This window comes from Desulfovibrio sp. ZJ746, assembly GCF_011039155.1.
In the GTDB taxonomy this organism is placed as follows: Bacteria; Desulfobacterota; Desulfovibrionia; order Desulfovibrionales; family Desulfovibrionaceae; genus Desulfovibrio.
Window position 1 is genome coordinate 727,487 of sequence record NZ_JAAKEK010000001.1, and the last position, 210,152, is coordinate 937,638.

The window sequence follows — 210,152 nt, forward strand, 5'->3', positions numbered from 1 at the left end:
TCGCGCTGACCACGGACACCTCGGCGCTCACGGCCATCGGCAACGACATGGGCTATGAGGAAGTGTTCGCGCGGCAGGTGGAGGCCCTGGGGCGCCCGGGCGACATGCTGGTGGCCATCTCCACCTCGGGCAACAGCCCCAATGTGTTGCGCGCGCTGGAGGCCGCGGGCCGGGGCGGGCTCATCACCGTGGGCCTTTCGGGGGCCGGCGGGGGGAGGATGCGCGGGCTTTGCCGCCTCCTGCTGGACACCCCCCCGGCGGGGACGCCCCTCGTGCAGGAGCTGCACATCGCCGCCGGCCATCTTTTCTGCCAGCTGGCGGACCACTATCTTTTCGAGAACGCGGCTGCGCTCGCCCCCCTGCTGGAAGCGCGCCGCAAGCTGAAGGACTGACCATGCCCATCTATGAATACGGCTGCGAAAAATGCGGCCGTGACTTTGAGGAACTGGTGTTCGGCGACGAGATGCCCGCCTGCCCCTATTGCGGCTCGACGGAAACGCACAAGCTCATGTCGCGCTGCGCCCGCTGCAGAGGCGACGGCGGCATGTCCTTCGACATGGCGCCCCCCGCGTCCGGTGGGGGCTGCGCCGGCTGTTCCGGCGGCAACTGCGCGAGCTGCGGCCAGTAGTCGGGCGCCGCATATCGGCCCATCTTTCCGCAACCATCCCCGCCGGTCCCGGCGGCGGCGGCAAAGCCGCCAGGGCGGTACGCATGCGCAAGCACCTTGTCATCGCCACGCGCGGCAGCAGGCTGGCACTCTGGCAGGCGGCCCACGTCAAGCACCTTCTCGAAGAGCTCGACCCGGGCCTTTCCATCTCGCTCAACGTCATCAAGACGCGCGGCGATGTCATCCTTGACGTGCCGCTGGCAAAGGTGGGCGGCAAGGGCCTGTTCGTCAAGGAAATAGAGGAGGCCCTGATAGACGGCCGCGCGGACCTCGCCGTACACAGCATCAAGGACGTGCCCATGGAGCTCCCCGAGGGGCTGCTCATCGGCTGCGTGCCGCCGCGCGAAGCCGCCACGGATTGCCTGCTCTCCTGCAAGTATCCCAATCTCGAGGCGCTCCCCACGGGCGCCCACGTGGGCACGAGCAGCCTGAGGCGCCAGGCCCAGTTGCTCGCCATCCGGCCCGACCTTCGCATCACGAGCCTGCGCGGCAATGTGGACACGCGTCTGCGCAAGCTGGAGGAAGGCACCTTTGACGCCATCGTGCTCGCCACGGCGGGCTTGCAGCGCCTCGGCCTGCGCGCGCCCTGCATGTTCCCGCTGGATCCTCAGCGTGTGCTCCCCGCCGTGGGCCAGGGGGCGCTCGGCATCGAGTGCCGCGAAGACGATTATGACCTGCTCGTCCTGCTCGCCAGCCTGGAGGACAGGGATACCCGCGTCTGCGTGGACGCGGAGCGGGCCTTCCTCGCGGGGCTCGACGGCGGTTGCCAGGTGCCCATCGCGGGCCATGCGCGTTTTGTGGACGAGGAGAACCTCGTTCTCGAAGGCCTTGTGGCAGAGGTGGACGGCAGCCTCATCCTGCGCGGCGAAAGGCGCGGCGACGCCGTCGACTCCCGCCAGATCGGCGAGGCACTGGCCCAGGAACTGCTGGACGGCGGCGCCCGGAACATCCTCCAAAAACTTTATCCAGAACATTAAGTTTACAGCATGGCTCGCATCGCTCCCCTGCCGGCCTCGCGGCTGCACGCCACTTATGACCCGGCCCGCATCCCCTGGGCGGACAGTTCGGCAATTCCTGCGCCACGCGGGGGCGCCTCGCGCACTGACCCCTTCCAGCCGCGTGCCATGCAGGCCCTTGACCTCGCCCTGCAGATCCGGGCCACGGGCTACAATGTCTACCTTTCCGGCGAGGCCGACCTTGGGCGCAGCTATATGCTGCTCAATTACCTTGGGCCGCGAGCCCGCCGCAAGCCCACGCCGCCGGATCTCGTCTATGTGCAGAATTTTGCGGACCCTGACCGGCCGGTGCTGCTTTCCCTGCCCGCCGGCCAGGGCAAAAAGTTCAAGGAGTCCTTGAGAGATGTCATAGACGCCATTGGCCGCGAACTGGCGCGCCGCTTTGAAACGCCGGCCTATTCGCGCCAGCGCGACCGGCTCATGGAGCGATTCCAGAAAGTGCGCACCGGGCTCATCCACAAGATGAACGACGTGGCCTCCCACCGGGGCTTCAACCTCGATGTGGACGAAAACGGCGGCCTCACCCTCTCGCCGCTCGTCAAGGGCAAGCGCCTCTCCGAGGAGGAATTCGGCCGCCTCGACACTGCCATGCGCCTTGACCTCAAGCGGCGCGGCGACAGCCTCGCCGGCAAGATGGCCGGCTTTTTGCGCCAGATGAACAAGGCGGAAGAATCCTTCCGCGACGACGAGCGCGAGCTGGAGCTCCAGGCCATGAAGCAGGTGCTCGACGCCGAGCTCAACCCGTTGCGTGACCGGATGCTCAAAATCTCGCCCACGCCTGTCATGCGGGCCTATTTCGATGGCCTGCGCGAGGACATCCTGCGCAGCACCGAGGCCTTTTTGCCGCGCGATGCGGGCGCACAGGGAGAGCACGGGCAGCCGCCGGCGGAGGACTGCTTTTACCGCTACGAAGTCAACCTGTTTGTGGACAACGGCGATCTCGGCGGGGCGCCCATCGTGGTGGAAGACAATCCCACGGCCGTCAACCTGCTCGGCTGCGTGGAACGCGAATCGGAAATGGGCGCCCTCGTCACCGATTTCACCCTCATCCGCGCGGGCAGCCTGCACAAGGCCAACGGCGGCTTCCTCGTGCTGCACATGGAGGACATCCTCCAGCATCCCGGCGCCTGGGAAGGGCTCCTCCGGGCCTTGCGCGCCAACCAGGCCCGCATCGAGGACGGCGGCGAGGTGCCAGAGACGGCCATGCGCACCAAGGGCATCCTGCCGGAGCCCCTCCCCCTTGACCTCAAGGTGGTGCTCGTTGGCGACGAGGACCTGTACGAAAGCCTGCTCATGGCCGACGAGCGCTTTCCCAAGCTCTTCCGCATCAAGGCCCACATGACTGACGTGGCCGAGCGCACGGCGCCCAATGTGCGCGCCTATCTCGGCCATATCGCGCGCATCGCCGCCGAGGCGGAGCTCCCCCCCTTCGGGCGCGACGCGCTCGCGTGGCTCGTGGACCTGGGCTCGCATCTCTGCGAGGACCAGCGCCGGCTTTCGCTCCGCTTTCCCCTCCTGCGCGAGCTCATGATCGAGGCCGCGGCGCTCGCGCAATTGCGCGGGCTCGCCAGCGTCGACGCCGCCACCCTCGAGGACGCGTACGCCGCCCGCACCTACCGCGCCAACCTCGATGAAGAAGCCTTCATGGAGGAATATGACCGCGAGATCATCAAGGTGCAGACCTCGGGCTCGGCCGTGGGGCAGGTGAACGGCCTTTCCGTGACCTGGCACGGCAATTACGAGTTCGGCCTGCCGCACCGCATCTCCTGCACCGTGGGCGTGGGGCAGGACGGCATCATCGACCTGGAGCGCGAGGCCGACCTCGGCGGCCCCATCCACACCAAGGCCATGATGATCCTCAAGAGCTATCTCACCGACCTCTTCGCCCGCACCAAGCCCCTCATGCTCTCGGCCTCGCTCTATTTCGAGCAGAGCTATGCCGGCATTGAGGGCGACTCGGCCTCCGGCGCGGAGCTCGCCGCCCTGCTCTCGGCGCTGGCCGAGGTGCCCATGCGGCTCGACCTCGCCTTTACCGGCGCGGTGAGCCATTCCGGGCAAATCATGGCCGTGGGCGGCGCCACGCGCAAGGTGGAGGGCTTTTTCAAGGTCTGCGAGCGGCACGGCCTCACGGGCTCGCAGGGGGTCATCATCCCCTATGACAATGTGGACCACCTCATGCTCTCGCCGGAAGTGCTCGAAGCCGTGGAGGCCGGCCGCTTCGCCATCTACCCCGTGCGCCGCATGGAAGAGGCCCTCATGCTCCTGAGCGGCCTTCCGGCGGGCAGGCGCCGCGCCAACGGCCGCTTCACCCCCGGGAGCCTCTATGACCTTGTGGACCGGCGCCTGGAGCGCCTTGGCTGTTACGCCCAGACCGCCTTTCGGCGCAGCCGAGGCAACTGAGCCCGCGCGAGGCCCCGCATGAACAGGAACCCGAGCAAGAAAGCCGCCCTCCTCCAGGCCGCCAAGGAGCTTTTCGGCGAATACGGCTACGCGGAGACGACCTTCAAGAAGATCTCCGACCGCGCCGGCGTGGCCCTGGGCCTTTTGACGCACCACTACGGCAACAAGGAAAAGCTCTTCCTCGCCTCCGGGCTGGATGTGCTCGAGCACTTTCTTTCGCACCTCAAGACGGCGGTGGCCGGCGCGCCCACGGGCTATGACGCGGTGATGCGCTTTTGCCGCGCCTACCTCGATTTTTCCATCGACCCGCACTCCAACTGGCTCGTGCTCGTGCGCTGCTCCCCCTACAGCGACATGAAGACCAAGACCGACCGTGACCTCATGGATTCACGCTTCGCCCGCATCCATGAACTGCTCGCCGGGCTGCTCGTGCGCGGCGTGGAGGACGGGAGCCTCGTGCAGCTGGACGCGGACGGCACCGCGCAGGTGGTCATTTCGCTCCTCGTGGGGGCCAACCGCACGCGCGTGCTCACGCCCTACGCCCCGCAGGGGCTCTATGAAGAAACGCTGGCCTTTGTTTCCCGCTCCATCAAGAGCCGCGCCTGCGGGGAGAGCGCGGGCCGGTTCATGAACTGACGGCGCCCGGGGCAAGCCCCGGCAAACAGGGCGCAAACCCCGGCTTCAGGAGAACGCATGGAATTCTTCAAGGCGCTCATGCTCACCGACATGGCAGTCAGGATTGCCGTGCTCTCCCTTGCGGGCGCGCTGGTGCTGGCCGTGTACAATCTTGTGGCGGTCGCCCGCAAACACCGGGCCGGGCGCAACTGATGCTGTTCAATATCTGCATCTGGGCCGGCTATATCGCGGTCTTCGTGTGGCTCGCGCGCAAGGGGCGCGGCCATGACGCGCTCACCGCCGGCCGCGTGGGCTTCGGCATCCAGGCCTTCGCCTATGTGGCGACCTATATTTCCGCCGTGGCCCTCGTGGGCTTCGGCGGCCTCGCCTATGCCTACGGCCTGCAAATGCTGCTCGTGGCCGCCGGCAACGTGTGGCTGGGCGCCTGGATGGTCTACCGTTTCATGGCGTGGCCCACCCGCGTCTGCCAGCGGGCCCTCGGCGCGCGCACGCCCACGCAGCTCATCGCCAAGGGGCATGAGAGCCGGGCGCTCGGCAAGGCGCTGGCCGTGCTGTTCGCCGTCTTTCTCGGGGTGTACGCCTCGGCCGTCATCAAGGGTGCCGCGCTGTTGCTCGCGCAGATCGTGCCCGTGCCCGTGTGGATACTCATCTGGGCTGTGGCCATGCTGGTGGGCTTCGCCGTCTTTGTGGGCGGCCTGCGCGGCGTGCTCTATACCGAGGCCATGCAGGGCTTCGTCATGCTGGTTGGCATCTGTATGCTGGTGGGCGCCGTGTTCGTGAACGTGGGGGGCCCTGCCGCCGGCATCGAAAAGCTGGCCGCGCTGCCGCCCACGCCCGCTGTCAACAACGGTTTTGCGGGCCTTTCCGGCGGCGAGCAGGGCTGGTTCATCATCTCGCTCGTCATCGTGACCTCAGTGGCGGTATGGGCGCAGCCGCAGATGATCCAGCGGCACTTCGCGCTCGCCTCCCCGCGGCAGGTGGACCGCATCACCCCGCTCGCCATGCTGGTGCTCACCCTGCTCGTGGGCGGCGCCTATTTCGCCGCCTCGCTCTCCCGGCTCATCTTGCCCGAAGTGAGCTCGCCCGACGAAGTGATGCCCATGCTCGTGCGCATGCTCCTGCCCAATGCCGGGCTCCAGCTCTTTGTGCTCGCCATCGTGTCGGCGTCGCTCTCCACGGCCACGGCCATCTTCCATATCGCCGTGTCGGCGCTCGCAGAAGACCTGCCCGGCCGCAAGGCCTCGCGCGGGGCGTGGCTTGCCGGCATCGTCTTTTGCGTGCTGCTCTCCGGCGGCTGCGCGCAGATCAAGGGCCAGCTCATCGCGCTGCTCTGCACCACAAGCTGGAGCATCGTGGGCGCCACCGTTCTCGTGCCCTATGTGGCGCTGGTGCGCTTTGGCAAGCGCTGCCCGGTGGCGGCGTGGCTGAGCTGCACGGCGGGCTTCACGGTGTGCATGTTCTGGTATCTCACGGCCAACAAGAGCTTCAGCATCCTGCCGCTCTTCTGGGAAAAAGCGGCCATCATCCCGCCCTTCTTCGCGGGTTTCGCGTTTTCGCTGCTCGGCTGGGCGGTGGGCTGGTATCTGGCACGCAACCGGCACTCCGAGCATCCTTTCCGCAAGGAGGGCTGGTAGGCTGCCCACGGCAAGCCGGCAGTCACGACAACAAGCTTTTCTGCACGACACGGACCGTTTTTTTGATGCCGGGCGCCTTTCGTGAGGCTTCGGGCGCCGGCGGCAGTTCATCAGCCGTAAACATGTCCCCGGCCAGGATTTCGTCCAGAAGCGCCTTCTGGGCCGGATAGGTGTCCAGGGTGGCCTCCAGTACCCACAGGAGGCGGAGCAAGCCTTCCGTATATTCCGCCGTCCAGCGCAGTGGGCGGATGTCGTCCAGTGGCGAGGACTTGCGGCCGGATTTCTCTTTCATGCGATAGTTCAGCCACGACTGAACCACCTTCAGGCCCGAAACTTCAAAATGATACACCGCCGGACTCACCGGCGCGAACTCCCCTGTGCCCACCATGAGGGTCCTTGCGCTCTCATTGTAGGAAAAGGTCTCCGGGTATTCCTCGGGCGCCCCGGACACGGCCTTCAGGCATTTGGCGCTCCCGACGGGGATATCCCCTTTTTTCACGCCATTCCGGGCCATCCGCTCCCCGTAGCTGTGCAGCCAGATGAGCCGGCGCCCCAGTTCGACGGCGCGCAGGAAAAGTTCCGCATCTTTTGTCAGGGGTACGCGGATTTCGCGGCTTGCAAGCTCGAGGTGGAATTTTTCGGTAAAGGCGTTGTGCGCGAGCACCGCATAAACATAGGCCGCCAGGTCTCCGGGTGTGACGGGATGTTTATAGACGGTCTCCAAAAAGTCCAGCAAGCTTGGCAATATATTAGGCTCCGTCCCGGCGACATCCCGGTAGAGGGGAAGAATGTTTTTTGCCCCGTAAGATCCGCGAAAATAATCAAGATCCGGGACATTCGCGCTCAATGTGAGGGCCGGCCCGCGTGACAGTTTAGTGGTCGAGAGTGTGGCAAAATATATCTGTTTAGGACTATGGGTGGCCCAAAGCACATCTCGCAAATAATCGCATAGTCTATTATCACAGAAACAATACTGAGAATCAAATGAACGATAGCCATAATGTCTAATTATTGGATTGGGGTTTGATTGAGACTTTGGAAGCATTCCTATAGGGATATCATCAATACCTAAAAATTTTTTATATTGAGAATCTATTTTCCTATCACGCGTTTCTTTAAAGGCTAATCTACGATTATTTGTTAAGAGAAGTTCGTTCCACCGCTCCTTAAGCGTTATTACATCAGGAGAGATGGGCCATGTTCGTTTGAATTGAACACCTGACTGTTGCCAAGGGAAAATATCCATCAACAAGGGAAAAGAAAAATATTCCCCTAGCATTTTGAGGGTAAAATTCGCTTCCCATCCTGCAGGGCACTTTTGCCAGTGCAGGCTGGAAATGTCTTGGATATTTCGCAATTCACCAAGTTTTTTCTTCCTGTTTCCTTCAATGCGGGTATAGTGGACGACACCGGCCGTACTTTCATCTTTTTTCCCATGACGGACCGCTAGAGTAATGCAGACGGGCGTCTGGATATTGAAAATGTTTTCTTCCTTGCGGGAGCCCCGGCCTTCGCCGCCGAGGTCGATGATAAAGACCTCATGGCACAGGCGCCGCATGGCCGCGCGCATTCCCGCAAAGGCCGGACCCTCCAGGAAGGACGACGCCGTAATGAAGGTGACGATGCCCGGGCTTCCTTTTTCCTGCTCAAAAACTTTCCACAGCGCCCAGCGCCAGAAATAGACATACTGGTTGTACAGATTTTTCAGTTGGGTGCCGTGCCCGGCCTGCCGCACCGGTGCCGCAAAGCTCTCCAGCAGGGCCGTCTCGGCACGGAAGGCGCCATCAACATCCTCATTGCCCCAGCGCACCCAGCCGCCCGTCTCCTTGCGGTTCGTGCCAACGGCAGCCTCATGCCTGTCATAGGGAGGGTTGCCGATGCAAACCAAAATATGCGTGTCTTTTTTTACGGTAAGAGCCTTTTTATGTTGTTCCGAAAGCTCCCTCGAGAGCAGGGAGGGGAACTGGGGCGTACTGTCCGGGGATTCCAGGGTATCGGTCAAATACACCTGCGGGCCGTCCGCCGGCAAAAGTGCGCCAAATTCTTTCAGGGCGCGCGTCAACCGCAACTGGGCCACAGCATAGGGCCCCACCTGCAATTCAAACCCATAGAGGTGCTTGGCAAGGGTGTCCGCATAGCTTGCCGCGGCTCCCGGCCCCATCTTTTCGGCCAGGGGTGTGAGCGTTTCTGCAATGATGCTGAGGAGAAAAGTTCCCGTGCCCGCGGCCGGGTCAAGGGTCATTACATCAGGGGCCGCAAACCCGTGCGGCTTTTCCATGCGCTCCACGAGGATATGCGCCGTCAGGCGCGTCATGGCCTGTACTGCTTCCACAGGGGTATAATAGGAACCGGAATCTTTCCGCAGCCGGGGGTCGTAGACGGCCAAAAAATCTTCGTAGAAATAAAGCCAGGGGTCCTTGTCGGTCGCCTTGACCCCGGATGGCGGGATTGCCCCCACTATCCTCTGCAAAATGGCCAGTGAAACGGGCAATTCACAGGCATGCAGATTGTCTGTAAAAATTTTCAGCGCCTTGGCGAGGAGCGCATGGCCTGCGGCAAGGGCCTTCTCGGCATCGCGCAAGTCAAGCACGTTTCCACCTTCGGCATTTGCCAGCAACAGGGAAAAGGTCACTGTTTGGGCGTATGCGTCCGCAAAACGTTGGGCGCTTTGGCCGGGAAACAGGGTGGTTTTCCACTCCGAGTACAGGAGGGAAAAGGGAGAGCCCTCTTTTTTCAAAAAAGCAGCAACTTCATCGCGCAACAGGCCGCAAAGCGGTGCCAGCAGCTTGGCAAGGCTTCTTGCATCCCGTGGAACGACAGGTTCCCATGTCAAAAAATCCCGTACTATCGGTTCCAGGGCGACAGCATCCCCCTCCCTCACCGCCTTTTTTCCAAGCTCAACAATATCCCCGTAAAGACGGATAATGTCCCCCCGCCGTTGTCCATTCTGGTAGAGAGCCCATTCATTCCCATCGGTATAAAGAATATTGGGGAGGGCCCTGAAGCTCTCCCACTGTTTTTTGTCATGCCTGCGGTAACGGTCGGGGTCAGCCCCTTTGCCAGGCTTTTTGATTTCGATATAGCCGCTCAACACCCCATTGGCATAAATGGCATAATCCGGCCTGCCAATGTCCCGAATATGAAATTCCCCTTCACAAAGCACCGTCATCCCAAACATCTTGCCTGCCGTCTGGAAAAATTTTTCCAGCGGGGCGCGAAGCTGGTCCTCGGGCTCTCCGGCCCCGGCAAGTTTCAGCTTGGAAGAGGCCCCGGCGGCGAAATCAGACAAGAGCGTAAAAAGAGTGGCGGCCATGACGTGGCTCCAAAGGAAGATGAAAAAAAATTTTTAGCAGGTTGTAGCTCAGGAAAACAATTTTTTCAAATCAATATGCGGCGGGGCACTGCGGAAGGTGGCTGCTTTTTTATGCACTCGAAGGCAAAAGTACGTGTTGGAGTTTCCCTGGTTTCTGGCATACAGAAACCAGCACAACAGCCGTGCTTCATTAGTTTTGCGGCCGCAGTGTCTCTTGAGCACCGCCAAGCCCCGGGAAAAGAAAAACGGCTCTCCACGTTTTCCGGCATTTGATCTTGCCTGTGTGCCAGCGATTTCAATCTATGGGCACTTTCCGCTACAAGGCACACATCCTCCTCATTGACATCACGGTATTGCATCTCGGTACCGGGCTTTTGCGGCTGCATGGACGGTTAGGGGATGTGGACAGGGCTGCCTCTCCGCCGTACCATGGGAGCAAGCCATGAAAAACATCCCGCACCCTCTTCCGACCAAGGCCTTGACGGTCGTCGGCATGGCCGACGCCAGCGCGGACACGGCCGCCACCTGCCCGCTCTTCCTCGCGCCGGTCAATGCCGGCTGGCCCTCGGCCGCCGAGGACTATATCGACGGGCAGGTCAACCTGCACGAGCTCATCGTGCGCCACCCTGCGGCGACCTTCTTTCTTCGGGCGGCCGGTGACTCCATGCTCGGCGTGGGCATCCACGACGGCGACCTGCTCGTGGTGGACCGCTCACTCGAGGCTTCGCACAACCGGGTCGTCATCGCGGCCCTGGACGGCGAGCTGCTGGTCAAGAAGCTTTGCCGCAAGGACGGCCGCGTGCTCCTGCAGCCGGCGAACCCGGACTATCCCGAATTTGACATCACCGAAAGGGAATATGCCCACATCTGGGGCGTGGTAAGCCATGTGGTACACAGGCTGTGAGCGGGCACTGGGGTAATGCGCGGGGCGCGTTGTTTGGCGGGTATTTTGTTTTGGCTGATAAACAAGTTCATCATGGGCGGCGCTAAAAATTCTGATAGTCAACATGGGCTCTGCGCGACGATTTCAAAGTTTCCGCCCCTAAGGCGCTCATTTTATAGATGCCAAAGGCGAAGTGAAGAGAAAAAACTCCTGGCCGAGAATGACTACTTCCGGCCTCTCTCTCCGACCTCAATCTCCGGCACCACGCGGCGGCAGGAGTTGCGTACCCTTTTGCGCGATGGCGAGCAGTTCTGACAGGCAGATGTCGCCCCTTGCCTGGATTGAAAGTCCCTCAAAAAAGTTATGCAACGCGCCGGAAATGGCCGGGATATCGCTGTCTGCCGGAATCTGGCCCGAGTTCACGGCATCTTTCAGCTTCGTGCGGAACATGGCGCGCGTCAGTTCGCGCCTTTCGCTCACCGCGCGCAGAAGCTGGGGTTCGTCTTCCGGCAAATTGAGGAAGCCCATGACGATAAGGCAGCCGCACGGGGCATTGGGCGCGAGGAGGATATGCGCCGCCTCGGTGAAAAAATCTTCCGTTGCCGCGTAAATATCCGGGGCCGCGCGGTACTTCGCGTAGAGGGGGTCCCAATATGTCTGTTGGTAATAGGCCAGGGCCTCGAGAAACAGGGCCGACTTGTTGCCATAGGCGCAGTAAATGCTCGGGGAGGCGATGCCCATGGCCGCGCTCAGCTGCGCCATGGTCGTCTGCTCATATCCATGCCGCCAGAAGACATTGAGGGCGGTGCGCAACGCGGCGTCGCGGTCGAAGGTGCGTGGGCGCCCGTGCGCGATGTTTTTTGATTCCTCTTTCATCATCTTCGTTCCGCTTTTCCTGCGCCTCGCTGGCTGGCATGCGTTGAACCACAGCTATTCTATGCACCGTGGGCCGACGATGCAAGAGAGCTACTTTTTTTATATTTGACAAAAAAGTCTGAAAAAGCTAAGCCTCGTCACGGGTTCGCCACGAACCAGCCGCGCCGGTCGTTGCCGTGCGGTTTGCCCCAATCTTTGTATCCCCTCTCATCGCGCCTGACGCTCCCTTGGCAAGGAGACCGAAATGCTTGCAAGCATTGACTGGCCCCACGAGCATCTTCCCGGCACCACTGACAATTTCTGTTCCAACGAGATCATCGTGAAGAACATGCCCGTCAGGGCCGTCTGGGACGCACTGATCCATCCCCTGCTCTGGCCCGGCTATTACGCCAATTCCTCCGACATCGAGTTCCCGGCCGAGGAAAAGGACAACGCGCTCCACATGGGCTGCGTCTTTCGGTTCAAGACCTTCGGCTTCCCCATCGATGCCGAAGTCATCCAGTTCGAGGAGCCAGAGGAGGGTCGAGTGGGGCGTCTCTCCTGGCATGGCTGGGCCGAAGGCGACAAGGATCACCGCCTTGATGTGGTCCATGCGTGGCTCATCGAATCCCTGCCCGAAAACCGCACCCGAATCCTCACGCAGGAATCCCAAATCGGCAAGCCCGCCAAGGAACTGGCGAAGCAGCTCCCCAACCCCATGATCAACGGGCACCAGGCGTGGCTGGACGGCATCGTGCAGTTTGTGAGAAAACAAGCCTGACGTCGAAGGCGGGTGCCTGCGCGACATCGTTTTTTGTTCTCCATCACAAATCTTGCTGTTCCTGCGGAAAAACTGAACAGGAGGCCCATGATGTCCAAAAAAGTGCTGTTTACGGTGACGAGTCACGGCGAGCTGGGCGATACCGGCAAGCCCACGGGCTATTATCTCTCCGAGGTGACGCACCCGTGGAGCGTGGTCTCGAAATTCTTTGAGATCGACGTGGTGAGCCCCAAGGGGGGCAAGCCGCCGGTGGACGGCTTTGACCTCAAGGACCCCATCAACAAGAAATACTGGGACGACCCGGCGTGGCAGCAGAAGATGGATCACACCCTCACCCCGGCCGAGGTGGATCCGTCCGCGTATGCGGCCATCTTCTATGCCGGGGGCCACGGCGCCATGTGGGACTTCCCCGACAACAAGGGGCTCGCCGCCATCGCCGAGACCATCTACCGCAATGGCGGCATCGTGGCCGCTGTGTGCCACGGCCCCGCCGGCCTCGTGAACCTCAAGCGCGAGGACGGAAACTACCTCATCGACGGCAAGAACTTCACCTGCTTCACCAACGAGGAAGAGACCCTCAACGGCACGGAGCATATCGTGCCGTTCCTGCTCCAGACCGCTCTGGAAGGGCACGGCGGCATCTTCAAGGGCGGCAAGCCGTGGTCCGACACGGTGGTGGTGGACGGGCGCCTCGTCACGGGCCAGAACCCCATGTCGGCCCTGAGCCTTGGCAGGAAGCTCGTGGAACTGCTCCAGAAAGGCTAGGCAGGCCGCGGCCTGCGGCGTGCGGAAGACAGGAAAGGTGGGGGCCGCGGGGCCCCTTCCTTTTTTGCGCCAATGGCGGCGCGGGATTTCTTCAAGAAGCGGCGGCGCGATGCACGCGCCCGTGTTCCGGCTTTTGGTCCGCCCGGATATTTGCTATCTTTCTCCCATGGCCCCATACGACTACAGCAGCGCCGCCGACGGCTCCCTCATGGCCCTGGCGGATTGCGACTCCTTCTACACCTCCTGTGAGCGCGTCTGCCGGCCCGATCTCGAGGGGCGCCCGGTGGTCGTGCTGAGCAACAATGACGGCTGCCTCGTGGCCATGAGCCGGGAGGCCAAGAAACTCGGCCTCCCCATGGGCAAGCCGGCCTTCGAGGTCAAGAGCGAGCTCGAAAAACACCGGGTGGCGGTATTTTCCTCCAACTACACCCTCTATGGCGACCTTTCCCACCGGGTCATGCAGACGCTGGAAAGCGTCGTCCCCAAGGTGGAGGTCTATTCCATCGACGAGGCCTTCCTGCCGCTTGACGGGGCGCTAGCCGCCAATGCCCCGGAGGTGGCGGCCGCCGCGCGCGGGCGCGTCCGCCAATGGGTGGGGCTCCCCATCTCCATCGGCATCGCGCCCACGCGGGTCCTCGCCAAGATCGCCACGCGCGTCGCCAAGAAATACCCGGCCTATGGGGGCATCTTTGACCTCAGCCGCAGCCGCAAGGCCGAGGAGCTGCTGGCGAGCGTGGACGTTTCCGACATCTGGGGCGTGGGCCGCAAGAGCGCGCTCAAGCTCAGGTGCGAGGGCATCCGCAGCGCCCGCGACCTGCGCGACGCCGACCCGGACATGATCCGCCGGCTGCTCACCGTCCACGGGCTCAACATCCTCATGGAGCTGCGCGGCGTCCCCGCCATCGGCGAGGACATCCCGGCCACGCATACCTGCATCATCTCCTCGCGCTCGCTGGGCTACAAGGTCACAGCATGGGAGCCCATGGCCGAGGCCGTGGCCTACCATGCCGCCCGCGCGGCGGAAAAGCTGCGCGGCAAGGGGCTCGTCACGCAGATGGTCTCGGTGCGCATCCAGACGGCCTACTACCGCAAGGACCAGCCCGGCCACGACGGGATGACCATGCTCCGGCTCGAGCGGCCCACCTGCGACAGCGCGCTCATCATCCGCGCGGCGCGGCGCGCCCTTTTGCGCATCTTCCGGGCCGGCTACGGCTATGCCAAGGCCATGGTCATGCTCACGGACCTGAGCGACCCCGGCAAATGCCAGCCGCACCTCCTCGACATGCTCGACGGCAATGCCGCCCGCGACGCCCGGCGCCAGAAGCTCATGGAAGTGGTGGACAGCATCAACCGCCGGGAAGGCCGGGAGACCTTGCGCTTCGCCGCGCAGGGCCCACGGGACGCCAAATGGCACATGAAGCGGGAGCGGCTGTCGCCGGCCTGGACCACGGATGTGCGCCACCTGCTCCAGGTCAGCGGCACGAGCGGGGGCTATACGGCCCGCAATGATATGGAGCTGCCCTGAGAACGGGCGCCGTCACAGGGCCTCCACCAGCAGCCCGCGCGCATCGAGCCCCACCGGGCGCGCCTCCACCAGGCGTCCGGCGCCGGCATCGGCCCGGGGAGGTGTCGGGAAAAAGCAGGGCACATAATATTCATTGACGCCCTTGCGCACGCCTTTGCCCCGGGCGCCTTCGCCAGCATCCGGCGCGACGAGCATGCGCTCCATCCGCATCTGCCCCTCCCAAAAGCGCTGCCGCCGCCGCTCCACCACGGCGCGGGCCGCGGCCGCACGCTCCTGCCGGAGCCTGAGCGGCAGCTGGCCCGTGAACTGCGCCGCCGCCGTGCCCGGGCGCCGCGAATAGGGGAAGACATGCGCGTAGCTCAAGGGGAGCCGCGCCAGCGCCTCCAGCAGCAGGTGGAAGTCCTCCTCCGTCTCCCCGGGGAAACCCACAAGGATGTCCGCGCCAAGGCCCATGCGCGGCCAGAATGAGGCCATGGGCGCGAGCGCCCTTTCCAGATCCGCCGCCGAATAGTGGCCCCTGCCCATGCGCTTGAGCACCGCCGGGCTCGCATGCTGCAGGGAGATATGCAGGTGCGGGCAGACGAGCCGGCAGCCGGCGAGCGTTTCAAGCCCGCGTGCGTCCAGCTGGGAGGGCTCCAGCGAGCTTATGCGCAGGCGCGCCCGGCCGGCGAACTCGGGCGCGAGCTCCGCGTCGAGAAAGCGCAAAAGCTGCCAGAAATCACCGTATTCCGGCCTGTCGCGGCCATATTGCGCGAGATTGATGCCCGAGATCACCAGTTCCGCATGACCTTTCTCCAGCAGGGCGCGCGCCTCGGCGAGCGCCTCCTGCGGGGGGCGGCTACGGGGAGCGCCGCGCGTTTGCGGCACGATGCAATAGGTGCAGCGGTGCACGCAGCCGTCCTGCACCTTGAGCACGGCCCGGGCGCGGCTGAAGCCGCTGATATGAAAGGGGGGATAGGCGGGGGGCGCCTGTTGCGCGGCCGGATCTTCTCCTGAGTGGGGCCACGGGCTCGCGAGGAGCGTGGCCTTGGCGTCATTGCCGAGGCAGAGGTCAGGTTCGGCCCACTCGGCGCCGGGGCGCGGCCGGAAGGCTTCAAACAGCCGGGCCGCACAGCCGGCGAGGATGATGCGCGCCTTGGGCGCGGCCCGCCGCACCCGAAAAACGGCATTGCGCGCGTCCCGCTCCGCGCGGCCGGTGACGGCGCAACTGTTGATGAGGACCACGTCCGCGCCAGCCGGAGCCGCGGCCTCGCTCCCGCCCTGCGCCTGCCACGCCTCGCGGATGGCCTGGCTTTCGTACTGGTTGACCTTGCAGCCGAAGGTCAGGATATGGAATGTCCAGGAAGGCATGCCCGGTGATGTATGCAAAAGCCCCGGCCTTGACAAGCCGCGGGCCCGGACGCATGCTCGGCCATGCTCCTCCCTGCCGCCCTGCTCCCCTTTCTCCTCACACTTTTGCTCTTCGCTGTGCCCGCACAGGCCGGGACGCCCCCGCCGCCAGAGGTACTTTCGGAAGAAGACGCGCTCAACCTGCATTGCCTGCGCGAGGCATATCCCGCAGTGCGCAGCCTTGAGGCCGACAGCCGGGGGAGGCAATGGCTCATTTTTGCGGACGGCCGGCGCGTCCTCTACAGGGAGGCGCCGGGAGGGGGCATGGCGCCCGAGGGCGCCCCGCAGGGCGGCGCGGACGTGGCCGCAAGCATGGCCGCGCCCTATCCGCTGGAGCCCACGCGCCCGGCTACGCCGCCGGGCACCTCCCCGGGGCGGTTGCGCCCCTATGGCTTGCTGACCGCGCTCTATGGTGAAAACCGCGAGAGCGTAAATGCCGGCCTTGTGTCCGTGCCCTGGCAGGGGCGCTCCGTGAGGCTGAGCGCGCCCGCTGCCGAAGCGCTCGGGCGCGTCGCCCGACGGCTTGCGCCCGTGCTCGCGGAGTGTCCAAACCTCAAGCATTACCTTAAGAGTGAAGGCGGGTTCGCGTGGCGGCGCATCGCGGGCGAGGACAGGCTGAGCGCGCACGCCTTCGGCATCGCCCTTGACCTCAATGCGAGGCTCGGGCCCTACTGGCGCTGGAGCAGTCTTATGCCGCATCCGCGCCAGCAGGACTATCCGCCGGAAATCGTGGAGGCCTTCGAGGCCGAGGGCTTCATCTGGGGCGGCAAGTGGCATGAGTATGACCTCATGCACTTTGAGTACCGCCCGGAACTCCTCTGCAAGGCGCGCCTCGCCGGCATGGCCCGGTCCGCGCCCTGACGCGGCTCAGCCCTCCTGCCCCTCCTCGCGCCAGCCCTTGCACACGTCCACCCAGTCGGCCGCGCCTGAATACTTTTCCAGCTCTTCCATATCGAGCTCGATGGCGCTGTTGCTGCTGCCGCAGGCGGGAAAGACAGTGGCGAAGCGCCTGAGCGAAACATCCAGATAGACGGCCACGCCCTCGTTGACGGCAAAGGGGCAGACGCCGCCCACGGCATGCCCCACGAGCATTTCGGCCTCGTCCGAGGCAAGCATTTTCGCCTTGGCGCCGAAGCGGGCCTTGTAGCGCGGGTTGTCGATGCGCGCGTCCCCGGCCGTGACCACGAGCAGGGGCTTGCCCTCCGCCATGAAAGAGAGCGTCTTGGCGATGCGGCAGGGCTCGCAGCCGAGGGCCTTCGCCGCCAGCTCCACCGTGGCGCTGGAGACGGGGAATTCCCGCACGCGATCGGCCATGCCGTTATCTTTAAAATAGGCCCTGACCCTCTCGATGGACATGATATCCCCCAAGAATGAGAAAGGGTTGCGGCACATGCCGCAACCCCGGAAAGGTGTGGTCGGGATGGCGCGATTTGAACGCGCGGCCTCAGCGTCCCGAACGCTGCGCTCTAGCCAAGCTGAGCCACATCCCGCCAACAGAGTATTTAGGCTATCGGCAAAAATTTGGCAAGTTTTTTTTGTTTGTCAAACCAGAGCCTCTGGCGTACTATGTCGAAAACATCGCGGAACAGACAAGACCTTCATGCGGAGTGGATGTTTTTATGATCCGTGTCCTCGTGGTCGATGACTCGACCTTTATGCGCCACGCCCTCGTCTCCATGCTCGAGCAGGACCCGGAGATCAAGGTCGTGGATACGGCGCGCGACGGGCTGGACGCCCTCGAAAAAGCCGAAAAGCTCGACGTTGACGTGATCACCCTTGACGTGGAGATGCCGCGCTTAAACGGCCTCGAAACGCTCAAGAAGCTCATGAAGACCAATCCCCTGCCGGTCATCATGGTGAGCTCCCTGACGGAAGAAGGCGCCGTGAGCACGCTCAAGGCCATGGAATACGGCGCGCAGGACTTCATCCCCAAGACGCAAAGCAACGACAAGGACGCCTTCGCCGAAGAGCTGCGCCGCAAGGTCAAGGCGCTCGCCCGCCGCAAGAGCATCATCCGCCTCAAGTATCACCACCACGGGGCGCCCCAGGCCGGCGCCAGCGCCGGAGCGGCAGCAGCGGCGCAGGGGTCCGCCCGGCCCGCAGCCTCGGGCGCTTCGCTCCACACAGGCCCGGCGCACGTGAGCGCCGCTTCCGCCTGCAAGGGCCCGCGCGACCTCGTGGTCATCGGCGTTTCCACCGGCGGCCCGCCGGTCGTCCAGAAGATCCTCGCAGCGCTGCCCGCGTCGCTTCCCGCGTGCATCCTCATCGCCCAGCACATGCCGGCCACCTTCACCGGCCCTTTCGCCCAGCGCCTTAACAGCGTGAGCCAGATCTCCGTTTCGGAGGCGGTGGACGGCGACAAGCTCAGGAACGGCCACGCCTATGTCTGCCCCGGCGGCATGCACATCGGCGTGCGCCAGCGCGGGCCGCTGCCCGAAGTTTCCGTCACCAAGGAGCCCAAGAGCGCCCTCTACAAGCCCACGGTGAATGTACTGATGGAGACGGCGGGCAATGTCATGGGTCGGCGCACCCTGGGCGTCATGCTCACCGGCATGGGCTCCGACGGGGTGGACGGCGCGCGCGTCCTGCGCGAAAAGGGCGGCTGCCTCATCGCGCAGAGCGAAGCCTCCTGCGTGGTCTACGGTATGCCCAAGGCAGTGGTGGACGCCAACCTCGCCAACCTGATCCTGGACGCTGACGAGATCGCCAGCGCCATCATCGCAACGGTCAAAGGCTGACCCTTCCAAACGAGAAGACACCATGAGCATGGAAACTCCTCAAGCCAGCGCTCCGGACATCCTCGAAGCCCTGCGGTCCGGCGACAACGACGCGGCCCGCAGCGCGGCCTTCAGCGCCGGCGACCTTGCACTGAAAGAGGCCATCCCCTATCTCTGCGAGCGGATCAAGAGCGGCAATATCGGCGTGCAGGAGGCGGCGGAATACGGCCTGCGCAAGATCCGAGGGCCACAGGCCATCGAGGCCCTGCTGCCCCTGCTCGCCAGCGACGAGGCCCCGGTGCGCAACGTCGCCATGGACATCCTGCGCGAGATCGGCGTGGACGCCATCGACGCCATGCAGCCCTATTTGCGTGGCGACGATGCCGACCAGCGCATTTTCATCACCGACATCCTCGGCTATTGCCGCAGCCACCGGTCGGCCATCCTGCTCGGCGACGCCCTGCTCAAGGACCCGGAAGTCAATGTGCGCTACCAGGCGGCGGTGAGCCTCGGCAACCTCGCCTATCCCGAATCGGTGAACAATCTCTGCCAGGCCATGCACGACGAGGAATGGGTGCAGTTCGCCGTGGTGGAGGCACTGGCGAAAATCAACGATCCCGCGGCCATCAGCGCGCTCATCAAGCTTTTGCCGCTCTCTTCCGTGCTCGTGAGCGCGGCCATCGTGGACGCCCTGGGCGAGCTTGGCGACATCAAGACCGTGCCCATGCTCTTCAACGCGCTGGAGAATGTCAGCGACATCCTGCGCCACAAGATCGTCAAGGCCATCGTGCAGATCCTCAAGGGCCGCGCGCTCACCCTGCTCGCGCCCAAGTCGCAGGAGCGGCTGCGCGAATATTTGCTCGACGCCCTCACGGACAACGACGAGGAAATCCAGATAGCCGCGCTGCAGGGCCTGAGTTCCATCGGCACGGGCGAGGCGAGCAACGACATCCTCACCCTCGCCCAGGCCATCGACCCGGAGCGCCAGCCCGAGCTTTACGAGGCCGCCGTGCGCGCGCTGGCGGCCATCGGCTATAATGAGGTCGTGCGCGACGCCCTGCGCAGCGAGGACGAGACCCGCATCACCATCGCCATGGAAGCCTGCCAGCTCATGGAGGACAAGCGGCCCCTCGAAGAGTTCAAAAACCTCTTCTGGCGCGTGGGCCGCGAGCTTCAGCGGGCGGCTGTGGCCGAAGTGGCGCAACTCGGCACCTGCGACGACGTGCCCTTCTTCCTCTCGGTCATCGACGAATGTAAGGACGCCGAAGTGCTCAAGAGCGCCCTGGCCTTCTTCGGCAACCAACATACCTGCCCTGATGTGGAAGACGTGGTCTTCGCCCAGCTCGACCACCGCTATGTGGACGTGAAGGAAATGGCGCTCGAGGCCTGCATCAACCTGCACAGCGCCATGCTCAACGAACGCTTCAAGAAGCGCGCCCACAGCGACGACGTGATGCAGCGCATGATGGCCGTCTACGCCCTCGGGCGCTACAGCGTCACCGAAAACATCGCCGAGATCACCGACGCCCTCGAGGACGCGGACCCGTCTATCCGGCGCGTGGCCGTGGAGGCCTTCCTCAACATGGGCGCCGCGGCCGAGCGCTACCTGCCGCGCCTTTTGCCGCGCCTCTATGATGAAGACAAGGACGTGCGCCTCGCCCTTGTTGACCTGCTCGGCCAGATAGGCACCCCGGCGGTGATGCCGCACCTCATCACGGCCCTGCGCGACGAGAACGACTGGGTGCGCATCCGCGCCATCGAGGCTCTGGGCGTCAACAAAAACCATGAGGCGGTGCCCACCCTGGCCGGCATGCTCGAAGATGCCGAGCCGATGGTGGTGTTCCGCATTATCGAGGCCCTGGGGCGCATCGGCGGCAATGTGGCCTTCGGCGTCCTTCTGGGCATGACCGACCACGAAGACCCGGAAATCCAGCACGCGGCGGCGGATGCCGTGGCCGCCATCCAGGCCGAACAGGAGTAGCTATGGCGACCTCTCCTACGCAAGACAAGCCTTCGTTCTTCAAGGCCGGCGACACGGCGCAGCGTTCCGCGACGACCGGCTCCACGGCCGGCCGCGGGGCCGAGGCGGACAAGCCCACCTCGCTCTACAAGCCACGGCCCACCTCCGCCTTTGCCACGGGCGCGGCGGCAACCGGCAAGGACGCGGCACAGCGCCCCTTTGCGGCTGACCGCACCCCCACTTCGCCCTTTGCGAAGCCGGGCCAAACGGGCACCACGCAGACGGCCACGGCGGCGCGGCCCTTCTCCTCGCTGCGCACCGGCGTCCAGCCAGCCCCGGCGGAAAGCCCGGCCTCCCGTTTTTCGAGCCTTTCGCGCACGGCCGCGCAAACAGCGCAGCCCGCCACGGCGCGCCCGGCGACGGCTGCCGCAAGGCCGGTCTCCCTGCGCACAACCGCCGGCGGCGAGCCCACGCCGTCGCCCACCAGCGCCTTCCGCGGCAAGACGGACGCCCCGGCACCCCGCGCCGCCTCGCCCTTCCGCAAGGACCTGCAGATCAGCGACGAGGAATTCCTGCTGCTTCGGGATTTCATCTACCAGCAGTGCGGCATCTTCATCGCCGAGAACCGCAAGTACCTCGTGGAGAACCGCCTCTCCAACCGCATCAAGGAACTGAACCTCAAGAGCTATAACGAGTATTACAACTTCCTCCGCTTCGACGCGAGCCGCAAGCAGGAGCTGAACAAGCTCTTCGAGGTCGTCACCACCAACGAGACGAGCTTTTTCCGCAATCCGCCGCAGCTTGAGGTCTTCCAGCGGGTGGTGCTCGCCGAGGCGCTGGACCAGGCGCGCAAGAGCGGCCAGAAGAAGCTGCGCATCTGGTCGGCAGGCTGCTCCACCGGCGAGGAGCCGTATACCCTCGCCATCATCCTGCACGAGACGCTGAAAAACGACATCGGCAACTGGGACATCAAGATCACTGCCAACGACCTTTCCGAGGCCGTGCTCGCGGCGGCGCGCCGGGGCATCTACAACGAGTATGCTCTGCGCACCACGCCCAAGGAAATGGTGGACAGGTACTTCCACAAGGACGGCAACGTCTACAAGCTGGACGCGGCGCTCAAGCGCCTGGTCTCGTTCGGCCAGATCAACCTGAGCGACAAGGAACAGCTCAAGCGCGTCGAAAAGTCGCAGATCGTCTTTTGCCGCAACGTCATCATCTATTTTGACGACGACATGAAGCGCAAGGTCATCAACGCCTTTTATGACAATCTCCAGCCCAAGGGCGTGCTGCTCATCGGCCATTCGGAATCGCTGCACAACATCAGCCGCGCCTTCCAGCTGGAGCACCACAAGGGGACCATCCTGTACCGCAAAATCAGCGAGTGAGGCCCGGCGGGGCCTCGCAGGCCTTTCGGAACGTGTGTGAATGCAAAGATCCTGACGATCGCCAACCAGAAAGGAGGCGTGGGCAAGACCACCACCTCGGTCACGCTCGGAAGCGCGCTCGCGCGCGAGGGCAGGCATGTCCTCCTGCTCGACCTCGACCCGCACGCCTGCGCCACGCTGCATGCGCGGATCTTCCCCGAGGAGGTGGCCGAAAGCCTGTATGACATCTTCCTTGCCGACGAGGCGGCGTGGCCCCAGCTCTGGCCGCGAGTCATCCACACCGGGGCGCTCCAGGGCATGGACATGGCGCCCGGGCATATCCGGCTCTCGGAACTGGAGGTGGACTTCCGCGAGCGGCGAGCCAAGGGGGCGGTGCTCGCGCGAAGCCTTGCGGCGCTGAAGGAGAAGTATGACTTCATCATCCTGGATTGCCCCCCGCATGCGGGCATCCTGCTGGTGAACGCCCTGGTGGCCGCGGACTTGCTGATCATCCCCATCCAGACGGATTTTCTCGCGCTGCATGGGCTGAAACTGCTCTTTGACACGCTGCATATCCTGAACAAGGTGCTCCCGGCGCCCATCCGCTACCGGGCGGTACCGACCATGTATGACAGGAGGGCCAAGGCCTGCACGCGCGTGCTAGAGCTCATGCGGCAAAAAATGGGCGGCGCCGTCTTCCAGACGGTCATCAGCGTGGACACGCATTTTCGGGAGGCGAGCGCCCGCGGCTGCTCCATTTACGACATTGACGCCCGCTCCCGCGGGGCGCTCGGCTATGCCAGCCTGGCGCAGGAAGTGCAAAATTTATGGTAAAGACGCCCGAGGAGTATTTTTCCGCGCTCGACCTCGCCGGACCCGGCGCAGGCGGCGCCCTGAACGACGCCGAGCGCGCCTTCGTTGAAAAATACGTTGGGGCGGAGCTTCTGGGCGGCCTCCCTGCCGTGGGCGGCGCAAGCGCGCCGGCCGCGCCGCAGAAGCCGGCGCCCACGCTCCGGGAGCGGCTTCAGGGCGAGGCGCGCGTCCAGATGGTGTCGTTCTTCGTGGCGGAACAGCTCTTTTTGCTGCCCGTCGCCGGCATCCAGGAGGTTTTGCGGCATATCGAGCTCGTGAAGGTGCCCATGGCGCCCTCCTTCGTGGCCGGCGTCATCAACCTGCGCGGCCGGGTCACGCCGCTCATTCTCCTGACGGACCTGCTCACCAATGAGGGCGGCGCCTATACCGAGCGCAGTTCCATCATCGTCTGCGGCGCGGACATGCTGCAGCTGGGGCTGATTGTGGACAGGGTGCACACCATGCACATGGTGGAGCAGGAAAAAATTTTGTGGAACGTGGAATCCAAGCTGGGAGAAAGCGCGGACTTTCTGTGCGGCGTCGTTGACCTCGACGATCATGTCTGCGGCATCGTCGCCCCGGAACAGATCACGCAACGGCTGCTCGCCTGAGGGCGCGGGCACCCTCACATTTGAAACTGTGGCGGGAAGGGCGCCGCGCGGGCGCGCCTCCCTTCAGCACGATTCACGCCGGGCTTTTGCGAAAGCGCGGCAGTACGCTCGGGAACAGGTGTCAAAATGAAACATATCATGGTCGTCGATGATTCAAAGACCATTCGCAACCTGGTGGCCTTTGTCCTCAAGACCGAAGGCTTCAAGGTGACGACCGCCGAGGACGGGCTGGACGCCATCGAAAAGCTCTACAGCCTTGAGCCGGTGGACCTCATCGTGTCGGATGTCAACATGCCCCGCATGGACGGCTTCACCTTCATCAAGACCCTGCGCACGCAGGATGCCTACAAGGACATCCCCATCATCGTCCTCTCCACCGAGGGCCAGGAGCAGGACATCCAGACGGGCATGAGCCTCGGCGCCAACCTTTACATGGTCAAGCCCGCGCAGCCCGAAAAAATGGTGCGCAATATAAAGATGCTTCTTGGCTAGCCGATAAGACCAGCAGTATCACCCCCGGGCGCGGGGCTGCTTTTTAGCCACAGGTAAGGAATGGGTATGAGCCAAGACTTCTTTGATCCGGAACTCGTTGCCGACTTCATTGCGGAAGCCAAGGAACATCTTGAGACCATCGAACCCAACCTGCTCGAACTTGAGAAGGCTCCCGACAATCTCGCCCTGCTGAACGATATTTTCCGGCCCATGCATTCGCTCAAGGGCGCGTCCGGCTTTCTTGGCCTTAACCGCATCAACCATCTCGCGCACAAGTCGGAAAACATCCTCGACGAGCTCCGCAAGGGGAGCATGCAGGTCACTTCCGAGATCATGGACGTTATCCTGTCGTCCACGGACGCCCTGCGCCAGATGATCGAGAACCTTGAAAGCACCAATTCCGAGGGCGATGTCGAGACGGAATCCATCATGGCGCAAATCGACGCCATCATGGCGGGCGAAAGCGCCAAGCCGGTGGCCCCGGAGGAAAGCGCCCCCGAGGAGGCGGGCGCGGAGGAAGCCCCCGTCGAAGACGCCGCGCCCATCGAGGTGGAGGCCGAGGTCGTCATCGAGGCCGAACCCGCCGAAGCCCCGGCTGCCGAGGCTGCGCCTGCGGCGCCTGAGGCTGCCCCCGAATCCGCGGCCACAGCGGCCGCCCCCGCGCAGCCGGCCGGCGATGCGGAAAAGCAGCAGGGCATGAGCGCCAAGGAATGGGTGGCGAGCCTGCCCAGCGGCGCGCCCTATGCCCTCACGGCCTTTGGCGAAGGCCACCTCAAGGACTTTATCGACGAATCCTACGAGATCATCGCCAACCTCAACGACGGCCTCCTCGAGCTGGAGGAAAACCCCACCGGCCGCGACGACCTCGTGAACGACCTCTTCCGCTATTTCCACAACATGAAGGGAAACAGCGGCATCATCGGCTATAACGAGCTCAACGGCCTGACGCACGAGGCCGAGACCCTGCTCAACAATGTGCGCCAGGGCAAGATTACCCCGAGTCACGAGCTCATCGACCTGCTCCTCCTCACGGTGGACGTGATGGAGGGCCTTGTCCAGACCATCGACGTGCCCTCCTGCCAAGCCACGCCCTTTGACACGAGCCCCATCGTCAAGCAGCTCCAGCTTGCGCTCGCAGGCGAGGGCATCGCCCTGCCGCCGGCCCTGCGCGCCGCCCAGGCCCCGGCGCCGGCCACGGAAGCGGCCCCCGCCCCTGCCGAAGCCGTGGCCGAAGTCGAGGTGGTGCAGCCGAGCATCATCCCCGTGGGCCTGGAAAATGACGACGCCGAGGTCTTCCGCGTCACGGTGAAGCAGCAGCAGGAAATCATCAATGCCGCCCTCGCCACCCTGAAAAAGGACGGCACCCACAAGGATTCCATCGACGCCCTCTACCGCTGCCTCATCGCCATCAAGAACGCGTGCAGCTTTGTGGGCCTCGACGAGATCAAGGTCTATGCGGAGCGCACCGCTGGCATCGTTGACCAGGGCCGGAGCACCGGCACGGATTTCGCCTTCCTGACCGACCTGCTCGGCCAGGAGACGGAGATCATCAACGACATGGTCCAAAAGGCGCTGGACGAGGGCAAGGTCAGCGCCAAGACGGAAGAAGCCGCCCCGGCCGCTGGCGCGCCCCAGGCTGCTGCCGCTGCCGCGCCGGCGGCTCCCGCCAAGGAGGCTCCGGCCGCGCAGCCTGAGGCTCCCGCCGCGCCGGCTGCCCCGGCCGCTGCGGAAAAACCCGCGGCAGCCGCTGCTCCGGCCCAGCCTTCTTCCGGGCAGGCCGCCGCGCCCAAGCCCGCGGCCCCTGCGGCCGCCGCTGCCCCCAAGGCGGCGGCTTCGCAAGCACAAGCCGCCCCCAAGCCCGCGCCCAAGGCGGCCGCTCCCGCCGCCCCTGCGGCAGCGCCCAAGGCGGCCCCCGAGCCGGCCGCGGCAGCCCCGGCCCCCGCCAACAACAAGGCCCCCGCGCAGGGCAATGACCACAAGAGCTCGTCCACCATCCGCGTGGACCACGAGCGGCTTGACCACCTGATGAACCTCATCGGCGAGCTCATCATCAACCGCAACCGCTACACGCTCATCGCCCGCTCCCTCGAGGGCAGCGAGGACAGCATCAACGTGGCCGAGGTGGCGCAGAGCCTTTCCGAGACCACCTATGCCATGGCGCGCATTTCGGACGACCTGCAGGACACCATCATGAAGGTCCGCATGGTGCCCGTCTCTTCCGTCTTTTCGCGCTTCCCGCGCCTCGTGCGCGACCTTTCGCGCAAGAGCGGCAAGGAAGTTGACCTCATCATGGAAGGCGAGGAGACGGAACTGGACAAGAGCGTGGTGGAGGTCATCGGCGACCCGCTCGTGCACCTTATCCGCAATTCCGTCGACCACGGCATCGAGCCCGAGGACGTGCGCATCGCCGAGGGCAAGCCCGCCAAGGGCAAGGTGGTGCTCCGCGCCTTCCACAAGGGCAATTCCGTGGCCATCGAGATCGAGGACGACGGCAAGGGCATCGACCCCAACAAGATGCGCGAAGTCGCCATCAAGAAGGGCATCATCACCCCCGAGGAAGCCGCGCAACTGGACGACCGCGAGGCCATCGAGCTTATCTTCGCGCCCGGCTTCTCCTCGGCGGAGAAGATCACGGACATCTCCGGCCGCGGCGTGGGCATGGACGTGGTGCGCACCAACATTAAGAACCTCAAGGGCAGCGTCAACACCTATTCCGAAGTCGGCAAGGGCACGCGCTTCACCCTGAGCCTGCCGCTCACGCTCGCCATCATCGACGCGCTCATGGTCAATGTTTCCGGCCAGATGTACGCCATCCCGCTGGATGCGGTCTCGGAGACCACCAAGATTGAGACCGTGCGCCTCACGGATGTGAAGGGCCGCAAGGCCGTCACCCTGCGCGGCGAAGTGCTGGGCATCGTGGAGCTTTCCGAGATGCTCGGGCTGCCCCGCTCCACCGAGACCCTGCCCGAGGTCCTTTCCGTAGTGGTCATCCATGACAACGAGCGGCGCCTCGGGCTTGTGGTGGATGAACTGCTGGAGCGGCAGGAAATCGTCATCAAGCCCCTGGGCGCCTATCTGGGCGACCTCAAGGGCATCTCCGGCGCCACCATCATGGGCGACGGCTCGGTCATCCTCATCCTGGACCCGCACGAGATCTATCTCATGTCCACTTCCAAGTCGGCCGGCATCAATCCCGGCATGGACCAGAGCAAGCAGCTAGCCGCGAAATAGCGGCGCAGTGTTCCGGGCAGAAAAAGGGGGGCCGTGCGGCTCCCCTTTTTCTGTCGCTTGCGTCAGCATCCCTCCGGCGCCAGATTCAATGCCTGACGCCAGCGGCGCCTCACCGGGCTTTTAGTTGAGATTGTAAATATCATACTTGGAGGCCGTCCCGAGGAAATTCTGGCCCATGTACTGCCAGAGGATGCCTTGGATGTAGCCGGTGTTAAGCCCGGCGAGATTCTGCGGCGCCACGCTGACCACAAAGGCCTCCCGGGCGCGCTGCTCGAAGCCGGCGAGCAGGTCGCCGTAGCCCAGGGGCAGCGCAGAAAGCGACTCCACGCCGTCCGGCAGCGGCTCGCGGTATTCCATGATGATCTTGTCATCGTTAAAGTTGAAGCGCGCGGCGAAATACCGGGCCATCCAGAGTTGCGGGCTGCCGTCGGGCTTGACGGTGGTCACAAGGCCGCTGAAGGGGTCGCGCGCCGGGTCGACGATATAGGTGCACGCCTGGTAGCCCACGCCGCCGAACACTTCCACGGCCTCATCCACGCTTTGGAAATGCCTCGTGATGCTGTCCCAGTACCAGCCCTGGGGCACGGCCGCCTGGGCCGCGATTGCCAGGGGCGCGAGGCCCCCCTCGCCGTACACGGCAAGCCACATCTGGATGGGCAGGCCCCCGAGCATATCGCTCCAGATAAGGCTCGCGGAGCCACGGCCAGCGGCCATCAGGGGCATATTTTTCGCCTTGATGGCGATGTCGGGCCGGGCGGTGGACACATAGGCCGGGCCGAGCATGCCCCTTTGCAGGGCGCCCTCGCAGCCCAGAAGGCCCGCCATAAGGACAAGGGCCAGCAGGAAGGCAAATGGTGAAAAACGGCGCGCAGCAGTGTTGTTCATGTTCATTCTCCCTGGGTTCTTCGCCATGAAGGCGGCCTGCGATCGGCAGCCGCCACTCCGAACATATGCCAAGGATGGGCGCCATGCAAATCCGGCAGGGCACTCCAAAGAACATTGGAAAATGCGCGTGAAGACGCTATGCTGGAGCAGCGGACGCTGCGCCCGGAGGCGGCGCAGCCGCGGAACCTCCTTGGCAGGAGTGGCTCATGAAGGACGCATCCATTTTTCAACGCATTGGCGGCGCGCTGTACTTCCCCGCTCCGGGCGGGGGCAGCAGCGTCGGGGGGGATATGCGGCTGGCCCTGTGGGGGCTCGTCGTGGGCCTCCTCTCGGGGGGCGTCATTTCTGTCTTCCGCATCACGACCAGCATGGCCTTCAACGCCGTGGGAAGCTGGTTCCGCGCCCATGCGGGCGACCCGCTCCAGTGCCTGCTCTGGCTCATCCCCGCTGTCATCGGCGCCCTCATCACCGGCTATTTCATGCGCAACCCGGCCATCCGCTCCGGGGCGGGCGCTTGGGTGACGCAGGCCTTGGCCGGCCCGCAAAAGCATGTCTGGGCGCGCATCCTCGTGCCCAAGTTCCTCGGCACCTGGCTCGTCATGGCCTGCGGGCTTTCCGTGGGGCGCGAAGGGCCCTGCATCCAGATGGGCGCCTCCACGGCGCTCGGCCTGGCATGCCTGGACGGCAGGGGTGATGCGGCCACCCATGCGGCCAAAAGGCGCATGCTCGTCCTGTGCGGCTGCGCAGCAGGCCTCGCCGGGGCTTTCAGCGCGCCCTTCGCCGGCATTTTTTATGTCATCGAGGTGCTGAAAGAGCGCATCACGCGCAACCTGCTCATCCTCATGCTGGGCGCGGCCCTGGGCGTCTATCTTTCCGCCACCTGCGTTTTCGGGCTGGGCCTCATGCTGCCCCTCAAGGGGAGCGCCCTCCCGGAACTCCGCTATCTCTGGAACAGCATCCTCGTGGGGCTCGGTGCCGGCTTTGTGGGCGTCATTTATGCCGGCATGCTGCGCCGGTCGCTCGCGCTCTATGCGCGCGGACGGCGCTTCCCCGTCATGCTCAGGCCGCTGCTCCCCTTCCTGGGGGCGGCAGTCATGCTGTTCATCTATCCACAGGCCACCGGCGAGGGGCTTTCCATCTTCGCCGCCATGGAAGCCGGCACCGTGGCTTCCACCCTGCTCGCCTTTTTGTGCGCCAAGCTCCTGTTTACGGCCTTCTGTTACGGCTCGGGCGTGCCCGCGGGCGTCATGGTGCCCATTCTCGCCCTGGGCGGCGTGGCCGGGGGGCTTTGCGCCATGGGCTTTGCGGCGGCTGGCATCGCCGGCGGCGGGGGCATGGCGGCCTTCATCACCATGGGCATGGCGGCGGCCTTTGCCGCGGCGGAGCACGCGCCCCTGACGAGCATCGTGCTCGTGCTGGAGATGACGGGCGCCTATGCCGCCACGCCCGGGCTGCTCGTGGCCTCCTGCGTGGCCGTGCTGCTCGCGCGCGGGATGCGGGCGCGGCCAGTTTAGTTAGTGGCGGAGCCCGCTTTTGCGGCCCTCCTTGCCCGTCTGCGACTTCTTGTTTAGGATAAGCCAGAAAGCCGCCGGCCACGCGTGAGCGCGCCGGCTTCCCCCGCGCGAACCGCGCCGGGCCTTGGAAACCCTTTGCACAGGAGAAAACCATGTCGATTTTTGACGTTCTCAATACAGATTCCTTCGGCTCCGCCCTGGAGATCCTGACCGGGCAGGCGAAATCCGCGGCCCGCGACCTCGGGAACAGCACCCCGGGCGGCCTCGGCGGCCTGCTTGGCGCGGGCGCCCTTGGCGCCGTGCTCGGCAACTTCGCCTCCGGCGACCTTCTCAAGAACGTGGCGCTCGCCGGCGCCGGCGCCGTCGCCTGGAACTTCTACCGCAAATGGGCGGCCGGCCAGCAGGCGGACGCGCAGACGGAAGAAAGGAGCCGGGGCGCCGGTGTGGCCGCCACCGACCCCACCGCCGAGCTGGTTATGCGCGCCATGGTCTACGCGGCGCGCGCCGACGGCAGTATCGACGCCACCGAGCGCCAGCGGATGCAGAAGGTGCTCCAAACCATGCTGGGCAACCAGGATGCGGGCGTCGTCCTTGAGCGCATCCAGGGCGAGACCATCGACCCCTCGAAGATCGCCGCGCAGACGCGCACGCCTGAGCAGGCGGAGGATGTGTACCGTCTCTCCTGCTCGGTCATCGACATCGACCACTTCATGGAACGCGGCTATCTGGACGCCCTGGCGCAGAGCCTCGGCATCGGCGCCGCGCGCAAGGGCGAGCTGGAGGCCGAGGCAGCACAGGCCCGCGCGGCACTGCGGACGGCCATCCAGCAGAGCTGCTGACCCAAGACGCAGGCGCCCCGTTCTCCGGGCGCTCCGCTACTGCATATGCAAGGGAGCCTGGCGGTTGTACCGTCAGGCTCCCTTGCTTTGCTCTATCCCTTTCGGCCTTGCGCCGCCGGAAACGACGGCTACTTGCCCGCGTCCTTCACATCCACGATCTTGACGCCGAATTCCGCCACATCGTCCGGCGGGTCATAGAACAGGATCATGAAGGGCACTTCCCCGCCCGGCGGGACGTTGGTGTTGTTGGTCAGGATCTCGACCTTGTTGTTGAGGAAGGCTTCCATCTCCTTCTCGCTCAACACCTGGAGCTGGAAGAGCGAAAGCTGGGTGCCCGCCAACTGTTTCTTGACGGCCAGCGGCTTCTTGTCCTTGTCGTAGATGGCGCCCTCAAGGGCGATGAGCTCCTTGGGCTCGGGAAATTCGTTGACCACCCGCCCCTCGATGACGAAGACCTTGCCCACCTTTTCATTGAGCACATTGTACTGGCGCACGTTGCGCATGGTGAGCAGTTCCACCTTCTTGGCGATGTCCGCCTCGCTCGGCGGGGTCTCCTTCTGGTGGAAAAAGTAGAACCAGGCGCCGGCCCCGCCGCCGGCGAGCAGCAGGATAAGCACAAGCGCCAGCCAAAGCTTGCCCCGGCCGCCCCGCTTGCGCCCGAGCTCCGGCAGGGGCTCCTTCGGGGCTTCCTTGCGCGGCGCCTGCGGGGCTTGCGCCGGGGCGGTGCCCCCGGGCTGCCCGGGTAGCGAAAACACAGTCTTGCAGACGGCGCAACGCAACTTGGCGCCCGGCTTGGCGGCGGCATCGGGCAGGTTGAACCGGCTCGCGCACTGCGGACATTTCACTTCCATGCCATGACTCCAGAAAGCTCCTCGACGGCCCGGGCCTTTCTAGCCCCGGGCCGGCTCGAGCTCGTAAATGCCGGGCAGGGCCCGGTAGCGCTCGGCATAGTCAAGCCCATAGCCTACAAGAAAGCCGGAATCGAGGGAAAAGCCGATAAAATCCACGGCCACTTCCTTCTCCCTGCGCCCGGTCTTGTTGACAAGGGCGGCAACGCGCAGGCTGCGCGGCCCGCGCGCCGCAAAGGTATCCAGCACAAAGCGCATGCTGCGCCCGCTGTCCACGATATCCTCCACGAGCAGCACGTGCTTGCCGCGGATCTCGTTTTCCACATCCTTGCTGAACACCACCCGCCCGGAACTGGCCGTGCCCATGCCGTAACTGGCGATGCGGATGAACTCGAGCTCCAGCTTGCTGTTTCGCAAGGCGCGCACGAGATCGCTGAAAAAGATGCAGGCGCCCTTGAGGACGCAGACAGCCACCAGGGGCTCGTCACCGTAGCAGGCGTCGATTTCCGCCGCCATGCCGCGGACGCGGCCGGCGATGTCCTCCGCGCTGAATACCGAGACGAGCCTGCCCGCGCCCGGCGCATCGACAGCAGGCACCTGTCCGTGGCTATTTCTTTCCGAGCAGGTCATCCACCAGCTCCCGGATGACATGGGCCTCGGCCATGCCGGGTTCGGAAATGACCAGGTGCCCGTCCCTCGCGAAAAAGGCATTATGCGGCACGCTGGTCACGCGGTAGGCGTCGGTCACGTCCTGCGCGGCCATGTAGACGGGATAGTTGACGCCGGCCTTCTTGGTAAAGGGCACCACCGGCGCGCTCGTCTCATCCACGGAGAGCCCCACCAGCAGGAGCTCGGACTCGGGATAGGCCTCGCGCACCTTGACGAGCTCGGGGATTTCCACCCGGCAGGGCGGGCACCAGGTGGCAAAGAAGTTCAGGATGACCACCTTGCCCTTGTTTTTCTCAAGCAGGCCCGTGAGCCCGGCCTGGTCCAGGGTGGGGATGGCGGTGTCGGCGGCCGCCAGCGCGGCGCAGGGAAGCAGCAGCGAGATGAGAAATGCGAGTGCGATTCGTTTCATGGCAGTGTCCTCAAGATTCCATTCCTTGTTGACCCGCATCCGGGCATGCGGCGCCGGCCGCATCCTCCCGGAGAAAGCCCTGGGCGGCGCGCACACCGCTCACGGCGTCTTCACAATAAGCATCGGCCCCGATGGCCTCGGCAAAGGCCCTTGTCACGGCGGCGCCCCCCACCATGACCCGGATGGGCAGCCCGCGCTCGCGGATAAGGCGGATGGTGTCTTCCATGCGCACCATGGTGGTTGTCATCAGCGCGGAAAGCCCGATAATACGCGCCTTGTGGCGCATCGCGCAAGCCAGAATTTCCCCGGCGGGCACATCCTTGCCCGCGTCCACCACCTCAAAGCCGTGGTTCCCGAGGAGCAGTGCCACGATATTCTTGCCGATGTCGTGGATGTCGCCCTCCACGGTGGCGAGCACGATGACGGGCCGCTTTTCCGGGCCGCGGCGCTCCTCGAGCAGCGGCTTGAGCCGCCCGAAGGCCAGCTGCATGGTTTCCGCCGCGCGGATGAGCTGCGGCAGGAAATACTCGCGCCGCTCATAGCGCTCCCCCACTTCGGTGATGGCCGGGATGAGGATGCCGTCCACGATCTCGAGCGGGTCGGCGCCAGCGGCGAGTTCCTTTTCCAGCAGGGCCGGGGCGCCCTCCTTGTCGCCGTTGAGCACCACGTCATACAGGCTCGCCGCGGCAGCCGCGAGGCCAGAGGCGCCGGCCGCGGGCGCCGGGCTCCCCGCGCCCGGTTTCCAGTTGCCAAAACCGGCGATAAAGGCCTCCGCGTGGGCGTCATGCCCGCGAAGGGCGGCAATGGCGGCCGTGGTCTCGCGCATGAGCGGGGCAGTGGGATTGGCGATGCAGGAGGTGAGGCCCGCGCCCACGGCCATGCTGAGGAAGGTGGAATTGAGCAGCGGCCGCGCCGGAAGCCCGAAAGAGACGTTGGAAAGGCCGATGGTGGTGGGGAGCTTTTGCCCGCGGCACCAGCGGGCGAAGTCCAGGCATTCGTTGACGCCCTCGGGCGTGGAGGAAATGGCCAGGGCCAGGATGTCCACCAGCACGAGCCGCCGCGGAATGCCAAGGGCGGCCGCGCGCTCCAGCAGGTCTTCGGCGATGCGGATGCGCTCGGCCGCGCGCACCGGGAGCTTCTTGCCCTGCAGGGGCAGCAGGATGAAGGGCGCGCCATACTGGCGGCACATGGGTCCCAGGGCCTCCATGCGGCCGGCCTCGCCGCTGATGGAGTTGATGAGGCAGGAGCCGGGAGCATAGGGGAGCGCCGCCGCAATGGCCGCGGCATGGGAAGAATCGAGCGAGAGCGGCGCCTGGCAACGGGCGATGAGGCGCTGGGCGAGCTCGGGCAGGCACACAGCCTCGTCCACCAGCGGAGCGCCCACATTGACATCGAGCACCGTCGCGCCGGCGGCCACCTGCTCGTCCGCAAGGCGCAGGGCCGCGTCAAAGCGCCCCTCCTGAAGCTCGGCGGCGAGCACTGGCTTGCCCGTGGGGTTGATGCGCTCGCCGATGAGGGCCAGCGGCGCGTCCGCGCCCATGCGCACAAGCGCCGAGCGGCTGGTGAGCACGATGCCGTCCTGCCGCGGCAGGGGACGGGGCTCCCGGCTGACGGAAGCGACCGCGCGCGCCAGCGCCGTGATATGGGCGGGCGTGGTGCCGCAGCAGCCCCCCAGCACCTGGGCGCCGATGGCCGCGAAGGCGGCCGTTTTTTGCGCGAAGGCGTCGGGCCCCATGGGGAAGACCGTCTGGCCATCCCGAAGCTCGGGCAGGCCCGCATTGGGCTCGGCCATGACCGGGCAGGCGCACACGGAAAGGAGCTCGCGCACGACGGGCAGCATCTCGTCCGGGCCGAGGCTGCAATTGGTGCCCACCACGTCCGCGCCGAGGTTCTGCATGGTCTCGGCGAAGATCTCCGGGCTGGAGCCGGTGAGGCTCACCCCGTGCTCGAAGGTCATGGAGACCATGACCGGCAGGTCGCAGACCTCGCGCGCTGCGGCCACGGCGGCGCGCGCCTCGGCGAGGTCGAACTGCGTCTCGATGAAGATGAGGTCGGCGCCGCCGGCGGCGAGCCCGCGGATCTGCCTGGCGAAGCCCTCCACCAGTTCCCGCGGCTCGAGGGGGCCCAGGGGACGCGCGAAAAGACCGCTCGGCCCCACATTGCCGGCCACGAAGACCGGCCGCCCCTCCGGGGCGCTTTGCGCGGCCTCCCGGGCGATGCCGGTGAGGCGGCGGCATACGTCGAAAGCATCGAGCCCGGCCGCCAGCTTGAAGGGGTTGGCGCCGAAGGTGCAGGTGGTGATGATGTTGGAGCCGGCCTCAAGATAGGCGCGGTGGATGCCCTTGAGGATGTCCGGGTTTTCCAGGCAATACTGGTCGGGGCTCACGCCCGCGGGCATGCCGGCCGCCTGGAGCATGGTGCCCATGGCTCCGTCGAGCAGCAGCGGACGCCCTTGGCCCAGGGCCTGAAGAAAGGGAAAGGCGGTCATGTCATATCCTTGCAGTGAACGCGCAAATGCCGGGACAGCACGCCCCTGCGTTTTTAGTACTGAAAAACATTGAAAAGGACAAATCAAAATTATATGATTCGCTGCCGTATCTTCGAGACGGTGACGAGACTATGACCAAGACGCAAGAACGCTCCGCCGGCAACGGCGCCACCGGGCCCGCAAAGGGCAGCCCCACCGAGGGCACCGTCATCCCCGAGATCCTGCCCGCGGATACGGCACGAACCATCGCCGGCGCCCCTGAAGACGAGGCCCCCCCGGACGAAACTTCAGAAGACGGCGACGACATCCTCGATCTGGATGCCGACGCCGATGACGGGCTTGCGCTCGACGACGACCCGCTGGACCCGAATGGCCCGGAGGCCCTTCCCGAAGACAGCGGCGACGGCGCCCACGGGCGCCTGCCCCTGCGCCGCGCGCCACATCTGCCCTCCCCGGCCGCCACGCGGGACAGCCTCCAGCTCTACCTGCGCGAGGTCAGCCGCTTCCCGCTGCTCAAGCCCGAAGAGGAGCACGACCTCGCCCTCAGGGTGCGCGACGCCAATGACCCGGACGCGGCCTTCAGGCTCGTCTCCTCCCACCTGCGGCTGGTGGTGCGCATCGCCATGGACTTTCAGCGCCGCTGGATGCAGAACGTCCTCGACCTCGTGCAGGAAGGCAATGTGGGCCTCATGCGGGCGGTCAACAAGTTCGACCCGGACAAGGGCATCAAGTTTTCCTATTACGCCTCCTTCTGGATCAAGGCCTACATCCTCAAGTTCATCATGGACAACTGGAGGATGGTCAAGATCGGCACCACCCAGGTGCAGCGCAAGCTCTTTTACAACCTCAACCGGGAGCGGCAGAAGCTCATCGCCCAGGGCTTTGACCCCGACGCCGCCATGCTCTCGGAGCGCCTCGGCGTGAGCGTGGAGCAGATCAACGAGATGGACCAGCGCCTCGCCTCCACCGACCTTTCGCTCAATGTGCAGGTCGGCGACGAGACGGGCGGCGCCACGCGCATGGACTTTCTCCCCGCGCTCGACCAGGGCGCCGAGGAACGCCTCGCCTCGGTGGAGGTGGCGGAGCTCGTCCGCGCCCAGCTCAAGACCATCCTGCCCAAGCTCAACGACAAGGAACACTACATCCTGCGCCACCGGCTGCTCACCGACGAGCCCGTGACCTTGCGCGAAATCGGCGAACGCTATAATATCACTCGCGAGCGCGTGCGCCAGCTCGAGGCGCGCCTGCTGGAAAAGATTCGCCAGCACATCACGCTCGATGTCAAGGATTTTTCTGAGGACTGGATCCAGTCCTGACCGCGCGGGCCGTGCGGCAACAGGAACAAGCCAGCCGGGAAGGCGCGCCAGCTTCATGAAACTGCCACGGATAGGTCTCCGTCCCCTTGATGTGCCGCCTCCTGGCGCGGCAAAGGGCCGCGCGCGCGTCGCCCATGCGCTGTCGCGTGGTGCGCGGTGTTGCGCGCTCGTGCTGTGCGCGCTTATGTTGTGCGCCTGCGGCGGCAATGGCGAGGAGCCGCAAAAGAACGCCGCGAAACCGGTGTCTCCCCCCGGCGAGGTGGAGAACAGGTCCATCGAGGCCACGGTACAGGCGGCCGCGAGCATCCTGAAAGAGACTCCGCGCCTCCGGGTGGTGCCCGCCATCCATGTGCGCCCGGTGGAGAAAGATCTTTCGCCCGAAGCCGTCGGCCTGTATGCCTATCTTCGCGCCGTGCGCGCCATCCTTGACGAGGATGAGGCCGCCCTGCTGGAGGCCGCGCTGGTCGCCGCCGAGGCCTCCACGGGCAAGCCGGTGCCGGAGCTTGAGGGGAGCGCGACAGACGAAGGCGCAAAGACCGAAGCGGCGCCAGAGAATCAGGCCTCCCCGCCCGCACCAGTCCCGGCCGCGCAGCCTTCTCCCGACCAGGTATGGCCCACGCAGATCTGGCTCGACGGCGGCGTGTGGCTCATGAGCCGCAAGTCGCCCAATGCCGTCACCTATCTGGAAGAAGCTCTCAAGGCCCAGCCCGAAGATCTTTCGCTCAACCTCCTCCTTGCCGAGGCCCTGGGCGAGCACGGCATGGCCAGCCGCGGCGCCGGGCTCATGCGCGCCTATCTCGCCGGGCACCCGGACACGCTGGACGCGCGCCTCGAGCTGGCCCTCCTGCTTGTGAAAGAACACCAGTTCGATGAGGCCGAAAAGCTCCTGACGGACATCCCCGCCAAGGAACGCACCCCCCTTGTCGATTATTACCACGCCAAGGCGCTGGCGGGCATGGAGCGCAAGGCCGAGGCCATCCCCCTGCTCCGCCGCTCGGTGCGGGGCATGCCCGACTTTGTGGAGGCGCTCGCCGAGCTGGCCTTCCTGCTGGAGCAGGAGGGCGAGCTGCGCGAGGCCCGCGCCACCTATGAGAAGCTCGCCAAGTTCCAGTTTTCGCCCCAGGATGTGTCCTTGCGGCTCGTGAACCTCTCCCTGAGGCTCAAGCAGCCGGAAAAGGCCCTCCGGTATATCAACCAGGGGCCCGACACCGTCCCCTTCAAGCTCACGGCCGTGAGCATGCTCATGGACGCGCGCCACTATCTCCAGGCCGAGCGGCTGCTCAAGCAACTCACAACGCGGGAGGGCGCGCCGGACGATGTCTATCTGCTCCTCGCCGACCTCGCCTATGAGCAGCGCCGCGACCTCGCCATGGCCCTGTCCTGGCTGGACAAGATCCCAGCCGGGAGCCCCATCGCCGTGCGCGCCCGGCAGTTGCGCATCCAGCTTCTCGCCGAGGCGGGCAAGCCGGATGCGGCCCTTGAGCTTGCGCGCGAAAGCCACAAGGATTTTCCGCGTTCGACAGAACTGCGCGATCTTGAGATCCGTCTGCTCGCCCGGCTGAAGCAGACGGACGCCGCCCTCGACGCCGCCCGCGCGGCCGCGGCCGAGTGGCCCGACAATACCGACCTCGCCTTCCTGCTCGGCTCCCTGCTGGATGAAAACGGCAAGAAGCAGGAAGCCATGGGCGTCATGGAAGACATCCTGAAAAAGCAGCCGGACAATTACCAGGCGCTCAACTATGTGGGCTACAGCCTCGCCGAGCAAAACCGCGACCTTGACCGCGCGCTTGAGCTGCTCACCAGGGCGGACACGCTGGCGCCCGACCAGTCCTATATCATCGACTCCCTGGCCTGGGCCCTCTTCCGCGCCGGCAAGGCTGAAGAGGCGCTCACCAAGATCCGGCGGGCCGTGAGCCTCGAAGGGCCGGTGGACGCGACCATCTGGGAGCACTATGGCGACATCGCCCGCCATCTCGGCCATACCGGCGAGGCGCGGCGCGCCTACCAGAAGGCGCTCGACCTCAAACCCGCCAATGCCGAGGCATTGCGGCAACGCATGGGGCGCCCGTGAAAAAGCTCGCCCTCCTCTGCATGGCCCTCCTGCTCTGCGCCTGCGCGAGCAAGGCTCCCTCCCCCGGTGTTCCGCAAGGTGAGGACGGCAAGCCGCTGGCGGAACGCTGGCAGGCCTACAGCACGGCCGGGCTTGGCGAGGAAGCGCCCTATCGCCTGCAACTCAGCCTTCGCTTCGGCGAGGAGGGCAATACCCGGCGCGTCACGGCGCTTTTGTGGGGCAACGGCGCGCGGGAGCTCAGGCTCGATGTCATGGCCGGTGTGGGGACGGTGGTCGCCAAGATACTGGAAGACGGCGATCACTTTCTCGTCTACGCCCCGCTGGAAAACAAGGCCTATTTCCATCAGGGCGCCACGAGCCCCCTGCTCAAGGTCGGGGTGCCCGTGCCTTTCGGCCTCGCGCGGCTGACGGCGCTGCTCACCGGCCACTATGCGGCGGCCTTCGGCGACGCGTACACCGATGCGGAGCTGCTTTCGGACGGCGTGGCCCACTACACGCTGGAGGGCAAGCCCGGCGGCCGCCTCTCCCTCGATGCCGCCGGCCTGCCCGTTGCCTGGCGAGAGAGCGCGGCCAACGGCTGGCGCATGGAGATCGTCTATGACGACGCCACGCCGCCGCTCCCCCGCCGCCTCACCCTGAACCACGCCAGCGGCAAGCGGGCCATCCTGCTCGTCAAGGAGCGGGAAAATCCCGCGAGCCCCTTTACCCAGGAGCAAATGCGACTTACCTTGCCCGAAGGCGCGCCCCTGCTCCCGCTTTCCCAGTATCGCGCGCCCAAATCCTGAGCCGCGGGGGCGGTTCGGGGCATACGCAAAGGAGTCTGCATGCCCGTCGTTCATCTGGCCTCGGACCATGCCGGTCACGCGCTCAAGGAGCTCATCGCCCGCGAATTGCCGCGCCTCGGCTTCACCGTAAAGGACCACGGCACCGATTCCTGCGAGAGCTGCGATTATCCCGTTTTCGCCCACAAGCTCTGTTCGGCCCTGCTCGCCGAGGGGGGCCAGGGCATCCTCGTCTGCGGCAGCGGCATCGGCATGTCCATCGCCGCCAACCGGCATGACGGCATCCGCGCGGCGCTCTGCGCCACCGAGCTCCATGCGCGCCTGAGCCGGCGCCACAACGACGCCAACGTGCTCTGCCTCGGCGCGCGCATCACCGGCGAGGAGCTGGCGCTCGCCATCGTGGCGGCCTTCCTCGAGACGGCCTTTGAAGGCGGCCGCCACCAGCGGCGCATCGACCAGATCACGCCACGCTCCTGAGTTTCCACAGCGAGGCCGCCCGCGCGGCCGGAAGGACTGTCATGCAGCTCTACAACACCCTTGGCCGGCGCAAGGAAGAGTTCGTTCCCGTGCGGCCCGGCAAGGCCCATGTCTATGTCTGCGGCATCACGGCCTATGACTATTGCCACATCGGGCATGCCCGTTCGGCCGTCGTTTTTGACATCCTCGTGCGCCAGTTGCGCTATCTCGGGCTCGAGGTGCTCTTTGTCCGCAACTTCACGGACGTGGACGACAAGATCATCCGCCGCGCCGAGGCCGAGGGCCGCGACTGGCATGAGATAGCCGCCACCTATATGGCGGCATTTCACGAAGATATGGACCGCCTGGGCGTGCTCCGGGCCGACCTGGAGCCCCGCGCCACCGACACTGTCCCCCAGATCATTGCCCTGTGCGAGCAGCTCATTGAAAAGGGCAAGGCCTACGCCACCCCCTCCGGGGACGTGTATTTCCGCGTGCGCTCCTACGCGCCTTACGGCAAGCTCTCGCGCCGCAGCCTCGACGAGCTCATGGCCGGCGCGCGCGTGGCGCCCGGCGAGGAAAAGGAAGACCCGCTGGACTTCGCCCTCTGGAAGGCGGCCAAGCCCGGCGAACCCTCGTGGGAGAGCCCGTGGGGCCCCGGGCGCCCGGGCTGGCACATCGAGTGCTCGGCCATGAGCCAGCCCTTCCTGCCGCTCGACATACATGGCGGCGGCCAGGACCTCATCTTTCCGCATCACGAGAACGAGATCGCGCAGACCGAGGCCGTCTGCGGCTGTGAGCTCGCCCGCTTCTGGGTGCACAACGGCTTTGTGCAGATCAACCAGGAAAAGATGTCCAAGTCGCTTGGCAACTTCACCACCATTCGCGACATCCTGCGAGACTACCTGCCCGAGACCCTGCGCTTCTTCCTGCTCGGCAAGCAGTACCGCAGCCCCATCGACTTCAGCCCCGAGGGCATGGAGGATGCGGAAAGGGGCCAGCAGCGCGTGTATACCGCCCTGCGCGACGCCGCGAGGGCGCTCTTGCGTACTTCGTGGAAAAACACGACCCTCCCCATGGGCCTGCGCGAAGAGTGGGACGGCCTTGACGCCGCCGTTTCCGCCGCCATGGACGATGACCTCAACACCGCCCAGGCGCTCGGGCATATCTTCTCGCAGGTGCGCATCGTCAACCGACTCTTGGAGGACAAGGCGCTGCGCGCCTCCCGGGCTGCGGGGGACATATTGGAAGACTTCCTCTCCCGCGCGCGCCAGTGGCACACGCGCTTCGGCCTCTTCGGTGAGGATTCGGAGACCTTCCTCAACGACCTGCGCGGCGTGCGCGCCCGGCGTCGCAAGCTGGACCTCGCCCATGTGGAAGACGTGCTCGCCAAGCGTGCCGGGGCCAGGGCCGCCAGGGATTTCGCCGGCTCGGACGCCCTGCGCGACGAGCTCGCCGCCCTCGGGGTGAGCGTGCGCGACACCCCGCAAGGCCAGGAATGGGATCTGGAATGAATCCGGTCGTGGCCACTGAAACTTCCTGAAAACACCTACGCAAGGAATCATGTCCTTTAATAACCACCGCAATCCCCACCCTTTCCGCCGTGTGACGGCACTCCTTGCCATCATCGTCCTCCTCCTTCCGCTGGCCTTCCCGCCGTGTGCCCGGGCCTTCTTTTTCGGCGGCGTCTCGCTCAAGGACGAAAAGGAGATGGGCCACAAGTTCGACGTCATGGTGCGCTCGCACCTGCCCATCGTGGAAGACCCGGAAGTGAGCCTTTATGTGGCGGACTTGCTCAAGCGCCTCGTCAAGGCCATACCGCCGCAGCCCTTCGATTTCACTTCCTCCGTGGTGCTCCACAACGCGCTCAACGCCTTTGCCGTGCCGGGCGGCTATGTCTTCGTGTTCACCGGCATGATCATGAACCTGGAGCGCGAGGAAGAGCTCGCCGGCGTGCTCGCCCATGAGCTCGCCCATGTGACGCAGCGCCATGTGGCCTCCCGTCTGGAGCGCGCCCAGTATCTCACCCTGGGCTCCCTGCTGGTGGCCATCGCCGGCGTGGCCCTGGGCGGGCCGGCCGGTGGCGCCGCGGCCGTGAGTGCCGCCGGGGCGAGCCAGTCGGCCATGCTCAATTACAGCCGCCTCGATGAAAGCGAGGCCGACAACCTTGGCCTGCAATACCTCGTGGCCGCGGGCTATCCTCCCGCCGGCATGGTGGGCGGCTTCAAGGTGCTGCGCCACAAGAACTGGATGAGCGGGGTCAATATCCCCACCTATCTTTCCACGCACCCGGCCATCGGCGACCGCGTGAACAGCCTCCAGGCCCGCATCGAGACGCTCCCCGCGTCCGTGCGCAACCGCACGGCGGACAACAGCCGCTTCCAGCGCGTCAAGACGCTCCTCTGGGCGCGCTACGGCGACGAGCAGGCGGCCTTGCAGCGCTTTTCGGGCAAGGACGGCCTCTCGCGCATGGGCCGGGGCATCGTGCTCGCGCGCCAGAACCGCGTCAACGAAGCCGCGGCCGCCTTTGACGAAGCGCTCGCCGCGGCCCCGCACGACCCGCTCGTGCTGCGCGAGGCCGGGGCCTTTCACTACCGCAAGGGCAGCATGGACCGCGCCGAGACCCTGCTGCGCGAAGCCATGCGCCGCGACCCCAAGGACTTCATGGCCTCCTTCTTTTATGCCCGCATGCTGGACGAGACCGGGCGCCAGCGGGAGGCCGGCAAGTATTATACGGATGTCCTGCGCCATGTGCCGCAGGACCCGGAAGTGCACCAGGCCTATGCCCGCTCGCTGGGCAACGCCGGCAAGACCGCGGACGCCTATATCCACATGACTTACAGCGCGCTCTATGCCAACAACCGCAAGCTCACGGAGCGCTATTTCAACCAGGCCAAGGCCCTCGCCGCCAAGGCGTCGGACAGGCGCGCCTTCCAGCGGCTTGAGGCCGCCTATAGGGAACGGAAGGAAATCTGGGACAAGAGCTGATGATGGAAACGCATGCCACCACCATTCTCGCCGTGAAGAAAAACGGCCAGGTCGCCATGGCCGGCGACGGCCAGGTGACGCTCGGCCAGAACATGATCATGAAGCACACGGCCCACAAGGTGCGCCGCCTCAACGACGGCCGCGTGCTCGCCGGTTTTGCCGGCGCCACGGCCGACGCCTTTACCCTGTTCGAGCTCTTCGAGGCCAAGCTCAAGGAAATGCGGGGCAATCTCCTGCGCGCCGCCGTGGAGATGACCAAGGAATGGCGCAAGGACAAATACCTGCGCAAGCTCGAGGCCATGCTGCTCCTGGCCGATGCCGAGCATTTGCTGCTCGTTTCGGGCACGGGCGATGTCATCGAGCCGGATGACGACGTGGCGGCCATCGGCAGCGGCGGCCCCTATGCCCTCGCCGCAGCGCGGGCCCTCTTGCGCCACAGCCAGCTCGATGCGGCGGGCGTCGCGCGCGAGGCCATGGCCATCGCCGCGCAGATCTGCGTCTACACCAATGACCGCCTGACGCTGGAAACCCTGTGATCCGCCTTCGCGCAGGCTGCAAGGTGAATCTCGGCCTGCGCGTCCTCGGCCGCAGGCCCGACGGCTATCACGAGCTCGACTCCCTCTTCTGGCCGCTGGCGTGGCCCTGCGACGAGCTCCGCGTGCGCCTTCGGCCCGGCTCCGGCATCACAGTGCGCTGCGATGCGCCCGGCATCGACCCGGCGCGCAACACGCTCACCAAGGCCCATGCGGCCTTCGCGGCCATTGCCGGCACGGCGCCGGGCCTTGACGTGGAGCTCGTCAAGCGCATCCCGAGCGGCGCGGGCCTTGGCGGCGGCAGCAGCGATGCCGCCGCGCTCCTCCTCTGGCTCAATTCCCTCCTTGCCGAGGCGCTGCCGCATGAAGAGCTTGCACGGGCGGCTGTGGCGGTGGGCGCGGACGTGCCCTTCTTTCTCCAGGCGCGCCCAAGCCGCGTCACCGGCATCGGCGACGTGGTGGAGCCCCTGACCCTCCCCGCCCCTCCCCTCTGGCTCGTGCTCGCCTGCCCTGGCATCCATGTGTCCACGGCCGAAACCTTCGCGAGGCTCGATGAACTGCGGGCCGGCAACACTCCCCCTCCACCCGCTCCCTGCCAAAACGACTTGACAAACAACGCGGGCGCGGATAATGGAAATCGTCTTATTGGAGCGGCGCGCCTTGACCTCGAAAATGACCTTGAGGCCGCCGTCTTTCCCCGGCATCCGCAGCTTGCCGGACTCAAGGCGGAGTTCGCGCGGCTCGGGGCGCTTTCGGCCGGCATGACCGGCAGCGGCTCAAGCGTGTTCGGGCTTTTTGCGGCCGAGGCTGCCGCCCGATATGCCGTGGCCCGGCTGCGCGGCCGATATCCGCGCGTCTATTGCCAGGCGCTGGGAACTGCTGGGATGTAGCCAAGTGGTAAGGCAACGGGTTTTGGCTCCGTCATCCGAAGGTTCGAGCCCTTCCATCCCAGCCAATCAGCGGCAGCGCCGGATGACAGCTGTCGGTTCTTGAACGGATTTGCCAAGGCGGCTCCATGTTCAGCGACCTGAAAATCGTCACGGGTTCTGCCAATCCCGAGCTTGCCCGGTCCATCTGCGACCACTTGGGCTGCCAGCTCACCCCCACCCTTGCCACGACCTTCAGTGACGGCGAGCTGCGCGTCGAGATCGGCGACAATGTGCGCGAGGACGACGTTTTTGTCGTCCAGCCCACCTGCCCGCCGGACGTGAACCGCAACTTCATGCAGCTCTGCCTCATGATGGACGCCCTCAAGCGCGCGAGCGCCGGGCGCATCACCGCGGTCATCCCCTACTACGCCTATGCCCGGCAGGACCGCAAGGTCAGCCCGCGCGCGCCCATCAGCGCCAAGATGGTGGCCGATTTCATCAGCGTTGCCGGGGCCGACCGCGTCGTCACCATTGACCTGCACGCCGGGCAGATCCAGGGCTTCTTCAACTGCCCGGTGGACAATCTTTTTGCCGTGCCCGTCATGATGGACAGCCTGCGCGACCTGCATGCCGACAATATCGTCATCGTTTCGCCGGATGCGGGCGGTGTGGAACGCGCGAGGGCCTATGCCAAGCGGCTCAACGCGCCCCTCGCCATCGTGGACAAGCGGCGCGACAAGCCCAATCAGGCCCAGGCCATGCACGTCATCGGCGATGTGGAGGGCAAGGTCGCCATCGTGGTGGACGACATGATCGACACCGCGGGCACGCTCTGCGCCGGCGCGGAGGTGCTGCTCAACTACGGCGCCACGCGCATCGTGGCCTGCGCGACGCACCCGGTGCTTTCCGGGCCGGCCATCGACCGCATCAATGCGACCGACGCCCTCTCGCAGGTCATCGTGACGGACACCATCCCCATCGGCGACAAGCTGGAGCGCTGCCCCAAGCTCAAGGTGGCATCCGTGGCCGCGCTTCTTGGCAAGACCATCCATAATATCCATACGGGTTCCTCGGTGAGCGTGCTCTTTGTGTAGCGGGCCGGGGAAATCATCAGGGAAGAACAATTTCCGCACGTTTCGGCGGTCAGCAAGGAGAGCGAGATGAGCATCGAAAAAACATTGAATGTCCAGAAGCGTGATGGCCGCGGCAAGGGCCCCAGCGGCCGTCTGCGTTCCAAGGATCTGGTGCCGGGCGTCTTCTACACCGCCACAGGCGAGAACGTTATGGTCCAGGCGCCCACCCTGCCGCTTGAAAAGCTCTATGAATCCGTGGGGCATACCACGGTGTTCAACCTCGAGATCGACGACAACGGCACCAAGGAAGTGCATCCCGTGCTCATCTGGCAGGTGCAGCGCCATCCTTACAAGAACTGCTTTCTCCATATCGACTATTACGGCGTGGATCTCGACAAGGAAGTCAAGGTCGATGTGCCGCTGGAATTTGTGGGCGTTGCCAAGGGCACCAAGCTTGGCGGCATCTTGGAGACTTACCGCGAGAACGTGCGCCTGGCGAGCAAGCCCATGGACATGCCGCAGAAGGTCGTGGTGGACGTGACGGACATGAATATCGGCGACACCATTTCCGTGGCCGACCTCAAGCTGCCCGAAAATGTCTCCGCCGTGCATGACCGCAATTTCGCCATCGTCAGCGTGCTTGCCAAGAGCAAGGACGATGCGGGCGAAGAGGGCGAGGGCGAGGCGGCCGCCGAATAGCCCTTTCCCGGCTGGCGGCGCTTCCCGGCCCTTGCGCCTTGCGCCGCACGGAACCTGTCTTCATTCCGAGGCCGGCCCATCGCGGGTCGGCCTCTTCATGTCAGAGCCTGATCCCCGGAAGCCCATGCCGCCAGCCCCGCACTTCCAGCGCCTTGAACACGAGGGCCGCCGCTTCACCCTTGAGCTCTGGGCCAATCCCGGCGCCGGCAGCGTGCTCGTCTATCCGGGCACCATGCTCTCGCCCCGGCAATACCGGCCGCTCATGCGCGCCCTGCATGACGCGGGCCTTGCCGTGGCCGGCCTGCATCTCGAAGGGCATGGCGTCAATCCGCACAGGGACGGCTTCACTTTTGCCTCGCTTCTTGAAGACGGCCTCCATGCGGAGCGCTGGCTGCACGAGGCAGGCCTGGGGCCTGTGGCCGTGTGCGGGCACAGCCAAGGGGGCATCCTCGCCACGGCGCATGCCGGAAAATCGCGCACCCTCACGGCGGCATTCGCCATCTGCACCATATTGCCGCAAATGCCGGAGGCCATCGGCCTGACGCGCTTTGCGCGGCTTGCCGGGCAGCGCGACCGGCTCGAGCGCGGCATCGACCGCCTCGGGCGCGCCCTCCCGTGGCTGCCCGTGACCGTGAACTGGTATCTCTCCGTGCGCAGGGTCATGGCTGGGCATGGAGCGCTCAACATGGACAGGCGCGGCAGCCGCATGAGCTACCCACTGGGTTTTCTGGCGAGCCTGTTCAGTGCCCGCGTTTCCCCGCTGCTCCATTGCCCGTTCCGGCTCTATAATGCGCGCGATGACGCCCTGTTCACGCCCGAACTTGCGAGCGCCGTGTTCCGCGGGATCAGGGCGCCGCAAAAAAGGCTTGTCTGGCTTTTGAGGGGCGGCCATCTTGCGCCCATGGCGCCGCGAGAGGCCACCTTCATCGCCCGGGACGCGGCCGCCGTCTGCGCGGGCCTCGGCATGCCGCTGCGCCTCCAGGCGGCGGGAGCCTGACGCCGGGACCGGCCCGAAAATCGTTCTGTGAGGGAGACTTCCATGGACTATACTGGCGCCCTGGTGGGCCTTGGCAATCCCGGCAACCGCTTTGCGGGCACGCGGCACAACCTGGGCTTCGCCTTTGTGGACTTCGTGCTCGGGCACGCGCGCGAGGCCGGGCAGGTGGAAGCCCTCAACGGAGCGCGCTTCCAGTGCGATCTCTGGCGCTTCCGCATGAAGGGCCTCTCCGGGCCTTGGCTTGCGGCCAAGCCGCTCACCATGATGAACGCGAGCGGCCATTGCGTCCAGCCTCTCCTCGCCTGGCACAAGATAGCGCCGGCGAGGCTGGTGGTGGCCCATGACGAGCTCGACATCCCCCCCGGCGAGTTGCGCTACAAATTCGGCGGCGGCAATGCCGGGCACAATGGGCTCGCCTCCATCTGCGAGCAATTGGGCAGCCCGGATTTCGGGCGCCTGCGCATCGGCATCGGCCGCCCCCCGCACAAGGGCGATATCATCAACTGGGTTCTCGGGCGGCCGGCCGCGGAAGATGCGAGGCGCATTGAGGAGGTCATGCCCGCCGCGCTCGAGGTCTTTCTTGCGGCCGCATCGGGCGATGCAGGCAAGGCCGCCCGGCTGGCGCGCAGCGCCGGGACGCCGGCCCGCTGAGAAAAAGAAAAATCGGTCTCCCCTGCTGGACACCCATTCGTAAATCCGATATGATTTTAACACAGTCGTATTTTGGCGCCTTTGCGCAACCGTGTTTTTGTCCCTGCCTCCCCCCTACGGGAATCGGCCACCCGGGCGCAGCCGGAATGCCGTCCGCAGCGATGAACCGACTCTTCACAATCTGCGTAGTTGCGCCGCACAGCGCAGGGAAGGCATATGTTCTCACCGGACAAGCTCGTGGTGTATCCGGCCCAGGGCGTGGGCAGGATAGAACGCATCGACCACAAAGATATCGGCGGCATTGCCTGCGAATTCTATATCGTGCGCATCCGGGCCAACAACATCACCCTCATGGTGCCCGTGCACAATGCCGTCAATGTGGGCCTTCGGCCGCTCATCACGCGCAAGGAGGCGAGCCGCATCCTCGACATGCTGCGCAGTGACCGCGAGCGCACCGTCTTCACCGGCCAGAACTGGAACCGCCGCTTCCGCGAATATTCCGAACGCCTGAAAAGCCCGGAGCTCGCCGTGGTGGCCGATGTGCTGCGGGAGCTTCTGCTCATCGGCCGTACCAAGGAACTCTCTTTCGGGGAGCGGCGCCTGCTCGAGCAGGCCATGAGCCTCGTGGGCGGCGAGCTCGCCGAGGTGCTGGGCCTTTCGGCGGAGGAACTGCGCGACGAGCTGACGGCCCTCTACGCCGCGGCCCAACCCACTGCCGAAACCCACTGCCAGAGCGCCTGAGCGCGGGGACACTTTCGCCAGATTCCGCCCCTCTGGCTCTGCCGGAAACGCGGCGCCCTCTTCGTGCGCGCATGTCTTGCCTGCCCATCTGCTTGTTCCCATTCAAAGTGCCAGCAAAGCCCGGGCGGAAGAGCGCGGCTTCGTTCAACTTTTTGCGAAATATCCGCTTTTTTCCTTGCCATTCGGGTGGGAATGCCCTAGTGTTGCTGCCGCACGCCTTGCATCCATCCCATCCTTCCGGCCCTTCGGGCTTCTGTCCGGCTTGGCACTCAGCTGCCCTCACCGTTGCTTGAAACCTCACTACCTTTATGCGCAAGAAAAAAACCACACCCACCCTGATTACTGACAATGGCCTGAGCCTCACCGACCTCAAAACCCGCAGCATGCAAGAGCTCATGGAGCTCGCCGAACAGTACGAGATCGAAAATGCCAGTTCCATGCGCAAGCAGGAGCTCATCTTCGCCCTCCTGTCCACCTGCGCCTCGCAAAACGGCGCCATATATGGCGACGGCGTGCTCGAGATCCTGCCGGACGGTTTCGGCTTTCTCCGCTCCCCGCTGTACAGCTTCATGCCCGGCCCCGACGACATCTATGTATCCCCCTCCCAGATCCGCCGCTTCTCGCTGCGCAAGGGCGATGTGGTTTCAGGCCAGATACGCCCCCCCAAGGAGGGCGAGCGGTATTTCGCCCTGCTCAAGGTGACGGAGATTGGCTTTGAGCCGCCGGAAAACGCCAAGAATCTCGTTCTCTTCGACAACCTGACCCCCATCTATCCCGACCGGCAGCTCGTCATGGAAAATGGCGAGAAGAATCTCTCCAACCGCGTCATCGACCTCATGGCGCCCATCGGCTGCGGCCAGCGCGGCCTTATCGTGGCGCCGCCGCGCACGGGCAAGACCATCCTGCTCCAGTCGCTCGCCAATGCCATCATCGCCAACAATCCCGACGTCTACCTCATCGTGCTGCTCATTGACGAGCGCCCCGAGGAAGTGACGGACATGGAGCGCACGGTCAAGAAGGCAGAGGTCATCAGCTCCACCTTCGACGAGCCGCCGCAGCGCCATGTGCAGGTCTGCGAAATGGTGCTCGAAAAGGCCAAGCGCCTTGTGGAGCGCAAGCGGGACGTGGTCATCCTGCTGGATTCCATCACGCGCCTCGGGCGCGCCTACAACGCGGTGACGCCCTCTTCCGGCCGGGTGCTCTCCGGCGGCCTGGACGCCAACGCCCTGCAGCGGCCCAAGCGCTTCTTCGGCGCGGCCCGCAATATCGAGGAAGGCGGCAGCCTCACCATCATCGCCACCGCGCTCATCGACACGGGCTCGCGCATGGACGAGGTCATTTTTGAGGAGTTCAAGGGCACGGGCAACATGGAGATCTATCTCGACCGCCACCTCTCCGAAAAGCGCGTCTTCCCGGCCATCGACATCAACCGCACGGGCACCCGCAAGGAAGACCTGCTGCTCCCGGACGACGTGCTCAACCGGGTCTGGCTGCTGCGCAAGATCCTCGCGCCCATGGCGCCGCTCGACAGCATGGAGTTCCTCCTCGACAAGATGCGCGGCACCCCCTCCAACAAGGACTTTCTCAACGCCATGGGCAAGTAGCCCCAGGCGTTGGCCTGCCCCGGCACGGCGCGCCCTTCCTCTTCCCGCGCCCTGCCGGGCTCTTCAGCCAGGATGTCGTCTCCCGATACTCCCGCGCCCCAAGTTACGCCGCCGCAACTCGAGCTGCCGTGGCCCTCATTGTGCGAGGGGCCAAGGCTTTTCATCCTTGCGACCACGCCGGGCGGCCGCAGCCAGAGTCTTGGCCGCTTTTTGGGCGCGGCCTTCGTGGCCTTCGGGGTGCTCCTCCTGCTCGTGGGCACCCAGAAAGGCCTTCCCCCGGCGCTGGCGGGCGGGGGCGCCTCTATTTTCGCCGGCCTTGGCCTGCTCGCGGCCGTGCGCCGGGGCGCGGCCCCGCTTTTGCTGCTGGATGGCGAGAGGGGCACGGCCATCCTGTGCCGGCGCCGCCTTGGCGCGCGGGCCTTCAGGACTTTTCCGCTAGAGGGCCTGGAATGGACTGCGAGCCCAGACGGGGGGCACGTCTTCATCCGCCCGCTGGCCAATGGCACAGCAGGCCAGGAGATCCCGGCCGTGCCCTCCCGCATTCCAGACCGGGAATGGCGGGAGGGGATGACGCTCCCCACGCCTGGGGGGGAAGCCGGGGCGGCTATCGCCGCGCTCAAGCTCTGGCAAAGCCTCGCCCGACAGGGTGAAGCGCCCGCTGTCCCCGATGCCTGCGACAGCGCCGAGTTCTCCACCCTTTTGGGCAAAAAGCTGCCTGCGGCACTTCTATCGAGCCTTGACGGAAGTGACGCGGCACTATGGCAGGCGGGAAAAGAAGAAGATGAGAGGGACGAGGCGCCGGCACGGCCCCTGCGCATGCCCTCCCCGCCCCATCCTGAAATCCGGCGCGCGCCTGATTTGCGGGAGAGTTCCGCCCGCAGGGACAAGCGGGACTAGGGGCCAGCTGGCCCTCTTCAGGCAAGCGCCGTGTGCAACCGTTCCACGCGCTCCAGCGCGCACCGCCAGGCTGCCTTGGAAGAGTCCTCATTTTGGAGCGCCATCTGCGCGTGCCCGGCGAAGATGCGCAGCATGGGCGGCTGCGAGAGCCAGAAGTCCTCGGGGAGCGGCGCGCCCCCCTGCCGGGCCCACTTCGTGAGCAGGCGGTCAACGGCTGCCCGCAGCCGCCCGGCGAGCACGGGCTGCGCCTGAATCAGCGCTTCGGCGCGGCCCTCAAGCAGGGGCATGAATTCCGGCGCCGAAAACGCGAGAAAGGCCCCCTGCCAGAAATCTTCCAGCAAGCGCGCCGCTGAGGGGTCAGGCCCCACTGGGACAAGCGTGTGCAGCCCGAGTTCGTCCCGGCCCGTACGCAGCAACTGCAAGCCGGGCCAATCCGCATCGCCCCGGATATCTTTCGGATGGTCCAGCACGGCGTGGACGGCGCGCGCCACGCCCTCGGGGCTGAACGCCGCCTTGCAGGCGAGGCGCGGCCGCTGGCAGCTCCAGCAGCCCACGCAGCTCATGGCCGCGCGGAGCACCCACTGCCCCGGCGAGACCGGGCCCGTCTCCCGGGCGTGCACGGGGCCCATGGAGAGGTTGAGCACGGGCACGCCCAGCCAGTCCGCAAGGTGCATGGGGCCGGTGTCGGGGGTGATGCAGAGGTCAAGGCCGCGCATGACGGCCGCCACCTCGCGCAGGGGCAGGCGACCGCAAAGGTTGGCTTGCGGCAGCCGGGCGAGCCGCCCTACTTCCTCCCCCAGTTCGCGCTCGGCCGGCCCCCCGAGAAAGACCGGCACGAGCCCTGAACGCACAAGGCGCCCGGCGAGGCGCGCCCAGAAGCGGGCGTCCGGGCGCTTGGCGGGTTCGCTCGCGCCGAGCACAAGGCCCACGCGCCCTTCCCTGGCGCGCTCCGGGCGCCCCGCCGGCGAAGGCCACGGAGAGCCCGGCGGCAGCACGTCCAGCCTGTGCAGGTCGGCCCAGTGAAAGGCATTGTGGCGGTTGTTGCGCGTGAGCGCCGTGCGGTACAATTGCCAGAAGCCCTTGACGCGCAAGGCGCCGCCCCCGGCCACGGGGCCGAGCTTGAGGGGGGCGGTGAGCTTCGCCATGCAGGCCGCGGCGTCCTCCCGGCTGTCAAGATTTATTGCCGCGGCATAGCGGCGGCCGGCCAGGGCCGGCAGGTGCTCCGGCGGGAAAAAGACGGCCTGCGGCGCGAGCGGCATGAGCTCCTGAAAAAAGCGCGGGTCGGCCGCCACCCACAGCGGGTGTCCCTGGTAGCGGCGCCCGAGCTCCATGAGCAGGGGGAAGGTGAGGATGAGATCCCCCATGCGCCTGAGCTGGAGGACGAGGACCGGGTCGGCGCTCATCCTGCCGCCGGGGTGGGAGCAGCTGCGCGCCCGATATTTCCCGGCATACCGTAAATGGCGCGCATTTCCGCCAGCAGGGTCTCCAGGCGGTGCGCCCAGGTGTGGCAGGCGAGCACCCGCCGCCGCCCCGCAGTGACGAGCCGCTGGCGCTCCCCCGGGTGCTCCAGATAGCGGCGCACCAGCTCGGGGATTTCGTCCGGCTCGCGGTAGCAGGCCATCTCCTCCGGGGTGAAAAGCTGCTCCATCTGCGGGCGCCAGTCGGTGAGTACGAAGGCCCCGGCGGCGGGCACATCGAAGACGCGCTGGTTGACCGCGCCCTTCATCTGCTTGCTCGTGCTGTTGAAATTGATGGCCGAATGCCCGTAAAAGGCCGGGAGCTGCGTATAATAGCTGAGCTCGCCAAGGTAGCGGGGCTGCGGCACGGCATCCCTGAACTCTATCTTCCAGCCGCCGTCGCCCACGATGAGCGGCCGGAAGGGCAAAAGACGCCGGACGCAATCATTGCGATACAGGCGCGTCGCCTGCCAGGTGATGGCGGTCTCATAGGCAAGCCGGGCCTCATTGTCCGGCAGGAGCAGGTAGCCGTCATAGACCCGGGGGAAGCGCTGGCAGAGAAAATCCGCCACGCTGCGAAATTCGCTGTGCGCAAAGGCCCCCGAGACCTCACGGAAGGGCAGGAGCAGCTCCCGCGGGAAGTGGCCCTGCTTGAGGCGCCCTCCCACCTTGTAGAGCATGGAATTGCCCACGAAGGACACATCGGCCTTCCACGCTTCGGGCACCGCCTTGCGCGTGGGCGCGAAGCGCTCGGGGTCCGTCCCGAGGGGCAGGTAGCGCACATGCTCAAAGCCCGCGGCCTCGAGGCTCGGCACATTGTCGGCGTCCCATGTGAACAGGGTCGTCCATGGGCTCACACAGCGGGTATAGAGGTGGATGATGAGGTGCGGATTGTCCACGAACCATGAGGCGAGCGGGAGCTGGAGTTTCGCCAGCAGGTCCATGAGGACGCCTTCCACGTCCACGCCCATGTGGTTGAGCGTGAGGCAGCAGTCCGGCCTGAAGGAAAGCACGGCCTCGAGGAGCTGGCGCACGAAGGCGTCCTGCGCCACCTCGCCCTCGCCCACCGACACAAGGTGATAGTCGATGCCGAGCTTGCGGCAGGCGCCCTCAAGCTCGCCCATGAGGAAATATTTGCTCGTCAGCAGAAGAACGCGGGGCTTGGTGCCGCGAAAGCGCGGCTGCACGGCGCGGCTCCAGAAATCAAAGCGCGCGCTCGCATTGAGGCTGTCACGCACCGCCCCGTAATAGGCCTTGTCGAGGCGCTGGTAAAAGGCCAGCGGCACGGGCACGAGGGGCTTGCCGCCATGGGCGAGCTGCCAGCGGGTGAGCTCGGCGAGCGCCGCCCCCGGTTCTTCCGCGTTCACCACGAGAAGGCGCTCCCGGCTGGCCTCGGGGAGGGCCGCCAGCGTGCCGGTGAGCGCTTCGAGCTCCGCCTCCTTGTCCACCACGGCGAGCGGGCCGCTCCACGCCGCAAGCAGGTGCCCGAGCGCATGCCCGAGGCCGGCGCCCAAGAGGACGGGGAGCACGGCTTCGTCGCCCTTGCCGGCCTGTTCCGCAAGGAAGCTCTCCACGGGCGCGAGCTCGCGCCGCGGGCCGCCGGGCCCGAGCATGGCGAGGCTTCGGCCCTTTTCATGGGCGATGATGTCGGCGGGCCTTCCCGTGGCCCCGGGCGCCGCTACGGCTTCATAGCGCCGCTCCGCGCCGTCCCCAGACTTCACTGGGCAGCCTTTGCGGGCAGCGGCTCGACCACGATGTCATTGTAGCAGAGCCGGAAGAGCACGTTTTCATACGGGCGCTCCACCATCATGAAGGCCCTGCCGATAGAGATCTCCACCCCGGGATGGACGACGCCCGGCACGATGAGACGGCAGTTTTGCAGATTGTTCTCGTCCTGCGAAAGGTGCGCCCACAGCTCCGTGCGCCGGCGCATGATGACCTCGCGCTGTGCGGTCAGGCGCGCGAGCTTGCGCGATGCCTCGCTCGCGTCCGGCGGAAGGTGCCCGGCAACGGCCTTCAGGTGGGTGATGGCCTGGGAGAGGGTGGCGATCATCTGGTCGATCTTTTCCAGATGGCGGATATTGAGCGGGTCATAGCCGAGATAGACCTTGGTGGGGACGCCCGCGCGGTTGCCGAGCTGCGCCCCCACATGGACGCTGCCGTAGGCGTTCACCGTACTGCCGTACAGCTGGCCGCGGACGACCATGTTGGCCCCGGCGTAGACCGTGCTGTAGAGGCAGTATTTGTCGATGAGCATGTTGCCGCGGGCGCGCGCCTCCACCTTTTCCAGGAAAGGCACGAGAAGCTTGCCGCCGGCATCGAGCAGGCAATGCTGGCCGGAGCCGCCCCTGGCGCCGCCCTCCACCATGAGGTCGCGCCGGGCGCGCACCACGCCTCCCTCCACCATGCCCATGATCCTCAGGTTGTTGGCCTGCACCGAAAAGCCGGAACGCACCGAGCCGTGCACGGCCATGTCGCCCACAAAGAAGATATTGCCCGTGTGGAAGCTCACATCCTTGCGCACATTGAGCAGGCTTTTGACCGTGATCTGGCCTTCATTATAAAAAACATAGCCCTTGGCGGCCGCGAGCAGATAGCGGGGATAGGCCGGGTCGACCCGCGTGTTGGCGCCGGCGGGAAACTCGGGCCCGGAGAGGATAAAGCGCGGGTCGGGCTTTTCGTCGAGTTCGTCGAGGGGGACGATCTCGGCGAGGATCTGCCCGGCGATGACGTTCTGCACATAGCCGAGGCTGTAGAGATCCGCGCTGTCGTCCGTGCCCACGCCGCCGCCGGGCTTGGCGCTCAGGTGGTCAAAATCGGGGTTGAAGTAATGCTTTAAGTAGTAACGCACAGGTACCGTCCATACATGGGCGTGGAGTCATGCTTCGGGGCGCCCCGGGCGCAGGTGGCCATCACACCGCCGGGGCGCAGGCTTCGGGAATGAAGTTCCTGAGCTCTTCCTCGCTTTCGCAGGTGGGGAAAAAGCCTTCGATCTCGGCTTTCTGCAAGAGCGCCGTCACGTGCGGGGCAGGCCCAAGCAACACCAGGCGGCGCCCGTAGCGCTGCATGGAGGTATTCAGGCTCACGAGCACCCCGAGGCCCGCCACCTCCATGCGGCCGGCCGCGCCGAGGTCGAGGACGAGCTGGCTGATGCCCGGGGTCTTGCTGTGCTCCCGCATGACCTTGTTGAAGGAGGCCACATCCTCCATGAGCACATCGCCGGTGAGGCGCACCGTGAGCGTCGTGCCGTGGTTCTGCACTTCGAGCGCGTACATCGGGCCCCCTCAGTCGCCTTTGGGCGCATCAGCCGGCGAGCCCCCCGCCTCGTTGTACTCGCGCTCAAGCGAATCCATGAGCTCGCGCACGGAAACGATGGAATCCACGCGGGAGACGTTCTCGCCGCAAAAGGCGAAGCCGCGCTCAAGGTTGCCGCGCATGGCGCTGATGAGGGCCTGCGCGATGCAATAGGGCGTTTTTTCCTGCTGGCAGGTGCTCACGCAGTGGAAGATGCACTTGAAGGGCTTTTTCAGGCCCTCGCGCGCCGCCTCGATAAAGCCGTTGTTCAGCGCGCGCCCCGGCATGCCCACCGGGCTGCTGATGATGGTCACATCCTCTTCGCGCGCGTCAAGATAACTTTGCTTGAAGCGGTCGTCGGCGTCGCATTCGTGCGTCGCCACGAAGCGCGTGCCCATCTGCACGCCGGCCGCGCCGAGATCGAGAAATTTCCTGATGTCCGCGCCCGTATAGACGCCCCCGGCCGCGATGACCGGCACCGCGCGCCCGTGCGCGTCTTCCAGGGGCTTGACGGCCTCCACCACTTCCGGCACGAGCACCTCGAGCGCGTGGCCCGGGTCAGCGAGATCCTCCCGCTTGAAGCCGAGATGGCCCCCGGCCTTGGGCCCCTCCACCACGAAGGCGTCCGGCAAATAGCCGAAGCGCGAGAGCCACTTCTTGGCGATGACCGTGGCCGCGCGCCCGGACGAAACGATGGGCACGAGCTTGGTCTTGAATTCCTCTTTCTTTTCCTCGCAGAGCTCGCGCAGGTGCCGGGGCATGTCGAGCGGGAGGCCAGCGCCGGAAAAGATGACGTCCACCTTGCTCTCGATGGCCTCGCGTACCATCTGGCTGAAGGTGGTGAGCGCCACCATGATGTTGACGCCGATGATGCCGCTTGAGAGCTCGCGGGCCTTGCGTATCTCGTTGCGGAGCGCGCGCACATTGGCCTCGATGGGGTTTTTCGCCACATCCGGCTCGCGCATGCCGATCATGGCGCCGGCGATGACGCCGATGCCCCCCTGGTTGGCCACGGCGGAGGCAAGCCCGGAAAGGGAGATGCCAACGCCCATGCCGCCCTGGACAACGGGAACTTTAGCCACGAGGTCGCCAAGCTGCAAAACAGGAAATGCCATATACGGACCCTCCCGGAACTGCTGGCCGCCGGGGCCGATTCCGGCGTGAAACGTCAATGGGATTGCTTCAATATAGGGCCATGCCGCCCGGGACGCAAGGCAATTGCGCCCCCGAACGGGCATTTCCCCGGAAAGCGCCTCTTTTCTTTTTCCCGGCATGCCTGTATGGTCATCAGGAATCAGGTAGACGGCCCCCATTTTCTGCATACCGTTATTTTTTAAGGGAGAAGACCATGCCAAGCCCTTTGGAAACCCAACGCACATACGCGCTCGTCGGCACCGGCGGTTGCGGCAAGACATCCCTGGCCGAAATGCTCCTTTTCAATGCCGGCGCCATCACGCGCATGGGGGCCATCGAGGACGGCACCACGAGCCTTGACTACGAACCCGAAGAAGTGCGCCGCCGCGGCTCCATCCAGCCCGCCGTCGCCACCTTTCTCTGGAACAAGGACCGCCATTTCTTCGTGGACGTGCCCGGCGACGGCAACTTCACGGGCGACATGGAATACCTGCTCAAGGGCGTGGACAGCGTGCTCTTCGTGCTGGACGCCGTGGACGGCGTGCGCCCGCTGACCAAGAAATTCTGGAGCCTCGTGCGCGCCCAGAACCTGCCGGCCATCGCCGTTATCAACAAGCTCGACCGCGACCGTGCGGACTTCCACATGGCCTTCGACGGCCTCGCCGCGCTCGGCATCAAGCCCGTGGCGCTCCAGCTGCCCATCATGGAGGGCGATGTGTACGCAGGCGTTGCCGACGTGCTCTCCGGCAAGGCATGGCGCTTCGGCCCGGACGGCAAGCTCACCGAGATGGAGATGCCGGCCGCCCTTGCCGACGACATGGCGCTCTTGCGCGACGTGACGGTGGAGAACATCGCCGAGAGCGACGAAGTCCTCATGGAAAAATACCTCGAGGAAGGCAGCCTCTCGCTGGAAGACCTGCAGGCGGGCCTGCGCACGGGCGTGCGCAACGGCGAGCTCGTGCCCGTGCTCACCTGCTCGGCGCTGGAAAACAAGGGCGGCAAGGCCATCCTCGACGCGGTGGAGGCGCTTCTCCCCTCCCCGCTCGACCGGCCGCCCTTCGTGGGCGTGGACGGCTCGGAGCGCGCGGCCGCCCCGGAAGGCCCGGTGGCCTGCTTCGTCTTCAAGACCCTGGCCGACCCCTTCGCGGGGCAGCTCTCCCTGTTGCGCGTCCTCTCCGGCACCATCGATGGCGACGCCACCCTGAAGAACATGCGCAGCGACGAGAACGAGCGCGTGGGCAACCTGCTCTATCTCGTGGGCAAGACCCAGGCGCCCTGCAAGGAGCCCGTGGGCCCGGGGGCGCTCGTGGCCGTGGCCAAGCTCAAGAACACCCGCACCGGCGACACGCTCTCCGATGAAAAGGCGCCCTTTGCGCTGGCCGTGCCGGACCTGCCGCCGCAGCTCATCACCTATGCCCTCGCCCCCAAGGAAAAGGGCGAGGAGGACAAGGTGTATGCGGCCATGCAACGCCTGCTCGACGAAGACATCACCCTCAAGCTCGGGCGTGACGAGGAGACGGGCGACATCCTCCTCTCCGGCATGGGGCAGCTGCACATCGAGCTCTCGGTGGAAAAGGCCAAGCGCCGCTTCAAGACCGACATCGTGCTGAAAACGCCCAAGGTGCCCTACCGCGAGACCGTGCGCGGCAAGTGCCAGGTGCAGGGGCGCCACAAGAAGCAGTCGGGCGGCCGTGGCCAGTTCGGCGACTGCTGGATCGAGATGGAGGGCCTTCCGCGCGGCTCGGGCTATGTGTTTGAAGACGCCATCGTGGGCGGCGTCATCCCGCGCCAGTATATCCCGGCCATCGACAAGGGCATCCAGGAAGCCGCGGGCCGGGGCTTTTTGGCCGGCTGCCAGGTGGTGGACTTCCGCGTCAAGGTCTATGACGGCAGCTACCACACGGTAGACTCGTCCGAAATGGCCTTCAAGGTGGCGGGCTCCCTGGCCTTCAAGAAAGCCATGGAAACGCTCAAGCCCGTGCTGCTCGAGCCCATCGTGCTGCTCACCGTGTCCATCCCCGACGAAAGCATGGGCGATGTCATCGGCGACCTCTCCTCGAGGCGCGGCAAGGTGCTGGGCTCGGACTCGCAGGGCGGCCTCACGGAGATCAAGGCCCATGTGCCCATGAGCGAAGTGCTCCGCTATGCGCCCGACCTGCGCTCCATGACCGGCGGCCAGGGCTTCTTCACCATGGAATTTGACCACTATGAGGAAGCGCCGCAGCCCGTGGCCGAAAAGGTCATCGCCGAGCATGAGGCCGCCCGCGCCGCGGAATAGGCGCAAACCCGGCAAAGATACAAAAAGGACGCCTGCGGGCGTCCTTTTTTGTGCTCAGGGGAGTGCACTCCCCTGCCGCGAAAATCGGGGAAAGCCTCTACGGGAGGTCTTCCTGAAAGCTCCAATGGCAACCGCTTTCCCCCCTCTTGCTAATTGCTTGCAGGCACAAAGTCCGCATTTCAGGAAAACCACTGGTGTTCCAGACCTCATTCTTCTGGCGATTTGTACAGTTTGCCAGGTAATTCCGTGATAAATGCGGGATACCGATCAGAAGTTTATCATCATCAAAAGAAGAAACATACACACATATTTCTTTCCCGCAGTGTCTAACCCCCGTCTGGAGAGGGGTTTCATCGGACATGCCCGACAATTTTTTCTTAAAAAATCGATAGCCGGCAAGCCCGTTAATAATGATGATGGATGGCTTGACAATAGCGTTGACTATATACTCCTGTACACTCCATGCTGTACAATCCTCAACCTTGGCACGAAGCTCATCAACTGATTTCGAACGGACAAAACAGATATTTGAACTACATATATTTTCAACGAATTTCTTGGTATCAATATTGTTATAATGAGGTAAAATATCTTTGAGCGAACCTAAAAAACTCTGAATATTGGTCTGCAAATTTGTATATCTCTCCCTATTGCTGTACCATTTTTCATAAAACTCATTTCTTCCGCTTCGGGGAAGTATGTTTTCAACTATACTTTGAGAGTTATCCCTGTGATCGGGTATTCCACCCGGATTGAGGCCCATAAAATAGAAAATTCCCGGCTTCAATGTATCACTGGTGCTGTAGAATATTGAACCGGAAACTGTACCGTATGTCTGGCCATTATAGGGCTGGCCATTAATGGATTTTTGTTTCAGGAGCCTCCTCTTGATACCCTCAATATAGGTCTCAAGCGTTTCTTGATTTTCCATGAGTTATACTTTCACATATATTTTGGACGGTATGCATATTTTATGATACGAAATATCCGCCGCGCAAACGGTTCTCCAGCCTTGCTGCTTTTCGCCTGGTCCAAAGGCAAAACTACCGAACCTTACATCCCGTCGGGAACGCCGCAGCCGGCGCTGCGCTCGATGAGGCTCACCGCGCGGGCAATCTGGCGCCCGAGGCGGGACTCCTTGGCGAGCTCGCGTTCCACGGCGGTGATGCTGCGAAGCACCGTGGAGTGGCGCCGGTTGAAGGCGCTGCCGATGTCTTCCAGCGAGAGCTCGGTATGCTTGCGCGCGAGGTAGAACACGGTATTGCGGCCCTGCACGCATTCCTGCCGGCGCGAGCGGGAGCGCAGCTGCGCCTCGCTGAGGCCGTAGCTTTCGCAGACCAGGCGGATGATGGCCTCCATGTCGAGGCCCTGCGCCTCGCCCGCGTACTGGCCCACCACTTCCATGGCGAGGTCCACATTGAGGCCGCAGTTGAGCAGGCGAGCCTTGAAGATGAGGCTGTTCAGGCAGGATTCGAGCTGGCGCACATCGCCGTGCAGGCGCGAGGCCAGAAGGTCGCGCACCTCGTCGGGCAGGAGCACCTGGAAGCTCTTGGCCTTGTGCGTGAGGATGCGGCTGCGCATTTCCCTGTCCGGGCGCCCGATGCACGTGAGGATGCCGGAACAGAAATGCGAGACGAGCTGCGGATCCATGTCGCGAAGTTCGCGCGGCGCGAAGGATGAGGTCAGGATGACACGGGCGCCGCGGTCCTGCAGGCCCTTGATGACAGCGAGCGCCAGTTCCTGCATGGCCTTCTTGCGCTGGAGAAAATGCACATCCTCGAGGAGCAGCACATCAAGGTCGCGCAGGCGGCTCTTGAAGCCCTCCACGTCCCTGCACTTGAGCGCCTGCACAAAGCGCGAGGCGAATTCCTCCGCCGTCAGGTAGGCGATGCGCGGGCTTGGGCCGTCACCGCTGATGGCCTGCCCCGCGGACTGGGTGAGATGGGTCTTGCCGAGCCCCGAAGCCCCGGTGACGAAGAGCGTGCGCACCTGGCCGCCTCTTTGGCAAATATCCCGCGCGGCGGCGACGGCCATGCTGTTGCTCGGGCCGATGATGAAATCCTCGAAACTGTGCCGCCAGCGGGCAAGGGGGCGCTGGGCCGCGTCCACGAGCCTGGGCGCGGCTTCGGGGAGCGGCAGCTGCGCGGCCGCATCGGCCCGGGCGCTCCGGCCGAGAGCGGGCAAGACACCGGCAACGAGCTCGGCGGCGCCGGCCGGTGCGGCGGCTCCCGGGGCCTCTCCGCCATCCTGCGCCGTAACGAGCCGCACGCGCACGGCATCCGCGGCCACGCCGAGCACGGGCGCCGCGGCCTCGCGGAGCGTCTTTAAAAGATGGCGCTCCAGCCATTCGGCCATGAAGGCGCTGGGCACGGCCAGGCGCAGTTCCGTGCCGTCAATGACGGCGCGCAACGGTGCAATCCAGACCCTGAAAACGCCGGAATCCAGCATTTTCTTGAGATTTGCAGAAATATCCGCCCATGTGCCTTGCATGGACAAGCATATAGCCCCTACCGCCCCATCAGGCAAAGGGGCGCCACCCCGTGTGCCCGGGCCGGGGGGCTTTTGCTATCCCCAAAGAATTAAATAAATAACTCTTTGAAATAAAATACTCTTTTTCTAAGCCAAGGCTCTGGAAGGTGCCGGAGAAACGCTTGATGGGCAACGGTTTCCCCTTTGGCAAGCGGGATATCCACATATTTAAAAAAAAGTTTTCCACAATACTCTTTTTTGTCATCTCGACGTATCGCAATATTCCTTCGATTTTTTCTCAAAATCGCAAAACAGCATTCATGCCCATTGTGCGCTGTTCCACCGCCCCGCTCCCCACGGGTTGGCTCAAAAGGCCCAGACGCAGCAGGGGGCGGCGCCTTCCCTGGCATCGCCCCCTGCTGACGGCGCCGGCCCCGAAGCCGCGCCGGCCGGTATGCGCCCGCCTAGAAGGCGAAACGCAGGCCGAGCATGAACTCGTTGTTGTACGGGTCGCTTGCGATCTCGTACTTCTGGCCGTTATACGTGGTGCTCACTTCGTTGTAGCCGAGGCCCACGAAACGGTAGGACGCGTCCACGGCGAAGTTGTCGTTGAAGTTGTAGGAGACGCCGGCGCCCGCGTTCCAGGCGAAGTTGGTGAACCGGTCATCCACCGAGAACTTATCGCCATTGTTGGCGGTGATGTCAAAGCCCGTGTAGTTGAAGGCAAGGCCCAGGCCGGCGCCGATAAAGGGCGTGAAGGCGGTGTCGTTGTGGAAGTCCCAGAAAAGGTTGGCGAAGAGGGTGGAATTGTTCCAGGTGCCCTTGATCTTGTCCACGCGCACCCCGTTGTCGCTCCAGCTTTTTTCGCTGTTGCCGCGCAGGGCGAACTCGACCTCGAAGCGCAGCGGGATCATCTGCTGCGTCCAGAAATCGTAGCCCACGGCGAGCGCGCCGCCGAGGGTGAACTGGCTGTAATCGTCCACGCCCGAACCGGCAAGGGCGCTGGAGCGCGAAACGGTACCCGTGTCCTGGATGGACATGAGGAATTTCGGCGCCAGATACATCCCCGTTCCTTCGGCGGCAGCAAGCCCGGGCAGGGCCAGGGTGAGAACCAGCGCCGCAATGACGAGAATCCGTTTCATGACATCCTCCTCGCAAACTTCCTTGTCCGGGAAGCGGAATGTTGGACAATTTCTGGAAATTGTCAACAAAGTTTCTAAAAAACTGCCCCCACCAGCCACGGGAACGGCCCTTCCCTTCCGGGGCGTTCACATGTTCTGTCCGCTGTTTCGGCAGTTCCGGGGAAATACTTTATGCCCCCCGGCACCCCTCGGGAAGGCGCGGGCACCGGGGGGCAGACCAGGGATTTTCAGAAGGAATAGCCCACGGAGAACATGTAGATGTTGGCGACCACGTTCTTCGAGTGGGCATCGGTGATGCGGGAGGGGGAGCCGGGCCCGGCGAGCAGCCCTGCGGCGTCGGTCTGGCCATAGTCCATGGAATTGATCCACAGGTGGGCGTAGGCGAAATCAAGGGTCAGGTCATTCCATTTCACGCCGGTGCCGAGGCCCAGGGTGGTGCGCCCATAGGTGGGCATGAGGAAGTCGGCGTGCTTTTCGTTGAGCACAGGCGTTTCATAGGACACGCCGGCCCGCAGCGCCCACCAGTCGAGGGGGCGGTATTCCACGCTCGCGTTCAGGTTCACGCCGTCACGCGCCGCCTTGTCGTTGATGGAGGCGTAGCCGCTGTCCATATAGATGTTGAGCGCGTTGTAGGTGGACCAGCGCGTCCAGACGGCGCCCACCTCGAAGCTCAGTTCGTCGAGCGGCCTGTAGGCCACGCCCAAGGCAAGGGAATCGGGCAATTGCACGGTGGCGTTGGCGCCGCAATTGCGCGCCTCGGGCACGCGCCCCATGGTGGCGAACAGGTTGGGCTCGCCCTGGCGGCCGAACTCCACATCGCCGTCGATGTTCAGGGTCACCTGGCTCTTGTAGGCGAGGCCCACCGACCACTGCTCGTTGAAACGCATGTGCAACCCGAACTGGGCGCCCACGCCCCAGCCGTCGCCCTGCAACTGGAGGTCATTGTCCGGGCCCTGGCTGGGGACGGCGGCGGTGAGCTGCATGGTGGGGATCTTGTTGCCCATGTAAAAGCCGGCGTAGAGCACCTCCACTCCGGCGGAGACGGAAAACATGTCGTTGATCTTCCAGGCCACGGTGGGCACGAAGGAGATGGTCTGGAGCCCTACGTCATAGACATTGTAGCGGCCCACCCAGTCCTGCGCGTAACTGTTGCCCACGCCGAAACGCGAGAAGACCCCGAGCCCGAGCCAGAGCTCGTCATTGAGCTGGTGGCTTACGAAGCCGTGCGGGGCCATGAAGGTGGCGGGCTTGGTGGTGGTGTCGTGCTTGCGGCCGCCCAGAAGGTCGGCGTCGATGGTGCCCATGGGGGCGATGAAGGCGAGGCCGGCCATGAGCTGCGTGCCCGGGAGCTGGGTGATGCCGGCGGCATTGTAGGCTAGGGCCGATACGTCATCGGCGCGCCCCACAAGACCACCGGCGAGGGAAACGCCCCTGGCGCTCCACTCATTGAGAGCAAAGCCCTCGGCCCGCGCCACACCGCAAAGAGCCAGCAAGAGCGCACACGCACAGCACAGGCCGCGAACGAGCCTCATGATCCCTCCTTAAAAAAGATGCCACGGAAAAATCCGTAAAACCAGAAAATCGAGAACTCGGCATCACAGCATATTAACGGGATCGAGGTCAAGACCAAGGCGCAAAACGGCGGCCTTGCGACTGCGGGCAAAAAAATAGAGCTCGCGCAAGGGCGGCCACGCGGGCGCCTTGAGCAGGCAATGGAAGCGGCGCCGCCCCCGCAGCAGGCCAAGGGGGGCCGGCGCGGGGCCGAGCATGGTGACTCCGAGCCTGACGGCCTCGCCGCGCAGGGCGGACGCGAGATCCGAGAGGGCCGGGGCACCGGCCGCCTCATCGGCCGCAAAGGAGATCCTGAGCAGCCCGAGGCGCACAAAGGGCGGATAGCCGCGCTTCTTGCGCAAGGCGAGCTCGGCCTCATAAAACCCCTCATAATCGGCGCTGCGTACGAACTGCCAGCAATAATGGTCCGTGGCGCGCGTCTGGATGAGCACGCGGCCCGGCCGCTCCCCGCGGCCCGCGCGCCCGGCGGACTGGACGAGCAACTGGAAGGTGCGCTCGGCCGCGCGGTAATCGGGCAGGTTGAGGCCGAGGTCGCCGTCGGCCACGATGGCGAGTGTCACCCGCGGAAAATGGTGCCCCTTGGAAAGCATTTGCGTGCCCACGAGGATGGGCGACTCGCGCCGGGCGAAAGCCTCCAGTATCTCTTCCATGCGGCCCGGGCGCCGGGTGCTGTCGCGGTCGAGCCGGAGGACGGCCTGCCCCGCAAGGACGGAAAGCCGCTCCGCAAGGCGCTCGGTGCCCTCTCCCAGCGGCAGGAACTCCATGCCCCGGCAATGGTCGCAGGGCGAGGGGAAGGGCCGCGAATAGCCGCAATAGTGGCAGACAAGACGCTCCAGCCCCTTGTGGTAGGTGAGGCCGATGTCGCAGTGCGGGCAGCGTTGCGTCCTCCCGCAGGAGAGGCAATACATGAGTGGCGCATAGCCTCGCCGGTTGAGGAGGACGACGGCCTGTTCGCCCCGGGCCAGCGTCTCGCGCAGGGCGTCCTCGCACTGTGGCGCGAGAATGCCCCCGGCTGCCGTCTCCCCCTCGGCGGCCGCGCCGTCCCGCGCCGCAGGAAAGAGGCGGGGGTTCGCGCTGATGTCCACGAGCTCCACGGGCGGCAGCGGGCGCCCCCCCACGCGCCTTGGCAGCCGCAGGAGCGGGAGGCGCCCCTCGCTGGCCGCATGGAAGGTCTTGAGGTCGGGCGTGGCCGAGCCCAGGACAAGCAGGCCGCGCTCGCGCCGCATGCGCGCCCACCCCACTTCCCGCGCCTGGTAGGCAAGGCCGTCCTCCTGCTTGAAGGAGGCGTCATGCTCCTCGTCGAGGATGATGCAGCCGAGCGACGGGATGGGCAAAAAGAGCGCCGAGCGCGTGCCCACCACGAGGCAGGGGCGCCGGCTCTCCGCCAGCGCCCGAAACGTGGCCTCGCGCCGCCCTGGCGACTGGTAGCCGTGATAGAGGATGAGCGGCGCGCCCGGGAGGGCCCGGGCCGCATCCCGGCGCAGCTTGAGCGCCAGGGCCACTTCGGGCGCGAGCAAGAGGACGCTGCGCCCCCGGGCGAGGACGCGTTCCGCGAGCTCCAGATACACTGCTGTCTTGCCGCTCCCGGTGACGCCGTAGAGCAGGCGGTTTTGCGGGCTTTCCGCCTCCAGCGCGGCGGTAAGGGCCGCAAGCGCGGCGGCCTGGTCCGCATTGAGGGTGACGCGTTCCGGCGCAGGCGCAAGGAGGGCCGCGCCCGGCTCTTCCTCTTCCGCGCCATCATGCACGAGCGCCACATGGCCGGCCCGTACCAGGGCGGCCAGCGCCAGGGCGGCGTCTTTCACTTCGCGCAGCAGCCGTCGCCGGCTCACGGGCCCCTGCGCATGCAGAAATTCCAGTACCGCGACCTGCCGGGTGGCCGCGGGCCGCACGGGCCAGGGAGGCTCCACGCGCAAGTGGCAAAATTCCTCGCTGGCGGCATCCGCGCTCCTGGGCAAAAGGCGCGCGGCGCCCGAACTGAGCTCCCGCGCAAGCTCCGCGCACGTGGCCGCGTCCGAATGCCTGAGGTCGCGCAAAGTCAGCGTTTCGGCACGGGCAACGAGGCGGCGCAGCCGCACCGCGGTGCTGCGCAGCCCCTGCGGGAGCACATGGCCGGCCACATGGCCCGGCTCCACCCCATGCCGCAACGCGAGATCCAGCAGGAGGCCAAGGAGGGCGGGCGCGAGCAGGGGCTCGGTTTCCAGCGGCCAGAAGACCTCCTTGCAGACCACGCCCTCGGGCACGTCGGCGCTTGCCGTCACTTCGAGCACGATGCCGGCGCGCAGGGCGCCACCCTCCCCCCGGCCGAGGGGCACAGCCACACGGAGGCCCGGGCGCCAGAGATCCGGGGCGAAAATGGATGGCAGGCTATAGGTCAGCGTGGCGTAGGGGGGACTCAGCAGGGCGACGCGGGCGTAGGGCATGCAAGGAAAATGCAGACAAAGGTGGCGCGGAGAGCGCCGCCTGCCAAGAGGCAAGCGACGCCTCACACGAAACATGAACGAAAAAAGGCGCCGCGCGAGGCTCAGGCGCCCCCGCGCGGGTGGATTTTGGCTGAAAGGTCGCCGCCCTACTGGAACTGGACGAAATTCTTCAACAGGCCCAGCAGCTCGTAGCGCAGTTCCTCGTCCTGTAGGGCGAAGTAAATATTGGCGGTGAGGTATTCCGCCCAGTCGCCCGCGTCAAAGCGCATGCCCGACATGCGCACGGCCATCATGCCGCGGTCCTTGGCGAGGGCCTGAAGGGCGTCCGTGAGCTGGATCTCCCCACCCTGGCCCGGCTTCACCTTTTCGAGATAGTCGAAAATATCGGGCGTGAGCACATAACGGCCCACGATGGCGAGCCTCGAGGGCGCGTCCTCGCGCTTGGGCTTTTCCACCATGTCGCGCACGCGATAGACGCCGGGCGCCACTTCCTCGCCGTCGATGATGCCGTACTTGTGGACCTTCTCCCACGGCACTTCCATGACGCCGACAACGGGCATCTTTTCGGCCATGGCGACCTCGATGAGCTGGCCTATGCCGGGCACGCCGCCGAACATGAGGTCATCGCCCACCATGATGGCGAAGGGGTCGCCGCGCACGAGCTCGCGCGCGCACATGATGGCATGGCCGAGGCCGAGCTGCTTCTTCTGGCGCACGGACATGATGTTGACCATTTCGGCCACTTCGCGCACCGCCTGGAGCTTGTCCAGCTTGCCGGCGCGCTCGAGCACGCCCTCGAGCTGGAGGTTGTAGTCGAAGTGGTCCTCGATGACGCTCTTGTCACGGTTGGTGACGAAGATGACGTCACGGATATGGGCGCGGATGGCCTCCTCCACCACATACTGGATGACGGGCTTGTTGTAGATGGGGAGCATTTCCTTGGGGATGTTCTTGGTTGCCGGGAGCGAACGGGTGCCCCAACCGGCCACGGGAATGATCACCTTGCGAATCTCTTTCATGGCTGTCTCCCTCTCTCTGAAATGACGAAACACCGGCCGCAACATGGAGCGCGCGGCGCCCGGCCACACTGCCGGAGACCGTGCCGCGCCCCGAAAAAGCAGAGAGCGAAATGCGCCTGCGCTATGCAGGCCCGGTGCGGCACATCCTGTGGCTATCTTCGGCCAAAAAAGCGCCGAGGGCAAGAGAAAAAAAGCGCATTCCGCACGCTTTGGCATAGCGGCCGCCCAGACTTTCGCAAGCCTCCTCCTGCCCGGGAACCGCGCTTGACAGGCTCCCCCATGCCCGGGATACTCGCAGGCCGGCACGAGCCCTGCACGGCGCCTCGTGGCCGGGGCGCGCCTATCTTCAGTCCCGCGCCGGGGAAACAGCCCTTCAATCCGAGGTATCTATGTCCGACCTGCGTTCAACCTATACCGACAGGCTCCGCTTTTATGGCGACACCACCCCGCGCGAGCTGGCCGACCGTTTCGGCACGCCGCTCTATGTCTACAGCGAGCGCATCCTGCGCGAACGCTGCCGCGACCTCATGGGCCTTTCTGCCAGGGACGGCTTTGGCGTCAACTATTCGGTCAAGGCCAACGCCAATCCTTCCCTGCTGCGCATCATTCACGAGGAGGGCCTGGTGGCTGACGCCATGAGCCCGGGCGAGCTCGTCATGGACGCGCTCGGTGGTTTTGCCCCGGAGGAGATCCTCTACATCTCCAACAACAATACCCCCGAAGAGATGCTCACGGCCCTTGCGCACGGCGTGCTCATCAGCGTGGATTCGCTCTCGCAGCTCGACATGCTCGGCGGCCTCAATCGCGGCGGCCGCGTCATGGCCCGTTTCAACCCCGGCATCGGCGCGGGCCACCACGCCAAGGTCATCACGGCGGGCAAGGCCACCAAGTTCGGCATTTCGCCGGACAAAATGGACGAGGTCTTCGCCCTGTTGCGCAAGCATGAGCTCACCCTCGCCGGCATCAACCAGCACATCGGCTCGCTCTTCATGGAGCCCACGGGGTATCTCGAGGCCGCGAAGGTGCTGCTCGAGCTCGCCGGAAACCTGCCGCCCGACATACTGAAATCGCTGGAGACCATCGACTTCGGGGGCGGTTTCGGCATCCCCTACCATAAATATGACGACGAGCCCCGGCTCGACCTCGCGGCCCTGGGCCAGGGCCTGCACGCCCTCATCAGCGAATGGGCCGCGGCCACAGGCTACGCGGGCCGCTTTTTGGTGGAGCCGGGCCGCTATGTGGTGGCCGAATGCGGCATCCTGCTCGGGCGCGTCACCGCCACCAAGGAAAACGCGGGCACGCGCTATGTGGGCACGGACATCGGCTTCAATGTGCTCATGCGGCCGGTGATGTACGATTCCTTCCACGATCTCGAAGCCTATCGCGGCGACGGGAAGGACGGCGGCGACGACATCCTGCAGACAGTGGTCGGCAATATCTGCGAAAGCGGCGACATCCTCGCAAAAGACCGGCTGCTGCCGCGCTTGCGTGAAGGCGATGTGCTCGGCGTGCTGGACGCCGGCGCCTATGGCTTCAGCATGGCCTCCAACTATAACCAGCGTTACCTGCCGGCCGAGGTGCTTATCCAGGCCGACGGCACGCCGCGCCTCATCCGCCGCAGGGAGACGGCCCACGACCTGACCCGCCGCCTCGAGGGCCTTGGCGGGGACTAGCCCGCACAGCAAGGGCGCCACAGGCCCGAACAAGAACTGCACCCCGCCGGTGCACTGGCCTTGAAAGAGGCGCATGCCCCGGCGGGGAAACACCATCAATGCCAGAAGGCCAGCCTCCCGGAGCGGGCGCCGCTTCGGAAGCTGGCCATGACAAAGCCACAGGAGCGCCGCTCCGCATGCCCAAGCCCGAACTCGGAACCTCGCCCCGCGCCATCTGGAGCCTGACATGGCCCCAGCTGCTCATGATGTACATCGTGTTCTTCATGGGCCTCACGAGCGTGTGGGTGGGGGGGCAGATCAGCGCCAATGTCCAGGCCGCCCTCGGCATGGTGACGCAGTGCTCCCTCTTCCTCATGGTGGTCATCATGGCGCTCTCGAGCGGCGCCACGGCGGCCATCAGCCAGTCCCTCGGGGCCTTCCGGGTGCGCCGCGCGGAGCGCTACGTGGCGACGACCGTCCTCGGCAGCCTGGGGCTCGGGCTGATCATGGCTCTCGTCGGCTGGGGGTACGGCGACGGGATACTCCGGCTCATCATGGTGCCCGAAGCCATCCGGCCGCTGGCAGCCGAGCTCTGGCAGGTCTTCATGCTCACGCTGCCCGCGCAATATGTGTATTCCGCCACCGGCGTCATCTTTCGCGCGACGCGGCTGGTGCTCCCGCCGCTCTGGGTGGCGGCGCTCGTGTGCGCGGCCAATCTTGCGTGCTGCCTGGGTTTCGGCCTCGGCTGGTTCGGCCTGCCCGACTGCGGCTACATGGGCCTCGCATGGAGCAATTTCGGCGCCCAGTGCCTCGGCGCGGCCTGCAATACCCTGTTGCTCGTGCGCTCCGGCTATTTGCGGCGCCGCGCCATCCCCTCGTTGCGCTGGCTTCGGATGGGCCTCCCCTATCTGGTGCGCGTGGCACTCCCCGCGGCGGCGGCGCAGATCGTCTGGCAGTCGGGCTATCTCACCCTCTTTGTGCTCGTGGCGTCGCTCCCCGTGGACAGTGTCCACGCGCTGGCGGGACTCACCGCGGGCCTCCGGGCCGAGGCCCTGCTCTTCCTGCCCGGCATGGCCTTCAACATGACCGTCGCCGTCCTCGTGGGCAACAGCCTGGGCGAGGGGCGGCCGGCCCAGGCGAAGCGCGTGGCGCTCGCACTCGTGGGGCTCGCCGCAGCCGCCATGAGCGTGGTCGCCATCATCATCTGGCCCTTCAGGGCGGACATCGCCGCCCTGCTTTCGCAGGAGGCGGCCACCCGGGCGCAGATCGTGAGCTACCTTTCCTATAACCTCGTCTCCACGCCCTTTTCCATCGCAAGCACCGTCATGGGCGGCATCATGGTGGGCGCGGGCGCCACGCAGTACAACCTGATGGTCTATGGGGGCACTTTCTGGATCGTGCGCCTCCCGCTCGGCTGGCTGCTGGGCCACCGGCTCTGGGGCACCGCATCGGGCGTGTTCGCCGCCATGCTCGTTTCGCAATGCCTGCAAGCCCTGATCATGCTCTATGTTGTCCTTCGCTGCGACTGGGCCCGCTTCGCCATGAACCGGCAGCGCCGCCCCCGCTGAACCCTGTTTCCGCCGCGACCAAAGGAGATCGACTATGGACGCGCACTTCATGCCCGTGAGCCTCAAGGAAAGCCCCGCCTACTACGCCCTTTGGGAGGCGACTCCGCGCCGTTCGCTGGACTATACGCTGGCGAACCTCTGGGGCTGGCAGGAATATTACGGCCTTGAATGGTATTTTGACGGGCGCCTGTGCTGGATACGGCAGACGAGGCCGGAAGTGCGTCCCTGGGCGCCCATCGGCGACTGGAACGCCGTGGACTGGGGCGCCGTGCTCCCCTGCGTGGCGGGCAAGGCCGGGCGCGACTTCATCCGCGTGCCTGAGGAGCTTGTCCATCTCTGGCAAAAGGCGTGCCCGCAGCTTTTGGAGGTCCGCGAGGAGCGCGGCCAGTGGGAATATCTCTACAAGCAGGAAGAGCTTGCGACGCTCGCCGGCAATCGCTTTCACAAAAAGCGCAATCATTACAACAGTTACGTCAAGGCCTATGGCGAGCCGGATTACCGCGGCGTCACCGATGCCATGGTGGAAGACGTGCTCGGCGTGCAGGACGACTGGTGCCAGTGGCACGAATGCGAGGGCTCGCCCTCGCTGCTCGCCGAAAACGAGGCCATCAACCGCGTGCTCACCCATTGGGACGCCTTCCGGGGGCTCACCGGGGGCTCGCTCTATGTGGACGGCCGCATGATCGCCTTCAGCGTGGGCGAAAAGCTGGACAGCGAGACCCTTGGCGTCCACTTCGAGAAGGGGCTCAACGGCTACAAGGGCGTCTACCAGGCCATGAACTGCGAATTCGCGCGCCACGCGGGCGCGGGCCTGAAATGGATAAACCGCGCGCAGGACCTGGACGAGGAGGGCCTCCGGCAGGCCAAGATGACCTACCTACCCGCGGACTTCTTGCGCAAGTCCACGGTGCATGTGCGGCCTGCGTAAGCGGTCGTCCGTGAATGGGCTCTGGCCTCGAGGCAGGGAGAGGGCTGTACCCTTCGGGGAACGCCGAAAGTATCCGCCAAAAACCGTCCTTTTCCCCTGCCCCGGACGGCGGGCCAGCCGCGTCAGCGGTATTCCCGTCCTGACCAGAGCACGCGCCCGATGACGCGGAACTGGTCTGCGCCGTCGCCGCGCAAGTCGAGGCTCAGGGGCGGGTAGGCCGGGTTGGCGCTGTGCAGGACAACCTTGCCGGGCAGCTTGTCCACCCGCTTGATATAGATGGCGTCCTCAAAGCCCACGGCATAGAGCCGGCCCGGGGTGATGTCCGTCTGGCCCTGGTCGAGCAGGACCACATCGTTGTCAAAAATTTCCGGCACCATGCTGTCGCCCGAAACGCGCATGAGCACCATGCGCCTCGGATTGCCCTTGCGGCGCAGAAAATCGCTGCGGAAGGCATAACCGCCCTCTTGGGCGCCGCTGACCTCAAGGCTGCCCGTGCCCGCGGAAAGCCGCGCCTCGGCGAGGGGGATGGTGACAAGGTCGGTCTCGCAGTCGGCAGGGGCGGCGGGCAGTTCCCCATCGCCGGCTTCTGGCAGCCGCTCCGGCCCGCGCCCGAAAAAAAGCCAATGGGCATTGACGCCCGTCTGCGCCGCGCAGGACTGGATCCAGGCCGGGGGCACCTCACGGCGCTTGCGCGCACCGTTGACGGACTGCGGCGTGATGCCCAGGGTGCGGGCAAGCTCGGCATCGGTGGTCACGTCAAGCGCGCGCATGAGGCGGGTGAGGCATTGGGCGGCTTCATCACCGGTGCGGGGGGAGGCGGGCAGCGGTACCATGGCATCCTCACAAGGTGAGCCCCTCGGGGCGTGTGCGGAACAGGCAGGCAAAGGCATTTCGGAACCCGAAGACAACCTAGCACGAAGAAAAATACATCACAAGTTGTTTTTCAGTCTCACACTGATTTTTTTCGTCTTTTATTGTCCGCTTCTTCTCTTCATTAAAGGTTATGTTGTACTGAGCGGTTGTCGGATCTTCCTTAGACCCGTCTGGAGCGCAGCGGAAGACGGGTGCTAGTGCCGGAAGAATCCTAAAAAATAAGATTTTTTGGGGCGGGCAAGGAAGATAAAAATTTCCGAAGGGAGTGTAGTCAAGTACTCGACCGAGGAAATTTTTCTCTGACGCAGCCAGCACCAAAAAGGCTGTTTTTGACGGATAATTTCGGCATTACAGATGCAGCACGGGCGCAACACCAACCCAAAAGCATAACAAAGCCTCATTAAATCACAGATTGAAAAGGGGCTCCCTTGCGGGAAGCCCCTTTAAATACCGCGAATGTAAACAGCAGCGAAAAGCCTAGGCGTCGCCGGCGGCCTCGCCGCCCTTCCCCCCTTGCATGAGGGGCTGGCCCGGGCCTGCCTTGAATACCCGCTGGAGCACATAGACCCCGGCCATGAGCCCGAAGCCGATGAGGTCGGTCTTGAGGCCGGGGGTGATGAGCGTGATGGCCGCGGCCACGAGGATGAGGCGCTCCCAGAAAAAGAGGTTCCTCAGCCAGTAGCCCACGCTCGCGAAGGACAGCGCGGCGATGCCCACGGCCGCCGTGCAGACAATGAAGACGATCTCCCATGTATCGGCGCCGATCATCAGGAGGGCCGGGTTGTAGCAGAAGATATAGGGGATGAGGAAGCCCGCGAAGGCGAGCTTCACCGCCATGAAGCCCGTGGCGTTGGGCTCGGCCCGGGCAATGCCCGCGGCCGCGTAGGCGGCGAGCGCCACCGGGGGGGTGAGGTCGGCAAGGATGCCGAAATACATGATGAAGAGATGCGCGGCGAGCTGGGGGACGCCGAAGCTCTGGATGGCCGGTGCGGCGATGGTGGCGAGCACGATGTACTTGGCCGTGGTGGGGAGGCCCATGCCCAGGATGATGGACGAGAACATGGTCAGCACCAGGGTGAGCGCGAAGCTCCCCGCCGAGAGCGCGAGGATGGCGTTGGCGAGCTTGAGGCCCACGCCGGTGAGCGTGACCACGCCGATGACAAAGCCCGTGCACGCGCAGGCGGCGGAAACGCCGAGCGCGAGGCGGCCGCCGTTCTCCATGGCCATGAGCACGTCTTTCAGGGCCAGCTTGTTGCACTGGGCGAGGCTGCTTCGCACGGTCATGCCACTGGGGCCAGCTCCGGCCCATGCCTTCCAGTTATTGGCGACCAGGGAGATGACCACGGTCGTCACGATGCAGTAATAGGCCGACTTGAGCGGCGTGTAGCCCTGCATGAGCAGGTAGACGAGCACGATGATGGGAATGAGCAGGTAGCCGCCGTGCCTGAGCACATGCCACGGCTTGGGGAGGCGGTCCTTGGGGATGCCCTTGAGGCCGAGGCGCTTGGCCTCCATATGCACCATGAAGCCCACGGCGAGATAATAGAGCAGCGCCGGGATGAGCGCCGCCTTGGCGATCTCCACATAGCCCACGCCCAAAAACTGCGCCATGATGAAGGCGGCGGCGCCCATGATGGGCGGCATGATCTGGCCGCCGGTGGAGGACGCCGCCTCCACGGCGCCGGCGAAGGCGCCGCGATAGCCCACGCTCTTCATGAGCGGGATGGTGAAGGTGCCGGTGGAGACGGTATTGGCCACCGACGACCCGGAGATGGTACCGAAAAAGCCGCTGGCGAGCACGGCCACCTTGGCCGGGCCGCCCACGAACCTGCCCGCCGCGCCGAGCGCGAGGTCGATGAAAAACTTGCCGAGGCCCGTGCTGTGCAAAAAGGCGCCAAAGAGGATGAAGAGGAACACGAAGGACGCGGCCACGCCGAGCGGCATGCCGAACAGGCCCTCGGTGGTCAGGTACATGTGGCCCACGATGCGCTTGAGCGAAAAGCCGGGATGCCCGAGCATGCCGGGAATGAGGTTCCCGAACTTGGCGTAGAGCAAAAAGACGATGGCCACGATGGTGATGGGCAGGCCCACGATGCGCCGCGTCGCCTCCAGCACCAGCAGGATGGACGCGCAGCCGAAGATGAAGTCAAGCTCGGTGGGCGGCCCGGCGTCCAGCACGATGGTGTCATAGTTCCAGATGATGTAGCCGCACACAGCTGCGCCGGCAGCGGCCAACAGCACGTCGTACCAGTTGAGCCTGTGCTTGTTGCCGTCGGCCTTGGCCGGATAGAGCAGGTAGATGAGCACGAGCACAAAGCCGAGATGGATGGAGCGCTGGATCTGCGGCGGGTAGAGGCCAGTTGCCGCCGTGAAGAGCTGGAAGCCGGAAAAAACGATGCAGACGCAACTGATGAAAATCTTGAGCCAGCCGCGGAAGGTGCGGAAGGTCGCCTCCTTGTCGTACTTGGCGACGATTTCCGAAACGTCCAGTGTGTCCTGTATTTTTTCGGCGGCGTCGGAGTCCAGCCGGCTCCCCTCCTCGAGGGCGAATCCGCCGGAACCTTCCTGCCCGATGACCTGCATCCGCTCTTTGTGACTCATGGCTGCCTCTGCAATGGCTCATGGGGCCTTGCCCCGGCACCGCATCCCTGCGGGGCATAGATAAAGGTAAGGGCGCTTCCGGCCGGGGCGAGCTTGGTGAAGGGGACTTCCCCACCGCCGGCGCTTTCGGGCAACAGCAGGGCATGCCCGGCCACGCGCCCCACGCGCACGTCAAAGGTCTTGAGGGGCCGCGCGTAGCCGCTCATGACGATGCGGCCATTGCCGGCGCTCATCGCCTGACCCGGCTCGGGCGCCGAGGGAAGCCCGGCGCCGAAATCCTGGTACACCGTCTTGTCCAGATTGATGACGCCGTCCCGGATGATGAAATGGTCTTCCACCGGGGTCAGCGCCACGGAGTGGGTGTAGCGGATGGCAAAGCCCTCCCCCTCCCCGAGCGGCCACGCCCCGGCGAGCGCGCCCCCGGCATCGCGGACGCAAAGCTCGCCCCCGGCGCCTGCCCCGGCGAAGGCCACGGGCGCCCCCAGCAGCGCAAGGCAGAGGCCGAGCGCGGCGAAAAGGCGCGCGCCGCGTGCGCGGCGCTGCGAAAAACCGCGCCGGGCGGGAACAGAGCCCGCCCGGCCGTCGCAATGCTGCATGGGTTCAAGAGAACGCTTCAAGGCTTACTTCAGGATGCCCTTTTCCTTGAGGTACTTTTCCGCACCCGGATGGAAGGGGATGGTCACGCCGTCGGCAGCCTTTTCGAGCAGGATCTCCGAGCCCTTGTTGTGCCCCTTGGCCACGTCGCCAAGATTCTCGAACAGGGTCTTGGTGAGGTTGTAGGCCACGTCATCGGGCATGTCCTTGTTGGCCACGAGTATGGCCTGGACGGAGAGGGTCGGCACCTCGTTTTCCTGGCCCTTGTAGGTCTTGGCCGGGATGGCGTCCTTCACGAGATAGGGGAACTTGGCGATGACCTCGTCCGCCTTGGCGCCTTCAAGCGGCACGAAGACGACATCCTGGGTGGTGGTGATGTCCTGGATGGCGGGGCTCGGCGTGCCGATGGAGAAGACGAAGCCGTCCACCTGGCGGTCCTTGAACTGGTCGGCCGTCTCGCCATAGGGCAGGAAGATGGGCTCCACGTTCTTGTAGTCCAGCCCGTAGAAGTCGAAGATCTGGCGGCAGTTCACCTCGTTGCCGCTGCCGCGGGCGCCCACGGAGATCTTCTTGCCCTTGAAGTCCTCAAGGTTCTTCACGCCGCTGTCCTTGCTGGCGACGACGTGGATGTATTCGGGGTAGAGGCGGGCGATGGCGCGCACGTCGCCGAGCTTGCCCTTGAAGGGGGCATTGCCGTTGAAGGCGGCGTCGGCCACGTCGTTCTGGACGATGGCGAAATCCACGTCGCCGGCTTCCACAAGGCGCATGTTCTCGCCGGAGGCGCCCGTGGCCTGGGCAGTGACGGAAAGCGCGCCGTCACTCTTGTTGCTCAGCACCTGGCCGATGGCGCCGCCCAGGGGATAATACACGCCGGACGTGCCGCCCGTGGCCAGGGTGAGCCGCTTGCCGTCCGCGGCGGACGCCGCGCCCGCGGCAAGGATGAGGGCACCAGCGAGAAGAAGGCCCAAGATTTTTTTCATCAGCGCTGCTCCTTAAAAAATGATTTTCCCCGCCGGGTGCGCGCAGGCCGGCCGCGCGCAGGAGGAACATATATGGGAAGCCGCCCTTATAGCGCAGAATGCCGCCGTTGGCAAATGGCTCTCGCGCCCCGGCACAGGGGCAAAACCCTTGAAGGGGCGCCCCTCCTGCTGCTACACTCGGACAGCACCTTTTGACATATTTTCTGGAACTGCCATGCGCGCCGCACTTCTTCCCGATCCGCACAAAGGCCCCGGCTACTCCATCATCGAGCTCCACGGGGCGCCCCCTCTGGAATCCCCGGTCTTCCTCCTCAGGCGCGCGTCCGACGGCGCGTGGCTTTCCGGCTCCGGCTGGGGAATGGAAGAGACCTCGCTCACGCCCGACGGCTGGGACAGCGGGGAGGGCGTCCAGCGCCTCATGCTCGGCCCCGGCCTCGTGGACGATCTCGACCCGGGCGACGACTACACCCTCACCATCCCGGGCGCCGGCTCGTGCGCGCTCATGCTGGAAGGGCTCGACCAGTCGCACATCATCGGCGGCGAGCCCGTGGGCTTGACGCCGCCGCCCGTGCCCGGATTCATGCCGACTGGGCCCGCCAGCCCCGCGCCTGACCCGGAAAACGCCATCGACGAAGGCGTGGAGCCCACGCCCGAAGTTCTCGGCGGCGATGATGGTGGCCTGCCCTCCGGTGTGGCGGCCGCTCCTGAAAGCGAGGCTGCGCCGCCGCGCAAGAAGCGCCTTGGGTGCGCGCTCATGGGGGTCCTCCTGCTCGTGGGCTGGCTCGGGGCCGGCGTGGCCCTCTGGCACGGCGCCATGCGCACGCCCGCGGCCTCGCCGACGCCCACGGCCGCCGCCGAAGCGGGCGAGGCGGCGGATGAACCGTCCTTTTCCCTCTTTCCGCGCACCGACCCGGACGGCGAGCCCACCTATGAGGAAGAGGAAAAGCCCAGGTCTTGAAAAAAAATGCCAGGTGCGAAATACTTGGCTCACACATGGAGAAACCGGCGGGGCGCACCCGGCCGAGGCACAAGGGAGCGGGGCATGACGGCAGAAGGCACGCAGGGAACGAAGCGGATGCGCATCGGCTGGATCGGCACCGGCGTCATGGGGCATTCCATGGCCGGCCATCTGCTGGACGCGGGCTGGCCGCTCATCGTCTATACCCGCAGCAAGGGCAAGGCCGAGCCGCTCATCGCGCGCGGCGCCGCCTGGGCCGACAGCCCGGCGGCCGTGGCGGCAGCTTCTGATGCGGTCTTTTCCATCGTGGGTTATCCCTCCGATGTGGAAGCCGTCATGCTCGGGCCAGACGGCGCCCTCGGCGGGCTCGCAGCGGGGGGCATCCTGTGCGACATGACCACCTCGAGCCCGGAGCTCGCCCGGCGCATCGCCGCCGAGGCAGCGGCAAAGGGCTGCACCAGCCTCGACGCGCCGGTGACTGGCGGCGACGTGGGCGCGCGCGAGGCCACGCTGTCCATCTTCGTGGGCGGCGACGCCGCCGCGCTTGCGAAGCTGCGCCCCTGCTTCGAGGCCATGGGCAAGCGGATCATGCACTGCGGCGCCCCGGGCACGGGCCAGCAGGCCAAGCTCGCCAACCAGATCGCCGTGGCCGGCGTCATGTTCAGCGTGTGTGAGTCCATGCTTTTCGCGCAGGAGGCCGGGCTCGACGTGGCCGAGTGGCTTGAGCTCGTGGTGCCCGGCGCCGGCGGCAGCACCGCCATGAACACCCTGGGCCGGCGCCTGCTCAAGCGCGACTATGCGCCCGGTTTCTTCATCGACCATTTCATCAAGGATCTCGGCCTCTGCCTCGAGGAGTGCCGCCGCATGAAGCTGGTGCTTCCCGGCGCCACCCTGGCCGAGGAATTTTACCGGATGATGCAGGCCAGGGGCCATGGACAGGACGGCACCCAGGCCCTCATCCGCTGCCTGGCCGACCTCTCCGGCAAGGAGTGGCGCGGGCAGCCCTGAACGCTGCGCCCGGACGCGCATTGTGCGCGGCTTGCGACGCGCGGCATGACCGCCGTGTGCGGGAGAACTCGCCATGTCGTACACGCCGCCCCAAAATCCTCTGGAAGATCCGGCGCTTGCGCCCTACCATGACTTTCTTGTCCGGCGCAGCCGCGATTTCACCGCGGAAATGGAGCGCATCACCGCGACGTACGGTTCGTTGCGCGCCTATGCCGACCTCTACAAGACCTTCGGGCTGCGCCTCGTCCACGACGCCGACGGCGGAAGCCATTGGCGCTGGCGGGAATACATGCCCCACGCCGAGGAGGTGTGGCTGACCACGAGCCGCCTCAACTTCCAGCGGCGCGCGAGCAACCGCTTCCAGCGCAAGGAGGGCGGCGTCTTCGAGCTTACCTTGCCCCGCGACGCGCTGGAACACGGCGAATATGTGGAATTGCGCGTCCAGCCGAAGGGGAGCATGGCGGCCGGCCTTGGCAAGACGCCGCCGCCACTCCGGCGCGTGCCCGCCTTCGCCGACTGGGTGGAGCAGGACAAGGCGGTGCCCGAGCAGTGGTGCGCGCGCGTCTGGTGCCCGGCCGAGCCCTACCAGTTCAGGCACCGCCGCCCGGGGCCGCTCGTCTTTCCGCGCATCTATGAGGCGCATGTGGGCATGGCGCAATCCTCCCTTGACCACAAGGGCGACAGCGTGGGCACCTATGACTACTTCATCAGCTCCGTCCTGCCGCGTATCAAGGCGGACGGCTATACCGCCGTGCAGCTCATGGGCATCCTCGAGCATCCGCTCTACCGCTCCTTCGGCTACCAGGTGAGCAGCTATTTCGCGCCGAGCTCCCGCTACGGCACGCCCGACGGCTTCAAGGCCCTGGTGGACGCGGCCCACGGCCTCGGGCTCGCCGTCATCCTCGACATCACCCACAGCCACGCGGCCTCCAATACCGAGCAGGGCCTCGCCGCCTATGACGGCAGCCACTACTTCTTCAGCAGCAAGGTCAACCAGTGGGGCACGCCCTCCTTTGACTACAGCCAGGAGATGACCCGGCGCTTCCTGCTCTCCAATTGCCGCTACTGGCTGGAAGAATACCGGCTCGACGGCTTCCGCTTCGACGCCGTGGGCAACATGCTCTATATCGACCACGGGCGCGACGACGACTTCTCCCATGTGGGGCGCTGCTTCTTCGGCAAGGACGGAGAGCCGCGCGAGGACGCCGCGGGCGAGCTGTATCTCTGCCTCGCCAACGCCCTCGTGCATGAGGAGGTGCCCCACGGCGTGACCATCGCCGAGGAGTTCTCCGGCATGCCGGGGCTCACCTGCCCGCCCTCGGAGGGCGGCCTGGGCTTTGATTACCGCTTTGCCATGGGCATCCCCGACTATTGGGCCAAGGCCGTGGAAAACCCGCGGGACATGGGCAGCCTCTGGTACGAGATGACCAATCACCGCCCCTATGACCGCACCATCAGCTATGTGGAGTGCCACGACCAGTGCATCAACGGCGACGACGCCATGATCTGGCGCCTGCTCGGCGACGCCATGTACACCGGCATGGGCAAGGACTCGGAAAGCTGGAACATCTCGCGCGGGCTGGCTTTTTACCGCCTCATGCGGCTCATCACGCTGGCAACGGCCGACGCGGGCTATCTCAACTTCATGGGCAACGAGTTCGGCCACCCGGAGTGGCTGGACGCTGACGAGCACGCCCACCGCCAGTGGCACCTCGCCGACCAGCCGGACCTCAAGTATTCGGGCCTCGCCGCCTGGGACAAGGCCCAGCTCGTGGGCCTTGTGGGCGAGCACCTGAAGGATTTTTGCAAGCCTCCCCTCTTCCGCTACATCCATGAGGAGGACAGGCTGCTGGCCTTCGAGCGCGGGCGCCTGCTCTTCGCCTTCAACTTCAGCGAGACCAGCGCCCGCGAGGGGCTGCTCTTTGCGGTCACGCCGGGCAAGTATGTGGAATTGCTGTCGTCCGACGAGCCGCGCTTCGGCGGCCACGGCAACCTTGATATAACGAAGCCGCCGCTGGAGCACTTCACGCGGCCTCTTGCGGACCGGCCCGAGCAGGATATCGAGCTCTACCTGCCGCCCATGGTGGCACTGGTGCTCCACAGGGAGGACTGATGGCCACGGGCGAAACTGGCTCAGCAGCGGCCCCGGAGAAAGAGCCCGCGCCCCCGCAGACAACCGCGGCAGCGCCTGCCGAGCGCGTGGATGTGGCCGTCAACATCTTCGCCAAGCCCTACCAGACGGCGCTCTCCGTGCTGTCGCTCCTGAAGCAGAGCGGCCCGCATGTGGGGACTCTCTGGTTGCAATACGAGCCCATGGGCTCGCGCTACGACAGCGTGAGCCCCTATATGGTCGCAAGATACCTGCAAGAGGAGCTCCAGTGGCCCTGCCGCGTGTTCCAGCCGGGCTTCTGGCTGGCGCGCGAGCCCGTGGATGAAACCCGGCTCGGGGATGCGGCCTACCGCATGGGCATCCGCTACCAGCATGCCTTTGAGCACAGCAAGAGCCCAAAGCTGCTGCTCATGCATAATGATGTCTTTGTTTTCAAGGATGCGCTGGGCGACATGCTGGCGGCCATGGGGAATGCCTTCGCCATCGGAAGCATTGGCCAATGCTGGAACTGCCCGGCCCATAAAGAGCCGGTGGTGAAAGACGTTCTGGGCTGCGCGCCCTGCGGGCCGGATACCTATGGGGATTTCAGGCCGGATGCGGCCACCTTGCGCCGCCTCTATGCGCGCACCCGGGAGCTGGGCATCTTCGTGCGCCCCTACGACGAAGGCTTTGCTGAGGGTTTTGACCAGCAGCCGTGGCCCCTGCCCGAGTGCCGCGTCAACGAATGGTTTTGCCTGCTGGATCTGGAAAAGACGCGGCCGCACTGCGCGCCCTTCGGCCCGGCGCTGCCGCCCGGGGCCTTCAGCGCCTGCGGCCCCTGCAACCTTGATACGGCCGTCCCCTGGTTTCGGGCCATGCACGCCCTGGGCTTCCACGCACGGCACTTCGGCCTTGAACGTCACCTGCGCCACTGGGTCGGCACCGGCAACAAGACGCCCCGGCGCTACGCCCTTGCGGAAGACAATGCCCGCCGCCTCCTGCAAACGCACTTTCCCGACTATATGGCGTGGCTTCAGCACGCCACCGCCAAGACAGCCTGAATATTCACCCCCTCAGGCGAAGGTGGGGCACTCCGAAAGCGGCAGCCCGCGCGCATCCTTTTCGGAGAGGATGGGGCCCTCTTCTGGCATGGGCCAGTCGATGCCAAGCGCGGGGTCGTCCCACTTCAGGCAGCATTCGTCATCGGGCGCATAGTAAGTGGTGCACTTGTAGACGAATTCCGCGCCGTCGCCGAGCACGAGAAAGCCGTGCGCAAAGCCCGGGGGCACCCAGAACATGCGGTGTTTTTCCGTGTCCAGCACCACGGAATAGCTCTTGCCGAAATGTGGGGAGGAGCGGCGAAGGTCAACGGCCACGTCGAACACCCTGCCGCTGATGACCCGCAAAAGCTTGCCCTGCGGCTGGCGCAACTGGTAGTGCAGCCCGCGCAAGACGCGCCCGCGCGAGCGGCTCTGGTTGTCCTGCACGAAGACATGCTCGCCGCAATGGCGCGCAAAGTCGTTCTGCCGGAAGGTCTCCATGAAAAAGCCGCGCGCGTCGCCGTGAAGGATCGGCGTCATCACCACCGGGCCGCCGGAGGCGAGAGTCTGAAATTCCATGTGCCCTGAGTCTCCCTTTATCGCTCACCGGGGGCCGCGGCCCCACCGGGCCAAGCCCTATACCTCGTCCTCTGTCCGCTGCGCCGAATCCAGCAGCCGCAGCAGGTATTGCCCATATTCCGTCTTGCCGAAAAATTCGCCGGCCCGCCGCATCTCGGCATCGGTGATCCAGCCGTTCTGCCAGGCGATCTCCTCAAGGCAGGCCACCTTGAGGCCCTGGCGCGCCTCGATGGTCTGCACATAGGAGGACGCCTCGAGCAGGCTCGAGTGCGTTCCCGTATCCAGCCACGCGAAGCCCCGGCCGAGGCGCACCACATGGAGCTCCCCGCGGTCGAGATAGGCCTGGTTGACGCTCGTAATCTCGAGCTCCCCCCGGGCCGAGGGCTTGAGGCCGCGCGCGATGTCCACCACGGTGGCGTCATAGAAATAGAGGCCCGTCACCGCAAAGCGTGAGCGCGGCCGGGCGGGCTTCTCCTCGATGCCGATGGCGTTGCCCGCGGCGTCGAACTCCACCACGCCGAAGCGCTCGGGATCGCGCACCTGATAGCCGAAAATGGTGGCGCCCTTGGTGCGCGCCACGGCCCGGTTCAGCTTTTCCGTGAAGTGCTCGCCGTGGAAGACATTGTCGCCCAGAATGAGGCACACGGGCGAGCCGGCGAGAAAATCCTCCCCGATGAGGAAGGCCTGGGCGATGCCGTTAGGCTCCGGCTGGACGGCATAGCTGAACTTGACCCCGAAGCGCGAGCCATCCCCGAGGAGGCGCTGGTACTGGGGCATGTCCGCCGGGGTGGAAATGACCAAGATCTCCCGGATGCCGCCGAGCATGAGCACCGACAGCGGGTAATAGATCATGGGCTTGTCATAAACGGGCAAAAGCTGCTTGGAAACGCCCAGGGTGATGGGGTAGAGGCGCGTGCCGCTGCCCCCGGCGAGAACGATGCCCTTGTATGCGCTCATTTGCCCTCCATGCGCGTGCCAAGGCCCAGCCTTTCGCAGCGGTAGGTGCCGTCAAGAATGCTGCGCCACCACGGGCCGTTTTCAAGATACCAGCGCACCGTGCTCCTGAGCCCTTCGTCAAAGGCCACGCGCGGCTGCCAGCCGAGCTCACGGCGGATCTTGCCCGCGTCAATGGCATAACGGCCGTCGTGGCCCGGCCTGTCGGTCACAAAAGTGATGAGGTCTTCGTAACGGGCGACACCCTCGGGCGTGGCCGGGGCCAGCGTTTCAAGATGGCCGCAGATGGCGCGCACGACGTCGATATTCTTCCGCTCGTTGTTGCCGCCCACGGTGTAGGTCTCGCCGACGCGGCCGCGGGCGAGCACGGCAAGCAGGGCGCGGACGTGGTCCTCCACATGGAGCCAGTCGCGGATCTGGCCGCCCGTTCCGTAGACGGGCAGCTTGCGCCCGGCCAGGGCATTGATGATGGTCAGGGGGATGAGCTTTTCCGGGAACTGCCGGGGCCCGTAATTGTTGGAGCAGTTGGTGATGAGCGTGGGGAGACCGTAGGTGCGCTGCCAGGCGCGCACAAGGTGGTCGCTCGCGGCCTTGCTCGCCGAATAGGGGGAGCTCGGCGCGTAGGGCGTGGTTTCGCTGAAGCGCGCGTCCGTGGCGCTGTCGGCGAGGTCCCCGAAGACTTCGTCGGTGGAGATGTGGAGAAAGCGGAAGTCCTCACCCTTTTTCGGACTGTTGGCGAGCAGATTTTGCCAGTAGCGCCGCGCCTCCTCCAGCAGGACGAAGGTGCCGCGCACATTGGTGTCCAGAAAGGGGGCCGGGCTGTCGATGGAGCGGTCCACATGGCTTTCGGCCGCGAGGTGCATGACCGCATCGGGCTCGAAGACCTCGAAGGCCGCGCGCATGGCCGCCGGGTCGGCGATATCCGCCTGGATGAAGCTGTAGCGCGGATGTTCAGCCACCTCGGCAAGGGACTCGGGATTGCCGGAATAGGTGAGCTTGTCGATGTTGACAACGCGCCAGTCATCGCGGGCCAGCGCCGCGCGCACGGCCGTTGAGCCGATAAAGCCGGCCCCGCCGGTGATCAGAAGCGTATGCGCCATGGTGCGAGCGTCCTCCCGGGCGGGAGCCTAGCACATATCCCCCCGTCATGCAAAAGGATGGTCCCCTGCCCTCGCGCTCAGATGCGCATCACCGCGTCGCTCACCCCGAGTTCGCGCAGGCGCACGTAGATAAGGGCGCAGCCTTCGGCATCGGAAGCGGCATTATGGTGGTTGAGCGGGATGCCGAAATGCGCGCACACATGGTTGAGGCTGCGCGAGGGCAGGTCGAGCGGCGCCCGGCGCGCGCCCCGCAGTGTGCAGAGAAAGGGCTGGGCCGGCGGCTCGAGGCCGGCCACGCGGCAGCAGGCATAGAGCACGCGCCTGTCGAACTGCGCGCTGTGGGCGAGCAGGCAGCGGGCGCCGCGCAATATCCGCGAGGCCCCGGGCCAGACCTCGGCAAAGGTGGGCTGGTCTTTGAGGTCGCTCCAGCGCAAGCCGTGGATATGGGTGAACCACACGCGCGGGGAAGGCGGCCGAAGCAGGCTTTCAAAGCGCGCCGTCACCGTGCCTGCCTCGATGCGCACGAGGCCCACGGCGCAGGCATAATGCGCCGGGCGGCCGGAGGTCTCGAAGTCGATGGCGACGCAGGGCCCGTCAGCGTGGGACACGCCCCACGCGGGGTCTTCAGCGTGCGGCATTGGCGGCCGCTTCGGCGAGGCGCGCGGTGATATAGTCGCGCATTTCCGGCGAGTCCTCTTCGAGATTGAAGCACAGGGCGTCCTCGCCCATGAGCCCCTGCGGCACGAAATCGCCCTGCTCGTCCGGGTCCGTGACGAGGTCGGCATAAAAACACACCGAGAGCCAGCGGTTCTCGGGCTCATCGTCCACCACATCCACCAGCACGAAGAGCTCGCGCCCTTGCTGGGCGGCGTGGCGCGCCCTCAGGGAATAGCTGATGCCGGGCCGGGCCTTGAAGTCAAGGCTCACGTCCGCAAGGCCCGCCAGAAACTGCTCCCAGGACTCAAAAGCCGGCTTCACATGGAGCGGGTCTTCCTTCCAGCCGGCCTCAAACTGCTTCACTTCCTCTGTGACAGATCCGTTCATGGCTGCATCCCCCGGGGCGCGGCCTGTGCCGGCGTGCCCGTCTTGCCGCCCCACTGCCAGGGCGGGCTTGTCATGTTGAGGCTCCAGATGCCGCGCCTGTCCTTGATGGCGCTGTGCTCCTCGATGTGCCAGCGGCGGCAGAGCATGGCCTTGCAGGTGGCACGGTCCACCCAGGCGAGGCCCTCGTCCACCAGAAGATTGTTGATCGACCGTCCCTGCGCCTGCACGAGCGCATGGACAACGCCGGCCCCTTCGCCGACGATGCTGACGATGACACGCTCCCCACGCGGCAAGAGCCTGAGCAGCGTTTCCCGCGCTTCCTTGCCGAAGGGCTGGTCTTCGGCCGGCATGCCGATGCCGTAGAGGCTGATGGTATAATCCGCGCTCTTCTTGCCCCAGCGGCTGGCAACGGCGATGAGGTTGCCCTCCTCCACCTCGACCACATAGGCAGTGGTCTTGCGCGGGGTAAAGGCCTCCCAAGCGAGGGCCGCATGCGCACCCAAAAACGTGACCAACAAGGCCGCGAGAAAACTAAGGCGCATAGCCACTCCTGCCGTAAGAAGTACCGCTGTGCGGGCAAAGCCGCGCCGGCCGCAGGATATGAAGATGCCCGCCCCTCCCCGGCCTTGTCAAGCCGGGGAAAGACGGGCACGGGGATATGCGCGGCGCCGCGCCGTCAGCCCCAGAGGGCGCGGCCCGACTGGTACACGATGACCGCCACCGCATAGGCGAGCGCGGTATTGAACACGATGCTGAACACCATCCAGCCCCAGCTCCCGGCCTCCTGGCGGATGACCACCAGCGCCACGAAGCACGGCGAATACAGGAGCACGAAGAGCATGAGCGCGAGCGCCGTGGCCTTGGACCAGCCCGGGTCGCTCGCCAGGCGCTCGGCAAGGGACTCCGGCTCGTCCGGGTCCTGCTCGCCCAGGGCCCAGGCCGTGCCCATGGTGGAGACCACGGCCTCCTTGGCGGCCACGCCGGCGATGAGGGCGATGTCCGTGCGCCAGTCAAAGCCGGCCGGGCGGGTGAACGGCTCCACCCACTTGCCGATGCGGCCGGCCACGGAATAGGCCAGCTTTTCCTCCTCGAAGGTGTTGTTCGCCGCCGAAAGCTCCTCTGCAACCGCTTCCCGCTCCTCCGCATCCTTGGGCAGGGCCTTCAGGCGTTCCTCAAGGGAGGCTATGCGCGCCTCATGCGGGCCCGCGGCCTCATCCGGCAGCATGGGGAAGGTCATGGCCGCCCAGATGACCACCGAAATGGCCAGGAGCACGGTGCCGGCCTTCTTGATATACATCCAGGCCCGCTCCCAGCAGTGCAAAAGCACGCTCAAAAGCGTGGGCATGCGGTAGGGGGGAAGTTCCATGACAAAGGGCGTGGCCTCGCCCTTGACGAGGGAAGAACGCAGGAAGCGCGCCACCAGAAGGGCGAAAAACCAGCCGGCCAGCATGATGCAGAACATGACCGTGGCCGCATTTTCCGGGAAGAAGGCCCCGGCCAGCAGCAAAAACACGGGCAGCTTGGCGCCGCAGGTCATGTATGGGAGCGTGAGCAGGGTCGCCAGCTTTTCCTTGGGGCTGCGCAGGGTGCGCGTGGCCATGGCGCCGGGGATGGCGCAGCCGCCCGCGATGCCGCCGGAGATGACATAGGGCATCACCGAGGCGCCGTGCAGCCCGAAGAAGCGGAACACGCGGTCCATCATGTAGGCCATGCGCGCCATGTAGCCGCTGTCTTCCAGGAAGGAGATGAGCGCGAACATGATCATGATGAGCGGCACGAAGCTCAGCACGCCGCCCACGCCGGCGATGATGCCATCCACGAGGAGCGACTGCACAAGGCCCTCGGGCAGGATACCGGTAAGGAAGTCGCCCAGGAGGTCGAAGCCGTCCTCCACCCATTCCTGCGGATAGGCGCCCACCTCGAAGGTGATCTGGTACATGAGGTAGAGCACGCCCAGCATGATGAGCGGCCCGAAAAAAGCGTTGGTGAGGACGCGATCGATCTTGTCGGACAGCGCGAGCCGGTCCCGGCCCGGATCCCTGTCCAGCACGCCGTCGCGCAGGATGCTGTGGATGAAGCCGTAGCGGTGGTCCGTGATGATGGACTCGGTGCTGGCGTTGAAGGTGTCATGGATATGGGCCGCCGTCTTGCGGCAGATGGTCTCCAGGCGTTCGGTGGCGGCGGCGTCGGCGGCGCGGGCCTCGCGCAGGATGACCTCGTCGTTTTCCAGCAGCTTGAGCGCCACCCAGCGCGGCGCGTACACACCATTGAGGAGCCCCGAGGACTCGATGATGCGCTCCATCTCGAGAAGGGCCGTGTCGATGTCGGGCCCGTAGGAGAGGCGCAGGGGCTCGCGCGGGCCGCCGTCGGCCAGCCTGATGGCCTCCTGCATGGTCTCGCGAAGGCCCTCGCCCTCGCGGGCGATCATGGGTAAGACGGGCGCGTGCAAAAGCTTGCCAAGGCGCTCCATGTCGATGTGGATGCCCGCCTCGCGGGCCTCGTCCATCATGTTGCAGGCAAGGACAAGGGGCATGCCCATTTCGAGCAGCTGCACGGTGAGCAACAGGTTGCGCTCAAGGGCCGAGGCGTCGGCCACGTCGATGACCGCCTGCACATGCCCGGCGGAAAGCTCGCCGCGCGCCACCAGCTCTTCCTGCGAAAAGGCAGTGAGGCTGTAAGTCCCGGGCAGGTCCACCAGGGTGATATGGCGCCCGTCGACATCAAGAGTGCCCTCTTTCCGGTCCACGGTCACGCCGGGATAATTGCCCACATGCTGCCGCGCGCCGGTGTAGGCGTTGAACACCGTCGTCTTGCCGCAGTTGGGGTTGCCCGCCAGCGCGATGCGCAAGGGCGCGCCGGCGCCGTGATCCGTCTGTTTTTCCGTTCCTTCGTTCATTCTTCCTCCATGCCCCCGTGCTCACGCATCCTCAGGAAAGGATAAGCAAAATGAAATTCATTTCCGAAATAACGGCTCATACCGCACTTGTCAAGCGGCTCACCCGAGCAGGCATTCCCGCAGGGTGGAAACGCCGCAGGAATGGACGAAACGGATGGGGATATTGCGCGAGCGCGCGGCCTGCTGCGCCTTGCGCTTGGCCTCATGCGAGATCTTGTTGGTAAAGACGATGAGCGCATCCGGGTTGCCGATCTTGGCGACGAAGTTGCGCTCATTCCGGCTGATGCACTTGAGGTCGTGGCCAAGCGCCTCTGCCGTGGAAATGTACTCGGGCTTCAGGCGGTCCATGCCGCCGATAAGAGTCACACTCATGGGGTCTCTCCTCCCTGCCGGGCGTAGCCGGCAATTTTTATCCCTTGCTGAGGAGAGACTAGATGAAAATGAATTTCATTGTCAATAAAGACGCCCCATATTTCTCCCACAAATTTGCCGGCGCCGGCTCCAGGCCTATTAAAAAGACAGGCCGTGGGTCATGACCGTGCATTCCGCGGGAGCACCGGGACTGATGCCCCGCGGAAGCTCGCCACCAAGGCCGATGCGCACCGGGATATAGGCCACGGGGCGGCGCATGGAGGCCGCGCCGCCGTCCTCCTGCGGCGCGGTGCCAAGCCCTTCGGGGAGGGGCTGCGGGGGCAGCACCTCCCGCACGGTGCCGGACACACTGGCCGACCCAATTCTGACACTGCAACGCTGGCCTGCCCGGATGCTGGCGCCATCTCCGGCCGGGAACCACGCGTCCACCCAGAAGGCATCCCTCGCGGCCGCGCCCGCGGGCGCGATAAAGAGCGCCGGCTCCCCGGCCTGGAGCAATTGCCCGGGCTCGGCCAGCCGGCGGAGCACCGTGCCGCCCACCGGCGCATAGAGGGTGCCGTCGGCGGAAAGCTGCTCGGGGAGCGCCCTCCGGGCGGCATTCTGGCGCTGCTGCGAGGCGTGGTTGCGCGCCGCCATGATCTCCTGGCGGATGCGCTCCAGCTCCTGCTCAAGCGCCGCGCGCATGAGGCTCGCGCGCTCAAAGTCCGCCGCTGCGGCTTCCTTGCGGCTGCGGGCCATGGCCTCAGCCTCGCGCGCCGCGGCATATTTCTCCTTGCCCGCCGTGCTTTCGCCCCCCTGGCTGTCCAGCCCGCGCAGGGCCAGTTGTGCGCGCACATGCTCGGTCACGCGTTCCTCGCGCAAGAGGCGCAGGCGGTCCTCCTCGTTGCGCGCCTGGGCCATGCGCACGACGAAATCACGTTCCGCCTCCTGCGCCTGGCGCAGGCGCGCCGCGCTCTCCACCATGTCCGGCCCCTGCGCAGGCCGCAAGCTGGCGGCCTCCGCGGCGGCCTGCGCGAGATGGCGGTCATAGGTCCCCGCCTCCATGCTGCCCACGGGCTGCCCTTGCGCCACAGTGTCCCCTTCCTTCACGTCGAGGCTCGCCACATGGCCGGAAAAGCGGGGCGCCACCACATGCACCATGCCGTCAAGACGGGCGGCCACGCTGGTCACGCGGCCGGAATACAGCCACCACGCGAGGGCCGCGCCCGCCAGCACGAGCAGGGCGATGAGCAGCGCCAGCAGGCGCCGCCTGGGCCAGCGGCCGGGGCTGCCCGCGGTGGGAAGTTCAAGGGTCAGGGCTTCGGTCATGGCGATCCTCCGGGCAAAGGGGCCGGTGGGCGCAAATTTCCCGCCGGCGGCTGTTCCCTCGCTGATGCAGATACCGTACCAGCGGCAAAGCCACCGGCCTCATGCGCCGTCGGTTGCCCGCGCGCCGATATTCTCCCGCCATTCCGCTTCCATGGGGAGGCCGGCCAGCCGGCGGCGCACGAGGTCAAGGGCGTGGCTCGCCGCGCGCTGGCGCGTCCAGTTGCGGCCGAGGTAGCGCCCCAGCGGGCGCATGACGCGCAGCCAGATGCCGTCCGGCGTGCTGAGGGCGATATAGACGAGGCCCACGGGCTTTTCCGGCGTGCCGCCGTCCGGCCCGGCGATGCCGGTGATGCCGATGCCGAGGTCGCCCCCCTGGCGCACGCGCGCGCCGTCGGCCATCCATGAGGCCGTCTCCGGGCTCACGGCGCCATGGGCGGCCAGCACCTCTTCGGGCACGCCGAGCAGGCGCGTCTTGGCGCTGTTGGCATAGGTGACAAGGCCGGTCTCGAACACGGCGGAAGCCCCCGGCTGGTCGGTGATGCGCTTGGCGAGCAGGCCCCCGGTGCAGGACTCGGCCGTCACCAGGTGCAGCCCCGCATCGGTGAGCCCTGCCACCACCACAGCCTCCAGGCTCGACACATCCACGCCGTAGACCACATCGCCGAGGCGCTCGCACACCGCGCTCACAAGCGGCGCCGCCAGGGCCCGCGCCTCCGCCACGTTGGCGGCCTTGGCCGTGACCCGCACGAACATCTCGCCGTCAGTGGCATAGGTGGCCGCGGTGGGGTTGCGGCCCTGCATGAGGTCACGGATGCGCTCGGCCGCGGCGCCCTCGCCGATGCCGAAAGTACGGATCATGGCCGAGACGATGACCTCGCCCGTGCGCTCCTCGAGAAAGGGGCGGACGCTCCTCTCCAGCATGGGCAAAAGCTCGGACGGCGGCCCGGGCAAAAGCAGGACAAACTTGTCAGCGCCCACGGGTACGGCGCAGCCCGGCGCCGTCCCCACGCTGTTGGGGAAGGCCTCGGCCCCGGCGGGCAGCAGCGCCTGCTTGAGCTGGTTTTCGCCCATGGGGCGCGTGCCGAAATATTCGCGGAGGCGGGCGAGGCTTGCGGCATCTTCCACCAACGGGCGCCCGGCCACGCGGGCGACGGTCTCCTTGGTGAGATCGTCATCCGTGGGCCCGAGGCCGCCGGTGCAGACCACAAGCGAGCTGCGCGAGAGGGCTTCGCGCAAGGCGGCTTCAAGGCGCCCGGCATTGTCCCCCACGGTCTGCACATGCTCGAGGTCGATGCCGAAGGCCGCGAGCTCCCGCGCCACATGGGCCGCGTCCGAATTGACGGTATGCCCGAGCAAAAGTTCCGTTCCCACCGAGATGATTTCCGCTTTCACGCCTGCTCCTTGCGCGCGGCTGCGTTCAAACTGCGCCCCACATGCGGGGAGTTATTTAGCCTCCCGCCTTCCCCTCTGCAAGGGCCGGGAGCGGAGTTCGGTGGGCGCAACCGGGCATCCGCCCTTGACAAGCCGGCCCAAAAGCGTTTGAGTTTCATGTGTACGACGTTGCCGCCACGGCGCTGGCCGTCGAGTGGGGAATCGATACGCGGTTGCCGTCACGCCATCTATCAGGAGGAAACGCTGATGACCAAGGCCGAACTTGTCGAAAAAATCGCTGCCAGGGGCAATCTCACCAAGGCTGGTGCCGAAAGGGCCCTCAACGCCTTTCTCACCGCCGTGGAAGAGGCCCTGTGCAAGGATTCCAAGGTGACGCTCACCGGCTTCGGCACCTTTGCCGTTGAGAACCGCAAGGAGCGCCAGGGTCGCAATCCGCGCACCGGCGAGACCCTGACCATTCCGGCCTGCAAGATGGTGCGCTTCCGCGCCGGGAAGACCCTCAAGGACGCGCTCAACTGACCACTTTTCCCGCGCCGCGGCAGCCCTGGCACTTGTGGTGCGGCTGCCGCGGCGTTGTCCGCCGTGCTCCCGCGCTCAAGCTCCGGCCGCTTGTGCACGGGGCGCACTTTTTTTTGCATTCCCGCCGATATTTTTGCTTGAACTTCCGCTCCGCATGGAGTATGGATGCTTTTCGCATTTTTGCGCCGCCACGGCGCCTGAAGGGGGTGATGTTCGTGCCCGGAGTTTTTCTTAATGATGACGAGTATAACTTCGACATCGCCCTGCGCCGTTTCAAGAAGCAGGTGGAGAAGGCCGGCATTCTTTCTGAAATGAAGAAGCGCCAGCACTACGAAAAACCGAGCGTCATGCGCAAGAAGAAGAAGGCCGCCGCCCGCAAGCGGCTGATGAAGAAAATGCGCAAGATGAACATGGCTTAAGCTCCGCCACACCTTCTACTTAAGCGCTGCGGGAGATCCTCGGGTTTCCCGCAGCGCTTGCGTCTTCTTCAGAGGGTTACGTTGTATGGCGCGCTTGATGGTCATTCCTTCAATCCGTCTGGAGCGCAGCGGAAGACGGGTGCTGGTGCCGGAAGAATCCTAAAAAATAAGATTTTTTGCTGCTGGCAAGGAAGACAAAAATTTTCGAAGGGAGTGTACTCAAGTACTCGACCGAGGAAATTTTTTTCTGACGCAGCCAGCAGCAAAAAGGCTGTTTTTGACGGATAATTTCGGCAATATCCGTGGAGCACAAGCTCACTGGTGACGCATCACAGGTACAACAAAACCTTACCCACTCTCTCTTGCAAGTACGAGGATCGTCATGAGCCTGACGGAACAGATCGAAAATGACTATGTACAGGCCTACAAGGCCAAGGACGCGCTCCGCGTGAGCGTGCTGCGCATGGTCAAGACCGCCGCGAAAAACCGCCTTGTGGAACTGCGCCGGCCCGGGGGCACGCTGGACGATGACGAATTGCTGGACGTGTTCCTCAAGGAGGCCAAGCAAAGGCAGGACTCCATCGAGCAGTACACGGCCGCCAATCGCCCCGACCTCGCCGAAAAAGAGGCGCAGGAATTGGCCATCCTCACGCACTATCTGCCGAAAAAGCTCTCCCCGGAAGAACTCGACGCCGCCGTCAATGCCGCCGTGGACGATCTTGGCGCCACCGGGCCGCGCGACATGGGGCGCGTCATTTCCGCCATCATGACCGCCTTCAAGGGCCGCGCCGATGGCAAGGAAGTGGCCGCCGCCGTCAAGAAGCGCCTTTCCTGACCCGCTTCCCTCCGCCTGAGCCCCGGCGGAAAGCGGGGCGCTCCCGCGTTTTTTTCTCTGGGTGTGCCATTGCCAGACCGTGGGGCGGCCTTATCTTGTGCGGCATCACCAACCAAGCCCGTGATGCAGGATCATGATACATCCCCGCACCCTTCAGGCCCTTGAATTCGACAAGATCGTCGCCGCGCTGGCGCAGCGCTGCATCTCGGCGCCGGGGCGCGCGCTCGCCGAGGCGCTGAAGCCGCTGCCCGATGCCGCGGCGGCGCACAAGGCGCTCAAGCTCTATGAGGAGGCCGCCCTGTGGGCGGCCACGCCCGAGCCCACCAGCGGGCGGCCCTTCACCCTCGGTGGCTTCCCGGACGTTTCAGGCCTGCTCCAGGCAGCCGCAGAGGGCACCCCGGTCCCCCATCGGGCCGTCCCCGATACCGAAGCCTTCTGGGCCCTTCGCGAGCTTTTGCGCGCGGCCACGAGGGCCCATGCCTCCATCACCGTGCCGGAAGCGGCCCGCACGTGGCCGCTGCTCCTGGAGCTTGCCGAAGAGCGGCCACTGCCCGCCCAGCTCACGGCAGCCCTCAACCGCTGCATCTCCGACGACGCCCTCCTCAAGGATGAAAGCTCGCCCGAGCTCTACCGCCTGCGCAGCGAAGTGCGCCGGCTGCACCAGGGCTGCCTCAGGAAAGTCAAGGATTTCGCGCGGCAATACAATCTCGTGCCCTATCTGCAAGATGACTTCATGACGCTTTCCTCCGACAGGTATGTCCTGCCGCTGAAGGCCAATTTCAAGGGGCGCGTGCAGGGCATTATCCATGACTGGTCGCAGACGGGCGAGACCTGCTATTTCGAGCCCCTGTTCCTCGTCGAAATCAACAACCGCCTGCAGGAGCTCAAGCATGAGGAGCGCGAGGAGGAGCGCAAGGTGCTCGCCTACCTGCGCGACCTGCTGGTGAGCGAACTTCCCGGGGCTCGGGGCGCGCTCGCGCTGCTCGCAAAGCTCGACCTGCTCCAGGCCAAGCGCCGCCTCGCCGAGGCGCTGGACGCCCGCCCGCTGCCGCTGACGCCCGCGGAGGAAGGCATCGCCCTCGCAGGCGCGCGCCACCCCCTGCTGGTGCTCGCCCGCCAGGGGCAGGAAGCGCGCGAGAGCACACTCCAATCCGGCAAAAGTTCCCGGGCAGTTGAGCCCGTGCGCCCGCTGGACATCATCCTCAGGCCCGGCGAGCGCGTGCTGGTCATCACGGGCGCCAACGCGGGCGGCAAGACCGTCTGCCTGAAGACGCTGGGGCTCATCGCGGCCATGACCATGAGCGGCCTGCCGGCCCCCGCGGCGAGCGGTTCGCACCTGCCGTGGTTCGAGCGCATGGACGCCTTCATCGGCGACGAGCAGAGCCTGGACGGCAATGTCTCCACCTTCACCGCGCAGATCGACCATCTCGCCAAGGCCTGGAAGCATCTGGACGCGCAGGGCCTCGTGCTGCTCGACGAGTTCGGCGCCGGCACCGACCCGGCCCAGGGCGCGGCGCTGGCCCAGGCCGTGCTCGACGGCCTCCTGGACAAGCGCTGTTTCGCGCTCTCGGCCACGCATTTTCCGGCGCTCAAGTCCTACGCTCTCACGCGCGAGGGGGTGCGCGCGGCCTCCATGCTCTTTGACCCCACCACGCGCAGGCCCCTCTATGCCCTCGCCTATGACCAGGTGGGCGCGAGCCAGGCGCTGGACGCCGCGCGCGAGCATGGCCTCCCCGAGGACATCCTGCGCCGGGCCGAGCATTATCTTTTGCAGGACGGGCAGGACACCACCGCCCTCCTCGGTCGCCTCAACGACCTCGCCGCACAGCGCGAGGCGGAGCTTGGCGCCCTCAAGAAGGAGCGCGAGGCCGCGCACACTGCCGCCGCGCAGGCGAAGGAGCGCCTCGAAAAGGAGCGCGCCCGCCTGCACGACGAGACGCGGCGCCACGCGGCAGAGCTCATGCGCGCCTGGAAGGAGGGCCGCGCCACGGCCAAGCAGTCCCTCAAGGAGATGTCGCGCCTGCGCGCCTCGCTGGCTCCCGCGGGCGACGCGCCCGCAGATTCGGCGCTCCCCGAGGCGCGGGCGCTCAGCGTGGGCCAGGAGGTGTTCCACACGGTCTTCAACAAGCGGGGCGTGGTGACAGACGTGGACGAACGCCGCGGCCGCGTGCGCCTGGACATGAACGGCGTCATCCTCTGGGCCGAGCGGCGCGACCTGCGCGAGGCCGCGGCCCCGGGCGCCGACAAGGCCGCAGCGGGGCCGGTGCGTGCGCCGTCGGCGGCTCCCCGCAAGGCAGCCGCCGCGCAGGAAGATGGCGCCGCCATGCGCCTCGATGTGCGCGGCCAGCGCGCGCCCGACGCCATCGCCGCCACGGAGCGCTTCCTGGACAAGGCCCTGCGCGCGGGCTTTTCCGAGCTGGAGATCGTCCATGGCCGCGGCACCGGGGCCCTGCGCCGTGAATTGCAGGAGTTTCTGCGCGCCCATCCCGCTGTCGCCAGCGCGACGCTCGCCCCCGAGGACCGCGGCGGCGACGGCATGACCATCGTGGTGTTGCGGTAGGCCGGGCTGCCGCGCTTTTCCTGTCACAACGCGCGCCGAGGCAGGCATGCAGTCAAGGGATGCCATCCGGCTTATTAAGGAACGACTGAATATCGTGGACGTGGTGCGCCGCTATGTGGAGCTCAAGCGCAACGGCCCGCGCTGGGTGGCGCCCTGCCCCTTCCACCAGGAGACCAAGCCCTCCTTTTCCGTCAATGAGGAAAAGGGGCTCTTCTACTGTTTCGGCTGCCAGGCCTCCGGCGACCTTTTTGACTTTTACGGGCGCATCAACGGCCTCGACTTCCGGGATACGCTGGAGCAGCTCGCGGCGGAGCTCGGCATCGAGATCGAGCGCGGCGGGCGCTCCTCCGGCGGCGAGGCACGGCAGCGGGAGCGCCAGTCCGAGCGGCAGGCCATGCTGCGGATGCACGAGCTCGCGGCCGCCCATTTCACCGGGGCCTTGCGAGGGGCAGACGGCGAGGAGTGCCGCGCCTATATCGCGAAGCGCGGCCTGAGCGAAGAAATCGTGGAGCGCTTCGGCCTCGGCTGGGCAGGGCGCCAGTGGCAATCCCTCGCCGACACCCTCAGGCGCGCGGGTTTTGGCGCGGCCCAGGCGGCGCAGGCCGGCCTTCTCGGCACCTCGTCGAGCGGCCGCGCGTATGACCGCTTCCGGGGGCGGCTCATCTTCCCCATCCGCAGCCTGTCCAACCAGGTCATCGCCTTTGGCGGCCGCATCATCGGCGGGGAGGACGAGGCCAAGTATATCAACAGCGCGGACACGCCCATCTATAAAAAGGGCGAGCATCTTTACGGCCTGGCGCAGGCCAGGCGCGCCATCGCGGCGAGCGGCGAGGCCATGCTCACCGAAGGCTATATGGATGTGCTCACCCTGCACCAGTTCGGCTACACCAACGCCGTGGGCGTGCTGGGCACCGCGCTCACGCCGGACCAGGTGAAGCGGCTTTCGGGCTTCGCCTCGCGGCTGCTCCTGCTCTTCGACGGCGACCGGGCGGGCCGCAAGGCGGCGCTGCGCTCCTGCGAGATGCTGCTCACGCGCGGGCTCTCCTGCCGGGTGGTGCTCATGCCCGAAGGCGAGGACATAGACAGCCTTTTGCGCGGCCCGGGCAAGGAGGCCTTTGAGGCGTTGCAGGCGCACGCGCAGGAGGGGCTGCGCTTCTGCGTGGACGCCCTGCGCGCGCTCGCCCCGCGCGAGAGCGTGGAGTGGGCGCGGGACTTTCTCGGGCATGTGGAGGTGCCGGAGCTGGTGAGCCCCTATGCCTCCACGCTGGCGCGGCACCTCCAGATTTCGGAGGAGGAGCTGCGCAGGGGCGCGGCCGTGCGCCTCGACGCCAGGCGCGGCGCTGCGGGCGCCCACGTCTCGGCCAGCCGCGCGCGCCAGAACATGCGCGACGTGCAGATCATGATCTATGCCGTGCGCTACCCGGAACGCCTGGCCGACCTGCGCGAGCTCGGCGCGGACCTCGCCCTGCGTTCGGCCGCTGCGCGCCGCTTTTGGGACATCATCGAGGAATGGGGGGCGGAAGAGACCCCCTACCACCTCGACGAGCGCCAGAAAAAATTCTGGTTCGAGCAGCGCGGGCCCGGCAAGGCCCCCCTGAAAACCGCCGACTGGGAGCTGGAATGCCTGCGCCGAGACCTTGAAACCTATTACGAGCGGACAAAAAAATCCTCTATTTCCGCAGCGTTACGCGAGAATACGGGAAAGAGTGACTTTGCGGCGGATTTGGAATATCTTCGAGCTCTTAAGGAAACCTTGGAGAACGGCCATGAGCAATCTTAAAGAAGTCCAGCAAATACAGGTGCTTATCGCCAAGGGCAAGGGCGCCGGCTTTCTCACCTTCGACGAGGTGAGCAAGGCGCTCCCGGTGGAGATGAACACCCAGGAGCAATTTGAAGAGATCATCGGCATCTTCGAGCAGCTCGAGATCCTCATCGTCGATTCCGAAAAGGACGGCAAGAAGATTTCCGCCGCCACAGATGGCGACGAGGAAATGGCCGAGGGCAACCTCGACCTCGCCGAAGACGAGGATTCCGGCGATTATTCCTCCCGCAGCACCGACCCGGTGCGCATGTATTTGCGCGAGATGGGCGCCGTGCCCCTGCTCGACCGCGACGGCGAGGTGGTCATCGCCAAGAAGATTGAGATGGGCGAGCAGGACGTGCTCTACGCCCTCGTCGAAGTGCCCGTGGCCGTGGAAGAGCTCATCAACGTGGGCGAAGACTTGAAGCAGAACCGCATCAAGCTCAAGGACGTGGTCAAGACCATCGAGGAGGACGACCCCAGCGAGGACGAGATGAACCAGCGCCAGCGCGTCATCCTCCTCCTCGACGAGATCCGCCAGGTCTTCAAGAAAAAGCGCAACTATTACCGGCGCCTCGACGAATGCTGCACGCTGGAGCGCCGCGTGGCCGACCTGCAGAAAAAGATCATCGCCTTCAAGGAAGACATCGTAACCCGCCTGCGCGACATCAAGCTGGAAAAAACGCTCATCGACCGCATCATCGAGACCGTCGAGGACTATGTGCGCCAGATGCACAACTGCCAGCGCGACCTCACGGCCTATATCCTCGCCACAGGGCGCACCCAGGCCGAGATCCAGCAGCTCTTCGACGGCCTCGAAAAGCGCGAGATCAACCCGGTGGAAGCCGCCCGCGACCTCAGGCTCAGCGTGGACGAGCTCTTTTCCTTCAAGGAAATGATCATGGGCAAGATCGAGATCCTGAACCGCCTGCAGGAAAAGTGCTGCCACAATGTGGGCGACCTCGAGGAAGTGCTCTGGCGCATCAAGCGCGGCAATTCCGCCGCCATGCGCGCCAAGCAGGAGCTCATCCGCTCCAACCTGAGGCTCGTGGTCTCCATCGCCAAGAAATACACCAACCGCGGACTCCAGTTCCTCGACCTCATCCAGGAAGGCAATATCGGCCTCATGAAGGCCGTGGACAAGTTTGAATACCAGCGCGGCTACAAGTTCTCCACCTACGCCACCTGGTGGATACGCCAGGCCATCACCCGCGCTATCGCCGACCAGGCCCGCACCATCCGTATCCCGGTCCACATGATCGAGACCATCAACAAGCTCATCCGCACCTCGCGCTACCTCGTGCAGGAGCTCGGCCGCGACCCCACGCCCGAAGAGATCGCCGAGCGCATGGAATACCCGGTGGAAAAGGTCAAGAAAGTGCTCAAGATAGCGAAAGAGCCCATTTCGCTCGAAACGCCCATCGGCGACGAGGAGGACTCCAGCCTAGGCGACTTCATCGAGGACAAGAAGGCCGTGGCCCCGGCGGAGGAAGTCATCAACACCAAGCTCTCGGAGCAGCTTGCCGCCGTGCTCGCCGACCTCACGCCGCGCGAGGAGCAGGTCTTGCGCAAGCGCTTCGGCATCGCCGAAAAGAGCGACCACACCCTTGAGGAAGTGGGCAAGCTCTTCAACGTGACGCGCGAGCGCATCCGCCAGATCGAGGCCAAGGCGCTGCGCAAGCTCCGCCACCCGGTGCGCAGCCAGCCTCTGCGGTCGTACTATGAAAACTGAGTCCCGTTTCGGGGTGCGCAAGCCCGGCGCCGCGCTCTGCGCCCTGGGCGCGGTGCTGGCCCTCTTGTTCTACGCGCTGTCGCCGCTCCGGGCGGAAGATCAGCCGCTCGCGCAGCCGGACGGCATGGTGGCCCACTGCTTTGACGGGGATACCTTCAAGCTCAGGGACAGGCGCGTGGTGCGCCTCGCCGGCATTGACTCGCCGGAGCTCGGGCGCGGCGAGACCACGCCGCAATATTATGCCCGGGAGGCAAAGGCGGAGCTGGAGCGGCTCACCCGCGGCCAGCAGGTCTCGCTCTATTCCGCCGGCGTGAGCGACCGTGACCGCCACGGGCGCCTCGTGGCCGATGTGCGCCTTGAGGACGGCCGCTCGCTCAATGACCTCATGGTGGCATCGGGCGCGGCCTTTTTCTATCCGCATCGCGACCTCGGGCCGCACTTCCAGGAGCGCCTGCGCGAGCTTCAGGCCGAGGCCATCCACGAGCGGCGCGGCCTGTGGGCCCACCTGCTCGAGCTTCCGCTCGCGCAGGAGACCTATGTGGGCAATCGCGGCTCGCTACGCTTTTTCCCGGTGAACTGCCCGGAGGCGCGGCACATCAAGCCGCGCAACCGCGTCCACTTCGGCACGCTCATGGACGCCTTCCTGGCCGGCTACGCGCCGGCGCGTGTCTGCCTGTTCTGGCCCGACGCCCGGTAAGGGCATCTGACGGGGCTTCTGCCATCCTCACCTCCCAAGAGGGCCATCCATGAACGACATCTCCCCAAAATATTATATGAATAATGAAAATATGGCTTCCGGATTTCCCACCGAAGTCAATTTAGATTTTTTTGACTATCATCCTTCTACCAGCAACAACAGAAGACAAGAGACGCTGCCCGAGTTGGACTGGTTGCATCGATTTCCTTTTCTGGAAAGGCTAGCACTGCCTGCACTAAAGAGGGAATGCGCTCTTTCATCAAGTAGCAATCAATTAATGGATCCGCGTACTGAAAACATACCATTACTTCACATTCCCTATTTCAAGCACGATGCGTTATCAAATGATAAAGTAATCCTGCCTCTCGGCCATGCGCTTCCCATGGAATTTCCCGAAGGGTTGCAGCCCTCCCTCCCCGACTATATGTATTCTGCGCTTGCCGTTTTTCATGACGATGAATGGGTTTTCTTTGATGGAGACTATGCTTCACCAGAGGATTTCTGGAATCATTTTTCTAAAACTTTTCCAACCTTGTCAGCCGAAGAGAAACTTTTTTGGGGTATCATTATCCTGAAGGATAAACTCCCTCATCCAATCGGAATATCACGCCAAATTTCTTTCCATCTAGGTTACCTTGATCAGCCACTTCCGCAGTTCTTAAATCTTTCACTTTCCTCTCTATGTAATATTCGGTGTACAATTTGCGGAGCTCAAGATTCATTTATAGCAGAAGGTATTAAGAGGCGCATTATTAATACAGAGTTTTTATTGAAAATTGCTGATGTCTTTTTCCCCTATCTTGACACAGTAGAATTTAATAGTTTCGGAGAACAATTGTTATATGATGATTTTCCACTTCTTATGGCGCTATTAAATAAATATGACTGTCAGTTCAGGCTGCAAACTAATGGAACTACCTTGCCAGATCAAAAATTGGAGGCCATTTTATCCGGTAAAGGTATGGTAACCTTTAGCATTGATGCCATGGGAGAAATCTTTGAGAGCCAACGTATCGGTGCAAAATGGAATATCGTAGAAGAAAATGTTAGGCGTATTTTATCCAGGCGAAATCCAGAAAAAATTAAAGTAGGCATCTCACCTGCCATTACGTGCAAAACGCTTCCAGCCATACTCGATCTCTGTCGTTGGGCTGACGATATCGGAATTGATTATGTCCACCTGCATTATTATGATCCCATAGAAAACGGCATCGAAAAACGACCATCCCTCGCTGAACAAAACAATCTTTGTCTCATGCTGAAAGAATACATCGATGCCGAAAAACCTGATTTATTGATCAAATTGGAAAACCAATTTCTTGCCTGTGGGAACCCGGATTCCCTGCCTGCCGACTTTATTTCCCCCCATAAATATACTGATTCAAAGCTTCCACAAGAAAGAAGTTTTTATTCCAGATATAAATGTATCTTGCCATTGATGACAGCCCAGATCACACCAGATGAAATGGTGTTCCCAGGGTGCTGCCAACTCTATAAAAGAAGCTTCCCCTGCCCAAAAACCGATAAGGAGTTTTTTGATTTATGGTTTGGTAAAGAATTAACATCTTTACGTGATTCTTTAAAATTTGAGACACCCCATCCGAGAATGGTTCCGGAATGCCAAAAATGTATTGCCGCTCATTATCGTCAAAATTTAAAATATTAAAGGAAGACACCCCTTTCTTGGCACAAATGTTTATGCAACCATGTCATTCCTAATGCCAAGCTTATAAGCGTTATGTGAACGCATTGACTTTCCCAGGGAATCAGGATAGCTGAACAACGCGGACACTTAGCCAAGAGATCTTTTAAAAATAGGACGGCTGCCAGCTCAACGACCTCATGGTTGCTTCGTGTGCGGGCTTTTCTTACCCGCACCCAGACCCCGGGCCAAATTTCCAGGAGCGCGAGTGTACGCTTCAGGCCAAGTCGGGCCCTAAGAAGTGCGCCATGTGAGCCCATTTGCCAGAGATGCCGCTTGTGCAGAAGACTATGTGTGCAATCGATGTTCGTTGCACTTTTTCCCGATGAACGACCCCGGCGCGCCACATCAAACTCCGCACCCGTGTCCTTCTCAGTACACTCTGGGGCCCTTTCAGGTCGGCAGTGTTTCCAGGTTGACGCCAACTAACACTTGTTTCATGTGGTAGTGCTTTTGCCCCGGCAAGAGGAGTTTCCATGAGCGGAATGTCTGAAAAACAGTATAGATCTTGTAGAAAACTCGATGAGGTCCTCCCTGCTGGTGCTCATATCGATATTTTTGAGTACCAACCTCCCGCAAATACGCGCTGCGTAGACAAAGCGATTCAAGACCTGAATTGGATGGATCGTTTTCCTTTCCTCAAAAATTTATCATTACTGGTTTCAGAGAGAGAGAGAGAGAGAGAGAGAGAGAGAGAGAGAGAGAGAGAGAGGTCTGACGACTATTCTGTTAATGTCCATTTAAAAAAGAATATAAAAAAAACACCGCACTTTTATCTTCCTTATATTGTATCTCACAAATTACCAAAAAATAAAGTACTCCTTCCTCTTGGATATGCTGCTCCCCTCACATTTCCCGAAGGTTTGTCTAACGAATTACCCGGATATATGTATTCTTCGCTCGGCATTTTCCGTTCAGGCGAATGGCATTTCTTTGAAGATAATTATACCTCATCTTCTCAATTTTGGGGAGAGTTTGCCAAAAATTCAGCATTTATGTGCCCAAAAAGAAGGGACGATTTTTTTTGGGGTATTGTCATCCTCAAAGAAAAATTGCCCCACCCAATTGCGAGTTCTCGCGAATTATCTTTTCATCTTGGATTCAATGATCAACCACTTCCGCGGTATTTGAATCTTTCACTCTCTACACTCTGTAATATTCGTTGTACAATTTGCGGTACACAAAAAATGTATAGAGAAAATTGAATTAGAGGGCATACCATCAATACTGAGTTTTTGTTAAAAGTTGCAGAAGTTTTTTTCCCCTATCTGGAGGCAGTAGAACTTAATAGTTTTGGCGAACAATTGTTATATGATGATCTTCCAATTCTTATGGAACTCTTAAATAAATATGGATGTCAATTTAATTTGGCTGTGTTATACAAGGCAGTTGACAGATTATTCCTTCATTCCGTCTGGAGCGAAGCGGAAGACGGGTGCAGGTGCCGGAAGAATCCTAAAAAATAAGATTTTTCGGGGCTGGCAAGGAAGATAAAAATTTCCGAAGGGAGTGTACTTCAGTACTCGACCGAGGAAATTTTTCTCTGACGCGGCCAGCACCGAAAAGGCTGTTTTTGACGGATAATTTCGGCGTTACCCCCGCAGCACAGGCGCACTGTCAACTCACTGGTATAACAAAGCCTTTAATTTACAGACAAATGGTACAGTTTTGCCGGATCATATGTTAAAGGCAATAATTAATGGCGTTGGTACGGTTCGGTTTAGCATTGATGCTATGGGGGACACGTTTGAGGCGCAGCGGGTGGGTGCAAAGTGGGATGTGGTCAAAAAAAACGTAGAGCGGCTTTTGGCAAAACGTGATCCTGAAAGAATTAAAGTTGCTCTCTATCCAACTATAACACGTAAAACACTTCCTTGCGTGCTCGACTTATGTCGCTGGGCCGAATATAATAAAATTGACGCAGTACATCTTCACTATTATGACCCTATCGGTGGGGGGATTGAAGAAAGACCAACACTTGCGGAACAAAAACTCCTTTTCAAATCACTCCAAGAGCAGGAGAGAGAGAGAGAGAGAGAGAGAGAGAGAGAGAAAGAAAGTGTGTGAGAGGGAGTTTCCAGATCACCTTAGAAGGCCAAGCGATAACACAAGCAGACAAAGGTTATTATTTTATAAGTCCACATCATAATAAATATCCTCTCAAGCAGAACTATAAGTATGGGCCATGTATACCACGTCCCAATACTGGCCCCTATGCAAAGTATATATGTTTTGACACCCTCCTAATGGGAAACATTACGCCAGACGGGATGTTTTTCCCCGGATGTTGCCGGTTGTGGGCCAAGACATTCCCCTGCCCAACCAATGATCGGGACTTTTTCTCCTTTTGGTTCGGACCGAAACTCACCCAAATACGCGATTCATTATCCTACAAGTCACCCCGGCCTCAGATGCTGCCCGAATGTCAAAAATGTATCTCGGCCCGGGTTCGCTCTCTTATCAAGAAGTAAGCATACCCCCCCCGGCAAAGCCCAAGGGGGGTATGCTTACCGCCTCAAGCCTCGTAGACCCAGTGCAGGATGCGCTTGTGCACGCGCAGGCGGTATTCAGCCTGGCGCACCAGAAGCGACGCCTTGCTGGAGAGCACGGCCGGCGCAACGGGGATGGCGCGCACCGGCGAGGCGCAGAGCAAAAGCCGCGCGTCGGGGATGGCCTTCCCCATGAGCTCCGGCGTGATGGCCCAGTCCGCCTGCTGCAGGGCGTCCAGCTCCCCGCGGTAGCCGGCAAACACAAAGTTCACGTCCTTCACCGCCTCTTCGGGAGACTCCACAAAGGTCACCGGGCTTCCGATACGCGCCGCCTTGGCTTCCAAGCCTGTAATGTCGAACTGCTTCGGCACTGCCACGCGCAGGGCGAAGGGGAACCACGCCGTCGCCTCGATGAGCGAATGGAGCGTGCCGTTGGCGCAGCCCACCCAGGCCGCGGTGACGCCCGCAAGGTCGCGCGCGATGCGCAGCATGCAGGCGATGTCGGCCAGCGCGTGCGCGGGATGCGCGTCCGGGCTGCCGGCATTGATGATGGGGAAATGCACATCAACCTCCGAGACGTTCCATGTCGTCACGGGCAGCGCGTAGGTATAGAGGCAATCGAGGTAATAGCCGAAGATGGGCATGAGGTGTTTCTGGAAGTCACTGACCTCTTGATGCCAAGCCCCGGAGGGGCTGCCCTCGAAGATGGTGGTGCCGCCCATCTGGCGCACGGCGGCCGTGACGCAGAGGCGTTCGGGCAGGGAATGGCGGGCGAAGGCGAGCAGCGCCACCTTCTCGCTCATGAAATCCGATTGCAGCTTGGCATCCGGGATGCCGATGGCCTGCTGCACGAGCAGCCAGCAGGTTTCCGGGCCCAGTTCCCTAATGGTCAGGACATTTCGCGCCATGGCTTCCTCCCTGATGAACTGCATACGTGAGAGAGCGTCGCGCTCTACGCGCTTCAAGAGTAGCAGGGGGGCCGGGCCGTGTCCAGACGGCGCGCGGCAAGCAAGATGCGTTCAGAAGTTTCCGCAAAAAATTTCCTTGACGCCGCCGCAAGTTCTCGTCCGCGCAAAAAGCGGGGTGCGCGCCCGGCCACGATGCCTTGACAGCATGCGCCGCTGAAACTACAAGAATCGAAGGAGAACGCCCCCGGGCTTCTCCCTCAAGGAGCGGGCACGGCGCTGTCCGCCGAGGCCGGTTCCGGCGCAATCGCCGCCACTAACCCAAGGAGAGTACCATGGTCGAAGAACTTACTGACGCCACGTTTGCGAACGCCATGAAGAGCGACATCCCGGTCTTTATCGATTTCTGGGCGCCTTGGTGCGGCCCGTGCCGGGCCATGGCCCCGATCATTGAGGAGGTGTCCAAGGAATATGAAGGCCGCGTTCGCTTCTACAAGATGAATGTGGATGAAAACCCCGCCACGCCCACCCAGTACGGCGTGCGCGCCATCCCCACCATGGTGCTCATCAAGGGTGGCGACACGGTGGAGCAGGTCACGGGCGCCATCACCAAGGACGCCCTCAAGAAGATGGTTGATTCCAAGGCTTTGCCTAATGAAGGCGTTGCCTAATGTATGACGCCGTTATCGTTGGTGCTGGTCCTGCCGGCATAACGGCTGCCCTCTACCTGGCCCGCTCCGGCTGTTCGGTGCTCCTTTTCGAGAACCTGACGCCGGGCGGCCAGGTGCTGCTGACGGAAAAACTGGAGAATTACCCCGGTTATCCGCAGGGCATCAAGGGCTATGAGCTGGCGGATCAGTTTGCGGCCCATCTGGCTGACCTGAACTCCATCGAGCGCCCCCAGGGCGAGGTGAGTTCCATCACCGGCAAAGCCGGGGATTTCACCATCAAGGCCGAGGCGGGCGAGGACGAGTACCACGCCCGCGTTGTCCTCGTGTGCTCGGGCGCGCGCCACCGCACGCTCGGCCTGGAGAAGGAAGACACCTTCATCGGGCGCGGCGTTTCGTATTGCGCCATCTGTGACGGCAACTTCTACCGCAATCAGGTGGTGGCCGTGGCGGGCGGCGGCAATTCGGCCCTGGAAGAGACGCTGTATCTTGCCAACATCGCGTCCAAGGTGCACCTCATCCACCGCCGCAACGCTTTCAGGGGCTACCAGATCTATCAGGACAGGATCGCCGCCAATGACAAGGTGGAAGTGCACCTGAGCACCGTTATCGAGGCGTTGGAGGGCGAAAAGGAACTCACCGGCCTTGCCCTGAAAAATGTGGTGACGGGCTCGCAGGAGATCCTGCCGGTGCATGGCCTGTTCATCTATGTGGGCTTTATCCCCCAGACAGGCTTCCTCCCCGAGGCCGTGGAGCGGGATCATCAGGGCTTTCTGGTGACGGATACGGAAATGCGCACCAATGTGCCGGGCATCTTCGCCGCGGGCGACATCCGCTCCAAGCTCTGCCGCCAGGTCATCACCGCTGCCGGCGACGGCGCGACCGCCGCGCAGGCGGCATTCGTCTTTCTGGAACAGCTCGATGGCTAAAAAACTGCTCCGCTGCCTTCTGTTGGCCCTCTCGCTCGGCGCGCTCGCCGGCTGCGGCATCATAGACATGCTCTATCTGCCGCCGGCCGAAGATACCGCCCAGGAGATCTTTGAAGCGGCCAACGATGCCATGAGCGAAAAGAACTATGTGCGCGCGGTGGAGCTGTACAACAAGCTGCGCGACAACTACCCCTTCAGCCCCTACACCATCGACGCGGAGCTCTCCCTCGGCGACGCCTACTTCCTCGATGAGGAGTATGACCTCGCCGCGGAGACCTACAAGGACTTTGAGGCCCTCCATCCGCGTCACGAGGCGATGCCCTATGTGCTCTACCAGACGGGCATGTCGCTTTTGAAACAGTTCCGCTCCATCGACCGCGCCACCACGGAGCTGCAGGAGGCCTATGACTGCTTCAGCCGCCTCCAGCAGTCCTACCCCGATTCGCCCTATGCCAAGAGCGCCGAAGAAAACATGCTGACCTGCCGCAAGCTCATGGCCGAGCATGAGCTCTATATCGCGGATGTCTTCTGGCATATGGGCAAGTACGGCCCCGCGTGGCGGCGCTACGAGTTCGTCGCGGACAACTTCAAGGATGTGCCCGAGGTGGCGGAGCACGCCAAGGAAAAGAGCATCGCCGCCTACCACAAGTACCGTTCCGAAGTGGCCGCCGAGACGCGCGAAAAGCGCCAGGGCTCCTGGAAGAACTGGTTCACCTGGCTCTAGCGGCGAGGAACATGGGCTGAAAAGATGCAAAAGGGCTGCCGGCAAGACCGGCAGCCCTTTTCTGTCCTGAGGCGTGGCCGAGGCCCAAACTTGCGGCAGGCTCCTGCGCCCGCGCACCCTACGGCGCCCCCGGTCCGCGCCCGTGGCGCAAAAAACAAGCCTGCGCCTATAAGCTGGCGTACTCCTCGTCACCCACGGGCTCGAGCCATTCGGTGGAGGCATCCTTGCCCGGCACCTCCACCGCGAGATGCACGAACCAACTGTCTTTTGCCGCGCCGTGCCAGTGCTTGACATTGGCCGGAATGACCACCACATCCCCGGCGCGCAGTTCCTGGGCCGGCTTGCCCCATTCCTGGTACCAGCCCCGGCCCCAGGTGCAGAGCAGGATCTGCCCGCCCTTCTCAGCCGCACGATGGATGTGCCAGTTATTGCGGCACCCGGGTTCAAAGGTGACATTGCCGATGGGGAGGCCGTCCCTCGTCAGCATGTTCAGGTAACTCTGCCCCTGAAAAAATTGCCCGTACGGATTGACTTCCCCCCGCTTGAAGGGCCCCATGGCTGGTTCTGGCATCTGTCTGTCCTTGCTGTTTCCGGGTTCAGGCGTTCTGGCGGCACAGGCCGGCGACGCCCAGATTGTTCAAGTACCACATTAAAAACGCCGGGCGGCAGACAACGCCCCGCGCGTCCGCCGCCCGTCCCGACGCCCGCTTCCGGGCGTCCCCCTTCCTTTCTCCCCCAAAGTCCCTGCAAGCCCGCGCTGGCTCCCCGGCCTGTGCCGAGGCCGCGCCGCGGGCGGCCGCACACGGGCCTTAAGCAGGGACGAAATCGATGCTGCCGAGCAGGTGGTCCAGGTCCAGCAGGATGAGCAGCCGGTTGTCCAGCTTGCCGATGCCGCGGATATATTCGGAGCCGATGCCCGCCACCACCGGCGGCGGATCTTCCACTGTGCTTTCGGGGATGCGCAGCACCTCGGAAACGCCGTCCACGAGAAAGCCCACGATCTTCTGTTCCAGCTCCATGACCACGATGCGGGTGTTGCTGTCGGGCTTGTGCGCGGCCTTGTTGAAGCGCGTGCGCATGTTGATGACGGGAATAACCTTGCCGCGCAGGTTGATGACGCCCTCGATGAATTCCGGCGCGCGGGGCACCATGGTGATCTGCATCAGGCGGATGATCTCCTGCACGGCGAGGATGTCCACCCCGAACTCCTCCTCGCCGATGCGGAAGGTGACGAGCTGGATGAGGTCGTCGTCATGCGGATCATGGCCCGGGGACGTGGCAACCTGAGTCATGGCATATCCTCCTTGCGCGGCGCATGCGCCGCCCCCTTGTGCCTCACTTATCGGCACTCTCCAAAAAAACTTAGTACCCGGGGCTCACTCTGCCGCGTGCGCCGCCCCGAGCCCGAGGAGCTTGCGCCAGCGGGGCAATGCCGCATCAAGGTTCAGGTATTCCCCCGGCAGCGCGGGCGTGGCGGGCACGGCCAGATGGCGGCGCACATCCTCTGGCGTGGCCGTGCGCGCGAGGCCCGGCACATCCTGGAGCGGGCAGAGGTCAAAATCGTCCCGCGGCATCATGACCATGAGCGCAAGGCCCTTGAGCGCGGCCTCGAGGGCAGCGGTGGTGGAATTGGAAGTCCACACCATGACGCCCGGGGCGAGCGCCAGCGCCAGCGGCGCGCTGCTGATGCGCACCTTTTCGGCATCGGCGCCGAGCAGGCCACGCAACATGTCCTCCACCGGGAGATATGGATGCGGCTTGACGGTGATGTTCCAGCCCTCGAGGAGCCCCTGCTGGTAACAGCGGGCGAACAGGCGCAGGTGGGCTTCGGTCTCGTCCCTGAAAAAGCTCGTGAGCAGGAGCAGGCGAGGGCCGTGACGGCCGTCCACCGGCTCGCCCGCTTGCGGCGGCAGGGCTTCTTCCTTCGGGGGGGCGCTTGGCTTGTGCTGCGCCAGATAGAGGTAGCGCAGGGCCTCCACCTCGCCGAGGCGCGCGGGGGGCATGCCCGCCTCGAGCCACTGGCGGCAGGCCGAGCGGCCGTTGCCCTCGATGGCCTCGGGCTGGAACAGGGCGCAATCGGGCGCGCTGAAGGTGCGCGGATCATCGAAATAGCGGAAGTCCGTGGGCCGGATGCTGGAATGCTGCGCCCCGATGACCGGGCCCGGGGCCACAGGCTGCGCAGCCCCGGATGCGGCTTCGGGCGCTCCGGCCCGCGCCGCGCCCCTGAGGCGCATGGCCGTGGTAAGCATGCGCTCCCATGGGCAATTCTCCAGCGGAAAGAGCGTCCAGCGCTGCGGTCCGCACCATGCCGCATAGCGCAGGAAGGCCCGCTGTTGCAGGCAGCGCTCAAGCGCGCGCCAGCCGCGGAACGATTCGGCCCAGTCATCCTTGGCATAGCGCCAGAAATTGAGCTTCGAGCCTGCAAAATGGCATGCGGCAGCCGCCTGTGCCTCAATGCGCCGGCACGCCCGGGAAAGACGGCGCCAGCGCCCGAGGGCCGCCCAAAGGTCGCCTGTGGCGAGGAATTCCTCAAGGTAGTGGAAAGAGAGGCCGTCTTTCCCGGTCTTGCGGAAGAGGTCGCGCAGCTTGAGGCATTGGGCGAAACTGAGCTCCGGCGAGGGGAAGCGGATGAAAAGCCAGCGCACGAAATGGCCGCCTTGGGGATATTCCCGGCGGGCGCAGGCATTGAGCGCATCGTGCAGCCCCTCCCAGTAGCGGGAGCGGAAACGCCCGCGGGCCGCGGCCTGCAAGTCCACGTTGGGGAAATAGGTCACGATGGTGCCGGCGAGCCGCTCCCCTCCTGCCGGAACCCGCGCCGGCTGCGCGCCGGCAAAGTTGAGGTGCCGGCGTACCTTCCACCACCAGTGGGCATAGCGCGCAAGCCCCCGCAGCGGCGCTGGCATGAGGCCATACAGGCGCCGCGCGAGCGGGATTTCCTCATGCTCCGGGGCTGTGCCGCCGGCAGCGGCCGAAAACTGCCGCCCCGTGGCCGCGCAAAGTTCAGCCAGGGTGGCGCGCAAGCGCTGATCGCCGCCCACAAGGTGCAGGGCGGCGCAGCCTTCCGCATCCATAAGCCGCTCGAGGCAGCGCAACTTGTAGATGGTATAGAGCTGGGGCGTCATCTTGGGATGGCGCTCGTAGAGCAGGGAGCACCACCACATGGAGGGTTCCTCGCCGCAGCGCAGCCAGTCCTGAAGTTCGCGCGCCGGGCCAGTCCCCATTTTTACGGGGAGGCGCCCCATGTCGTAGGCCCAGGCCATATGCTCGGCCCGGATGGCGAGCAGTTCGCCATGCAGCCGCTCGGGGATGGAGACGACGCCGGGCGCGCTTTCCCAGTCATCCCAAAGGGCGACAAGCGTGTCCGCGTCCTGTGTGGCGCCGGCCGGGGCAACGCCCAGGCCCGTCTGGACGACAAGGCACTTCACGAGCGCTCCTCGCCCGTTGCCAAGGCCTTGGCGATCGCCTCGCCATAGGGCGCGCGGAGGACGCCCGCCTCGGTGATGATGGCGCTGATGAACGCGCCCGGGGTGACATCAAAGGCGAAATTGTACACGGGCACGCCTTCGGGGGTGATGCGCCGGGCGCCTATGTGGGTGACTTCCTCCGCCGGGCGCTCCTCGATGGGGATGGCGGCGCCGTCCGGCGTGGCGGCGTCGATGGTGGAGAGCGGCGCCGCCACATAGAAGGGCACCTGAAAATGCTTCGCCAGGATGGCGACGCCCAGGGTGCCAATCTTGTTGGCCGTGTCGCCGTTGGCCGCGATGCGGTCCGCGCCCACCACCACGGCCTGCACCATCCCCCGGCTCATGAGGTGGGCGCAGGCATTGTCGCAGGCCACCGTCACGGAAATGCCGTCGCTCGCGAGCTCCCACGCGGTGAGCCGCGCGCCCTGAAGAAAAGGCCGCGTTTCGTCAGCGATGACGCTGATATGCTTGCCCTCTTCCAACGCCGCGCGGATGACGCCGAGCGCCGTGCCGTAGCCGGCCGTGGCCAGGGCCCCGGCATTGCAGTGAGTCAATACCGTGTCGCCGTCATGCAGGAGCGCGGCCCCGTGGCGCCCGAGGCAACGGCACAGGGTTTCGTCCTCCCGCTGGAGGGCCAATGCCTCGCGCTCGAAGAGCGCCGCCACAGCAGGCAGAGGCAACGGCCCGGCACTTTCCGCCGCGCGCCAGGCGCGACGCATGCGTTCCACGGCCCAGCGCAGGTTGACGGCCGTGGGCCGCGCCTGCGCGATGCGGTCGAGATCCCCCTCAAGGCGCCGGCGCCCGGCTTCCGTGTCTTCGGCAGCCACGCCCCGCGCGGCCAAGGCGCAGCCAAAGGCCGCGGTCACGCCGATGGCTGGCGCGCCGCGCACCACCATTGTCTTGAGGGCTGCGATAACGTCATCCGGCGTCACGCAGCCGACATCCGCCTCCACTTCCGGCAGCTTGCGCTGGTCGAGCAGGTGGAGCGCCCCTGCTTCCCCATCAAAACGGATATGGCTGTTCACTGGTTTTCCCTTGAAATCCGCGTCTTCCGCGCCCGCCGTTATTGCCGGCGCGCCAGGTCGCGCAGAGGCGCCATGCGCGGGTCGTCGAGGCCGCGCTCACAGCCGCATTCCCCCTCGTTGAGGTTGGCGCCGCACACCGGGCACAGGCCCTTGCATTCCTCCTTGCAGAGGGGCGCCACGGGCAGCGAAAGCATGAACTGCTCCCAGCAGACGGCGGCGAGGTCGAGCATGGGAGCGTGCCGGTCATAGACCACGTGGCTCGCGTCGTCCGGGGCGGCGCCGGGGGCCCTTTCCTCCGGGGGGATGTCCTCGAATTCGTCGAAGCGGGTGTCGATGGTCACCCCGGCGTCCTCGGCGCAGCGGTTGCACGGCAGCACCACCTCCCCGGTGAGGCTGCCGCGCACAAGGCAGCCTTCCTCGGCGGGCATCACGGTGAGCCGGGCCACAAGCGGCTTCTCGATGCGGCACTCCATGTGGAATTCGTGCAGCGGCGCGAGCCATATCTCCTGGTCGTCCAGGGTGAATTCCTTGCCGTCGGGCGGGAGGTCGTTGATGGAAACAAGGTATTTGCGCATGGTTCCCTCGTTGTATGGGGCGCGTCGGGCGCCCTCATTTTGGTTCAGCAGTAGCCGTTCACTGGCCGGTGGCGAGCAGGGCCACGGCGAGCCCAAGGAAAACGAGGCCGGCCAGCCGGTTGATGAGTATCTGCCCGCGGCGCGAGGCGTTGAAACGCCGCGCGAGCCTGCCCCCCAGGAGCGCCACGGAAAAAAAGACCAATAGCGTCGCCAGGATGAAGAGCGCCCCGAGCAGCACCACCTGCAGCGGGATGCTGCCGCGCTCAGGTTCGCAGAATTGGGGCAAAAAAGCCAGAAAGAAGAGGCAGACCTTGGGGTTGGTCACGTTCATGAGGATGCCGCGCCGGTAGAGCGCGCCATAGCCGGGAAAGGACGCCGCGCCGCCCGCATCGTCCGCGCCCTCGGGCACGCGCGCGAGGGCCGCGCCGGAGCGGAAGGCGAGCCACGCGAGATAGAGCAGGTAGCAGGCGCCCAGGATCTTGAGCACCCAGAACGCGGTCGGCGAACTGCGGAAAATCACGGCCACGCCCAAGGCGACGGCCGTGGTGTGGAAGCAGAGGCCGGTCGCGAGGCCCAGCGTCGTGACCATGCCCGCCGCCGCGCCGTAGAGCGCCGACTGCGTGAGCACGAAGATATTATCGGGCCCGGGCGCGATGGAAAGCACCAGCGCCGCCGCAAAAAAGGCGCCCGCCACCTCCGGGCTCAGCATGGCGCATGCCCCGCGCCGGCGCTTCCAACGCAAAAGAAAAGGCGCTTTTCCGCGCGCGGGCGCGCCTTGACGGCCCGCTCCAGCCTGAGCGCCGTGGGCCTGTCCACGCAGGCGAGGCTCGCGGCCAGGCGAACCGGGCGCCTCCCGCGGGTATAGCGCGCCCCGCCCGGCAGGAGCCCGTTGTGCTGCGCCACGCGGCGTGCAAGGTCACAGGTGATGCCGCAATAGAGCGTACCGTCGCGGCACTCCAGCAGGTAGACATACCAGGGCGCGCCTTTAAGCGTTGCGGAAGCCTTCATCCGTTGAACCCGCCCGCCAGCCATGCGGTGAGCATGAACGAAACGAACCAGTTGCCGAGCCGCCACGCCCAGGGATTGGGCGGCCGCCCCTCCACGAGCCTGCGCATGGAGCGGATGGTGCCCGCGATGCTGCCGGCGAGATGGAACACGACGAAGCCGATGCCCGCCAGCAGCCCGAACTGCGACACGCAGACAAAAAAGAGCGCGAAGGTGACGCAGGGCGCGAGGCAGCCAGCGCCGTCCGCCCCCGTGGCCGTCCAGACGCGGCCAAAACCCGCGCCATTGCCGAACGTGCCGCCCATGCGGTAGAAGCGCGCCCCGGATGCGGAGCCGTGGCGCCAGGGATCGCCGCCGGAGCCCCCTTGGCCGGCGCCAGACTGCGCGCGTCCGGCCGTGCGCTCTCCTTCATCGGCGCCGACTACCTCGGCATCGAAGACGCGGCCTTCATCCAGGCGCCTGCCCGGCGGCAGGCTGCCCTGGGCGCCATTTTCGTCATGATTGGGGGCCATGCCATTCCTCCGCGTGTGCACTTTGCTGGCCAGCAATGGGGTGCCGTTGCGCCGCCCTCATGCCGAAGCTCCCGCGCCGGGCGCCTCCACGAGCAGCGCGGCGAGATCCATCACATTGGTGCGCGTGGGCCCGGTAATCAGGAGGTCCCCGCCCGCAAGGAGCGCCGCGTTGCTGTCGTTCCTCTCCAAAAAGGCGAGCGCCGCCTCGCGGCCGCCCATGCGGGCCACGCTTTCGCCGTCGGCAAAGCCGCCAGCGGCATCCGTGGGGCCGTCCGTGCCGTCCGTGCCCGCAAATATGCCGCTGATGCCGGGGCTGCCCGCGAGCTCCAGAGCCGCGGCGAGGGCCATCTCCTGGTTGCGGCCGCCGAGGCCCTCGCCCGTGAGCGTCACCGTGGTCTCGCCGCCGGCCAGCAGGCAAAGGCCGCGGTCGCCGGGCTTGAGGCCGGCCGCCGCGCGCCGGGCCTCGGCCACGAGCCCGGCGGCGACCTCGCGCGCCTCGCCGGTGAGGCTGTCCGTCAGGATGCGCGCCGCGAGCCCCAGGGCCTCCGCCTTGGCGCAAGCGGCCTCCAGCGCCTGGCGGTTGGTGGCGGCGAGCACATTGCAGACATGCCCGAAGAGCGGGTCGCCGGGCTTGGGCGTTTCGGGGATGCGGCCCGCTGCCCCGGCCTCCAGGCGCTCGCGCGCCGGCGCGGGCACCCTGGAGAGGATCTGGAAGCGCTCCAAAATTTCCAGGCATTCGCCAAAAGTGCTCGGATCAGGCGAGGTGGGGCCCGAAGCGATGACATCCAGCGCGTCGCCCACCACGTCGGAAACGATGATGGCGAGCACGTCGGCCCCGTTGGCGGCCGCGGCGAGCTGGCCGCCCCCGAGGAGGGAGAGGTGCTTGCGGACGGCATTGACTTCCTGGATGGTCGCGCCGCACTGGAGCAGCAGGGAGGTGGTCTCCTGCAGGTCGGCGAGGCTGAGGCCCGGGGCCGGCGCCGGGGTGAGCGCGCTGGCGCCCCCGGTGAGAAGGCAGATGAGCAGGTCCCCGGGGGCGCAGTCGCGGGCGATGTCAAGGATATGCGCCGCCGCCACCACGCCCGCCGCATCCGGCACCGGGTGCGCCGCCTGGTCGATGGTGATATGCGCGAGCGGCAGATGGTGGCCGTACTTGACGACCACGAAGCCCTCGGCGATGTGGGCCCCCAGAAGCTTTTCCAGCGCCTGCGCCATGGGGGCCGCGCCCTTGCCGGCGCCCACCACGCGCACGCGGCCATGGGTGAGATCCCAGCTGCGGCCCGCGGCCTCGAGCCTCTTGCCGCCGTCGGTGAGGCGCACATGCCGCGTCACCGCCGCATCCGGGGCCACCGCTGCCAAGGCCGCCGCAAAAATTTCCGTAAGTTGCTCCCGCTGCTTCTTCTGCGTGTCTGCCATGGGCGCTCCTTTGCCTGAGTCTTGCTCCTTTCCACATACCAGAGACGGCCCCGCTTGTCATGGAACTTCCGCGGGCACCCCCGCCGGCCCCGGAGGCTTGGATTTTCCGCCGCCATGGACTATCCTCGCCCGAGCCACATCCGCGACACGTTCACAGGAGCCCGCATGGACGCCGCCTTTTTTGACCTTGACGGAACGCTCTTGAACACCCTTGACGATATCGGGAGCGCCTGCAACAGGATGCTCGCGGCCCACGGCTTTCCAGAACATCCCCTCCCCGCCTACGCCACCATGGTGGGCAACGGCTTCACGCGCACGGTGGAGCGCGCGTTGCCGCCCGGTATATTTGCCGGCCTCTCAGCGGAAGGGCTCGAAGCCCTCACCGCCGAGGCCCGCGACCAGTATGCGGCCCACCTCTTCGACCATACGGTGCCCTATGCGGGCATGAGCGAAGCCCTCGCCGTACTGGCAGAGCGTGGTCTCACGCTCGCCGTGCTCTCCAACAAGCCCGATGCCTGGACGGTGGAAATCATCCGCCACTTTTTCCCGGATATCCCCTTCGCGCTCATCCGCGGCGCGCGGGGCGACTACCCCCTCAAGCCGGAGCCGCAGGCGGCGCGCGCCATGCTCGCCAGGCTTGGCCTTGAGCCTGCGCGTTGCGCCTATGTGGGCGACAGCGACGTGGACATGCACACGGCGCGCAATAGCGGCATGCTGCCCGTAGGCGCGGCCTGGGGCTTTCGCGGGCCGGACGAGCTCGTGCGGGCAGGCGCGCGCCTGCTGGCCGCGCAGCCGGCGGAACTTCCCGAACTTCTTTGTTCTCCCATTGCGGAAAAGTGAGGTAATCATGCTTCGGCCCATCATTGAGATCGATGAAGAAAAGTGCAACGGCTGTGGCAAGTGCATCCTCGACTGCGCCGAGGGCGCCCTCGCCATTGTGGACGGCAAGGCGCGCCTCATCAGCGATGTCTACTGCGACGGCCTCGGCGCCTGCCTCAACTGCCCGCAGGGCGCCCTCACCCTCACCATGCGCGAGGCCGCGCCCTTTGACGAGGCGGCCGCCCTTGCCGCCAAGGAAAAGCGGGAAGGGGCCGGCAAGAGCTGTGCCCCGGGCGGCGCCTGCCCCGGGAGCGCCGCGCGCGCACTCAAGCCCCTGGCGCCCCTCGGTGGCGCGCAGGCCGCCCCGGCACGCTCGCCCGAGGCTGGCACGGTCATCGCGCGCCTCCCCGCATGGCCGGTCAAGCTGGCCCTCGTGCCGCCGTCGGCCTCTTTCCTGCGCGGTGCGCGCCTCCTGCTCACGGCCGACTGCGCCGCCCTCTCCCTGCCGGAGCTGCACGCCCATTGGCTCATCGGCCACATCCCCCTGCTCGCCTGCCCCAAGCTGGAAGACCACAACTCCCTCCTCCAGCGGCTCGAGGGCATCCTCAAGGAAGGCGCGCCTTCAGCCATCACCGTGCTGCGCATGAGCGTGCCCTGCTGCGCGCTCGACCGCCTCGCGGAACAGGCCCTCGCCGTCACGGGAAGCAAGGTGCCGCTCAAGGTGTATACGGTCGAGCTGCCCTGAGCTTTCGCCCCGCCCTCACGCCGGGCGCCCCCATCCCCGGGGCGGCCGCATTGACAAATCCTAGCAAAGTGCTATGTTTTCAGCGGCCGGCAGGCGCAGCCCCGGCACTTCCCGGGAGAATGCGATGCCCATCAAGATCCCCGCAGACCTTCCCGCCCGCGCGGCCCTTGCGAGCGAAAACATCTTCGTCATGACGGACGAGCGCGCGAACCAGCAGGACATCCGCCCGCTGGAGATCGCCATCGTCAACCTCATGCCCACCAAGATAGCCACGGAGACGCAGCTTTTACGTCTCTTGGGCAATTCTCCCATCCAGGTCAACATCACCCTGTTGCGCACGGCGGCGCACGAATCCCGCAATACGCCCGTGCAGCACCTGGAGCGCTTCTACAAAACCTTTGCCGAGATCCGCCACAGGAGTTTCGACGGCATGATCATCACCGGCGCGCCAGTGGAGCACCTGCCCTTTGAAGAGGTCGACTACTGGGACGAGCTTGTGGAGATCATGAGCTTCGCCTGCGAGCGCGTGTATTCCACGCTCTATCTCTGCTGGGCGGCGCAGGCGGCGCTGCACCATTTTTACAGGGTGCCCAAGTATGTGCTGCCCGAAAAGGTCTCGGGCATCTTCTGTCATGAGGTGCTCAAGCCCGAGTGCCGGCTCTTCCGGGGCTTTGACGATGAATTTCTGGCCCCGCACTCCCGCCACACGGAAGTGCGCACCGAGGATGTGCTCAAGCACCCCGAGCTGCGCGTGCTGGCGGAATCCGGCGAGGCGGGCCTCGCCGTGGCGGAAAGCCGCGACCAGCGCCAGGTCTTCATGACCGGCCATCTCGAGTATGACCGCGGCACCCTCGACGCCGAATACCGGCGCGACCTCGCCAAGGGCGACGCCCCGTCCATCCCGCGCCACTACTATCCCGGCGACGACCCGGACGTGATGCCCTACATGACCTGGCGGGCGCACGCGCACCTCTTTTACAGCAACTGGCTCAACTACTATGTGTACCAGGAAACGCCCTTCAGCCTGAGCACGCTGGCCCCGCAGGGCGGCCCCGAGGCCTGAGGCCGGGCAGCAGCCAAAGGAGAGCCCCTTTTCATGCGCTTTTCAACCAGAACCCGCTATGGCCTGCGCTTTCTTTTGCGCCTCGCCGCCCAGCCGCCGGGGAGCCTGCTCCAGCTCGGGCAGGTGGCGCGGGAGGAGCGCATTTCGTCCGGCTATCTGGAGCAGATCGTCCGGGCGCTCAAGCCGCTGGGCATCCTCAAGGCCGTGCGCGGCACTGGCGGCGGCTATGCCCTCGCCAAGCCCGCGGCGGACATCAATATGGAAGACGTTTTCCTGCATCTCGAAGGCGAGATCGCGCCCGTGCGCTGCCTCACCACCAACAAGCCCTGCACCCATGAGGGCCAGTGCTCCACGCGGGCCTTCTGGCAGGCGCTGGACCGGCACATGCGCGAATTTTTACGCTCCTGTACCTTGCAGGAAATGAGCGAACAGTGCAAAACTACCCCGGGCGCCGGCGCCGCACCTGAAGAAGCGGCCAAGGGCGGCGCCCTTTCAGGAGGAACCTATGTGGAATTACACTGAAGCCGTCCATGACCACTTCCTGCACCCGCACAACGCGGGCCCGCTTGCCGACGCCAACGCCATCGGCGAAGTGGGCAGCCTTGCCTGCGGCGATGCGCTCAAGCTCTACCTCAAGATCAACGACAAGGGCGTCATCGAGGACGCGGGCTTCGAGACCTTCGGCTGCGCGAGCGCCATCGCCTCAAGCTCCGTCCTGACGGACATGATCAAGGGCATGACCGTCGACGAGGCCCTGAAGCTCACCAACAAGGATATCGCCAACGCGCTGGGCGGCCTGCCGAAGCAGAAGATGCACTGCTCCGTCATGGGGCAGGAGGCGCTGGAAGCCGCCATCCGCCAGTGGAAGGGCGAGCCCGCCGTGCCGCATGCCCATGAGGAGGGCAAGCTCGTCTGCAAGTGCTTCGGCGTGACGGACGCCCAGATCATCCGCGCCATCCGCGAAAACAATCTCAAGACCGTTGAGGAAGTCACGGCCTACACCAAGGCCGGCGGCGCCTGCGGCGAATGCCTGGACGAGATCGCCGAGATCCTCGCGGCCGAGCTCAAGCAGAAGCCCGTGCAGGAGCTCAAGCCCCGGCCGAAGCTCACCAATGTGCAGCGCATGCAGCAGGTGCTCAAGGTCATCGACGAGGAGATCCGGCCCCAGCTCGCGGCCGACGGCGGGGACATCGAGCTCATCGACGTGGACGGAAAGCGCGTGGTCGTGTCCCTGCAGGGGCGCTGCTCGCAGTGCCGCTCGAGCAACGTGACCATCGCCAACCTGGTGCAGCGGCTGCTGCGCGAGCATGTGGAACCCGACATCGTGGTGGAGGAGGCCTAATCCATGGAAGTCGTCTATCTGGACAACAACGCCACCACAGCCGTGGCCCCGCAGGTGCTGGAGGCCATGCTGCCCTATCTGGGCGACCTCTACGGCAATCCCTCGAGCATGCACAGCTTCGGCGGCCAGGTGGCCGAAGCCGTGGACACGGCGCGCGAGCAGCTGGCCGCCCTGCTCGGGGCCGACCCGGACGAGATCATCTTCACGGCCTCCGGCTCCGAGGGCGACAACGCGGCCATCTGGTCGGCGCTGCAGAGCCGCCCCGAGCGGCGGCACATCGTCACCACCCGCGTGGAGCACCCGGCGGTGCTCAGCGTGTGCCGCTACTGGGAGACCCAGGGCTACCGCGTGACCATGCTCGGCGTGGACAACAAGGGGCGCCTCGACCTTGAGGAATACGCCGCCACCCTCGGCGACGACACGGCCATCGTGTCCATCATGTTCGCCAACAACGAGGTCGGCAACATCTATCCCATCCAGCAGCTCGCCGAAATCGCCCGCGACCGCGGCATCCTGTTCCACACGGACGCGGTGCAGGCCGTGGGCAAGATCCCCATCGACCTCAAGCACCTGCCGGTGGACATGCTCTCCCTCTCGGGGCACAAGATCAACGCGCCCAAGGGCATCGGCGCGCTCTATGTGCGCAAGGGCGTGCGCTTTCGCCCGCTGCTGCGCGGCGGCCACCAGGAGCGCGGCCGGCGCGCGGGCACGGAAAACGTGCCCTATATCGTGGGCCTCGGCGTGGCCGCGCAACTCTGCGCGGAATTCATGCAGGCGGAGCGCGTGGACGTGGCGCGCCTGCGCGACAAGCTGGAATACGGCCTCCTGGAACGCATCCCGGAAAGCCGCGTCAACGGCGACATCGAGCACCGGCTGCCCAACACCAGCAACATCTCGTTCAAGAACGTGGAGGGCGAGGCCATCCTGCTCATGCTCGACCGCCTGGGCATCGCCGCGAGCTCCGGGTCGGCCTGCACCTCCGGCAGCCTCGAGCCCTCGCATGTGCTCCGCGCCATGGGCGTGCCCTTCAACTACGCGCACGGCTCCATCCGTCTCTCCCTCTCCCGCTACAATACGGCGGAACAAATCGACTACGTGCTCGACAAGTTCCCCGGCGTCATCGAGACCCTGCGGGCCATTTCGCCCTTCAAGGGCTAGACGGCCGCGAAACTCGCATAAAAAAGCCCCGGTTTGCCCATGCAGGCCGGGGCTTTTCCTGTGCACGACAGTTCGTCACTGTGAGGAGCTTTCCAGAGGAAAATATCACCGGGAATGCGTCATGCCCCAGCTTCGCCGCCGGCGAGGCCACCAAAACCTGCAAATAAAAGCTTCTCGTTTCAACATATTCCGCTAAACCCGCGCCTCGTGATTTTTCCTGTTTGCAAGGCGGAACCTTGGAGCCGGTGCCCCGGCCCCTCCCTCGGGAGGAAGCCCCTGCAAGCAAATTTTCACCAAAAACATTTGACAGGCATTTTTTAATCTGGAACGCTAAACAGGACTGAGGATGTCCCTTGGCAGGTGCGGCGTTTTATTTCTGCTTTTCCTGCTGGTTAAAAGTGTTTCCCCGAGATCTTCCGTGAGCTGCCCACCCGGCAGCCGCGGTTCAATTCAGGATATGAGGCCTATGCGGGCATACGCGGACTGAACCACAGCCATACAGGAGGGAACCCTATGGGACTTGAACCCACGCGTGCGACCCCGATGAAGCAGTTTCTTCCCGTTCTGCTCTGTTTTTTCGCCATGGGCTTTGTGGACTTGGTGGGGATCGCTTCAAACTATGTGCAAAAGGATCTGGCATTGCCTGATTCACAGGCAAACATGTTTCCTTCCCTCGTGTTTTTCTGGTTCCTCATTTTTTCCGTTCCTGTCAGCATGCTCATGAACCGCATCGGGCGGCGGCGCACCGTGCTGGTGAGCCTGGTGATCACCCTGGTTTCCCTGCTCATCCCCCTTTTTGGCAATTCCTTCGCTGTCATGCTGGCGGCGTTCTCCCTGCTGGGCATTGGCAATGCCTTCATGCAGACTTCGCTCAACCCCCTGGTCAGCAATATCGTCAATCCCAAGAAGTTGCCGAGCGCGCTCACCTTCGGCCAGTTCATCAAGGCAATTGCCTCTTTCATGGCGCCCATCCTTGCCATGTGGGGCGCGACTGCCGTTATTCCTTCTTTTGGCCTGGGCTGGCGGGCCCTGTTCCTGATTTATGCCTGTGTTTCGCTCCTTGCCATGCTTTGGCTCGGGGCAACGCCCATTGCGGAGGAAAAGGCAGACAAGGTTTCCGGCTTTCACGAGTGCCTGGTCCTGCTCGGCAAGGGGCTGGTCTTTCTCTCTTTCATCGGTATCATGTGCCATGTGGGCATTGACGTGGGCACCAACACCACAGCGCCCCGCATCCTGATGGAGCGCTGCGGGCTCGCCCTGGAGGAAGCCGGCATCGCCACAAGCGTCTATTTCATCTTCAGGACACTCGGCTGCCTGGTGGGCGCCGGGGCCCTGCAAAAAATGGCGGCCCGGCTCTTCTTCCTTATCAGCGCGGCGCTGCTCGCACTGGGCCTCATCGGGCTCTTTTTTGTGGATGGCCGCATGGCCATCTATATCTGCATCGGCATGATCGGCTTCGGCAACAGCAACATCTTCTCCATCATTCTTGCCCAGACGCTCCTGCGCCTTCCTGACGAGGCCAACGAGGTCTCGGGCCTCATGATCATGGGACTTTTTGGCGGCACGCTTTTCCCGCTGGCCATGGGATTCGCAAGCGACATGCTGGCGAGCCAGACCGGGGCCATCCTCGTTATGGCCGCCGGCGCCGTGTATCTGCTGTGTTATACGATGGTGATCCGCTCACAAAACGTATAAAAAGGGAGATACTGTCATGCAGATGGGCAATGATGACATCGTGGTGGGGATCGGCGAAGCCCTGTGGGATATCCTTCCTGACGGCAAGAAACTTGGCGGCGCGCCTGCCAATTTCGCCTACCACTGCGCCCGTTGCGGCCTGGATTCCTGGGCTGTCAGCGCCATCGGCGAGGACAAGCTTGGCGAGGAGGTCGCCGAGCAGCTGAGTGAAAAGAAGGTCAACTATATCATGGAGATGGTCCCCTATCCCACCGGCACCGTGCAGGTGGAGCTGTCACCGACGGGTGTGCCCACCTATGATATCAAGTCGGGCGTGGCCTGGGACAACCTGCCTTTCACTCCCCGTATTGAGGAGCTCGCCCGCAAGACCCGCGCGGTCAGCTTCGGCTCACTGGCGCAGCGGAGCGTCGTGACCCGCAATACCATCGACGCCTTTCTGGACGCCATGCCACAGGATACTGACCGCTTCATCGTCTTCGATGTGAACCTGCGCCAGAATTTTTACACGCCGGAATGCCTTGAAAGTTCCATGGAGCGCTGCAACATCCTCAAAATCAATGATGAGGAGCTGATCGCCGTGAGCCGCATGTTCGGCTATCCCGGTATTGACTTGAAAGATAAATGCTGGCTTTTGCTGGGGCGCTATAATCTCAAGGTGCTGGTGCTCACCTGCGGCGTCAATGGCAGTTATGTCTTCACCCCGGGCCACGTGTCCTTCCTGCCGACGCCAAACGTGCAGGTCGCGGACACCATCGGCGCCGGTGATTCCTTTTCCGCCGTCTTTGTCTCGAGCCTGCTCAAAGGCTGCCCTGTCACCCGGGCACACCACAATGCGGTATATTACTCGGCCTTTGTCTGCACCCAGCATGGCGCCATGCCGGAATATCCCGAAAGCCTGAAGGAGCAGGTCTCCATACTCCCCTGAACTGGGAGGGCGCTTCGGGGAAAGGACACGGAAGCCGCTGACGGCCCGGTTCCGTCTGTTCACACAAAAAAAGCTCCTGGTGACAGGAGCTTTTTTATGCAAAAAATCAAGAAGTCCAAGGCCTTTGCGACAACCTTGGACTTCCTTGACAACATATTGGTAGCAAGGGAGGGATTTGAACCCCCGACACTGCGGGTATGAACCGCATGCTCTGACCAACTGAGCTACCTTGCCACGAGCGCTCAATACGCAACGCATTCTCTACGCGAGTTAGGCGCCCTTGGCAAGCGATTTTTGTGAGTTGCGCGCGGCCGGGGCGCCGTGGTCAGCGGACCATGAAGTAATATACGAAGGGCGCCAGTGCCAGCCGGTAGATGGCGAACGGCACGAGGGTCATCTTGCCCACCAGGGCCACGAATGCCTTGACCGCGAGGAGCGCGGACACAAAGGCGCCCACCATGCCCACGGCGAAAAAGGGGATATCCGCCGTCGTGAACAGGGAAAAGTTCTTGAGCAGGTCATAGCCTGTCGCCGCCATCATGATGGGCACGGCGGCGATGAAGGAATACTCCGCCGCCAGCGCGCGCCGGGCGCCCAGGATCATGCCGCCCATGATGGTCGCCGCCGAGCGCGAAAAGCCGGGCCACAGGGCGAGGCACTGAAAGCAGCCGATGCCGAGCGCCATGCGCGGAGTGAGCTCGTCCAGGCTCACGCAGGTGGGCCTTTCATGGCGCCGTTCCACAAGGATCATGCAGAGGGCGCCCACCACAAGGGCCGCAAGCACGGTTGACGGCCGGAACAGGTAATGCTTGATGAAGGAATGGAGCAGGAGGCCGGCCACGCAGGCGGGAAGCGAGGTGAGAAAAAGCAGCCACAGGCCGCGCGGCCCGGCGAAGCGCACATAGGGTTGCGGCCGCACGAGGCCCACAAAGCGCTTCCAGTAGAGGACGACCACGGCCATGATGGCGCCGAGCTGGATGACCACCTCGAACGTCGCCGCCTTTTCTCCCGTGAAATGAAGCAGGTCGCCCACGAGGATGAGGTGCCCCGAGGAGGAGACGGGAAGAAACTCGGTGAGCCCTTCCACAATGCTCAAGATGAGTGAGGTCAGCAGATCGTCCATAACATCCCGGCCTCGAGGGGCGAATCCGGCGTATGCCTTGCCAGCCGCATGGCACGCGCCTATGGTTTACAAAAAGGGGCTGCCATGCCGACCATCATCCATCACAGTGAACTGGTGCGCCGCGCCCTCGTCTATCTGGATGAGGAGCGGAACCGCTGCCCGCAAAAACAGGTGGAAGTCTTGCTGGACGAGGCAGGCATGCGCTTCAACCTCTCCCCGGCGGAAGCGCTCGACCTGGCACGCATCTTCCGCGCGGCTTCCTGCGGCGCCGGGCCGGACGATCGCGCGTAGCAGCCCACATCGCAGGACAAGGCCCCGGTCCCTCCTGACAGGGGTGGCTGCTCTAGGCGATGGGACTCCCGGCCGGAACGGCCTCGCAAGGCGTCAAGAGGCGGCAGCAGTCGCCCTCGCCCGCTGTCAGCACCATGCCGCAGGACATGAGGCCGCGAATCTTTCGCGGCGCAAGGTTGAGAACCGCGCATACCTGACGCCCGATAAGCGCTTCCGGCGCATAATGTTCCGCAATGCCGGAGAGTATCTGGCGCGGCTCGCCTTCGCCAAAATCGATGAGCAGGCTCAGGAGCCTGTCCGCCTGGGGGTGCCGCTCGGCGCTGACCACCGTCCCCACACGCAGCTCGAGGCTCTTGAAGGTGTCGAAGCTGATTTCAGGCAATGCGCCCTCTGCTGCGACCGCCGCCTTCTTTTTTTCATCATTTACTTGAACTTTTTTCGCTTTCTCCTGCAATCCTGCCTTCTTGGCTGCCTGCCCGTCCGCAAGGGCAGCACTGTCTATCCGTGGGAAAAGGTTGGACGCCGGCGCAGCTTTGGCGCCCACCCTCAGCCCTGAGAGGCTGGCCGTTTCCGCCGCGAGATCCCGCGTGGGCGGCGTGCCCTCGGGAACTTCCTCGCCCAGCTGCCCGAGCATGGCGCCCGCGGCCTTGGGCATGACGGGCCAGAGGCAGAGCGCCACCTTGCGCATGCAGGCGAGCAGGATATGGAGCACGCTCGAAAGCCGCTCCCTCTGCCCTTCCTTGGCGAGGGTCCACGGCGCCTGGCTGTCCACATACTTGTTGAGCGCGCGCACCAGCTCCCACAGGGCTTCAAGGGCCTGCGCGAAGCGCACGTTGCGGAAGAGCTGGAGATAATTTTCCATGGCCGAGGCGCAGAGCTCCTCGATGGCGCGGTCCGCGTCGGTATGCACGGTGCCCGCGGGGATGCGGCTTTGGCAGTACTTGGCGGTCATGGAAAGGACACGGCTGAAGAGGTTGCCGAGGTCATTGGCGAGATCCGCATTGATGCGCCCCACCAGCGCCTCCTCACTGAAGCTGGCGTCAGAGCCGAAATGCATCTCGCGCAGGAGAAAATATCTGAAGGCGTCGAGCCCGTAGCGCTCGCCCATGTCGAGCGGGTCCACCACATTACCGAGCGATTTCGACATCTTGGTGTCGCGCACGAGCCAATAGCCATGCACATTGAGGTGCCGGTAAAGCGGCAGCCCGGCTGCCTTGAGCATGGTGGGCCAGAAAACGGCGTGCGGCTTCAGGATGTCCTTGGCCACGAGATGCTCCCCGGGCCAGTAACGGGCATACTCCGCCCCGCCGGGCCAGCCGAGGGCGCTGATGTAGTTGATGAGCGCGTCGAACCAGACATAGCAGACATAGTCGTGGTCAAAGGGCAGCTCAATGCCCCAGGTGAGGCGCGTCTTGGGGCGCGAGATGCAGAGGTCCTCCAGCGCGCCGGACTCGAGCATGGCGAGCACTTCGCCGCGGTAGCGCTCGGGCCGGATGAAGTCCGGGTTGGCGAGGATATATTCCCGCAGCCAGGGCAGGTACTTGGACATGCGGAAAAAATAGTTCTTTTCGCTGATGAATTCCGGCTTGGTGAGGTGCTGCGGGCAGAGGCCGTTTTCCAGCTCCTTTTCCGTATAGAAGCGCTCGCAGCCGTAGCAGTAATGCCCCCCGAACTCACCAAAATAGATGTCGCCCGCGTCATAGACCTTTTGCAAAAAGTCCTGCACGGCTGCCTTGTGCTGCTCGTCCGTGGTGCGCACAAAGCGGTCATTGTCAATGCCAAGGCGCGGCCAGAGCGCGCGGAAGCGGCCGCTGATCTCGTCCACGAACTGCCGCGGCGTCAGGCCGCGCTTTTCCGCGGCCTGCACGATCTTGTCGCCATGCTCGTCCGTGCCGGTGAGGAAGAGCGTATCCTCGCCGAGGCAACGGTGGAAACGCGCCATGGCGTCCGCCACTATGGTCGTATACGCATGCCCGAGATGGGGATTGGCGTTGACATAATAAATGGGCGTGGTGATGTAGAAGGTCTTCACGTGGGCTCCATCATGCTTTGCTGGCCGGTTCGCGGCCAGACACACCGGGCCGGAGGTCTTTTCGCCCGTGGGGGCCCTTTCCCGCGCCATGCGGGCGCCCGCCATCGGCGGGATGCGCGGGGTGGTGCCTGCGGGCGCGCCGTTGCGAGGGATGCTCATGGGCAATGGTGTCCGGCGCCTTGGCCACCTCTTGCCGCGGCGGGCCTGCGGCGTCCGCCGCATCCTCTGCGGGAGCGCGTTCCGATCCAGGGTCCGTTCCCCGGGCCAGTTGCGGGCTCTCACGCCCCGGCCTTTCGCCCTGCCGCCGGGGCTCCGGGGCCGGCGCAGGCCCAACGTCGGGGCGCCGCGGGTCGAGCTCCTGCCATTCTTCAAGTGTCAGTTCAACTTCTTCGTTCTCTTCGGTGAGCACGGAGAGCGAATTGCGGAACATATTGGCCCGCAAAACCTTGAGCAGGCCCCGCGAGGTGAGGTACTTCTTGCCCGGGCGCGGAGAATTGCGGTGGAAGCGCTCATAATTCTCCTGCTCGTAGGAGAGGCAGCAGAGGAGCCGTCCGCAGATGCCGGAAATCTTGGCGGGGTTGAGGAACAGGTTTTGCTCCTTGGCCATGCGGATGGTCACGGGCGCGAACTTGCGCAGGTAGCGCCGGCAGCAGCAGACCATGCCGCAATTGCCCACGGCGCCGAGCATCTGCGTCTCGTGGCGCACGCCGATCTGCCGAAGCTCGATGCGCGCCCGGTATTCACGCACGAGGTCCTTGACGAGCTCGCGGAAGTCGATGCGCACCGGCGCTGTGAAGTAGAAGATGAACTTGCTGCGGTCGAAAAAAATCTCCACATCCACGAGCTTCATGTCCAGACGGCGCTCGCGGATACGCTCCTTGCAAAAGCGCATGGCCTCCCGGGCGAGGGCCTCGTTGCGGCGGCCGGTTTCCTTGTCCTCGGCATTGGCCATGCGCAGGATGACGGGCAGGTCCGCCTCGGAGGAACCGGGCAGGGACGCGATGGGCCCGGAGACGACCTCACCGAGGGCCGAGCCCTGGTCGGCCTCGACAAGCACCTTGTCGCCGGGCTTGCAGTCATCCGGCGCGGAATAGTACTCCGTCTGGCCGAGCGCGTGGTAGCGGATACCGAATATGGACATGTCAGGACGTGGCTAGAGCAGTTGCGGGTGCCGGCAGCCCACGGGACGCCGATGGATGGCTATGTTTCGGCCATAATGCGCCGCCTGTCAACACCGGGGCCTGCGCCACACTTGTCAACGGCGGGGCGGTGCCGTAAACTGCCCCATTCAAGCGAGGGCAGCATGATCCAAAGAAGTGAAGCTCTGGAACTTTTGGCGCAGCAGGGGCTCAGCCCGGCCCTGCTCCAGCATTCGCTCGCCTCGGAAGCGGTGCTCCGCGCGCTGGCGCGCCATTTCGGCGAGGACGAAGAGCTGTGGGGCATCACCGGCCTGCTCCACGATGTGGATTATCCCGCGACGGCCGGGCAGCCGGAGCGGCACGGCCTTGACGGCGCCGAGCTGCTGGCCGGCAAGCTCCCGGAGCCGTGCCTTGCCGCCATCCGCGCCCATAATGGCGAAATGACGGGCTGCGCGCCCGCAAGCCGCCTCGACTACGCCCTGCGCTGCGGCGAGACCGTCACGGGCCTCATCAGCGCGGCGGCGCGCATGCGCCCCACGGGCCTCGAGGGCATGGAGCCCAAGAGCATCAAGAAAAAGATGAAGGACAAGGCCTTCGCCGCCTCGGTCAACCGGGACAATATCCGGCAGTGCGCCGATGCCGGCCTCGGGCTCGACGCCTTCCTGGCGCTCGCCATTGCCGCCATGGCCGCGCAGGCGCCCGAAGGGGCGACGGACTAGGAGATTATCCGGCCGCGCCGCTCGAGGGGCTGCGCCCGGTTTGGCACACTCCTCAAGGGATGGGCGCTTGCTGGCGCCGGGCACTAAACCTTAAAGTTTTACTTCAAAAAAACTCAGCGTCAGGATGTGCGAGGAACACCATGGAAAAATGCGCGCTGGACACGGCCATTTCCACCCTGGGCCCCTGCAAGCTGGAATCGCATCTTCCCTACCGCACCTGGGCCGACAACAAAAAGATCCAGGTGGTCATTGACGGCGAGCTGGGCGACGAATCCACCGAGCCCTGCCGCGCGTCCTTCGAGGCAGCGGGCCCGAGGCAGAAACTCTATTTCGACTCTTCGCGCGCCAAGTGCGCCATCGTCACCTGCGGCGGTCTCTGCCCGGGCATCAACGATGTCATCCGTGCCATCGTCATGGAGGCGCACCACGCCTACCATGTGCCTTCCATCCTTGGCATCCGCTACGGGCTCGAGGGCTTCATCCCCAAGTACGGCCACGCGCCCATGGAGCTCACGCCCTCCCGCGTTGCCGACATCCACCTCTTCGGCGGCACCATCCTCGGCTCCTCTCGCGGCCCCCAGCCCGCGGACCAGATCGTGGACACCCTTGAGCGCAGCAATGTCAACGCCCTCTTCGTCATCGGCGGCGACGGCACCATGAAGGCTGCCATGGCCATCAGCGCCGAAGTGCGCCAGCGTGGGCTCAAGATCTCGGTCATCGGCATTCCCAAGACCATTGACAACGATATCAACTACATCCCCCAGTCCTTCGGTTTCGAGACGGCGGTGTGCAAGGCCACGGAAGCCATCGAGTGCGCCCATACGGAAGCCTGCGGCACGCCCAACGGCATCGGCCTCGTCAAGCTCATGGGGCGCGAGTCCGGCTTCATCGCCGCGCAGGCCACACTGGCCCTCAAGGAAGTGAACTTCGTGCTCATCCCCGAGGCGCCCTTCTCCCTCGAGGGGCCCGGCGGCCTGCTCCCCGCCGTGGAAGAGCGCCTGCGCGACCGCGGGCACTGCGTCATCGTCACCGCCGAAGGCGCGGGGCAGCACCTGCTCGCGCACCATACGGAAACCGATGCCTCCGGCAACCGGGTGCTCGGCAATGTGGCCGACCTCTTGAAAATGGAGATCTCGCGCTACCTGAAGGAGCACAAGCTGCCCCATTCCATCAAGTATATCGACCCGAGCTACATCATCCGCTCGGTGCCCGCGCAGGCCGCCGACAAGGTCTATTGCGGCTTCCTCGGGCAATATGCCGTTCATGCCGCCATGGCCGGACGCACGGACATGGTGGTCGCCAAGATCCAGGAGCGGTATGTGCACCTGCCGCTCCAACTGGTGACCCGCACCCGTCGCCGGCTCAACATCTATTCCGACCTCTGGCGGGCCGTGCTGGAATCCACTGGCCAGGGCATGCTCAAGGGCATGCTGCCGCCGGCATGAAGAAAGCGGCAGAACCGGGCCTGTGCCGGATACAGGCCTCCGCCGGTTCGGGGAAGACCTGGGAGCTGACGCGGCGTTTTCTTGAGCGGCTTGCCGCCTGCGGGCCCGACGGCGGCCGCGCTTCCGCGTCCTGTGCGCTTGCACCCGAAACGGGCCACAGCTGGCGCGACATCATCGCCGTCACCTTCACCAATGCCGCCGCCGCGGAGATGCGCGAACGCGTGCTCAGGCGCCTCAAGGAAGCGGCGCTCGGCGCGGGCGACGAGGGTGTGCCCTTCGCCCCCGAGGAGGCGCGCCGCTGGGTGGACGCCATCCTGCGCGACATGAGCGCCCTCAATATCCGCACCATCGACAGCCTGCTCCACCTCATCGTCCGCTCTTCGGCCCTCGACCTGGGGCTCGCGCCGGATTTCGAGCCGGTCTTCGCCACAGAAGAAGCGCTCACGCCGTATTATGATCTCGTGCTCGACCGCGCCTCTCGCGACGACCCGGCCATGCGCGGGCTTTTGCGCTCCGCCTGCCGGTCGCTGGCCAACAGCGAGGACAGCAAGGGCTTTCTTGTGGGCGAAAAGCTGCGCCAGCAGCTCCGGCTCGTCATAGACGATGTGTTGCGCGGGCGCCTCGACGGAGTGGCGGCGGAAGATGAAATTAAAGAAAAACTTGAACTTTCTGAAAGCAGCGTCCGCTCCCTCGCGCGCCAACTGCTTGCCGCCGCTGAAGAAATTGGCATCGAATGGAAAAAGGAGCCCTTGCGCATCATTTCGGCCATCGCCGATGGCGACCTCAGCAAATGCGAGCTCAAGACGCCCGTCGCCCCGGAGCCCGAAAAATTTTTCAAGGGCAAGATCCCCGCTGCGATGATTGCGCCGCACGCGCAATTCACACAAGCGGCCCTTGGCTGCCGAGAGGCGCGCGCCGTCCTGCTGCCGGCGCTCAGGCGCGCGCCCTTCGTGCGCCTGGCGCAGACGCTTGTCACGGCCTTCTACCTCAACCGGGAGCAGGAAGGCGGCATACCGGGCATCCTCATCCCCCGCTGGGCCGCCGAATCCCTCTCCGGCGACCATGGCGTTTCTGACGCGCTCTGCAGGCTAGGCTCCCGGCTCACGCATTTTCTGGTGGATGAATTTCAGGACACGAGCCGCGAGCAGTGGGAGACCCTGCGGCCGCTGGTGGCCGACGCCCTCGCCCGCGGCGGCTCGCTGACGTGGGTCGGGGACATCAAGCAATCCATCTACAGCTGGCGCGGCGGCGACCCGACCCTGTTCAACGCGGTGCTGGAAGATACGGAGCTTAGACGCCTCACCGCGTCCGGCACTGAGAGCCTGCCCTATAACCGCCGCAGCCGGGAACAGATAGTCGCCCACAACAACAGCGTTTTTGCCCCCCTGGGAGAGGCGGGCTGCGCGCATGACATCCTGGAACTGCTGCTTCCCAGGCTGGCCACGGCGCAGCTTGACGCTGGCGCCCGCCGCCTGGCCGAAGCCTTTGCCGGGGCGGAACAGCAATGCCCCGCAGGGGCCGGGGGGGGCTTTGTGCATGTGGAGCGCATCGAGGCCGACCACTCGGAAGAGCTCAACGAGGCCGTGCTTTCCCGGTTGTGCGAGCTCCTGAAGGACGACATCCTCCCCCGGCGGCCGCTTTCCGACATCCTTGTGCTCGTGCGCAGCAACGAGAAGGGCCGGCTCGTGGCCGAAGCGCTGGCGCGCGAGGGCATCCCGGTCATCACGGAGAACAGCCTCCTGCTCGCCGAGCATCCGCTCATCACCCAACTGGTCGCCTTCCTCGATTTTCTTGATACTCCAGAGGATGACATCGCCTTCTGGACGGCGCTCACGGGCTCCCTCGTGCTGGGGCACCCTTTGGCCGGCGGCCTCACGGGGGAAGAACTCCATGACTGGTGCGCGCAAAAAGGGCCTGGCCCCCTTTTCCAGCGCTTCCGCCGCCGGTGGCCCCGTATCTGGGAGCAGCTGTTCGCGCCCTTCCATGCGCAATCGGCCCTGCTCACGCCCTATGACGCCACGCGGGAGTGGATGCTGCGCCTTGATGCGGAGGCGCGCTTCCCCGGGGAGCGCACCTTTTTGCGCCGTTTTCTCGAAGTGCTGCAAAACGCGGAGGAAAAGGGCCTGGCTTCGCTCGGCGCCTTCCTCGAGCACTGGCGCAGCCGCGGCGGCGAGGAGAAGGCCCCCATGCCCGGCGGCATGGACGCCGTGCGCGTCATGACCATCCACAAGGCCAAGGGGCTCGCGGCGCCCTGCGTCATGGTGCCGTGGACGAGCTTCGCCGGGCGCCCCTCGGAATATACCGATGTCATCGAGTACGAGGGGCTGAAGCTGGCAGTGCCCGGGGGCACGACCAGCGGGGCGCGTCACGAGGAATATCTCGCGGCCCAGGCCTGCGAAAGCCTGAACCTGCTCTATGTGGCCTTCACCCGCGCCCGGGACGAACTCCATGTTTTCCGCACGAGCACGCCGGGCCTTGAAAGGATCTCCAGGCTCGGGAGCGCGCTGGACGCGCTTTGGGCCCGGGCCGGGCTCGAGCCGCCCTTCGACCTCGGCGAGCCGGGCTTTTCCATGGTGGAGGAGCGGGAAGCGGTGGGCGCCGAACCTCTTTCTGGTGCCTGTGAGGCGCCCCTGTTTCCGCCGGCGCCCCCCGTGAGCGAGGCGGACGAAGCCGGCGAAAACTGGCGCCCCATGCAGTGGCTGCCGCGGCTGAAGATCTTTCGCAATCCGCTCTTCCCCGAGGTCTTCCGGGCAGAAGACCGGGGCACCCTGCTCCACCTCTGCCTTGAACGGCTCACCTGTTCCGGTGAGCCCCGGCAGGCTGCCGAGGCCGCGGTCACTGCAGCCTTGGCGGCCAGTGAAGCGCCGGTGCCGCGGGATGCCGCCTTCAGGGCCGGTCTTGTGGACGCGCTCGCGTGGTTCGCGGCCGAGCCCCGGGCAGCTGGCTGGCTCGCGCACGGGCGCCCGGAGCAGCCGCTGATGACGACTGACGGCCGGCTCTTGCGGGTGGACCTTCTCGTGCGCGAAGCGTGGGGGACGCTCGTCATTGATTACAAGAGTGGGCAGCCGGCCCCGGAGCACGCGCGCCAGGTGCGCAGCTATGTGGAAAACCTGGCCGCGGAACCGGGCAGCGGCGTGACCCTCGGTCTGCTCGTCTACCTTGACCTTCAGCGCTTCCAGCTCGTGACGGCGGAGACGCTCTCGGATCTCGTGCCCGAGTGCGGGAGCCTGCTGCCGCCGGGAGGGGCCGGCGCCCCACCCACCAGCCCGGAGGGGCGCCCATGAGCGCCCAGCCCTTTCTCATCTTCCCGTGGCAGCGGCCCTTCCTGCCCGACCTTGTGGACACGGTGGAAAGGCTCTCCCAAGGCAACCCGGGGAGCGCCCTCATCGTGGTGCCGCACCAGCGGCCGTGGCGCTATATCGTGCGCATCTTTCAGGAACGCGGCTACGCCGGGCTCCTCCCCAAGACCGTCTCGTTCAGCGAGCTCGTGGCACTGTGGCGGGCGCGCGGGCAGGGCGCTGCGAAAATGGCCGCCAACCCGCTGGACCAGGGGGCATTGCTCCACCAATGCGTGCGCGGCCTCGCGCGGGAAGATGCCGCACTTGAAGCGCGCTTTGCGGAGATGGACATGGCCCGCTTTCTCCCCTGGGGGCTGCGCCTCGCGTCCCTGCTGGAAGAACTCTTCATCCAGGGCGTGGAGCCTGCCGACCTCGCCCACCTTGAAGACGAGGTGACGCCGCCGGCCGCTGCCCTGCTTGGCGCCCTCGGTCGCATCAGCCGGGCCTGGCGCGCGGCCCTCGAGGGACGCGGCTGGACGACCCCGGGCCTCGAGCAGTTTCTGGCGTCCCAAGCCGCGGCGGACATCCCGCCGCTTCTCCGGCCAGCGGGAGAGCGCCCCGTGTTCATCGCCGGCTTCTCCGTGCTGAGCGGCACGGAAGAGACGCTGCTCCGCGCCCTGTGGCGCGCCGGGGCCCATGTCTGCCTGCATACTGACCCGAACCTGCTTGATGGCGCCCCGCATTGGGCCTGCGCGGAGCAGGCAGCGTGGCTGCGCCGCTGGCAGGCGCGGGCCGAGCCCGCGGTGCCTCTGGCCGAAGCGGAGGCGAGCCACGAGCCGCGCCGGGAATTCTTCGCCGGCTATGATCTCCATTCCCAGCTGGAGGCCCTTGCCCATGACCTCCTCCATGCGCGGGACAGCTCCACGGCGGTGGTGCTCACGGACAGCGCCCTGTTGCTGCCCGTGCTCCATCACCTGCCGGAAAAGGATGTCAATGTTTCCATGGGCTATCCGCTGGCGCGCTCGCCACTTTTCCGCCTGCTGGACGCCCTCTTCACGCTGGAGGAAGGCCGCGCCGAAGACGGCCGCTGCTACTGGCGCTCGCTCCTGCATGTGCTCAGGCATCCGTATCTCAACATGCTCGAGACCCGCGCCAAGGACGGTGAGGTCTTTGCCCTGCGCGAAGCCCTGCGTCGCATGGAGGCGCTCGTCCGCACCGGGAGCCGCTATGTGGACCTTCCCGCCACCCTCGAGGCATGCCGGCAGCAGCTGCCCGGGCCCCTGGCGGGGCTGCTCACGGAGTGCCTTGAAACCACTGTCGGGGCCCTCCATGTGGCCGACACCACCGCCGGCCTTGCGGCGTGGCTTGGGGGCATCCATGGGTTCCTGCTCGCGCATGGCGGCGATGTGTGGCGGCGCTTTCCGCTGGACGCCGAGGCGCTGTTCCGGCTCATGCGCCATGTGGCGCCCCAGCTCGCGCGCAATGCCCTCGCCGGCGAGGTCTTTCCGCCGGCCCTGCTCTACGGCATTGCCCGGCAATTGCTGGAGCGCGAGCGTATCCCATTTGAGGCCGACCCGCTGGTGGGCGTGCAGGTGCTCGGCATGCTCGAGACGCGCCTTTTGCATTTCGATCGCGTTTTTGTGGTGGACGCCACGGATGATGTGCTGCCCGGCAATCCCGCGCAGGACCCGCTCCTTCCTGATTCCCTGCGCGCCGTGCTCGGCCTGCCGGACGCGCATCGCCGCGAGCGCGTTGCGGCCTATACGCTGCACCGCCTCTGCGCCAGCGCCCGCGAGGCCCATTTTTACTGGCAGGAGGGCGTGAGCCATTCCGCGCTTTTTGACGGCAAGAAGCTGCGCAGCCGCTTTGTGGAGGGTTTTCTCTGGCAGGCGGAGCAGGAGCGCGGCGCCCTGCTCACGCCCGGCACGGCGCCCCTGCGCACTGCCGCCTGCGAGATACGGCAAAGCCCGGCAGAGCCGGTCTCCCTCGCGCGGACACCTCACCTCGATGCGGCCATGAAGGCCTTTTTGCATGGGCCGCTCTCGGCGAGCCGGCTTGATGCCTATCTCGACTGCCCCCTGCGCTTCGTGTGGGGGACACTTTGCCGCCTCAAGCCCCGGCTGGAGGTGAACGAGGGGGACGATCCCGCGGCCGTGGGCACCTGCCTGCACGCGGCCCTGCGCGCCCTGTATGCGCCGTGGCTCGGCAAGACGGTCAGGAAGGGCGACATTACCGAGCCGCAGGCGCTTGCCTGTTTTCAGGAGGCCATGGCCGCGACGGACCTGCGCCGGCTGCTCCCGGCCGACGCGTGCCTCATGCTCGAGGCCTCCGTGCCCGTGCGCATGCGAAAATTTTTGGAGCACCAGCCCGGGGAGACACAGATTGTCGCCCTGGAGCGGCGCATCGACGCCGACCTCTCCCTCGCGGGGCGCCCCTATGCCTTTACCGGCATCATCGACCGCCTCGACCGCCGCGACGGCCTCCTCCATGTGCTCGATTACAAGACCGGCGGCATCAAGCGGCACGCCCCCGGCCTCTGGACAGACAGCCCCTTCTTCGCCCGGGCGGCGGAGCTTTGCGCGATGGTGGACAGCGCGGGCGGAGAGCCCGACGCGGAGACCATGGCCGGACTGGACGGCGCTTTTGAAGCGCTGCGCGAACGACTGCCGAGCATGCAGCTCCCGGCCTATGTGGCCCTGCTGGAGGCCCGCGAGGGCGACGCCGTGGGCGATGCGGCCCTCGTGGAGCTGCGCTTTCAAGGGAAGGAACATTCCCTCTTCGGCCCCCTGCTGGACGACGAGCTCGCCTGCGCGCGCGCCGACTGCAAGCTCGCGCTGGCGCTCCTGCTCAGGCACATGGAGTACGCGCCGCGCTTCGATGCGCGCCCGGATGCGCACTGCACCTGGTGCCCCTATGCGCCGCTCTGCGCTTCCTGACGCCCATGGCCCCTTTTGCAAGGCCAAAGACTTGGCAGACCGTGCCAAGGCTGGTACACAGTTCCATTCCCGAAGGTAACAGCGGCACCAGCCGGCGCCCCACTCGAGTTTGCCGTCCATTGCGCCGGCTCCGGCGCATTTTGCCGCCCCCCTTCTGCTTCCCAAGGAATGCCCATGACCTTTCCGCTGCCGCGCCTTCTCTATCTGCTGGCCGCGCTGGCCCTCTACCTGCTGCTGTGGCCCAACCCCATCACCATCTTCATGGCGGCCTGCCTTTCGTGCCTGACAGTGCCCCTTTACCGGCGCCTCAGGCAAGGCACCGGCCTGTGGCGCATGCACCTTGAGCATGGCATGCCGGATTCGCGCTGGCGCCGGTTCCTGCTGGCGCTTTCGAGCTTTGTGCCCTTGGGCGGCTATGTGGCCGTCATCCTCTCCGCGCTCATCGCGCCCATCGCGGTGCTCGCGCTGCTCGTGTCGCCACAGGCTGTGGCCGGGCTCGCGCGCCTGCGGGAGCTTCAGGCCAACAATTTCCAGCTGCCGCCCCACTGGCTGGAATATATCCACGCCGTGCGCCGCAGCCTCGCGGAATATCCGAGCATCGAAAAGGCGCTCAATGACGTGGTGGACAACCTCGACACCATGTTCAGCGATGCGGTGGGCATGCTCGTGAGCCGGAGCTTCGGCTTTCTCGGGGGTACCATGACCGTGTTGTGGACGGCCTTCCTCTTCCTCACGCTGACGGTGCTATTCACCGTGTATTCGCGCCGCATCCGCAAGGTGACGTGCCGCATCTTCCACATCCCCCAGGAGCTGCTCGGCCGCTTCATCACGGCCATCCACCGCGCCCTCAAGGCCATCATGCTCGGCATCGTGCTCGTGGCGCTGGCGCAGGGCGCCCTCTGCGGGGTCGGCTTCGCCGTGGCCGGCGTCAACCAGCCCGCGTTCTGGGGCATGCTGGCGACGCTCGTGGCGCCCATCCCCATGGTGGGCACGGCGCTGGTGTGGGGGCCGCTCTGCATTTCGCTGTGGTTCAGCGGCAAGTCCATGGCGGCCGTGGGCCTTGCGCTCTGGGGCATTCTGGCGGTGGCGGGGGTGGACAATGTGCTCAGGCCCTTCTTTCTGCGCCAGGGCATCAACGCGCCCTTCCTCGTGCTCATCCTCGCCATCCTCTGCGGTCTCTCCGCCTTCGGGGCCGTGGGCCTCATCGCCGGGCCCGTGCTCCTGGCCTTTGCCATGCAGTCGGTGGAAGAAGCCAACCGCTATTACCGGCCCTAGCCCGAGGCATCATGCGACGGTATCCTGCCCGCCTTTCCGCCACCTGCCTCCTCTGGCTCCTGCCGCTTCTCGGCATCCTGCTGCTCCCTGCCGCGGGGCTCGCCGCGGGCGTGCCCGCGCGCTCGGCCATCCTCGTCAACATGGATACCGGCCGCGTGCTCTATGAAAAAAACGCCGACAGCCCCATACCGCCGGCGTCGCTCACCAAGATCATGACCATGTATCTCGCGCTCGACGCCGTGAAGGCGCGCCGGCTGCGGCTGGACACCAAGGTGCGCGTGCCGGCGGCGGCCGCCTCGGTCGGCGGCTCCTCCATGCACCTTCAGGCCGGGGACACTGTGCCCCTCGTGCGCCTTCTGGCCGGCATGGCGGTGGTTTCGGGCAATGACGCGGCCATGGCCGTGGCCGCCCGCGTTGGCGGCGACACGCGCGCCTTCGTGCGCCAGATGAACGGGCGGGCGCGCAACCTCGGCCTCAGCCGCACCACCTTTAAAAATCCCACCGGCCTCCCCGCCGCCGGCCAAAAGACCAGCGCGCGCGACATGATGCGGCTCTGCCTGGCCTACCTCAAGGCGCATCCCTCGGCCATGCGCTTTCACGGCATGCGCAATTTCCTGCACCGGGGGCTCCCCCTGCGCAACACCAATGCCCTGCTCGGCACCATGAACGGCGTCAACGGGCTCAAGACCGGCTGGACGGTGGCCTCGGGCTACAATCTCGTGGTCACGGCACAACGCGGCAAGACACGGCTGCTCGCCGTGGTGCTCGGCGCGGGCAACAAGGAACAGCGGGACGCCGCCGCGCGCCGGATGCTTGAGGCCGGCTTCAGCGCGCCCCGTGACCCCCAAAAAGTGGCGGCCACCCTCGCGGGCACGCGCCTCGCCTCTGCCGCTCCCGCGGGACGCGCGAAAGGCCGCGCGCCGCGCAAGGGCACCTTGACCTCGGCCCGCTGACCCCGTATGCTTTGTGGAAGGCTTGCGCCCGTACCGTCAACACCGCCGGAGGCTTTCGCATGTTCAGCATCGGCCCCAACCAGATCCTGCTCATCCTGCTCATCGTGCTCCTGATTTTCGGCGCCAAGAAGCTGCCCGAAATCGGGGGCGGACTTGGCCGGGCCATCAGGAATTTCCGCCGCGCCTCGTCCGAGCCCGATGAGATCGACATCACCGCGCAGGAAAAGAAAAGCCCCGCGGGCCACGACGACAGTCACAAGGCCTGAACCCGCCAGCCCCAAAAGGACGCGCCATGAAGGCCGAGCAACTGTCTGTTTTTCTTGAGAACCGCGCCGGGCGCCTCGCCGAGGTGATCCATACCCTGGCCGAGGCCGGCATCAACATCCGGGCGCTGTCGCTGGCCGATACCTCGGATTTCGGCATCCTGCGGATGATTGTCTGCGACCATGAAAAAGCCAAGGAAGTGCTCAAGGAAAAAGGCTTCACGCTGGGGCGCACAAGCGTTGTGGCCGTGGAGGTGCCGGACGAGCCCGGCGGCCTCGACAGCGTGCTCCAGCTTGTCTCGAGCAATGGTATCAATGTGGAGTACATGTATGCCTTCATCCAGCGGGAGCACGGCCGGGCGGTCATGATCTTCCGCTTCGACAAGGTGGACGAGGCGGTGGAGCTTTTGAGCAGCCGCAAGTTCGCCATCATTCCGGCCGCCCAGCTCTGCCGTTTCTGAAAGACCTCCGTCACGCGCGCCCCAATCCGGGGAACAGATATCACCAATGGGTGTTTTGCTGTCATAAAGAGCAAATCACCCTTTTTTACTGGTGCGCCAAGTGCGTGAACAGCCTTTGCCCGGTGCTCTTCTCGCAGGAACCCTCCAAGGCTCGCCAAAGCCGGTGTGGCAAACGCCCGCTCAGGTGGCGGCGTTTTCCTGCTTTGCCGCCAAAAGAGCGTCCACAACTTCGGGTATCGGCGCCTCGATATTGACGGTGCGGGCCTGAATGGGCAATCGCGGGGGCGCCGGTTCCGTATTCATGCGCACCAGCAGGGCCTGCGGATCGGCCAGGGTCAGCTCTTCAAAGGGGAAGCGGATGATGGTCGGCGTATTGAAGCCCACACCCATTTCCAGAAGGACGATGTCCCCACTGCCATAGGCCTGCAAAAACCCTGCATAGCGCTGCGCCGCCCGGTGCCAGGCTGCATCCTCGATAAAGTACCTGTCCACCGGCAGGTGCATCTCCATTTTTCCGCCGCAGACGGGGCAGCGCGGGACGCAGCCCGGCGGGATGGTCAGGTCATGCGTGGCCGCCAGGATTTTTTGCGACGCTTCGACGTTGGAGTAGACCTTTTGATGGCAGCCCCGGGCGCACTGCATCTCCCGGTAATCCCCCTGCACCGCGAAGAGGCGGTCCATGGCAAAGCCGGCCTTCTCGAACTGGGCGTCCACATTGGTGGTGATGACGAAATACTCCTTGTCTTCCACAAGCCGGAGCAGCCGGCGATAGAGCGGCATGGCGGGTCGCCCGAGCGCCGTATATTCGATATACCTCGCCCAGTAGGCCCAGCGCTCTTCTTCCGTGGGGAAGGGATAAAAGCCCGAAGAATACAGGTCGCTGAAGCCGTACTTCGCGATATAGTCCGCAAAGGCGCGCCGGAACTCCTCCCCGGAATAGTCGATGCCCGCGGCCGCGGAGAGGCCCGCGCCCCCGCCGATGAGCAGGGCCGGCGCCTTGGCAAGCGCGGCTGAGACCCTTTGGAGCGCGTCCATTCAATACCCCAGCAATTTTCTGTACAGGTGTTCGTCCTTGTCGGTGAAGACATCAAAAATCACGGTGGCGAACGGCGCCGTGCCCAGGGCCTCGAGCACCGTTTCCACCGCGATGCGGGCCGCCAGCGCATTCGGGAAATGGAAAACGCCCGTGGAGATGCAACAGAAGACCAGCGACTCAAGGCCATATTGCCGGGCAAGGTCGAGGCACGCCGTATAACAGGCGGCGAGCTCGCGGCATTGCCGCGGCGTGGGCGCGTCTCCTTCCACAATGGGGCCGACGGTGTGGATGACTCATCGGGCCGGCAAGTTGTAGGCCGGAGTGATCTTCGCGCTCCCCACCGGCTCCTCGTGCCCCTGGGCATGCATGAGCTTTCTGCACTCCGCGCGCAACTGGAGGCCGGCGCGGGAGTGGATGATATTGTCGATGCAGTTGTGCAGGGGGTGGAAGCAGCCCAGAAGCTGGTTGTTGGCCGCATTCACGATGGCGTCCGCCGCAAGGCGGGTGATGTCGCCCCGCCACAGGCGCAGATGGGGAAACTTGGGCGAGGGCGCGACCTGCGAGACCTCCACGACGCCCCGGCAGCGCTTCTGGGCGGCCAGTTCCTCATCCTGCAACGCAAAAAACTCCGCCGGCAGCCCCTCCCCCGCATGCAGGTTCATAAGGGCGCGCAGCAGCGTTTGCTTGCCGGCCACATCCGGCGGCGGCGCCACGCGGCCGTCCAAAAGCCCGATGAGCCTGTCCAGCCTCGCGGCCTGTTCCTCGTGCGTACTTGGCATGGTGCGGAGAGTTTTGCAGGGCTTCTCACGGCAAGGCGCCAGGGAAAGCCCCTTTTGTGCGGCTAGTAGCCGATGGTGAAGCGCTCCTTGTGATGGGCGCCCTTTTCCAGTTCATCCACCATCGCCTTGGCGTAATCTTCCACAGAAATACAGCTGTTGCCCTGCGCGTCAACGATGAGGTCGTCCTTGCCGAGCCGGTACTTGCCGGTACGGACGCCGGGCGTCCGATCCGCATTGCCGAGCACGCCGGCCGGGGAGAAAAACACCCAGTCGATGCCGTCCTCCTGCATGAGCGTGCCGAGATAGAACTCGGCCAGCGAACGTACGCCGGGCAGGATGGCTTCCGGCACCTTGCCGGTGTCCATCAGCCGCAGGCCCGGGGCCACGAAGAGCGAGCCCGCGCCGCCCACGATGAGGAGCCGGCGCACATGCGCGGCCTTGGCCGCCTCAAGGATCTTTTTAGAGTTTTTGAGCGTGTCTTCATAAATATCGGGGTTGGCCCAGCCGGGATTATACGCGCTGATCACCAGGGGCAGCCCTGGAGCGCGGCGGCAAGCGCCTGTTCATTGCTGACATCCACTTTTTCAACGCTCAGCGCGGGATTTTCAAGAGTGATGTTTTGCGGATGGCGCACCAGCGCCTTCACGTGCCAGCCCCGCTCGAGGAGTTCGTTCAAGATCGCGCGTCCCACATAGCCGCTTGCCCCGATGAGCACAACCTGCTTGTCCATGCCAGCCTCCTTTGGACGAAAAGTTCTTCTTCGAGCACTACAGCGGCCCGAAAGAAATGGCAATGAATGGCGCGCCGCTCACCAAGTAACCGCGACGTAACCGTTTTGACACGCCAGGCAGAAATGGGCACGATACATGGGCTGGTTGCGCGAGGAAGCAGCCCGCGCAGCCTTCATTGAGGAGCAGCCAATGGCCGAAAGGCAGGACTTGCCCAAATGCCCTGTGGGGGTGACTGTCAGCGTTATCGGGAGCAAGTGGAAGCTCCTCATCCTGCAGCAGCTTTCCGCCGGCGCCATGCGCTTCAATGAATTGCAGGCTGCCCTCGACGGCATCAGCAACAAGGTGTTGAGCACGACCCTGCGCTCCCTTGGCGAGGATGGCATCATCGTCCGTGATGTCCATCCCGCAAGTCCCATAAGCGTCGAATACCGGTTGAGCAAGATCGGCCTTTCTCTGCGGCCCGTGCTCGACGCCATGGGCGACTGGGGCGAAGAGTACCGCAAATGGCGCCAAGGTTCCCGGCTGGATGCGGAAGACGAAGCCTGAAGCCCGAAGCGGCGGGGGCGGCCGCCCACCGCCTGCCGCACCATCCCTTAACGCAAAAGCCCCCGGCGCTCCCGGGGGCTTTATGCGTTTCATGGCGCGCGGCCGTGGGGCCGCGGAGCCGTTCAGTCCTTGTGCGGCTTGGCTTCAAAGGCCAGTTCGCCGTCCTTGACCTCGATATGCACTTCCTCGCCGTCATGGATCTTGCCGCTGATGATCTCCCGCGCGAGCGGCGTCTCCACGGCCTGCTGGATGTAGCGCTTGAGCGGCCGCGCGCCATAGACCGGGTCATAACCCGCATTGGCGATGTAGTCGCGCGCCTCGTCGCTCATGTGGAGCTTGATCTTGCGCTCCTCCATGCGCTTGCGCAGGCGGCGGAGCTGGAACTCCACGATCTTGCCGATCTGGTCGCGGCGCAAGGGCAGGAAGACCACGGTCTCGTCAACGCGGTTGAGGAATTCGGGCCGGAAGTGGTTGCGCAGGTCTTCCATGACCTTTTCCCGCGCGCCTTCCTTGAGGGTGCCGTCGAGGGCGATGCCGTCAAGCAGGTGCATGGAGCCGATATTGGAGGTCATGATGACGATGCAGTTGCGGAAGTCCACCGTCCTGCCCTGGCTGTCGGTGAGGCGCCCGTCGTCCAACAGCTGGAGCAGCGTATTGAACACATCCGGGTGGGCCTTTTCGATCTCGTCGAACAGGATGACGGAATAGGGCTTGCGGCGCACCGCCTCGGTGAGCTGGCCGCCCTCGTCATAGCCCACATATCCCGGAGGGGCCCCGATGAGGCGCGACACGGAATGCTTTTCCATGTATTCGCTCATGTCGAGGCGCACCATGTTGTCTTCGGTATCGAAGAGCGCCTCGGCGAGCGCCTTGGAGAGCTCGGTCTTGCCCACGCCCGTGGGGCCGAGGAAGATGAAGGAGCCCGTGGGCCGCGCCGGGTCGGAAAGGCCGGCACGCGCGCGCAGCACGGCATCGGCCACGGCGGTGACGGCCTCGTCCTGACCGACCACGCGCTCATGCAGCTGCTCGTTGAGCCGGAGCAGCTTCTCGCGCTCGGACTCAAGCAGCCGCGTCACCGGGATGCCCGTCCACTTGGCCACGATCTCGGCCACGTCGTCGGGGCCCACTTCTTCGCGCAACAGGCGCGGGCCGTCGCCGTCCTTCTTTTCACCGGAAACTTCCGCAAGCTTTTTCTCGAGCTCGAGCAGCTTGGAATACTTGAGTTCCGCGGCGCGGTTGAGGTCATAGGCGCGCTCGGCCTGCTCGATGGCGAGCTTGGTCTGCTCGATCTGCTCCTTGATCTCGCGCACGCTGTCGATGGAGCCCTTCTCGCTCTCCCACTGCTTGCGCATGGCCTCCTGCTCCTTGCGCAGTTCCTCGAGCTCGTTCTCGAGCTTTTCGAGGCGCTCGCGCGAGGCGCTGTCGGTCTCGCGGCGCAGGGCCTCGCGCTCGATCTCGAGCTGCATGACCTTGCGGTTCACCTCGTCGAGGTCCGCGGGGAGGGAGTCGATCTCGGTGCGGATCATGGCCGCGGCCTCGTCGATGAGGTCAATGGCCTTGTCCGGGAGCTGACGGTCGGGAATATAGCGGTTGGAGAGCACCACCGCCTCGACGATGGCCGAGTCGCTGATGCGCACGCCGTGATGGACCTCGAAGCGCTCCTTCAGGCCGCGCAAGATGGAGATGGCGTCCTCCACCGTGGGTTCTTCCACGAGCACGGGCTGGAAGCGGCGCTCGAGCGCCGGATCTTTCTCGATATACTTGCGGTATTCGTCCACCGTGGTCGCGCCGATGCAGTGCAGCTCGCCGCGGGCCAGCATGGGCTTGAGGAGGTTCCCCGCGTCCATGGAGCCCTCGGTCTTGCCGGCGCCCACGATGGTGTGCAGCTCGTCGATGAAGAGGATGATCTGCCCTTCGCTCTTCTCCACCTCGTTGAGCACGGCCTTGAGGCGCTCCTCGAATTCGCCGCGGTACTTGGCGCCGGCGATGAGCGCGCCCATGTCGAGGGCGTAGATCTTGCGGCCGCGCAGGCCCTCGGGCACGTCGCCCTTGACGATGCGGAAGGCCAGGCCCTCGACGATGGCCGTCTTGCCGACGCCCGCCTCGCCGATGAGCACCGGGTTGTTCTTGGTGCGCCGGGAGAGGATGCGGATGACCCTGCGGATTTCTGAATCACGCCCGATGACAGGGTCCATCTTGCCCTGGCGCGCCGCCTCCACGAGGTCGCGGGCGTACTTGCTCAGGGCCTCGAAGGTGTCTTCGGGGTTGGCGCTCGTCACGCGCGCGCCGCCGCGCACCTCTTCCATGGCCCTGGAGAAGGTGGCGCGGGTGATCTTGTATTCCTTGAAGACCTCGCCCAGGGGCGATGTGGGCTCCACGTCGGTGAGGGCGAGGAAAAGCGTGTCCACGCTGACGAACTCGTCCTGCAGGCGCTGGGCGTCTTTTTCCGCCTCGCCCAAGACCTTCATCAGGCGCGGGGTGACGCTGATCTTGTTGGGGTCCATGCCGCCGCCCGACACCGAGGGCCGCTTGCGCAGCGAGGTCTCCAGCGCCACTGCGAGCGCGCGCTGCTGGACGCCCATGTGCTCAAGGTCAGCGCTGACGATGCCCTTTTCCTGCTGCACCAGGGCGAGCGCCAGGTGCTCGCAGTCGGTCTCCTGGTGGCCCATGCCCACGGCGATGGCCTGCGCCGCGCTGATGGCCTCCCGGGCTTTTTCCGTAAACTTGTTGATATCCATACACAACTCCCCACCCTGTCCGCGCGGGCGCTTCCGTGCATCCGGGCGGCAGGCATTTCCGGTATAGTGGGCCCATGCAGCCGAAGCCGCAGGGGCCTAGTCCTCCAGGCTGTGCAGGTCGCGCACCATGCGCTCGAGGCGGTCGATGCGCTCGAGCAGGTCGACGATGATGGTGCCGCCCACCACGGGCAGCTCAAAATCGCCGCAAATGCGTTCCAGCTTGCGCACGCGATAGATGTCCGCGTCCTCGAACATCTGGACTTCGGAAGCGCTGACGCGCGTTTCTATCCAGCCAAGGGCAAGCAGTTCCTGCAAATGTTCCGGCGTGACGCCGGTCACTTCGACAAACTCCTCCCAGGCGAGCACCTTGGAGGGCATCGGCAGGGAAGATGATTTTCTCGTCATGCTCATGGTTCCATCCTCGGGATATGCGGCTCACGCAAGGCGCGGCCGTTGACGCCGAATGCCTCAGGCGCGCGCCTTGAAGGTCGAGGTTGCCGCCAGCTTCTCCCAGAGTTCCTTTTGCTCGGCGGTGAGTTCCGAGGGCACCCGGATCATCACCCTGACAAGCAGGTCGCCACGCTTGGAGGCGGCGCCCAGGCCCTTGCCGCGCAGGCGGAACTTGCGCCCGGAGCTCGTCCCGGCGGGGATGGTCAGCTCCACCTCGCCGTCCAGCGTGGGCACGGGCACCTTGGCGCCCAGCACAGCCTCCCATGGGGCCACGGCCACATCGCAATGGATGTTGTCGCCATCGACCTTAAAGCGCGGATGCGGCTCGTAGCGAATGCGGAGGAAGAGGTCGCCGGGCGTGCCGCCGGAAGCCGAGGGGTCGCCCTGGCCGGAGAGGCGCAGCTTGGCCCCATCGCGGATGCCGGCGGGCACGTTGACCTCGAGGGTCTTGGGGCCCTTGGGCATCTGGAGGGTGACGCTGCGCTTGCCGCCGCGCATGGCCTCTTCAAGGGTGAGCGGCAGCTCCGCCTCCACATCGCGGCCGCGCCGCGGGCGCGACGAAAAGCCGCCGAAGGGGTCGGGCCCGAAGGAGCTCCCCCCGCGGCTGCCCCGGGCGCCCCCGCCACCGCCGAAGAGGGTTTCGAAGAAGTCCGAAAAGTCTCCCCCGCCCATGTCCTGGCCGTTGAAGTTGAAGTGCATGTTCTCGAAGCCCTGGCCGTTCTGCTGGAAATGCTGGGCATTCTGCCAGTCGGGCCCGAGCTGGTCATAGAGCTTGCGCTTCTCGGGATCTTTGAGGACTTCGTAGGCCTCGTTGATCTCCTTGAATTTTTCTTCGGATTCCTTGTTGCCGGGATTGAGGTCCGGGTGGTACTTGCGGGCAAGTTTTTTATAGGCCTTGGAGATCTCCTCGGCCTTGGCGTCGCGCCCCACGCCCAAAAGTTTGTAATAATCCTTATATGAGGCAGCCATGTTTCGCTTTCTCCCTTGCGGCCAAGGCCGGCTGGCAAAGGCCCCTGCGGATGCGTCCACCGGGTGCGGCGGCCGCTTCACCATGCACGGCGCACCGCTTCACTTGCAGCATTTTACTAATGATTGAAGTTCCGTCAACAGTATCCGCCACATAAAAAATTTTTCCTGCCCCATCCCGTGACCGCACGGTGGGTCAAGGTCTCACCGCGCACCAGCTGTGGGGTGCTCCACGAGCATTTGCTGAACCGTGGAGAAGAGAACAGCAGCATGCAGAACAGGATAGTGAAGAAAATCGCTCAACAGCCCCTGGGCCGGCATATCCTGAAATGGTGGCAGCCCCTGCAGCGCACGTAAAGGGGCTCGCGCCGCCATATCCCAGCAAGACAAGCCAAGACAAAGAGTGACACAAAGGCGACCCTTTTCGAGATGGACATCGTAAACCACACCCCCCGGCAGTCCACGGAACCTGAGGCATGCTTCGTGAGCCCGGAAGACGCCTTCACTACGTCAGAAACTTCTTCCGTTGAGGCTACCGGCCGAGGATATCGCCCGTACAAAGAGTGACGACTTTCCGCCTCCATGCCCGCCTCCCGTCCTGTTGACGTTCACTTGGTGGCGAGCAGCACACGAGAATGAATGCCATCCAGCGACGTGGGATGCCGGCACCCAAGGCGCACCGGGCAGCGGAGTAGTCAGGGAGCATTTTTACCTTAATAATCTGCAGATCGTCAGGACAGGCAACGTACCTGTTCTCAAACCTTTTGTAACTATCCTCTCCACAGCATTTTCTGGAGCCAGTGCTTTCTATGCTTTTTCCATAGCCTGATATACCTTTACTGCTTGTTCAGCCAGCCCGGAAATATATTTTTCCACCCAAAAATCCTCATCTGTCATTTCAAGGGGCAACCCAAGCCCCAAATTTTTACCTTCCCCTTTAACTCTATACCGGCCTTAAAATTTTTGAAGCACTTGGGACACTTGTGCCGCATTCGCCCCATGCTTGGAAGCGTAAAAGGCAACGGCGAAACATTTAAACGCTTCCGCACCATTCCATTCCGTGCCCCAACCATGCGAAACGCCAGGCCCGTTTCCTGCTGTGTCTTGACATCGCCAGCCTCGGCAAGTTTGCGCAATTTTAAAATTCCTTCTTTCTCATGCCCACATGAGCTGCCATGCAACTTCATCCTTGGCTTCGCGCCTTCCGGGACATGGTTGCCTGACCGGGCAGCCGTACTGGCTGCCCTCCTCTTTAACGGTTTCGCGCCCGTTGCCGCACAGGGCTTTCGCGCCTTTTATCTGGTGTTAATCATGCTGCGCACCCTGTCATCAAAGCGCAACTCGTCCATGCCGACTTCATGGCGGGCAATAACCGCAGCCACAGCCATTTTCAGGGTCTTCAAGTCCCGAACGGTGAGGCGTTCAATATCAAAATCATTTTTCTCGGCAATCTCCAGAAGCGTAAACTGGCAGCAGGGAAATCCCTGGGACAGCAGCGTCAGTTTTTCCGCATCGTCCCGCGTCATCACGCACTCGATATCGCCATCGCGGGAAAACTCATTGCTGATGCTGTAGACGGGGACGCCATACCGGTAGGTGAAGCGGGTTGAAACTCGCCCAAGCGGCCCCCATCCATCGACAACCTTGGCAAGCGCATTCTGGCTGGAATTGACCATGCCCTTGACGAAGCACGCTGTCCGCTCGAGGTCCTGAAGCTTCAGCGGTTCAGCAAAAATGGCATCGCCCACGGTGTGATAATTGCCACAGCGCAGCTCAGGAACAAACTTTTCGCCCACCACGGAACACCCCTTGATCAGTGCGCTTATCCAGATAGTCTTGGCCATGTCCATGCTCCTGTTACAGGGTTTGCCTTATTTCCAACCTATCCTGCCGCACAAGCAACATCAAGAAGTAATGACGGCACGAGGGCATTCCTGTCTTGTGCGGTGCCCGGGCATAGCCGCCTTCTGGTGGCTCTATGCGTGATTGGCGCAAATGCCCCGCCAAGGCATCCGCCCTGCCCAGGCGCCCTTGTGCTCTCACCGCTGTTTCAGGAGACTGAAGACTGCCCGAGCACCAACCGCCGCCCTACGGATGCCGTGCCCCCGGCAGGGGCAAGGATATCCTTGCCCATCGCCTGCCGCAGGGGCGCAGGGTCTCACAGTCACGGCTTTATAACAACCTTGGCCGCGGCCGCTTGCGCCTCCAGCATGACGGCCGTTTCACCCGCCGTTGCAGACCGCAGTGCGCAAGCCCTCACCCTGAGGCCCATGCCCGGGGCAAAGGCCACCGAGCTCGAGGGCCGTGCCGGGCAGGAGATGCGCAAAAAAATCGGCAAGACGCGCGGGCAGCGCCTCGCCATCTCATTCGACCTCCATGCCAGGGAGGCCACACGCGCATTCTGTGGGAGGACGCGGCACTGGAGCTTGCAACCCGTGCCGCGGCGCACGGTGTTGGCCTTCGCAGCGTGTCCCGGCCGCGTGCGCCGGGCTATATCCGCATAGTGGAGCAACGGCATGACCTCGCTGTCGAATTCGACCAAAACCGGGACACGGCCACTGTCGCTCTCCGTCAGGCTCGCAGACTTGCCAGCGGCCAGCGGGTGACAGTGGAAGCTATGGTCAGCGACAACAAAGCCAAGGGGGAACATGTGCCCGACAACAGCGGCCAAGCTGAAGCCATGGGCGAGCGGCTGCGCATCCCCGGCGGCATCCTGCTGCACCGCATCGACCCCACGCTGCTCTAGGGCACGCCGGCCAACCGGCTCTCCATCTCACCGGGCGATCCCGGCACCTTCTGGCTGCATGGCGACCCGGACAACCTCCGGGCATGCGCCAAGGAGATGTGCGCCGGAGTCTGGAACCCCAAGAAAGACCTGCGGGACAATCCCCACGGGCCCGCCAGCCGCGCATGCACTGCGAGCATCTCCGGCCGGCCCTCGCATGGAAGCTCAACGTGGCCAAAAAGCAGCGCCCCGGGGCCACAAAGACGGCCAGGGCGCCGCGGCCCGTTCCCCGGCACGAGCCAGCGCGATCAGCCGCAGACAAACTTGGCTCATTCCTGTGGAGATAGCATGGAAGACGTGGAAAATAAGGGGCGGAGGGTCACCTGTCCCGAAGCTTGCGCCCTTCTGGGGTGCAGGAAATCGCATTTCTCCGACTTGGTGAAGACAGGAGTTCTGCCGGCTCATCGGTACGGGAAATTGCGAGCCATTTGGGTCCATGAACGGGATTACGCGCCGTCTCTCAATACCAGCGCCGCCAAAAATTATGTAATGGAGAGATAATTCCTTGATAGTGGACACTATTTTTATGTATCCAATACTCAACGGAATGGTGGAATATGAACCGGGAACTTATAAAGAAGTTGAAAGAAGATGGCTGGGAAGAAGTGACGCCCCGCACACCCGGAAGCCACCGCCAGTTCCGCCACCCCGGCAAGACGGGCAAAGTCACGGTGCCCGAACACGGCTCCGAGGACATCGCTCTCGGCACTCTGAAGCGAATCGAGCAGTAAAGCGGCCTGAAACTTCGATAAACCGCACGATTGCAGCATGTGGATCAGGAAGATGCGGTACTATTTCGCCCAATTTACCCCGATGAAGAGCAGCCTGACGTCAATAATGTTTCGTTTCCCGACCTGCCCGGCTGCGTCACCTTTGGCACTGGCTCGATGAGCCCATGACTCAGGCGATGGACGCGCTCACTGCCTATCTGGAAGTGGAAATGGCACGCGGCGAGGAAATTCCAGAAGCATCAGACATGGAAACAGCCAGGTCCAAGGCGGAAGCGGAGGACAAACAACTGGATATCCGGCCCCACCCGGGGGCACTCTATCTGCTCGTACCCGCTGATCCTGCCCCCGAGCCCTTCATGCGCCTGAATATCTCCATGCAGCCGCGCCTTGTTGCAAAGATAGACCGTTATGCGAAAGAGCGCGGCATGACGCGCTCCGGGCTTCTTGGGGCAGCCGCGAGGGAGTATATCAATCGCCCGGCCTCTGCCTGATTTGGAGCCTCCAAGGGCTATTTTTCCGGCGGGGCGCACTCCGCCGAATTTTTTGGAAAAATTTTTTTATTTTTGTCAGTTGAAAATTATTTTTCCATGTTTTCCACCATGGCCACCATGTCCACGACAAGGTGTTTCGGCCGTGCAATAGCGGCCCCATGTCCCTCTCCATCTGGACCCGTCCCGAGCTCGAAGACCAAATACGCGTCTACAAGGCGGCGCTCGCGGCGTGAGCCCCGGCCTCGTCGCCCGGCCTGACGGGAGAGACCAGGAAAAAGACGCCCTCGCCAGAAAAGGCCAGAGCCGCGTCCACCAAGGGGGCAGCCCCCGGTTCTTGACGTGAGCCGCTGCGCCATTAACTTTTCCTATAACGGCTGACTGAAGGCGCACAGTCACCGCCACAGGGTCAAGGGATTGGACAATGCCGGGCAGGGCTGTCCAGAGTCCTCCCTGAGCCCTTCCTGGGCGAGGCGCTGGGCCTCCCCCGGTCATTGAGCGTTCCATTCTTACCATGAGGTGGCTCTTATGACTGAAAAAGAACTCAAAGATCTGCTAGACGCTGAAGAAGGAAAATCCCTTTATAAGGGCATCCTTACCTCATTGTTAGTTGGTTATTTCGTGGCGTTTGTACCTATGGAGGTAATGCTCCTTACGTCCAATGTAGACCCTGATATCAGTCATATTATTCAATCATTTATTAATAAAATTACGGTTGCTGTTTTTATATTGTGCCTAATTTTCTGGGCCTTTTTCGCATGCAAAATTAGTATTTATAAAAAATTATTGGGGCTGTCCTAGCTAAGGAGAAATTGCTAGGATAGGGCATGTACGAGAGGCGAAGTCGGTTAAATTCGCGTCAACAGGCTGAACTTATAAAGTTTTTCGTTGCTGGCGCAACCGCGCGTGCTGCTGGCGAAATCGCGGGAGTAAATCGCAACACTGCTGCCTCGTATTTCATGCGCCTTCGGCGTCTAATAGCAATGCACCTCCCCAGTTATCGCTTGTCAGGGGAGGTTGAGGCCGATGAAAGCTACTTTGGCGGAGTGAGAAAAGGCAAGCGTGGTCGGGGAGCTGCCGGGAAAATAGCGGTTTTCGGGTTACTGAAGCGCAACGGGAAGGTTTATACGGCCATAATCCCCAATGCGCGAACAGAAACGCTCATGCCTATCATTGAGGAGCGCGTCGAGCCTGACAGCATCGTCTACACGGACATGTTCTGGGTATATAATGCCTTGGATGTAAGCGATTTCCACCATCACAGGATCGACCATTCAAGGTTATTTGCCAAACAAGGAAACCATATCAATGGGATAGAAAATTTTTGGAACCAGGCAAAGCGGCATTTGCGTAAGTTTAACGGCATTAAGCCTGAACACTTTTACTGGTTCTTAAAAGAGTGCGAATGGCGCTTCAATGGTGGCAATCATAAGGAGCTATTAACCCAGCTAAATTCTTGGGTTAAAGAGGCTAAACATTAACCTTAGCTAGGACAGCCCCAAATTATTTGTCAAAAGATATAATGAAGAAAGACAATCTAAATGGTATCCAACGGTAGTCGTGCGGTGTCATCAATGCCGATGCAAACCACGTCGGCGCACCGCTCATTGTCGCGTGTATCGGCCCGGGCCTCGGCCGTGAGGATGCGGTAAAAACCGTCCTCGTCCATGGGACGCTTTGCTCCCCGGCAGGCTGCGTGAGCGGCGACTGCATGGCCTTGACCAGCGGGTTATCGAGCTTGATGCAGCCCCCAAGGTCGGGCGGATAGCCGGGCTTTGCGCCCGTGCCCTTGAGGTTTCCCTGCCACACGCGCGCACTTTCCCGGGGCACGAGCCCGTGTCCAATGTGGTGGTGGCCGTGGCAAAATCGGACGGGCGATCCCCTCCCCGGCGAGGATGTCCAGCACTGTGCGCACGCCCTATTCGCGCAACACCCGCACCTGAGGTGTATCTCGCGAACTCCCACGCGGGCACTGTACCAGTTATCTTATATGTGATATCAATATAAAAAAGTCGGGGGCAGGTCATGACAGGGCACTCCCCGCAGGCTCATGGGACAAGGAGGGAACAATGGAATTCAATGAAGGGCTGACAAGCCTCGCCAACCGCGCGCAAAAAATGAAGCCCAGCCTCAGCACGGAAGAGGCCACCAAGACAGCCTGCGTGCTGCCGTTCATTCGCCTTTTGGGCTATGATGTTTTCAACCCTCTGGAGGTCGTGCCGGAGTTTGTGGCGGACGTGGCTGACAGGAAGGGGGAAAAGGTCGACTACGCCATCCTTAACAGTGAAGGCAAGCCCATCATCCTCATTGAGTGCAAGGCGTGCGGTTGCATGCTCAACAGCGACAACTGCGAGCAACTGCACCGCTATTTCACAACCGTGGACGCTCGCATAGGCGTTTTGACGGACGGGCTGCGCTACCTCTTCTTCTCCGACCTGGAGGAATACAAGAAGATGGACAGCCGCCCCTTCATGGAAATTGACCTCGAGAACATCGACGCCACCCTGATTCCCGAGCTCGCCAAGCTCCGCAAGGATGCCTTTGACCTTGAAACCGCCCTCGGCACCGCCAAGGAGCTCAAGTACAACCGCCAGATAAAGAACCTGCTGCTGGCCCAGATGGAGGAACCCAGCGAGGGCTTTGTGGACTTCTTCGTGCGCGAACTCTATGCGGGCCGGGCCACCAAGAACGTGCGCGAGCAGTTCGCGGCCTTTGTGAAGCGCGCTTTTAGCGAATTTGTGGAGGAGCGGGTGGACGCCCGGCTCAAGTCCGCCATCGCCGCCGCGCCCAAGAAGGCCGAGGCGGCCGTCCCCACACCGGCCCCAGCCGCGGAGAAGGTGGTGACCACAGAGGAGGAATGGCAGGGGTACTTCCTGGTCAAGTCCCTCCTCATGGGCGTGGTCGACCCTGCCCGCGTCTTTATCCGCGACGCGCAGAGCTATTGCAACGTGCTTCTGGACGACAGCCGCCTCAAGCCACTCATGCGCATGTACTTCAACAACCCCGAGCGCATGCGCATCGAGCTTATTGGCGAAAACAAGGAAAAGACCATGGTGGACATCGCCGGGCTGGATGACATCCTGCAATATGCGGAGGCCATCCGGGACACGGCCCGGCGCTACGACGCCCAGTAGAAACAAAAAGCCCCGCGCAAACGGGGCTTTTGCCGCTTCTCTATGAAAAACTGGTATACGTTGCTCTCGTAACAATCCACCGCATAAGAAGAGTTTGGACCCCAGCCACCATGGCACGCGTTTCTCCCACACGCTATCCCCGATATGTTTTTCAAAAACTCGCACAGCGGCATAAGGCCGGGCTGCGTTTTGAACGGAAAGGCTCGGGGACGATTATTGGGGTCGGAGAGCGAGCGCGCAAGGCATCTTCGGCTGACCGCGCGTTCCGCAGGGGAAAACTTTGCATGAGTATGCGAACACCGTCAATGCGGAACGCAACCGGGTTACAGCCAGTAAAATGGACGCAAACGCCGAAAAAGGTAATGATCTTGGACAAGTGGAACGGGGAGGCCCAAGGCAACCCTCCAGAAGAAGTGCCCAGGCAGATGTCGGACATCGTGAAGTGGGCAAGACGCGGGGAAACTATCTCCTCGTAGACGCCCAAGTCCGAACAAAAGCGCCATGGCTTCATTGACGGCAGGAGGCCGGAAGAGGTCATACAGCTTCTGAAAGACGGTTTCAAGCCAGCGGTGTTTCTTGAAAGCGCACCGGACAATTATCAGCGCATCCTCATGTTTCCCAAGTTCCACGGCGAGCTTGACCGGGAAATCGGCAACCGCGTGGCCGTAACCCTGAACAAGCGTTATGGCGACCCGAAACTCACGAGGGCCGTCTCTCCGCAACGCGCCTTAGCTTTGGGAACCGCAAATCAAAGCATGTGCGCGAAGATGGCACTTTCCCTCGCACCAACCTGAGCTATGCCGTCCGGCAGGAGTGCCAAAAAGCCTTGATTGAAGCGCGAAAGATTGAGCAGGCTTTCGCCACAGCCCAGCAGCAGAGAAAACAGCAGGCGAATCATTTGCCCAGCATAGCCGCTCAGGGGGCGGGCAATCCTCAGCAAGCCTATTAAGCATTGGGAGAGTCTCCGGGCACATATCACCATCGAGAACTTGTCACGGGTTGACGCCATGATTGCCCTCAGGCCCCCTTGCTGCGGTCATGGCCAGAAAGAGGTGGAAGAAGCCAGCCGCGCCTGTGCCCCCGCTATCCGTGAAAGACATGCGTGCCGTACCTGGCAACGCTACACCAAGCGAACGATAGCATATGATTTTGGGCCAGCAGGCGACAGGGATATGGGGCGAAATGCGCGGTACCGTGAATCGTGGCGATGGGTAGGGAGATGTGAGACGCTGGAGGCCCATGAGCGACGAGACCAGCAACGCCCAAATCCCCATTAACTTTCTAAGAGAGTCCGATTCAAGCCAAGTGCTCCTGCCCCCTGCCCCTGATTTTCCCGTTGACCGCCACGGGGCTTCGCCATACACTCTTTCTTGGTGATCAGGTGGGCGCCGCACGCAGCGGCACGCCGCAAGCCTGATTGAAAGCCAAAAATCCGCATGTGCGCGAGCGCATGGGCATTTTTGGCTTTTAATTTTTTAAGCAGGGGTATCGTCGTGCGTGCAATCCCGTATCCCTTCAAAATCGTGCTCGCCTGCTGCGCGCTCATCATCACGGGCCTCGGCATCCCGGTGAATTGCGCGGGCCTGTTCTACGCCAGCGTGAGCGACGCGCTCGATGTCAGCATCGGGGCCCTCAGCGTCTATATCACCATTCAATACGCCGTGGCCGGCGTCTTCCTGCCTCTGGCCGGTAAGCTGCTGCAAACTCGCGGCGCGCGGGCAGTCCTCACCGTCGCCGTTATCATGGATTCCGCCGCGTTCGGGCTGCTCTGCCTCGCCCGAAGCATCTGGGCCTTTTACGCGGCGGGGGTCTTTCTGGGCATGGGCAGCGCCTTCCTTATCTATCTCGCCATTCCCGTGCTCATCACCAACTGGTTTGAGCGCAAGACCGGCCTCGTCATGGGCATTTCCTTTTCCGCCGCGGGCGTGGCCTCCGCGCTTGCAAGCCCGCTCATCACCTGGGGCATCGCCCAGTTCGGCTGGCGCCCGGCCTACGGGACCTGCGGGCTCGTGATGGCCGCCCTCTCCCTGCCCTTCACCCTGTTCATCGTCCGTTCCACGCCTGCGGAACTGGGCCTTGAGCCCTATGGCGCCGGCGCTGCCGCCGCAGCCACGGCCCACAAGGCGGGGATGCTCCTCAAAAGCGCCCTGCTCACGCCGAGTTTTTACTGCATCTTCCTCTTCGCGGGCCTTATCGGCATCACCTCGGCCTTTCTTTTCCATCTCCCCGCGTGCATGAGCGAATACGGGTTCACGCAAATGCAGGCCGCTTCCATCCTTTCCGCCGCCGTTATCGGCATCACCTGCGGCAAGCTCGGCATCGGCTGGCTCAACGACCTGCTGGGCGTAAAATGGGCCGCGCCCATCGGCGTGGGGCTGGGTCTTTGCGGCATGGGACTTCTCATCTCACATCTTGGCTTTTTGCCGAGCCTCGCCGGGGGCCTCTGTTACGGCATCGGCTTCGCCTGCACGGTGCTGGAGCCGCCACCACTGGTGAAGCGCATTTTCGGCATGGCCGATTACGGCGTCATCTATGCCTGCATCATGACCTTTTCGGCGCTGGGCTGCGCCTTCGGCGCCACCCTCATCGGGGCGGTGCGCGACATTGCCGAAGGTTACGGGGCCGCGCTCACCCTGCTCATGGTGCTCCAGGCCATGGCCCTCGCCGCCTTTGCCGCCGCCATCATTACCGGTATCCCGGTGCAGCGCCGCTGGAACGCAACAAGCCCGCAAACCTTGACGGAGGAATAAGCAATGGAATTCTATCGTGGACGCCGCCTGCGCCAGAGCCAGGTGATGCGCGACTTCTGCCGGGAAACGGCCCCGCTTTTGCGGGAAGAGCTCATCATGCCCTATTTCGTGGCGGAAACGGCAGATGCCAGCTTCAGAAAAGAGATAGCCTCCATGCCCGGGCAGTTCCAGCTCTCGCTGGACGAGCTTGAGAAAGAGGTTGGCCGGGACGTGGAAAAGGGCCTTGTGACGGCCATGCTCTACGGCATCCCGGCCGGCAAGGACGAGCAGGCCACGGGCGCCTGGAAGCAGGACGGCATCGTCCAGCGGGCGGTGCGCCGCTTGAAGAAGGCCTTTCCCGGGCTCATCGTCGTGACGGACGTGTGCCTCTGCGAATATATGGCGCACGGGCATTGCGGCATCCTTACCAAGGACGGCCGCGTGCTCAACGACGCCACCCTGCCGCTGCTCGCCAAGACCGCCGTCAGCCTTGCGGAAGCGGGCGCGGACATCCTCGCCCCGTCGGACATGATGGACGGCCGCATCGCCGCCATCCGGCAGGCGCTGGACGGCGCGGGATTCGTCAATGTGCCCCTCATGTCCTATGCCGCCAAGTACGCCTCCTCGTTTTACGGGCCGTTCCGGGACGCCGCCGAGTCCGCCCCGGCCTGCGGCGACCGCAAGACCTACCAGATGGACCCGGCCAACGCCCGCGAGGCGCTCAGGGAAATGCGGGCCGACATCGCCGAGGGCGCGGACATGCTCATCGTGAAGCCCGCCGCCTCCTATGGCGACATCATCGCCCTGGCAAAGCGCGAGACGCTGGTGCCCATCTGCGCCTATCAGGTGAGCGGCGAATACTCCATGATCATGGCGGCGGCGGAAAAGGGCTGGATCAACGGCGAGGCCGTCCTGCTCGAAAGCCTCACGGGCCTGAAGCGCGCCGGGGCCGACATCCTCATCACCTATTTTGCAGGGAAATTGCTCCGGGAAGGCCTCGTCCGCTAGACGGAAACGGCCCCCTCGAAGCGGCGAGGGCCGCGCAGAGGAAGGAGACCGGGGAAATTTCCCCGGCCTCCTTTTAGAGTGTCGTCATGATTTCCCGGTAACGCTCCAGGGCGTTGCGCAGGGCGTGGATGACGGAATTGGTGATCAACAGGTGGGCGTTGGCGCGGATCTTGGCGATGAGCGGCTCCAGGTCGTCGTCCATGCAATGTCCCCGGATGATTTCCGCGAGATAGTCGCGGGCCAGCGGACTCGGCAGGTTGAGGTGGCAGTCTACCACGCAATGCGACGACTTGTTGATCAAGAGCTGGCAATAGAGGGTATGGAACGCGAACATCACGGCGGTGTCACGCGGGGGCTGGGAATAGCCCCCCAGGATGAAGCATTGCTCGTGGACGCTCATGGGCCTGCCCTCCGGTTCAGGGTTCAGGAAATCATGGTCTCAAGGTCGCGCACATCGGCCAAATCTTCAATACCCATGACGGCGCTAAAGAGCTGCGCCGCCTTGTCTTCAGGCAGGATGCCCTGGCATTGCGCCATGAACTTCTCGCGCACCCCGGCTTCCGAAAGCGGATTGCCCGCGCTGCCACGGGGATTGACGATTTCGCACGCCCAGGTCTTGCCGTCCGCCACAAGGGTGACACGGGCGCAGTAGCCCATGCCCGGGCCAAGGTCGTCCATGGCCGGGTCGTGGATGACTTCCACCTTCTTCATGGCAGCCGCCACGCGCGGGTCCTTGATGAAGGCCGGCTCGAACTGGCGCGCGCCCAGCTGGCCCGAGACGAGCAGCGCCGCGATGCAGTAGCCGATGTGCATCTGCGCCCCGGAAACCGGGCCTGGCTCGTAGTCAAAGCCACAGTGCAGGAAGACCGACTTGTTGACGCGCACGGTAATCTTTTCCACCTCATCGGGCCTGATGCCGTTCTGCTCCATGAGGTCGCGCACGCCGTCCACCGCGCTACTCACGGAACCTGCCGTGGGGTAGAACTTGATGCCCGTGCCCTTGCAGAGGAATTCGCCCTCGCCGATGGCTTCTATGGGCGCGGGGTCATACTTGCCCGAAAGCGTTGTCAGGAAGGAGCCGTAGGTGTCGTCAAAAATCTCCCGGATGCCGAGCAGGCCCTGCCGCGCCATGAGCGCGCCGTTGACGCCGTGCATGCTGGCATACGGAGCCTGCATCCCGTGAATATTGGAGGAAAGCTGCGCGCTCATGAGTCCGGAACCGAAATCCCCGGCTATGCCGATGGCGTTCAGCGCCTCTTCCTCCGTCAGGCCGTAGATGCGGCTTGCGGCGGCCGCCGCCGCGAAGGGGGCGACCACCGAGGCGGGATGGTAGCCCCGGTGACGCACTTCCGGCATGACGGCGAGGGCCACGCGGATCATGGTATCATAGCCGGCCACCAGGGTGGTCAGGAACTCCTTGCCGCTGACCGTGCGCCCGCAGCCGTCCAAGGCGGCCAGCGCCGCCGGGATGACGATGCAGCCGCAATGCACGGTGGCCCCGTGATGCAGGTCATCATAGGCGTTGGCGCCTATCATGGAGCCGTTGAGGAAGGAGGCCAGCGGCGCGGGCGCTTTCCAGCTTTCAAAGAAGATGCGCGAGCCGTCCGGCACCTGCATGGGCTTGTAGGCCGCCAGCGCCTTGCGCACATGTTCCGCGCGGCTGCCATAGACGAGGCAGCCGAGCGAATCCGCGAGGCAGAGCGTGACCTGCGTCGCCGCCGCCCTGTCCACGTCCTCGAACCTGAGCCGATGGACGAAACCGGCGAGTTTTTCCAGAGGATTCATCCCTTCTCCTTTTGTTGCGGACGAAGATATGCGGAACGCTAGTCCGTGAGGCGCACGATGGCCTTGGCCACATTCGCCTTGCCCTCGATCATGGCGTGGAGCAGGTCGTCCACCTCGTCGATGCCCACCTCGGTGGTGATGGCGGGCTCGAAATATTCGGGGTAGGCCGCCAGAATCTCCAGGGCCTCCTCAAAATCCTTCCTGTGGGCGGCCGCGCTGGAAACGAGGGTCTGCTCCTTGATGCGCGCCTTGTCGATGTCCACGATGCCCGGCTGGTTGAACTGGGCCACAAGGGTCACGGTGCCGCGCTTGCGCGTCATGCGGAAGCTCTGATTGACGATCTTGACCGGGTGGGCGGTCACGAAAGTCACGTCCACGCCGTCCGGGCCGCAGGCTTCCTGCAGCGCCTGCTCGGCGTCATCCGCGCCGCCATTGTTGATCGCCACCGTGGCGCCCATTTCCCTGGCTTTTTCGACGTTGAAATCCTTGATGTCGGCGACCACGGCGCTCTTCATGCCCCGCGCCCGGCACGCGGCGAGCAGGAGCGAGCCGATGCCCCCCGCGCCGTAAATCAGGGCCGATTCACCCCCCTGCCAGCCAGCCTGCCTGAGCACATGCATGCAGATGGCCACAGGCTCGGTCACGGCCGCGAGCCTGAGGGAAAGCCCCTCGGGAAGCGGCAGGATATTGGCCGCAGGGGCCACCACATACTCGCTGAAGGTGCCGGGCCAGGGCTTGGTGCCGAGGAGCACCTTCTTGGCGCAAAGGTTGGTGTGCCCCTCACGGCACCAGCGGCACTCGCCACAGCTTTGCTCGGCGAGGATGACGCATTCCGTGCCCGGCTTGAGATCCTTGACGTTGGCCCCCACCTTTTCCACCACGCCGCTGCCCTCGTGCCCGGTGATGAGCGGCGGGGTGCGCCGGGCGTGCTTGCCCTCAAGGGTGTGCAGGTCCGAGCCGCAGATGCCGGCATAGTGCATCCGCACGAGCACTTCGTCCGGCCCGGGCTCGGGCACGGGCAGGTCCACAACTTCGGCCTTGTGCGGTTCAGTGATCTGGAAAGCGCGCATGGTTTTCTCCTTGGTTTTGATGTCAGAAGACGAGGCAGCCCCAGCCGTAGCCTGCAACGGCGAGGAAGATGCAGAGGATCATGCAGGCGACAAAGCCGAAACCGGCTTCCTGTCGAAAGGTGACAAGATCCCTTTGGGCGAAGATGATGGCGTTCATGGGATTGGCCGCGGGGAAGAACATGGAAAAGTTGGCGGCCATGATGACAAGGCAGCTCAGCACCGCCGGGTCAAAGGGCAGCGCATTGCCCATGAAGCAGATGATGGTAACGAAGACCGAGGTCACCACCATGTTATTGGCAAACTGGGTAAGCACGGCCGGCAGAAGCACCACGGCGAATATCACGAGGAAGGGCGGCAGCCCGGACAGCATAGAGGTGGCGACGTCGGAGAGAAGCACCTTCAGACCCACGGCGTCGGACGAGAGCGCGCCCGCTACGGGCAACAGTACGACCAGCACAAAAAAGACCTTCCAGGGAAAGAAGTTCGCCACCTTGGTCATGTCAAGCAGAGCCTGCCCATTAACGCGGATGATCATCAGCACGGCAAGGATGGCCATGGAAAGGCCCCCCAGGCCAAGCTGGCTGAAAAAGGCGGAAATGGCCCAGTCCTTGGGGATGATGCTGGGCAGGAGCAACAAGGCCAGGCTCACGATGATGGCGATGAGCGAAATCTTCTTGAAGGGCGTGACCACAGCGCCCTTGGAAGGCTCGTGCCGGTAGTTGCGCAAAAGGCTCAGGTCCACCCGGAAGATGTATTTGCAGACGAGCACATAGAAGGCGATGGTCGCAAGGCACATGGGAAACATGAAGACCGTAAAGGAGGCAAGGTTCATGGTCTCGCCGGTGATGGCCTCATACGCGCCTATGCCGAGGATGGCGCAGCCCTTGAAAGGCAGGCTGATGTCGCCGATGACGATGGCGAAGGCCATGCCCACCATGAAGGTCGGTATGGCCGCGCTGTAAGGCTTGAGGCCGGTCTTGCGCACGATTTCCTTGAAGATTTCGAGGAAGATGACAAGCACGGCCAGGCATTGCGAAAGCACGGCCGCAAGAAAACCCGCCAAAAGGAAGTTGAACAGGATGAGGAAGGGCTTGCCAACGGTGGCCTTGCGGCTGAGGAGGAAGTCAACGATAACTTCCGTGAGCTCGGCCTGCTGCACAAAGGCGGCTAGGAACAGCAGGGCCAGGATCATGACGATGGTCTGCGAGCCGAATGCCGTGGCCAGCAGGTTGCCGGTGGGCATATAGCCCGTCAGGCACAGGGCCACCAGCCCGAGAATGGACGGCCAGCCGATGTCGATCATTATCCAGCCGTAGATGACGCCTGCAAAGACGCCGATGACCCGCATGCTCATTTCATTGAGGCCCGGAAAAGGCGGCACATAGCCAAAACCGAACATCAAGAACAACACCACAGTCAGGTTCAGGAGAAAATTCCTCGTGTCATTTTTCACGGCAGTTCTCCAGGGAAATTTGTTCAGATGACCGGCATTCGGCCGGCTTCAACAGGCAGAATCCCCACGGACAGGAAAAATTTCGTCAAAGAGCGACGCCAGTTCCGTGAAAACGCGGAAGTCATGGCCCGGAACCACCGTGCAGCCCCGGCGCTCGTGCCGCCTCAAGGTCTCGAGAGACGCCGCATAAGCGGCACCGTCGGCGATGTTCCCGGGGCGGATACCGGGCGTCCAGTTTTCCAGCACGTTCACGACATCATTTGCCAGGATGAGCCTAGCCTTGGCCGTCTCCACGAGCACCGACTGCGAACCCCGGGTGTGGCCCGGCGTGGGGAACACCCGGAGGCCCGGCGCGATTTCCCTTTCGCCCTCCAAGAGCTCGTAGCGGGCGTGACAGCGGAAAAAGTAGGGCACTTCCTCTATGTCGGTCTCATAGGCCTTGGCGAAGCGCGTGCCCCGGCTGGCCGCCGCCCACGCCAGTTCCTCGCGCTGCACAAGGAGCGGAAGGGTCTGCGGCAGGCTGTTCACGGCCTTGAGATGATCCCAGTGCAGATGGGTGACGATGACACCCTCGAGTTTTGCGGCATCAACGCCCATGGCCGCGAGCCTTTCCCTGATGTGCCAGCCCGGGCGCATGGTCATGGGCTGGTGCAGCCGGGCATTGGTCTCGTTGTCGTAATCGGGCCCGCAATCCACGAGGTACATCTTCCCGGAGCTCTCGTTCATGAGCAGCCAGCAGACAAAGGGAATGTCCATGCGCTCGGTGGCATCGGTGGGACTGCCCGTATCCAGCATCCCCTTTCGGATGCAGTGCTGGGTGGCGACATGAATCGGCTGAACTTTCCACATACGTCCTCCCGCAGTTACCTCAACAGGAAAGAGCCGGGGCAGCACAGGGAAAAAGTGTCTGGCCTGGTATGACGTCATACGGCGGGGAGTGCCCTGGCTCCCGCCGCATGTGCCGCCCTCCTCTTTTTCAAAACACCAGCCTGCCCCAGGCGAGGCCCGCAAAGGCGATGATGACGCACTGCACCACAAAGGTTTTCAGGCCAAGGCCGCATTGCTGCCTGAAGGTCACGAGCTCCTTCTGGGAAAACAGCACGGCGCTCAGGGGCGACGCCGCCGGGAAGAAGATGGCGATGCAGGAGGCGGCGATGATGAGGCTCGTGATGATTTGCGGGTTGAGGTTCAGCATGGACGTCAACATGCAGGCGATGGGCACGAAAACCCCGCAGACCACCGTATTGTTGGAAAAATTGGTGATAAAGGCCCCGGTAGTGACGATGGAGAGCACAAGCAGCCAGGAGGGAATCTCTTGCAAAAAGGCCGTGGTGCCGCTCATGAGCAGGGCCTTGATGCCCGCCTGGTCGGAAGCCAGCGCCGACGCCACGGGCACGAGGAAGGCGAGCATGAAGAGAACATCCCAGGAAAAATAGCTGGAAGTCTTTTTCAGGTCCATGAGCGGCTCGCCGTCCACGCGCACCATCAAAAGCACGGCCACGATGGTCAGCCCCAGGCCGCCGATGCCCATCTGGCGGATGGTGTCGCTCACGATATTGCCCGCGGGCAGGATGTTGGGCAGCAGAAGCAGCAGCAGGGCCACGATGACCGCAAGCAGGGAAATCTTCTTGCGCGTGGTCATCTCCACCTTTTGCGAGGGGTCGATGGCATAGGACTGGAGGCAGCCGAGATCGCAGCGGAAAAGGTACTTGACGGAGAGCACATAGGTGGCGATGAGGAAGATGCAGAAGGGGAAGATGAACACCGTGAAGGCGGCGAAGTTCATGGGCGTCCCCGTGGCGGCCTCATAGGCGCCGATGCCCACGATGGCCGTGGTCTTGAAGGGCAGGGCGATGTCGCCGAGGGCGAAGGCATAGGCCATGCCCACGAAGAAGCAGGGCACGGCCGATGAATAGGGCTCGATGCCGGTTTTCTTCATCATGTTGCGGAAGAGTTCCAGAAAGATGATGAGCACGGCAAGGCAGTGCGAAAGGATGCTCGCGAAAAAGCCCGCGAGCAGGAAGAGGAACAGGATGAGGAAGGGCTTTCCCTGCGCGCACTTGAGCCCCAGCAGGCTGTGGAGGATCATGTCCGTGAGCTCCGCCTGCTGCACGAAGGCGGAAATGAGCAGCAGGCACAGGATCATGGTGATCATCTGCGAGCCCAGGGCCAGGGCCAGCAGATCGCTCATAGTGTAAAAGTCGGTCATGCCGAGGGCGACCACGCCCAAAAGCGACGGCCAGCCAATGCCGATGGTCACCCAGCCAAAGATGGTGCCCCCAAACACGCCAATGACCTGCATCCCCTGCTGCGTCAGGCCCCCCACGGCGGGGAGCTTGCCGAACACGAAGAGGAGGAAAAGCACGATGCAGGTGTTGATGAAGAAGGAAAGCCTGGTTTTATCCGCCATTTCCGGCTCCTGGGGCTGAAATTTTGTCGGCAGAAAGCGGCCTCAGCCAATCACGGGGTAGGTGTCCAGCACCCAGCGGTCGTGACTGGGCAGGATGACGGCGCCTCCCTTCTCAAGCTTCTCCAGCTTGGCGAAGGAGTCGAAGTAACGCTTTATGTCGTTGTACAGGCCGCCGGGCATCCGCTGCTCCCAGTTGGCGCGGATATTGATCATGTCGCCCGCGATGACGAAGCGGCCGTCCTTTGTGTCCACCACCACGCCCTGAGAACCGTTGGAATGCCCGGGCAGATGCACCACGGAAAGGCCGGGCTCGATCTCCACATCGCCGTCCACCAGTTTGTACTGATGGTAGCACTGGAGATAGTACGGCACCTGGTCCGTGGCGTCCGCTTCATAGTATTTGCGGTCCGTGGGATAGGGGTCGAGCGCGAAATGCAGTTCCTCGCGCTGTACATAGACGGGTAGCTCCCGCGGCAGGTCAAGGATGGCCTGGGCATGGTCCCAGTGGAGGTGGGTGATGATGATGGCGTCCAGCTGTTCGGGCTTCACGCCATGTCGCGCCAGCATCTCAATGACATGCTTGCCCTCGTCGCGCCGGATGGGATTGTGCAGGCGCGAATTGCGCTCCAGGTTGTCATCGCCCCCTGTATCCACCAGTACCTTGCGGCCACGCTCATCATCCTCGAGCAGCCATGCAATATGGTAGAGCTGGGTCAGCTCCCCGGGGTTGGACTTGACGCCATGCTTCATGATGACGCTGCACATGATGGTGTCCAGCGTGCCAACATGCAGGGGGGTGATTTTCCACATGTGCGGTTCTCCTTTTCTGGCAGTATCTTTCATTGCATTTGTCAGATTTTGGCCATCAGCGTGCCAAGCTCAACGCTTCAAGCCTATCCGTTCTTTCAAGGCCGCGTTTTTCCTGAGCACGCTTTCCTTGTCCATGTTAGGAATGTCCTTGAACTGGTAGTCGATGCCCAGCTGGTGGTACTTGGGCTGGGCGAAACCGTGGAAGGGCAGAAGCTCGTAATCGTCCAGCCCGGGCACGGTCTTGAGGAAGTCGGCTATGGCCCCGAGCTCGGCCTCGTTGTCGTTGACGCCGGGGATGACCGGCGTGCGCGCGATGAGCTGGACTTCCGGGAACTCCTTCTTGAGGCGCAGGAAGTTTTCCTTGATGAGGCTGTTGTCCACGCCGGTGTGTCGCTTGTGGGCCACGGGGTCGGCGAGCTTCATGTCCGCATAGATGAGCGAGCAGTGGGCGGCCACTTTCGCCACCTTGTCGAAGGAGGCGCAGAGCGTGGTCTCGATGGCCGTGTGGATGCCGTAGCGCCGGAACTTCGCCAGAAGCTCGCCCACAAAGTCGGCCTGCATCAGCGGCTCGCCGCCGCTCACGGTGACGCCGCCGTCCACGCGCCAGGCCTGCGGCTTGTTGCGGATGCGGCCGTAGAGCTCGTCCACGGTCACGTCCTCGCCATAGACGTGCATGGCCTTGGCGTAGCAGCGCTTCACGCAGGCGAGGCACTTGGCGCATTTCCCGGGCGCGCGGACGATGGCGCCGTTCTCCGCGCGCCCGAGGGCTGCATGTTCGCAGGTCTTGAGGCAAACTCCGCAGCCGACGCACTTCTTTTCCCGCCAGCCCAGTTGCAGGCCGTGCCGCTGGGACTCGGGGTTGGAGCACCAGGTGCACCTGAGCGGGCAGCCCTTCATGAAGATGGTGTCGCGAACGCCCGGTCCGTCATGCACCGAGAACTTCTGGATATTGAAGATGCGTCCTGTGAGCTTGCCCATGATGCTACACCATCTCGTGTTCGGTGCGCGCGATGATCTCGCCCTGCATGCTGGGCGAAAGCTCCACAAAGTAGGCGCTGTAGCCCGCCACGCGCACGATGAGGTTCTTGTAGTCCTCCGGCTTTTCCCGCGCCTTGAGCAGCACATCCTTGTTGTAGATGCCGATCTGCACATGCCAGAGCTTGAGGTCCACGAAGTTGCGGATGAGGTTGATGAGGTCCTGCGTGCCCTTCTCGCCGGCCACCACCTGGGGGTTGAGCTTGAGGTTGAGCAGGCGCGCGCAACTGTTGGGATAGACGCGGCTCGTGGAATTGGCGATGGACATCATGGTCGAGAGCGGGCCGTCCACGTCCGCGCCCTGGGTGGGCGAGATGCCCTCGGAAAGGAAGGTGTGCTTGTGGCGGCCATTGGCCGTGGCCCAGGTCTTGTTGCCGAGGCCCACATGCGAGGTGACGGGCACATACTTGAGGTATTTCTCGCCGAACACGGACTGACGGTCGTGCACGAGCTCGCCGATCATCTGGTCGAGGTCTCGGGCGATGGCGTCGGCCCAGGCGTCGTTGTTGCCGTACTTGGGCACGTTGAGCATGAGCTGGCGCAGGGGCTCGTTGTTCTCGAAATCGCTGTTCACGGCCTCGAGCAGCTCGTCGAGGGAGAGTATCTTGTCCTCAAAGACCAGCTTCTTGATGGAAGCCAGCGCCTCGGCACAGGTGCCGAAGCCGTTGAAGTTGACATTGCCGGTGTCGTGCTGGTTGCTGCCCGGCATGACGCACTGGTGGATGTCCGTGAGGTTTTCCATGCAGATGTCGCTCTGCGAGGACATGAAGGGCGCGGCCAGGCACTGCTTGTTGGTGAGCTCCAGCGCGGACATGCGCTTCATGAAGTGGTCGACGTAAAAGTCCACGCACTCGCGCAGGTTGCTCATCACATCGTCAAAGCTCTTGATGTCCTTGCGGGCGATGGACGGCGTGAGCAGCTTTTCGTAACGCGGGCCGAAGTGCGCCCAGCCGTCGTTGAGCGCCATTTCCAGCGCGGCGGCGAGGTTGATGTTGCCGCCGAGCGGGAGATAGGTGTCGATATTCGGCATCCGTATCTCGGTGCAGCCGGCCGCCGAATAGTCCCGCGCGTGCGAGAGCGGCACGCCGTTGCACATGAGCTGGGTGATGATGGTCTCGTCATTGAAGAACTTGGGGAAGCCGCAGCCCTCCTTCACCAGTTCCGCCGCCGCATGCAAAAGCTCGTGCGGCGTGCCGGCATGGACGCGCAGCGAAACTTCGGGATAGTGCAGGGGAAATTCCTTCTTGGAGCGCAGGATGAGATAGGTCATTTCGTTGGTGGCGTCGCGGCCGTACTTGTCCACGCCGCCGATGGTGCAGTTCTCGAAGTGGGCGTAGCCTTCCCAGTAGTTGCCCGCGTTGGTGGCGCTGAAGGGCACTACCTGGGCAATCTTGAGCCACATGGCCTCGAGCAGCTCGAGGGCGAAATCCTCGGTGATCTTGCCTTCCTCGAGGTCCTTCACGTAGAGGGGGTTCATGTACTGGTCGAAGCGGTGCAGGGCCACGCCGCCGCTGATCTGCTGCTCGGCGCGGTAGGCGATCTGCGCGAACCAGTGCGCCTGCATGGCCTCCCAGAAATCGCGGGCCGGATGCGCGGGCACACGGGTGCAGATTTCCGCCATGCGCTCGAGCTCGCGCTTGCGCGCCGGGTCCTTTTCCGTGGCCGCCAAGGTCATGAGCTCGGCCGCATAACGGGCCGCATAGGTGAGCATCCCCTCGTAGCACTCGATGACGGCCTGGAGGAAGGGAATCTTGTCATAGTCCCCGTTGGCGGGGTTGGACTCGATCTCGGCCAGCTTGTCCTCGGCTTCTTTCTTCAGCGCCAGGACGCCGCGATTGATGATCTTGTCGAAGATGCCGCTCCAGTTGAGCGTGGAGTTGATGTTGGAATTGTCCTGCATGAGGCCCGTGGCGCCGTAGTCGTCGTCGCCATAGATGATGTCGCGCGTGGCCTTGGGCATGAGGGCGAGATAGCGCTCGTGCGCCGTCTTGCCGCGCCAGTAGGGCTCCACCTTTTCCATGAAGGTGGCGATGTCCTCGGAGCGCACGGCGTAGGCGTCCTTTTTCTGCGTCTCGGGCATGCCCTTGGGGAACCAGCCGCAGCGCAGCTCGGGATAGAGCGGCGAGATGCGGCCGGGGCCACCGATGGTGCCCACGAGCAGCTCGCCCTCCTGGATGACCACCGGGATATTCTCCAGGATGTGGCGCACGGCCTTGCCCCAGCGGAGCACCAGCGGATATTGCTCGGTCTCACGCATGGACTCGGTGAACAGCACGGCGCGCTCGATGTCGAGGCGCGGCCGCTGGGCACGCATCACGTTGAGCGCCTTGTTGGTGCGCTCCCTGGGGCTGGACTGTCCGCGCCCGTCCGCAAGGCGCTGTTCCTGGCCGGTCATGCAGCTCGATTCCATGGTGCAAACGCTCATCCTGTGCCTCCTTGTGAAACTTTTCCGCGAGGAAAAAAGAAAAGGCCCGGAGAAGGCGCTTTTCAGCGTCTTTTCCGGGCCAAAAACTGATTCGCTGCTCGTGCTGCGGGTGCAGCCGCCGGCGAATCGCCCTCAGGCATCCAAATGCCGAATGTGTCTTGCTGCGTGCGGATGGCAGGATTGACCGCCTGCATGGCGTTCAGCTGCGTTTTTCCGCGCGTGTTTTTTGGATACGGCGTCTCTCGGAAATTGTCAACTCTTTCACAAATAAAATTTTTGGCGTCCTCCGCTCTTCCTCCCGGCAGGGGTATCTCCTTGGCGGGCTTGCAAATTCTAGAGGTGCCCCCTTTGCTGGCTGCTTTCCAGATATTCCCCGGGCAAATCGGCCAGGGCCCGCGAGAGGCGCTTGATCATTCTGTCCTTTTCGGAAAGATACCCACCCACGGGAACCGCGTTGTAGGGATGCCTGCCGAAGAAATAACACCCTTGCTCGGGCTCCAATGCTTGAAGCAAGAGCAGTTCTTCCTCGATCAATTCCCTTTCGGTGGGTGGAGTGTATTCGCCGGCCTCCCGCATGCGCTCAAGCTGGCTCCCTTCGGCAATGGCCGTCGGGACGGCGGAAATGACAAAGGGCATGTTCCGCTTGAGCATGTTTGCCGTCTCCCTTGCGCTTCTCTCGCCATTGCCCTGCCCGCCGAGACCGAACATCAGGAGCGCCCCATAACGGATGCCCGCTTTTTTCAGGCGGTCAAGCTGCTTGTCGGCCTCCTCGCGAGTAAATCCCTTGCGCATCTGGACGAGAGCCGGCGCCCAGCCGGACTCAAGCCCGATATAGAGGTCGTTATAGCCGGCTTGGCGCAGCTCTTTCAGGTCCTGATCGCTCTTATGCCCGATATTTCTTATGGAAGCATAGCAGGCGATGGTTTCGATGCGCGGAAAATGCGCATGTATCATTTCGGCGATTTTCAGCAGTTTTCGTGTCGGCAAGGCGAACGAATCCCCGTTCAGCTGGAAAAGACGCCGAACACCACCGCCATAGACCTGCCGCAGTTCATCGAGATCGGCTTCAATATCCTCCATGCGGGACACCGTGAACGGCGTCCCTTCATACATGGTGCAAAAGGCGCAGCGGTTGTGCGAACAGCCACTGGTTATCTGCAAAAGCGGAGTTTCGCTTTCCATGGGCGGTCGATAAATCTGGCCGGTGTAATGCATCTTTCCTCCAGAGGGGCTTGACCCCCCAAAAGCACCAAACAAAAATGCCCGGAGAAGGCGCTTTTCAGCGTCTTTTCCGGGCCAAACACTGATTCGCTGCTCATGCTGCGGGTGCAGCCGCCGGCGAATCGCCCTGAGGCACAAGATGCCAAATGTGTTTTGCTCGCGTGCAGAGGGCAGGATTGACCGCCTGCGTAGCGTTCAGCTGCGTTTTCTGCCGTATCTCAAGTAAGGACGGATGCCAAAATTGTCAACTCATTCACAAATTAAAGGGCAGAGCACGGTAAGGCGGCGACTCCCTCGCAAAAATCATGGGTTTATCGGCTATAAATCTTTTCGGAAGTCTACGGGCTCTCCCCTTTTAAAACGCACACGCTGAGAGTCAGCAAGTCAAGCCGAATTGACGTTTACCCTAGTATGCCTGAAGCATGTCCAGCACGACGAGAGCACCTGCTCGCTTGCGCTTTTTCTTAATTTTGTTCGCTCCATATTCAATAATAGTTCTCTGTTTAGCATGTGGTGCTTTCGATAGGAAGGCAATTCTGCTGCTTCGATGTGTGAATGTTTGGAGTGTATCTGATTCTTAAATAAATATACATCAGCTAATATTAATTCCGGGACGTAGCTAGCCCAGATACTCGCTCCGTTCCTGAATCATGTATTTTCATTCTTGAAGATATCCGTCATAGTGACAGGCAGCGCGAACGGCATTACAATCTCCATGCGCAAGCTGGCGTTCAGTCCAGTCGCGGTTATAGCCAAGTTTGTTGAGAGGTGTGGAGGCAATTGAGGGTAGCCGTGAACGCCCATTTCATGCTTGTGATAACCCATGCACCGCAGAGCGTTGAGCATGGTCGCGTCAGAGATCGGCCGCGTTTCCGTCCGCGAGGAAGGAAAGAGGTGTTGCCCGTTGCCCGAAAACTTTTTCAATTCCCTCACTATGGTAAGAGCCTGGCGAGACATAGTGACAATATGGGTGCGCCGCATCTTCATGCGCTCTGACGGGCTGCGCCATGAGGCCGCCCCCAAATCGAACTCTTGCCAGCTGTCGCAGCGTAATTCGGCCGGACGCACAAACAGCATTGGAGCCAATTTCAGGGCGCAGACAAGCGGGAAATAGCCCGCATAGTCATCAATGGCAATTTTGAAGCACCCTGCGCGCGGTTTCGTGATTTCCTTTGCCTTCGGTACTCTTGACGAGCGCGAGAATCTCCGGCGCTTCAAGACTGGCTATGTGTTTTTTCCCGATGATGGGGAGAATGTAGGTATTTAAGCGATACTGGGCTGTCCCCTGATGTTTTTCCGAAAATCCGGCAAGACGCGTCCGATGCCAGTCCAGAGCGATGTTTTCAAAGCAGTCGCGTTCAGCGTGGCCTGTTCCCGCTTGGCGGCTTTTTTCTGGGCTGACGTCGATGCCATTGGCGAGAAGCCCCTTTGCCTCCTCGCGTCGCCCTCGCGCGTCTTTCAAGAAGACAGCGGGATAATCGCCAAAACTGAGCAGCTTTGACTTGCCCGCAAAACGGTAGGCCATGCGCCAGAGCTTGCTTCCCGTCGGGGGCACTTAGAGGAAGAGCCCGCCTCCAGCAAAATACTTCCTTGGCTTCGCTTCCGGGTTCAGGCTGCGGATGTGGGTATCGGTCAAGGGCATCTTGGGTACCTCCACGTTGTTGGACGGCATGATACCCACATGGACAAAAATATTGCTATTTCAGCATGTTGGCAGTGTGGGTATCGGGATTCAACATAGCACAACGATGCCCACAAATATACCCACAAAAAGTGTGGATGCAACTGGACTTAGGTACACTTCGGGAAACACAACTGGAGAAAAAAATAAAGAATGCCAATGCTTTTTACACCTTGGCATACGTATTTGTACCTAAATTTGGCGTCCCCAAGGGGATTTGAACCCCTGTTGACGGCGTGAAAGGCCCCTGCCTCGCGTTTGCCACCATTGAATTTCAAGGGGTCCAGCCGCAGTGAAGGGCATCAAAATGCAATTAGGTGCAGTACTTTTGTAACCAAATTTGTAACCAAAAAATCTGACGGCAGAGGACTGCCCAAGACCTTATTTTGGTGTGGCTTTAAACTCTTCGAATAATCGGAGAATCGGATTTTGATAATAGGATTGATAAAAAGTTAATTAAGTAAATTTTTCCTATATACTCTATGTGGCAATAAAATTTTTCAATGATAAATTCATATTTTTAGATTTTATGTATCCAAAAATGAAGTTATAAGTATATATTTATCATTCAAAAAACTACTGATTTCATACATGAATCAACATACCAAATCCACATGATAGGCTCTTGCGTCAACAATCTCCATCTGCTATGTTGATATCTTTGAAGATATCCATTCTAAGTCATCTGGCTTCCGGCATAGGGGTATTCTCTTACTCTTGTTATGTACGGAGAAATTCCGTATACGCGTTGTGAGGTGCTTGCCATGACACAATCCCATGAAATGCCCATGTCGCGGATTGATGCCCGGATCCCCCTTTCAGTCAGGGAAACCATCGACCGCGCCGCAGCCATGCAAGGCCGTGCGCGCACGGATTTTCTCATTGAGGCGGCTCTGTGAAAAGCCGAACAGGTTATCGCCGAACAGACCATCATTCGTCTGACCTTGCGCGACCAGGAGCTTTTGGCCAAAGCGCTCCAACATCAAGCACCCCTGGAGCCCACTCCGTTTCTCAAAAAGCTGGCGAAGGAATATGCTGAAAGAGTCAAAAGTTCATGAAGCTCCTCTTCGATTTCCTGATGCCTGACATGGAGAGGGGAGGATTTACTTGTGGCGAACCAGCTCTTGACACCTATCTGCACAAGCAAGCCGGCCAGGATATGCGGCGCAGTTTTGCCACAGTGATTGCAGCACGGCCAAAGGCGAACCCAAACAAGGTCGTGGACTTCTCCACCTTTTCCGCCGCCTCCATTATTTTCACCTCTCTCCCCAATGAAATAGCTCGCAAGATACCGCGCTCTCCCGCCGTTCCCGCAATTCGTCTTGGCCGATTGGCGGTGAATGCCTCGCAGCAAGGGAAACATATCGGGAGCCTGCTGGTTCTGGATGCTTTGCGGCGAGCCTGCCGAAACGAACTGGCTTGGGCCATTATTCTGGTGAACACCAAAAACGAGAACGCTGCCATCTTCTATTAAAGATTTCTTTTTCAGCGCTTAACTGGAATACTTCTCTACTTTGGATACTAGGAAAGAATGCTGAGAATTTCGAGGATGATTCTTTATTTAACATGATTTCTTCGCATTGATGAAGAACTCTTTTGATCGAGGAGATACCACATGGATAATGATCTGCTTAAAGTTTCCAAATTTGACGCGGCAGACTACCTCAAGAATGAGGCTGATGTGCACGAATATCTGGATGGGGTCAGGAACGAAAATGAGCCGAGGGCTTTCTTAAAGGCCATAAATACTCTAGTACGCGCTAAAGGGATGGTAAATATTTCCAAGGAGACGGGTATTCCAAAAGAAGGTCCGTAGGACTCTCATCTGAGAGGTAACGCTGATTTTCTCCACTTAATGGAGGGATTGTGCAATCTCTCAGGTGTGCTCGTAACAGGATGGAATAGCCTTTAGTCTAGCCAAAGCATGAAGTACTACCCGAAGCGCAAGTATCATTGGCAAATATTTTCTTGTCATAGAGCACCTTGGGTATAAGTAATTTCCATCACTTTGAGGCTTGATCTCCCGAGAATAGATACTAAATTAGAAAGCGCATCAATAAGGGAGGAAATTTTTGCAATCCGTCAAAATGGCAATCGAGCACTTTCGCTCGCACGAGCCCCGCATCCTTTACATAGTCCCTGAAAAGGGTCAAGAGACGTTCACTTGGGGCAACAATAAGGGACATCGCTCCAGCAAACTGTTAGGGGTGAGGTCGCCAAAAATTGAACCAGCACTCGCAAGCCGGAGTTTTCGAGGTGATGCAGATGAGTGAGCAATTTTATGATGTGATCATCGTCGGAGCAGGGATTGCCGGGAGTTCTGCCGCCATCACGGCAGCCAGTGCCGGGCTGGATGTCCTTTTGCTGGAACAGGCAGATACGCCAGGCAAAATGAACATGACAGGCGGACGGATATACACCCGGGCTCTGAAAAAGCTCCTGCCGGATTTTGCCTCCACGGCGCCGCTGCAAAGAACTGTCACCAACGAGAGGGTTTCGGTCCTTACCGAGGAGGCAGCGTCAACGCTCGAGTATTTTAATGCCCTCGCGGGCAGCGCAGACGAGGCGTCCGCCTCCTCCACCGTCCTGCGAAAGAGCTTCGATGCATGGCTGGCGCACGAGGCGGAAAAAGCCGGGGCCAAACTGCGTGTCTCCCAACGGGTAATCGACCTCATTAAAAACAATGACACCGTTTGCGGTGTAAAGACCGGTACGGATACCTTTAATGCCCATGTGATCATTCTAGCGGAGGGAGCCAGTTCCCTGCTTGGGCAGAAAGTGGGCCTCGTGAAAAAACACGACCCTGCCAAGTACGCCACTGGCGCCAAGGAAGTTATCCATCTGGGCGCGGAAGTGGTTGACGAACGCTTCAACTGTAAAGGCGGCACCGGCGTCGCGTGGCTGTTTTTGGGCTATCCATCCACAGGACAAATGGGCGGCGGCTTCCTCTATACAAACAAGGACAGCATTTCCCTCGGGATGGTAGTGGGGATGAAGGATGCCAGGGAAAGCAATACTTCCGTCCTTCAAATGCTGGCTGATTTCAAGAAACACCCACTTATCGAGCCTTTAATCAAGGATGGCGAAGTCATTGCACGCGGTGGCCATATGGTGCCCGAGGGCGGCTACAATGCCATTCCCGAATTGGCCGATAATGGCTTGCTGATCGTCGGTGACGCGGCGTCACTTTGCCTGAATCTTGGCTACACCATCCGGGGCATGGATCTTGCCATCCTTTCGGGGATAGCTGCGGCCAATACCGCGATACGCGCCAAAAAGGCGGACAATTATTCGCGCGATTATCTATGGTCGTATTATGATGAGCTAGAAAAGGAGAATATCTTCCCGGATATGAGGCACTATAAACATATTCCAGAATTTCTCCATAATGAACGCATCTTCACCACCTATCCAAAACTCGTCAACAACTTCATGCAGGAAATTTTTACGGTTGACAGTGGCAGCGAACCGGCATGGAAGAAAATCTCGCGGTATGTACAAAGAGCCGGCATACTCCATATTATAAAAGATGTCTGGCAAGGGATAAAGTCGTTTTAGAATGCGACGCTTCCCCTCCCGTCGTGTTCGGGAAGCGCTGCCTGAAGCGGCTGCCCTTAAATAACTGAAGCGCGCCAATGGGTGGCAGTGACACAGAAAAATTAGTAGAAAGGCCCTCATGGTACAGAGGGCCTTTTTCACCACAGTTTTGAGGGGTGGTCCCTGCTAAAAGATGCAGGCAGAGAGGCTAGTCATGGACCTTGTAATTCGCAAGGAGCCATTCACCCATGCCGGGCGTTTCGGGGTCGTGTGCGCCGTGCCCGGTGTCCAGCCCACGGATGTCCGCCATTTCGGAAACTGTAAGCTCAAAATCAAAAATATCGATATTTCCCTTGATCCTTGCGGGATTCGTTGACTTGGGCAAGACGATGAGGCCATCCTGCACTTCAAAGCGAAGGATGATCTGGCCCGGATTTTTCCCATATTTTTGCGCAAGCGCCGAGATCACGGGATTTTCAAGCAGCTTTTTGTCACCGTGGCCGAGAGGAAAATACGCCTCGATTTTCACATCCGCCGGCTCAAGGAGTTTCCTCAAGGCGCGCTGCTGAAAAAATGGGTTGCACTCCACCTGGTTCACAGCGGGCACGGTGGCGAACTGGCTGACATACTTTTTCCAGAGATTCGGCGTCATGTTGCTTACGCCGATGGATTTTATCAGGCCCTCCTTTTTCGCCTCCTCAAGGGCTTTCCACGCCCCCACCACGTCAAAATAAGGCTGGTGGAGCAGATAGAGGTCGATCCAGCTGTCTTAAGCTTTTCCAGCGATGCGCGGATGCCTTTTTTCGCCTCCTCATAGCCGTAATCCTGAATCCAGAGCTTGCTGGTGATGAATATTTCCTCTCGTGGAATGCCGGAATCCCGGACAGCCTTCCCGACTTCCTCCTCGTTGAAGTAGGCAGCGGCGGTGTCGATATGGCGGTAGCCAACTTTCAGTGCGTCCATTACGGCCTTATAGGTCGAGCCGTCATTGGGGATGAGAAACACGCCAAAGCCCACCGCAGGGATCAGGTTGCCGTCGTTCAAGAGCACTTCTTTCATACGTCGCTCCTTATGCGCGGTCACGGTTCGTTATTGCAAGGGAATGGTCGCGGGCCCCAGTTTCAATGGCGTGGGGCCGTTGTGCGGCTGCTGCCTTGTATCAAGGCCCTTCTGGCGCAGCCAGTCCATGAGATGCTTCGCCACATCCACATTGTTTTTATCCGCCATCAGAGCGTGGGGGTTGCCCTTGAGACCGATTTCAGGCAACTCGACCAGTGTCGCGTCGCCCCCGTGCCTGTTGACGGCGTCCACGAACTGGCTGCCCCACTCCCGGATGACGCGCCAGGCCTCCTGGTTGAAATCGGCGTTTGGAGCGTCGGCGATATTGTCGCCAAAAATCACCAGTATGGGCATTTGGGCCAGCTTTTTAAATTCGCTCTCGGGTACGAGGATGGGCCGCAATACCTCGGCGGCGATTTTATTGTCCGTAGGCACTTCCTTGAAAGGCTCGTTCTCCGGGAGCACGAACTGGCCGGGCTCATAGGCAACGACAGCCTTTAGCCGTTCCGGGCTTTCCATGGCGGAAAACCAGCCGTACTGGCCACTGTTGGAGTGCGTGACGAGCACGGATTCGCCCGTGCGGTCAAGGAGCGCCCGCAGGGTTTCGGCCATGTACTTCCGATGTTCGTTGGTCCGTGGTTCATCGCCGGTATTGGGAGTCTGCTGGCGGAAGAACTGGTCGATGGCGCCCGCTGATGCCGGAAACTGCGTCACGTCAAAAAGGGTGGCGTCGTCGGGCGGCGTCCAGATGCCATTGCGAAAGACGGTCCAGGTGGCGCTCTCCCGGCTGGCTGCCGGCACATCGTCCTTGGAGGCCGGGGTGGACTGCGTGTACCCTGCCCGGCCCCGCCTCGGCTGGTCGATGATATAAACAGGCCAGTCGTTCCGGGGGAAAATGGCCTGGAAACCTTCCCTGCCGTCGGGCGTGGACTCCCATGTCTTCCCGGATTGCATCATGCCGTGCCAGAAAATAAGGGGAAACTGGCGGGAATTTTCCGGGATGTAGTATTGAGCGTATCCGTGGTCACCGTGAAATGTGTCGCCATTGGGTTTCTTTTGTACTGTTCCGCCGAAAAGCAAGCTGCCCATTGTGCGAAGAGACAGCGGTTTCTCTGGTTCCGCGAGAGCGTTGCCCGCGCAGAGGCAGAAGGCCGCCAGGAAGCCGGTGGCAAATTTCATGCGAATATTCAAGGGGGCTCTCCTTGCTGTATACGTACTGGCGATCAAAAGCAGCAACACCTCAACGGCGCTTTACCAAGGGAAAATCCGGGACGACGGCTGCCGGCGCAGGGCCGCTATGCGGGGCCTCACTGCCGGAAAGTCCTTTTTTGGAAAGCCAGTCTTCAAGCTGTGCGGCGATTTCGAGATTGTTCAAGTCGGCAAAAGCCGCGTGGGTGTTTCCCTTGATGCCCATCTCGGGCAGTGAGACAAAGGTCGCGTCGCCCCCGCGCCTGTTGACGGCGTCCACAAAGTCCAGCGCCCTTTGGCGGGCTATGCGCCATACGTCCACATTGAAAATTTCGCTGGGCTTTTCGCTGATATTGTCGCCAAAAATGACGAGGATGGGCATTTTTGTGAGCTTTTCAAACTCTTTCGCCGGCACAATGACCCCCTCTTCCATTTCGCCGGCGAGCTTGTTGCCGGCGGTCACTTCAGGAACCGGCCCGTCATCAGGAAAAACGACCTGCCCCGTTCATAGGCCACCACCGCTTTAACTTTTTCAGGGTTGGCCATGGCGCTGAACCAGCCGTACTGGCCGCTGTTGGAATGCGTCAGCAAAATCGCGGGGCCGGTCCTCTCAATCAGCCGTTCATGGCGTCCGCCATGAACTTCCTGTGCTGGTTGTCCCGCGGCTCTTCGCCGGTATTGGGAGTCTGTTGGCGAAAAAACTGGTCAATGGCTTCCGGGGTGGCGGGGAATTGGGAATCCTTGAAAAGCCCCGGAGGAGTGGGCGGCGTCCAGACGCCGTTGCGGAAGGCGTTCCACGCCTCGCTTTCGCTGGATGAAGTGGGCTGCGCTCCCTTGGATGCGTCCGTCGCGAGTGTATAGCCGGCCCGTCCCCGCCTGGGCTGGTCGATTATGTACGTCGCCCAGCCGTTTCTGGGCAAGATGGCTTGGTAGCCTTCGCGCCCGTCCGGCGTGGATTCCCAGCTCCTGCCCGATTGCCCCACCCCATGCCACAGGATGAGTGGATAGGTGCGGGAATTTTCAGGGATATAGTATTGGGCATAACCGTGGTCGCCATGAAAGGTGTCACCACTATCTTTTTTGACCACGTTGCCGCCGAAGAGAAGGCTCCCCATCGTCTTTAATTTTATAGGGCCACCCCGCTTTATTTCAGATGAAACAGGCTCTCCAAGGCATCTGGAGGGTTGAAATCCCGATATTACACATATGACACTAAGAAAAGAGAGCGCCAAAAGGAGCATGGGTTTTTCATTTTTTCTCCATTTTCCTGTGCTTATTTGGAATGATTACTCTTTATAATTTTTTACTCATTAAATTGTCAAGAATGTATTAATTATGCCTGATCCGTCTCCCCTCCATTGCTCATTGAGAAAATTGCCGTTCCAAAAGCGGAGGACTTCCAGAGCCAACGTCGAGGCAGCCATTCCGGGGCCAGCCCCGGATGCCTGACCTGTATACTTAAAAAGAATACCCGGCGAAGATTCAACCAAAGCTCGCGCCGATGGCGGAAACAATGTCGAACCGCAAAAACAAGAGAGGCTGTCCTGGCCAAGGTTCATATTTTGCTTCTTAACCCCAAGAATTAAGGTGGGTGAATAGCTCTTTATGATTATCTCCATTGAAACGCCATCCGCACTCTTTCAGGAACCAATAAAAGTGTTCAGGCTTAATGCCGTTGAACTTGCGCAAATGCCGCTTGGCCTGGTTCCGAAAATTTTCTCTCCCATTGATAGGGTTTCCTTGTTTGGCAAATACCCTTGAATGGTCGATCCTGTGATGGTGGAAACCGCATACATCCAAGGCAGTCTACGCCCGGAACATATCCGTGCAGCCGATGCTATCAGGCACGACGCGCTCCTCAATGATGGGCATGAGCGTTGCTGTTCGCGCATTGGGGATTATGACTGTATAAACCTTCCCGTTGCGCTTGTGTACTCCGAAAACCGACGAACAAAGAACCTCTTTTCCTTGTTTATTTTTAAAAAAATTTTTCCTGAATGGGATGCCCCAAAGTTGCCCCTTCTTTTTTCCCTGCCCGTCGCATAGCCGAGGAACCAGCCCCGTGCGGCCCTGCGCCGGGCCCGTTGCCCCGCGAGTGCCACAGGCTTTCCCTGCCTAGCGGCGCGACGGCCCTAGGTACTCCCCAGAAGCCAGACTCAGCCTCCACCTGGGCTGTCTTGACATTAATTTAGTTTTCATTAAAAAAATCTTCATCACACATCTGGAGGAAAATCCCCATGGCAGACTTAAGCGAGTACAAGGCGATCGTGAGGACGCTGGAAACGTATCGCGTGGAGGGCTGCGCGGCCAATGTGGCCGGCGGGAAGAGGGCTTTCCATGAAAAAGCGGTCATGAACGGCTCGGGTAAGGACGGCTACGTTCTCGGGCCCGCCCATACCCTCTACGACCTCTACGGGCAGGTTGGCCCCGCGCCGGATGCCATCTGGCATATCGATGTGCTGGATAGAGCGGGTAATACGGCCATCGGCCGCATTGTCATCAAAAACTGGCACGGCAAGGACTTCGTGGATTGCCACGAGCTGATCAAGGAAAACGGCGAGTGGAAAATCATCGCCAAGACCGCTCAGGAACTGGAGGAGCGGCCATGTCCGAATTTGCCTGTCTTGCGCGTCCGCTGGAAATAGGCGCGGTCCGCATTAAGAACCGGTTCTGCATGGCCCCCATCGGCGGCGGTCAGCATCACAGGCCCGAAGGCGGCCTCAAGGACGAGACCATCCAGTACTTGGTGGAACGCGCCAAGGGCGGCTTCGGGCTGATCTTCACCGGGGCCATAGCCACGGACCATACGGTCGACCCGTATACCGGGGTCGGGCCGGCCATTTTGCAGAATCCCGACGCCTTCCGCATGACCACCATCGAGCTCAACGAGCGCGCGGCCGTGTACGGCGCGAAAATCTTCGCCCAACTGACCATGGGCCTCGGGCGCAACTATCCCAAGTTGCCCGCGCCTTCCGTCATGCCGGTCTACGGACACCCCGGCGAATATTCCCCGGCCCTGAGCACGGAACAGATCAAGTCCAAGATCGACTCGCTGGTGCGCTCGGCGCTCATCGCCAAAAACAGCGGCTTCGCCGGGGTGGAGGTGCATTCCATCCACTGGGGCTATTTGCTCGACCAGTTCGCCCTCGCCATGTTCAACAAGCGCATGGACGACTATGGCGGCAGCCTCGAGAACCGGCTCCGCGCCGCACGGGAAATCATCGAAGGCATCAAGCAGGAATGCGGGACGGACTTTCCCGTCAGCATGCGCCTCGGCCTCAAGACCTTCATCAGGGATTTCGGCCAGGCCACCCTTTCCGGCGAGGACGAAATGGGCCGCACCATCGAGGAGGGTGTGCGCATCGCGCAACTGCTCGAGGCCTACGGCTACGACTGCCTCAACGTGGATACGGGCACCTATGACGCCTTTTATTACGCCTGCCCGCCCATGTACATGCCCAAGGGTTACGGCGTGGAGCTGGCCGCGCGCGCCAAGCAGGCGGTGGCCATCCCCATCCTCGCGGGCGGCCGCATGAACGACCCCTTCATGGCGGAAAAGGCGGTTTGCGAGGGGAAGATCGACGCGGTGGTGCTGGGGCGCGCCGCCCTGGCCGACCCGGACTACCCCAACAAGGTGCTCTCAGGGCACCCGGATGAAATCCGGCCCTGCATCGCCTGCAACCAAGGCTGCCTCACGCGGCTCCAGCAGGGCAAGCAGCCCTCGTGCGCGGTCAATCCGCAGGCCATGCGGGAGCTGCGCTTCGCGCTCAGGCCCGCCGCCACGAAGAAAAAGGTCGTCGTGGTCGGGGGCGGCCCGGCGGGCATGGAGGCGGCGCGGGTCGCGGCAACACGCGGCCATGAGGTCATCCTGCTGGAAAAGGGCAAGGAGCTCGGCGGCAACCTCATCCCGGGCGGCTCCCATACCTTCAAGAAAGAGGTGCGCGAGCTCAACGCCTGGTACCGGCAGGAGCTTGAGCGGCTGCCCGTGGACGTGCGCCTCGGGACCGAGGCCACGCCGGAGATGCTCCAAGAGCTGGCTCCCGATGTCGTCATCCTCGCCACAGGCTCAAGCCCGGTTGAAATCTCCGTTCCAGGCGGCGCGGACGGCAAGGTTCTCGGTTGCCTCGAGGCGCTGGAGAACCCCGGCAAGGTCGGCGAGCGCGTGGTGGTCATCGGGGGCGGCCTCGTGGGCTGCGAGATGGCGCTGGAATATGCCATGGACGGCAAGCGGGTGACGGTGGTGGAGGCGCTGCCGCGCATCCTGTCCGCCGGCATCCCCAACCCCATCCCCAATGCCCAGATGTTGCCGGACCTGTTTGAAAAGTACGGGGTGACGGTGCTCACGGGCCACAAATTCGCGGGCTTCAGCGACGGCAAGGCGCTCCTGGAAGGCGAAAACGGTAAGGTCGCGGTCGATGCGGACACCGTCGTCACCGCCATCGGCTTCCGGCCGCGCGCTTCGCTGAAAAGCCGCCTCGAGCCGGACGGCGCCACTGTCTATGAAATCGGCGACCAGCGCTCGGTGGCGACCATCCTCCAGGCCATCTGGGACGGTTTCGAGATCGGCAACAACATTTAGGGCGCGCCGCGAGGGCTTGCCCGTCAACAGAAAAGGAGAGTACCATGCGTGACAAACTGGCGGAATACGATGCCATCGCCAAGGCGGCGGAAAAATTCGTGAAGAGCGTGGCCGAGGGCACGAGCAAGTACGCCCGGGAGCTGTTCGTGGACGAGGCCGTCTTGTTCGGCTATCTGGACGGCAAGCTGGAGCACGGCTCCATCGAGCAGTTTTACCACAATGTGGACACCGTGCCGGGCGACAAGAATTTCAAGGCCCGCATCGACGTGCTGCTCGTGGAGGAAACGCTGGCCGTGGTCCGCATCCTCGAGGAAGGCTGGGGCGGCAGGATCGACTTCACCGACGTTCTGTTGATGCTCAAGATGAACGGCGAGTGGAAGTGTGTCGCCAAGGCTTATAACCAGAATTCCGAAACCATCAGCAAGTAGCTTGCGGCAACATTGAGAAAGGCCCCGGCATCCTTGCAAGATACCGGGGCCTTTGCGTTATGGGCGCCCCCAAGGGGGTACCGGCGCCCTGCGCCTGCTGCCCGCGCGGCGCGCCTACTTGATGTGATAGACCTTGCTCACGATCTTCCAGTCATCGCCATCCTTCACCAGGGTGAACATGTCGTCGAAGCTCGTGTCCCCAAACTTTGAATCGATGCTCACCACCGCCACGTCGCCGGCCACTTTCACGGTCTCGATCTTGTAGGTGGCCTTGTGCGGCCCGGTCTTGTCGTAATAGGCGAAGAGCTCGCTGATGGGCACGGTGACGAGCTTGCCCTTTTCCGTATAGGACATGGTCGCCTTGGGGGCGAAGGCGGGCTGGGCGATCTTGCTGTCGCCCTTCACGGCGGCCTCGGTGTAGAGGTTCAGGGCCTTGGTGATGCCCTCCACATCCTTGGCATCATCGGCTGCTGCCGGGGAGACGTTCCACAGAAGGGCCATCAGCGCCAGCGCAAGCAGGAACAGTTTTTTCATGAGTGCCTCCTTCAAGAGCGGTAAAAATTCCCGGCGCGGCGTTGCGGAACCGCCCGGCGGGTATTGGGAGACGAATTAATTTATCGAATACTAAAAAATGTCAACCGGCTTTTCCGCCTGCCGGGGCGGCAAAGCCGGCCTGCCGGCCACAAACCTCGAAAATTTTTAGAGCAAATCTTTCGGTATTGATTTAATCAATACCACATAAAGAAAAAAAATATTTGTCCACGCTCGCTATCCGATTTTTAAGAAAGTATCTATTCCACCATAGGACTTCAAACAAGGATGGCAGCGATGAAAGTTCTGGCTCTCAATGGTAGCTCCAACAAGAACGGCGTTACCCGCCATGCCATTGACCTGGTTGGCGAGGAATTGGCGAAGGACGGCATCGGCATGGACGTGATCCACGTGGGCGCCAAGCCCGTGGCCGGATGCCTCGATTGCCGCAAGTGCCGCACCAACGGCCACCGTTGCGTCCATAACGACATCGTGAACACGATCATCGACAAGCTCCCCGAGTATGACGGACTCATCCTTGGCTGCGCCGTGCATTACATGGGCATTCCCGGGCCCTTCAAGTCGGTCATGGACCGGCTGCTCTACGCCACCGAGCACCTTGAGGGCTGGGGCCCCAAGCCCGCCACGACGATCGCCGTCTGCCGCCGCGCCGGGGCCATCAACGCCGCGCAGCAGCTGGGCAACTATCTCAACTGCTCCAACCTGCTCACTGTGAACAGCCAGTACTGGAACATCGGCTTCGGCTGGAAGCCCGAGGAATTCCTCACTCAGGACGCCGAGGGCGTGCAGACCATGCGCGTGCTGGGCAAGAACTTCGCGTGGATCATGAAGGTGCTGGACGCCACCAGGGACAGCATCCCACGCCCGACCTATGAGAAGCGGGTGCGCGCCAACTTCTGCCGCTGAGGGGGCCTCCATGAAAGCCATTGATTTTCGCCTGCGGCCGCCTTTCAGGAGCTATCTCAACTCCTTCATGTATGACATGCCGGCGCTTGAGCGCTCGCACAAGGCGCGAGCCCTGGGCGAGGTTTCCCCCGCCGCGACCCGCAAGGACTGCCGCCTGCTCGTGGAGGAGATGGACGCCGCCGGCGTGGTGTGGGGCGTGGCGCCGGTGCGCCTGCCCCAGGAGGCGGACAACGAGGACGCCCTGCGCCTCATGGAGGAATATCCGGGCCACTTCCTCGGCATCCCGTGGATCGACCCGCTCACCCCCAAAGCGGCCGTCGCCGAGGTGGAGCGCTACTGCGTGAACGGCCCCTGCAAGGGCATCATCCTTGAGCCGGGACTCTACACCACGCCGGTCAAGTGGTACCTCAACGAGCCCGGCATCTTCCCGGTGTACGACTACTGCGAGGAGCGCGGCATCCCGGTGCTCGTCTCCTTCGGCGGCCGCGTGGCCGACCCGCGCTATTACGCGCCGGAACTGGCCTATGACGTGGCGACGCGCTTCAAGAAGCTCAAGCTCGTGCTCTGCCACGGCGGCTGGCCCTTTGTGACGGCCATCTGCAAGGTCGCCATGGACTGCCCCAATGTCATCCTCTCGCCGGACACCTGGGCCATGGACTTTGCGCCGGGCGCGGCGGACTATATGGTGGCCGCCAACTACATGCTTCAGGACCAGATCGTCTTCGGGAGCTCGTATCCGGCCATGCCGCTGGCCGCGGCCGTGGAGAACTACGCGCGGCGCCTCCGCCCGGAAGTGGCGGAAAAGGTCATGTACGCCAACGGCGCAAGGCTCTTTGGCCTGGAATGAAGCCCGGGCAAATGTCCGGGCGGCCCCAAAGAAACTATCATACTCACTGACGGAAAAAGAGGGACAACCCATGAATCTGGAAGGGAAGATCGCCATCGTCACCGGCTCCAATTCCGGCATCGGCGCGGCGCAGGCCGAAACCATGGCCGCGCAGGGGGCCTCCGTGGCCGTGTGCGGCAGAGACCGGGCGCGGGTGGACGCCGAAGTGGACAAGATCAGGGATGCCGGGGGCAAGGCCATCGGCATGGCCTTCGACGTGCAGGACACGCCGGCCATCAAGGAATTCCATGAGCTCGTCATGCGCACCTGGGGCCGCGTGGACGTGCTCGTCACCACGCACGGCATCTTTGACCAGAGGCGCGGCTCCCTGGAAATGACGGAGCTCGACTTCCAGAAATTCATGCAGATCAACGTCATTTCCGTGTTCAATTTCTGCAATCTGGTGCTTCCGCAGATGATCGAGCGCAAGAAGGGCTGCATCCTCGCCACGGCCTCCATCAGCGGCATGCGCAACACCGCCCAGGGCGGGCCGCGCGGCAGCGCCGGGGGCGGCTCGGTCTATACCTCCTCCAAGCACGCGCTGGTGGGCTACATGCGCAGCCTGAGCGCGCTCTATGCGTGGCAGGGGGTTCGCGTCAACGTCATCTGCCCCGGCTCCGTGGTGACGCCCTTCATCCAGGACAGCCTGGACAACGACCCGGACGGCTACGAGCGCCGCGTGCGCGTCATCCCGGCCGGGCGCCTCGGCGTGCCGCAGGACGTGGCCTGGCTCACGGCCTTCCTGGCCAGCGACGAGGCCGACTTCATCAACGGCGCCGTCATCCCCGTGGATGGCGGCCGCTCCAATGTGTAGGCCGTTGAGCCGGCAGAGGAGGACACAATGAGCACTTTCCTGCGCAAACTTCTCGCGCTGTGCGCGGCCGTGGCGCTTTTGGCGGCGCTTCCTCCCCACAATGCCCGTGCGGCCGGGGATGACGGCACGGGCGTCAAGATGACGCTGGCCGGGGGCCCGCTGGGTGGCGGAGCCTCCATGGCGCTCGCGGCCTTCATGAAGGCCTTTCTGGCCCAGTATCCCAACGCCAAGGTTGACCTGATGCCAGGCAACGGCACGGCCAACCCGGCGCGCGTTTCCGCCGGGCAGGTCAACGTGGCCCACGCGCAGGGCGCGCTGCTCAAGGCGGCCAGCGAGGGCAAGGCGCCCTACAAGAAGAAGCACGACAACCTGCGCTCGCTCTTCTCGCTCAACGACGACTGCCGCCTCCTGCTCTTCGCGCGCGAGGACGCGCCCATCCAGAGTCTTGAGGACCTGGCCAAGAACCATCCCGCCATCCGCCTGAGCCCGGCCACGCGGGGCTCCACCAACGACATGTTCACCCGCTGGGCGCTCGGCGCCTATGGCGTGGATTACCCGGATATCGAGAAGTGGGGCGGCACGGTCACCTATATCAATTTCGACGCCATGGTCGACGCCATGAAGGACAAGCAGCTCGACATGGTGGGCTACAACGGCCCGGGCTTCCCGGCCTTCCTGCGCCAGATACTGCTTTCCAACCCGGTGCGCTTTTTGCCCGTGGGCGAGGAGGAGATGGCCAAACTCAAGGAGCGCGGCCTCAAGGCCTCGGTCATCAAGGCGGGCGAGTTCGAAGGCCTGCCCGCGCAGGACGTGCCCGTTGCCACCGACACCACCGAAATCATCTGCAGCGCGGACATGCCCGACGAGCTGGCCTACAAGATCGCCAAGATATGGACGGAAAACGCCAGGGACATCGCCCTCGCCAATCCGGGCTACGGCACCTTTGACCCGGCGGTGAGCTGCAAGAACACGGCGCTGCCGCTGCACCCCGGCGCGGAGCGCTATTTCCGCGAAGCCGGCTACCTCAAGTAAGGCCCCGCAGGGTGGAGGTGCAAGATGCAGAACCGTTTACGCGCCTGGCTCCAATACGTCTTTGTTGCCCTGGCGGTGGTGCTCACCGTGTTCCAGCTCTACAGCACGTCGGGCATCGCCATCTTCAACTCCACCCTGCAACGCGTGGCCCACTTGAGCCTCGTGCTTTGCCTGACCTTTATTTTCGTGCCCTGCACCACCAGGTACGGCAAGGAAAAGCCGGAACCGCCGCTGCTCACGGTCATCGACATCGCCCTGGCCTGCCTCGCCCTGGGCATCGCCGTCTTTTACTTCCAGAATTCCAACGAGATATTTGACCGCTTCGCCTATGTGGACGAGGTGACGCCGCAGCAAATGTTCTTCGGCACGGCGTCGTGCTGGAGGCCACGCGCCGGGCGGCGGGGCTGCCCCTTGTCATTGTGGCGCTCTGCTTCATCGCCTATGGCCTGTTCGGGGCGGACCTTCCCGGCGCCTTCGGCCATGTGCCCATCACGCCGGAGGCCATGATCGAGCAGCTTTTCCTGCTCACCGAAGGCATCTACGGCGTGGCCATCGGCGCGGCAGCCACCATGATCTTCGCCTTTGTGCTCTTCGGGGCCTTTCTCGAAGTCTCCAACATGAGCAGCGTCTTCATGGACCTCTCGTGCGTGCTGACCAGAAAGGCCAAGGGCGGCCCGGCCAAGGTGGCCATTTTCGCCTCGGCGCTTTTCGGCACCATCTCCGGCTCGGCGCAGGCCAATGTCTACGGTACGGGCATTTTCACCATCCCGCTGATGAAGAAGGTAGGCTATTCAGCGCCCTTCGCCGGTGCCGTGGAAGCCTGCGCCTCCACGGGCGGCCAGCTCATGCCGCCCATCATGGGCGCGGCGGCCTTCATCATGGCCGACATCACCCAGGTGGGCTACCTCACCATCGCCAAATCGGCGCTTCTGCCCTCCATCCTGTTCTATCTTTCGCTTTACGCCATGATCCATTTCGAGGCCGTGAAGCACAATATCGGCACCATGCCGGCGAGCGAGATACCGCCGCTTTCGTCGGTGACGCGGCGCCTCTACTACCTGCTGCCGCTGGCCTTCCTCATCGTGATGATGCTGCTCGGGCGCAGCGTGAACTTCTCGGCCTTCGCGGGCTGCGGCGTCATCTTCCTGCTCTCGCTCTTCCGGGAGGAGACGCGGCTCACGCCGCGCAGGCTCCAGAAGGTCGCCGTCACGGCCACCCGCAACACCCTGATGATCACCTGCGCCTGCGCCTGCGCGGGCATCGTTGTGGGCATCATCAGCCTCACGGGGGGCGGCTTCAAGCTCATCAACATCCTCATGTCCTTCGTGGACGGCAATTTGCCGCTTCTGCTCGTCATGCTCATGCTCACCTGCTTCATCGTGGGCATGGGCGTGCCCACGGCCCCGGCCTACATCATCGTTTCCGTGCTGGCCGCGCCAGCCATGATCAAGCTCGGCGTGCCCATGATCGGGGCGCACATGTTCTGCCTCTATTACGCCGTGCTCTCCACCATCACGCCGCCCGTGTGCATGGCGGCCTTCTCGGCGGCGAGCATCGCGGACGCCAACGCCATGAGCACCGGCTTCACGGCGGTGAAGCTCGGGGCCATCGCCTTCATCATCCCCTTCTTTTTCGTCTACCAGCCGGAGCTCTTGTTCCAGGGCTCCTTCACTGACATAGTCATGGCGACGGTGACGGCCATCGTGGGCGTCATCGGCATGACAGCCGGGCTCCAGCGCCAGTTCCTCACGAGCTGCGGCATCGTGGAGTCGGCCCTGCTGTTCGCGGGCGGCCTGTGCTGCATCTACCCCGGCTCCCGGACAGACCTCATCGGCCTCGGGCTCATCCTCGGCATCGGCCTCTTCCAGTACTGGCGCAGACAGCCCCGCCACGGTGAGCCGGCAAGGGCGGAGTGACCATGCTCGATTTCAGGCTGTTGCGCCATTTCTGCGCCATCGTCACCGAAGGGCAGATCAGCCGCGCCGCCCAGACCCTGCACATCAGCCAGCCCACCCTGAGCCTCTCCCTCAAGGAGCTGGAGGAACAGGTGGGCATGCCGCTCATCAACCGCAGCGGCGGCAAGTGGCAAGTGACCGAGCACGGCCAGCTCTTTTACCAGGAGGCGCAGCGCATCCTCGCCCAGGTGGAGGAGCTCGGCAAGAAACTGCGCAATCCTTATGCTGGCGCGTCCGCCATTTTCGGCGAGGTGCGCCTTGGCTGCAGCGGCTTTTGCACCTCCTTTGTGCGCGCCGTGCTGCCGCCCCTGCTCCGGCACTATCCCGGCATCCGCATAAGGCTGCTCCTCGCCGACAACCTCACGCTGGAGAACACCATCCAGAAGCAGGGGCTGGACCTGGCGCTCATCCAGTTGCCGGTCATCTTCGGCAATTGCGAGTCCGTGCCCCTCCGGCCGCAGCATTTCGTGTCGTGCTGGTCGCCGCTCCTGCCCGCGCCGCCCGACAGGCCCGTGAGCCCGGAGGCGCTGGCCGCGCATCCCATCCTGCTCTCGCGCAGGTGGTCCAATATCGGGGCCTTCCGGCCGCTCATCATCGCCATGCAGGAACGCGGGCTCGAGCCGCATGTCATCCTCGACACGCCTTTCGCGACCCTCATCCCCGATTTTCTGCGGACCGTGGCGGCCGTGGGCATCGTGCCGGAAAACGAGCTCGACAAGGTGCCTGCGGAGACCTTTGCCGTGCGGCCGCTGGCCATTCCCACGCTGGAGTTCCGCTCGGCCATCATCTGGCACAGGCACAGCGAGCTTTCGCCCGCGGCCGCCAAGGTGGTGGAGCTTTTGCGCGAGCTGGACGCACAGGTCGCCCCCGGCGCGTAAAGCCGCCTCGGCACGTTTCCTCACCTCATCCTCACTGGAAAGCCCCATGCAGATTATCGACTTTCGTTGCCGGCCGCCCTTCGACGCCATGACCAGAGACTGGATATTCGCGCTGGACGACAAGCCGGGCAAGCCGGGTCTGCGCGCCAAGTACCAAAAAATGGGCATGGAACTGCCGCCCTCGCTGCTCGGGCGCTCCATGGAGGAATTCCTGAAGGAATGCGACAAGGCCCACATCAGCAAGACCGTGGTCCCCCTGCGCCGGCTCCCCACCCAGAACAACGACCACCTGGGCGAGCTTTTGCGCGCCTATCCCGGCCGCTTTATCGGCTTCGCGGGGGTGCAGCCGCTGGAGGAGGGTATCGCGGGGGCGCTCGCGCAAATCGTGCTCCATGTGGTGGGGGGGCCGTGCCGCGGCGTCTACATGGAGCCCGGCCTTGACCCGCACCCCTGGGCCGTGGACGACGCCAGCATCTTTCCCATCTACGAATTCTGCCAGCAGCATGACATCCCCGTGTGCCTGCTCTATGGCGGGGTCTTTCACCAGAAAACGCCCCCGAGCTACGACCTCTACGAACCGCGCCGCATCGAGCGCGTGGCCCGTCGCTTCCCGGAGCTGCGCATCCTGCTTTCGCACGCCTGCTGGCCCTTCACGACGCTCGCCTGCGCGGTTGCCCTCAACTGGGAGAATGTCTGGCTCTCGCCGGACGGCTTCATGATCGACCATCCCGGCTCGCAGGACTATGTGGTGGCCGCCAACTACCGGCTGCAGGACAAGATCATCTTCGGCAGCCTCTACCCGAGCATGCCCATGGAATTCGCCGTCGCCCGTGTCAAGGAACTTTTGCGGCCCGAAGTGTGGGACAAGGTTTTTTATGAAAACGCGGCCCGCTATCTGGGAGAACCGGACGGGCAACCCACGAAGGACGCCTGAGCCGGATTTTTAAAAACATCTTTTCCAGGGCGGGACACGTCGGGGCGCCTTTTGCCACGGAAACGGGCCAAGCCCCGCCGGGGGACCCGTTGTCTCCTCCGCTTGTTTCATCCCTGTCCAACACAGCGCCATCCCCGGCCATTCGGCGCATCTTTCTTGCCGCGGGCGGACGCTCTATTGATAAAATTCATATGACCTAGAGAAAATTTGTATTTGTTCTATAGGCAAATTCCCCCTATCAAAAACTATCGGGAACCATCGGGAAAGCGCTTGCGCGTCCGGAACCTTCGCCGGCTCCGGAGTCAACATGCGGCGCAAGCCCTGTTTCACCTGAAGAGTACAAGGGGGAACCATGAGATTCAGGAAGTTTTCTCTGGCGGCACTGTTCCTCGCCCTGTCTGCCTTTGCCCTCACCCTGCCGGGAGCTCCCGCCACGGCGGCGGAAACCGCCTCCCTGGGTGTCGGCACCGTGGGCGGCACCTACTATGTCATCGGGGCCGGGCTCGCCAAGGTGGTGGAAAAATACATCCCCGGTTTCACCTTTTCCCTCGAATCCACCGGCGGCGGCAATGTGCCCACGCGCATGATCCAGGCGGGCAAGCTGGATTACGGCCTCGCCACCAGCGGTCCCATGGTCTGGAACGCCAAGGACGGCTATAACCCCGAGCTTATCAAGACCTACACCAATGTGCGCACGCTCTTCCCGCTGGGGGCCCAGTATTTCACCTACTGGGCGCCGGCGACGAGCGGCATCAAGAATTTCCGCGACATTGCGGGCAAGACCTTTTCCGGCGGCCCCAAGACCTCGGTGACCTCCGCCTTCACCCCCATCTGGCTCAAGGATTTCGGCCTCACCCCGGGCAAGCAGGTCAACGCCGGCATGGGCGAGCTGCCGGGCCTGATGCTGGACGGCATCATCGAGGTGGCAGGCGCCGGGCATGGCAATCCCAGCGGCCCGGCCGTGGAGACGGATTCCGTCACGCCCATCACCATCCTCGAATTTTCGGACGAGGACATCGACTATATCACCAAGCACTATCCGGTGTTTCGCCGGATCATGCGCCCGGCCGGAGGCTACAAGAATTTCACGGAGACCAAGCCCACTCTCGCCATGTGGGGTTTTTGCCTCTCCGGCAAGGACGTTTCCGACGACATGGCCTACCAGCTGACCAAGGTTTTCTTTGAACATCTCGAGGATTTCAAGGCGGTCTATCCGCCGCTTCTGGAAATGAAGCCCGAGGATGTGCTCGCCTCGCCGCTGCCCATCCATCCCGGCGCGGTCAGGTATTACAAGGAAGTGGGCGTGGATATTCCCGAAAACCTGATTGCCAAATAAGCAGGCCGCAAGCCTGCGGGGGTAAGGGATGAGCCAGGACAAGAATTTCGACGTGCCTTTGGCAGATGGCGAAAACGTCTCGCTGAAGCGGACATTCGCGGAAAATTCCCGGTGGATGTACCTCATTTACGCCATCACCGTGGTCATGGCGCTGTTCCACCTGGCCGTCCTTACCCTCTATCCCATGGAACCCTGGCTCTTTTCCATGGGGCATCTCCAGTTCGGCGTGATCCTGGGCTTTCTCTATTATGCGGGCACGAAGAAGCAGGCCGCCAATGTGGGCCTCATCGACCTTTTGCTCATTGTCGCCAGCATCGCCGCCTACCTGTACGTCATCTTCGAGCTGGACGACCTGCTGGAACGCGAAGGCGCGTTTACGGAAAACTACGACCTGCTTTTCGGCATCCTCATGTGCCTCGTGGTGCTCGAGCTCACGCGGCGCACGGCCGGCATGATTCTCACCGGCCTGCTCCTCCTGGCCATGGCCTACTGCTATTTCGGCCCGTGGCTGCCGGGGCCGCTGGCGCACCGGGGCTATTCCTTCGAGCGCATCATCAGCTACATGTTCAGCACCTTCGGCATCTTCAACGCGCCGCTCAATTCCACGGCGCGCTTCGTCTACCTGTTCGTGCTGTTCGGGGCCTTTCTGGAGTTTTCCGGCGCGGCCACCTTCTTCATGAACCTTTCCTACGCCGTGGCCGGGGGCACGCGCGGCGGCCCGGCCAAGGTGGCCGTGGTTTCCAGCGGCCTTCTGGGCATGATGAGCGGCGCGGCCACGGCCAACGTGGTGACAACCGGCACCATGACCATCCCGCTCATGATCCGCACCGGCTACAATCCCTATTTTGCGGGCGCGGTGGAGGCCACGGCTTCCACCGGCGGCCAGATCGTGCCACCAGTCATGGGGGCGGCCGTGTTCCTCATGGCGCAGATGATGAACGTCAGCTACACGACCATCCTCGTGGCGGCCATCATCCCCGCTATCCTCTACTATGCGAGCCTGCTCTTCTCCGTGGACTTCGAGGCGCAGAAAACCGGGCTCTTCGGCCTTTCCCGCGACCAGCTCCCTCCGTGGAGCCTGGTGCGCAGCCAGGCCTATCTCGGCCTTCCCATCATCGTGCTCGTGGCGTGCCTTGTGGTCATCAACACCTCGGTTGTGCTCGCGGGCATCGTGGCGCTTGCGAGCGTGGTGCTCATCGGCATGATCCATCTCCATCAGGAGACCGGGCACTTCTTCGAGCTGAAACGCTTTCTCAACGCCGTAAGGGACGGCGGCACCAACTGCATCCAGATCACGGCCACCACGGCGGCGGCCGGCATCATCATCGGCGCGCTCACGCTCACGGGCCTGGGGGTAAAGATTTCCAGCCTGGTCCTGCTGGCCTCGGGCGGGAACCTCTTCCTCTGCCTCTTCTTCACCATGTGCGTCACCATCGTCCTCGGCATGGGGATGCCGACCATCGCGGCATACGCCATCCCGGCCGCCGTGGTGGTGCCCGCGCTCGTGGACCTCAATGTGCCGCTCCTCAACGCGCATCTGTTCGTGCTCTATTTCGCGGCGCTTTCCTCCATCACGCCGCCGGTGGCCCTGGCCTCCTTCGCCGCGGCGGCCATCGCCAAGTGCAACCCCTTCAAGCTCGGCCTTCTGGGGGTGCGCCTCGCGCTCCCGGCCTTCATCATCCCCTACATGTTCGTGTACGGCCCGGAACTCACCATGTCCGGGCCCATCCTCAACATCATCATCAGCGCGGTAACGGCCATCGTCGGCGTCTGGGCGCTTTCCGTGGCTATCATCGGCTATTTCCGGGCCAACCTGTCCCCCCTCATGCGCATCCTGTTCTTCGTGGGCTCGCTGTGCATGATGCACCCCGACACGCTCACCGACCTCGGCGGCATCGCCTTCCTCGGGGCGCTCGTGGGCTGGCAATTTTACAGGACGCGCGGCAAGGCCCCCCTCCCCCCTCAACCTTAGACACAGGAGAAACGCCCGTGGACAAGAAGGGATGCAACGGCGCGACCAGGCGCCACCCGCTCAAGATGACCGTGGTGAAGCTCACCAGGGCCGCGGAAATGTTCCCCGAGCTCCCCGAGGGCTGCATCGAGAATTTCGAGCCCGTCTGCCCGCGCTTCAAGCTGGGCCAGACTTTCCACATCGACGAAAACGGCAACTGCCGGGAGGACTTTCCCTGCGCCTGGGCCTGGAATGACAATTATGCCGTCATCACCACCATGCAGGCCGGCGGCCATTTCTGCCAGAAGCGCGCGGGCGTGCAGTACACCTGCTGCACAGACGGTCTCAGGCCCGTGGTTTTCAAGGTCGAGTGGTTTGACGACAAGGACCTGCCCGCCACGGAAGCCAAGGAGGGAAAGTAAGATGAAAGAGTACCCGGCCAACCGTTTGCCCCTCTCCATGGGGAATGCCAGAGAGCCCCTGCGCATCACCGTGGTGCGCACGACGGAACTCAAGGATATTTACGGCGACACGCCGCCCACGGGCCTGTGCGGCCAGCCGGAGACCACGTGTCCCCGCTTCAAGGCGGGTGACAGCTACATGGTGACGGACAAGGGCGGCAAGCCCCCGGCCGACTTTCCCTGCGCCTGGGCGTGGCATGACCTCTTCCAGGTGGTGCTGGGCCTGCAACTCGGCGGCAATTATCCCGAATTTGAGGACGGCGTTTATTACGCCTCCTGCACCAACGGGCTGCACCCGGTCTTTTTCAGGCTGGAACGCGCGGAGTAAAAAGCCGACCGCTGCGGCAAAAAAACCTCCGGCGGAACGCATCCCCGCCGGAGGTTTTCGCGTTAATCGAGGCCCAACAGTTTGGCCGCGTTTTTATGGAGCAGCTTGTCCCGCACTTCGGGCTTGAAGCTCTCCCGGAACTCATGCACGCAGGAGAGCGGGGTGAAGGGATAGGCGGAGGCGAAAAGGAAGCGGTCCTGCAGGTAGTAGTTCCCCGCGCGGATATAGTCGTCCTGCCCGGGCAGGTTGAAGAAGTAGAGATCCGGGCAGAGATAGATGTTTTCCTGATAAAAGCAGACGCCCAGGATTTCCTGCACAAAGGGCCAGCAGCCGTGGGCCACGATGAAGTTGACGCCGGGGAAGTCATTCGCCAGCCGGCTGATGATTTTTGGGTGCGAATAGCTCCTGTCCGGGCCGGCGCGGCCGCCGATCATTATCTGCACCGGGATGCCCGCCTTCTCGCAGGCCGCGTAGATGGGATAGAGCCTGCCGTCGTCGGCGTACATGGGCTTTTCCATGGCCCCTGGCTCCAGCACCACGCCCTTGAGCGGCCCGTCGACGCAGAAACGCTCGATCTCCTCAAGGCTCTCCTTGACGTCACTTGCGTCAAGGCCCGCGAAACCCATGAAGCGGCCGGGATATTCCTCCAGCAGGCGCACGATCTCGGCATTGGGCACATTGCCCTTTCTGTGGCCGATGCGCCCGGTGGCCAAGCCCATGTCGATGCCGTTCTCGTCCATTTCCTCGAGCAGGAGCCGCATGGATTCCTCTTTTGCCGAGGCCGACCTTTTCATGCCGATATTGCGCGAATAAAAGTCGGCGGCAGCCTTGTCGGCATACATGCCCACCTTGAGGAAGCCGCCGAAAGGCGGCCGCAGGCGAAAGTCAATTACCATTGCCTTCTCCTTTCTCCAGCGGCAGCCCCAGGAGCTTCGCCGCATTCTCATAAAGCAATTTGTGGAGAAGCTCCTTCGGGAACAGGGTCTTGAACTGGTGCACGCAGGTCAGCGGCAGGAAGGGATAGGCCGAAGCATAGAGGATGCGGTCCTTCATGTAGGATTTCGCCCCCGTGACATAGTCCTGGAAGCCCGGTTGGTTGAAAATATAGAGGTCCGGGCTCAGCCAGATATTCTCCCGCACGAAGCACACGCCGAGCACCGCCTGCACCCAGGGCCAGCCCCCGTGGGAAACGATGAACTTCACCGTGGGAAAGTCCGACGCGATCTTGTGGATGATGCGCGGAAAGCTGAAATCCACATTGGGCCCGGCATTGCCGCCGAGCATCACCATCACCGTGATGTCGTGCTTCTCGCATTCCGCATAGATGGGATAGAGCAGGGCGTCGTCGCCATACATGGCCGGCCTTGCCGCGCCCGGCTCCAGCACCACGCCCTTCAGGGGGCCGTCCACAACGGTTTTCTGGAGTTCCTTCAGGGACCAGCGCCAGTCGAGCGGGTTGAGGCCAGCGAAGCCGATGAAGCGCTTGGGATATTTTTCCACCAGCTCGATCACCGTGGCGTTTTCCATGCCGCCCGCAAAGTGCGCCACCCGTCCCGTAGCCACGCCCATGTCGATGCCGTTTTCGTCCATGTCCTCCAGCAGGAGCTCCATGGACTCCTCGGCGATGGATTTGGCCAGCGGCTCACCGATATTGGCCGCGTAGCTGGCGCAGCGCGCCTTGTTGGTGTACATGCCCAGCTTGACATAGTCGCCAAAGGGCGGCCGGAGCCTGAAATCGATGATCATGGCGTGTTCCTCGGCGCCGGCGCCCGGGCTCAGGCCGGGCGCCGGCGGGTAAGAGGTTATGAGGCGCTAGAAGGAATAGACGAACTTGAGCTGGCCCTTCCACGAATCCTGCTTCTGGAAGGAGGAGTTGCGGTTGCCGGCCTTTTTCCAGGTGTCGTTGTCGATGAAGTTGGCCACATAGCCCCACTCCATCTGCACCGTGAAGTTCTCGTACATCTTGTAGTTGCTGAGCAGGTTGAACTCCAGGAGGCCGTCATTGGTGGTAAGGTAGGGCCCGTCCCACTTGCACCAGGCGTCGTTCCAGGCATAGGCGTTGTTCATGTACTTCACCATGCCGGGCGAGTTGGTACCACCCCAGTAGGCTGCGCGGAAGGTGTGCTTGAGGTCGTTCACGAGGAAGGAGACATCCTTCAGTTGCAGGCCCACGCCCCAGGTGCCGGCGTAGTCCAGCGACTGGTCGTACCAGCTGCCGAGCGACCAGGGATTGTCGCCGAGGAAGGAGGTGAAATTGCCATAGGCCGCAAGGCTCGGCATCCGCTCTGAGCCGTTCTTGGGATTGTCGTCGTCGCCGGAGGCGTACCAGCCGAAAACGCCGGGCTTGCCCCAGTCAAACTTGTATTCCACCAGTGCCTTGGCGAGCCAGCCCTGGCGCTCGGTGCTGGCGCGTTTCAGGTTTTCCGGCCGGGTCGCGCCCTTGTAGGCGTTGTAGCGGCCGAGGGCGCCCACATAGCCGTAGTTGAGGTCGAGCTCGAAATTCCAGGGCTCCAGCGCGGTGATGCCCAGCGGCAGGCCCGCCCAGAACAGGTTGGCGTAGCCCTTGCTGGTACTGCTGTTGGTGTAGTCGCCGCGCGCCATGACGCCGGGATAGGGCAGCAGGGTGTAGTTGGTCCAGCCGGCCGTTGAGTAGCGCGCAAGTTGCGGGTCGCCCGCGGCGTTGACGTTCCACTGGGTGTTCTTGCCCAGCATCCCGAACATGGCCCAGGGCGTGGCCTCGAAGCCGTCATAGGTGATGGGCACGGTGAGGGCGAAAAGGTCCAGATTGTCCAGATAGTTCTGGTGGTAGTTCTTTACGCCGTCCTTGTCCTCGCCGGGATAATTGTCGTTGTAGGGGCGCCCCCACATGGCCGTGAGGCCCAGATTGTCATTTATCTTGTAGTTGGCTAGAATGGCCGCTATGCGCGTACCCATGATGGCCGTGCCACCGGCCTTGTTGGGCATTGCGACATACTGGATGCCCATGCGAGTCTTCAGGTCCGTATTGGGCATCCTCCAGTCTATGTAGGCCCAGCGCACTTTCACGATCTTGCCGTCCGCGCCCAGGGCCGCGCCCTGGTCCGCGTTGCCCAAGGTCGTTGCGCCAAGCTGGATCTGCACCGTGGCGGACAGGTTTTCCGAGGCGATGGCCTCCACGGACAGCCTGATGCGCTGCTTGGCGTCGAACTCGTCATCCGTGAACTTGTTGCGCGTTGTGCCGTTGCGCGTTTCCTTGAGCAGGCGGTACTGGCCCACGTCAAAATTCATCAGCCACTGACCGCCGATCTTGAAGTCGATGGCATTGGCCTCGGCTCCCCCGCAGAGCGGCAGTAAGGCCGCGGCGAGGGTAGCCCCGAGCAGCTTTTTTCCCCATTTCCTCTTCATCGTTCCCCCTGGGATAAAGGTTTTGTATCCTTCACGGCGGCTTGAACCCCGTCAGTTCATGTACTGGCCGCCGCAAACGTCCAGAGTGCAGCCCGTGGTATAGGTGGCGTCGTCCAGCAGGAAGGCGATGGCCACGGCCGCCTCTTCCGCCGTGCCGATGCGGCCCATGGGCACCCGCTTTTCCGTGGCCTCGCGGTTGGGCAGCATCCGCGTGTCGATGGGCCCTGCGGCCATGCAGTTGACGCGGATATGGTCCGCCGCCACTTCGCGCGCGAGGCCCTTGGTGAAGGCGATGATGCCCGCCTTGCTGGTGGCATAGGCGGTCTTGGCATGGCCCGGCGCGCCGCCCGCCGTGGAAAAGCCGTTGCGCCCGGCCGTGGAGCTCACGAACACGATGGCCCCGCCCCCTGCCGCCCGGAAGGCCGGAAGCACGCACTTCGCAAGGTAAAAAGAACTGGTGAGATTGTTGCGGAGGATGCGGTCCCAGAATTCCGGCTCCATTTCCTCCACCGAAGGCGCCGGCGTGGGATTGAGCGCCGCGCAATGGACGAGCGCGGTGACGCGGCCGTGCTTTTGCGCCTCCTCCACCAGGCGGTGGCAGTCCTCATAGACGCCCACGTCGCATTGCACGCCGACGCCGCCGATGGCCTCAAGGTCCGCCGCCGCAAGCGGCGTGCTCCGCCAGGTGGCCGCCACTAGATACTTTTTGCCGAGCAGTTTCGCCGTGGCGAGGCCGATGCCCGTGGCCGCGCCGGTCACTATGGCCACATCCCTCTTCATGACCGTCCCCCTTTCCGTTGCTTATTTCAAAACGCCCTTTTCGCGGTAATACCTGGCGGCCCCGGGATGGAGCGGCGCGGCGGTGTTGGGCGCGTCCTCCAGATTCAGGGTCGACCACAGCGGCACAGCGGTGGCGATGTCGTCCCGGTGTTCCATGATGGCCTTGGTGATGCGGTAGACGAGATCTTCGGGCATATCCGCGTTGACGATGAGCTCCGTGTGCGTGGTGAGCCCGCGCAGGCCCTTCACCTTGCCGTCATAGGCCGTTTCGGAAAATTCCGTCACCTCGCCGCCGAACTCCCTGGCGAGCTTTTGCAGGATCTCCTCATCCACGGGCAAAAAGCGGATGGGCGTGGTGGAGAGAATGTCATTATATTTGAAGGCCGGCTCCTCGCCGTGGTACACGTCTACTTCGATGCGGCCGTCCTTCATCATGTCGATGGAATCGGGAATGGAGAGGGGATAGAGCTTGGCCCCCTGTTCCTTGAGCTGCTTCCAGCCGATGCCGTATTCCTCGAAGATGCGCCGGGGAAGGAGCTCGTTGTTTCCGCCCACGGGATTGATGTTGATGCGCACGGGCAGCTTCTTGTCGCGGATGTCTTCCAGTGAAGTGATGCCGCTGTCCTCGCGCACGGCGATATGCGTGTGGGCCCTGGTGTTCACGTTGGCGAGGCCCATGACCTTGTCCTGCACGCCCTTGAACGGCGCGTCGCCCTTGACGGCCATGTGCGCGTTGTTGGATTGCACCACGCCGATGCCGGACTGCCCCTTCTGCACCCGGAGCACGTTGCTCAGGCCCGCCGAGGGGAACATGGTGTAGTCGATATCCGGGTTATCCTGCATGATCGCCTTGCCCACGGCGCCCATGCCCACATAGAACACGCCGCCCTGGTTGCCGCTGGCGGCGTTGAGTTCGAGCTTTTCCGCCGCGCCCGCCCCCTGCGCCAGAAAAATCGCGCACGCGAAACTCGCCAGTTTGAAAAGGGTTTTACGCATTTTCCCGCTCCTTGAGGTGAAGGTTGGGCCTGCCGGTCAGCTTTTGCGCCAGCAGCACCACGAGGCAGAGACCGATGCCCGCCATATCCGTGGAGAGGCCGGGCAAAATCATGCACAGGCCGCCGATGATGAGGCACAGCCTCTCCACCGGCGAGGTCTTTTTGAGCAGCCAGCCCTGCATCCCGGCGGCCAGGGCGATCACGCCTATGATGGAGGTGATGACGGCCACGGCGATTTCCATGGCCGTGCCCTGCGCCAGAAGCGCGGGCGCATAGACGAACATGAAGGGAATGACAAAGGCCACCACGGCCAGCTTGGCCGCCACAAAGCCGGTTTTCATGGCATTTGCCTTGGCTATGGCCGCTCCGGCGAAGGCCGCCTGGCACACCGGCGGCGTGACCACCGAGATGATGGCGTAATAGAAGCAGAACATATGCGCCACGATGGGCAGGCAGCCGGCCTTGATCAGCGCGGGCGCGCCCAGAGCCGCCACGATGATGTAGGCCGGGGCCGTGGGCACGCCCATGCCGAGGATGATGCAGATGACCATGAGGCAGACGCAGAGGATGAAGAGATTGTTGCCCGCGAGGTCGGTGATGGCCGCCATGAGCTTGAAGCCCACGCCGGTGAGCGAGATGACGCCGATGATGATACCCGCGCAGGCGCAGCAGGCGCCGATCATCAGCGCGTTGTCGGCGGAGAGGACGAGCGCCTGGGTGAAGCTCTTGAAGGTGAAGCGCGTCTCGGAGCTGAACAGCGCGATGATGGGGATGGAAAGCGTGGCGGCATTGGCGCAGAAACTCACGCTGCGGCCCATGCACATGAGCGTGATGAGCACCACGATGGGCAAAAGATAATAGAGCCGCCGGAACACGCGCTCCCTCGTGGGCACGAGCTCGGGGTCGATAAAGCCCAGGTTGGACTTCACGGCCTCAAAATGGATCATGAACCAGAGCGACACATAGTAGAGGATGGCCGGCAGCAGCGCGGACTTGGCCACCGTGAGATAGGGCACGTTGGCGAGGTCGGTCAGGATGAAGGCCGCCGCGCCCATGATGGGCGGCATGATCTGGCCCCCCGTGGAGGCCACGGCCTCCACCGCGCCGGCGAAGGTGGGCTTGTAGCCGACCTTCTTCATGAGCGGGATGGTGAAGATGCCCGTGCCGTACACATTGGCCACGGCCGACCCGGAGAAGGTGCCGAACATGCCGGACGCGAAAATGGCCACCTTGGCCGGGCCGCCCCGGGATTTCCGGGTCAGGAGACAGGCGATGTCCATGAAAATGTTGGTCATGTTGGACTTTTCGAGAAAAGCCCCGAACATGATGAAGCCGAAAATGGTGCCGCACGCGACCGAGGTGGGTATGCCGTACAATCCCTCGTTGGAAAGGTACATGCACTCCACGATCATGTCCGTGGAAATATCCATGCGCTTCAGCGCCGAGGGCAGCATGTCGCCCCAGGCGGCATAGGCCAGAAAGACCAGCGAAATGATCACCAGCGGCCAGCCCGTCATGCGCCGCGTCACTTCCAGCGTGAGGACGACGGCGAGGATACCCAGCCAACGCGCCGTTTCGGGGATGTCGTCCACATAGCGCATGCGCTCCATGATCCCGTCGGTATGCAGCGTGATATAGGCCGCAATGGCGATGGCGAGCACGCAACAGCAGAGGTCGCAGAGAATGACCAGCGGGTTTTCGGGCCGCCCGTCTTTCGGCGTATAGGGCGGCTTGAGCAGGAAGATGAGGACCATGACAAAGGCCACAAAATCCGCCCGCATCTGCGTCCCTTCCAACACGCCAAAGCTCGTGAACCAGATCTGGAACAGGGTAAATACAATGGCAACAGCAGCAGCCACCGGTTTCAGACTTTGCCTTGTGAGCATAGTGCAGCCACCTGGTTTTGCGTTATTTCGTGCCAAGCTGACTCAATAAACTTGATTCTACTGTCAGATATTTAGATGAAGCGACCCATTAATAAAATTACAATTTTTTTATATGCGGCATTGAGAAAATCAATTCCCCGCGAGGAGAACACAGCCGGGGAAAAATCCGAAGAAGGGACCAAAAAGTCTTTAATATCCACATATCTCCAGCATCTTCACCTCAATTCTGGGTGCCCATTAGAGGAGCGCGGGCAGCGATGCTTGCCCTGCCTCTCTAAACCTACCTCCTCTCTCTTCTGCCATTGCCGAAGATGGATTTTCCGCTCACCGAGCACTGTTCGTTACGCGCATTAGATGGTGAAGCCCGCGCCGGAACCGCGGCCCTTCTTTCCCCATTTCCGCTGCGTTTTCGGCGCTCGGTCTTTTGGCTTTCAGGATGCGAGAAGCGCGGCGCCGAGCAGCCCGGGGGAGTCAAGAGGGGCGCGCCCCTTTTGCAAGATGACACATGGGCGGTAGCACATGTGTCATCTTGCCAGGAAGAACCCCTAACGTGCAGTGGCTTTTTTGCAGGGGTGGAAAAATTTTCGTTATGCTGCCCTCAATCTTTGACAAAGGAGGCACAGCCGTGGGGAAAATCGGAAAGATCAGGCCGGAGCAACTGAGGATGGCCCGAAAGATTATAAAAGAACTGCCGGTGAAGGATACTCGCTGCTCCCGCGAGGAGGCGGCGGCATTTCTTGAGAAGGATCTCAAGCGGGCGTTCCGGAAAGGCTACACTCCAAAAGAGCTATGTGCCCTCTTGAAAAAAGCCGGGATCATCATCTCGGAATTCCTACTCGCTCGCTATCAGGAACCCGAAGTGGAGGAGGTGGAAAACGGGGAGGTAGAGTCTGAGAAACAGGGTAGCAGCGCCGAGGGGAACCGCTCCCTTCCCGCCCGACAAACCGAGAATATCAAGGTGGTAAAAAGCATCACCACGCCGGGAGGCCTTGAGGCAAAGCCCAAACCGAAATCTGAGCCGGCTCGTTATGGAACTTTCACCATAACCCCAGATACACCCATAGGTGAGTTGTAAACTCACGCCCCGTTTTTCTCTATGAAGGCCCTGAGGAAGATGTGGGAACAAGCAAAAAATCCTTCGCTTGGAGAGGCCATGGGGAGAATCCGAACCGCAGCGTTAGTTCAGCAGAAAAGAGACGTGCGGATATTCCAAAGCGCGAGGTTACTCCACTAAAATACTCCCAGTGACCCAGCGCAAAATCTTTAAATGTGGGGTTCTGAACCACAGGTAGTTGCGAGCGGACGGTTCAAAGGGCTGACGCTTCGCTGTGTCCTTCAAAGCACCGAACTGGATGCCGGCTTTGGTCGAAATTTCCAAACTTCCGCGGCTTGACCAAGCCACGGGATGCCATATAGCTTTTCGGAGTGGTAAACGCATTGGCAGGGGCCAAGGTTTCGCTGGGGCCAGAATGGAGTTTTCAGCGATGCCAACTCTGAGAAAAGATCGGGGAAATGCTTGGCTTGCCAGAGTCATCATAGACGGCAAAACAGTGGATACCAAGTTTTTCCCGGCGGGTCGGCCCAAAGGCCCGGAATGGATGGCCGCAAGGCAATGGGAGATAGAGAGGAAAAAGGAATTCCTGGAGGGACGGAGAAAAATTGAGACTCCCTCGGGCCTGGAGCTTCTCTCGGCTTGGGGAGAGCGTTATCTGGCTTTTGCGGAAAGAACCATGTCCCACTCCACCTATGTTGAGAAAAAAACGGTCATGAGTGCGCTGTTCGCGTATTGCCACCAAGAGGGCATTTCGGACATCGCCAAACTGACCAAGCCCATGCTCTATCAATTCCTTTCGGAGGTGGCTGATGAGCGGGGCTCCAAGCGGGCAAATGTCTATCGGAAGAATTTGCTGTCGGCGTGGAACTGGGGGTTGGAGAGTGTGGAGGGTTTTCCGCAAGTGCTGTCGCCTCTGGAGCGCATCAAGCCTTTTCCGGCAACGGCTGGCGAGCGTTACGTCCCGCCGGAGGAGGATGTGATAAAGGTCTTGCAGCAGGCCAAGGGGCAGGATTTGGTTATGTTGCTGGCCTATTATTACACTGGCGCGCGAAGGAGTGAAATCTTCCGTCTTTCATGGGAACGGGACGTGCGGTTGGACACTGGCCGCATATGTTTGACGGATCACAAAGCGCGTGACGGCAAGGAGCGTGCGCGGTGGCTGCAACTTCACCCTGAGCTGCACAAAGCCCTGCGCTGGTGGCATGATGCGAGGCCCTGCAAGGTGGACAATGTGTTCATGCAGACACAATGCAACGAGACGATGGGCCAGCCGTTTACGCAGCGGAACCAGCTTATGCCAAGGCTCTGCGCGAAAGCCGGAGTGAAGCCCTTTGGCTTTCACGCCATGCGGCACAAGGCGGCCGCCATCACGTTTGTGGGAGGCGGCATTTCCGCCGCTCAAACGCTCTTGGGGCATTATCACGCCACCACCACGGACAGATATGTGAAGAGCGCCGGTCTTTACGGCAATCAGGAAATCATCATGTCCGCGTTGAGCGAGAGCGGCATCGGGAAGGCGGCGGAAATGCTCTTGGAAAAAGAAATGCCCCACGGCTAAAATTTCCGTGAGGCAATTTGTAACCAGAGCTTTGTAACCAGCTTGGTTTGATAACCTTTAACCGGCCATAACTAGTTGAAATCTTTGGCGTCCCCAAGGGGATAAAATATTTTTTATATCTCACTGAAATTGCACAATATATTTGCATAAATAATTTTTATTCCCACAAAAATACCTACAAAATTGAAAAATCTTGAAAGCCCCGGTTGGACGCTGCTGGATAATGACCGGCTTAGGCTTGGCTGACTGGTTTCTCCTCTTATCTCAATAGTATTCAAGTCAAAATCGCAAGCATACCGTGATAGGGGCGCCACTTGCCTTGTACGGAGAAACGCCGTATATAGATTCCGAGGTGATTACCATGACGCAATCTCACGAAACACCCATGTCCCGTATTGATGCGAGGATTCCCCTTGCCGTCCGGGAAACCATTGACCGTGCCGCCGCCATGCAGGGGCGCACCCGCACGGATTTTCTGATTGAAGCGGCTCTCGAAAAAGCTGAACGGGTCATAGCCGAGCAGGCCATCATTCGCCTGAGTATGCGGGATCAGGAGCTTCTGGCCGAGGCATTGCAAAAACAAGAATCGCTGGAGCCAACACCGTTCCTCAAAAAGCTGGCGGATGAATATGAGGCTACGGTTAAAAGCTTATGAAGCTGCTGTTTGACCTCCTAGCTCCAAATATGGACAGGGGCGGCTTTACTTGTGGCGAACCAGTTCTTGACGCCTACCTGCACAAGCAAGCCGGCCAGGATATGAGGCGTGGCTATGCCACAGTCATCGCCGCGCGGCAGGCCACGAGCCCCGAAAAGGTCGTGGGCTTTTATACCCTTTCGGCGGCATCCATCCTTCTTACCTCCCTGCCTAATGAAACGGCCCGCAAGATGCCACGCTATCCAGCCGTTCCCGCAATTCGCCTTGGACGATTGGCTGTGGAGACATCGCAGCAGGGGCAACATATCGGGAGCCTACTTGTTCTGGACGCTTTGCGTCGGGCCTGCCGAAACGAGCTGGCTTGGGCCGTTTTTCTGGTTGATGCCAAAAGCAAAAGAGCGGCAGTATTTTACGAAAAATTTCTTTTTCAGCGTTTTCATGAGAATCCATTAGCACTTTGGATGCTCAGAAAAAACGCAGAGATAATTATAAAGCAGTCATAATAAAATGATACGACATCTTTTATTAAATAATACCAGATTAAAAATTGTTATCTTCAAATAAAATATTTTTAAGAATATGGCTACTACAATATTAATAACTATGTTTTAAGATGTCATTAGCTTAGGACTGAGAAGTTACGCAATCCCTAAGTACGCGCCTCAAAGACTACCTAGTGATTCAACGCCACATTGAAAGTATACTACAATATCTAGTTCATATTCGTCTTACAAAAATATTTTAAACTATTAAATAATTTACTTCGCCGCTTATCTTTTTCGATAAGATTTATATATATATTTTCCACATATCTATATAAAAAATCAAAAAAATAGGCGGCTTGTAGTTCCTTTGTAGCATTTGGGGTGGAAAAATTAGACAGTAAATCTCCTTCAACATTTTCATTTGATATTTCTAAATTATGAAAAAACTGAAACTTTAAATTAACCTCATGAATTATAATTTTGGAATTATAATTAATATGATTTCTAAGTCTAGAAGGCGGATATGCATCGGATAACATATACCTTCGAATTTCTTTATAAAAGTCTTTTTCATATCCTGAACAAATCGATTCGGTAAAGGTAAATAGACTCTTTAAGAGGTCCCAAGTACTCTCGTGTGCACCTAACTTTGTGGATTTAAGATTAATCTTAACCTCATTAGTATCACTACTTGGTCTCATTTGATAATTTCCTTTTTTAAGACGTATTATTTCACCTTGATATAGTGTGAGTATATTGGATAGCTTATTACTTAATCCGTCATCAATATACAAATAGCTACGAACGCTTGGAAAAATTCTTAAAAGAGCAGTGGCCGAAAAGAAACCCATATAATATAATGTAACAAATGACCAAGATGGAGACATTTTTGTTTTGCATTTTTTGTAAACAGCTCGTTGCATGTATGCGCGTGAAAAAAATAAGGAAAAATCACAAATAGAAGAGGGGACATAATCATCTTTCATAATTCTAAAACTAAATTCATTATGGCTATCTTGTTTTGCAAAAAAAGAATTATCACATAATGTATCTTTAATAGAATAATCAGGATTTAATAAATAATCATTAAAATAAGGCCTAACTACATCTACCACCTTTTTTTTAATAGCTTTACTACAACCATCAAGAACGAGCATTTAAAACATATCCTCATCTATTGCCTTACGCCTACTTTGATGAATAGCGGTTCGCATATCATTCTGTAATTTTGTAATAGTTGAATTATTTGAACCCGTATATGTATCAAATGATAATGTCGATATCGGTTCAAGAATATCTAAAAATGAACTCACCTTAAGATTAGAATATTCATTTAATACAACTTCACACGCTTCATGGAATAAACCAAAACTGGCTCTAAAATATATGCTTTTATATAACTTTACTGATGAATTATTAGACTTATCAAGAATTTTTGACATAGCGGTTATAAAGTTAGAAACAGCTTTGAATATAATATCATCAGATTCATTTGATAGTTGTCCACTAGTAAATATTGAAGTCGTTGAGGCGTTAAAGAGGCTACGAGATATTTTTCCTGCTGCACTCCTGGAGGATGAAAATTTACCCTTAAGTACCGAAGCCTCATTAAGTCTATCAAATAATATTCGCTGCCTTTCCTCAGTTTTTGTTTCAGTACCGGCCAAATTTTTTATATCAAGTAATAAAGCTGCAGGAACACCTTTTTGCGTTGTATTAATGTCAATAAAAAGCTTAACTTCCTCCGAAGTTTTTAAATTATCGAAAATTACAACTGGCACATAATAGGTTTTTTTAGCCAGCTTAAATCCATATAAACGGTGTTGACCATCAATAACTAAAAATGCACCTTTTACACCATAAAACTCTATTGTCGAATTTGACTTATTATATGTAAAATTAGAATTTGGTTGTGCACTAAGAATGAGAGCTGATGGAATGACACCATTTTGCTCTCTCATATATTTTGCAATTTCTCTTGCCCTTGTTTCATTAAGTAGGCGCTGAAATCCCTTACCTGATGCGTCTTCATCTCTACGCGATACAACCGAATACTCCGATAAAACATCACTTGGCATTATTGACAAATAAAATTTCTTCTTATTCTGTTCACAGGGGACTGCATTATAGATCATTTTTATAAAATTTGTGCGAACCATAGTAGCCATCCATGACCTCCAATAGCATTGGTTTATTAGTACTGAAAATCCTAAAAATATTTATATAATTAGCACCAAAATCCTCTACGCCTAATCGATAAGAAAAAGAAATCGAAAATAATTTTTTAAATTAATAGAGCTTATGTTTTTACTCCTATCCAAGAAAGTATGTCAAATTATATAACCTCGATAAAAAAAAGTAAAGATTTTTATCATGTGTGACTTATTTTTTGCTTATCTAGCATGCCTCCAATCTAGTTCTATGTACTATATTTATTCACGATCAATGATTTCCGGTTAAGGTATAATAAAAATGCAATAAATTTCTATTAAATGTGGAAGTAATCCATATTCAATCTCGCAGGTGAGGAGATTCGGAACTTGATTCATCATAGCATGCATTTCTCCTAAGCCTTATTCCCGATTTCTAGACATTTTTCAAATGCTCATATTGCATCATATGTCCATTGTCCAAACTACAATCCTGTCTTAATGAGTAGATTACCGTCATGGCATTAATCGAGCTTCCGCTAAGAGTTCTCTGTGGGGCGACCTGCGTTGCTTGACGCCCATATAAAGGCGATTCGTAATTTTTAACTCAAAAACATGTTCCTCTTCCGCGGCCGATGCCAACACTTTGCTGCCATTGGCTTTTTCCAAGAATGGTTTGCTCATATGTACGCCATGTGCACTCAATGACTCCGCAACACCATCTTCGCTTCAAAGTCTGGCTGTCCGGTCTAGTTGTAATGTTTCAATAGGTTGTTCACCCTTCTTCAATCCGGTAAAGCTGGAAGTGGCAAACAACAGCAAACTGGATGGGAAGAAGGGTGAACAGACACAAGAATGCCAAACTTACGGCACGAGGTCGAGAAGAAATGGTGCGGCGGCTTGGGACAAAAGCGGCTGCCGCGGTGGCCGCTGATTATGGCCTGAGTGTGCGCACAGTCAGAAAATGGAAGCATCGTTATGCCGTGGGAGGCGTCGAGGCGCTTGCCGATGCCAGTTCTCGGCCTAAACGGTGTCGATGCAGTCTGACAAGCGTGGATATGAGCCAAATCCATGAACTGCGTATAGCCCGCAAGACCGGGGACGAGATCGCGCTTCTTCTCGGCTTGAGGCGCAGTACGGTGTTTCGCGCATTACGCAAATTGGGCCTTTCCCGGCTGTCCTCCCTGGAGCCTAAAGCGCCAGTTCAGCGGTATGAGTGGGACAGTCCAGGGGATATGCTCCATGTGGATATAAAGCGGCTCGGTAAAATTGACGGGATTGGCCATCGGAAAGCAGGAACCCGCCAAGTAAAACGGCGCAGGCCCGGTTGGGAATACCTCCATGTCTGCGTGGATGACGCTTCGCGGCTGGCATATACCGCGATCCATGCGGATGAGACCGCGGAATCCGCTGTAGAATTTCTTTGGTGCGCCGTTGCGTGGTATAAGCAGCATGGAATTGAGGTGAAAAGGGTTCTTACCGATAACGGAGCCTGCTACAAATCGAGGAAGTTTCGTCAGGCTTGTCGTGAACTCGGTATCCAGCATAAAAGGACAAAGCCATATCATCCACAAACCAATGGAAAGGCAGAACGGTTTATCCGAACAGCCTTAAAAGAGTGGGCATATGCGTCTACATATACCCACTCATGGAAACGAACCCAGGATTTGCCTCTGTGGACGTATCGGTACAATTTCCAGCGTCCTCATACGGCGCTGGGAAGAAATCCTCCAGCTTCCCGGCTACCTGGAGCGGGAACAACGTGTTGACACTCTACATCTAGGTACAAGCAGTATCTGGCATAACCGGACGCTCTTTCCCCCAGCCTTCTTTCGCAAGACCAAGAGCAAAATCAAAATGTATGGGCTGCCGCATCACGACGATCATAGCCGACCTTTACGATCATAATCGATACCTTGCAGCACGGAAGTCGCATCGAAAGATTGCTGAAACTTCCCAGATGGTATATCTTGTTTTATTGACAAGGTCTACACTTGCTTCAAGCGATTTGAGCTTGAAATATATAGTTTGTCACGCACATCAAACAAAATACTGAAGACAGATTATTTGAGCGGCTCTCAGTGAACTTGAGATACGGAGTGAGCTCATACCATTCCGATAAGGTCGCCTTCTGTGAGAAACCACTACCTGGCGTTGGGTAGACTATCGAGCACTTGAAGGCGCCGGCGGTACGAATTCCTGACCAATCACTTCCGGCTGAGCCCAAAAGCAATAGGCGATACCTACAGAGGCCGCCAGTAAGTCGAGTAATTCTTTAGGAAAATCAAGCAACACCTACGAATCCATGAGCATTACGGCTACCCTAGAAAACACGATCATGTTCCAGGTCCTTACGTTCCTCACAGTATATATGCTTCTTGCTTATCAAAATATGCCGAGCTGCATCGATATCTCCTTCCATCTGCCTTTTCAACTCGTCTCGATTGCCCAACTTTGGCTGGTTTCATTGGAAGGTCTCTGAGTTCCCACAGACGAATAATGGATAATCCATTCAATCTTTGCTTGTTTTCTCACTATGGAGGAGTTATATAGAAAATGACTTTTCTTTAGGATAATATGATATTAAAAATCCTTCTGCCCTGATATAATTATTTTCATACTGATGCATACTACTTTATTGCCAATCACATAAGAAAATTATATTCTTCTTGATTTATAATTGATATTAATAAATTCTTTGATAAGTCAATATGATTTCAATTTTTTTGTAACTTTGTTGACTCTTTCCCAATAACTGCTTAACCTTTATGACGTTTCCATCATTACAACAAGCTGGAGGCTTGAAGAAATGCTGAAACAACTCATGTTGTTCCTACAGAGGACGGTTGGGCTTCAAAAGATACTGGGAATACTAGAGCCTCAAAGATTTTCCAAACAAAAAAAGAGGCAATAGACTGGGCAAGAAATCATAGCAGACGCGAAGGAAATGAATTATTTATCCATAATAAAGATGGAATAATATGAGCTAGTTTCGACTTGATCTGACAATAGCCCCTTGAAAAGCAAGGGGAACTCCGTTTTGATGGAAGTGCAAATAACCCATCAACCGGGCACGATGCCCACGGAGTTCCCGATGGAAAGTTTTAATCAAAGCGTCATCAAGCACAAGATCGGACTTCTCAACCTTGCCGCCGAATTGGGCAATATCTCCAAGGCTTGTCGTATCTTGGGCTTTTCCAGGGATACGTTCTATCGGTATCAGGCAGCCAGAAATGCCGATGGCGTTGAGGCCCTGTTTGAAGTCAGCCGGAGAAAACCCAATCTGAAAAACCGGGTCGAAGAAGCCACTGAACAGGCGGTGGTCGAGTTTGCCACGGCATTTCCCGCTCATGGGCAGGTCAGGGCCAGCAACGAGCTCCGAAAGCGAGGTATCTTCGTGTCGCCGTCCGGAGTCCGCTCCATCTGGATGCGCCATAACCTTTCATCCATGAAGCAGCGACTGACGGCTTTGGAAAAGATGTCAGCGGGCCAGGGCATCGTCCTGACGGAGGCCCAGGTACAGGCTTTGGAACGAAAGAAACAGGATGATGAGGCGTGCGGCGAGATTGAAAGCCATCACCCCGGCT

The 210,152-nt window shown here is 62.7% G+C and carries 189 protein-coding genes, 3 tRNA genes and 4 pseudogenes (1 of these 196 cut by a window edge); 109 read left to right on the forward strand and 87 right to left on the reverse strand.

The annotated features are described in order from the left end of the window. The 7 genes from G7Y54_RS03270 to G7Y54_RS03295 form a co-directional block, all read left to right on the forward strand. Positions 1 to 392 carry the 3' portion of a D-sedoheptulose 7-phosphate isomerase gene (locus tag G7Y54_RS03270; RefSeq protein WP_165077224.1) on the forward strand. Its footprint begins 241 nt before the window's first position, so only the last 392 of its 633 coding nucleotides appear in the window; the start codon falls outside the window, past its left edge; its stop codon occupies positions 390 to 392. A gap of 2 nt (positions 393 to 394) precedes the next feature. Next, positions 395 to 628 carry a zinc ribbon domain-containing protein gene (locus G7Y54_RS03275; RefSeq protein ID WP_165077226.1) on the forward strand — a complete coding sequence of 78 codons (234 nt, stop codon included), beginning with the start codon at positions 395 to 397 and terminating at the stop codon, positions 626 to 628. Positions 629 to 711: 83 nt separating this feature from the next. Beyond that, positions 712 to 1,644: a hydroxymethylbilane synthase gene (gene hemC, locus G7Y54_RS03280; protein WP_165077228.1), complete on the forward strand. Its 933-nt coding sequence runs from the start codon at positions 712 to 714 to the stop codon at positions 1,642 to 1,644. Between the two features lie 9 nt (positions 1,645 to 1,653). Beyond that, positions 1,654 to 4,083, forward strand: a complete 2,430-nt coding sequence (locus tag G7Y54_RS03285) for an ATP-binding protein (RefSeq protein ID WP_165077230.1) — start codon at positions 1,654 to 1,656, stop codon at positions 4,081 to 4,083. Between the two features lie 18 nt (positions 4,084 to 4,101). Next, a complete protein-coding gene (locus G7Y54_RS03290) occupies positions 4,102 to 4,719 on the forward strand; it encodes a TetR/AcrR family transcriptional regulator (protein ID WP_165077232.1) in 618 nt (205 codons plus the stop codon). Between the two features lie 57 nt (positions 4,720 to 4,776). After that, entirely contained in the window at positions 4,777 to 4,911 is a 135-nt protein-coding gene (locus G7Y54_RS12720) for a hypothetical protein (RefSeq protein WP_277424344.1), read from the forward strand. Further along, positions 4,911 to 6,353: a sodium:solute symporter family protein gene (locus G7Y54_RS03295; protein ID WP_206214879.1), complete on the forward strand. Its 1,443-nt coding sequence runs from the start codon at positions 4,911 to 4,913 to the stop codon at positions 6,351 to 6,353. Before G7Y54_RS12720 ends, G7Y54_RS03295 begins: the two co-directional genes overlap by 1 nt. Before the next feature lie 22 nt (positions 6,354 to 6,375). Here the strand turns inward: G7Y54_RS03295 and G7Y54_RS03300 are convergent, their stop codons facing one another. Continuing rightward, complete coding sequence (locus tag G7Y54_RS03300) at positions 6,376 to 9,666, reverse strand: type ISP restriction/modification enzyme (protein WP_165077234.1); 3,291 nt, start codon at positions 9,664 to 9,666, stop codon at positions 6,376 to 6,378. Between the two features lie 3 nt (positions 9,667 to 9,669). Here G7Y54_RS03300 and G7Y54_RS03305 point away from each other — a divergent pair, with 3 nt between their 5' ends. Next, complete coding sequence (locus G7Y54_RS03305; RefSeq protein WP_165077236.1) at positions 9,670 to 9,939, forward strand: hypothetical protein; 270 nt, start codon at positions 9,670 to 9,672, stop codon at positions 9,937 to 9,939. A gap of 169 nt (positions 9,940 to 10,108) precedes the next feature. Next, entirely contained in the window at positions 10,109 to 10,570 is a 462-nt protein-coding gene (umuD, locus tag G7Y54_RS03310; protein ID WP_165077238.1) for a translesion error-prone DNA polymerase V autoproteolytic subunit, read from the forward strand. A 228-nt stretch (positions 10,571 to 10,798) separates the two neighbouring features. On the opposite strand, the gene G7Y54_RS03315 is transcribed toward umuD, so the two are convergent. Beyond that, the gene (locus G7Y54_RS03315; RefSeq protein ID WP_165077240.1) at positions 10,799 to 11,428 is read right to left on the reverse strand and encodes a TetR/AcrR family transcriptional regulator; all 630 of its coding nucleotides are present in this window, start codon (positions 11,426 to 11,428) and stop codon (positions 10,799 to 10,801) included. Between the two features lie 241 nt (positions 11,429 to 11,669). Between G7Y54_RS03315 and G7Y54_RS03320 the strand changes: the two genes are divergently transcribed. From G7Y54_RS03320 to G7Y54_RS03330, 3 genes are all read left to right on the forward strand, one after another. Next, positions 11,670 to 12,185 carry an SRPBCC domain-containing protein gene (locus tag G7Y54_RS03320; RefSeq protein WP_165077242.1) on the forward strand — a complete coding sequence of 172 codons (516 nt, stop codon included), beginning with the start codon at positions 11,670 to 11,672 and terminating at the stop codon, positions 12,183 to 12,185. An 87-nt stretch (positions 12,186 to 12,272) separates the two neighbouring features. Further along, positions 12,273 to 12,950, forward strand: a complete 678-nt coding sequence (locus tag G7Y54_RS03325; RefSeq protein WP_206214880.1) for a type 1 glutamine amidotransferase domain-containing protein — start codon at positions 12,273 to 12,275, stop codon at positions 12,948 to 12,950. A 109-nt stretch (positions 12,951 to 13,059) separates the two neighbouring features. After that, complete coding sequence (locus tag G7Y54_RS03330; protein ID WP_241159344.1) at positions 13,060 to 14,475, forward strand: Y-family DNA polymerase; 1,416 nt, start codon at positions 13,060 to 13,062, stop codon at positions 14,473 to 14,475. A gap of 12 nt (positions 14,476 to 14,487) precedes the next feature. On the opposite strand, the gene G7Y54_RS03335 is transcribed toward G7Y54_RS03330, so the two are convergent. Further along, complete coding sequence (locus tag G7Y54_RS03335) at positions 14,488 to 15,825, reverse strand: MiaB/RimO family radical SAM methylthiotransferase (RefSeq protein ID WP_165077252.1); 1,338 nt, start codon at positions 15,823 to 15,825, stop codon at positions 14,488 to 14,490. 63 nt (positions 15,826 to 15,888) lie between these two features. On the opposite strand from G7Y54_RS03335, the gene G7Y54_RS03340 reads away from it, so the two are divergent. Next, complete coding sequence (locus tag G7Y54_RS03340) at positions 15,889 to 16,725, forward strand: M15 family metallopeptidase (protein ID WP_165077255.1); 837 nt, start codon at positions 15,889 to 15,891, stop codon at positions 16,723 to 16,725. Between the two features lie 6 nt (positions 16,726 to 16,731). Here the strand turns inward: G7Y54_RS03340 and G7Y54_RS03345 are convergent, their stop codons facing one another. Together G7Y54_RS03345 and G7Y54_RS03350 are read right to left on the reverse strand one after the other, a co-directional pair. Further along, a complete protein-coding gene (locus G7Y54_RS03345) occupies positions 16,732 to 17,220 on the reverse strand; it encodes a YbaK/EbsC family protein (RefSeq protein WP_165077258.1) in 489 nt (162 codons plus the stop codon). Between the two features lie 56 nt (positions 17,221 to 17,276). Continuing rightward, positions 17,277 to 17,354 (reverse strand) — tRNA-Pro (locus G7Y54_RS03350). Between the two features lie 129 nt (positions 17,355 to 17,483). On the opposite strand from G7Y54_RS03350, the gene G7Y54_RS03355 reads away from it, so the two are divergent. The 7 genes from G7Y54_RS03355 to G7Y54_RS03385 all read left to right on the forward strand — a co-directional run bounded on the left by G7Y54_RS03355 (position 17,484) and on the right by G7Y54_RS03385 (position 27,094). Beyond that, positions 17,484 to 18,602, forward strand: a complete 1,119-nt coding sequence (locus tag G7Y54_RS03355; RefSeq protein ID WP_165077261.1) for a chemotaxis response regulator protein-glutamate methylesterase — start codon at positions 17,484 to 17,486, stop codon at positions 18,600 to 18,602. Positions 18,603 to 18,624: 22 nt separating this feature from the next. After that, the gene (locus G7Y54_RS03360; RefSeq protein WP_165077264.1) at positions 18,625 to 20,562 is read left to right on the forward strand and encodes a HEAT repeat domain-containing protein; all 1,938 of its coding nucleotides are present in this window, start codon (positions 18,625 to 18,627) and stop codon (positions 20,560 to 20,562) included. 527 nt (positions 20,563 to 21,089) lie between these two features. Next, entirely contained in the window at positions 21,090 to 21,929 is an 840-nt protein-coding gene (locus tag G7Y54_RS12545; RefSeq protein WP_241159366.1) for a protein-glutamate O-methyltransferase CheR, read from the forward strand. A 36-nt stretch (positions 21,930 to 21,965) separates the two neighbouring features. After that, positions 21,966 to 22,742, forward strand: coding sequence for a ParA family protein (locus G7Y54_RS03370; RefSeq protein ID WP_165077270.1), 777 nt, complete (start codon positions 21,966 to 21,968; stop codon positions 22,740 to 22,742). After that, positions 22,736 to 23,371 carry a chemotaxis protein CheW gene (locus tag G7Y54_RS03375; protein WP_165077272.1) on the forward strand — a complete coding sequence of 212 codons (636 nt, stop codon included), beginning with the start codon at positions 22,736 to 22,738 and terminating at the stop codon, positions 23,369 to 23,371. Before G7Y54_RS03370 ends, G7Y54_RS03375 begins: the two co-directional genes overlap by 7 nt. A 126-nt stretch (positions 23,372 to 23,497) precedes the next feature. Then, positions 23,498 to 23,863, forward strand: a complete 366-nt coding sequence (locus tag G7Y54_RS03380; protein ID WP_165077276.1) for a response regulator — start codon at positions 23,498 to 23,500, stop codon at positions 23,861 to 23,863. A gap of 66 nt (positions 23,864 to 23,929) precedes the next feature. Further along, positions 23,930 to 27,094, forward strand: a complete 3,165-nt coding sequence (locus G7Y54_RS03385; protein ID WP_165077278.1) for a chemotaxis protein CheA — start codon at positions 23,930 to 23,932, stop codon at positions 27,092 to 27,094. 120 nt (positions 27,095 to 27,214) lie between these two features. On the opposite strand, the gene G7Y54_RS03390 is transcribed toward G7Y54_RS03385, so the two are convergent. After that, entirely contained in the window at positions 27,215 to 27,979 is a 765-nt protein-coding gene (locus tag G7Y54_RS03390; RefSeq protein WP_165077280.1) for a DUF4851 domain-containing protein, read from the reverse strand. 206 nt (positions 27,980 to 28,185) lie between these two features. On the opposite strand from G7Y54_RS03390, the gene G7Y54_RS03395 reads away from it, so the two are divergent. Beyond that, positions 28,186 to 29,493 carry a chloride channel protein gene (locus tag G7Y54_RS03395; protein ID WP_165077282.1) on the forward strand — a complete coding sequence of 436 codons (1,308 nt, stop codon included), beginning with the start codon at positions 28,186 to 28,188 and terminating at the stop codon, positions 29,491 to 29,493. 152 nt (positions 29,494 to 29,645) lie between these two features. After that, on the forward strand, positions 29,646 to 30,332 hold the full coding sequence (locus G7Y54_RS03400; protein ID WP_165077284.1) for a DUF533 domain-containing protein: 687 nt from the start codon (positions 29,646 to 29,648) through the stop codon (positions 30,330 to 30,332). Between the two features lie 128 nt (positions 30,333 to 30,460). On the opposite strand, the gene G7Y54_RS03405 is transcribed toward G7Y54_RS03400, so the two are convergent. The 4 genes from G7Y54_RS03405 to G7Y54_RS03420 are packed head-to-tail and all read right to left on the reverse strand — an operon-like array spanning position 30,461 to position 34,746. Continuing rightward, entirely contained in the window at positions 30,461 to 31,183 is a 723-nt protein-coding gene (locus G7Y54_RS03405) for a zinc-ribbon and DUF3426 domain-containing protein (RefSeq protein WP_165077287.1), read from the reverse strand. Between the two features lie 39 nt (positions 31,184 to 31,222). Continuing rightward, the gene (gene hpt, locus G7Y54_RS03410) at positions 31,223 to 31,810 is read right to left on the reverse strand and encodes a hypoxanthine phosphoribosyltransferase (protein WP_165077289.1); all 588 of its coding nucleotides are present in this window, start codon (positions 31,808 to 31,810) and stop codon (positions 31,223 to 31,225) included. Further along, positions 31,788 to 32,258, reverse strand: a complete 471-nt coding sequence (locus G7Y54_RS03415; protein ID WP_165077291.1) for a TlpA disulfide reductase family protein — start codon at positions 32,256 to 32,258, stop codon at positions 31,788 to 31,790. Before G7Y54_RS03415 ends, hpt begins: the two co-directional genes overlap by 23 nt. A 10-nt stretch (positions 32,259 to 32,268) precedes the next feature. Further along, on the reverse strand, positions 32,269 to 34,746 hold the full coding sequence (locus tag G7Y54_RS03420) for a homocysteine S-methyltransferase family protein (RefSeq protein WP_165077293.1): 2,478 nt from the start codon (positions 34,744 to 34,746) through the stop codon (positions 32,269 to 32,271). Positions 34,747 to 34,877: 131 nt separating this feature from the next. Between G7Y54_RS03420 and G7Y54_RS03425 the strand changes: the two genes are divergently transcribed. From G7Y54_RS03425 to G7Y54_RS03500, 16 genes are all read left to right on the forward strand, one after another. After that, complete coding sequence (locus G7Y54_RS03425) at positions 34,878 to 36,062, forward strand: RNA polymerase factor sigma-32 (RefSeq protein WP_165077295.1); 1,185 nt, start codon at positions 34,878 to 34,880, stop codon at positions 36,060 to 36,062. 184 nt (positions 36,063 to 36,246) lie between these two features. Further along, positions 36,247 to 38,133, forward strand: coding sequence for a tetratricopeptide repeat protein (locus tag G7Y54_RS03430; RefSeq protein ID WP_165077297.1), 1,887 nt, complete (start codon positions 36,247 to 36,249; stop codon positions 38,131 to 38,133). Continuing rightward, a complete protein-coding gene (locus tag G7Y54_RS03435) occupies positions 38,130 to 38,918 on the forward strand; it encodes a hypothetical protein (RefSeq protein WP_165077300.1) in 789 nt (262 codons plus the stop codon). Before G7Y54_RS03430 ends, G7Y54_RS03435 begins: the two co-directional genes overlap by 4 nt. A gap of 39 nt (positions 38,919 to 38,957) precedes the next feature. Further along, entirely contained in the window at positions 38,958 to 39,392 is a 435-nt protein-coding gene (gene rpiB / locus G7Y54_RS03440) for a ribose 5-phosphate isomerase B (RefSeq protein ID WP_165077302.1), read from the forward strand. Between the two features lie 41 nt (positions 39,393 to 39,433). Then, complete coding sequence (gene cysS / locus G7Y54_RS03445) at positions 39,434 to 40,885, forward strand: cysteine--tRNA ligase (RefSeq protein ID WP_165077305.1); 1,452 nt, start codon at positions 39,434 to 39,436, stop codon at positions 40,883 to 40,885. Positions 40,886 to 40,934: 49 nt separating this feature from the next. Further along, positions 40,935 to 42,359, forward strand: coding sequence for a M48 family metallopeptidase (locus tag G7Y54_RS03450; RefSeq protein WP_165077307.1), 1,425 nt, complete (start codon positions 40,935 to 40,937; stop codon positions 42,357 to 42,359). A 2-nt stretch (positions 42,360 to 42,361) separates the two neighbouring features. Further along, positions 42,362 to 42,895, forward strand: coding sequence for an ATP-dependent protease subunit HslV (gene hslV, locus G7Y54_RS03455; protein ID WP_165078000.1), 534 nt, complete (start codon positions 42,362 to 42,364; stop codon positions 42,893 to 42,895). Further along, on the forward strand, positions 42,892 to 43,782 hold the full coding sequence (gene ispE, locus G7Y54_RS03460; protein WP_165077310.1) for a 4-(cytidine 5'-diphospho)-2-C-methyl-D-erythritol kinase: 891 nt from the start codon (positions 42,892 to 42,894) through the stop codon (positions 43,780 to 43,782). Before hslV ends, ispE begins: the two co-directional genes overlap by 4 nt. Continuing rightward, positions 43,773 to 43,847 (forward strand) — tRNA-Gln (locus tag G7Y54_RS03465). The genes ispE and G7Y54_RS03465 overlap by 10 nt, the downstream gene beginning before the upstream one ends. Before the next feature lie 60 nt (positions 43,848 to 43,907). Continuing rightward, positions 43,908 to 44,855, forward strand: a complete 948-nt coding sequence (locus G7Y54_RS03470; RefSeq protein ID WP_165077314.1) for a ribose-phosphate pyrophosphokinase — start codon at positions 43,908 to 43,910, stop codon at positions 44,853 to 44,855. Between the two features lie 66 nt (positions 44,856 to 44,921). Beyond that, on the forward strand, positions 44,922 to 45,533 hold the full coding sequence (locus tag G7Y54_RS03475; protein WP_165077317.1) for a 50S ribosomal protein L25/general stress protein Ctc: 612 nt from the start codon (positions 44,922 to 44,924) through the stop codon (positions 45,531 to 45,533). Between the two features lie 124 nt (positions 45,534 to 45,657). Continuing rightward, the gene (locus G7Y54_RS03480) at positions 45,658 to 46,530 is read left to right on the forward strand and encodes an alpha/beta fold hydrolase (RefSeq protein WP_165077320.1); all 873 of its coding nucleotides are present in this window, start codon (positions 45,658 to 45,660) and stop codon (positions 46,528 to 46,530) included. Between the two features lie 42 nt (positions 46,531 to 46,572). Then, complete coding sequence (pth, locus tag G7Y54_RS03485; RefSeq protein WP_165077324.1) at positions 46,573 to 47,181, forward strand: aminoacyl-tRNA hydrolase; 609 nt, start codon at positions 46,573 to 46,575, stop codon at positions 47,179 to 47,181. 216 nt (positions 47,182 to 47,397) lie between these two features. Then, positions 47,398 to 47,922, forward strand: a complete 525-nt coding sequence (locus G7Y54_RS03490) for a CarD family transcriptional regulator (protein ID WP_165077327.1) — start codon at positions 47,398 to 47,400, stop codon at positions 47,920 to 47,922. Between the two features lie 308 nt (positions 47,923 to 48,230). After that, positions 48,231 to 49,526, forward strand: a complete 1,296-nt coding sequence (gene rho, locus G7Y54_RS03495; RefSeq protein ID WP_165077330.1) for a transcription termination factor Rho — start codon at positions 48,231 to 48,233, stop codon at positions 49,524 to 49,526. 72 nt (positions 49,527 to 49,598) lie between these two features. Continuing rightward, a complete protein-coding gene (locus G7Y54_RS03500) occupies positions 49,599 to 50,423 on the forward strand; it encodes a hypothetical protein (protein WP_165077332.1) in 825 nt (274 codons plus the stop codon). Positions 50,424 to 50,440: 17 nt separating this feature from the next. Here G7Y54_RS03500 and G7Y54_RS03505 read toward each other — a convergent pair whose 3' ends face one another. The 5 genes from G7Y54_RS03505 to G7Y54_RS03525 all read right to left on the reverse strand — a co-directional run bounded on the left by G7Y54_RS03505 (position 50,441) and on the right by G7Y54_RS03525 (position 56,289). Further along, positions 50,441 to 51,826 carry a glycosyltransferase family 9 protein gene (locus G7Y54_RS03505; protein ID WP_165077335.1) on the reverse strand — a complete coding sequence of 462 codons (1,386 nt, stop codon included), beginning with the start codon at positions 51,824 to 51,826 and terminating at the stop codon, positions 50,441 to 50,443. Beyond that, positions 51,823 to 53,601, reverse strand: a complete 1,779-nt coding sequence (locus tag G7Y54_RS03510) for a glycosyltransferase (protein ID WP_241159345.1) — start codon at positions 53,599 to 53,601, stop codon at positions 51,823 to 51,825. Before G7Y54_RS03510 ends, G7Y54_RS03505 begins: the two co-directional genes overlap by 4 nt. Next, positions 53,598 to 54,731 carry a FapA family protein gene (locus G7Y54_RS03515; RefSeq protein WP_165077338.1) on the reverse strand — a complete coding sequence of 378 codons (1,134 nt, stop codon included), beginning with the start codon at positions 54,729 to 54,731 and terminating at the stop codon, positions 53,598 to 53,600. The genes G7Y54_RS03510 and G7Y54_RS03515 overlap by 4 nt, the downstream gene beginning before the upstream one ends. Before the next feature lie 61 nt (positions 54,732 to 54,792). Next, positions 54,793 to 55,155 (reverse strand): STAS domain-containing protein, encoded by a 363-nt coding sequence (locus G7Y54_RS03520; RefSeq protein WP_165077340.1) that lies wholly within the window; start codon positions 55,153 to 55,155, stop codon positions 54,793 to 54,795. A gap of 9 nt (positions 55,156 to 55,164) precedes the next feature. Then, positions 55,165 to 56,289, reverse strand: a complete 1,125-nt coding sequence (locus tag G7Y54_RS03525) for a nitronate monooxygenase (RefSeq protein WP_165077342.1) — start codon at positions 56,287 to 56,289, stop codon at positions 55,165 to 55,167. A 233-nt stretch (positions 56,290 to 56,522) separates the two neighbouring features. Between G7Y54_RS03525 and G7Y54_RS03530 the strand changes: the two genes are divergently transcribed. Continuing rightward, entirely contained in the window at positions 56,523 to 58,586 is a 2,064-nt protein-coding gene (locus G7Y54_RS03530; protein WP_165077345.1) for an elongation factor G, read from the forward strand. A gap of 97 nt (positions 58,587 to 58,683) precedes the next feature. On the opposite strand, the gene G7Y54_RS03535 is transcribed toward G7Y54_RS03530, so the two are convergent. The 6 genes from G7Y54_RS03535 to galU form a co-directional block, all read right to left on the reverse strand. Next, positions 58,684 to 59,517 carry a hypothetical protein gene (locus G7Y54_RS03535; protein ID WP_165077347.1) on the reverse strand — a complete coding sequence of 278 codons (834 nt, stop codon included), beginning with the start codon at positions 59,515 to 59,517 and terminating at the stop codon, positions 58,684 to 58,686. Positions 59,518 to 59,639: 122 nt separating this feature from the next. Further along, on the reverse strand, positions 59,640 to 61,076 hold the full coding sequence (locus G7Y54_RS03540) for a DnaA/Hda family protein (RefSeq protein ID WP_165077349.1): 1,437 nt from the start codon (positions 61,074 to 61,076) through the stop codon (positions 59,640 to 59,642). Positions 61,077 to 61,519: 443 nt separating this feature from the next. Then, complete coding sequence (locus G7Y54_RS03545; protein ID WP_165077351.1) at positions 61,520 to 62,197, reverse strand: outer membrane beta-barrel protein; 678 nt, start codon at positions 62,195 to 62,197, stop codon at positions 61,520 to 61,522. Positions 62,198 to 62,424: 227 nt separating this feature from the next. Then, on the reverse strand, positions 62,425 to 63,729 hold the full coding sequence (locus tag G7Y54_RS03550) for an outer membrane protein transport protein (protein ID WP_165077353.1): 1,305 nt from the start codon (positions 63,727 to 63,729) through the stop codon (positions 62,425 to 62,427). 63 nt (positions 63,730 to 63,792) lie between these two features. Next, a complete protein-coding gene (gene priA / locus G7Y54_RS03555; protein WP_165077355.1) occupies positions 63,793 to 66,189 on the reverse strand; it encodes a primosomal protein N' in 2,397 nt (798 codons plus the stop codon). A 146-nt stretch (positions 66,190 to 66,335) separates the two neighbouring features. Next, complete coding sequence (gene galU, locus G7Y54_RS03560; protein WP_165077357.1) at positions 66,336 to 67,208, reverse strand: UTP--glucose-1-phosphate uridylyltransferase GalU; 873 nt, start codon at positions 67,206 to 67,208, stop codon at positions 66,336 to 66,338. Between the two features lie 389 nt (positions 67,209 to 67,597). Here galU and lysA point away from each other — a divergent pair, with 389 nt between their 5' ends. The 3 genes from lysA to G7Y54_RS03575 all read left to right on the forward strand — a co-directional run bounded on the left by lysA (position 67,598) and on the right by G7Y54_RS03575 (position 71,356). Beyond that, positions 67,598 to 68,881 carry a diaminopimelate decarboxylase gene (gene lysA, locus G7Y54_RS03565; protein ID WP_165077359.1) on the forward strand — a complete coding sequence of 428 codons (1,284 nt, stop codon included), beginning with the start codon at positions 67,598 to 67,600 and terminating at the stop codon, positions 68,879 to 68,881. Between the two features lie 176 nt (positions 68,882 to 69,057). Continuing rightward, a complete protein-coding gene (locus G7Y54_RS03570) occupies positions 69,058 to 70,428 on the forward strand; it encodes an MATE family efflux transporter (RefSeq protein WP_165077361.1) in 1,371 nt (456 codons plus the stop codon). Positions 70,429 to 70,462: 34 nt separating this feature from the next. After that, a complete protein-coding gene (locus G7Y54_RS03575; RefSeq protein WP_165077364.1) occupies positions 70,463 to 71,356 on the forward strand; it encodes a phosphatidylglycerol lysyltransferase domain-containing protein in 894 nt (297 codons plus the stop codon). A 122-nt stretch (positions 71,357 to 71,478) separates the two neighbouring features. Here G7Y54_RS03575 and G7Y54_RS03580 read toward each other — a convergent pair whose 3' ends face one another. From G7Y54_RS03580 to G7Y54_RS03595, 4 genes are all read right to left on the reverse strand, one after another. Continuing rightward, a complete protein-coding gene (locus G7Y54_RS03580) occupies positions 71,479 to 72,189 on the reverse strand; it encodes a S24 family peptidase (protein ID WP_165077366.1) in 711 nt (236 codons plus the stop codon). A 517-nt stretch (positions 72,190 to 72,706) separates the two neighbouring features. Continuing rightward, on the reverse strand, positions 72,707 to 74,830 hold the full coding sequence (locus G7Y54_RS03585; protein ID WP_206214881.1) for a TRAP transporter permease: 2,124 nt from the start codon (positions 74,828 to 74,830) through the stop codon (positions 72,707 to 72,709). Then, the gene (locus G7Y54_RS03590) at positions 74,827 to 75,447 is read right to left on the reverse strand and encodes a DUF1850 domain-containing protein (protein WP_241159346.1); all 621 of its coding nucleotides are present in this window, start codon (positions 75,445 to 75,447) and stop codon (positions 74,827 to 74,829) included. The genes G7Y54_RS03585 and G7Y54_RS03590 overlap by 4 nt, the downstream gene beginning before the upstream one ends. Before the next feature lie 3 nt (positions 75,448 to 75,450). Next, entirely contained in the window at positions 75,451 to 76,404 is a 954-nt protein-coding gene (locus tag G7Y54_RS03595; RefSeq protein ID WP_165077368.1) for a TAXI family TRAP transporter solute-binding subunit, read from the reverse strand. A gap of 214 nt (positions 76,405 to 76,618) precedes the next feature. Between G7Y54_RS03595 and G7Y54_RS03600 the strand changes: the two genes are divergently transcribed. The 4 genes from G7Y54_RS03600 to G7Y54_RS03615 all read left to right on the forward strand — a co-directional run bounded on the left by G7Y54_RS03600 (position 76,619) and on the right by G7Y54_RS03615 (position 81,520). Beyond that, positions 76,619 to 77,362: a hypothetical protein gene (locus tag G7Y54_RS03600; RefSeq protein WP_165077370.1), complete on the forward strand. Its 744-nt coding sequence runs from the start codon at positions 76,619 to 76,621 to the stop codon at positions 77,360 to 77,362. A gap of 84 nt (positions 77,363 to 77,446) precedes the next feature. Beyond that, positions 77,447 to 78,370: an NAD(P)-dependent oxidoreductase gene (locus tag G7Y54_RS03605; RefSeq protein WP_165077372.1), complete on the forward strand. Its 924-nt coding sequence runs from the start codon at positions 77,447 to 77,449 to the stop codon at positions 78,368 to 78,370. Between the two features lie 73 nt (positions 78,371 to 78,443). Further along, entirely contained in the window at positions 78,444 to 80,483 is a 2,040-nt protein-coding gene (locus G7Y54_RS03610) for an alpha amylase C-terminal domain-containing protein (protein ID WP_165077377.1), read from the forward strand. Continuing rightward, positions 80,483 to 81,520 carry a hypothetical protein gene (locus G7Y54_RS03615; RefSeq protein ID WP_241159347.1) on the forward strand — a complete coding sequence of 346 codons (1,038 nt, stop codon included), beginning with the start codon at positions 80,483 to 80,485 and terminating at the stop codon, positions 81,518 to 81,520. The genes G7Y54_RS03610 and G7Y54_RS03615 overlap by 1 nt, the downstream gene beginning before the upstream one ends. Before the next feature lie 12 nt (positions 81,521 to 81,532). Here the strand turns inward: G7Y54_RS03615 and rfbC are convergent, their stop codons facing one another. The 10 genes from rfbC to G7Y54_RS03665 all read right to left on the reverse strand — a co-directional run bounded on the left by rfbC (position 81,533) and on the right by G7Y54_RS03665 (position 91,144). Continuing rightward, positions 81,533 to 82,078, reverse strand: coding sequence for a dTDP-4-dehydrorhamnose 3,5-epimerase (gene rfbC, locus G7Y54_RS03620; RefSeq protein ID WP_165077381.1), 546 nt, complete (start codon positions 82,076 to 82,078; stop codon positions 81,533 to 81,535). 57 nt (positions 82,079 to 82,135) lie between these two features. Then, positions 82,136 to 83,035 carry a glucose-1-phosphate thymidylyltransferase RfbA gene (gene rfbA, locus G7Y54_RS03625; protein ID WP_165077384.1) on the reverse strand — a complete coding sequence of 300 codons (900 nt, stop codon included), beginning with the start codon at positions 83,033 to 83,035 and terminating at the stop codon, positions 82,136 to 82,138. Next, complete coding sequence (gene rfbB, locus G7Y54_RS03630; RefSeq protein ID WP_165077394.1) at positions 83,032 to 84,132, reverse strand: dTDP-glucose 4,6-dehydratase; 1,101 nt, start codon at positions 84,130 to 84,132, stop codon at positions 83,032 to 83,034. Before rfbB ends, rfbA begins: the two co-directional genes overlap by 4 nt. 77 nt (positions 84,133 to 84,209) lie before the next feature. Further along, entirely contained in the window at positions 84,210 to 84,770 is a 561-nt protein-coding gene (locus G7Y54_RS03635; RefSeq protein ID WP_206214882.1) for an exonuclease domain-containing protein, read from the reverse strand. Then, positions 84,757 to 85,176: a hypothetical protein gene (locus tag G7Y54_RS03640; RefSeq protein WP_165077396.1), complete on the reverse strand. Its 420-nt coding sequence runs from the start codon at positions 85,174 to 85,176 to the stop codon at positions 84,757 to 84,759. The genes G7Y54_RS03635 and G7Y54_RS03640 overlap by 14 nt, the downstream gene beginning before the upstream one ends. Then, complete coding sequence (locus G7Y54_RS03645; protein WP_241159348.1) at positions 85,173 to 85,718, reverse strand: thermonuclease family protein; 546 nt, start codon at positions 85,716 to 85,718, stop codon at positions 85,173 to 85,175. The genes G7Y54_RS03640 and G7Y54_RS03645 overlap by 4 nt, the downstream gene beginning before the upstream one ends. Positions 85,719 to 85,852: 134 nt before the next feature. Continuing rightward, a complete protein-coding gene (feoB, locus tag G7Y54_RS03650) occupies positions 85,853 to 88,072 on the reverse strand; it encodes a ferrous iron transport protein B (RefSeq protein ID WP_165077406.1) in 2,220 nt (739 codons plus the stop codon). Between the two features lie 99 nt (positions 88,073 to 88,171). After that, positions 88,172 to 88,444, reverse strand: coding sequence for a DUF2325 domain-containing protein (locus G7Y54_RS03655; RefSeq protein WP_165077408.1), 273 nt, complete (start codon positions 88,442 to 88,444; stop codon positions 88,172 to 88,174). A 138-nt stretch (positions 88,445 to 88,582) separates the two neighbouring features. Beyond that, positions 88,583 to 89,752 carry an HlyD family efflux transporter periplasmic adaptor subunit gene (locus G7Y54_RS03660; protein WP_165077411.1) on the reverse strand — a complete coding sequence of 390 codons (1,170 nt, stop codon included), beginning with the start codon at positions 89,750 to 89,752 and terminating at the stop codon, positions 88,583 to 88,585. Positions 89,753 to 89,851: 99 nt separating this feature from the next. Beyond that, positions 89,852 to 91,144, reverse strand: a complete 1,293-nt coding sequence (locus G7Y54_RS03665) for a competence/damage-inducible protein A (RefSeq protein WP_165077413.1) — start codon at positions 91,142 to 91,144, stop codon at positions 89,852 to 89,854. A 246-nt stretch (positions 91,145 to 91,390) separates the two neighbouring features. Here G7Y54_RS03665 and G7Y54_RS03670 point away from each other — a divergent pair, with 246 nt between their 5' ends. The 10 genes from G7Y54_RS03670 (at position 91,391) to G7Y54_RS03715 (ending at position 103,476) form a co-directional block, all read left to right on the forward strand. Continuing rightward, complete coding sequence (locus G7Y54_RS03670) at positions 91,391 to 91,663, forward strand: HU family DNA-binding protein (protein WP_165077415.1); 273 nt, start codon at positions 91,391 to 91,393, stop codon at positions 91,661 to 91,663. Between the two features lie 215 nt (positions 91,664 to 91,878). Next, positions 91,879 to 92,082 (forward strand): 30S ribosomal protein S21, encoded by a 204-nt coding sequence (gene rpsU, locus G7Y54_RS03675; protein ID WP_165078020.1) that lies wholly within the window; start codon positions 91,879 to 91,881, stop codon positions 92,080 to 92,082. Between the two features lie 382 nt (positions 92,083 to 92,464). Continuing rightward, positions 92,465 to 92,917, forward strand: coding sequence for a GatB/YqeY domain-containing protein (locus G7Y54_RS03680; protein WP_165077417.1), 453 nt, complete (start codon positions 92,465 to 92,467; stop codon positions 92,915 to 92,917). Between the two features lie 133 nt (positions 92,918 to 93,050). Then, positions 93,051 to 95,477 carry a Smr/MutS family protein gene (locus tag G7Y54_RS03685; RefSeq protein ID WP_206214883.1) on the forward strand — a complete coding sequence of 809 codons (2,427 nt, stop codon included), beginning with the start codon at positions 93,051 to 93,053 and terminating at the stop codon, positions 95,475 to 95,477. Between the two features lie 46 nt (positions 95,478 to 95,523). After that, positions 95,524 to 97,257: a DNA primase gene (dnaG, locus tag G7Y54_RS03690; protein ID WP_165077419.1), complete on the forward strand. Its 1,734-nt coding sequence runs from the start codon at positions 95,524 to 95,526 to the stop codon at positions 97,255 to 97,257. After that, entirely contained in the window at positions 97,244 to 99,010 is a 1,767-nt protein-coding gene (rpoD, locus tag G7Y54_RS03695; protein ID WP_165077421.1) for an RNA polymerase sigma factor RpoD, read from the forward strand. The genes dnaG and rpoD overlap by 14 nt, the downstream gene beginning before the upstream one ends. Then, complete coding sequence (locus G7Y54_RS03700) at positions 99,000 to 99,707, forward strand: thermonuclease family protein (RefSeq protein ID WP_165077423.1); 708 nt, start codon at positions 99,000 to 99,002, stop codon at positions 99,705 to 99,707. Before rpoD ends, G7Y54_RS03700 begins: the two co-directional genes overlap by 11 nt. Before the next feature lie 49 nt (positions 99,708 to 99,756). Then, positions 99,757 to 101,373, forward strand: a complete 1,617-nt coding sequence (locus G7Y54_RS03705; RefSeq protein ID WP_165077425.1) for a radical SAM protein — start codon at positions 99,757 to 99,759, stop codon at positions 101,371 to 101,373. Positions 101,374 to 101,885: 512 nt separating this feature from the next. Continuing rightward, entirely contained in the window at positions 101,886 to 102,614 is a 729-nt protein-coding gene (locus G7Y54_RS03710; RefSeq protein ID WP_165080171.1) for a hypothetical protein, read from the forward strand. Positions 102,615 to 103,089: 475 nt separating this feature from the next. Beyond that, positions 103,090 to 103,476: a hypothetical protein gene (locus G7Y54_RS03715; protein ID WP_165080173.1), complete on the forward strand. Its 387-nt coding sequence runs from the start codon at positions 103,090 to 103,092 to the stop codon at positions 103,474 to 103,476. Between the two features lie 448 nt (positions 103,477 to 103,924). On the opposite strand, the gene G7Y54_RS03720 is transcribed toward G7Y54_RS03715, so the two are convergent. Next, a complete protein-coding gene (locus tag G7Y54_RS03720; RefSeq protein ID WP_165077429.1) occupies positions 103,925 to 104,806 on the reverse strand; it encodes an ornithine carbamoyltransferase in 882 nt (293 codons plus the stop codon). Between the two features lie 332 nt (positions 104,807 to 105,138). On the opposite strand from G7Y54_RS03720, the gene trxA reads away from it, so the two are divergent. The 3 genes from trxA to G7Y54_RS03735 are packed head-to-tail and all read left to right on the forward strand — an operon-like array spanning position 105,139 to position 107,124. Then, on the forward strand, positions 105,139 to 105,474 hold the full coding sequence (gene trxA / locus G7Y54_RS03725) for a thioredoxin (protein WP_165077431.1): 336 nt from the start codon (positions 105,139 to 105,141) through the stop codon (positions 105,472 to 105,474). After that, positions 105,474 to 106,400 carry a thioredoxin-disulfide reductase gene (gene trxB, locus G7Y54_RS03730; protein ID WP_165077433.1) on the forward strand — a complete coding sequence of 309 codons (927 nt, stop codon included), beginning with the start codon at positions 105,474 to 105,476 and terminating at the stop codon, positions 106,398 to 106,400. The genes trxA and trxB overlap by 1 nt, the downstream gene beginning before the upstream one ends. Further along, a complete protein-coding gene (locus G7Y54_RS03735; protein ID WP_165077435.1) occupies positions 106,393 to 107,124 on the forward strand; it encodes an outer membrane protein assembly factor BamD in 732 nt (243 codons plus the stop codon). Before trxB ends, G7Y54_RS03735 begins: the two co-directional genes overlap by 8 nt. A gap of 166 nt (positions 107,125 to 107,290) precedes the next feature. On the opposite strand, the gene G7Y54_RS03740 is transcribed toward G7Y54_RS03735, so the two are convergent. The 9 genes from G7Y54_RS03740 to G7Y54_RS03780 all read right to left on the reverse strand — a co-directional run bounded on the left by G7Y54_RS03740 (position 107,291) and on the right by G7Y54_RS03780 (position 115,121). Next, on the reverse strand, positions 107,291 to 107,695 hold the full coding sequence (locus tag G7Y54_RS03740) for a cupin domain-containing protein (protein ID WP_206214884.1): 405 nt from the start codon (positions 107,693 to 107,695) through the stop codon (positions 107,291 to 107,293). A gap of 238 nt (positions 107,696 to 107,933) precedes the next feature. Continuing rightward, on the reverse strand, positions 107,934 to 108,416 hold the full coding sequence (locus G7Y54_RS03745; protein WP_165077437.1) for a chemotaxis protein CheW: 483 nt from the start codon (positions 108,414 to 108,416) through the stop codon (positions 107,934 to 107,936). 84 nt (positions 108,417 to 108,500) lie between these two features. Further along, positions 108,501 to 110,549 carry a TIGR04326 family surface carbohydrate biosynthesis protein gene (locus G7Y54_RS03750; protein ID WP_165077440.1) on the reverse strand — a complete coding sequence of 683 codons (2,049 nt, stop codon included), beginning with the start codon at positions 110,547 to 110,549 and terminating at the stop codon, positions 108,501 to 108,503. Further along, entirely contained in the window at positions 110,546 to 111,613 is a 1,068-nt protein-coding gene (gene mtnA / locus G7Y54_RS03755) for an S-methyl-5-thioribose-1-phosphate isomerase (RefSeq protein WP_165077444.1), read from the reverse strand. The genes G7Y54_RS03750 and mtnA overlap by 4 nt, the downstream gene beginning before the upstream one ends. 38 nt (positions 111,614 to 111,651) lie before the next feature. Next, the gene (locus G7Y54_RS03760) at positions 111,652 to 112,188 is read right to left on the reverse strand and encodes a DUF177 domain-containing protein (RefSeq protein ID WP_165077447.1); all 537 of its coding nucleotides are present in this window, start codon (positions 112,186 to 112,188) and stop codon (positions 111,652 to 111,654) included. A 58-nt stretch (positions 112,189 to 112,246) separates the two neighbouring features. Next, positions 112,247 to 112,897: a LysE family translocator gene (locus tag G7Y54_RS03765; RefSeq protein ID WP_165077450.1), complete on the reverse strand. Its 651-nt coding sequence runs from the start codon at positions 112,895 to 112,897 to the stop codon at positions 112,247 to 112,249. Next, on the reverse strand, positions 112,891 to 113,196 hold the full coding sequence (locus G7Y54_RS03770) for a GIY-YIG nuclease family protein (protein ID WP_206214885.1): 306 nt from the start codon (positions 113,194 to 113,196) through the stop codon (positions 112,891 to 112,893). The genes G7Y54_RS03765 and G7Y54_RS03770 overlap by 7 nt, the downstream gene beginning before the upstream one ends. Beyond that, a complete protein-coding gene (locus G7Y54_RS03775) occupies positions 113,193 to 113,705 on the reverse strand; it encodes a hypothetical protein (protein WP_165077456.1) in 513 nt (170 codons plus the stop codon). The genes G7Y54_RS03770 and G7Y54_RS03775 overlap by 4 nt, the downstream gene beginning before the upstream one ends. A gap of 57 nt (positions 113,706 to 113,762) precedes the next feature. Beyond that, entirely contained in the window at positions 113,763 to 115,121 is a 1,359-nt protein-coding gene (locus tag G7Y54_RS03780) for a DUF4147 domain-containing protein (protein ID WP_165077459.1), read from the reverse strand. Between the two features lie 165 nt (positions 115,122 to 115,286). On the opposite strand from G7Y54_RS03780, the gene G7Y54_RS03785 reads away from it, so the two are divergent. The 8 genes from G7Y54_RS03785 (at position 115,287) to G7Y54_RS03820 (ending at position 122,868) form a co-directional block, all read left to right on the forward strand. Next, positions 115,287 to 115,961, forward strand: coding sequence for an HAD family hydrolase (locus G7Y54_RS03785; protein ID WP_165077462.1), 675 nt, complete (start codon positions 115,287 to 115,289; stop codon positions 115,959 to 115,961). A gap of 7 nt (positions 115,962 to 115,968) precedes the next feature. Beyond that, a complete protein-coding gene (locus G7Y54_RS03790; protein ID WP_165077465.1) occupies positions 115,969 to 116,685 on the forward strand; it encodes a ferredoxin in 717 nt (238 codons plus the stop codon). A gap of 124 nt (positions 116,686 to 116,809) precedes the next feature. After that, positions 116,810 to 117,748, forward strand: a complete 939-nt coding sequence (metA, locus tag G7Y54_RS03795; RefSeq protein ID WP_165077475.1) for a homoserine O-succinyltransferase — start codon at positions 116,810 to 116,812, stop codon at positions 117,746 to 117,748. Positions 117,749 to 117,781: 33 nt separating this feature from the next. Next, the gene (locus G7Y54_RS03800; protein WP_165077477.1) at positions 117,782 to 118,270 is read left to right on the forward strand and encodes an Rrf2 family transcriptional regulator; all 489 of its coding nucleotides are present in this window, start codon (positions 117,782 to 117,784) and stop codon (positions 118,268 to 118,270) included. After that, positions 118,254 to 119,090, forward strand: a complete 837-nt coding sequence (gene nifU / locus G7Y54_RS03805; RefSeq protein ID WP_165077479.1) for a Fe-S cluster assembly protein NifU — start codon at positions 118,254 to 118,256, stop codon at positions 119,088 to 119,090. The genes G7Y54_RS03800 and nifU overlap by 17 nt, the downstream gene beginning before the upstream one ends. 3 nt (positions 119,091 to 119,093) lie before the next feature. Then, positions 119,094 to 120,248: a cysteine desulfurase NifS gene (gene nifS / locus G7Y54_RS03810; RefSeq protein ID WP_165077481.1), complete on the forward strand. Its 1,155-nt coding sequence runs from the start codon at positions 119,094 to 119,096 to the stop codon at positions 120,246 to 120,248. 543 nt (positions 120,249 to 120,791) lie between these two features. Beyond that, complete coding sequence (locus G7Y54_RS03815) at positions 120,792 to 121,943, forward strand: MFS transporter (RefSeq protein ID WP_165077484.1); 1,152 nt, start codon at positions 120,792 to 120,794, stop codon at positions 121,941 to 121,943. 16 nt (positions 121,944 to 121,959) lie between these two features. Continuing rightward, entirely contained in the window at positions 121,960 to 122,868 is a 909-nt protein-coding gene (locus G7Y54_RS03820; RefSeq protein WP_206214886.1) for a carbohydrate kinase, read from the forward strand. A gap of 157 nt (positions 122,869 to 123,025) precedes the next feature. On the opposite strand, the gene G7Y54_RS03825 is transcribed toward G7Y54_RS03820, so the two are convergent. Together G7Y54_RS03825 and G7Y54_RS03830 are read right to left on the reverse strand one after the other, a co-directional pair. Then, positions 123,026 to 123,102, reverse strand: a tRNA-Met gene (locus G7Y54_RS03825). Between the two features lie 91 nt (positions 123,103 to 123,193). Beyond that, positions 123,194 to 123,991: an undecaprenyl-diphosphate phosphatase gene (locus G7Y54_RS03830; protein WP_165077486.1), complete on the reverse strand. Its 798-nt coding sequence runs from the start codon at positions 123,989 to 123,991 to the stop codon at positions 123,194 to 123,196. 84 nt (positions 123,992 to 124,075) lie between these two features. On the opposite strand from G7Y54_RS03830, the gene G7Y54_RS03835 reads away from it, so the two are divergent. After that, positions 124,076 to 124,282, forward strand: a complete 207-nt coding sequence (locus G7Y54_RS03835) for a hypothetical protein (protein ID WP_165077488.1) — start codon at positions 124,076 to 124,078, stop codon at positions 124,280 to 124,282. A 52-nt stretch (positions 124,283 to 124,334) separates the two neighbouring features. Here G7Y54_RS03835 and metG read toward each other — a convergent pair whose 3' ends face one another. Both metG and ricT read right to left on the reverse strand, forming a co-directional pair. Then, on the reverse strand, positions 124,335 to 126,314 hold the full coding sequence (metG, locus tag G7Y54_RS03840) for a methionine--tRNA ligase (RefSeq protein WP_165077490.1): 1,980 nt from the start codon (positions 126,312 to 126,314) through the stop codon (positions 124,335 to 124,337). 10 nt (positions 126,315 to 126,324) lie between these two features. Next, positions 126,325 to 127,455 (reverse strand): regulatory iron-sulfur-containing complex subunit RicT, encoded by a 1,131-nt coding sequence (ricT, locus tag G7Y54_RS03845; RefSeq protein ID WP_165077492.1) that lies wholly within the window; start codon positions 127,453 to 127,455, stop codon positions 126,325 to 126,327. 162 nt (positions 127,456 to 127,617) lie between these two features. Here ricT and G7Y54_RS03850 point away from each other — a divergent pair, with 162 nt between their 5' ends. The 8 genes from G7Y54_RS03850 to G7Y54_RS03885 all read left to right on the forward strand — a co-directional run bounded on the left by G7Y54_RS03850 (position 127,618) and on the right by G7Y54_RS03885 (position 138,783). Next, a complete protein-coding gene (locus G7Y54_RS03850; RefSeq protein ID WP_165077494.1) occupies positions 127,618 to 128,172 on the forward strand; it encodes an HD domain-containing protein in 555 nt (184 codons plus the stop codon). Positions 128,173 to 128,312: 140 nt separating this feature from the next. Next, entirely contained in the window at positions 128,313 to 129,617 is a 1,305-nt protein-coding gene (locus tag G7Y54_RS03855; RefSeq protein ID WP_165077497.1) for an ATP-dependent 6-phosphofructokinase, read from the forward strand. After that, positions 129,614 to 132,901, forward strand: coding sequence for a UvrD-helicase domain-containing protein (locus G7Y54_RS03860; protein WP_165077499.1), 3,288 nt, complete (start codon positions 129,614 to 129,616; stop codon positions 132,899 to 132,901). Before G7Y54_RS03855 ends, G7Y54_RS03860 begins: the two co-directional genes overlap by 4 nt. Beyond that, complete coding sequence (locus tag G7Y54_RS03865; RefSeq protein ID WP_165077501.1) at positions 132,898 to 135,831, forward strand: PD-(D/E)XK nuclease family protein; 2,934 nt, start codon at positions 132,898 to 132,900, stop codon at positions 135,829 to 135,831. The genes G7Y54_RS03860 and G7Y54_RS03865 overlap by 4 nt, the downstream gene beginning before the upstream one ends. A 174-nt stretch (positions 135,832 to 136,005) precedes the next feature. Then, positions 136,006 to 137,106 (forward strand): AI-2E family transporter, encoded by a 1,101-nt coding sequence (locus tag G7Y54_RS03870; protein WP_165077503.1) that lies wholly within the window; start codon positions 136,006 to 136,008, stop codon positions 137,104 to 137,106. 11 nt (positions 137,107 to 137,117) lie between these two features. Beyond that, positions 137,118 to 138,059 carry a D-alanyl-D-alanine carboxypeptidase family protein gene (locus tag G7Y54_RS03875; RefSeq protein WP_241159349.1) on the forward strand — a complete coding sequence of 314 codons (942 nt, stop codon included), beginning with the start codon at positions 137,118 to 137,120 and terminating at the stop codon, positions 138,057 to 138,059. A 59-nt stretch (positions 138,060 to 138,118) separates the two neighbouring features. After that, positions 138,119 to 138,325, forward strand: a complete 207-nt coding sequence (locus G7Y54_RS03880; protein WP_165077507.1) for a twin-arginine translocase TatA/TatE family subunit — start codon at positions 138,119 to 138,121, stop codon at positions 138,323 to 138,325. 26 nt (positions 138,326 to 138,351) lie between these two features. After that, a complete protein-coding gene (locus G7Y54_RS03885; protein WP_165077511.1) occupies positions 138,352 to 138,783 on the forward strand; it encodes an ACT domain-containing protein in 432 nt (143 codons plus the stop codon). A 180-nt stretch (positions 138,784 to 138,963) separates the two neighbouring features. Here the strand turns inward: G7Y54_RS03885 and G7Y54_RS03890 are convergent, their stop codons facing one another. The 4 genes and pseudogenes from G7Y54_RS03890 to G7Y54_RS12725 all read right to left on the reverse strand — a co-directional run bounded on the left by G7Y54_RS03890 (position 138,964) and on the right by G7Y54_RS12725 (position 141,328). Continuing rightward, positions 138,964 to 139,818 carry a Sir2 family NAD-dependent protein deacetylase gene (locus tag G7Y54_RS03890; protein ID WP_165077514.1) on the reverse strand — a complete coding sequence of 285 codons (855 nt, stop codon included), beginning with the start codon at positions 139,816 to 139,818 and terminating at the stop codon, positions 138,964 to 138,966. Continuing rightward, positions 139,819 to 140,598, reverse strand: a pseudogene (locus G7Y54_RS12550) (protein-ADP-ribose hydrolase). It abuts the gene before it with no gap. A 62-nt stretch (positions 140,599 to 140,660) separates the two neighbouring features. Continuing rightward, on the reverse strand, positions 140,661 to 141,125 hold the full coding sequence (locus G7Y54_RS03900) for an NAD(P)H-binding protein (RefSeq protein WP_206214889.1): 465 nt from the start codon (positions 141,123 to 141,125) through the stop codon (positions 140,661 to 140,663). Next, complete coding sequence (locus G7Y54_RS12725) at positions 141,122 to 141,328, reverse strand: NAD(P)H-binding protein (protein WP_206214890.1); 207 nt, start codon at positions 141,326 to 141,328, stop codon at positions 141,122 to 141,124. Before G7Y54_RS12725 ends, G7Y54_RS03900 begins: the two co-directional genes overlap by 4 nt. Positions 141,329 to 141,518: 190 nt before the next feature. Between G7Y54_RS12725 and G7Y54_RS03905 the strand changes: the two genes are divergently transcribed. Beyond that, on the forward strand, positions 141,519 to 141,875 hold the full coding sequence (locus G7Y54_RS03905) for a helix-turn-helix domain-containing protein (protein WP_165077516.1): 357 nt from the start codon (positions 141,519 to 141,521) through the stop codon (positions 141,873 to 141,875). Positions 141,876 to 141,997: 122 nt separating this feature from the next. Here the strand turns inward: G7Y54_RS03905 and clpB are convergent, their stop codons facing one another. From clpB to G7Y54_RS03925, 4 genes are all read right to left on the reverse strand, one after another. After that, positions 141,998 to 144,613, reverse strand: a complete 2,616-nt coding sequence (gene clpB, locus G7Y54_RS03910; RefSeq protein ID WP_165077520.1) for an ATP-dependent chaperone ClpB — start codon at positions 144,611 to 144,613, stop codon at positions 141,998 to 142,000. A gap of 96 nt (positions 144,614 to 144,709) precedes the next feature. Then, the gene (locus tag G7Y54_RS03915) at positions 144,710 to 145,024 is read right to left on the reverse strand and encodes a chaperone modulator CbpM (RefSeq protein ID WP_165077523.1); all 315 of its coding nucleotides are present in this window, start codon (positions 145,022 to 145,024) and stop codon (positions 144,710 to 144,712) included. Between the two features lie 57 nt (positions 145,025 to 145,081). Then, complete coding sequence (locus G7Y54_RS03920) at positions 145,082 to 146,032, reverse strand: J domain-containing protein (protein WP_165077525.1); 951 nt, start codon at positions 146,030 to 146,032, stop codon at positions 145,082 to 145,084. Between the two features lie 1,292 nt (positions 146,033 to 147,324). Next, positions 147,325 to 147,873 carry a hypothetical protein gene (locus G7Y54_RS03925; protein WP_165077528.1) on the reverse strand — a complete coding sequence of 183 codons (549 nt, stop codon included), beginning with the start codon at positions 147,871 to 147,873 and terminating at the stop codon, positions 147,325 to 147,327. A 1,498-nt stretch (positions 147,874 to 149,371) separates the two neighbouring features. On the opposite strand from G7Y54_RS03925, the gene G7Y54_RS03930 reads away from it, so the two are divergent. The 4 genes from G7Y54_RS03930 (at position 149,372) to G7Y54_RS03945 (ending at position 151,514) form a co-directional block, all read left to right on the forward strand. Continuing rightward, positions 149,372 to 149,545, forward strand: a complete 174-nt coding sequence (locus G7Y54_RS03930) for a type II toxin-antitoxin system HicA family toxin (RefSeq protein ID WP_165077531.1) — start codon at positions 149,372 to 149,374, stop codon at positions 149,543 to 149,545. Positions 149,546 to 149,709: 164 nt separating this feature from the next. Beyond that, entirely contained in the window at positions 149,710 to 150,036 is a 327-nt protein-coding gene (locus tag G7Y54_RS03935) for a type II toxin-antitoxin system HicB family antitoxin (RefSeq protein WP_165077543.1), read from the forward strand. A gap of 525 nt (positions 150,037 to 150,561) precedes the next feature. After that, positions 150,562 to 150,834: a hypothetical protein gene (locus tag G7Y54_RS03940; RefSeq protein WP_165077545.1), complete on the forward strand. Its 273-nt coding sequence runs from the start codon at positions 150,562 to 150,564 to the stop codon at positions 150,832 to 150,834. A gap of 26 nt (positions 150,835 to 150,860) precedes the next feature. Further along, entirely contained in the window at positions 150,861 to 151,514 is a 654-nt protein-coding gene (locus tag G7Y54_RS03945; protein WP_165077548.1) for an IS1595 family transposase, read from the forward strand. Positions 151,515 to 151,570: 56 nt separating this feature from the next. Here G7Y54_RS03945 and G7Y54_RS12730 read toward each other — a convergent pair whose 3' ends face one another. Then, complete coding sequence (locus tag G7Y54_RS12730) at positions 151,571 to 151,702, reverse strand: hypothetical protein (protein WP_277424345.1); 132 nt, start codon at positions 151,700 to 151,702, stop codon at positions 151,571 to 151,573. Positions 151,703 to 152,102: 400 nt separating this feature from the next. Here G7Y54_RS12730 and G7Y54_RS03950 point away from each other — a divergent pair, with 400 nt between their 5' ends. Next, positions 152,103 to 153,167 (forward strand): type I restriction enzyme HsdR N-terminal domain-containing protein, encoded by a 1,065-nt coding sequence (locus tag G7Y54_RS03950; protein WP_165077550.1) that lies wholly within the window; start codon positions 152,103 to 152,105, stop codon positions 153,165 to 153,167. A 748-nt stretch (positions 153,168 to 153,915) separates the two neighbouring features. Here G7Y54_RS03950 and G7Y54_RS03960 read toward each other — a convergent pair. Next, on the reverse strand, positions 153,916 to 154,065 hold the full coding sequence (locus G7Y54_RS03960) for a hypothetical protein (RefSeq protein WP_165077552.1): 150 nt from the start codon (positions 154,063 to 154,065) through the stop codon (positions 153,916 to 153,918). A gap of 595 nt (positions 154,066 to 154,660) precedes the next feature. Here G7Y54_RS03960 and G7Y54_RS03965 point away from each other — a divergent pair. Both G7Y54_RS03965 and hemB read left to right on the forward strand, forming a co-directional pair. Beyond that, positions 154,661 to 155,917 (forward strand): MFS transporter, encoded by a 1,257-nt coding sequence (locus tag G7Y54_RS03965; RefSeq protein WP_165077554.1) that lies wholly within the window; start codon positions 154,661 to 154,663, stop codon positions 155,915 to 155,917. Between the two features lie 3 nt (positions 155,918 to 155,920). Continuing rightward, complete coding sequence (hemB, locus tag G7Y54_RS03970) at positions 155,921 to 156,904, forward strand: porphobilinogen synthase (RefSeq protein ID WP_165077556.1); 984 nt, start codon at positions 155,921 to 155,923, stop codon at positions 156,902 to 156,904. A gap of 73 nt (positions 156,905 to 156,977) precedes the next feature. Here hemB and G7Y54_RS03975 read toward each other — a convergent pair whose 3' ends face one another. From G7Y54_RS03975 to G7Y54_RS12555, 13 genes are all read right to left on the reverse strand, one after another. Further along, the gene (locus G7Y54_RS03975) at positions 156,978 to 157,304 is read right to left on the reverse strand and encodes a DUF3870 domain-containing protein (RefSeq protein WP_165077558.1); all 327 of its coding nucleotides are present in this window, start codon (positions 157,302 to 157,304) and stop codon (positions 156,978 to 156,980) included. Between the two features lie 23 nt (positions 157,305 to 157,327). Beyond that, entirely contained in the window at positions 157,328 to 158,689 is a 1,362-nt protein-coding gene (locus G7Y54_RS03980; protein WP_165077561.1) for an MmgE/PrpD family protein, read from the reverse strand. 38 nt (positions 158,690 to 158,727) lie between these two features. Next, positions 158,728 to 159,759, reverse strand: coding sequence for an alcohol dehydrogenase catalytic domain-containing protein (locus G7Y54_RS03985; RefSeq protein WP_165077563.1), 1,032 nt, complete (start codon positions 159,757 to 159,759; stop codon positions 158,728 to 158,730). Between the two features lie 22 nt (positions 159,760 to 159,781). Beyond that, a complete protein-coding gene (locus G7Y54_RS03990) occupies positions 159,782 to 161,212 on the reverse strand; it encodes an SLC13 family permease (RefSeq protein WP_165077565.1) in 1,431 nt (476 codons plus the stop codon). Positions 161,213 to 161,260: 48 nt separating this feature from the next. Next, positions 161,261 to 162,061: an N-acyl homoserine lactonase family protein gene (locus tag G7Y54_RS03995; RefSeq protein ID WP_165077570.1), complete on the reverse strand. Its 801-nt coding sequence runs from the start codon at positions 162,059 to 162,061 to the stop codon at positions 161,261 to 161,263. A 127-nt stretch (positions 162,062 to 162,188) separates the two neighbouring features. Next, positions 162,189 to 163,622: an SLC13 family permease gene (locus tag G7Y54_RS04000; RefSeq protein WP_165077573.1), complete on the reverse strand. Its 1,434-nt coding sequence runs from the start codon at positions 163,620 to 163,622 to the stop codon at positions 162,189 to 162,191. Positions 163,623 to 163,664: 42 nt separating this feature from the next. After that, the gene (locus G7Y54_RS04005) at positions 163,665 to 164,432 is read right to left on the reverse strand and encodes an N-acyl homoserine lactonase family protein (protein WP_165077577.1); all 768 of its coding nucleotides are present in this window, start codon (positions 164,430 to 164,432) and stop codon (positions 163,665 to 163,667) included. Positions 164,433 to 164,501: 69 nt separating this feature from the next. Further along, the gene (locus G7Y54_RS04010) at positions 164,502 to 165,410 is read right to left on the reverse strand and encodes a glycyl-radical enzyme activating protein (RefSeq protein ID WP_165077589.1); all 909 of its coding nucleotides are present in this window, start codon (positions 165,408 to 165,410) and stop codon (positions 164,502 to 164,504) included. Positions 165,411 to 165,414: 4 nt separating this feature from the next. Beyond that, positions 165,415 to 167,892, reverse strand: a complete 2,478-nt coding sequence (locus G7Y54_RS04015) for a pyruvate formate lyase family protein (protein WP_165077592.1) — start codon at positions 167,890 to 167,892, stop codon at positions 165,415 to 165,417. Between the two features lie 333 nt (positions 167,893 to 168,225). Beyond that, positions 168,226 to 169,107: a radical SAM protein gene (locus G7Y54_RS04020; RefSeq protein ID WP_165077595.1), complete on the reverse strand. Its 882-nt coding sequence runs from the start codon at positions 169,105 to 169,107 to the stop codon at positions 168,226 to 168,228. A gap of 654 nt (positions 169,108 to 169,761) precedes the next feature. Continuing rightward, positions 169,762 to 170,190, reverse strand: a complete 429-nt coding sequence (locus tag G7Y54_RS04025; protein ID WP_165077597.1) for a hypothetical protein — start codon at positions 170,188 to 170,190, stop codon at positions 169,762 to 169,764. A 49-nt stretch (positions 170,191 to 170,239) separates the two neighbouring features. Beyond that, complete coding sequence (locus G7Y54_RS04030) at positions 170,240 to 170,668, reverse strand: integrase arm-type DNA-binding domain-containing protein (RefSeq protein WP_277424346.1); 429 nt, start codon at positions 170,666 to 170,668, stop codon at positions 170,240 to 170,242. A gap of 944 nt (positions 170,669 to 171,612) precedes the next feature. After that, on the reverse strand, positions 171,613 to 171,777 hold the full coding sequence (locus G7Y54_RS12555) for a hypothetical protein (protein WP_241159351.1): 165 nt from the start codon (positions 171,775 to 171,777) through the stop codon (positions 171,613 to 171,615). Positions 171,778 to 171,848: 71 nt separating this feature from the next. Here G7Y54_RS12555 and G7Y54_RS04045 point away from each other — a divergent pair, with 71 nt between their 5' ends. The 3 genes from G7Y54_RS04045 (at position 171,849) to G7Y54_RS04055 (ending at position 174,352) form a co-directional block, all read left to right on the forward strand. Further along, positions 171,849 to 172,268: a GNAT family N-acetyltransferase gene (locus G7Y54_RS04045; protein WP_165077601.1), complete on the forward strand. Its 420-nt coding sequence runs from the start codon at positions 171,849 to 171,851 to the stop codon at positions 172,266 to 172,268. A gap of 141 nt (positions 172,269 to 172,409) precedes the next feature. Further along, entirely contained in the window at positions 172,410 to 172,610 is a 201-nt protein-coding gene (locus G7Y54_RS04050) for a hypothetical protein (RefSeq protein WP_165077604.1), read from the forward strand. A gap of 449 nt (positions 172,611 to 173,059) precedes the next feature. Further along, positions 173,060 to 174,352, forward strand: coding sequence for an FAD-dependent oxidoreductase (locus tag G7Y54_RS04055; RefSeq protein ID WP_165077606.1), 1,293 nt, complete (start codon positions 173,060 to 173,062; stop codon positions 174,350 to 174,352). A gap of 187 nt (positions 174,353 to 174,539) precedes the next feature. Here the strand turns inward: G7Y54_RS04055 and G7Y54_RS12480 are convergent, their stop codons facing one another. The 6 genes and pseudogenes from G7Y54_RS12480 to G7Y54_RS12560 all read right to left on the reverse strand — a co-directional run. After that, positions 174,540 to 175,055: an aldo/keto reductase gene (locus G7Y54_RS12480; protein WP_206214891.1), complete on the reverse strand. Its 516-nt coding sequence runs from the start codon at positions 175,053 to 175,055 to the stop codon at positions 174,540 to 174,542. Continuing rightward, entirely contained in the window at positions 175,007 to 175,390 is a 384-nt protein-coding gene (locus tag G7Y54_RS12735) for an aldo/keto reductase (protein ID WP_206214892.1), read from the reverse strand. Before G7Y54_RS12735 ends, G7Y54_RS12480 begins: the two co-directional genes overlap by 49 nt. A 30-nt stretch (positions 175,391 to 175,420) precedes the next feature. Next, positions 175,421 to 176,581, reverse strand: coding sequence for an alpha/beta fold hydrolase (locus G7Y54_RS04065; protein WP_165077608.1), 1,161 nt, complete (start codon positions 176,579 to 176,581; stop codon positions 175,421 to 175,423). A 49-nt stretch (positions 176,582 to 176,630) separates the two neighbouring features. After that, on the reverse strand, positions 176,631 to 177,041 hold the full coding sequence (locus G7Y54_RS04070; RefSeq protein ID WP_165077610.1) for a hypothetical protein: 411 nt from the start codon (positions 177,039 to 177,041) through the stop codon (positions 176,631 to 176,633). 151 nt (positions 177,042 to 177,192) lie between these two features. Further along, positions 177,193 to 177,693 (reverse strand): hypothetical protein, encoded by a 501-nt coding sequence (locus G7Y54_RS04075; RefSeq protein ID WP_165077613.1) that lies wholly within the window; start codon positions 177,691 to 177,693, stop codon positions 177,193 to 177,195. A gap of 454 nt (positions 177,694 to 178,147) precedes the next feature. Further along, a pseudogene (locus G7Y54_RS12560) lies at positions 178,148 to 178,525 on the reverse strand (transposase); the annotation flags it as partial. 290 nt (positions 178,526 to 178,815) lie between these two features. Here G7Y54_RS12560 and G7Y54_RS04085 point away from each other — a divergent pair. The 3 genes from G7Y54_RS04085 to G7Y54_RS04095 are packed head-to-tail and all read left to right on the forward strand — an operon-like array spanning position 178,816 to position 181,585. Further along, positions 178,816 to 179,223, forward strand: coding sequence for a nuclear transport factor 2 family protein (locus tag G7Y54_RS04085; RefSeq protein WP_165077615.1), 408 nt, complete (start codon positions 178,816 to 178,818; stop codon positions 179,221 to 179,223). Beyond that, positions 179,184 to 181,157: an FAD-dependent oxidoreductase gene (locus G7Y54_RS04090; protein WP_165077618.1), complete on the forward strand. Its 1,974-nt coding sequence runs from the start codon at positions 179,184 to 179,186 to the stop codon at positions 181,155 to 181,157. The genes G7Y54_RS04085 and G7Y54_RS04090 overlap by 40 nt, the downstream gene beginning before the upstream one ends. 44 nt (positions 181,158 to 181,201) lie before the next feature. Then, positions 181,202 to 181,585 carry a nuclear transport factor 2 family protein gene (locus tag G7Y54_RS04095; protein WP_165077620.1) on the forward strand — a complete coding sequence of 128 codons (384 nt, stop codon included), beginning with the start codon at positions 181,202 to 181,204 and terminating at the stop codon, positions 181,583 to 181,585. A gap of 114 nt (positions 181,586 to 181,699) precedes the next feature. On the opposite strand, the gene G7Y54_RS04100 is transcribed toward G7Y54_RS04095, so the two are convergent. Continuing rightward, a complete protein-coding gene (locus tag G7Y54_RS04100) occupies positions 181,700 to 182,119 on the reverse strand; it encodes a nuclear transport factor 2 family protein (protein WP_165077623.1) in 420 nt (139 codons plus the stop codon). 294 nt (positions 182,120 to 182,413) lie between these two features. Between G7Y54_RS04100 and G7Y54_RS04105 the strand changes: the two genes are divergently transcribed. The 12 genes from G7Y54_RS04105 to G7Y54_RS04155 all read left to right on the forward strand — a co-directional run bounded on the left by G7Y54_RS04105 (position 182,414) and on the right by G7Y54_RS04155 (position 193,618). Then, positions 182,414 to 183,043, forward strand: a complete 630-nt coding sequence (locus G7Y54_RS04105) for a flavodoxin family protein (RefSeq protein WP_165077625.1) — start codon at positions 182,414 to 182,416, stop codon at positions 183,041 to 183,043. A 10-nt stretch (positions 183,044 to 183,053) separates the two neighbouring features. After that, a complete protein-coding gene (locus G7Y54_RS04110; RefSeq protein WP_165077627.1) occupies positions 183,054 to 183,890 on the forward strand; it encodes an amidohydrolase family protein in 837 nt (278 codons plus the stop codon). Positions 183,891 to 183,960: 70 nt separating this feature from the next. Beyond that, a complete protein-coding gene (locus G7Y54_RS04115; RefSeq protein ID WP_165077629.1) occupies positions 183,961 to 184,743 on the forward strand; it encodes an SDR family oxidoreductase in 783 nt (260 codons plus the stop codon). Between the two features lie 27 nt (positions 184,744 to 184,770). Further along, entirely contained in the window at positions 184,771 to 185,775 is a 1,005-nt protein-coding gene (locus G7Y54_RS04120) for a TAXI family TRAP transporter solute-binding subunit (protein WP_165077632.1), read from the forward strand. A 24-nt stretch (positions 185,776 to 185,799) separates the two neighbouring features. Further along, entirely contained in the window at positions 185,800 to 186,282 is a 483-nt protein-coding gene (locus tag G7Y54_RS12565; RefSeq protein WP_241159352.1) for a hypothetical protein, read from the forward strand. After that, positions 186,180 to 187,691, forward strand: a complete 1,512-nt coding sequence (locus G7Y54_RS04125) for a TRAP transporter fused permease subunit (RefSeq protein WP_241159369.1) — start codon at positions 186,180 to 186,182, stop codon at positions 187,689 to 187,691. The genes G7Y54_RS12565 and G7Y54_RS04125 overlap by 103 nt, the downstream gene beginning before the upstream one ends. Before the next feature lie 2 nt (positions 187,692 to 187,693). Next, a complete protein-coding gene (locus G7Y54_RS04130) occupies positions 187,694 to 188,608 on the forward strand; it encodes a LysR family transcriptional regulator (RefSeq protein ID WP_165077637.1) in 915 nt (304 codons plus the stop codon). Positions 188,609 to 188,654: 46 nt separating this feature from the next. Next, positions 188,655 to 189,542, forward strand: coding sequence for an amidohydrolase family protein (locus G7Y54_RS04135; protein ID WP_165077649.1), 888 nt, complete (start codon positions 188,655 to 188,657; stop codon positions 189,540 to 189,542). A gap of 352 nt (positions 189,543 to 189,894) precedes the next feature. Further along, a complete protein-coding gene (locus G7Y54_RS04140) occupies positions 189,895 to 190,878 on the forward strand; it encodes a TAXI family TRAP transporter solute-binding subunit (RefSeq protein WP_165077653.1) in 984 nt (327 codons plus the stop codon). A 28-nt stretch (positions 190,879 to 190,906) separates the two neighbouring features. Continuing rightward, positions 190,907 to 192,850 carry a TRAP transporter permease gene (locus G7Y54_RS04145; RefSeq protein ID WP_165077656.1) on the forward strand — a complete coding sequence of 648 codons (1,944 nt, stop codon included), beginning with the start codon at positions 190,907 to 190,909 and terminating at the stop codon, positions 192,848 to 192,850. Positions 192,851 to 192,867: 17 nt separating this feature from the next. Continuing rightward, positions 192,868 to 193,251, forward strand: coding sequence for a TIGR04076 family protein (locus G7Y54_RS04150; protein ID WP_165077658.1), 384 nt, complete (start codon positions 192,868 to 192,870; stop codon positions 193,249 to 193,251). Between the two features lies 1 nt (position 193,252). Continuing rightward, a complete protein-coding gene (locus G7Y54_RS04155) occupies positions 193,253 to 193,618 on the forward strand; it encodes a TIGR04076 family protein (protein WP_165077661.1) in 366 nt (121 codons plus the stop codon). A 62-nt stretch (positions 193,619 to 193,680) separates the two neighbouring features. Here G7Y54_RS04155 and G7Y54_RS04160 read toward each other — a convergent pair whose 3' ends face one another. From G7Y54_RS04160 to G7Y54_RS04185, 6 genes are all read right to left on the reverse strand, one after another. Next, positions 193,681 to 194,514 carry an amidohydrolase family protein gene (locus G7Y54_RS04160; protein WP_165077663.1) on the reverse strand — a complete coding sequence of 278 codons (834 nt, stop codon included), beginning with the start codon at positions 194,512 to 194,514 and terminating at the stop codon, positions 193,681 to 193,683. Then, entirely contained in the window at positions 194,504 to 195,364 is an 861-nt protein-coding gene (locus G7Y54_RS04165) for an amidohydrolase family protein (RefSeq protein WP_165077665.1), read from the reverse strand. The genes G7Y54_RS04160 and G7Y54_RS04165 overlap by 11 nt, the downstream gene beginning before the upstream one ends. Positions 195,365 to 195,430: 66 nt before the next feature. Next, positions 195,431 to 197,002, reverse strand: a complete 1,572-nt coding sequence (locus G7Y54_RS04170; RefSeq protein ID WP_165077667.1) for an outer membrane homotrimeric porin — start codon at positions 197,000 to 197,002, stop codon at positions 195,431 to 195,433. A 51-nt stretch (positions 197,003 to 197,053) separates the two neighbouring features. Then, positions 197,054 to 197,782, reverse strand: a complete 729-nt coding sequence (locus G7Y54_RS04175; RefSeq protein ID WP_165077669.1) for an SDR family oxidoreductase — start codon at positions 197,780 to 197,782, stop codon at positions 197,054 to 197,056. 21 nt (positions 197,783 to 197,803) lie between these two features. After that, the gene (locus G7Y54_RS04180) at positions 197,804 to 198,778 is read right to left on the reverse strand and encodes a TAXI family TRAP transporter solute-binding subunit (RefSeq protein ID WP_165077672.1); all 975 of its coding nucleotides are present in this window, start codon (positions 198,776 to 198,778) and stop codon (positions 197,804 to 197,806) included. Beyond that, the gene (locus tag G7Y54_RS04185; protein ID WP_165077674.1) at positions 198,771 to 200,663 is read right to left on the reverse strand and encodes a TRAP transporter permease; all 1,893 of its coding nucleotides are present in this window, start codon (positions 200,661 to 200,663) and stop codon (positions 198,771 to 198,773) included. Before G7Y54_RS04185 ends, G7Y54_RS04180 begins: the two co-directional genes overlap by 8 nt. Before the next feature lie 550 nt (positions 200,664 to 201,213). Between G7Y54_RS04185 and G7Y54_RS04190 the strand changes: the two genes are divergently transcribed. From G7Y54_RS04190 to G7Y54_RS04205, 4 genes are all read left to right on the forward strand, one after another. Next, complete coding sequence (locus G7Y54_RS04190) at positions 201,214 to 201,738, forward strand: hypothetical protein (RefSeq protein ID WP_165077676.1); 525 nt, start codon at positions 201,214 to 201,216, stop codon at positions 201,736 to 201,738. A 394-nt stretch (positions 201,739 to 202,132) separates the two neighbouring features. Beyond that, positions 202,133 to 203,275, forward strand: coding sequence for a tyrosine-type recombinase/integrase (locus G7Y54_RS04195; RefSeq protein WP_165077678.1), 1,143 nt, complete (start codon positions 202,133 to 202,135; stop codon positions 203,273 to 203,275). A gap of 361 nt (positions 203,276 to 203,636) precedes the next feature. Then, complete coding sequence (locus G7Y54_RS04200) at positions 203,637 to 203,930, forward strand: DUF1778 domain-containing protein (RefSeq protein ID WP_165080175.1); 294 nt, start codon at positions 203,637 to 203,639, stop codon at positions 203,928 to 203,930. After that, complete coding sequence (locus tag G7Y54_RS04205; RefSeq protein WP_165077682.1) at positions 203,927 to 204,433, forward strand: GNAT family N-acetyltransferase; 507 nt, start codon at positions 203,927 to 203,929, stop codon at positions 204,431 to 204,433. The genes G7Y54_RS04200 and G7Y54_RS04205 overlap by 4 nt, the downstream gene beginning before the upstream one ends. Before the next feature lie 209 nt (positions 204,434 to 204,642). Here G7Y54_RS04205 and G7Y54_RS04210 read toward each other — a convergent pair whose 3' ends face one another. After that, positions 204,643 to 205,572 (reverse strand): hypothetical protein, encoded by a 930-nt coding sequence (locus G7Y54_RS04210; RefSeq protein ID WP_165077685.1) that lies wholly within the window; start codon positions 205,570 to 205,572, stop codon positions 204,643 to 204,645. Next, on the reverse strand, positions 205,573 to 206,583 hold the full coding sequence (locus tag G7Y54_RS04215) for a DGQHR domain-containing protein (RefSeq protein WP_165077687.1): 1,011 nt from the start codon (positions 206,581 to 206,583) through the stop codon (positions 205,573 to 205,575). An 821-nt stretch (positions 206,584 to 207,404) separates the two neighbouring features. On the opposite strand from G7Y54_RS04215, the pseudogene G7Y54_RS04220 reads away from it, so the two are divergent. The 3 genes and pseudogenes from G7Y54_RS04220 to G7Y54_RS04230 all read left to right on the forward strand — a co-directional run. Then, positions 207,405 to 208,348, forward strand: a pseudogene (locus G7Y54_RS04220) (IS481 family transposase). Between the two features lie 1,052 nt (positions 208,349 to 209,400). Further along, a pseudogene (locus G7Y54_RS12780) lies at positions 209,401 to 209,550 on the forward strand (DUF2188 domain-containing protein); the annotation flags it as partial. Between the two features lie 109 nt (positions 209,551 to 209,659). Next, on the forward strand, positions 209,660 to 210,152 hold a 493-nt coding region (locus tag G7Y54_RS04230), incomplete at its 3' end, for a helix-turn-helix domain-containing protein (protein WP_165080177.1).

Excerpts from the sequence above, each read along its gene's own strand:
- G7Y54_RS03275 (WP_165077226.1), top strand. The coding sequence starts at position 395 with ATGCCCATCTATGAATACGGCTGCGAAAAATGCGGCCGTGACTTTGAG.
- hemC (WP_165077228.1), top strand. The coding sequence starts at position 712 with ATGCGCAAGCACCTTGTCATCGCCACGCGCGGCAGCAGGCTGGCACTC.
- G7Y54_RS03285 (WP_165077230.1), top strand. The coding sequence starts at position 1,654 with ATGGCTCGCATCGCTCCCCTGCCGGCCTCGCGGCTGCACGCCACTTAT.
- G7Y54_RS03290 (WP_165077232.1), top strand. The coding sequence starts at position 4,102 with ATGAACAGGAACCCGAGCAAGAAAGCCGCCCTCCTCCAGGCCGCCAAG.
- G7Y54_RS12720 (WP_277424344.1), top strand. The coding sequence starts at position 4,777 with ATGGAATTCTTCAAGGCGCTCATGCTCACCGACATGGCAGTCAGGATT.
- G7Y54_RS03295 (WP_206214879.1), top strand. The coding sequence starts at position 4,911 with ATGCTGTTCAATATCTGCATCTGGGCCGGCTATATCGCGGTCTTCGTG.
- G7Y54_RS03300 (WP_165077234.1), bottom strand. The coding sequence starts at position 9,666 with ATGGCCGCCACTCTTTTTACGCTCTTGTCTGATTTCGCCGCCGGGGCC.
- umuD (WP_165077238.1), top strand. The coding sequence starts at position 10,109 with ATGAAAAACATCCCGCACCCTCTTCCGACCAAGGCCTTGACGGTCGTC.
- G7Y54_RS03315 (WP_165077240.1), bottom strand. The coding sequence starts at position 11,428 with ATGATGAAAGAGGAATCAAAAAACATCGCGCACGGGCGCCCACGCACC.
- G7Y54_RS03320 (WP_165077242.1), top strand. The coding sequence starts at position 11,670 with ATGCTTGCAAGCATTGACTGGCCCCACGAGCATCTTCCCGGCACCACT.
- G7Y54_RS03325 (WP_206214880.1), top strand. The coding sequence starts at position 12,273 with ATGATGTCCAAAAAAGTGCTGTTTACGGTGACGAGTCACGGCGAGCTG.
- G7Y54_RS03330 (WP_241159344.1), top strand. The coding sequence starts at position 13,060 with ATGCACGCGCCCGTGTTCCGGCTTTTGGTCCGCCCGGATATTTGCTAT.
- G7Y54_RS03335 (WP_165077252.1), bottom strand. The coding sequence starts at position 15,825 with ATGCCTTCCTGGACATTCCATATCCTGACCTTCGGCTGCAAGGTCAAC.
- G7Y54_RS03340 (WP_165077255.1), top strand. The coding sequence starts at position 15,889 with ATGCTCCTCCCTGCCGCCCTGCTCCCCTTTCTCCTCACACTTTTGCTC.
- G7Y54_RS03345 (WP_165077258.1), bottom strand. The coding sequence starts at position 17,220 with ATGTCCATCGAGAGGGTCAGGGCCTATTTTAAAGATAACGGCATGGCC.
- G7Y54_RS03355 (WP_165077261.1), top strand. The coding sequence starts at position 17,484 with ATGATCCGTGTCCTCGTGGTCGATGACTCGACCTTTATGCGCCACGCC.
- G7Y54_RS03360 (WP_165077264.1), top strand. The coding sequence starts at position 18,625 with ATGAGCATGGAAACTCCTCAAGCCAGCGCTCCGGACATCCTCGAAGCC.
- G7Y54_RS03375 (WP_165077272.1), top strand. The coding sequence starts at position 22,736 with ATGGTAAAGACGCCCGAGGAGTATTTTTCCGCGCTCGACCTCGCCGGA.
- G7Y54_RS03380 (WP_165077276.1), top strand. The coding sequence starts at position 23,498 with ATGAAACATATCATGGTCGTCGATGATTCAAAGACCATTCGCAACCTG.
- G7Y54_RS03385 (WP_165077278.1), top strand. The coding sequence starts at position 23,930 with ATGAGCCAAGACTTCTTTGATCCGGAACTCGTTGCCGACTTCATTGCG.
- G7Y54_RS03390 (WP_165077280.1), bottom strand. The coding sequence starts at position 27,979 with ATGAACAACACTGCTGCGCGCCGTTTTTCACCATTTGCCTTCCTGCTG.
- G7Y54_RS03395 (WP_165077282.1), top strand. The coding sequence starts at position 28,186 with ATGAAGGACGCATCCATTTTTCAACGCATTGGCGGCGCGCTGTACTTC.
- G7Y54_RS03400 (WP_165077284.1), top strand. The coding sequence starts at position 29,646 with ATGTCGATTTTTGACGTTCTCAATACAGATTCCTTCGGCTCCGCCCTG.
- G7Y54_RS03405 (WP_165077287.1), bottom strand. The coding sequence starts at position 31,183 with ATGGAAGTGAAATGTCCGCAGTGCGCGAGCCGGTTCAACCTGCCCGAT.
- hpt (WP_165077289.1), bottom strand. The coding sequence starts at position 31,810 with ATGACCTGCTCGGAAAGAAATAGCCACGGACAGGTGCCTGCTGTCGAT.
- G7Y54_RS03415 (WP_165077291.1), bottom strand. The coding sequence starts at position 32,258 with ATGAAACGAATCGCACTCGCATTTCTCATCTCGCTGCTGCTTCCCTGC.
- G7Y54_RS03420 (WP_165077293.1), bottom strand. The coding sequence starts at position 34,746 with ATGACCGCCTTTCCCTTTCTTCAGGCCCTGGGCCAAGGGCGTCCGCTG.
- G7Y54_RS03425 (WP_165077295.1), top strand. The coding sequence starts at position 34,878 with ATGACCAAGACGCAAGAACGCTCCGCCGGCAACGGCGCCACCGGGCCC.
- G7Y54_RS03430 (WP_165077297.1), top strand. The coding sequence starts at position 36,247 with ATGTTGTGCGCCTGCGGCGGCAATGGCGAGGAGCCGCAAAAGAACGCC.
- rpiB (WP_165077302.1), top strand. The coding sequence starts at position 38,958 with ATGCCCGTCGTTCATCTGGCCTCGGACCATGCCGGTCACGCGCTCAAG.
- cysS (WP_165077305.1), top strand. The coding sequence starts at position 39,434 with ATGCAGCTCTACAACACCCTTGGCCGGCGCAAGGAAGAGTTCGTTCCC.
- G7Y54_RS03450 (WP_165077307.1), top strand. The coding sequence starts at position 40,935 with ATGTCCTTTAATAACCACCGCAATCCCCACCCTTTCCGCCGTGTGACG.
- hslV (WP_165078000.1), top strand. The coding sequence starts at position 42,362 with ATGGAAACGCATGCCACCACCATTCTCGCCGTGAAGAAAAACGGCCAG.
- G7Y54_RS03470 (WP_165077314.1), top strand. The coding sequence starts at position 43,908 with ATGTTCAGCGACCTGAAAATCGTCACGGGTTCTGCCAATCCCGAGCTT.
- G7Y54_RS03475 (WP_165077317.1), top strand. The coding sequence starts at position 44,922 with ATGAGCATCGAAAAAACATTGAATGTCCAGAAGCGTGATGGCCGCGGC.
- G7Y54_RS03480 (WP_165077320.1), top strand. The coding sequence starts at position 45,658 with ATGCCGCCAGCCCCGCACTTCCAGCGCCTTGAACACGAGGGCCGCCGC.
- pth (WP_165077324.1), top strand. The coding sequence starts at position 46,573 with ATGGACTATACTGGCGCCCTGGTGGGCCTTGGCAATCCCGGCAACCGC.
- G7Y54_RS03490 (WP_165077327.1), top strand. The coding sequence starts at position 47,398 with ATGTTCTCACCGGACAAGCTCGTGGTGTATCCGGCCCAGGGCGTGGGC.
- rho (WP_165077330.1), top strand. The coding sequence starts at position 48,231 with ATGCGCAAGAAAAAAACCACACCCACCCTGATTACTGACAATGGCCTG.
- G7Y54_RS03500 (WP_165077332.1), top strand. The coding sequence starts at position 49,599 with ATGTCGTCTCCCGATACTCCCGCGCCCCAAGTTACGCCGCCGCAACTC.
- G7Y54_RS03505 (WP_165077335.1), bottom strand. The coding sequence starts at position 51,826 with ATGAGCGCCGACCCGGTCCTCGTCCTCCAGCTCAGGCGCATGGGGGAT.
- G7Y54_RS03520 (WP_165077340.1), bottom strand. The coding sequence starts at position 55,155 with ATGTACGCGCTCGAAGTGCAGAACCACGGCACGACGCTCACGGTGCGC.
- G7Y54_RS03525 (WP_165077342.1), bottom strand. The coding sequence starts at position 56,289 with ATGGCATTTCCTGTTTTGCAGCTTGGCGACCTCGTGGCTAAAGTTCCC.
- G7Y54_RS03530 (WP_165077345.1), top strand. The coding sequence starts at position 56,523 with ATGCCAAGCCCTTTGGAAACCCAACGCACATACGCGCTCGTCGGCACC.
- G7Y54_RS03535 (WP_165077347.1), bottom strand. The coding sequence starts at position 59,517 with ATGGAAAATCAAGAAACGCTTGAGACCTATATTGAGGGTATCAAGAGG.
- G7Y54_RS03540 (WP_165077349.1), bottom strand. The coding sequence starts at position 61,076 with ATGCAAGGCACATGGGCGGATATTTCTGCAAATCTCAAGAAAATGCTG.
- G7Y54_RS03545 (WP_165077351.1), bottom strand. The coding sequence starts at position 62,197 with ATGAAACGGATTCTCGTCATTGCGGCGCTGGTTCTCACCCTGGCCCTG.
- G7Y54_RS03550 (WP_165077353.1), bottom strand. The coding sequence starts at position 63,729 with ATGAGGCTCGTTCGCGGCCTGTGCTGTGCGTGTGCGCTCTTGCTGGCT.
- priA (WP_165077355.1), bottom strand. The coding sequence starts at position 66,189 with ATGCCCTACGCCCGCGTCGCCCTGCTGAGTCCCCCCTACGCCACGCTG.
- galU (WP_165077357.1), bottom strand. The coding sequence starts at position 67,208 with ATGAAAGAGATTCGCAAGGTGATCATTCCCGTGGCCGGTTGGGGCACC.
- lysA (WP_165077359.1), top strand. The coding sequence starts at position 67,598 with ATGTCCGACCTGCGTTCAACCTATACCGACAGGCTCCGCTTTTATGGC.
- G7Y54_RS03570 (WP_165077361.1), top strand. The coding sequence starts at position 69,058 with ATGCCCAAGCCCGAACTCGGAACCTCGCCCCGCGCCATCTGGAGCCTG.
- G7Y54_RS03575 (WP_165077364.1), top strand. The coding sequence starts at position 70,463 with ATGGACGCGCACTTCATGCCCGTGAGCCTCAAGGAAAGCCCCGCCTAC.
- G7Y54_RS03580 (WP_165077366.1), bottom strand. The coding sequence starts at position 72,189 with ATGGTACCGCTGCCCGCCTCCCCCCGCACCGGTGATGAAGCCGCCCAA.
- G7Y54_RS03585 (WP_206214881.1), bottom strand. The coding sequence starts at position 74,830 with ATGAGTCACAAAGAGCGGATGCAGGTCATCGGGCAGGAAGGTTCCGGC.
- G7Y54_RS03595 (WP_165077368.1), bottom strand. The coding sequence starts at position 76,404 with ATGAAAAAAATCTTGGGCCTTCTTCTCGCTGGTGCCCTCATCCTTGCC.
- G7Y54_RS03600 (WP_165077370.1), top strand. The coding sequence starts at position 76,619 with ATGCGCGCCGCACTTCTTCCCGATCCGCACAAAGGCCCCGGCTACTCC.
- G7Y54_RS03605 (WP_165077372.1), top strand. The coding sequence starts at position 77,447 with ATGACGGCAGAAGGCACGCAGGGAACGAAGCGGATGCGCATCGGCTGG.
- G7Y54_RS03610 (WP_165077377.1), top strand. The coding sequence starts at position 78,444 with ATGTCGTACACGCCGCCCCAAAATCCTCTGGAAGATCCGGCGCTTGCG.
- G7Y54_RS03615 (WP_241159347.1), top strand. The coding sequence starts at position 80,483 with ATGGCCACGGGCGAAACTGGCTCAGCAGCGGCCCCGGAGAAAGAGCCC.
- rfbC (WP_165077381.1), bottom strand. The coding sequence starts at position 82,078 with ATGGAATTTCAGACTCTCGCCTCCGGCGGCCCGGTGGTGATGACGCCG.
- rfbA (WP_165077384.1), bottom strand. The coding sequence starts at position 83,035 with ATGAGCGCATACAAGGGCATCGTTCTCGCCGGGGGCAGCGGCACGCGC.
- rfbB (WP_165077394.1), bottom strand. The coding sequence starts at position 84,132 with ATGGCGCATACGCTTCTGATCACCGGCGGGGCCGGCTTTATCGGCTCA.
- G7Y54_RS03635 (WP_206214882.1), bottom strand. The coding sequence starts at position 84,770 with ATGCCGCACGCTGAAGACCCCGCGTGGGGCGTGTCCCACGCTGACGGG.
- G7Y54_RS03640 (WP_165077396.1), bottom strand. The coding sequence starts at position 85,176 with ATGAACGGATCTGTCACAGAGGAAGTGAAGCAGTTTGAGGCCGGCTGG.
- G7Y54_RS03645 (WP_241159348.1), bottom strand. The coding sequence starts at position 85,718 with ATGCGCCTTAGTTTTCTCGCGGCCTTGTTGGTCACGTTTTTGGGTGCG.
- feoB (WP_165077406.1), bottom strand. The coding sequence starts at position 88,072 with ATGAACGAAGGAACGGAAAAACAGACGGATCACGGCGCCGGCGCGCCC.
- G7Y54_RS03655 (WP_165077408.1), bottom strand. The coding sequence starts at position 88,444 with ATGAGTGTGACTCTTATCGGCGGCATGGACCGCCTGAAGCCCGAGTAC.
- G7Y54_RS03660 (WP_165077411.1), bottom strand. The coding sequence starts at position 89,752 with ATGACCGAAGCCCTGACCCTTGAACTTCCCACCGCGGGCAGCCCCGGC.
- G7Y54_RS03670 (WP_165077415.1), top strand. The coding sequence starts at position 91,391 with ATGACCAAGGCCGAACTTGTCGAAAAAATCGCTGCCAGGGGCAATCTC.
- G7Y54_RS03680 (WP_165077417.1), top strand. The coding sequence starts at position 92,465 with ATGAGCCTGACGGAACAGATCGAAAATGACTATGTACAGGCCTACAAG.
- G7Y54_RS03685 (WP_206214883.1), top strand. The coding sequence starts at position 93,051 with ATGATACATCCCCGCACCCTTCAGGCCCTTGAATTCGACAAGATCGTC.
- dnaG (WP_165077419.1), top strand. The coding sequence starts at position 95,524 with ATGCAGTCAAGGGATGCCATCCGGCTTATTAAGGAACGACTGAATATC.
- rpoD (WP_165077421.1), top strand. The coding sequence starts at position 97,244 with ATGAGCAATCTTAAAGAAGTCCAGCAAATACAGGTGCTTATCGCCAAG.
- G7Y54_RS03700 (WP_165077423.1), top strand. The coding sequence starts at position 99,000 with ATGAAAACTGAGTCCCGTTTCGGGGTGCGCAAGCCCGGCGCCGCGCTC.
- G7Y54_RS03705 (WP_165077425.1), top strand. The coding sequence starts at position 99,757 with ATGAACGACATCTCCCCAAAATATTATATGAATAATGAAAATATGGCT.
- G7Y54_RS03710 (WP_165080171.1), top strand. The coding sequence starts at position 101,886 with ATGAGCGGAATGTCTGAAAAACAGTATAGATCTTGTAGAAAACTCGAT.
- G7Y54_RS03715 (WP_165080173.1), top strand. The coding sequence starts at position 103,090 with ATGTTAAAGGCAATAATTAATGGCGTTGGTACGGTTCGGTTTAGCATT.
- G7Y54_RS03720 (WP_165077429.1), bottom strand. The coding sequence starts at position 104,806 with ATGGCGCGAAATGTCCTGACCATTAGGGAACTGGGCCCGGAAACCTGC.
- trxA (WP_165077431.1), top strand. The coding sequence starts at position 105,139 with ATGGTCGAAGAACTTACTGACGCCACGTTTGCGAACGCCATGAAGAGC.
- trxB (WP_165077433.1), top strand. The coding sequence starts at position 105,474 with ATGTATGACGCCGTTATCGTTGGTGCTGGTCCTGCCGGCATAACGGCT.
- G7Y54_RS03735 (WP_165077435.1), top strand. The coding sequence starts at position 106,393 with ATGGCTAAAAAACTGCTCCGCTGCCTTCTGTTGGCCCTCTCGCTCGGC.
- G7Y54_RS03740 (WP_206214884.1), bottom strand. The coding sequence starts at position 107,695 with ATGCCAGAACCAGCCATGGGGCCCTTCAAGCGGGGGGAAGTCAATCCG.
- G7Y54_RS03745 (WP_165077437.1), bottom strand. The coding sequence starts at position 108,416 with ATGACTCAGGTTGCCACGTCCCCGGGCCATGATCCGCATGACGACGAC.
- G7Y54_RS03760 (WP_165077447.1), bottom strand. The coding sequence starts at position 112,188 with ATGCGCAAATACCTTGTTTCCATCAACGACCTCCCGCCCGACGGCAAG.
- G7Y54_RS03765 (WP_165077450.1), bottom strand. The coding sequence starts at position 112,897 with ATGCTGAGCCCGGAGGTGGCGGGCGCCTTTTTTGCGGCGGCGCTGGTG.
- G7Y54_RS03770 (WP_206214885.1), bottom strand. The coding sequence starts at position 113,196 with ATGAAGGCTTCCGCAACGCTTAAAGGCGCGCCCTGGTATGTCTACCTG.
- G7Y54_RS03775 (WP_165077456.1), bottom strand. The coding sequence starts at position 113,705 with ATGGCCCCCAATCATGACGAAAATGGCGCCCAGGGCAGCCTGCCGCCG.
- G7Y54_RS03780 (WP_165077459.1), bottom strand. The coding sequence starts at position 115,121 with ATGGCAGACACGCAGAAGAAGCAGCGGGAGCAACTTACGGAAATTTTT.
- G7Y54_RS03785 (WP_165077462.1), top strand. The coding sequence starts at position 115,287 with ATGGACGCCGCCTTTTTTGACCTTGACGGAACGCTCTTGAACACCCTT.
- G7Y54_RS03790 (WP_165077465.1), top strand. The coding sequence starts at position 115,969 with ATGCTTCGGCCCATCATTGAGATCGATGAAGAAAAGTGCAACGGCTGT.
- metA (WP_165077475.1), top strand. The coding sequence starts at position 116,810 with ATGCCCATCAAGATCCCCGCAGACCTTCCCGCCCGCGCGGCCCTTGCG.
- G7Y54_RS03800 (WP_165077477.1), top strand. The coding sequence starts at position 117,782 with ATGCGCTTTTCAACCAGAACCCGCTATGGCCTGCGCTTTCTTTTGCGC.
- nifU (WP_165077479.1), top strand. The coding sequence starts at position 118,254 with ATGTGGAATTACACTGAAGCCGTCCATGACCACTTCCTGCACCCGCAC.
- nifS (WP_165077481.1), top strand. The coding sequence starts at position 119,094 with ATGGAAGTCGTCTATCTGGACAACAACGCCACCACAGCCGTGGCCCCG.
- G7Y54_RS03815 (WP_165077484.1), top strand. The coding sequence starts at position 120,792 with ATGAAGCAGTTTCTTCCCGTTCTGCTCTGTTTTTTCGCCATGGGCTTT.
- G7Y54_RS03820 (WP_206214886.1), top strand. The coding sequence starts at position 121,960 with ATGCAGATGGGCAATGATGACATCGTGGTGGGGATCGGCGAAGCCCTG.
- G7Y54_RS03830 (WP_165077486.1), bottom strand. The coding sequence starts at position 123,991 with ATGGACGATCTGCTGACCTCACTCATCTTGAGCATTGTGGAAGGGCTC.
- G7Y54_RS03835 (WP_165077488.1), top strand. The coding sequence starts at position 124,076 with ATGCCGACCATCATCCATCACAGTGAACTGGTGCGCCGCGCCCTCGTC.
- ricT (WP_165077492.1), bottom strand. The coding sequence starts at position 127,455 with ATGTCCATATTCGGTATCCGCTACCACGCGCTCGGCCAGACGGAGTAC.
- G7Y54_RS03850 (WP_165077494.1), top strand. The coding sequence starts at position 127,618 with ATGATCCAAAGAAGTGAAGCTCTGGAACTTTTGGCGCAGCAGGGGCTC.
- G7Y54_RS03855 (WP_165077497.1), top strand. The coding sequence starts at position 128,313 with ATGGAAAAATGCGCGCTGGACACGGCCATTTCCACCCTGGGCCCCTGC.
- G7Y54_RS03860 (WP_165077499.1), top strand. The coding sequence starts at position 129,614 with ATGAAGAAAGCGGCAGAACCGGGCCTGTGCCGGATACAGGCCTCCGCC.
- G7Y54_RS03865 (WP_165077501.1), top strand. The coding sequence starts at position 132,898 with ATGAGCGCCCAGCCCTTTCTCATCTTCCCGTGGCAGCGGCCCTTCCTG.
- G7Y54_RS03870 (WP_165077503.1), top strand. The coding sequence starts at position 136,006 with ATGACCTTTCCGCTGCCGCGCCTTCTCTATCTGCTGGCCGCGCTGGCC.
- G7Y54_RS03875 (WP_241159349.1), top strand. The coding sequence starts at position 137,118 with ATGCGACGGTATCCTGCCCGCCTTTCCGCCACCTGCCTCCTCTGGCTC.
- G7Y54_RS03880 (WP_165077507.1), top strand. The coding sequence starts at position 138,119 with ATGTTCAGCATCGGCCCCAACCAGATCCTGCTCATCCTGCTCATCGTG.
- G7Y54_RS03885 (WP_165077511.1), top strand. The coding sequence starts at position 138,352 with ATGAAGGCCGAGCAACTGTCTGTTTTTCTTGAGAACCGCGCCGGGCGC.
- G7Y54_RS03890 (WP_165077514.1), bottom strand. The coding sequence starts at position 139,818 with ATGGACGCGCTCCAAAGGGTCTCAGCCGCGCTTGCCAAGGCGCCGGCC.
- G7Y54_RS12725 (WP_206214890.1), bottom strand. The coding sequence starts at position 141,328 with ATGGACAAGCAGGTTGTGCTCATCGGGGCAAGCGGCTATGTGGGACGC.
- G7Y54_RS03905 (WP_165077516.1), top strand. The coding sequence starts at position 141,519 with ATGGCCGAAAGGCAGGACTTGCCCAAATGCCCTGTGGGGGTGACTGTC.
- clpB (WP_165077520.1), bottom strand. The coding sequence starts at position 144,613 with ATGGATATCAACAAGTTTACGGAAAAAGCCCGGGAGGCCATCAGCGCG.
- G7Y54_RS03915 (WP_165077523.1), bottom strand. The coding sequence starts at position 145,024 with ATGAGCATGACGAGAAAATCATCTTCCCTGCCGATGCCCTCCAAGGTG.
- G7Y54_RS03920 (WP_165077525.1), bottom strand. The coding sequence starts at position 146,032 with ATGGCTGCCTCATATAAGGATTATTACAAACTTTTGGGCGTGGGGCGC.
- G7Y54_RS03925 (WP_165077528.1), bottom strand. The coding sequence starts at position 147,873 with ATGGCCAAGACTATCTGGATAAGCGCACTGATCAAGGGGTGTTCCGTG.
- G7Y54_RS03930 (WP_165077531.1), top strand. The coding sequence starts at position 149,372 with ATGAACCGGGAACTTATAAAGAAGTTGAAAGAAGATGGCTGGGAAGAA.
- G7Y54_RS03935 (WP_165077543.1), top strand. The coding sequence starts at position 149,710 with ATGACTCAGGCGATGGACGCGCTCACTGCCTATCTGGAAGTGGAAATG.
- G7Y54_RS03940 (WP_165077545.1), top strand. The coding sequence starts at position 150,562 with ATGACTGAAAAAGAACTCAAAGATCTGCTAGACGCTGAAGAAGGAAAA.
- G7Y54_RS03945 (WP_165077548.1), top strand. The coding sequence starts at position 150,861 with ATGTACGAGAGGCGAAGTCGGTTAAATTCGCGTCAACAGGCTGAACTT.
- G7Y54_RS12730 (WP_277424345.1), bottom strand. The coding sequence starts at position 151,702 with ATGGACGAGGACGGTTTTTACCGCATCCTCACGGCCGAGGCCCGGGCC.
- G7Y54_RS03950 (WP_165077550.1), top strand. The coding sequence starts at position 152,103 with ATGGAATTCAATGAAGGGCTGACAAGCCTCGCCAACCGCGCGCAAAAA.
- G7Y54_RS03960 (WP_165077552.1), bottom strand. The coding sequence starts at position 154,065 with ATGATTCGCCTGCTGTTTTCTCTGCTGCTGGGCTGTGGCGAAAGCCTG.
- hemB (WP_165077556.1), top strand. The coding sequence starts at position 155,921 with ATGGAATTCTATCGTGGACGCCGCCTGCGCCAGAGCCAGGTGATGCGC.
- G7Y54_RS03975 (WP_165077558.1), bottom strand. The coding sequence starts at position 157,304 with ATGAGCGTCCACGAGCAATGCTTCATCCTGGGGGGCTATTCCCAGCCC.
- G7Y54_RS03980 (WP_165077561.1), bottom strand. The coding sequence starts at position 158,689 with ATGAATCCTCTGGAAAAACTCGCCGGTTTCGTCCATCGGCTCAGGTTC.
- G7Y54_RS03985 (WP_165077563.1), bottom strand. The coding sequence starts at position 159,759 with ATGCGCGCTTTCCAGATCACTGAACCGCACAAGGCCGAAGTTGTGGAC.
- G7Y54_RS03995 (WP_165077570.1), bottom strand. The coding sequence starts at position 162,061 with ATGTGGAAAGTTCAGCCGATTCATGTCGCCACCCAGCACTGCATCCGA.
- G7Y54_RS04000 (WP_165077573.1), bottom strand. The coding sequence starts at position 163,622 with ATGGCGGATAAAACCAGGCTTTCCTTCTTCATCAACACCTGCATCGTG.
- G7Y54_RS04005 (WP_165077577.1), bottom strand. The coding sequence starts at position 164,432 with ATGTGGAAAATCACCCCCCTGCATGTTGGCACGCTGGACACCATCATG.
- G7Y54_RS04010 (WP_165077589.1), bottom strand. The coding sequence starts at position 165,410 with ATGGGCAAGCTCACAGGACGCATCTTCAATATCCAGAAGTTCTCGGTG.
- G7Y54_RS04015 (WP_165077592.1), bottom strand. The coding sequence starts at position 167,892 with ATGAGCGTTTGCACCATGGAATCGAGCTGCATGACCGGCCAGGAACAG.
- G7Y54_RS04020 (WP_165077595.1), bottom strand. The coding sequence starts at position 169,107 with ATGCATTACACCGGCCAGATTTATCGACCGCCCATGGAAAGCGAAACT.
- G7Y54_RS04025 (WP_165077597.1), bottom strand. The coding sequence starts at position 170,190 with ATGCTGTTTGTGCGTCCGGCCGAATTACGCTGCGACAGCTGGCAAGAG.
- G7Y54_RS12555 (WP_241159351.1), bottom strand. The coding sequence starts at position 171,777 with ATGTTGGAGCGCTTTGGCCAAAAGCTCCTGGTCGCGCAAGGTCAGACG.
- G7Y54_RS04045 (WP_165077601.1), top strand. The coding sequence starts at position 171,849 with ATGAAGCTCCTCTTCGATTTCCTGATGCCTGACATGGAGAGGGGAGGA.
- G7Y54_RS04050 (WP_165077604.1), top strand. The coding sequence starts at position 172,410 with ATGGATAATGATCTGCTTAAAGTTTCCAAATTTGACGCGGCAGACTAC.
- G7Y54_RS04055 (WP_165077606.1), top strand. The coding sequence starts at position 173,060 with ATGAGTGAGCAATTTTATGATGTGATCATCGTCGGAGCAGGGATTGCC.
- G7Y54_RS12735 (WP_206214892.1), bottom strand. The coding sequence starts at position 175,390 with ATGAAAGAAGTGCTCTTGAACGACGGCAACCTGATCCCTGCGGTGGGC.
- G7Y54_RS04075 (WP_165077613.1), bottom strand. The coding sequence starts at position 177,693 with ATGGGGAGCCTTCTCTTCGGCGGCAACGTGGTCAAAAAAGATAGTGGT.
- G7Y54_RS04085 (WP_165077615.1), top strand. The coding sequence starts at position 178,816 with ATGGCAGACTTAAGCGAGTACAAGGCGATCGTGAGGACGCTGGAAACG.
- G7Y54_RS04090 (WP_165077618.1), top strand. The coding sequence starts at position 179,184 with ATGTCCGAATTTGCCTGTCTTGCGCGTCCGCTGGAAATAGGCGCGGTC.
- G7Y54_RS04095 (WP_165077620.1), top strand. The coding sequence starts at position 181,202 with ATGCGTGACAAACTGGCGGAATACGATGCCATCGCCAAGGCGGCGGAA.
- G7Y54_RS04100 (WP_165077623.1), bottom strand. The coding sequence starts at position 182,119 with ATGAAAAAACTGTTCCTGCTTGCGCTGGCGCTGATGGCCCTTCTGTGG.
- G7Y54_RS04105 (WP_165077625.1), top strand. The coding sequence starts at position 182,414 with ATGAAAGTTCTGGCTCTCAATGGTAGCTCCAACAAGAACGGCGTTACC.
- G7Y54_RS04110 (WP_165077627.1), top strand. The coding sequence starts at position 183,054 with ATGAAAGCCATTGATTTTCGCCTGCGGCCGCCTTTCAGGAGCTATCTC.
- G7Y54_RS04115 (WP_165077629.1), top strand. The coding sequence starts at position 183,961 with ATGAATCTGGAAGGGAAGATCGCCATCGTCACCGGCTCCAATTCCGGC.
- G7Y54_RS04120 (WP_165077632.1), top strand. The coding sequence starts at position 184,771 with ATGAGCACTTTCCTGCGCAAACTTCTCGCGCTGTGCGCGGCCGTGGCG.
- G7Y54_RS12565 (WP_241159352.1), top strand. The coding sequence starts at position 185,800 with ATGCAGAACCGTTTACGCGCCTGGCTCCAATACGTCTTTGTTGCCCTG.
- G7Y54_RS04130 (WP_165077637.1), top strand. The coding sequence starts at position 187,694 with ATGCTCGATTTCAGGCTGTTGCGCCATTTCTGCGCCATCGTCACCGAA.
- G7Y54_RS04135 (WP_165077649.1), top strand. The coding sequence starts at position 188,655 with ATGCAGATTATCGACTTTCGTTGCCGGCCGCCCTTCGACGCCATGACC.
- G7Y54_RS04140 (WP_165077653.1), top strand. The coding sequence starts at position 189,895 with ATGAGATTCAGGAAGTTTTCTCTGGCGGCACTGTTCCTCGCCCTGTCT.
- G7Y54_RS04145 (WP_165077656.1), top strand. The coding sequence starts at position 190,907 with ATGAGCCAGGACAAGAATTTCGACGTGCCTTTGGCAGATGGCGAAAAC.
- G7Y54_RS04155 (WP_165077661.1), top strand. The coding sequence starts at position 193,253 with ATGAAAGAGTACCCGGCCAACCGTTTGCCCCTCTCCATGGGGAATGCC.
- G7Y54_RS04160 (WP_165077663.1), bottom strand. The coding sequence starts at position 194,514 with ATGGTAATTGACTTTCGCCTGCGGCCGCCTTTCGGCGGCTTCCTCAAG.
- G7Y54_RS04165 (WP_165077665.1), bottom strand. The coding sequence starts at position 195,364 with ATGATCATCGATTTCAGGCTCCGGCCGCCCTTTGGCGACTATGTCAAG.
- G7Y54_RS04170 (WP_165077667.1), bottom strand. The coding sequence starts at position 197,002 with ATGAAGAGGAAATGGGGAAAAAAGCTGCTCGGGGCTACCCTCGCCGCG.
- G7Y54_RS04175 (WP_165077669.1), bottom strand. The coding sequence starts at position 197,782 with ATGAAGAGGGATGTGGCCATAGTGACCGGCGCGGCCACGGGCATCGGC.
- G7Y54_RS04180 (WP_165077672.1), bottom strand. The coding sequence starts at position 198,778 with ATGCGTAAAACCCTTTTCAAACTGGCGAGTTTCGCGTGCGCGATTTTT.
- G7Y54_RS04185 (WP_165077674.1), bottom strand. The coding sequence starts at position 200,663 with ATGCTCACAAGGCAAAGTCTGAAACCGGTGGCTGCTGCTGTTGCCATT.
- G7Y54_RS04195 (WP_165077678.1), top strand. The coding sequence starts at position 202,133 with ATGGAGTTTTCAGCGATGCCAACTCTGAGAAAAGATCGGGGAAATGCT.
- G7Y54_RS04200 (WP_165080175.1), top strand. The coding sequence starts at position 203,637 with ATGACGCAATCTCACGAAACACCCATGTCCCGTATTGATGCGAGGATT.
- G7Y54_RS04205 (WP_165077682.1), top strand. The coding sequence starts at position 203,927 with ATGAAGCTGCTGTTTGACCTCCTAGCTCCAAATATGGACAGGGGCGGC.
- G7Y54_RS04210 (WP_165077685.1), bottom strand. The coding sequence starts at position 205,572 with ATGCTCGTTCTTGATGGTTGTAGTAAAGCTATTAAAAAAAAGGTGGTA.
- G7Y54_RS04215 (WP_165077687.1), bottom strand. The coding sequence starts at position 206,583 with ATGGCTACTATGGTTCGCACAAATTTTATAAAAATGATCTATAATGCA.